Genomic DNA, 204,567 nt, shown 5'->3' on the forward strand with positions numbered 1-204,567 from the left:
TTCACGTTAGAAAACGGCTTTGGTTTTGCTATGATTGGCTCGGATTCTGCAGACCCGGCTGCATTAGAGAAAGCTATTAAAGAAGAATTAGCAAAGTATGATGAAGATGCACAATTTGAAAGTGGCGATTTAGAACGAGTGAAACGTAAAAAAATTGGTTTCTTCCTACGTGCGCTGAACTCTATTGAATTTATCGCCAACCAATTTACACGTTATTCGTTTAATGAGATGAATTTGTTCGATGTTGTACCTGTGCTAGAAGAATTAACGATTGAAGATTTGAAAAAAGCATTTTCTTCAATTCAAGGTGAATCTCAACAAACTGTCTTTAAAATTTTACCTACAGAGAAGGGCGAACAGTGAAAAAGTTTGCCCTCGTGTTAGGTGCATCGGGTGAGATTGGTCGTGCTATTTGTCAGAGTCTGGCAGAAGACGGCTGGTCCATCTACATACACTTTTCAAACAATGAAAAAGCAGCGCAGGCTTTATACCACTCTCTTTCAGAAAATTTCCCTTCACAGGAATTTATGCTTGTGCAGGGAGATTTTTCGAAAGCGTCCGGGGCACAATTACTAGCATCGCAAATTTTTAATGTGCAAGCAATTGTCTTTGCAAATGGTCAGGCGCATTATTCTCTACTTGAAGATACTACTGTGGAGGATATGGATGCATTATGGCGTGTCCATGTGCAAAATCCAATGCGTCTGACGGCATTGCTGTCATCAAAGCTTCGTGCGCATGACGTTAGCTATGTGCTTTTTATCGGTTCGATTTGGGGAGAGGCTGGATCGGCTGGTGAAGCTCTTTACGCAGCCGTGAAGGGCGCCCAACATGCTTTTGTAAAGTCGTATGCGAAAGAAGCGGCACTGTCACGTATTCGTGTTAATGCCATTGCACCTGGCTTTATAAATACCTCGATGAACAGTCATTTAAGTGAAGAGGAGCTTGACTATATTTTAGAGGATATTCCGCTAGGCATAGCTGGTCAAACAACGGATGTTGCTAAGATGGTACGCTTCTACCTTTCTGGAAATGCAGATTATGTAACGGGACAAGTAATTCGATTAAACGGTGGTTGGTACATATAATGTTCTTTTTTGCACATACTACATGTGTAAAGGAGGAGGAACAGTATGACTATCTTAGAGAACTGGCATAAATGGACATCGTTTTTAGGTCAAAATGTTATGCGTGCAGAATCAAGCGGTGTACCATCGCAAATGATTCAACAAGCTGCTGTACAAATTGGAGAATATTTGGCGACAAATGTCGATCCTAAAAATGAACAAGAACGAGTGCTGTCGGATTTATGGGGCGTTGCCTCTGAAGAAGAAAAACACGCACTGGCGAATTGTGTCGTTAAACTTGTGCAAAATAAACCTGTACAGTAAAAAAGAGGAGAGCGATCTCCTCTTTTTTTTATATAAAAAAGCAATTTCTGCATAGAAAAGGGAACGTATGTAAGCCTATTTAGGATGTTCAAAAAAAAAATAGTAAGTTTTTAAAAATAACGCTATAATTCCATGTATTCTAACTTTCCATTACATAAAAAATCAGCTATGATGGAACTTATAAGGGATTTTTTACGTTAACTAATAGGAAGGGAACGAGTGTGTTTGAGCGATTGGTACTTTGAATATGAAATTCAGGTGAATCGCCCTGGATTATTAGGAGATATTGCTTCACTTTTAGGGATGCTTCGTGTCAATATTATTTCAATAAATGGTGTCGATGAGGATCGACGTGGTATGTTAGTGCATACAGACAACGATGAGACAATTGAGCGTTTTCGTACAATTGTTTCGACAATGGAACATATTAACGTGACCAAATTTCGACAACCTAAACTCCGTGATCGTTTAGCCATAAGGCACGGTCATTATATTCCTCGAGATGCAGATGAAAAAAATACCTTCCGCTTCGTCCGAGATGAACTTGGTATTTTAGTTGACTTTATGGCTGAGCTATTTAAAAAAGAAGGGCATAAGCTCATAGGAATACGTGGAATGCCTAGAGTTGGAAAAACTGAATCGATTGTAGCGGCTAGTGTATGTGCCAATAAAAAATGGATTTTTTTATCATCTACAATGATTAAGCAGACTGTTCGCAATAAACTCGCTGGTGATGAATTCAGTGACAATAATATTTTTATATTAGATGGCATTGTAACACGTCGTTCATCTGATGAGCGGCATTTACAACTAGTGCGTGAAATGATGAATATGCCTTCCATAAAGGTCGTCGAGCATCCAGACATGTTTGTTCAGCATTCAGATTATAGGATAGAGGATTTTGATTATATCATTGAATTACGTCATCACCCAGATGAAGAGATTACGTATGAGATAATGGAAAAAAATCATATGATGTCCGACTCCAATTCATTTGGAGGATTTTAGGATTTAATTTTTAAATTGATGTTAAAGTAGGTGTTTTGAGTGGCAGAATTAGGGACTCGACTGAAAGAGGCGAGACTGTCTAAAGGCTACAGTTTAGACGATTTACAAGAAATAACGAAAATACAAAAGCGTTATTTAATAGGTATTGAAGAGGGCAATTATTCGATCATGCCTGGTTCATTTTATGTACGAGCTTTTATTAAACAATATGCTGACGCCGTTGATTTGAACGCAGAGGAAATTTTAGAAACGTATAAAAGTGAGCTACCAGGTACTTCGAACAATCAAGTAAGTCAATCGATAACGAGTAGTCCAAGTAGAAGAAAAATTACAAAAGGCCCTTCTACTAAAATGATGGAGGCAATGCCGAAAATAATCGTTGGTTTATTTATCATTGTCATTATTGTAGTCATTTGGGTACTCATGCAGTCTAAAAATAATGCAGTACCGAATTCTGGAGAAGAGACACCTCCAGAAATGCAATATGATACAAAAGCAAAACCAATAGATACAGAAAAAGATAAAGAAAAAGAAAATAAAAAAGCTCAATCAAATGACAAACAAGAGTCAACAGATTCAGCAAAGGAAACATCTGACGAAACTGAAGAGGTTAAGCAATCGATTTCAGCGGGGACTGTTGAAGCGGATGGTGCTACAACTTCATATACGTTAACAGGTGCAGATACATTTAAAATACGTATCGAAGTATCAGGTCCTACATTTATCGGTATTCGAGACCAACAGCAACAAGAAATACTAACAGATACTCGTGTATATAATGCAGGAGAAGTAGTAGAATTTGATGCAACATCTCAAAATTATGCTCGTATCCGTTTAGGTAATTCAACGCAAGCCAAGGTATACATTAATGACGAGCCTTTAACATATGCACAGCAAGCTGTAACGCAAAACATCGTCATCAATTTCAATAAAGAATAGTAGTCATCTAATGATGACTACTTTCTTTCATCATGAAAGGTGTTAGAAAAATGAACATTCCAAATAAAATTACCATCTCTCGAATCTTACTTATTCCGTTCTTTGTCATTGTTATGATGTTTGATTTTGGCTGGGGAACAATGTCACTATTCGGAGCGGATATGCCTGTTCATCATTTTGTAGGTGCACTTATTTTTATTTTTGCTTCAGCGACTGATTGGGTGGATGGTTTTTACGCACGTAAGTATAATCTTGTGACAACATTTGGTAAGTTTTTAGACCCACTTGCTGACAAATTACTAGTTTCAGCAGCTTTTATTTTAATGGTAGAGCTTGATATGGCGCCTGCATGGATAATAATTATCATTATTAGCCGTGAGTTTGCAGTAACTGGTCTTCGTTTAATATTGGCAGGTGAAGGAGAAGTTGTTGCGGCAAACCAGCTTGGTAAAATTAAAACGTGGGCCCAAATTGTGGCCATCGGAGCAGCACTTTTACACAATACAATCTTTACACTTATTGGTATTCCATTTGATACAATTATGTTATATATTGCATTGTTCTTTACACTATGGTCTGGATGGGATTATTTCTATCTAAATCGACGTGTCTTACTTGATTCTAAATAAGAGAGGTCTTGAGGATCATGAATGCTGAAATTCTTGCAGTTGGCTCAGAGTTATTGCTTGGTCAGATTTCGAACACAAATGCAAAGTTTATTTCTAGTCAGTTGTCCGAATTAGGAATAAATGTGTATTATCACACTGTAGTTGGAGATAATGCACAACGTTTAGAAGAAGCTATTTCCATTGCAGAGACTCGTGCTGATTTAATCATTTTTTCTGGTGGGCTTGGGCCTACAAAGGATGATTTAACAAAGGAAACGATTGCTCGTCATCTTGGCGTTACTCTTGAATTTGACGATATCGCGCTGACATATATTGAGCAATTTTTTGCAAAGCGAGGACGTCCAATGACGGACAATAATCGTAAGCAAGCTTTAATACTAGCAGGTAGTGAGGTGCTCGCAAACCATCACGGTATGGCACCTGGCATGATACTAGCGAAAGATGAGCGTACTTATATTTTGCTTCCGGGGCCACCTAAAGAGCTTGAGCCGATGTTCCAGTTTGAAGCAAAGCCAAAGCTTAGTGCGATGTTAAATGCTGGAGGGGTTATACTATCGCATGTTATGCGTTTTTATGGCATTGGAGAGGCAGAGCTTGAAGTACGTGTCCAAGCTATTTTAGATTCGCAAACAAACCCAACTGTTGCGCCACTTGCTTCTGACGGCGAAGTTACACTGCGTGTAACTGCTAAGGCAGAAACGGAGCAAGAAGCACAGCAGCTTATTGCTGCAAAGGTAGCAGAGATTCAAGCGCTTGTAGGTGACTATCAATACGGTATAGATGATGATTCTCTAGCCTCTAAAACAGTAGAAATGTTACTAGATAATCAGTTAACAATTTCTGCGGCAGAAAGTTTAACAGCAGGATTATTTCAGTCTGAGCTTGCAGAAATACCAGGCGTTGGGGATGCCCTAGTTGGTGGCGTTGTCACGTATACAGAAGAGGCTAAAATAAAGCAACTCGGTATTTCTAAAGAATTATTAACTAAACATGGGATTGTAAGCAGTGAATGTGCAGCAGCTATGGCTAGCGCTGTACGTGAAAAATTTGATACTGATATTGGTATTGGATTAACAGGTGCAGCAGGTCCTACAGCCCATGATCATCAACCAGTGGGGACGGTTTGGATTGGTATCGCAATTGGCGATGAGAAACCGCTCACGTACTTACTTCATTTATCGGGCATGCGTAATACAAATCGACTGCGTGCTGCGAAATTTACTTGTCATTATTTAATGCAGCTTTTGGAAGAAAGAGGCTTTAAAAAACGTTAATCAATTTGCCCCGGCATAATATAGGTTCATCACCAAAAGTTGCGGATGACTTTTGTTTAAAACGATTATTATGTAAATAAGTTGATTGGAGCGTAGGCTGGACGCCCCCAGGAAAGCGCCCAGCCGGAACGAAAATCAACTACACGTTTTGGTGATGGTCCATAATATAGTTAAAATAGAAATTTGGGTAATGGAAAGTTACCCAAATTTTTATTTTGAATAAAAACGAATAAACGTTCGCTTTTTTCTTGCGTCTTCTCTTAAAAACAAGTATAGTAGAGATAGAGAAAAACAGTGAACAGTTTTCGAAGGAGGAAAATGAATGAGTGATCGTAAAGCAGCCTTAGAACAGGCGTTAAAACAAATTGAAAAGAACTTTGGTAAAGGTTCTATCATGAAACTTGGCGAAAAGACGGATTTAGAAATTGCTACATCTTCAAGTGGTTCGCTAGCACTTGATGCTGCATTAGGTGTAGGTGGTTATCCACGTGGACGTATTATTGAAGTATACGGCCCTGAATCATCAGGTAAAACAACGGTTGCGCTTCATGCCATTGCAGAGGTTCAGGCAAATGGTGGACAAGCAGCGTTTATCGATGCTGAGCATGCATTAGATCCAATATATGCACAAAAATTGGGTGTCAATATTGATGAGCTTCTATTATCTCAACCAGATACAGGCGAACAAGCGCTTGAAATCGCAGAGGCATTAGTACGTAGTGGCGCAATCGATATTATCGTTATAGACTCAGTAGCAGCATTAGTTCCGAAAGCGGAAATCGAAGGAGATATGGGTGACTCGCATGTTGGTTTACAAGCGCGTTTAATGTCTCAGGCTTTACGTAAACTTTCAGGTGCTATCAATAAATCAAAAACAATTGCTATCTTCATTAACCAAATACGTGAAAAAATCGGTGTTATGTTCGGAAACCCAGAGACAACGCCTGGTGGTCGTGCACTTAAATTCTACAGCTCTGTTCGCTTAGAAGTACGTCGTGCAGAAGCCATTAAACAAGGTAATGACATTATGGGTAACCGTACTAAAATTAAAATTGTGAAAAACAAAGTAGCGCCACCATTCCGTACAGCTGAAGTTGATATTATGTACGGTGAAGGAATTTCAAAAGAGGGAGAAACAGTTGATTTAGGTGTAGAACTAGATATCGTACAAAAAAGCGGTTCTTGGTATGCTTACGGTGATGAGCGCCTAGGACAAGGCCGTGAAAATGCTAAACAATATTTAAAAGAAAATCCAGCAGTGCTTGACGATATCGCAAATAAAATCCGTGCTTCTTACGGTATTGCATCATCATCTTATACAATTGCTGCGCATGATAATGAAGAAGAAATGGATGATGAATTAAAGCTTCTTCTTGAAGATGAATAATATAAGTGCATTGTTCCCACTCTTTATAGTGAGAGCAATGCATTTTTTTATTGTTAAGGAAACTACAGATTTTTGCCTGTGGATAAACTAAAGTATAGTCGGTGTCTAAGGTAAAGCACTACATCCTCGAGGTCGCTGCGATTTCTCGGGCAAAAGTGGTGGAGCGTTTACTTTTGCTTCGACCTCTCCAGCGCTTGTTGGAAGTAAACGAGCGCTTTAGCGCATTTGTTCTTTACACATACTGGGGAATGTGGTTGTATAATATTTGTTAGGATATCCATATATTTAGTGATGAAGGCAATCGCCAGAGCAATGAGTCGGCAATAGGAAGAGGTAATCAAAGAAGTGATAGATTGAACGTCATAAAGGGAAGTCGGGATCATATTTTCCTCACCGTAAATTGATATAGCATCGGGAATAAATAGCTTCCACCAAAAGAAAATGATACTTCCTAAGTACTGCTTCTACGTATGAAAATGAAAAGTTAAATTTAACGTTAGTGTAAAAGTAATAGGTAATTAATTCTCCTAATGGATATGGCTGACTTTTTTTCTTTTGAGAGGCGAACAGATGCCCGACTATCCTTGACAGAGCTTGAGGCTAGTTATACAATTAAATATGTATAATTACTGAATTATGACTTTAAATAGGCAGTACATTACATTTTGACTTCATTTTGGAAAGGCTTTTAAAGATCTCGTAAATGAAGTTGAAGCCTCTGGCAAATGGCAAGATTTTGAACAGACAATGATGCATAAGAATGTTCGCCTTAAAGCTTCGCATCCTGCGAAAACGGCTAACTAATTTGCATAGGTAAAACACTACGTCCAGTGACTTTACCGAATGACCGACATCGTTTCGGTCCTCGTGCATACTTTAACACAATTCAAAATCCGGGACATAGTTATGCCAAGGTGAAATGAATGTATGCGCCGACTGAAACTGTATTACCCAAATAGCAAGAGGAGGTGTTCATATGGATGCAATTACTATCATCTCCGCTTTGCTTGGACTCATCGTTGGTGCCGCTGTTAGCTATATCTACATGAAAAAAGTGAATGACTCAAAAATCACTGGTGCTAAACATGTCGCTGAAACAATCGTTGAAGAAGGAAAACGAGAAGCGGAGGCATTGAAGAAAGAAGCACTACTTGAAGCCAAAGATGAAACTCACAAATTTCGTACTGAAGCAGAAAATGACATTCGTGAACGTCGTTCTGAGCTTCAGAAACAAGAGAACCGTTTATTGCAAAGAGAAGAGAATCTTGATCGCAAAGATGATGCTCTAAATAAGAGAGAAGCAGGTTTAGAGCGTAAAGAACAAGCTCTAAGCGAAAGACAACAGCATATTGAACAGATGGAAAGCAAAGTGGACGAGCTCGTTGCCTCGCAAAAAACAGAGCTAGAAAGAGTTTCTGCTTTAACTAGAGATGAAGCAAAAGCTATTATCTTAGGAGAAGTAGAAAAAGAGCTAGCAACTGATATTGCTGTGATGACGAAGGAAGCTGAGACACGTGCGAAGGAAGAGTCAGATAAAAAAGCGCGTGAAATTTTATCACTGGCACTACAGCGTTTTGCAGCAGATCACGTAGCAGAAACAACAGTATCTGTCGTGAACTTGCCAAATGATGAAATGAAAGGTCGTATTATTGGTCGTGAAGGTCGTAATATTCGAACTTTGGAAACGTTAACAGGTATAGATTTAATTATTGATGATACTCCAGAGGCAGTTATTTTATCAGGCTTCGATCCAATTCGTCGTGAAACGGCTCGACTTGCACTTGAAAAACTTGTACAGGATGGCCGCATTCACCCTGCTCGAATTGAGGAAATGGTGGAAAAAGCTCGTCGTGAAGTGGATGAACAAATCCGCGAAACAGGTGAGCAAACAACATTTGAAATTGGCATTCATAACTTACATCCAGATTTAATGAAGATTTTAGGCCGCATGAAATACCGTACAAGCTATGGACAAAACGTCCTAAAACATTCAATTGAAGTCGCATATTTAGCTGGCTTGCTTGCTGCTGAACTTGGTGAAGATGTAGCATTAGCTCGCCGTGCAGGTTTATTACATGATATTGGTAAGGCAATTGACCATGAAGTTGAAGGTAGCCACGTCGAAATCGGTGTGGAATTAGCTACAAAATACAAAGAACATCCGATCGTTATAAACAGTATTGCTTCTCACCATGGCGACACAGAAGCAACATCTGTTATTGCAGTATTAGTAGCTGCAGCTGATGCGTTATCAGCAGCTCGTCCAGGTGCTCGAAGTGAGACGCTTGAAAACTATATCCGTAGACTAGAAAAGTTAGAGGAAATTTCCGAAAGCTATGATGGTGTAGAAAAATCCTTTGCAATTCAAGCTGGTCGTGAAATCCGTATTATCGTACAACCTGAAAAAATTGATGACTTGGCTTCACATCGCTTAGCGAGAGATATCCGTAAGCGAATTGAAGAAGAACTTGATTACCCAGGCCATATTAAAGTAACGGTTATTCGTGAAACACGTGCCGTAGAATACGCAAAATAATTGTCATACAGAAACGTCTTTTACTCAAAATAGAGTAAAAGACGTTTTTTTTATAGTTAAGGAAACGATAGATTTTTTGCCTGTACATAACCTAAAGCGACTTCGAGGATCTAGGCTAAAGCGCTACATCCTCGAGCTCGCTTCGTTTCCTCGTGCAAAAGTAGTGGAGCATTTACTTTTGCCTCGGCCCCTCCAGCGCTTTTGTTCTTAACTTGGTTGTGTAAGCTACTGTCATATTTATCGTGAAAATAGGCATATATACAATAAGTGCCTTTATTTATCAGCAATAAAATTTCTACTAATAATCATTTAAATTGGTGAAAAACAGTTAGGTGATGAATTGGAATAGGGAGATGATGAGCATGGTTGATACTCACAGCCATTTATTATCTGGAGTTGACGATGGACCACAACAACTTTCAGAGTCATTGCAATTACTAGAACATGCTGTGATGCAAGGAATAACAGCCATTATTACTACTCCTCATGCCAAGCACCCAATGTACGATGTGCCATATGAAAATGTATTACATCAGGTACATACTTTACAGCTAGAAATAGAAAAAAGAGCATGGCCAATCAAACTATTTCCTGGACATGAAGTACGCATCAATGAAAATATTTTAGAGTCTATCACAACTAAACAGCTTCATACGTTGGCAAACTCAAACTATCTATTACTTGAATTACCTTCGGAAACAATCCCTTTCTATTGTAAGGGAATTATTAGGTCATTAGTTGCATCAGGTATTACACCAGTTATTGCGCATCCTGAGCGAAATGGAGCTATTCGACAAAATGTAGCACTCCTTGAGCAATTCATTCGTGATGGGGCATTAGCACAAATTACAGCAGGTAGCATTACGGGGCATTTTGGCAAAAAAATTCAACAATTTGCAATGGATTTAATAGAAGCAAGACTTGTTCATACGTATGGTTCAGATGTCCATAATATGTCTACAAGACCATTGCTTTTTGAAGCTGGGTTAGATTACTTGGAGAAAATGAAACAGCTGGATATGGTTGACCTTTTCCTTGAAAACAATGAACGTGTTTTAGAAAATAAGCAGCTATTAATTGCGGAGCCAATCGTTATAAGTGAAAGAAAATGGTGGCATCTTTTCACAAAATAACATACGAAATGAAGCTATAGTGAGGGTGATGAAAGTGCGGTTTTTTATCCTAACGATATGTATGAGTGTATTACTACTCTTCAGTGCATTATCTTATGAAATATCTATACTAATTTACTTTACTGTCTTTTTTTCCATCTTTCCGATCATCCTTTTCATCTATAATCGAAGTGCAAATATTCGTAGAATGTATGTGAGCGATATATTTTTCTTTCTATTTATTATTTGTGGGCTATTAAGTGCTTTAGCCAATTCTGATATGGAATCACTTATGAATATTGTATGTATGCTTACGATGTATATAGGGTTATCGATTATATATAACTCATTTCAAACGGCTACTTTACATGTGCTAGCTATTAGTATTTGTCTCTCGCATCTCATTATTTTATTCTTATCTTTTTTCATGAATCGAGTTGTTTTCAACGCATTTGCGGGGATTTATAGCAACCCAAACATGATGGGATTGGCCATGACATTGTTAGCGGTCGTATTACTAGCTGGGACTATTCAATATTTTCAGGGTGTTACGAAAAAGGTTCCTATCGTAGTCCTAGTAAGCCTATTCTTTTTTGTTTTTTATATTATTTTACTCACACAAAGTAGAACGGCTGCCATCACCGTACTATTCGCTATCATAATGAGTATGGCCTTGTTAGCTATTCAAAACGCTTCAAGTATTAGAAAAGTGGGCGCACTCGTATCGGTTCTATGTGTACTAAGTATGACATTCATTTTCAGTCTAAGTAAAATTCCGATACTAAACGAAGCGGTTCAAAAAATTGTAGGGAAATTTCAGCGGAAATCGGCTGATCTATCTGATGGACGAATGGCAATTTGGCAAAATATCATAAAAGATTCCACATTATTTGGCCATGGAGAAAATTATCATGTTGGACAATTGGATGCACATAATACCTTTATTGCCCTATTAGCTGAGTATGGTTGGTTGGCCGTTACATTTTTTCTACTATTCGTAGCAGCATTATTATGGAACGCATTTTCTTTTGCTAAAAAACGAGTTAAGTATACGAACATGCTACAACTATTACCATTTTTAATACTTATCACTTATATTTTACTTTCAATGACGGAAATTATTATTTATACAACACCGATAATGATCGTTTTATTTGTTCTTTCTGGCAATTCATTTACCCACCATAAACTCGCGCTTAATAGTTCAAATATGAATAAAACGTGAAAATTAATAGACGACAGACCATTTTAATTGAAAATTAGCAGTTGGAAGAAGGGGGAATCATCTATTTGAAGATTGGATTTGTCAACAACGGAAAATCATTTTTACCAGAAATCTCAGCCTATGTAGCGTATTTAAATCAGCAGGATAATATTGAAGCCATCACCATTTTAACAGCGGAGATAAATGAAATTCCAATAACCAATATAGATTTATTATGGAAATTTCCTGGTTTAGATATAAAAAAACATTCAAGAGAGACAAAGATTATTCATGAATATAATTCGTTATCAACTGGTCATTTTCCGATGTTGAAAAATTTTGTGAAAAAAACTTGTAATGTTAAACCGCATGGTCGCGTATTTTTGAATGAACTTGTAGAAAAGGATTTTAAGATGAAGGACAATGTTCCAAAAATTCATCGAGATATGGGAATATCAAAAGACTTTTTCATAAAAACATCAAAAAAAGAGTACGACTTTGTATATGTCGGCGCAATGGGAACTGAAAGAGGTACCGCTGATGCGCTAAAGCCCTTTACGACAACTTTAAAAGATAACACGATTTTATTAATAGGAAATCCAACAAATGAATTATATACATCTTTCAAAGACTATAAAAATATTATCTTCTCAGGATCGCTACCTTATCATGAAGTTCCTCTTCTAGCGTCAAAAGCAGAATACGGGCTGAATTATATGCCTGATGTGTACCCTTTCAATTTACAAGCTTCAACTAAGCTCCTTGAGTACTGCGCATTAGATTTGAAAATTGTTACGACCGATTATCCTTGGGTCAATAATTTTGAAAAGAAAACACAAGGACGCTTTTTTAAATTACACCGAAATTTAGCAAACTTTACGATGGCAAATTTAAAAAACTTTGAATTTGTGACACCAGATGTTAGTTATTTAGAGTGGAACCTATTGTTAGATAGGGTAAAACTGATGGAGTTTATCAAGTTAGTAATGGAATAGTTTGATATGTGATATGCCGTTAATTTATTTGGATAACAGAAAGGAAATTGTATAATGATCCCTAAAAAAATTCACTTCTGTTGGTTTGGCGAAAATCCGTATCCGCAGGTAGTTGAAGCGTGTATTGCCTCCTGGCAAAAATTAATGCCTGACTATGAACTAATTGAATGGAATGAAAATTCATTTGATATTCAATCCAATCAATTTGTACAAGAAGCCTACGAATCTAAAAAATATGCTTATGTAGCTGATTATGTTAGGTTATATGCACTATACACACAAGGTGGCATTTACTTGGATACAGATGTAGAAGTTGTCCAATCGTTAAACCCTTTTTTATCTCATCAAGCATTTACTGGCGGAGAAAATAGTGATACATGTGTAACCGGAACAATGGGGGCTGTAAAGGGGCATCCGTGGATTAAGCTACTGCTGGATTTTTATGAAGATAAAAGTTTCTATACGGAACAAGGTCAACAAACAAATACTGTTATCATCACGGATCTAACGAGAGAAAAATATGGATTTACAGAGTCTAATCAACATAGGCAATTGGATGACGATCTACACATATATCCATTTGAATATTTCTGTGCGAAGGACTTCGAATCAGGAACGATTAACCAAACTGTTAATACATTTACGATCCATCACTTTAATGGTTCATGGTTGTCAGAGCAACAAAAAAAACGACATAAAAAAGTAATGCGTTATAAATATGCTATCAACAAATTATTTGGACCGAATGCTTTTGATCAGTTAAATAAAACACGTAAAAAATTAAATGGTATCAAGATTTTCGAGTGAAAATGTAATGCATAAAAGGACAAGTGGAGGCAAGGTGGACTAATGAAGGAAATTCGGATGGGTGCTATTCTCTCTTACTTATCTATTGTTTGTACGTTTATAGTAGCAATTGTGTTTACCCCTATTATGATTCGAATTCTTGGTCAAGAAGAATACGGATTATACTCATTAATTACAGTTTTTGTTGGGTATTTAACAATATTAGATTTTGGTTTAGGGAATGCAATTATTCGTTATATTTCTAATAATCGAGTAGTAGGTGATAAGGAGACGGAAGCTAGATTAAATGGCTTTTTTCTGCGGCTATTTTCGATTATAGGTGCGTTTACTCTTGCCATTGGGTGTTTTGTGTATTTCCAAGTAGAGACAATTTTTGGACAAAGCTTATCTTCATTGCAAATCGAAAAGGCAAAAGTAATGGTAATAGTGATGACCGTAAGCTTTGCCTTACAATTTCCTTTAAGTGTTTTCTCTTCAATCCTTCAAGCCTATGAAAAATTCATACTAATTAAGTTAACTTCATTTATAAAAGTAATCGTACAACCGTTACTGATGCTGTTTTTCCTGTTACAAGATGCTGGTGCAGTCGGGATGGTTTATATTGTAGCTAGCTTAAATGTATGTGTATTAATAATAAATTCTATTATTTGTTTGAAAACGTTAAAAGTACGATTTATCTTTTCTGGTTATAATCCAGGCCTTATAAAAGAAATATTCGTCTATTCATTTTTTTTGTTTGTGACAGTCATAGTGGATAAAATTTATTGGCAAACTGACCAAGTATTACTGGGGATTATGAAAGGAACAGAAGATGTAGCCATTTATGCAATTGCTATACAATTTATTATGATATTTATGGCACTAGCACTTGCCATAAGTGATTTGTATTTGCCAAAGATTTCAATGTTGGTGACACAAGCGGATGGTCTTATGGAAATTAATCGGTTATTTGTCAATGTTGGCGCCATTCAGCTAATGATTCTTGGATATGTATTAAGTGGCTTTTTTTTATTTGGTAAAACTTTCATCTCATTGTGGATAGGGGATGAATATTTAATCGTCTATCCGATCGTACTGATCATCATGTTGCCGTTTTCAGTCGATTTAATTCAAAATATAGGTCTGAGTGTGTTAAAGGCAAAAAATATGTTTAAGTTTCGAACAGTATTATTAATTACACTTGCTAGCACAAATATTATTCTATCTATTCCTGCCATCTATTTATTCGGGGTTATTGGAACAGCAATCATAACCGCGGTATCGTTATTTATTGGGAATGTATGTATTATGAATGTTTACTATGCAAAAAAAATACAACTAACTATTAAAAAATTTTGGATACGCATTAGCAAGATTTTCGTAGCTATTGTTATTGCGTCTCTTTTAATGAAAGGTATACTAATTGTTTTCCCACTTTCGAATACTTGGTACATTTTAGGGCTGTATATTGCCTTATACAGTATGATTTTCGGTATATCTTTGTTCACATTTGGAATTACTGCTTCTGATCGAAAATATTTAATTGGAAAAGTAAAAATGCTCAGCCTAGCTGGAGGGGTGAAATTTTGGGGTCAGAAATCCTCGTAACTGTTATTATACCGGTATATAACGCAGCACCGTATTTAAAGAAATGTCTAGCAAGTATTTGCCAACAAACGTTAAAGCCAATCGAAATTATTGCGATTAATGACGGCAGTACTGACGATTCTCTTTCTATTTTACATCAATTGGCCTTACGAGATCAGCGAATAATCATTCATAATCAATCAAATGGTGGGGTAAGTCATGCTAGAAATATAGGGATTAACGAGGCAAGAGGTCAATACGTTACGTTTGTCGATGCGGATGATTGGATAGAGCCATCTATGTTGGAACGATTATATAGCGCTATTCAAGAAACAGAAACTGAAATAGCTAAATGTGATGTTTTTGTAGATGGAAAAAATGATGGCAATCGTTTAAACTATCCGTCGACTGCAAATGAACTTTTTGACTCTCAGGAATGTTTGCATTTATTATTTACTGAATTTCATGAAAAACATTTCGGTTTTGCTTGTAGTAAATTGTATTCTAAAGCCTTTCTTGATCAATTTGGAATTCGATTTGAAGAGGATATGAATTTTTCTGAAGATGTTTTATTCATAACAAAAGCGATCACAAAGAGTAAGACAATTTGTTATGTGCCTCAGCAGCTTTATCATTACAATGTGTTGCCACAGCAATCATTAACGAGAAGCTACCGTAAGAATGAGCGAGAAAAATATGATGTAATCTATGAACGTATTCGTGAGACATTAGTAGCTGAAAATATTTTTACATCCATTGAAACTAGCTTCAATGGATATGTATTTTCCGGTTTAGTAAATTTAACACTTCACATGCAGAGTTCCCCATATAAGGGGCTCGATTTATTAAAAGAGATTAAAGAAGAAATAGTCAGTTTTGTTGATGACTACCCTTATGTTCTTGAGATAAACCCAATAAAATTTTCATTGAAAAAGAAGCTCTATTATCAGTTGTTGAAAAAAAATGCTGTATCTACGCTAGCATTTATCATTTTTTTATCGATGAGGAAAAAATGAATTACTTGTTGTATTAGGAATAACATAGGACATAAATTTATATAATAAATATATAATTGAGTATTTCATTTTACTAGCTACTATACCAATTAACTATGAATATCACACTCCATTACACAAATTTAGATAGTTTAGGGGAAGGAGATATACTCGATGGAGAATTCGATTCAAGTAAAGGCGATAGTAAAAATCTTACGAAAACGTTTGCTTCTTATTCTTTCGATAATTATAATCGCGATGGCATTGGCTGCTTATGTTAGTTACTATGTCATCACGCCTGTATATCAAGCTGAAACTCAAATATTAATCAACCAAAAAAATACGGATCAACAACAAATGTATACGGGTGCATATTCAATTGAGACAGATTTACAATTAATAAATACGTATAATGTCATTATAAAAAGCCCAGCTATTCTATCAAAAGTAATTGAAGAGTTGAAATTAGAATTATCTCCCGAACAATTAGCAGAAAAAATTACGGTCAATAATGAAAGCCAATCACAAGTAGTTTCTATAAAGATTCTTGATGAAAAGCCAGCACGAGCGGCGGAGGTTGCCAATAGGATAATAGATGTCTTTAAAGAAGATATTCAAAAACTGATGAACGTAGATAATATCAATGTCCTTTCAGTAGCTAAATTAGCTGATGACCCACAACCAGTGAAGCCGAAAAAAATTCTAAATATTGCGATTTCCGGTTTTCTTGGACTACTTTTAGGAACAGGCATTGCATTTAGTGTAGAATTTTTCGATTCAACAATAAAGACAGAGCAGGAAATTGAAGAGCTATTAAATTTACCGATAATAGGATTCGTGAGTTCAATAAAAGAAGGCAGAGGATCTATCTCTACTAGACGAGGGAGACGAGTCACATAATGTTTAAAATGAAAAATAAAAAAAAGAAAGCATTAGCGATGATGCAACGGAAACTATTGACTAACGTACACACAACTTCTATTATTTCTGAGCAGTTTCGAACAATTCGAACAAATTTAAAATTTGCGCTCCCTAATTTATCGTGTAAAACAATTTTAGTGACATCATCTATCCCTGGTGAAGGAAAGACAACGAATGCAGCAAATATTGCGATCGTTTTTGCTCAAGAAGGTAAAAAAGTTTTAGTAGTGGATGCTGATATGCGAAGACCTGCTATCCACTATACATTTGAATTGCATAATATTTCAGGTCTATCAAGTGTACTGATACAAAATGACACGTTGAGCGAAGCGATACAAGAAACGTTTATAGAAGGATTATTTGTCCTCACTAGTGGACCAATCCCACCTAATCCTGTAGAGCTTCTTGCTTCAGAAATGATGGATACGTTAATAGAAAAAATGATAGATTTTTATGATGTAATCATCTTTGATACGCCACCTGTTAATTCTGTGACCGATGCACAAATTTTAGCGAATAAAACAGATGGTGCACTACTTATTGTTAATACTGGAGTAGTAGAGAAATCTAGTGTTGTCAAAGCGAAAAATTCCTTACTAGTAGCACAAGCAAAAATATTAGGCGTTGTTATGAATAACTATGCTCTGCCCAAAGAACAATATAAGAACCAGTATTATCATACAAGAAAATAGAAATCAGTACCGTCCGCCTGACAAGTACCTAATAGCTTGTCAGGTTTTTTTATAGACAATCAGAAAGAGTATCAGCGCCTATATTTTCAAGCCTAAAAAGCATCTGTTAAATACGCTAGACGGACATAATTTTGCGTTTGTCTTTGAATTGGTGGTAAAATATAAGGTGCTAATTAATGAAAGAGTGGTTATGAAAATGAAAGTTTTATTTATTGGGGATATTGTAGGTTCGATCGGCCGAGATGCAGTGGAAAAGTATTTACCACGCTTAAAGAAAAAATATAATCCAGACGTTGTTATTGCCAATGGTGAAAACGCAGCAGCAGGACGTGGAATTACACGTAATATTTATAATGACCTATTGCAAATGGGTGTAGATGTCATTACGATGGGTAATCACACTTGGGATAATAAAGATATTTTTGATTTTATAGATGATGCAGATTATTTAATACGCCCTGCAAACTTTTCAAGTGATGCACCAGGTAAAGGCATGGTGCAAATTTCAAAAAACGGTGTAACACTATCTGTTATTAATTTACATGGTCGAGTGTTTTTACCTCCTCACGAGGATCCATTTGCGATGGCAGAGAAATTAATCGAAGAAGCGCATAAAACGTCACCGCTTGTATTCGTGGATTTTCATGCAGAAGCGACAAGTGAAAAAATTGCGCTTGGATGGCATTTAGATGGAAAGGCCTCTGCAGTAGTTGGTACACATACACATGTGCAAACAGCTGATTCACGTATTTATCCAAATGGAACAGCCTATATTACGGACGTTGGTATGACAGGTCCATACGATGAAATTTTAGGTATGACGAAGGAAAGTGTCATTTATAAATTCCAAACAAATATGCCATCTCGTTTTGAAGTGCCTAAAAAAGGACGCGATGTGTTAAGTGGTTTCTTTGTAGACATTGATGATAAAACAGGCAAAGCTCGTCATTGTGAGCGGGTGTATATAAACGAAGATTATCCGTTCCAAGCATAAGAAGAGAAACTATTGTGTATGAAAAAATGCACAATAGTTTTTTGTTTTGAAAATTTGTTAATTCAATGAAATTAAAGCACCATAATAAAATATGACTCTTCGGCAAAACGAGGGGTGATTTCCGTTCCTACTTGGGCTTTCTTTGGGTGTCGGGGCAACAGATGTTTGCTGCGCGACCAGTGGTACTATTCCAATGAAAAAGAGCGCCCTTATTGGGTGCTTTTTTTTATGAGGGTAAATAATTCTTTTACAGATTCGTCCTCTTGTATTTTGTAATTTTTACCGTCAAACTGTAGGATGCCACTTTCAATGATAGAGATATGGTATGAATTATTGTTGTGATAAATAATGAACGTGTATCCTTCCAAATGAGAAAATTCAGAGTGAGACTGTTTAACTTTTAAATCTTCCAGTGAACCAATTAATGTTGGAAATATAGGATTGTCTTTAATAACGTTTGTTATAGTTGTCGTTGATTCATTTAAGATACCAATTTTATTAATTTCTTCGCTTAAATTAACTGTATGTAGTAAATCTTTAACAAAGCTTTTTGTTTTGTATTCGTTGAAAAAGTAAATTGAGACTGCTATTAAAATTAAAGCTTTAATAAAAATTATTTTTTTCTTCATTCGAAACAACTCCTTAAATTATTGGGATTTTAATCATTTTCGAATTTTTAGTCAAGAATAGGTTACTATCATTCTCGGTTGTTTAAGTGCCCATTGTTGCACCTACTATAGAAAGAGGGATTCGATGGGAGAATATGAGTCTTTAATCGGTTTAATGAGCAATACAGACTTTCCAATTGTCGCTTTTTTGGCCTTTTGGAAGTTCGATAAATCACTGACTGGCTTGAAGAAGCTGGAAATGGTAAGACGAATACGGTTTCTTTCACTTCGCTTTCGTCGCAGAGCAAAGATTTCCGCAGAGATAGCGAGTAGTCTGGAACGGAAATCATCCCACGTTTTGCAAAGGAGCCATAGTTATTTATAATGGCGCCTTTATTTCAATGACAAAGTAATTTTTTAACTGTAATTATCAGTCTTTTTAGATTGTTTTGATATATAAGAAATGAAAATAGTCTATTTCCTTCTCGTCGAGCATAAAATGACCTATCGACAATAACTTGAGGTCCAAAAGGGGGACATGAGTTGTTGAGCGTAAACACTATTCGCGAAACGGGGAGGAATAATTGTGGATTCATTAAAAGTATCATCACGCTCTAATCCAAATTCAGTTGCAGGTGCATTAGTCGCGGTAATCAGAGAAAAAGGGCAAGCAGAAATGCAGGCAGTTGGGGCAGGTGCACTTAACCAAGCCGTGAAAGCAGTGGCCATTGCACGCGGATTTGTAGCGCCAAGTGGCACAGATTTAATTTGCGCACCGGCGTTTGCCGATATTTTAATTGCTGGTGAGGAACGTACAGCCTTAAAGCTTCTTGTGGAAAAACGTATTCGATAAAAAAGTAATGAAGTAAAATGCCTTGCACATAATAAGCTGCAAGGCATTTTTTTCGTTTATATAGACAATAAGGATATCAGGAAGAGAATCCCTCATGCTCTACATACTAACATGTTAAATGTCACTTGAATTCAGCAAGCAAATTTTTTAAACTTAATTGATTTGATAATTACAACTTTATGAACGCTATTTTCAGTCAAAGGTCTGAATTTCGCTGAAATCGCGTAATAACAATAGTGCAGACCGTTTCTTCGTGTTAAACTTATGAAGGAAAAATAATAGTATATACATTGGATCTAAGGAGTTGTTGACATGTTACATCAGCTTTCATGGAAAGTCGGTGGGCAACAAGGTGAAGGGATTGAAAGTACAGGGGAAATTTTCTCAATGGCAATGAATCGTTTAGGTTACTTCCTATACGGTTACCGTCATTTCTCTTCTCGAATTAAAGGTGGCCATACGAATAATAAAATTACAGTTCGTCCAACAGAAGTACGTTCAATTGCGGATGATTTAGATATTTTAGTAGCGTTCGATCAAGAAACAATCGACGTCAATTATAAAGAGTTAACAGAAAATGGGATTATTTTAGCGGATGCAAAATTTGATCCAGTGAAGCCAGAAGATTCAAAAGCGCCATTATTTGCGGTACCTTTTACAGAGGTAGCTGCAGAGCTAGGTACTTCGTTGATGAAAAATATGGTGGCAATCGGGGCAACAGCTTCATTGCTAAATCTAGAAGATGAAGTGTTCCAAAATGTTGTAGATGATATTTTTGGCAGAAAAGGTGAAGAAGTTGTTCAGAAAAACATGGAGGCAATTACACGCGGCCATGAATTAATGAATGAGCTTTTAGGCGATCGTGTAGGTGAATGGGCTCTAGCACCAGCAGACGGTAAACGCCGTATGTTCATGATTGGGAACGATGCAATAGCACTTGGTGCACTTGCAGCTGGGACACGCTTAATGGCAGCTTACCCAATTACACCAGCTTCTGAGATTATGGAATACCTTATTAAAAAATTACCGAATTTCGGTGGTACGGTTATTCAAACAGAAGACGAAATTGCTGCAGCGACAATGGCAATTGGGGCAAACTTTGGTGGGGTTCGTGCCTTTACAGCTTCAGCTGGTCCGGGTCTTTCATTAATGATGGAAGCAATTGGTCTTTCAGGTATGACAGAGCAGCCACTAGTAGTTGTTGACACACAACGTGGTGGTCCATCAACAGGGTTACCAACAAAACAAGAGCAATCAGATTTAATGGCGATGTTATATGGTACGCATGGTGAAATTCCTAAAGTAGTGATTGCACCTTCTACAATGGAAGAAGCATTCTTTGACACAATCCAAGCGTTTAACATTGCGGAGGAATTACAATTACCAGTTATTTTAATGACTGACTTGCAATTATCTCTAGGGAAACAATCTGTAGAGCCATTCGATTACAGTAAAATAGAAATCCGCCGTGGTAAAATTGTTACTGATGACATTGAAGAAGCAGCTGATAAAGCATACTTCAAACGTTATGAGAATACGGAAGACGGTATTTCACCGCGTGTGCTACCTGGTACATTAAACGGTATTCACCATGTAACAGGGGTTGAGCACGATGAAACAGGTAAGCCATCGGAAGCAACTGGTAACCGTCAAGTACAAATGGATAAACGTTTCCGTAAGCTAGAGGCATTGAAATTTGATAATCCAGTATTTTCAAATACGCCACATGAAGAAGCGGATATTTTATTAGTCGGCTTTAACTCAACACGTGGAGCTATTGAAGAAGTACAAGAACGATTAAATGCTCAAGGTATGAAGGTGAATCATGCACATATTCGTTTAATTCACCCATTCCCGTCTGCTGAAGTGGCACCACTTGTAGAAAAAGCGAAAAAAGTAATCGTTGTAGAAAATAACTACACAGGTCAATTAGCAAATATTATGAAGATGAATATTGGTGGTCACGATAAAATCGAGACGATCACAAAATATAATGGTACACCATTCTTGCCAGGTGAATTAGAAAATCGTGTGAAGGAGTTGACTCGCTAATGGCAACATTTAAGGATTTTCGTAATACAGTGAAACCAAACTGGTGCCCAGGCTGTGGTGACTTCTCTGTACAAGCAGCGATTCAGCGCGCCGCGGCTAACGTTGGTATTGAACCAAACGAACTAGCGGTTATCTCTGGGATCGGCTGTTCTGGTCGTATTTCAGGTTACATTAATTCTTACGGTTTCCACGGTATTCATGGCCGTGCATTACCAATTGCACAAGGTTTGAAAATGGCTAACCGTGATTTAAACGTTATTGCTTCTGGCGGTGACGGCGATGGCTTTGCTATTGGTATGGGTCATACAATCCATTCCATCCGTCGCAACATTGACATCACATACGTTGTTATGGATAACCAAATTTATGGTTTAACAAAGGGTCAAACATCTCCACGTTCTGCTGCAGGATTTATTACAAAATCTACGCCAGGTGGTGCGATTGAACCTTCACTAAAACCGTTAGAAGTCGCTTTAACTAGTGGAGCTACATTTGTGGCACAAGGCTTCTCAACAGATATTAAAGAGTTAACGGCTTTAATTGAAGCGGGCATTAATCATAAAGGCTTCTCATTCATCAACGTATTCTCACCTTGTGTTACGTATAACAAAGTGAATACGTATGATTGGTTTAAAGAAAACTTAACGAAGCTTGCTGATATCGAAGGCTATGACAATGCTGACCGTGCTATGGCAATGCGTACAGTGATGGAGCATGAAGGTTTAGTAACAGGTATTATTTATCAAGATACTGAAACAGCTTCATATCAAGAAAAAGTACCAGGCTACTCAGAGCTACCATTAACAGATATTGATATTAATATGAGCGAAAATGATTTTAATAAATTAGTGAAAGAATTTATGTAAATCAAATTTTATACAACATGATAAAAAGCATTTGGGATGACCTCATTCCAAATGCTTTTTGTGTTTTTGAAAGACTATGTAATTAAATAAAGTACGGCTCTTCTGCAAAACGAGGGGTTGATTTCCGTTCCTGCTGGGCGCTTTCCTGGGGGCGTCCGATGAGCCGCTTCACTGCGCTGCAGGGTCTCATCTGTGACGCTGATCCCCGAGGAGTCGCCCAGCCTCCAATCCAATCAACCATTTCACAAAGCATATCACTCTAATAAATAGTCATAAAACAAAAGTTCAGTAGGGGACGTCTATGCAATAGTGAAGCATTATAGCATTCTCTGATTAAATTGATTTTCAGCGTGACGATCCACAAAAATTTTTGATTTCCTTACAAAATCCTTATAATCATTTTCTACACTAAAATCATCGAAAGGAAGATGATTATGGAAGATATTATTTTACAAACAGAAAATCTTAGTAAAAGCTTTAAGGGGCAAAAAATTGTAGAGGACTTGTCGTTAACGATACCTCGCAATTCTGTTTACGGTTTACTTGGTCCGAATGGTGCAGGGAAATCAACAGCGTTAAAAATGATAACTGGGATGCTGCGCCCGAATGCAGGAAAGATACTTTTTAGTGGCCGTGAATGGAATCGTAATGATTTAAAAGACATGGGTGTATTAATTGAAACACCACCTTTATATGAAAACTTAACGGCAAGAGAAAATCTCAAGGTTCGAACGATTGCCCTCGGATTGCCACAGTCACGCATTGACGAAGTATTAAAAATTGTTGACTTAACCAATACAGGGAAAAAACGAGCAGGACAGTTTTCTTTAGGGATGAAACAACGCCTAGGAATAGCAATTGCGCTATTAAACTATCCGAAGCTTTTAATTCTTGATGAGCCAACAAATGGTCTCGACCCAATCGGCATCCAAGATCTTCGAAAACTGATTCGATCTTTTCCAGAGCAAGGGATAACAGTCATTTTATCAAGCCACATACTTTCAGAAGTAGAGCAGGTCGTTGATGAAATCGGCATCATTGCAGGAGGAAAATTAGGCTATCAGGGAGTTGCCCCACAAGGTCAGGAATTAGAATCATTATTTATGCAAGTAGTGTCAGCTAATAGAAAGGCAGGCATGTAACATGATTTCGATTATGAAGGCTGAAAGATTAAAATGGAAAAAGACCTTTATTCCTAAATTAGTTTTGCTAGCACCCATTGTGGCAATCTTACTAACTGCAGTATTAATGGGAGGAAGTTTTTTTCAAAGTGGCGCTTATAATTGGTGGTATACAATGCTCCTGCCGGGTGCACTGACGATATGTTGTGCATTGGTGATCGAAAAAGATGCTAAATTGAAATACCATAGTATTCTCGCAATGCCGATTGATCTGAAGAAGATTTGGTTTGGCAAAATACTTGCATGTAGTACCTGGTTGTTATTAATTACAATTATTTTCTTTGCTGGTATTACTGCTGGTGGAATATTATTTGGTAATAGCTATTCTTTCATTAATAGTCTTACAGGTAGTTTGTTAATTTTCGTCACGTTTTTATGGCAAATTCCTCTTTGTTTATTCCTTGCGGCAAAATTAGGAACTTATATGTCCATTTTAATAAATTTAGTTGGCAATATTGCCGGTATGATCGCACTTGCAAATGGGGAGTTTTGGTATAGTGTTCCTTACGCCATTACTGCAAGACTAATTTGTCCAACGCTAGAGATTTTACCAAATGGTCTGCCAGTGCCTGAAGGTAGCCCGTTATTAAGCATGTCGGTTATAGTTCCAGGTATATTAATTACTTTAGCATGGTTTGCTTCAATCAGCTTCCTTACTGCACGTTGGTTTCAAAAAAGGGAGGCGAAATAGTTCATGGTAATGTTAAGATTACTTAGAGCAGAGTTTCTTAAAACAAAAAGAACGCCATTTTTGCTCACGCATCTAATTGTACCTATTATTATTTCAGGGGTATTTTTAGCATACTATACTTATTCACCGTGGGGTTTTAATGATAGGGTAACGGCATATCTTCAAGGAGTAACATGCGGGTTTCCAATTATTATTGGATTAGTTTGTGCAATGGCTGCGGAGCAAGAAGCAAAGGCAGGGCAGTTCCAGGGGATGCTAACAGCTACTAAAACAAAAATAGTGGCCTATTTAAGCAAGTTGCTACTGTTATTGTTATTTAGTTTTGGAGCAATATTACTGTCTTTCGGTATTTTTAGTGTTGGATTTATTGAACTTTTGCATGAAGATACTTTTGATTATCAATTTTATTTTATAGCTGGATGTATTCTATTTGTAAGCTGTGCATTTTTATATATTTTACATTTTTTTGTTAGTCTTCATTTTGGTAAAGGTGCCTCAATCGGATTAGGTATTGTAGGGTCACTAATAGTAGCCTTATTACTCACTGGATTAGGTGATGGCATTTGGTCATTTATACCTTATGGTTGGGGTGGTCACTTTGTTTCATTATGGACAATGAAAGCGTCAGGGGTTGACTTATCAATAGTGGAAGTAGGACTACAGGAAGGTATTATTGCTTCAGTATGTGGAACATTGTTCGCGTTAGTCCCTTCTTGTTTATGGTTTTGGAAATGGGAAGGAAGAAAGTCTGATAATTAGGGTATGAAGAAATGATGAGGGTAGAAATATGGCGAAAATATTGGCAGTAGATGATGAGAAAGATATTTTAATATTGATAAAAAATGCATTACTAAAAGACGAGCATTTAGTAACGGCAGTCTCTGATGCGACCGAAGTAAGTAAAATGGATCTGGGTGCCTTCGATTTAATTTTATTGGATGTGATGATGCCCGAAATTGATGGATTTACTTTATGTGGCCAAATACGCCATGCTGTAGATTGTCCCATCCTTTTTTTAACGGCTAAATCATTGGAGGAAGATCTAATGTATGGTCTAGGTCTTGGAGCAGATGATTTTATTATCAAGCCGTTTGGAATTGGTGAGCTACGTGCAAGAGTGTATGCGCATTTGAGACGCGAAAAAAGGGAAAGACGCAGTATCCTTTTTGTAGATAACATTCATTTCAATCTTTCTGGTAAAGAGCTGTTTGTAAATGAGGAAAAGGTAATGCTGACAAAAAGCGAATATGAAATATGCGAATTTCTAGCTCGGAATCGAGGACAGGTATTTTCGAAGGAAAAGATTTATGAAACTATTTTTGGGTTTGATGGGAAGAGTGACAGCACTGCCATTACTGAGCATATTAAAAATATCCGTTCAAAGCTACATACCTTTAATGTTGACGCCATTGACACTGTTTGGGGGATTGGATATAAGTGGAGACAATGAGGTCCAATAAAGGAACACGTTTACATACTTTTTTTCTTCGATATCTCTTTTTCCTATGTATAGGCACTATTCTTTTAGTAGTACTACTATTTAGTATATTTTTATTTGCTTTTTCCGCCAATATTGTATTGCCCGCAAATTATGCAGAAATTCAGATTTCATTATCAAAGGATCGCATAACGTCTAGTAGTTCGGTTACAGCTGATATTATTCCAGACCTTGTTGACTACGCTGTTTTGTCTAAAGATGGACAATTTTTTTCAGGGAGTCTTTCAGAAAAGGAAGCTATTAAGGCATGGAATGTAATGAAAAAGGGGGAAACTTCAAGTGGCTCCCAATTTTACTCGTTTATACAGCGAGAAAATGAGATTTGTATATTACGATATTATTTAGTACCCCAGTATCGTTCAGAATTTTTAAGAAAATATTTGCCTAATCCGCAACTATTAGAACTCCTATTGTTTATTATAGGGATAGTAACATATGCAACTGTGCTTGCTATTCATTTTGGAAGAAGTTTAAAGAAAAAAATGTTTGGCTTGCAGGAAGCGATTGAAAAAATACAAAATCAAAATTTGGATTTTACAATAAATACTTCAGGAATTCGTGAGATAGATGAAATATCCATTTCTCTTGAGCATATGAGGGAGGCATTAAACAGTTCTTTAAAACAGCAATGGGAATCAGAACAGGCACGTAGAGAGCAAATCTCTGCTCTTGCTCATGATCTGAAAACACCACTTACGATTATTAAAGGAAATGCAGAGCTTCTACAAGATACTGATCAAGATGATATTCAAAAAGAATATAATAATTATATTTTGAAAAATACAATAGAAATAGAAAAATTCACGAAAGAGCTGATCGATTTATCGAAAATGGAGAAAAGTATCGTTCGTGAAAAAATGAATGTTAAAACGGATGTATTTATGACAGAAGTAGAGCATCAAATGAGAGCTCTTTCGTTGGAAAAAAAGCTTCAAGTAGTTGTCCGAAAGGAAATGCTTCCCACTCTCATATGGATCGATGAAGAGCAGTTCTATCGAGCGATGATAAATGTTATTGCTAATGCGGTAGAGCACACACCTGAAAAGGGTAAGATATTATTAACCGTGCAAAGTGCTAATGATGTGATTCAATTTACCGTTACCGATAGCGGCTGTGGATTTTCTCCGAAGGATTTAAAAGAAGCTACCAAACAGTTTTATCGCGGAGACCCAAGCAGAAATGCAGGAAATCACCATGGGATGGGGCTTTATATTGCCCAATCAATTGTTCAGAGTCATAGTGGGGCACTGCAAATTGATAATGATTTAGCAGCAGGTGGAGGAAAAGTGACCATAACAATCCCAAACAATTTCTTCTTGAAGTAATTGTTTTACTGTCACTTTGCTTTTGGAAAGATAAACAAAATTATTCAAAATGCGGGTAATTATTTTTCTGATAGAAGGATCCTTTTGTTTATGCCTATTTTGGTATGGAACGGAAATTAGAGTCTTCTAATGAAGTTCATTAATATTATATTAGATAAAATGTATACAAGTTGATCTTCGTTATGGCTGGGCGACTCCTTGGGGATCAGCGGTAGAGGAACGAAGGCTAAAACCATCACATCCTGTTGCCCCAAGCGGCTCATCGGACGCCCCCGGGAAGCTTTGCTCTGTGCGAAAGCGAAGCGTCAGCGGCAAAGCGCCCAACCGGAACGGAAATCAATTCCACGCTATAATGGTGACCTTTAAATTAATAAATATCTTGAGAAAAGAGTGATTTTGGCAAATTTGCTAATATCATTCTTTTTGTTTTTGGAAAAAGGAAGAAATGGGGAGCGCGTTCAGGCAATAATATTCTAAAAAATGCTACAATAAAAGAAAAAAGAAGAGGCGATGATGCACGTGGATAACGTCATTGATTTTATTGCAAAGAAAAGAGAGCGCGAAGAAAGGCAGCGCGCACAGGATTTAGAAAAGTATGTTGCGACACAATGTAATTTCCATCAACCAGAAAATATTGATGCACTTGTTGAAGGAAAAATGATTGAAGTCAAAGATCATACGTTGTTTTTAGGTTTTCTCTCAATATTAAAAGATGAAAAAATTGATCCACTTGATATTTTTCAAGACGTATTTACATTAGAACCTTCCCGCTTTGAGATGTCCTATAATATGAGATGGTGGTCAGTCGTACAGCTTGCATTTACATTTTTAACAATTTTAAAGGAAAACGAGCCACATACATATGCAGATTTTCTTGGTTTATAAAATTAATCTAGAGTGTGTGCACGTCTTGAAAAGCTACATTAACGTGCGCATACAGAACTAGATTCCTTCTTATTCCCCCAAAATAACCCCCTTAAATAAAATGTACAACGACGTTGCATATTGCAGATTTTTTATACACGATTGAGTGACAACATCACGTTAGCCCAGAGCCTCTGGCATGAATGAAAAATATAGACTCATAGTGTTATTAGTATTAAGTTCAGAATAGAACGCATACAAATGATTAAATTCATTTTTAATATGAGAGGCGAGTAAAATTGTCAAAAACAGTTGATCAACCCTTTTTACCAGTTATTATACAATCAGGTCAATATGCATATGGGGTAGCCCGTTCCTTCTATGAGGCGTATCGTATGAAAAGTCTTGTATTAGAGCCTTCAATGAAAACAAAAGGTATTCGAACGCTTCTACTAGGTGGGGCGCTAGGAATAGCGACTCAAAATAGTGATATCCTGGATTTTCAATATGTGGACCGTTTAGATGAACCAGATTATTTTGTACAAGCTTTAATAGAAGTAGCGAAGCAGTTCAAACATAAAAAATTAATCCTTCTTGTATGTGATTGTTATTATGCGGAGCTGATCATTACTAATAAACAGACATTACAACATTATTTTATTTTGCCTTATATAGATGAGGGTTTAATGAAGAGGGTTCAAACAAAGGAAGAATTTTATAAGCAATGTGATTTATATAATTTAAAATATCCCCAAACGATCGTATTGACAAAGGAACATCATGTAACAAGTGAAATACCCTTCGATTATCCAATAATAATCAAGCCATCGAATTTCGTTGAATATTCGCGTTGTTCCTTCCCTGAGAAGAAAAAAGTATTTCTTGTAAAAAATGAAGAAGAGAAGCGGCATATTATTAAAAGCATTTATCGCTCTTCCTATAAAGATTCTTTAATTCTTCAAGAGTTTATTCCAGGTGATGATTCTTATATTCGGGTATTAGACGTTTACGTAGGAAAGGACAGGAAGGTTAAACTGATGTGTTTAGGGAACAAGCTCCTTGAAGATCCATCACCACAAAATATTGGAATCTCCTTGGCGATTATGACAGACTTCGATAAACAGCTTATGGACAACTTGCGCTATTTTTTGGAGGGCATTGGCTATAGTGGTTTTGCAAATTTTGATATGAAACTAGATGTTCGTGACGGGGAATTTAAAATATTTGAAATGAACTTACGATCGGGTGCTTCAAGCTATTACGTGACAGCAAGTGGTCATAATTTAATGCAATGTGTTGCTAATGATTATGTATTCAATGTACATCAAGAGCTAACGTATGTACAGACGAGGCATTTATGGTCACTCATTCCAAAAAGATTGTTATTCAAAGGCTTGAAAAATGTAAAACTGAAAATAGAAGCTAAGCAATTAATAAAACAGGACAAGTATTCGAATGCTCTATATTTTAGAGAGGATATGAACATAAAGCGTTGGGTAAAGCTTAAACTATATAATTTTTATTTAAATCTAAAATATAAAAAGTACTACAAATAAGGCCAAGATAATTTGGAGTTCTAAAAGAAGCAAAGCGGTGGTGGAAAAATTCTGCAAACTACGTGTAATTAAGTCTAAACCGCGACATTTAGTACACAAGCCTTGTAGGATGTTGCAATTATTCAGTATAATAGTAAAACGGGATTTCAAATGTATGGAATTCGTTTGAAAGGAGTTACCTGATTGCAATGAATGAAGAACAACGCTTAGCTAATCAACAAGTCAATCAACCAAAAAAAGAAGACAAGCCTGAAAAGGATTATAGTAAATATTTTGAAACGGTCTTTACGGCACCTTCATTAAAAGATGCTAAAAAACGTGGGAAAGAAGATGTTAAGTACCATAAGGACTTTAACATTGCAGAAGAGTTTGCAGGTATGGGAACAGGGCGTACTTTCTATATTCGTACGTATGGCTGTCAAATGAATGAGCATGATACAGAAGTTATGGCTGGGATTTTTATGCAGCTAGGATATACGCCTACAGATATAATTGATGAAGCTGACGTCGTATTACTGAATACGTGTGCCATCCGTGAAAATGCAGAAAATAAAGTATTTGGAGAACTTGGCTTCCTGTTAAAATATAAACGTAAAAATCCAGAAATGTTAATCGGGGTTTGTGGCTGTATGTCACAGGAAGAATCCGTGGTCAATAAAATTTTAAGAAGTTATCCGCATGTCGATATGGTGTTTGGTACACATAATATTCACCGTTTACCGAACATTTTAAAAGAAGCATATATGTCTAAGGAAATGGTCATTGAGGTTTGGTCTAAAGAAGGCGATGTAATTGAAAATCTGCCGAAAAAACGTCTTGGTTCCATCAAAGCTTGGGTAAATATTATGTACGGCTGTGATAAATTCTGTACGTATTGTATTGTACCTTATACACGTGGTAAGGAACGTAGTCGCCGTCCAGAAGAAATCATTGCTGAAGTTCGTGAACTAGCGGCTGCGGGTTATAAAGAAATTATGCTTTTAGGACAAAATGTCAACGCTTACGGTAAGGATTTTGAGGATATTGAATATCGACTTGGTGATTTAATGGATGAATTACGAAAAATCGATATCCCACGTATTCGATTTACAACGAGTCATCCACGTGACTTCGATGATCATTTAATCAAAGTACTTACAAAACGTGGTAACTTAGTGGAGCATATTCACTTACCAGTACAATCTGGTTCAAATGATGTGCTAAAAATTATGGCGCGTAAATATACACGTGAGCATTTCCTTGGATTAGTAGCGAAAATTAAAGCGGCTATTCCGGAAGTAACACTAACGACTGATATTATCGTAGGTTATCCTAATGAAACTGAAGAACAATTTGAGGAGACATTATCCTTGTACCGTGAAGTAGGTTTTGAAATGGCCTTTACTTATATTTATTCTCCTCGTGAGGGTACACCTGCTGCCAAAATGGTGGATAATGTACCTGAAGAAGTGAAAAAAGAACGTCTTCACCGATTAAATGCGGTAGTAGGGGAATACTCTCGCAAAGCATTAGAGAGCTTGAAGGGTGAAATAGTAGAAGTATTAGTCGAAGGAACGAGTAAAAAACGTGATGATGTGTTAGCTGGCTACACGCGTAAAAACCGTCTTGTAAACTTTAAAGCCCCAGCAGATCTAATTGGTCAATTAGTGAAAGTAAAAATAGTTGAAGCTACTTCATATTCACTGAGTGGTGAATTCGTAGAAGTAGTAAAAAATGAAAAGGTGGAAGCGTAAATGACACAAGTATTATATACAAAAGAAGATTTAATCAAGAAGTCACATGAAATTGCGCATATGATTGCCAATACGCCAGAAGTTGAATTTTTCAAAAAGGCAGAAGCACAAATCAATGAAAACCAACAAGTACGCGAACGTATTGCAAGTTTAAAAAGCCTACAAAAGCAAGCTGTTAACTTCCAACACTTAGGAAAAGAAAAAGCGCTTAAATTAATTGAAGATAAAATCGGAAAAATCGAAGAAGAAATCAACGCAATCCCAGTAGTTCAACAATTTAAAGAATCTCAAGGGGATGTAAATGATTTATTACAACTAGTGTCAAACACAATTGCAAACAATGTTACAAATGAGATTGTTCGTTCAACAGGTGGGGATTTACTTCGTGGAGAAACTGGCTCATACGTAGCAAATACAACACCAGGCAGTTGCTCATAAAAATAATTGAAGAAATAGCTCGAATGAATGCTTTCATTCGAGCTTTACTATTGTTAAAAAACTATTGTGTCAATGAAATGAAGATGCCTGTCGCTCTTCGTTTTATAATCATAAATTAAAGTGAAATGCCAGAAGAGACATACAATGTGAAATAGTTGATCTTCGTTACGGCTGGGCGACTCCAGGTATGCACCCAGCTGGAACGGAAATCAACCCCTCGATTTGCTGAAGAGACATACAATATAAGCAACAATTACGGCTAGGCTTCAATTTTCATAGATATTGGCGTGTTTCTGACAACATACTATGTAAAATGAATTTAATCCTTAATTCGATTCTATAAAAATATATGTTCACCCAATAGGCGCTACCTGCATATGATGGAGTGAAAAGAGTCGAAGGAGGAATTGCGCTGAAACGTTTACGACAAATCGTGACGAGAGCAGTAGTTGCCAAAGGGAAGAAGAGAACAGAAGAACGTGTAACATTATGTCCATCAAATAAGCCGACAAGCATTCTCGGTTGCTGGGTTATTAATCATACTTGCTCCGCGAAAAAAGTCGGTAAATTTGTAGAAGTATCAGGGAAGTTTGATGTCAATGTATGGTATGCCTATAGTAATCATTCGAAAACAGCAGTGTTTTCTGAAACGGTGCACTATAAAGACAAAGTGAAGCTTTCATTTAGAGAAGGCGAAGTAAGTGTTGGTGATGATGTACGTGTACGTGTCATTCAAGAGCCAAACTGCATAGAGGCAATCATTTCTCCATGCGGTACGAAATTTGAAATCTTAGTAGAACGTGAAGTCGTTGTAGAGGTAATGGGAGAAACGACGATTTGTATTAGTGTACATCCACTAGATTTCGAAGAGGAATGGAACTTTGATGATGAGAGCTCATCCTCGTCTTCATCTAGTTCGAGCTCAAGCTCAAGCTCATCTTCTTCGTCTAGCTCTAGTGGAGAAGGCAGGTATGTTTTAGAGTCTTCATCGTTTCCTGATGAACGACAAAGATAATAGTAAAGAACATATTTCTTTTATACATGCGAAGCGCTAGCATCTTAAAAAAAGGTGATTGAAGCGTTTCGCATGTATCTTTTGTTATAATAAAAATATCTATATGGTTAGAGCGAGGGAATTTTTAAAATGACAACATATACACCAATGATGCAACAGTATTTACAGGTAAAGGAAGATTACAAGGATGCCTTTTTATTTTTTAGATTAGGCGACTTTTACGAGATGTTTTTTGAGGATGCTATTAATGCCTCACAACTTTTAGAAATTACATTAACGAGCCGAGATGCTGGTGCAAAAGAGCGAATTCCAATGTGTGGTGTTCCACATCATTCGGCAAAAAATTATATTGAAACACTTGTGCAAAAGGGCTATAAGGTTGCAGTTTGTGAGCAAACAGAAGATCCGAAGCAAGCAAAAGGTGTAGTGAAGCGTGAAGTCGTACAACTTATTACACCGGGTACGATCATGGAAAGTAAGTCGCTCGATGGTAAATCCAATCATTTTATTGGCGCTGCAGAGCAATTTGATGATACGACATTTGGCTACGCTTATTTAGACTTATCTACAGGTGAAGCAGTAGCCTCCTCGATTGAGGGCGACGGTAAAGCACTATTAATGCAAATGCAGGCATACGGTATTCGTGAATTAATTGTCACGGAAAATTTGCAACTGCTATTAGCAGAGCATGCAGTTAATGTCGGTATCGTCCTTTCTATTGAAACAGATGAAATGACGTTGGCTAAAGCTGCACATTATGTAGAAGCGGTGCCGAATGATTTACAAATCGCTTGCCTTCGTTTGCTTCATTATATCGATAAAACACAAATGCGTTCCTTATCACATATCCAGGCATTTACGTATAATGAAATGAAAAATTATTTACGTATTGACTCTAGCTCTAAGCGTAATTTAGAGCTTATTCAATCTATTCGCGGCGGCGATCAAAAGGGCACGCTTTTATGGTTGTTGGATGACACCGTGACGGCAATGGGCGGACGGAAATTAAAGCAATGGTTACACCAACCTCTTGCTTCACGTTCTGCCATTGAAGCGAGACTAGCGAACGTCACTGATTTGTTGGAGGAGTATTTTGTAAGAACGGAGCTCCAAGCCTCTTTAAAACAAGTATACGATTTAGAACGTTTAGCTGGACGTGTAGCTTTTGGTAATGTAGGTGGACGTGATTTAGCGCAGCTACGTGATTCTTTACGTCAAGTACCTGTAATTCAGCAGCAATTACGTGGTGCTAATAAAGAAACATTGCAGAAGCTAGGCGCAGCACTTGATACGTGTGCGGATGTGGAGGTACTTTTAGCTCGTGCAATTACGGACAACCCACCAATTACGATTAAAGAGGGTGACGTCATTCGCGATGGCTATAATGAGCGTTTAGACGAGCTACGCAATGCCTCACGGAATGGGAAAGATTGGATTGCTCAGCTGGAGCAAGAGGAGCGGGCGAAAACAGGTATTAAAAACTTAAAAATCGGCTACAATCGAATTTTCGGTTATTATATTGAAATTACGAAATCTAATATCCATTTAGCTGATTTAACACGCTATGAACGTAAGCAAACTTTGGCAAATGCTGAACGTTATATTACGCAAGAGCTTAAGGAAAAAGAAGCATTAATTTTAAATGCGGAGGAAGAAAGTTTAACGTTAGAATATAATTTGTTTGTGGAAATACGTGATGAATTAAAGGCGTTTATTCCACGTGTACAAGCATTAGCGGCAAGTATTAGTGAGCTGGATGTGCTAGTAAGTTTTGCGAGTGTTTCAGAGAAATATCGTTTTACGAAGCCTGAGTTTCATGAAGGACGTGCGCTAGAAATTATTGAAGGGCGCCATCCAGTTGTTGAGAAAATGCTTAATAAGCAAATGTATGTGCCAAACGATTGTGTTCTTGAGGATAATAACAATATGATGCTGATTACAGGTCCGAATATGTCTGGTAAAAGTACGTATATGCGTCAAGTTGCACTAATTGTTGTGATGGCACAAATGGGCTGTTATGTGCCTGCTGAAAAAGCTAGATTACCAATTACAGATCAGATTTTTACACGCATCGGTGCGGCAGATGATTTAGCAGCGGGACAATCAACCTTTATGGTGGAGATGTTAGAATCTCAGCACGCCATTACGCATGCTACAAAAAATAGTTTAATGCTATTTGATGAAATTGGTCGCGGGACATCTACTTATGATGGCATGAGTCTTGCTCAATCCATGATGGAATACATCCATGATAAAATTGGAGCAAACACACTGTTCTCAACTCATTATCATGAATTAACGGCACTAGAAAAGGAGCTTCCTCGACTGCAAAATGTACATGTATCTGCTACTGAAAAAAATGGCACAGTTGTCTTTTTGCATAAGGTGAAAAAGGGGGCTGCCGATAAATCTTACGGGATTCATGTAGCACAGCTTGCTCAATTACCAGAGGAAATTTTAACAAGAGCACAAGTACTGCTTGAAAACTTCGAGGCAGGAAGCGAAGCTGGACACGAAGCCGGACACGAAGCCGAAAACGAAGTAGTCGTGGTACAGGAAGTTGATGAAAAGCCAATGCAAATGTCCCTATTTACAGAAGAAGAACCAATTTCTCCTGCAGAATCTGAGGTGCTTAAAAACCTAGAAAAAGTAAATATTCTAGGCACTTCACCAATGCAAGCGATGAATATTTTATATGAATTACAGCAACAACTAGTAAATGCAAAAAAGTAAAGGAGTGATGCGCTATGGGAAAAATACAAATTATGGACGAGTGGCTGTCCAATAAAATCGCGGCAGGGGAAGTAGTAGAAAGACCGGCCTCTGTAGTTAAAGAGCTTGTTGAAAATGCCATTGATGCAGGAAGTACGTCCATTGATGTTTTTTTACTAGAAGCGGGCCTCACTTCAATTCAGGTCATTGATAATGGTAGTGGTATGGATGAAGAGGATGCATTAATATCATTCTCTCGCCATGCGACAAGTAAAATTCATCAGGAGCATGATTTATTTCGAATTCGTACACTTGGCTTCCGTGGTGAGGCATTAGCTTCCATTGCATCAGTGTCAAAAATGACACTGATTACATCAAATGGTGAATCAGGAACGTATTTAGAGCTTGAGGGTGGGCATATCGCCACACATAAACCTGGCCCTTTGCGTAAGGGAACAGATCTTACAATAGCACAGCTATTTTTCAATACACCCGCTCGATTAAAATATATGAAAACAATACAGACCGAGCTTGGGCATACAATTGATCTAATGAATCGCCTTGCACTCGGAAATCCACAAATTGCGTTTAGATTGCTGCATAACGGCCAGCAATTGCTACAAACAAATGGACGAGGGGATGTTCAGCAAGTGTTAGCGGCCATTTACGGTGTGCATAATGCTAAAAAAATGGTGGCATTCAGTGGAGAATCACAGGATTATAAAATTTCTGGCTTTGTATCACTACCTGAGGTGACTCGTGCCTCGAAAAACTATATGTCGTTATTTGTGAATGGTCGCTGGGTGAAGCATTATTTAATACAAAAAGCGATTGTAGATGCTTATCATACGTATTTGCCCATTGAACGTTTTCCGATTGTAGCGCTCTTTATAGAGGGAGATCCTTATTTAACAGATGTCAATGTTCATCCTGCCAAGCATCAAATACGTTTAAGTAAGGAGCCTGAGCTTCTTAAGCTAATTGAGGAAACGATACGAGAGAATATTCGCCATGTTATTCGAGTACCGCAAATGGAAAAGAAGGAGAAAGTGGCAAAGTCTGAGACAGAGCAGTTAAATATTTGGAAACCTGCACCAAAGCTTAATGTGGAGAAAATGAATGCTATTGTAGAGAAACTTTATGATGTACAAACTGTTCAAGAGTCCAACACATTAGATCCTATAGTGCCACAATCTGAATCCGTCCCTACTGCCATTGAAGAAAGTTGGCAACCGACACCAATGATGGAAGTGAATCGTTCTGAAGAAGAAGTGACACTAGGAAAGCCAATGGAAGTTTTGGAGGATGAGCCTCCGAAAGAACCATTCCCTGCACTTGAAGTGGTAGGGCAAATTCACGGCACGTATATTGTTGCGCAAATGGAGGATGGTTTTTATTTAATTGATCAGCACGCTGCTCAGGAGCGTATTAAATATGAATTTTTCCGTGAAAAGGTCGGTCAGGTGAATCCGAATGAGCGTCAGGCTTTATTGCTGCCATTGACTTTCCATTATGCTGCTGACGAGGCTCTTATTTTAAGAGAAAATCGACAGGAGTTAGAAGCTGTAGGCGTATTTTTAGAGGAATTTGGTCAGGCATCATTTGTCGTAAGGGAGCATCCGAGCTGGTTCCCTAAAGGGGAAGAACAGGAAATTATTGAGGACTTAATTGAACAAGTGCTGACAACTAAAAAAGCGGACGTCAAAAAATTACGTGAGGCGGCAGCGATTATGATGAGCTGTAAAAAGTCGATAAAGGCCAATTATTATTTAACGAAAGAGCAAATGGAAGTGTTATTGCGAGATTTACGCAATGCCGACAATCCATTTACATGCCCGCACGGACGTCCAGTACTTATTCATTTTACATCTTATGAAGTGGAAAAAATGTTTAAACGGGTAATGTAATTATAACGCCTAGAACAAAGGTTCAAAGTAACATACACAGTACATGTGCATAAAAGGAATTTTGTAGGTAAAGCATATACAAATGACTCATCATCAAAAGTTGTGGATGACATTTTGCTAGAATGTATGTCATGGATATTAAGTTGATTGGAGTGGAGACTGGGCGACTCCTTGGGGATTAGCGTCACAGATGAGACCCTGCAGCGAAGCGAAGCGGCTCATCGGACGCCCTCAGGAAAGCGCCCAGTCGGAACGGAAATCAACTACATGTTATGGTGATGAGCTATACGAATGACATTGGAGTTTCTATGCTTAAAGTTATAACTAGTTATACAATCAGACATATACAGCAAAAGTTACACGTATTTTCAATTTATAGCAAATGGGGGAAAAAGGTATGTTTTCATTTGAGCATCGTCCTAAAATTATGCATTTTTTAGAGCAATATAGCTTTGACGTTTTAGTCATCGGTGGTGGCATTACTGGTGCTGGCATAGCACTTGATGCAGCATCGAGGGGGTTATCAGTCGCTTTGATAGAGAAGCAGGATTTTTCTGCTGGTACATCAAGCCGTTCAACAAAGCTTATTCACGGTGGACTTCGTTATTTAAAGCAACTTGATGTAGGTGTAGTAGCGGAGGTTGGGCGTGAGCGTGAAATTGTATATGACAATGCTGTTCACGTTACAACGCCTGAAAAAATGCTACTACCATTATATAAAAAGGGCTCACTTGGACCATTGTCAACATCATTGGCATTGAAGGTCTATGATCGATTAGCAGGTGTTAAAAAGCATGAACGTAGAACTATGTTAAACGCTCAGGAAACGGCAGCGCTAGAGCCTTTACTCAATCAAGATGAGCTTATTGGTGGTGGCTATTACGTTGAATATCGTACAGATGATGCCCGTCTAACTATTGAAGTGTTGAAAAAAGCTGTGGAATATGGGGCACTTTGTCTAAATTATGCGGAAATGACAGGGTTTTTATATGAGAAGAAAAAGCTTGTTGGGGCACAAGTGACGGATCATGTTACAGGGAAAACAATCGATGTGCATGCTGCGCAAATCGTCAATGCAACTGGACCTTGGGTAGATGAAGTCCGTCAAAAGGATAAAGTAGTAGACAAAAAACAATTACGTCTCACAAAAGGGGTCCATATTGTCCTTGATCAAAAAGATTTTCCATTACAGCAAGCCGTGTACTTTGATATAGTGGATGGGCGTATGGCCTTTGCAATTCCACGTGATGGTAAAACGTATGTAGGAACAACAGATACAGTTTACGAGGGAGACCCTACACATCCGGTCGCTACCCGAGAGGACGTTGATTATTTAATTGTAGCTGCAAAAACAGTGTTTCCAACTGCAAATATTTCAAGAGATACGGTTGAATCGTCGTGGGCAGGTGTGCGTCCACTTATTTATGAAAAAGGCAAGGATCCATCCGAAATTTCACGCAAAGATGAGATATGGACGGCTCCAAGTGGGCTAATAACAATTGCCGGTGGTAAACTGACGGGCTACCGTCAAATGGCAGAAACAATCGTTGATAAAATTGTAAAGATCCATAAATATAAGCACGCAAGTCCATGTGTAACACGTGAGTTGTCACTTTCCGGTGCAAAGGGCATTAATGCCATTAATTTCCCTGATTATAGTTCTTATAAAGCTAAAGAGGGCGTTCAGTATGGCCTTAATTATGATGAAGCAAAACAACTTGTACAAAAATATGGGACAAATGTTGACGCATTATATAACCAGGTGAAATTTTTACATGAGCACGGAAGTACGATGCCTTTAGTTTTACATGCCATGTTACTTTATGGCATAGAAGCGGAAATGGTGTATACGCCAAGTGATTTCTTTATTCGTCGAACAGGCTTATTATACTTTGATATTGATGCAGTAAAACGTTATAAACAGCAGGTCATTCAAGTGATGCAACAACATTTTAACTATACAGAGTCACAAAGAAATACTTATGTAGCTCAACTAGAGCAAGCTATTTTAGATGCAACAAATTTTGCAGAGGAAGGAGTGTAGGTAATGCGTTATATTGAAATGTCAGATGGCCATTTTCTGTTTATTCGAACATTAAAACCATCGAAGCCATGTATTGGTCATATTCATATATTGCATGGCATGGCGGAGCATAGTGAACGTTATGTTACATTTGCCAATAGCCTAAACGAAGCGGGCTATGCAGTGACAATGCATGATCATCGAGGGCATGGAGAAACAGCGGCCTATAATGGCACATTAGGTTTTTTTGCTGAACAAAATGGGTTTGATCGTGTCGTAGAGGATGCGCATGAAGTAGTAACATTTTTGCATGAACAATTTGCAGATGTACCATTAATTATATTTGGTCATAGTATGGGATCGTTCATTACTAGAAGATATATACAATTGCACAGCGATCAAGTGGATCACGTGATTCTTTGTGGAACAGGGAATGTTACAGCATTGCATACGATGGGGAATTTAGTAGCAAAAGTATTAGCCAAACAGCTTGGTAAAGAGACAGAGAGCAAGTTATTAAATAAGCTGAGCTTTGGTAGCTTTAATAAACAGTTCCCGAATTCGAAGACTGCTTATGATTGGTTATGTTCAGTAGAGGACGAAGTGGAAAAATATATAGATGATCCGTATTGTGGCTTTATCCCAACAAATCAATTTTTTGTCGATTTAACAACAGGTTTCAGGTCGTTAAATCGTAAAAGTGAAATAGCAAAAGTGAAAAAAGACTTACCGATATTATTGATAAGTGGTAGCAAAGATCCAGTAGGAGAACAAGGTCAAGGTGTATACGCTGTTGCAGAACAATTTACAGAAGCAGGCATACAGGACGTGACGGTCTACTTATTTGAGGATAAGCGCCATGAAATCCTAAACGAGGATAATCGAGAGGCAGTCTATCAAGTTTTATTACGGTGGTTAGAAAAATATGATACAAGATAAAATACAACAGGCAGAGGTCGTAGCAATCGTAGGACCTACAGCATCTGGGAAAACAGCATTAAGTATTGAGTTAGCAAAAAAATATAATGGAGAAATCATTAACGGTGACTCCATGCAAATCTATCGAGACTTAGATATTGGTACAGCTAAGATTACGGAAGAAGAGATGGAGGGTGTACCCCATCATTTACTAAGTTTCAAAGAGCCAACAGAATCCTTTTCAGTAGCAGACTATCAAAAATTAGTGCGAGCTAAAATTGCAGAAATTCAAACGCGTGGCAAGCTACCGATTATTGTAGGGGGCTCAGGTTTATATGTGCAGGCAGTACTCTTTGATTTTCAATTTACAGAGGAGCAGGTAGATGAGGTGGCACGGAAAGCCTATTATGAAGAACTGGGAAAATTAGGCCCAGAGGCGATGCATGCTAAGCTGAAAAAACTTGATCCACAAACAGCGGAGACTATTCATCCAAATAATACTCGCCGTGTCATACGTGCGTTAGAGATGATTGAGCTTAGTGGCGTTTCAAAGGCATCCGAAGAACAAAATCGTGGAGAGGTTCCACTGTACAATCATGTGATTTTAGGGCTCGGGCAAAATATGTCACGTGAAGTGCTCTATGATCGTATTAACCGTCGTGTTGATATAATGATGGAAAAAGGACTTTTAGAAGAAGTAAAGGGCTTATGGCAGAGAAATATTCGTGGTGTGCAATCAATCCAAGCAATCGGCTACAAAGAATTATACGATTACTTAGATGGTAAATGCTCTTTAGAAGAAGCCGTTGACAGCTTAAAGCAAAATTCTCGCCGCTACGCGAAAAGACAGCTAACATATTTCCGTAACAAAATGGATGTATATTTTGTTAATAATGAAGAAAAACTTTGAATAATTTCTAAAAATTACTAATTGCTAAATTGGTAGAACATGCTACTATAGGAATGAAGAGGTAGAAAGAGAGTATAGGGAGGTATATTTGATGAAATCAATTAACTTGCAAGATACATTCTTAAACCATTTACGTAAAAATAATGTCTTTGTAACTGTGTTTTTGTTAAACGGATTTCAGTTAAAAGGAACTGTGAAATCCTATGATAATTTTACAGTATTATTACTAGATGCTGATAGCAAACAACACCTTATTTACAAACACGCTATTTCTACATTTGTTCCAGCAAAGCAAGTGGATTTTTTAGAGACAGGTGAATAGATCATTCATCATCAAAAGTTTGGGAATCAGATTTTATAAAACGTTTACCATTTGAATAAGTTGCTCTTCGTTACGGCTGAGTGACTCCTTGGGGATTAGCGATTTAGAGGGACGAAGGCTAAAAGCATCACGTCCAGTGATAACGCCTTCGTGACCAACAACAAAGCGCCCAGTCGGAACGGAAATCAACCTCACGTTATGGTAAGGAGCCGCAAAAAACTATACTTAAACAGTTAGTGTTCTTGACACTAGCTGTTTTTTTGCCTTCAGGCTATAATGTAAGAGGAAATTGACATTTTGGAGGACTACACAGATGAAATCTATGGATACAACAGAAATAGTAGAACTATTAGATGCAAACGAAGACCTATTCATTATTGATGTTCGTGAAGAGGATGAGGTAGCTCAGGGTATGATTCCTGGTGCTCAGCACATTGCTCTTGGGACAATCCCTGAGCGCTTAGAAGAATTAGATACTGCTAAGCCATACATTATCGTTTGCAAGGCAGGCGGACGTTCAGCAAATGCTTGTGCATATCTAGAAGCTCAAGGCTTTGACGTAACAAACCTTGAAGGCGGCATGCTTGCTTATGATGGAGAGTTAGAATTTAAATAATGACATAATAAAAAAAGAAAGAGCCTTTCAATATTCGCTCTTTCTTTTTTTATTGCGCTTATTTTTTTAGTGAGTCTATAATAAGGCTAAAATTTTTTTCGAAATGATTGTATGGATTTTCATTTTTTAGCTCCCGGATCTTTAGGTTATAACTGGCAAAGTTTAAACCGGCACCGTAAATTTGTAATGCGCCATTCGCAAGATCTCCTCTCTGAAGGTGTTCTATACCTTCCATTAAGAAGTTTTCGCTCTCATCGAAGTGACATTCAGTAATGTTTTTATCTCCACTGTGAAATAACTTTAAGTTTTCAATGATTTTATTCGCTGTATCTTCACTTATTGAAGCGTCTACATTGATTAATATTTGGTTTATCGGTTTTACTAGCTGAGCATATCGGCTATCATAATTCTCGCATGTTTCAGCAATTGCGTTTCTTAGCTCTTTTGTGTCCAACGTCTCTTCACCTACCTTTTTAATTTTGTCCTGCCTTAGATTTTATTAACTCCCAAACTTATTTAGCACACCAGTTTTCATTAATTTTTATCGTTTTGGCACTTATCAAAAGATAGCATCTAGCATTAATATTCTTGCGCGCGAATATTCAGAAATGTGTTACAATTAAAACCGTTAAGGAGGGATAAGTATGTATCGAACAATAGCACCCCCAACAATGTCTTTACAGTAGAATCTACTGTTTAGGCATTCATTAAAAGCTTGCTAATTCTCAATAGATTCTACTGTATATCGGAGACTATATACATGTAGAAAGTAGGAATTAGAAATGAGCGGAAAACCATCTTTTATTGTATCGATGATTATTTTTGGCGCTGTCGGTGTTTTTGCAAAATATATTAAGTTGCCTTCAAGTGAAATAGCCTTTTGGATGAGTCTCATTGGCTCTTGTTTTTTACTGTTGATTTTCCTTTATAAAAAAGAAAAATTTACGAAAACAACTATTTTGCAAAATAAATGGCCATTGATACTTTCGAGCTTTGCTTTATGTGGCAATTGGATTTTTCTTTTCCAAGCGTACAAGGAAACAACCATCGCAAATGCGGCACTAAGCTACTATTTTGCTCCAGTACTAGTAATTTGTTTATCACCAATCATTTTGAAAGAGAAAATAGTTGCACGGAAAATCTTTTATGTTTGTGTTGCACTAGTAGGCCTGTATTTTATTGTCCAAAGTCAAACTACCGAAACGAGCGAACATTATGTCGGAATTATCTATGGGCTTATTGCAGCTTGTTTCTATACAATAGTTACATTCACCAATAAGTATATTCATGGCTTAAAAGAGCCCGATAATACGATTATTCAGCTTGCTTTAGCAGCGTTATTCCTCGCACTTTATCTTGTGGGGACTAATGGGTTCAAAGTAATACAAATCGATATAAAATCAATTAGTTTACTTATAGCATTGGGCATCGTCCATGCTGGGATCGGCTTCTATCTGTTCTTTTTCGGAATGCGTCATTTAAAAGGGCAAAGTATAGCTATTTTAAGCTATATTGATCCGCTAACATCATTACTGATTTCGGCGATAATTATTGGAGAAAAAATGACGACCCTACAAATAATAGGCGCTATTCTTTTGCTCGGTGCAACATGTCTGAGTGAATTAGACAAAACAAAGTTGATCTCACAGCGATAAACAAACAGGAAGCTCCCAAGCCTTTATGCATGGGAGCTTCTATTTTTGCTTAATGACATACTATAAAAAATAATTAAAGAGAAAAGGGACCAGCATATCCGTTCACTAAAAAAACCATGAAGCTTGAAAATTTAAAATGTTGACACATTAAACACTTTGACGTAAATTAAAAATAATTGCATAAAAGCATTAGGTGCCCATTGCGGGAGAATAGGGAATAAAGTGAAAAGCTTTAGCGGTCCCACCACTGTAAAAGGGAGTTTCATAGAGAATGCCACTAGCATCGTTCTGGGAAGGTTCTATGAAATGTTGAAATTGAGCCAGGAGACCTGCCTATCTGCTTCGTATTATATAGACGATGGAAAAGTCTGTAGTTTATTTGTTATGGATAAACTACAGGCTTTTTATTTTTTTCTCTAAATCATTCTTCGAGTAACAAGGGCAAATAAGAAAGGGGAAATTTTCATGCAATTATTACAACAAACGATCCAAAACATTCAAAGTGCAGACCACAAAATGATGGGGCAGGCAAAAGAACGCATAGATGCACTTTGCAAGCCTCCTGGTAGTTTGGGGAAGCTGGAAACTCTAGCTGTGCAACTATCCGGTATTACAGGTGAACTATATCCTGCAATTGATAATAAAGCAATTATTGTCTGTGCCGCGGATCATGGTGTCTGTGAAGAAGGAGTGACGCCGAATCCACAAAATGTGACGGTCTTCCAAACGCTAAATTTCCCAAGAGGAGGAACAGGTGTCTGTGCTGTCGCGAAAATAACGAATGCAAAAATTGTTACGGTAGACGTTGGGGTTAAAGAGGATATTCCACATGATGCTGGTGTCATCATTAAAAAGATTAAATATGGTACGGATAATATGGCAAAGGGTCCTGCTATGTCAAAGGAAGAAGCCATTCAATCAATTGAAGTAGGAATTGAAGTAACTACGGAAGAAATCAAAAAAGGGATAAATGTACTCGGGACAGGTGAAATGGGTATCGGTAATACAACACCTAGTGCTGCTATATTATCGGTTCTTCGCGAGTGTCATCCGAATGAAGTGACAGGCTTCGGTGCAGGAGTTGGACCAGGAGGAATAGCACATAAAGTAGAAGTCATCCACAAAGCTATAGCATTAAACAAACCAAATCGTCATGATGCTATTGATGTTCTTGCAAAAGTCGGAGGGTTAGAAATTGGCGCGATGGCAGGGGTAATACTTGCTGCTGCTGCACATCGCAAACCTGTTGTTATTGACGGCTTTATTTCTACTATCGCTGCTCTAATTGCGTACGAACTTGAGCCAAACGTAAAAGACTATATTATTCCTTCTCATGCTTCTGAAGAACCTGGTGCAAAAATTGCTGCTGAAATGCTCGGAATTGAACCAATGCTACAAATGAATATGCGATTAGGAGAGGGCTCTGGTGCAGCTTTAGCCTTTCCTATTTTGGATGCAGCAAGCTCTATGATGAAAAACATGACTACATTAGAGGAAGCTATGTTACTGTTGAAAAAGTAGATTTATTAATCTTTAGGTACTTATTGTCGCTGCTGTGGATGCACGGCGTTTGTGAAAATAAGAAAAATTCAAAACAAGCCCAAATCTGATATTTGGGCTTGTTAATATGCAACGGTATAGCTATGCTCGATTCAACTTCCGCAACGGTAACCGCCATTTCTTCGTATATGAAAGTATTCTTAATACTGTGATCACACCAAATAATACATATAAAAAGATATCCCCTGAGAAAAGTTGAAGTCCGATAATAAGCCCGGCTAGTGCTGCCCAAACACCATAAATTTCATCACGGAGGACTAATGGTTGTCGTCTAGCTAATAAATCGCGAACAATTCCACCACCTGACCCTGTTAAGACAGCAGCTACAATAACTGCACTAATAGGCATGTCGAGCTTTACAGCATAGAGAGCACCTTGAATGGCAAATGCGGATAATCCGATAGCATCGGTAAAATTGCCCCAGCGATGCCAATGCTGAATAAGACGGTGCGGAAATAAGAAAAATAGCGTAATCGCTGCAATGGCAATTTGGAACATCATATCTTGACCCCAAAGTGTAGTTACAGGTAAACCTATCAATAGATTTCGTATAGCTCCACCACCGAAAGCAGTTACGATACCGAGTATATAGACACCGAATAAATCATATTCTTCTTCCATTGCAATTATTGCCCCGGAAATAGCGAAGGCAATTGTTCCAATGATACTAAAAACCTCCCAAGCCAACCCTTTCACCCCTTAAGTGAATAAAATCATTTCTTGTTGTAGATTAGTTACTAATACGAACTAGAAAACATTAAAGTCTTCTTTTTTGTATCAGAAGCAAAGAAAGCATCGACTTATGATTTGGAATTATCAGATATTAAGTATCTAATTATAGCAGAAATGCATAGATATAGTTTTTAATTTAACTAAGCGCCTAAATGCAATTAGAAACACAAGCAATTTTTGCAGGCAAGCTCACAAATTGTTAAGATAAGATTTGAACAAATGTGAAATGGAGAAGAACATAATGACTTTTACAACCAATTTATTAGAAGAAACACTAGCATTAGCTGCTAAAATAGAAGATAAGGTACGCCCTTTTCATGCAAAGGTAGAAGATATGGCGTTCTTCAATCAACAAAAAGTGCTTGCTGCATTCCGAAAGCATCAAGTAAGTGATTATCATCTGCACCCATCTAACGGTTATGGCTATGATGATGAAGGGCGTGACAATCTAGAACGTGTTTATGCAGAGGTTTTTGGAGCGGAGGCTGCTATTGTGCGTCCGCAAATTATTTCTGGTACACATGCAATCACACTTAGCTTATTCGGAGTACTACGTCCTGGTGATGAATTACTTTATATTTCGGGGCAGCCGTATGATACATTGCAATCAATAGTCGATGGTGGCGATAAAGATACTGGCTCGTTAAAAGATTATAAAATCGGTTATAGCCATGTGGATTTATTGAATAATCAAGAGATTGATTGGGAAGGTGTTGCAGCTGCAATTACAGCAAACACAAAAATGATTGCTATCCAACGTTCGAAGGGCTATGCAACACGCCCATCCTTTACTATTTCGCAAATTGCAGAAATGTGTGCAAAGATCCGTGAATTAGCACCGAACGCAGTTATTTTCGTTGATAATTGCTACGGAGAATTTGTTGAGGCACTAGAACCGACAGAGGTTGGAGCGGATTTAATAGCAGGCTCGCTCATTAAAAATCCTGGTGGAGGCTTAGCGAAAATTGGTGGTTATATTGCAGGTCGTGCAGATTTAGTAGAAAAATGTGCTTACCGTATGACATCGCCAGGTATTGGTGCTGAGGCAGGTGCAACATTAAATACGCTCGGTGATTTCTATCAAGGATTTTTCCTCGCGCCACATGTTGTATCTCAAGCATTAAAAGGTGCCATTTTCACAGCTGCTATGCTGGGAGAAATAGGCATGAATACATCGCCAAGGTATGATGCGAATCGTACGGATTTAATTCAATCGGTTTCTTTCCAAAAGGCGGAACAAATGATTGCTTTTTGCCGTGAAATTCAAGCAAACTCACCAATTAATGCGCATTATGCACCAGAGCCAGCGTATATGCCTGGCTATGAAGATGATGTCATCATGGCTGCTGGAACTTTCATTCAAGGTTCAAGCATTGAGCTCACAGCAGACGGTCCTATTCGTCCGCCATTTACCGCCTTTATTCAAGGTGGGTTAACATACGAGCACGTAAAATTTGCTATTTGTAGTGCTGTTCAAAAAATCCAAAAATAAGTAACGAAAAACTATTCAAAACCTCCTTTTGAATAGTTTTTTTACTTATGAACGAACAGTTGAAGATGAAGCTTCTTAAAGTGAATGCCATTTATCATCATTCAGTAGAAGACTACTTCATGATGAAATATCCTAACACCTACTGAATGGAGATAAAGCCTCCGGCGGATGTCACGGATCTTCAAAATCCGGAAGCAATTACGACAAGGCGAAATTGATATAAGTTGATTGGAGTGGAGGCTTGGCGACTCCTTGGGGATTAGCGATAGAGGAACGAAGGCTAAAACCATCACATCCCGTGATAATGCCTTCGTGACCAACACCGTGTTGGCCCGAGACCCTGGAGCGAGCAACGCGAGTGAAGCGGCTCATCGGACGTCCCCGGGAAAGCGCCAAGCCGGAACGGAAATCAACCCCACGTTAGGATGTGAAGTATAGTTTTTTACAATTTTTCATCATTTCAAAAAAATATTTTAATCCATGTTAGGAAAGCTTACATGAGTGGTTGACACTATAAATTTTTCGTTATATGATTAGCGAGTATTGGAGGGGAACTTAAATGAGTCGTGAAATTAGACGAACTATGCCGTTATTATCTATGAATATCGTAATGCAATTGACAGAGCTTTCGGCACGTCAGATTCGTTATTATGAAGAACACCATTTAATTGAGCCGCACCGAACAGAAGGCAACCGTCGAATGTTTTCATTAAATGACGTCGATACACTGCTGGAAATTAAAGATTATTTGGATCAGGGTATGAACATGGCGAAAATTAAAAAGCTGTTCGCTAAAAAGAATGAACCTGTTTCAACAGATGAGCGTGATTTAAGTGACTCAGAATTACGTAACATCATGCGTGAAGAAGTGCGTCAAGCACAGCGCATGCAAAAATCATCCATCCGTCGAGGGGATTTATCTCGATTCTATTAATAAAAGGCAACATCATTCATGTCTTTATTAATAGAGTAGGGTAATTATAAAAAGCTAGACAATTTATAGGAGTGTGGAAAACTGTGGGTAAATACACTAAAGAGGACATTAAACGTCTAATCGAAGAAAAAAATGTAAGCTTTATACGTCTACAATTTACAGATATTCTTGGCACAATCAAAAACGTTGAGATTCCTGTAAGCCAATTAGACAAAGCACTAGAAAACAAAATGATGTTTGATGGCTCATCCATTGAAGGCTTCGTACGTATCGAAGAATCAGATATGTATTTACATCCTGATTTAGATTCTTTCGTAGTGTTCCCTTGGACTTCTGAAAAAGGGAAAGTAGCACGTTTCATCTGTGATGTATACACTGCTAAAGGCGAGCCATTTGCTGGTGACCCACGAAATAACTTAAAACGTATCCTTAAGAAAATGGAAGATATGGGATTCTCAAGCTTCAACTTAGGACCTGAACCAGAATTCTTCTTATTTAAATTAGATGCAAAAGGTGAACCGACATTAGAAGTGAACGACCACGGTGGTTACTTCGACTTAGCACCAACTGATCTTGGCGAAAACTGCCGTCGTGATATCGTACTAGAGCTAGAAGAAATGGGCTTCGAAATTGAAGCATCTCACCATGAGGTAGCTCCTGGACAACACGAAATCGACTTCAAATATGCAGACGCAATCACAGCTTGTGACAATATTCAAACGTTCAAATTAGTTGTTAAAACAATTGCACGTAAACACGGTCTACATGCTACATTCATGCCGAAGCCATTATTCGGTGAAGCGGGTTCTGGTATGCACTTTAATGTTTCATTATTTAAAGGTAAAGAGAATGCATTCTTCGATGAATCTACTGAACTAGGTCTTTCTGAAACAGCAATGCAATTCATGGCAGGTGTCCTTTCACACGTTCAAGGCTTCACAGCTGTGACAAATCCAACAGTTAACTCTTATAAACGTCTTGTACCTGGTTATGAAGCGCCGTGTTATGTAGCATGGTCAGCTCAAAACCGTTCACCACTGATCCGTATCCCATCAGCACGTGGTCTTTCGACTCGTGTAGAAGTACGTTCTGTGGACCCATCTGCTAATCCGTATTTAGCGATGGCTGTTATTTTAGAAGCTGGTCTTGAAGGGATCCGTCGAAACTTAACACCACCAGCTGCTATTAACCGAAACATCTACGTGATGTCTGATGAAGAGCGTAAAGCGAATGGTATCGCAAACTTACCACCAGCGCTTGATGATGCTTTAGCATTACTTGCTAAGGATGAAGTAGCTCAAGCAGCTTTAGGTGAGCATATTTATGCAAACTTTAAAGAAGCAAAAGAAATCGAGTTCGACATGTACCGTACAACAGTACACCAATGGGAACGCGATCAATATTTAAAAATGTACTAATTAAAACGTTGGGGCTATGAGGCTCCAACGTTTTTTTGTGCGCCTGGCCTGGAAGTACATCATTTTATGCGGTATCTTCTGATAGAATTTAGTAAATTTTATCAAAAGAAGGTCTTCAAAATAATAAAAAGAACGCAAATTAATACATAAAAGCTAAGTTATTCGTAAATATTTAAGTTTTTCTTATATGCCCTATACACACTTGACTACGTGCATTATTATTTTAAAAGAGGTGAATTAAATGGAGATAGTATCATCGTTTGGATTTATAAGTATATCAATTTTTTATCTTTATCAAATTATCTTTTTTATCTTTTTCAGAAAAAAAGAACCTAAAGAAGCTTCTTTAAAGTATTATAAATTTACATGTGTGATTAATTTCTTGATTTTTCTCGCGACTCTTCCAGTAGTGTTTTTACTTGGTGCTATGTCATCATCTCTTTTTCCGTTTTTAATCATCAGTGGTTTACCATTACTATTCTTCATTTGGTCACTAAGAGATTTACTAATTTTACAAAAAAAAGAAATAAATAGATACATAGACTAATAAAAAATGCATTCAACAACCATTTTTAGCGATAAGGAAGTCAATTTTATTAAAAGTCAAGAGGTTAAGTAATTCGCTTGTTACATCAGTATTCTTTATGAAATGTACAACATTATAACGAATTATTTTTAAGCTGAACTAATTTCTGCATTAGTTCAGCTTTTATTTGTGATTAGAACTCCCGAACCTTTTTCACCTTTCGAATTATCTAATTTCCCTCTTTCTTTAATCGTTCCACTTCAATTTGATTGACCATTTCAAAATCAATTTCACTAAAAGAGGAATTCAACAATCCCTGCTCTTCCTCATAATCAAACCCCGTCGCCCCCTGGAAATGCACTTTTCCCTGAAATACTTTCTTTTTCGGTTCGTAATGATCCTCTAATGTAACCAAATCGGTAGCTAATAAAACCTCCATCAGATTTTCATGAGGCATATGACTAGCTTTCTTTATTTCCATATTTTGCACTCTATATATATTTGTAGCAGTCATGTAAACTATGTCTATTGGTAAAATTTTAATAGAAGAAAGTAGGAGCAAACCAATGAAAGCACTATATGTTTTTTTATCTTCCCTTGTATTGTTTGGACTTATTTCTGTTTCGCCAGCAGAAGCAGCAGCAGCAGAAAAATCCATCGATATGTATTTTTGGGAGGATGTTGATTACGATCATTGGGCATACAATGAATTGGAACGCTTTGTGTATTCGGATATCATAGACGGATATGTGGAAACAGAATCGTTTGAAGAAGATGGAGAGGAATATGAATATACATCCGTCTCTATAAAACCAAAAAATCCGATTACTCGTGCTGAATTCACTAAAATTTTAGTGAATTCGATGAATTTACGTGCAGGTGAAACAGTTAAATCGTTCCCTGATGTAAAACCGGCGAATTGGTATTACGAGTTTGTTAAGGTTGCTAGTAGTCAAGGCATTATCAATGGTAAACCAGACGGTACTTTCCGACCGAATGACAAGATTACACGTAACGAAATGGCAGTCATGATTTACCGTGCATTCGAGTCAAAGCTTGATTTTTCAGTAACAGGAAAAGTATTCCCAGATGTACCAAAGGGGAATTTCGCCTATGAAGCAGTTGTGAAAACGGCAGCTGTAGGAATTATCAAAGGGTACGGAAATGTTTTCAAGCCTTACAATGATGCAACTCGTGCTGAAGCTATCGTGATGATTGACCGTGCCTTGCATCTAGAGCCCGAAACAGATGGAGATCAACTTGCGATCATTCAAGCAGTTGATCGTAACATTAAAGATGAGACGAAATTCACTGAACAACAAGACTTAAAAGCATTAGAAGCACTTTATCGTGAAACGACAATTGGTTACCAATTAGCTTATTCACTTGATAGTTTGGATATGGCAGGTATGTTTGAAGAATCAGATGTTATATTCAAGAAGGAACAGATTGGTGAATATGCGATCAAAGTTGTATCTGTAAATAATCATTTTGCTCAAGTCCGTATTGATAACTTAGTATATAAAATATCTTTGACAGCGCCAGATATGTCTTTTAACATGAAAATTGACTTATCAGGAACTGCTCATCTTAAGAAAAGTAATGATGGTAAATGGAAAATTTATAACGTTGTTCTTGATGAAGATGACTATGAACAAGATTGGAAAGAAACATTAGAAACTGAGATCAACTAAGAACAAAAAAAGCGTAAGGAATTCTCTGAATCGCCCCGTAAAAGTTAGACATCAATCTAACTTTTACGGGGGTTTTTTTATGGCAAAAGTAAATGCCGAACATTGATTCAAGCAGTCCAGCGATATTTAAAAGGCAATGAATCTATGATTGAAATCGCGAAAGAATTGGAGTGACAGATAGGGTTGTAAGTGAATGGGTTTGCCTTTATTGAAAAATGGTGTAGAGACTTTCTTAAAATCCTAGTAGGAATGTTAAGCAGCAAAAAATAAAATGTACACTACTAAAATTGAAATTTAGTAATGTACATTTTTATAATAAGCGTAACATTATAAACAAGTTAAGATATAAGAAACCATCATGTACAGCGTATCCTCATCGCATCTATTTTAATAGCCCATATGATGGTGGCACGGCATATGCTGCTGATGGTGATGTTGATGATGCCCCATGTGATGATGATGCCCCATGTGATGGTGATGGTGTCCCATGTGGTGATGTTGGTGGTGATGATGTGGCATATGGCAAGGCTCAGGTGGCATTTCGCAAAGTGTGTGAGTCTCACAACATTCATTTACGACAGACTCAGTGCAAGGGAAATGATACTGATGATCAATTATATGTTTATTAACTGTTGTTACATGTGCTGGCTGTACATGTGGTACAACTGTATGGATGTAATTTGTGCGTACATAATCCTCCGGTGGACAACAATGTGGCGGCTCATATTGAGTTGGACATGTAAGTGGTGGACAACAATGCGGGCCTTTTGCATGATGATGGTGATGCATATGCTGCATGTGATGCATATGCTGCATATGTTGCATATGTCTTTCCATGGTAAAACCTCCTGTTTTGATAAGTTGTGGTTCATAATTAACATATGAGATAAAAGACGATATGGTCTATTTGTATGCCTATTAAGGGCTGGTTAAATCTCTTAGGCAATCAAAATAGGTATGATTAATGGAGGGATTCACCAAATTTTAGACGTCGTCAGTCACTGTAAAATTGAGGTTTGTTGAAAAGTAATGATACAAAGAAGAATTGCAAATAATGTTAGAAGAGAATAATAATAATATTAAATTTTAGATTGAATAAAAATGCATTTTGTTGTAGAATTAACCGATGTATCGTAGGTTTACGATATTTTTTAGCTCATAAAAATGAATGATAGTGATTATTCTAAAAAACTTTATGCATTGAGGATTTTAATAATAAAAAAGTAGTGTTTGGGCATTCCTTCCTTACTTTTTAAAGGAATGTTTTTTATTTGATCATTCATTAACTACTCGGAAATGCCAGATTGATGAATGCAAAACTTTATACAGATATACATTTCTTGGCGGTTTTAAAGTACCTAACAAGCTTGATGTATAAAACTTCGAAAAAACCTAAAGAAATGAGGCTTTAAATGATGAAAAAATATCCTACTTCTTCATACTTTTTCTTCATAATTCCGTCTCTTATTGGTGTTCTATTATTTATGACACCAGTCTTAACGGAAGATGGATGGAAAGTTCCGATTGCTATTTTAGCAAATTTATTAGCAGGTTTTGTTGCACCTATTATTAGTTACTTTACTATAATTATATTTGCGATTTCGGCAATTGGTTCATTCATTGCCAAATTTGTTCCTCGGAATAATGCAAAGGAATCTAGTATTTTATATACATTATTTTATGTAAATTGGTTTTGGACAATTATAAGAGTCATCGGTTTAGTATTTGCCTCAATGGTCGTGTTTAATTTTGGACCATCCGCGATTAACAATGAAAATACGGGTGGATTATTAATGAATCCTGACGGTGGTTTAGTAACATTTTTATTTACGATTTTCTTATTTGCAGGCCTACTATTACCGTTTTTAACAAACTTCGGATTGCTTGAATTTTTCGGAACGATGATGGTAAAAATCATGCGTCCGCTCTTTAAAAGCCCTGGGCGTTCATCAGTTGATGCACTTACATCGTGGGTTGGTGATGGAACAATTGGTGTTCTTATGACGAGTAAGCAATATGAAATGGGGAACTATACGAAAAAAGAGTCAGCCATTATTGCAACGAGCTTTTCTGTAGTATCCATCACATTCTGTATCGTAGTACTAGATACAGTGCATTTATCACGCTATTTTATTCCATATTACTTAACGGTTGTACTTTGCGGTCTTGTGTTAGCGATTGTTATGCCGCGAATTTTTCCACTTGCTAACAAAGAAGACACTTATATCGACGGTACACCAGTAGATTTATCACGTGAGGAATTACCTGAAGGCTATAATTCTGTGTCTCACGGCTTAGAAAATGCTTTAGCCGTTGCGCATGCAAATCGTGACCCACGTCAATTTTTGAAAGATGGGACTAGAAATGTCTTGGATTTATGGATTGGTGTAGCACCGATCGTTATGGCATTTGGTACGGTTGCTTTAATGCTTGCTGAATTCACTAATATTTTTGCATTTTTAGGAAAACCGTTTGAACCTATTTTAACAGTACTTGGTTTACCAGAGGCAGCTGAGGCAGCGCAAACGATGGTTGTTGGCTTTGCTGACATGTTTTTGCCTTCAATTTTAGGAGCAGGAATTGAAGCTGAAACGACACGATTTGTGATTGCTGTCGTTTCTGTTACACAGCTTATTTATATGTCTGAAGTCGGTGGCCTTATTTTAGGTACAAAAATTCCACTGAAATTTTTAGATCTAGTAATTATTTTCTTAATTCGTACGATTATTTCACTACCAATCGCAGCATTAGTTGCACATATACTCTTTTAGATTAAAAAGGCAATTGTTCGAATTTCACTAATGCGAACAATTGCTTTTTTCTTTATTAAAGTACGCGCAAAAAAGGAGAATATCTATAAAAAGGAATTCAGTGAACATAATATAACTTGCACATAAATTCATTGAATTGGGAAAAACTACGTTTAAAGTGATGATACTGAGGTGATAAAATGGACAGAATTTTTTCTCTCTGCTTAAGTTCTTGTTATTTGTTATTTTCTCAACCTAGTGATGCCTATATAAAAGACTCACCTAGTTCGTATGAAGAGGTCTATCCTGAAATAGGCTATAAAACGGTTGAAGGAGCTGCCTACGATTTCGAACGGCACTTTCATCAAGGACTAAAGCTACCACTTCGAGTACCTCCTATTAGTTTTACACATCATTTTGGTCGGTTTAATGATCTAGATGGTGACATGAACGATTTTTTTGAAGTTACATTTGTTAATAATCAACTTCCTGAACATCATTATAAAATAACGGTTCGACCTATTCAGTATAAGTTTCCAGTTAAAAAGGAAAGTGTAGTAAAGACTTTCGTATTGAAAAAGGGAACGACTTCAATCTATATGGAAGTCTCGGGTTTTCATGTACTTGCTTTCGAAAGAGAAGATTGGCAATATATGCTGTGGATTGATAAAAGAGTTTCAAATAAGGTGACACCTGAAGTGTTAGTTGACATTGCTAATTCCATTGACTATACAACGTTAGAGGATGAACGGGGTTAATTCAGCTAGAAAATGCCAAGACCTATAGTTTTTTGGTCTTGGCATCATTTTTTTTGAAAGTATGCCGAATAGCCTCAATAATTATGCTGGATTGACAGAAGCATTTCGGATCGCCATTGTTATGATAGAGTAGAGTAATACACTAAAAACTAATAAACCACTTAATAGAGCGAAGCTAGATATATTTGATAGTAGGTCAAACAAAGGAGAATACCATTTGAATATGATTGTAACAATCGGAATTAAGACGAGTAACCCTATAAAACTGTAACCGCCCAGAGTTCCCAAGCGATAAAAGACAACATTCAATAAAAGTCCTGCTGTTAGGAACAAGAGCAGTAAAACAGTATCCAATGCCATCATTTGTAAAAATGATGGGGAATTATTAAAAAGTAAAATAGGATGGATAATGAATATGTTAGAGACGTTAGTAAGTATTTTTTGTGTACAACCAATTATGAAGGCACTTACTAGGCTCCAACAGATAAAAAAGAGCCCCACATTGAACATAAATTGCAAGCGACATAAACCAAGCCTTAAAAAATAGGATAACGTTTTATTTAGTAACTTTGCAGCCATGATACTGGAGAAGATATAAACAGGTATAGAAATCATGATGTAAAAATTATAAATATACAGGTTAAAAAAAGCTTCTAAGAATAACGACAATAGGACGATTGAAAATAAAATGCTCCAAAAAATTAAAATTTGCTTTTTATAGCTTTGAAATAATACATACAAACTTCCCTTTACTGTATTCATTTAATAGTCCTCGCTTTCTGCTGTTTACTTAAATACACTAACATATCCTGTAATGAAACAGGTTCAAGCATAATATTCTGTCCTTCAATGGATTGACCATCAGTGAAGACAATTGCAGTTAGCTCCTGCATAAATGTATGCTTATAAATACTCTTTAGTCCATTAATTGCCTGCTCAACATCAGAAGGATTACCTTTTACTGCTACAATATGCTCATGCCATTCCTCCACGGTTTTCTGAAGCAGTAATTGTCCTTCGTGTAAAATAAGTATTTCCTCAAATAGCTTACTTGCTTCATCAATTAAATGTGTAGACAATATAAAGAGTCTTGGATTGTCGGTTTGTTGTTCAATCAATAAATCATAAAAAGTATTTCGGGCAGCTACATCAAGTCCGATATAAGGTTCATCAAAGATTGTAATCCCTGCGTTACTCGCAAAGCCTGTAATAATGCCTAACGCAGACACCATTCCTTTTGATAAACTGCGAACCTTATCTTTTGGATTTAGAGCAAAAACTTCTAGTAGCTCCATTGCGAGCTCTCCATCCCAGTTTGGATAAAAGAAGCTATTCGCCTTTAACGTTTGTGCAATTGTCATTTCCTCTTGAAAGTTTCCATTCTCTGCAACAAAACAAATATCACGTAAAGTTAAAGGTACATTGAAAACATTTTCTCCATTGACAGATATGTTTCCTTTAGTTGTAGAAATAAGTCCTGATAATAAATTTAAGAATGTTGTTTTACCAGCGCCATTATGACCCAAAAATCCAATGATTTTTGGTCCTTCAATTGTAAAAGAGATATTTTTTAAAGCTTCCTTATGTCTATATGATTTACTAACATTTTTCACTTCGATTTTCATAGGTTAACCCCTCTGTAACATATTTTGTAATTCTTTATCTGAGATACCTAATCTTATTGCTTCTTTCTTTAACGGCTCTATATGTTGCTGAAAAAAATTTTCCTTACGCTCCGCAATTAATAATTCACGAGCATCAGTACTCACAAACATGCCGACGCCACGTTTTTTATAAATTACGCCTTTGTCCACTAATTCGTTCACGCCCTTTCCAGCTGTTGCAGGATTAATTTGATATTCCTTTGCAAATTCATTTGTGGATGGAATGCGATCTTCGGGTTGTAGGTGTCCATCTAAAATTCCATCCTCTATTCGTTCGCGAATTTGTTGGAAAATGGGCTTTTCATTGTTTAAAGAGTGAATCACAATTCCCCTCCTTTTGTTGATTGGTTAATTACTTGTGTAACTAACTATATAACGTAAGGGTAATTTTGTCAATTCCATATTGTGAAAAATTTAGTTGACTGAATGCGTTCATTAAGTTATTATAACTAGCGAATAAGAAAGAGGTTCATAGCGCATACCCTCTATAAAAAACTATGGATGACGTCATCTACGCCATATCCCAAAATGCGGATATGGCGATTTTTTTTATTTGGTTTCACGCAATGGACTTCTCACAATTTGAGGAGGCATTTTTTATGGCAGGAAGAAATGAAGAGCAAGGTTTACAGGATTTAACACTCCTTGGGAACCAAAATACAAAGTATTTATTTGAATACTCACCGGAAATACTTGAAGCAGTCGACAATTTGCATACGAAAAACGATTTTTTTGTAAAGTTTAATTGCCCGGAATTCACAAGTCTATGTCCAATGACAGGGCAGCCTGACTTTGCGACAATGTATATTTCTTTTATTCCAGATAAAAAACTAGTCGAGAGTAAATCATTAAAGCTATATTTATTTAGTTTCCGTAATCATGGGGACTTTCATGAGGATTGTGTCAACATCATCATGAATGATTTAATTAAGCTGATTGAACCGCGCTATATTGAAGTATGGGGTAAGTTTACACCGCGTGGTGGCTTGTCCATTGATCCTTGGTGTAACTATGGCCGACCAGGCACAAAATATGAAAAAATGGCGGAGCACCGTTTGATGAACCACGATATGTATCCGGAAAAGGTGGATAACCGCTGATGCTTTACTATTTAAATGGATTGTTTGTTGGCTTTTTAATTTTAGCTAATGTTTTAGCTGTTAAAGTGTTTAGTATAGGTGAATGGATGGTGCTTCCAGCCGCTGCGATTTTAATCATTTTTACGTATCCGCTTATTGATGTAATTTGCGAGGTATATGGTAAGGAAGCGGGTGGTCGCACGGTTAGAACAGGGCTTATTGCTCAAGTGTTTGCGGTATTCTTTATCGCTATAGCCATTGAACTACCACCTGCACAAGCCTTTGTCCATCAGCAGGAGTTTGAGACAATTCTCGGCGGCAGTATGCGTGTCATCATTGCAAGTCTTGTAGCTTATTCGGTCAGTGTTAACTTGGATGTAGTGATATTTAGTAAATTTAAAGAAAAGCATGGAGACGGAAAGCTTTGGCTTCGAAATAATGCTTCTACGATGCTAAGCCAACTCATCGATACGGCATTATTTATTACGATAGCCTTTTTTGGAATAATGCCATTTAAGGTGTTACTGACATTATTTATCACACAGTATATATTTAAATTTTTGGCGTCTATTGTTGCAACACCACTTGTTTATGGGTTAGTTTACGTTGCACGGAAATTTGATAAACTTAAAAGCATCGAGCCATCTCATTACTGAGATGGCTTTTTTAACATTCCGTTCTTTAAATAACCCGATGGAAGAGAGGGACATAATTCTTCTGTCGAAAGTTAATAGTGCTCTTGTAATCGAATATTATTTAATAGCACCTCTTTTATCCAAGTTTATAGCTCCATTTTTGCATATGTGTAACGTTACGGCCGAGCATATACTGTGGATAAGAAAGGGAGGTGAGCAATTATGAGAATTAACTGGAAGATCCGTTTTCAGCATAAACCATTTTTACTTGCACTATTTTCGTTGATTGTATTACTCGCGCAGCAAGTAGCAGCTATTTTTGGCTATGATTTAACGAGTGCAATGAGTGAGCAGGGAATGACCATCTTAAATACAGTATTATCAATCTTCGCTTTATTAGGAGTTATCGTAGATCCTACAACACGGGGAACCAGTGATAGTCAACGTGCTTTGATGTATAGAAGACCTAGATAAAAAAGGGTGTAAATAAATTAAAAGTGTAATTTTACATTTTGGATAAATGTGTTATAATGATAAAAAATTGATAAAGATAAAGTAGGGAGGACGATTGAATGTCGCTTGAAATGGAGCAGAGGGTTGCCAAGCTCGAGCGGGAAATGATGGATTTGCGGCAGGAATTAGAAGGCTTAAAACGTCAACAACCTGTTGGAAAATCAAGCGCCTTGAGTGCTAGGCAATCCATGGCTGATCAATTTGAACCAAAACCAGCGCAAATCCTAAAGCCAAATTCAAGCTTGGAACCAAAGCCGAAAATAATGACAAATCCAGAAGAAAAGGTGCAACCACAGCGAACATTGGAAGAGCGTATTATGTGGGCACTTCCAAAATTATTTATGGTCATTTTAGTGATGGGGGTACTTTGGGGACTTAAGCTTGTTAGTGATTATGGCTATTTAGCGAACGAAGTTAAAATTATCCTTGCCTACGTATTATCTCTTGCCTTAGCAGTAATAGCTTATGTGTTAGAGCGAAAAAAAACAGGATCATCGGCTATAACAATTTCTTTATACGGTGGTGCATTTATTGTTGGGATATTAACAACTGCCGCAAGTGCGATATTGTATGAAATCATAGGTTTAACGATGGCACTTGTTATTGCCGTTGTTTATATCGGCTACGGTATTGTTATTAGCTACTTGAAGAAAAACGAAGTACTCACAATATTTGTAGCCTTTACATCATTATTACTACCATATTTACTAGAATATATGGATTTTAGTCCTGTTATCATCTTAATCTATGTGGTTGTGCTATTTATGATGCTGCAATTTGTCATTCTTCAACACAAGCAGAAGTTGGCATTCTATCTAGCAACCTTTTTCTCTTTGCTAGCTGTCAGCATTATAGCGTTTATGAACCATGACAACCGAGTTGTTTTTGCAATAGGTTTCCTTGTTGTTCTAACTATTTTTTACACTAGTTGGTGCCGATTATATAATGCAGAGTCTAAACTGAAAAATATTCATGTCGGACTCCAATTCAGTCTAGGAACTTTTAGTTTATTACTCCTGAACTTTATTATTAGACCAATTGAATATAGCGAAGCACTATTACTCATAGTAATCAGCTTGTTTGCAGCTGTAGCGGGTTATGGCTATAAGCAAAAATGGCAGGAGGCATTTGATAGTGCCGTAACACTCGCATTTATTACACTATGTAATACGCTGCTAGTTATGAATTTACCAGGGGAAGTAGATCAATTGCTCATCCCGTTCATCACCTTTGCAGGTGTTATGATGAGTTTACGATTACGAGCAAGTATGATGAAGGTTGTCGGCTCATTTTCATTTACAATTACAGTCGCTTTAAACTTTATTATTCATGAGCCGACACCGTTCTTCAGCATAGATCATATTAGCTTAATAATGCCGGGAATATATCTCCTAATTATTTATGTATATGCGAGACGTCCAAAAGAGACACTGACATCCTTCGAAAAGTTTATGAAGGAAATATATGTGATTGATATTTTAGCAGTTATTACGGCTGGTTATTTCTTAGCCTATATCGGAAAGCTGGATGAATTGTACTTTGCAAGTGTTGGTAATATCCCGCATTTAACGTGTTTAATCCTAGCTTTACTTTTCGCGGGATCACTTTTAGTACCAATAAAATACAAGGGGCGTGCATTAACGCCAGTCCTTGGTGGGTTTTTCGTTCTCTTCACCGTAATGCTTGAAATTATTCCATACAATATGCAAGGTATCGAGTGGCTAAATATAGTAACAAGAATCGTGTATATTGCTGTGATCATAGCAATAATGATTGATGTACTGATGAAGGGCCGCATTTACCAAATCTATCAAGAGCAAGCAGAGAAACTTCTAGACCAAGTTGTAAGTGCAGGCGTTGTGCTTACGATGATATCGGTTTGGGGTCTTATCCATCAACTTTCCTATAATAGTTTGCTAGATTGGAAACTAAGCATTGCCTTTTCAACGATCACATTATTCCTGACAGCCAGTATCTCACTATGGCTTAGCACTGTGCGTAACTTACAAACATTACGCCTAACAGGGTTTGTTATTTTAGTGATTGCGTTTATTAAGCTTATATTCTTTGATTTATCCGCTTTAGACTTATTAATACGAGCTGTCCTGTTTATTTTGATAGGTGGGATTGGGTTGTTGTTGTCGGGTAGGTTGTTGAAGAAATAAATAAATAATATTGATCTAAAGCATGGAGTTGCAATAAAACAACATTAAAACCGTTTACCTTTATTTTATGGTAAACGGTTTTTTTATATCTAATCGCTTTTTAAACTTAGCTTGATCTACATATTTTAGCAATTGAAAAATTTAAAAATAAATACAAATTCATACGAAAAAGTAGTGTTGTAAATGCTGTTTATATATGGAATAGTATAATTAGCATAGGGAATATTCAATTAATAGGAAAGTTTATTTACTATAAGTACTATTGTTTTAGTGTTAAAGTCTAATGTACTTTTAACTTCTTTCGGCGGGTGTCCAAACGCCCGCTAAACAGAGGAACTTAGTCTAGGAACGCCAAGTCCTGTGGCATTACCGAAATGACCGACATCGTGTCGGCCCTCGCGCATGTCTAAGCGCAAAGCCAATTCCAGACGTGATTATGCCGAGGCATAATTGATTAACTTACATTACTAAAAAGTTTGATCAGCATAAGGAGGGAGAAAATGAAGCGTCAAAATAGAAAATTATTTAAGAGTCAAGGGGGATTCTCTTTAATTGAGGTTGTTGCTTCCTTAGTTATAATAACTATCATCTTATTATCCTTTTTCGGCTTACTCATCCAATCGAATAAAACCGGAAAAAGCTCTGAACAAATTATTGATGCTACCTATTTAGCGCAAAAGGAAATGGAGAAAATGTATAACTACTTTAAATCTACCACGATCGAAACGTGGGAATCTAATTTTCCGTACTTAGCTGAAAAGGATGAAGTGAATTCAACAGGTAATATCACTCGGTATAAAGTGACACCCTCTAATGCTAAAAACAAGGAAATCATAATAGTGAATGCTGAAGATATCTCGCATGATAATACCGTTAGGGTTACTATCGAAGTTTATGATTCAAGAGGGGCGATATTAAAAGCGAAAATGCAAAATATCTTTAGCTTGTAAGAAAAGAGGTGGTTCATATGTCTAAATTCAAAAATGAGAGAGGCGTGACCTTACTAGAAGTTTTGGCTGTTACTGTAATAGCTACGATTGTATCTATTGTTCTTATGTCTATCTTAATGAACAGTAAGACTACAAGCGATAAACAAATGAAATCGACTATTCAATTATCTGACACAACTTATATTTTGAAAGTTGTTACTAAAGATACGCGTAAATCTACTGAAATTCATAAAAAGGCTTTAGATGAGTATACAGAATATACACTAATAAATAATCAAAATAATAAAAAATATACTTATGTATATTACCAAAAGGATCAGACGATTACGAGAAATGATGAAATGATTGCAGCGAATGTGCTTGATTTTAACATTGAAGATAAACGGAGTCATGTAATTATTGATATTACAACGCCAAATAGTAAGCCTTTTTCATCAACTATATATTTTAGGGGAGGCAGCTAAATGTTTAAGAATCTAAAACAAGAAAATGGTTATTCGTTACTTTTAGTAATTTTTACAATTGCTTTTATCTCAGTTCTTGGAATTACGCTTTTAACACTTACTGCTAATTCATTAAAGATGTCTGCTAATGAGCGAGATGACCAATCTGTTTTTTACATTGCAGAAGGTGGCTTAAACAGTACAAAAAACAAAGTAAAACAATTAGTTAAAATTACATACGATGAAAATAGAAAAAAATTCAATAAGCTACCTCCTGATAAAAGAAAGCCGGAAAAATTTAAGTCAGATTTTATAGATGCATTTGAAAGTAGCTTAGAAAAAATCTTTGAAAAGAATCAATCAACATATGCTGATACAGTGACTTTTGATGAACAATTTAATGAAAAAACTTTTGCAAATGTAACAGTTATTCAAGAAAGTACTGAACAATTACAATATAAAATAACGTCCGTTGGTAATGTTGGCAAGAAAACGAGAACAGTAGCACAGACAATTACAATCGATTTAGGAAGCGGGACGGGTTCTGGTTTTTCAAATTCCGCTGCTATCCACGCTATAAAAAACATCGAACTTGGAGGAGGTAAACTTAATGGGGATGTTGTTTCTGACAGTGGAAAAATTAGTATTACACAAGAGAGTGCTAAAATTACTGGTAAGATTGGAACAACTCCAGATAAGTTTTCAAAGCCGAGCTGGATGAATGTTACGAATGAGATTATAGGGAATGTTGCATTTCCTAAGGATGTATTACCACCTTTCCCGGATAATGAATTTACTAGTTTAAGCACAAGACCATATACAAATTCAATTCAAGTTTCCATCGATGGAAATCAAACTCAACTCTCGTTGGAAAATCATTCAATTAAGATTGACGGTGGAGGAAACGGACACATAAATGGGTATCAAAACTTTAGTGGTACTCTCCCGCTTACTCAAAATATGTACTTGAAAACGCTTATAGTTTCTTCGGGCAGAACGTTATCTATTGATGTAGGTAATTCAGACAAAAATTTATATATAGATAACTTTAACTTCACGGAAGGGCACTTAAATATTACGGGGAGCGGTAGATTAACTTTGTATATTAAGGATGCTTTTAATTTAAAGGGAAGTTCGAGTATGAATAATACAGGAGACATAGGGCAATTAAGTGTATATTATACAGGCACTTCGTTAATGGATTTTACTGGTGATACAAAAACAAAAGCCTCTATATATGCTAAATCAGCTGATATAAAAATAAATGGTTCTGGTAGCGTACAAGGAAATCTATATGCAGGTGGATCAAATATCAATGTTGAAGGAGGGTCTTATAATCACGACTTATATATTTATGCCCCCGACGCAAAAATCATAATGAGAGGATCAGGAGAAGTTATAGGAGGAATAATGGCTTATACAGTAAATACGAGTGGAGGTTCAACTGTTACTTACAAACCAAAAACGATTGAAGATACAATATCAAATGGTGGTTTAGTATTTGAAGAAAATAATAATTTAACAATTTCTAATAGTATGCTTGAAGTAGAATAAAGATCACAGAGCATGAAGAGGTTGTTTAGAATGCGATATTCTGATTTTGATACAATAGAATACTAAGCTTGTCGTCTTAGTAATGACATTATTTTTACAATTATATAGTTAGTTTTAGAGAAGCTTAATGCTGTCTATGACGAGGGTTTCCAATTGATGTGAGAAAGTAATAGAAAAGGGTTATTTAGAATGTCTGGAATGAATTCAGATTTTCTAAATAACCCTTATTTTAATATTGGTTAAACTCTTGGTGAGAATAGAAAGAGGGCGCTATTTGAATTTAAAGTGCAACCTTTCAATTGAACCTGAAATTAATAGTCTTTTTTGTCTAGGGTAGTTGATTCGATATGTATACATCGAAAGTTGTGTGGAGATATATGACTTTGTTTTATAGTCCATAAAACACATTAACAACATTTCAATAGTAATTACAATTTCATGTTTAAAAAAGATGAGTTCACTGAAATTTAACTATTTTTAGGATGAAAGGCTCATTTTTAAATATAGTTTGTGTTGTATTGTAAAAATATGAATAAAAAGTAATTGTTTTATATGAGTAAATAGACATTCTTTTTTTGACTATATTTGTAAAGGTGATGAGGCTATGAAATTATATTTGAAGTTAGGCGCAATGGTAGCTGTTCTAATCATCTTATTAACAGTCTGGGTACCTAATATGATCGTAGATAGTGCACTGGCTAAAGGTGTTGAATCCACAATCGGAGGAACATCGGTTAAGGATTTAGAGGGTGGTGATATTGAAAATGCTTTACAAGAGGCTATTAATATTTGGCGAGACGCTCCTGTTAGCGTAGAAGGGGCCAATATTACGATTTCACTGGATCCAAAATTATTTGTATTTGATGTAGAGAGTTCTATAGCTGAATATCATAGTTTAACAGACAAGTCTTGGTTTGCTTTTTGGAAGCAAGAGCAAGCGGTACATATACCCTTACATGTGGAAGTAGATGATCAAGTGAAGAAGCAGCTTGAGGCTACTGGTGTATGGGAGGTTGATGCGACCTTAAATGCAATTTCCACTCAAGTTTCCTATTTAAAAAGTCAGAAAATCACTGCAACAGTTGCAGATACTCATTTAATAGAAGCGGAGCGTTTGGCTCTATCGATTGAGAAAATACCTACAAATGCAATAGGTGTTGATAAATTAATGAATACGCTAAATGATTCTATTATATTACCGGGAGAGCCGTTTTCTTTTTTAACAACGATAGAAGAACAATATGACGAAGCAAATAGTGAAGCCATTAATTTCCTAGCTTCCATGCTTTATCATACTGCTCTTCAAACCGAATATGAGATTTCAGAGAGACATTCCCAAGAAGAGAAGCCAAATTATTTGCAGCAAGGTTTGGATGCGAGGATAAATCGTGCGTTAGATAAAGATTTACAATTTGTAAACCGTTCTGATCAATCGAATAAGTTAAAACTCACAGTAGAGGGTGATTCTTTAAAAGTGGAATTACTAGCGCAAAAGAAAGAAAAAGAAATCTCTGTTCGAGTTAGTAAAGATAAAATCATACAACCACGAGTCATTATTCGCTATTCTAACGACCTACCAGTAGGCAGTGAAGAGGTTCTTCAAAAAGGTCAAGAAGGCGTACGGGTCGAAGTTTATCGCTCTGTTTTAGAAAATGGTAACACTACGGAGGAACTAGTTAGCCGTGACTACTATCCACCAGTTAATAAAATCATTGTGAAATCTTCAAGACAGCCTGTTGTTCCAGAAAATAGTAATGAAAAAGTAGGGACTTCCGATTCGAGTGATCCTGATCTAAACATGGATTTAGATGGAGATGGATTACCAGATACACATTCTGAAAATGAAAAATCCGTCAATAATGCTGCAAATAACAATAAAGATACATCTGCAAATACTTCAAAAGATCCGAATGATCCTGAGATTGTATATGGCTACTATGATAAAGGTGGGAATTTTGTACAAACAAGCCCATAAAGAGAGGAGTATATGTGAATGATCGTAAAAACTGGGCGAAAGCGATTAGGTGATTTACTTGTTGAAGCTGGTGTTATAACAAATGTGCAATTGGAATTTGCGCTTACAAACAAAACAAAAGATGAGAAATTAGGCGATTTTCTTATAAAAGAAAATATTTTAACTGAGCAACAGTTAATCGAAGTACTAGAGTTTCAGCTAGGAATCCCGCACATTCATTTGAATCAATATTCAATAAGCCCGGACTTACTTCAACTTGTTCCGGCTGAGCTCGCTAAACGAACAAATATTATTCCAATTCGTCGTGAAAAAAATAAACTTTTCATCGCGATGGCTGACCCGATGGACTATTTTGCAATAGAAGAAGTACGTATGGCGACAGGCTGCCAAATCGAAACAAGTATTGCAGCTAAGGATGACTTATATCGTACCCTAACGAAATATTATGATTTGCAAGAGTCTATGGAGGCTGCATTGCTCGACATTGGTGCGACAGCTGCTGAAACACAGGAGGAAATTGAACGAGAGGATTCTCCGATTGTCCGACTAGTTAATCAAATAATTGCTAATGGAGTTGCCCAACGAGCAAGCGATATCCACTTTGACCCACAGGAGACGGATTTAAGGGTTCGCTATCGAGTAGATGGGGTATTGAGAACCGAGCGCTCGTTACCGAAACATATGCAAAATATAATATTAGCACGTATCAAAATTATGGGGAATTTGAATATCACGGAAAATCGAATTCCTCAAGATGGACGTATTAAAACGAATGTTAATTTCAAGCCAGTAGATATTCGACTTTCGACTCTTCCAACTGTTTATGGAGAAAAAGTTGTGATGCGTATTTTGGACTTAAGCAGTGTTGCCAATTCAATTGACAAGCTTGGCTTTACAGAGCAAAACGAAGTCCTTTTCCGAAACATGATTGACAATCCTAATGGTATTTTGCTAATAACGGGTCCTACTGGATCAGGGAAATCATCTACATTATATGCAGCCTTAAGCAACTTGAATGAAGAAGATGTAAACATCATTACAGTAGAAGATCCAGTGGAATATCAGCTCGATGGTATAAACCAAATTCAAGTGAAAGAAGAAGTAGGTTTAACATTTGCAGCTGGATTGCGTTCAATTTTGCGTCAGGACCCAGATATCGTAATGATAGGTGAAATAAGGGATTTTGAAACAGCACAAATAGCAGTACGTGCCTCGTTAACAGGGCATTTAGTTTTAAGTACTTTACATACAAATAGTGCAGTTGAGTCAATTTCTCGACTACAGGATATGGGGATAGAACCGTTTTTGTTATCTTCTTCACTAGTAGGGATTATGGCACAGCGCTTAGTACGACGAATTTGCCGAGATTGTGGAGAAGACTACGCTTTTACGAAGCATGAATTAGAAATCATGCATAAGAACGGCATTGAGGGAGTTACACATGGTAGACGCGGAAGAGGCTGTCCTTCGTGTAATCAAACAGGGTATCGTGGACGGATGGCTATTCATGAAATTTTACCAATTGATCGCAATATTAAAGAAATGATATTAAGTCGAAGTAGCGATAGTGCGATGCGTGATTATATGAAACAAGAAGGCTATTACACATTACTGGTAGATGGGTTGTTAAAAGTAGTAGAAGGACAAACAACCACTTCAGAAGTATTGCGTGTAGCAAATGCAGATTAGGATGTGAATCGTTCATGACAACATGTAGAAATATTGATGAGCTATTAACACGCGCATTTGAAGAAAAAGCGTCTGACCTTCATTTAACAAAGGGAATCCCGCCAGTTTATCGTATCCGTGGGCAACTAGAACAATATGGGAGTGAACTACTAACTTCTGAAGAATTACAGACAATGGTGAAAACTATTTTACCTGAGCATAAATTACAAGAGTTTCATGATAAAGGGGAAACCGATTTTAACTATTCATTGCAAGGGAAATGTCGTTTTCGTGTAAATGCCTATCATCAACGGAATGAAGTGACGATAGCTGCCCGTTTGATTGAAGCGAAAATTCCTTCCATTAAATCGTTAAATATGCCACAGATACTATATCAATTAGCAGAAAAACCACAGGGTCTTATTTTAGTAACAGGTCCAACAGGTTCTGGTAAATCTACAACGCTTGCTGCAATGATTAATCATATTAATGAAACAAAATCAAAGCATATTATAACGCTTGAGGACCCAATTGAATATTTACATACACATAAAAAATCCATTATCAATCAACGTGAAGTAGGGGTTGATACTCAGAGCTTTGCCAATGGTTTGCGTGCTGCTCTTCGTCAAGACCCTGACCTTATTTTAGTAGGCGAGATGCGTGACTACGAAACGATTTCAACAGCTATCACAGCTGCAGAAACGGGCCATTTAGTGATGGCGACATTACATACAAGTAGTGCTCCGACTACGATTGATCGTATTATAGATGTTTTCCCACCACATCAGCAGGGACAAATTCGTGTGCAACTAGCCAATGTTTTAGTAGGCATTATTTCACAGCGTTTATTCGTACGTAAGGATGCCAAGGGGCGAATTGCTGCTACTGAAATATTAGTACAAGCACCATCTATTTCAAATTTAATTCGAAATGAGAAAGTTCACCAAATTCCTACTGTTATGCAGACGAGTAAAGCGTTAGGTATGCATACTTTGGAATCGTCTATGCAGCAGCTAATCGCTATGGGGAGAATTTCATTGGAAGACGCAAGGCCATATATGAATGCGGGGGATTATAATTGACCGTTTTTCGATATAGTGGACGCACAAAAACTGGTGCACACAAAAAAGGAATTATTGACGCGACTAACAAAAAGGTAGCACTTGAAAAATTACGAACACAAGGCATTAATGCCCGTGAGCTGGAAGAGTCTAAAAGCATTTTACACAAAGACTTAAACATTGGCGGAAAAGTAAAACACCAGGATTTCGTTATTTATTGTCGTCAATATGCAACACTAATCCGTGCTGGCGTTTCAATTGTAGAGGCAACACATATTTTAAGTACGCAAACGAAAAGTAAAGCATTAAAAAAAGCTTTACAACAAGTGGAAGAAGATATACGTGGGGGTACAGCGTTTTCAGATGCAGCAGCCAAGCATCCAAAGGCTTTTCCAGTCATGTTTATTAATATGATGCGCTCAGGTGAGGCAACAGGGAATATCGATGAGACGCTAGAGCGCTTAGCAGGGACACTTGAAAAGCAATTCAAAATTAAGAAGAAAGTACAATCGGCATTGACATATCCGGCTATTTTATCTGTGCTTACAATCGCTGTAGGTATGTTTCTAATGATAGTTATCGTTCCGACATTTATGGCTACTTTTGAAGAAATGGACATGGAAATGCCAATATTAACGGTTGTTGTTGTCAGTATTTCAGATTGGTTAATAGCATACTGGTATATTGCAATTGGGATTCTCATATTATCGATTCTTCTATTTCGATTTTTCTATAAAAATAATAAGCAATTTCATTACAATGTGAACTATGCATTATTGCGATTACCTATATTTGGCATTTTGGTGCAAAAAAATGTAATCTCTCGCATGACTAGAACTTTATCATCTCTGTTCAGTAGTTCAGTACCCATTCTACATGCACTGACAATTGTTGAGAAAGTTGTAGGGAATCCAGTTGTAGGGAAGGTTGTAATGGAGGCGAGAGATAACCTAGAAAAAGGCGGTACATTATCTGAGCCATTAGAAAAAAGTTGGCTATTCCCTCCTTTAGTAACCCAAATGACTTCTATCGGGGAAAAAACAGGTTCGCTGGATTATATGCTCGAAAAGATAGCGGATTTTTACGAGGAAGAGGTAGATCGCTCCGTTGATACACTAAAATCGCTCATTGAACCATTGATGATACTCGTTTTAGCAGCGGTTGTCGGTGTAATTGTCGCGGCAATTTTCCTACCAATGTTCGCATTATACGAAAATATGTAAGCGTACTAACTATAAAGGGGGTGGTATAGAAAAGGCTGTAGTAGTAGTTGTTGTAGGGGTACATATTTTTGGACTAATCATAACAATTTATAAGGAGGAACATTGATGTTTAAAAAAATCATGAACAAAAAACTATTGAAAAATCAAAAAGGTTTAACGTTAATCGAGGTTCTAGCTGTAGTTGTTATCCTAGCTATTATAGCGGTAATCGCTATTCCTGCTATTGGCAACATCATTGATAATAGTAGAATTAAAGGCGCCAAAGCTGATGCGGTCAACTTAATTAATGCAGCGCATTTGTATTATACAGATGGAGCAACTGACGAATTTAATGCAACTAAAAAAGAATATTATGACACTGCTGGTGGTGCAAAGGATTGGAAGGTTACTAAACCAGCAGGAAATACAGGTACTTCTGCCTTGAAATTTAGTGGTAAAGTGATAAGAGGAAATATTACAATTACCTTTACTGATGCAACTATAGATGATATTAAGCCTGAATCTAAGGAAGGTGATAAAGGTATAGTAGATATTAATTAAAATTAATCCTCTAACTGAGTCTGATGTTTAAAAGTAGTATCAGGCTCAGGAAAGAACGATTAATTTAATTAAAGGAGGCATCTTTCCCTATGTTTACAAAAAAGAAAAAATCGCATGTGTCGATTGAGATAAAGGATTATATATTGCGTGCGATTGTGGCAAAAGGTGCTGATCCGTCGCAATGGAAGGGCTATGAAATGCCATTAGCACAGGGAGTTGTTGAAGGTTCTGTTATTCATGATGAAATGGAATTATTTGATGTCATGAAAAATAATGTGGCAAAATGGGCAGGCAAAAAGCAAAATGCACGTATTTTTGTTCCGGATACTTCCGTTTTGTTAAAGAGCTTTGAGCATCCTGATGATATAGAGTGGAATGAATTAAAAGGGTATGTGGAAATGGAGCTTGGTCAGTCCATTCATCTTCCATTTCAAGATCCTCTTATTGATGTGTATGATCCAAAACCTAGTGATGGACAGGCGATGCTATTTGCAGCACCTTCAGAAGAAGTGACGAAAATGATTGGACTATTACTCGATGCTACATTAGAACCTCAAGTAGCAGATATTCGTACATTGTGTAATATTCGTCTGTTAGAGCATTTGCAGTTAATAAAAGATAATCGAACTTATTTAATAGCGGATTGGTCCATCAATGAATTGTCGATTAGTATTTTTTCATATGGCCAACTGGAGTTTTTACGGTATCAATCGTTTGATACAGATTTATCGGAATGGAAGTTTGAAGAGATTGAGGAGTTTAGTTTTTCTTATCGTTTAGATGCTGATGACAATTATCGTATCATTCTTACCGATCAAATGCTTGAAATCGATCGTATCATGAATTTTTTTAAGTTTTCCTTACATAAAGGTGAGAAAAGTGTCGATGAGATTATCATTCTAGGAGATAATCCACTACTTCCTACGATTAAAGATTTGTTAGAAAATAATTTTCCGACACCGATTATTATGTTAAATGATTCAGTCATTCAAAAATCATTCCCTCAATTTTCAGAGGAATTTGCAAGCTTAATTGGACTTGCATTAAAGGAGGTTAACTAATGGTACCAGAAATTAACCTCTTGCCGAATTTGGAAAAGAAGCATTCAACCCCTACTTCAATATATATAGTATTTATTATTCTTATTGGTATGATAGTAGGATATATGGTTTTTTTGTTTTTCCAAGCAAAAAGTGATCTTACAAAATTAAGTGCGCAGGAAGTGGAGCTTTCATCCCAACACGAACAACTTCAAACTGAGTTAGATATAAAGCAAAATGTGAACGAAGGCTCATTGGAGCAATCTGTACAATTTGTGGAAAAGGTCTCGTATCCAGTGACCCCCTTAATGGATGAAACCCAAGTATTGTTACCAGAGCAAACGTATTTAAGGGATTATGTATTTGGTGAAAAAAATGTTGAGGTTACGGCTGATTTTGAAACAATGTCAGCAATATCATCTTATTTAGAAAAGCTAACAGCAAGCCGCTATTTCAATGATATTCAGGTTGATACTATTTCTAATTTTGATGTATCTATAGGGAATCAAGAGGAAGAAAGTGCGAAGAACAAGTTTAAGGAAGTGCCTCGTTATTCGGCAACGATTATATTAGGAATTGATTTTAAATTTCTCGCTGGAGGTAGAGGATCATGACTAGTAGTAAAAATTCAACGATTATTATCTTAACAGCTTTCATTGCAGCCATTTTATTTGCGCTATATTACTATATAGTAACACCTAAATTAGAAGAAGTAGATGCGAAGGAAAATTCAATTAACTCCCTTCAACAAGAAATATCAACAATTCAGAAGCAGATTGCTTTAATTGAAGAGAAAGGCAAATCAGCTAGTGCAAATAATTTAACATTGCGTAAAAAAGTACCTCAAACTCGAGCTATTGAAGAGGTAATTCGAAATATTGAAGAGATTGAAGCGGTGACGGGAACACGGGTAGAAGCTATGGACTTTAATAATTATGATTCGCTCGTAATGGATTCTACTATGACAGATCCCAACTCGATAAATTCTGAGGAACAGGCTGATTTAAAGCAATCTGAAAATGTAGCTGAGGAACCAGCTGTTGATAAAAATGATGAGACACCAGAAGTGAAAGAAAAAATACCAACAGCTACTTTCAATAAAGACTCCTTACCAAAAGAATTAAAACTAGTAACATTTAGTATTGATGTTGTCGCACTGGATAATGAAGCAATGGTCGAGTTTATAAAAGAGGTTGAAAAAATTGATCGTGTGATGAAAATTGATGCTATCGATTTCACGTTGACTGGTGAAGAAGAGAAATTCCAGGAGGACGCCGATACAACCTTAAAATCTACCATACAAGTAACGACGTTCTATTATGAAGGACAACAATAATCTAGATTGGCGCGCATACTTCCAATGTATGGGCGTCTATTAGTATAGGAGGATATAAAAATGGAGATTGCTTATACAATTACTGTTTTTGTATTTGGGCTCGTTTTAGGCTCATTTTTTAATGTAGTTGGTTTACGTGTGCCTTTGAAGGAGTCCATTGTGCGTCCGCCCTCGCATTGCACTTCTTGTAAGAGACAGCTGACGGCGTTTGATTTGGTACCTGTTTTGTCTTATGTATTTCTTGGGGGAAAATGCCGTAGCTGTGGTCAAAAAATTTCTTGGATTTATCCATTGATGGAACTTATAACAGGTGTGTTTTTTGCCTTTGCTTATTGGAAATTGGGCTTCAGTACAGAATTTTTTGTAGCACTATTATTAATTTCATTATTAGTCATTATTGTCGTGTCGGATTTTGCTTATATGCTTATTCCCAATAAAGTGCTATTATTCTTTTTACCATTGCTAGTTTTGGGACGCGTCATATCTCCTTTGTCTCCGTGGTGGGACAGTATAGTTGGAGCCTTGGTAGGTTTTGGCATATTATATTGTATAGCTGTCCTATCAAGAGGTGGAATGGGTGGGGGTGATATTAAATTATTCTTTTTACTTGGTCTTGTACTCGGGACAATACATGCACTTCTGACGCTATTTTTAGCTGCTGTAATTGGCATGATTGTTGGAATAGTAGTATTAAAAGTACGCGGACAGGGAAGAAAAACGCCTATACCATTCGGACCTTCTATTGCTTTAGCTGCTATTATTATCTATTTCTATGGGGATGCGTTGATGAACTGGTATCTTGGATTTTGGTAATTAATCAGTGGGGGATTCCTTCGATGATTAATAGTCTTCGAGCTTTTATAGGTAGTTAATGCTAGATAAAGATCATGGAGGGGATAACATGAAACCAATTATCGGAATAACAGCCTTTGCGGAGGATGATTTGTCCTCAAGATTAAATGCTGCTTATAGCAAAAGTATAATTGAAGCTGGGGGTGTACCTCTTATAATTCCGATTGGAGTTGAAGAGGATGTAGCACAAATTTTATCGTTGACGGACGGATTATTACTATCGGGCGGACATGATGTACATCCATTTCTTTTTGGTGCAGAACCTACACCAAAGTTAGGGAAGATTCATCCGGAAAGGGATTCAGTAGAACTTTCCTTGATTGAAGCGGCCTCTATTCGGAAAATGCCGATTTTCGGCATTTGTCGAGGGATTCAAATGCTAAATGTTGCGTTTGGAGGCACTCTCTATCAGGATATTGATAGTGAATATCATAGTAAAAAATTAATAAAGCATACGCAACAAGCGGCACGGGGCGTTGCTACACATCATGTTGATCTAACATCGGATACATTATTAACAACAATTATTGAGGAAGAAAAAATTCCGGTGAATTCATTTCATCATCAGGCAATAAACGTAGCAGCAGAAAAATTGAAAGTGGCAGCCAAATCAAGTGATGGTATCGTTGAAGCCGTAGTACACGAAGATTTACCATTTTGTCTAGCAGTACAATGGCATCCTGAAGAGCTAGCCATTGTAGGAGATGAAGCATCAAAAAAATTATTCACTGCATTTGTAGAGGCGAGTTTGAAATTCAAGGTAGAGGCATAAAACTTGATAAGCATTACATGGCTTAGGATGGAAATTAACTAAAGACATTGCTAGAGGGAAGAATCCATATAAGGTGGGTTCTTTTTTAGTGTATAAAATGGCACTCGAAAAATAAGAAAAAGAGGTATATGCCCATTTGTGAACATAGAATCCTCTTTTTGTACGTTGCTATTGAGATACTTTTAATGAACACGACGATAAAGACCTACAACATGACCCAAAATAGAAACTTGGTCTACGATAATTGGCTCCATTGTTGCGTTTTCAGGCTGTAAACGGAAATGACTTTTTTCCTTAAAGAAACGCTTTACAGTTGCTTCATTCTCTTCAGTCATTGCTACGACAATATCACCATTATCAGCTGTTGATTTTTGTTTAACAATAACTAAATCTCCGTCTAAAATGCCAGCTTCAATCATTGATTCACCCATAATTTCTAGCATAAATAACTGATCTTCACTTGTACCATAAATATCCGGTAGCGGGAAATATTCATCGATATTTTCAACAGCAGTTATCGGAGAACCTGCAGTAACCTTCCCAACAAGTGGTACATGAATAACTTGTTGCTTTTGAATAGAGTCCTCTGGCTCTAGAATTTCAATGGCACGTGGTTTAGTTGGATCGCGTCGAATTAAGCCTTTTTGCTCCAAACGAGCTAAATGTCCATGAACTGTAGAGCTTGAAGCAAGTCCAACTGCTTCACCAATTTCACGTACAGATGGTGGATAACCCTTTGCGCGTACCTCTTCTTTAATGAAATCTAATATGGCCTCTTGTCTTTTCGAAACTTTTTTCATGATTGCTCACCTCTTTTTTCTAGTCATTCTACTTATTAGTAGTATAGCAGAATGCGAACACTTAAGCAAACATAGGTTCGAAAAGTGTTTGACAAAAACGTTTGTTCGCATTATTATAAGAACATATATTCCGAACAGACATTCTTGAAAAGGGGTTATACACATGAACTGGTTTAAAAAAAATCCACATATTACAACTTTATTAGGAGCTTGTCTTCTATTTACAGCATATCTTTTTATAACAGATCCAGGAGATGTTACATACGCAGAAATTGAAGTCGAACATGGTGATAGTTTATGGTCGTTAGCCGAACAGTACCGTGGTAAAATGAAATCGGATGAATGGATTAAGCTTGTTAAGGCAGAAAATGAATTATCGAACGTACGAATTATTGCAGGTAATTCTCTAGTGATTCCAGTAGTGGGTGACGACCAATCCAATCCTATAAATTCAATTGAAATTGCGAGAAATGTAAAATGATAACAAAACAACAATCGGCTGTTGTCTATTGCCGTGTGAGTACAGAAAAAGAGACACAAAGCTCCTCATTAGAGCGACAGGAGGAGGAGTTAGTACGCTATGCTAAGGAACAGGGCTACGAAGTGAAACTTGTTTTTAAGGATAAGCATAGCGGCTATGATGTGGAACGAGAGGGTTTACTAGAAATGCTCGATTTCATAAAAGAAAAAGAAGTAACAGCATTATTTGTGCAGGATGAAACACGTTTAGGACGTGGAAATGCTCGAATGGCCGTTTTGCATTTATTGCAGAAAACTGAAACTAATGTTTTCTCTATGCGAGACGCGGGACCTGTACAATTAAATGAAATGGATACGATGCTCCTAGAAATTTTAGCAATTGTAGAGGAGTACCAGCGTAGAATCCACAATGCTAAAATACGTCGTGGTATGCGTCGTGCAGTTGAAAATGGCTACCGCCCTGAAAATAATTTATCTAACCGAGGAAACCCAAACGGTCAGGAACGTAAAGATGTCCCTATAGAAGAAATCGTCAAACTCCGCAATCGAGGCTTCACATTTGAGGAGATAGCTATGACTCTTAGGGGGCTAAGCTTTGACGTAAGCAAAGCCACTGTCCATAGGAGATATCGGGAACATTTAGAGAGAAACGAAATAAAGTAACGTTTTAATCAGTGGGAGTTTTCCTACTGATTTTTTTCTTTTTAAAGGCTTTAGATGAAGGTGAAGGAACGAGTAGTGACGGATAGAACAGTGAAAAACGTGGATAGAAACGCCAAAGTGACGGATAGAACAGCGAAAAACGTGGATAGAAATGCCAAAGTGACGGATAGAACAGCGAGAAACGTGGATAGAATCGGCAAAGTGACGGATAGAACAGAGAAAAACGTGGATAGAAACGCCAAAGTGACGGATAGAACAGCGAAAAACGTGGATAGAAACGCCAAAGTGACGGATAGAACAGCGAAAAACGTGGATAGAATCGGCAAAGTGATGGATAGAACAGCGAAAAACGTGGATAGAAATGCCAAAGTGACGGATAGAACAGCGAAAAACGTGGATAGAAACGCCAAAGTGACGGATAGAACAGCGAAAGAATGTCCAACAGATTGGACATTTTGGAAATAAAATAAGAGAAGTAGCCATTTCTACCTCTCTTGCTCAATATTCTCTAGAAACTTTCCATCTTTTATTGTAGTAATCTTTCATATCATTTAGAGCTTTTTCTTTATTCTCTGTACCAATTTTCATCAAAAGAGAGATGTAGGGCTTTGCCCACAGTAATACCAAATTGTATAAAACCTCTACCTCTTGCAGTTATGATGTTACCATCTTGTACAACTAGGTCTTCAGAAAAATGATTAAGATCGAAGAATTCTAATTTTTTAATACCTTCTAGCGGCAATCCAACAGTATACTTTCTGTTTTTTAATACTCCGGCTTTCGCTAAAAGAGTTGGAGAGCTAGAAATACTTGCGATGGTTGCTCCTTTGGCATGCGCATTACCAATAAAATCAATTAATTCTTGCTCATTTATTAGTAAAGCTATATCCATACAGCCTGGTAGCAATAAGCTATCGATTTCGTCAAGATTAACTTCACTTATTTGTGTATCGACTATACAAGATAAACCAGATTCCCCTTTGATTTTTTCATTGTTTAACCCAACAGTAACAATTGGTTTATCTCCTTGCATTAAAATAGATAATGCTACACTCAATTCATATTCACTAAATTGGGGGTACAATAATATAGCGGTCTTTTTCATATAATTCTCCCATCTATTTTAAAACGAAGATTTAGAACAGCACTATAGTGAAAGTATATCTTATACCCACTCTTCATCTAAGACAGCATAGTAGTATTCATCCCACCACTCATCTTTGTGTGGTATACATTTTTTAAAATAACCCTCGCGTCTCATCCCGATTTTCTCCATCACTTTATAGGATGGGATATTTTCCGGCTGGCAAGTAGCAATAATTCTATGCAGTTTCATTTCTTTAAATCCGTAGTCCAGTACAGCTCTTGCAGCTTCAGATGCGTATCCATTGTTGTAATAGCTCGGATTCAATACCCAGCCAATTTCGTACGTATGATCACCAAAGTATTGATGGAAAACAATATGACCAATAACTATACTTTCACTTAGTAAAATAATAGGGAAGTGTTTTGCTTTTTCACCGCTATTTTCTGAAACAAACTTTTTTGCTTGTTCCTCATTAAAAACGCCCTCTGGAATATACTTCATCACAGTTGGATTTGAAGTATATTCATAGACAGCTTGCCAATCTTGAACTTCGAATTCTCTTATTAATAGTCTGTTAGTTTTGATAAACATTTCATTCCCCCCAAGCATAAATTAAATGATATTTGGAACCATATAAATTAGTTATACACTTGTAGTTCCTTAAAGTCATGCAATTTATGGTATTTATTTCTAAAATATAAGGATACTAGAAAGGTTGGTATAACTGCATTTTAAGGGGAAACATGCTATACTTTGCATACCATATTCATTAAGATATGTATTGAAAGGTGTGTAATTATGTTATCAAAAGAAAAAATTAACCGAATCAATGAACTTTCTGCTAAGTCTAAAAATGGTACTTTAACAGAGGCAGAAGCTAAAGAACGAACAGCGCTTCGTAAGGAATATCTAGATACATTTAGAGCAACAATGCGTGATACAATTGAAAACGTAAAAGTGGTAGATGCTGAAGGAAATGATGTAACACCAGAAAAAGTTAAACAAGCGAAAAAAAATAAATTTCTAAATTAATGTGTCACATTTAAATCAATTACGCCTCGGCGTAATTGCGTCTGGATTTTGAATTGTGCTAGCACAATTAATTCCTTTCAAAATCCGTGATATCCGCCGGAGGCATTATCTTTATTCAGTTAGTCTTATACGGTTTAACTGCTGTGAAAATAGTATATTTAAAATAAATATTTCTACTGAATAAAGATAAAGTATGTAACAAAACGTTAATAGTATAACAAAAGCATTGTTTTCTGAAGCAATGTTGACTAAACTGTATAAGAACAATATATAGGACGAGAAAGGATGTCACAAAATAATGACTCAACATGCGGATCAACTAGCGATTAATGCTATCCGAACATTGTCAATCGATGCAATTGAAAAAGCAAACTCAGGTCACCCAGGTTTACCGATGGGGGCAGCGCCAATGGCTTATACGCTTTGGACAAAACAACTTCGCCATAATCCGGCTAATCCAAAATGGTATAACCGCGATCGTTTTGTACTTTCTGCAGGTCATGGCTCTATGCTTCTATACAGCCTACTTCACCTTGGGGGCTACGGTTTACCAATGGAAGAAATTCAAAACTTCCGTCAATGGGATTCATTAACTCCAGGACATCCTGAATATGGTCATACTGTAGGGGTAGAGGCAACAACAGGTCCTCTAGGTCAAGGTATTGCTATGACAGTTGGTATGGCAATGGCTGAACGCCATTTAGCAGCTACTTACAATAAACCTGGACATGACATCGTTGATCACTATACATTTGCACTTTGTGGCGATGGCGATTTAATGGAAGGTGTAGCAGCTGAAGCTATCTCTTTAGCAGGTCACTTAAAGCTTGAAAAGTTAATCGTATTATACGATTCAAACGATATTTCTTTAGATGGTGATTTAGAAAAATCATTCTCAGAAAATGTCCAAAAGCGTTTTGAGTCTTATGGCTGGAACTATTTAAAAGTTGCTGATGGTACAAATGTTGAAGCAATTAATGCAGCTATCGAAGAAGCTAAAAAATCAACTGGCATGCCAACACTTATCGAAGTAAAAACTGTTATCGGTTTTGGTTCACCAAACAAATCAGGTAAAGCTGCTTCTCACGGTGCACCACTTGGTCAAGATGAGGTAGTTTTAACAAAAGCGGCTTATGAATGGGCTCACGAGCCATTCCAAATTCCTGCTGAAGCCTATGATACATTCGCAGCAGCTGCTGAAGTTCAAGGAGCACAACCTGAAGAAGCTTGGAATGCTAAGTTTGAAGCATATAAGCAAGAGTTCCCAGAATTAGCAGCGCAGTTTGAAAACGCAATGAATGGTCAATTACCGGAAGATTTCGCTTCAGAATTACCAGTTTATGAAGCAGGAAAATCAGTAGCAACTCGTTCTTCTTCTGGAGATGCAATCAATGCAATTGCGAAGAAAACACCATCATTCTTCGGTGGTTCAGCTGACCTTGCTGGGTCAAACAAAACTACGATGAAAGACGCTGGAGATTTCTCTGCAGATGATTATGCTGGCCGTAATATTTGGTTCGGTGTACGTGAATTTGCAATGGGTGCTGCTATGAACGGTATGGCACTTCACGGTGGTCTAAACGTATTCGGTGGTACATTCTTCGTATTCTCTGATTATGTTCGTCCAGCTGTACGTCTTTCTGCATTAATGGGTCTTCCTGTTACTTATGTATTTACACATGACTCAATTGCTGTAGGGGAAGATGGTCCAACGCACGAACCAATCGAACACCTTGCATCTTTACGTGCAATGCCAAATTTATCTGTTGTTCGTCCAGCTGATGCAAATGAATCAGCAGTTGCATGGGAGCTAGCGGTAGCATCTGAAAAAACACCAACTGTTTTAGTATTATCTCGTCAAAACTTACCTGTTCTTGATGCATCTATTGAGACAGTACGTGAAGGCGTTACAAAAGGTGCTTATACAGTATCTCCTGCTACAAAAGAATTGGCAGATGCCATTTTAATTGCAACAGGCTCTGAGGTTTCACTTGCAGTTGAAGCACAAAAAGCACTAAAAGCTGAAGGCATGGATGTAGCAGTTGTTTCAATGCCATCTATGGATCGCTTCGAAAAACAAGACGCAGCTTACAAAGAATCTGTTCTTCCAAAAGCTGTGACAAAACGTTTAGCAATCGAAATGGGCGCATCATTCGGCTGGCATAAATACACTGGTTTTGAAGGAGACGTTCTTGCAATTGACAAGTTCGGCGCTTCTGCACCAGGTGAATTAGTAATGGAAAAATACGGATTCACAGTAGAAAATGTTGTAGCGAAGGTTAAAGCTCTATAATTTATTAAATACCGCAATACTCAGTAAGGGTTAAATCTCCACTGAGTGTAGCGGTATTTTTTCGCGTTTAGAAGATTTCATTAAAGAAATCAAATAGTTGCACAATGAATTAGAAGTATGGCAACAAAGTAGTAAAAGGCTTTGGAACTTCCTCCAATGTTAGCCCATCAACAATAGTCCCACTAAATCAAAGAAGCTGACATCTGTGCAATGACTGAGAGGCTTGCAAAAAGTTGCCCAACATCGTGCTGTTGCTGTCGCTTCGCTTTCACACAAAAAACATTTGTTGGCCTAAAACCTTCGGACGTAATTATCGAGGCATATTTAAAAAATACGAAACGGCATAGATAGAATGCAGTTTCGTATTTTTTTGGAAAAACTCACTTTGCAAGCCCGTTTTGAAAAGCGTAGACAACTGCTTGCGTGCGATCTTGAACATCGAGTTTCGCTAAAATATTGCTGACATGTGTTTTTACAGTTTTTAATGCAATGAATAGTTCATTGGCGATTTCCTGATTCGCTTTGCCCTTTGCCATGAGCAATAATACTTCCATTTCACGATCGGTAAGTTGCTCATACAGTGGGGTACTAGAGCCATGGCGCATGCGATGCATCATTTTTGATGTTACTTCTGGCTCTAAAACAGTTTCGCCACCCATCGTTTTACGAATGGCTTCGGCGATTTGTTTCGCATTTGACGTTTTTAAAATATAGCTGACTGCACCAGCCTCTAATGCAGGATAGACTTTGTCATCATCTAAAAAACTTGTCACCATCATAATTTTTGCTTCTGGCCATGCTGCTAAAATTTCAGCTGTCGCCTCAGCTCCTGTCATGACTGGCATCACATTGTCCATTAAAATAATATCTGGACGCAAGGCGAGAGCGCGTTCCACTGCCTCTTTACCATTTTCAGCTTCACCTACTACAGTGATATCTGGTTGTGCTGACAAATAGGCAGATACACCGATACGCACCATTTCGTGGTCATCCACTATTAACACTTGAATCATTTACTTCAACCTCCTTTTGTAAAGGGATTTTCACCTCTACAATTGTACCTTCCCCAGGTACTGACACAATTTTGTACATACAGCCTATCTCCACAGCGCGTTCAGCAATGTTTTGTAGACCATAAGAAGTAGATTTATCGGCTTCGACATCAAAGCCGAGGCCATTGTCCTGAATACGTAAAATTGCTAAATCATCGCGGGCAACGAGCAATAATTCAACTTCACTTGCTTTGGCATGCCGTAGCGTATTCGATAACGCTTCCTGTGCAATGCGGAATAAATGATCCTCTTCCGCTTTGGATAACGCCATTTCCTCAAGTTCATATTCAATATGAAAAAATACTTTTTGCTGCAGCTCAATTATAAGTTCCTCTAGACCTTGTGCCAGCGTTTTATTATGCAGAGCAACAGGGCGTAAGTGTAATAATAATGCACGCATTTCAAGCTGTGCCTGTTGCACAATTTTTTCGACCTGCTTTAAGCTCGTAGCATTTTCATCGGTTTCGGTTAAGGCGGAAAGTAACATCGAAGCTGCGAATAATTGCTGTGATACTGAATCATGGAGCTCGCGAGCAAGACGTTGACGTTCAGCAATAATTCGCTCTTGAATAATTTTATCATTAGCTTCTGCACGTTCATTGGATAAGCGCTGCAAGCTTTTTCGTTGCGTATCAATTAACTCACTTGTTTGAACTAAAGCTTTCTTCAAGGGTTTTGGTAAAGGTTGTTTTTTAGGTAAAACAAAATCAGGTTCAACTAACTGTTTCACGATACGGGTCGCCTGAGCTTCTCTAGCACGGGCAGTCATACTAATCCAGCTGGCAATCAGTAAACTAAGTGCAAAAAGAATGACGACAATAAAACCACCGAGTGGAATATTATTGTAATTCTGTTGCCATAAGGGCTCCCATGTTTTCTCGTTTGGCTCGCCCCAAACAACGACAAGGAGACCGAATGCAGCACTCATCAATATAAAAAGTAGGGTAAATATCCTTGAGATAAAGGCAATCATTTACGTAGCACCTCCAAGTCCCCAAGCCATGTTGCAACATGTATAACAAGGGTACGCTTTGCATCCTCAGGGTTTCCATCTGAGAAACTTACACTTTCATTGAGTATACGTTGTGGACCAACATGTAGGCACTTTAATTCACCAAACAATGTTGTATAGTGTAAGCGGAATGGTATTTCATATGGGATATAAATTTGTACCTTACCAATGCCTTGTCGAATCGTAATAATACTTGTGCCGGTAGGTAAAATTGTTTGTGTTGTGTCAATCGTAATGTCGCCTGCAAGTCGTTGTATTTGGACATCTTGCCATTTATAAGCTTCTACTGGTGCAGGGAATGTACCGAATAATTCACTTTTTGTAGCGGGAAGCTTTTCGAAAAGCTCCGCACCAATAACTTTGGCCGTGTTTTCTCTTTGCAAGTATTGATAGAGCATATATAAAAGAATAATGACGATAAATAAGCGTAAACTCCACATCGTAAAGAGTGCGATCGAGATAAAGAAAATTCCTGTCCATTTAAAGAAACGATTTTTTTTCGAGAAACTTAAATAAAGAAGCCCTACTCCAATCAATAGACAAAAGGCGCCACCATTATTAAAAATTGTGAGCTCGACAAAAACGAGTAAAAAGAAGCATAGTACCCAAAAAGTGAGCTTATTAGTTGTGAAATTTTGCAAGAGGGTCACCCTTCTTTCTACTAAGAGTATAAGAGAGGGAATGGGTCCCTCTATTTCAAAACGTGAAAGAATGCGCCTCTAAATACGGCGCATTTCTTTTTATTATAACATGTTATTTATTTTCAATTAGCAGTGGTGCGTTATCTTCTGCGACATTTTTTTCAAGCTGTGCAAGACGAGTTTCGAAAGATGTTACTTCATGATCTTTGTCGATTTGGTAAGCAAGTTTATCGATATATGATTCTAAATCTTCAAAGTTGGTTTTATTGTTTTTAGCAATCATACCGTCCATTTGATGATGAGCGCGTGTGACGTTTTCTTTGCCCATAAGCTGTAATTGACGTACTTTCATATCTTTAATTTTGTGTTTCATCGTTTCAAATTTGCGTTCAAGCTCGAAGTATTCACGTGTGCTTGCTTCAATACTAGTTTGTAATATATTGTTACGTGCTGTGTATGCAGCTACTTCATCAGTAGCAAAATCGATTAGATCTTGCTCACCGCTAGTATTCGCTAATTGAAGTTGAGCTTCACGTTTAGCTAGTAAATCTGCATTTTGCTTAAATTCCTGCTCTAGTTTTTCCTTTAATTGACCTTGACGCTCTAATAATTTTCCAGTTTGCTCTGTTTGTTTTTCTGCTTCACGAATGTATTGGTTTAACATTGCAATTGGATTTTTTTGTTCTTTCTTATCAAATAAATGATGCAAGTCTGCCTCTATTGTATATTTAAAACGTTGAAATAAGTTCATGTAAATTCGCTCCTTTTATTTTGTTAAGTTAGACCATTCTTTTTCAAAGTTTGTAAACGGATCTTCTTCTTTAGCTTCAATTGTTGGGATTTTTACATCTTCGTTGTTCCATTTTTTATAGATAACGTAGATGACAGCGATTGCTCCTAAACCAATCATTGCTGGGATATTAGATATTGCTGATAGAACACCTATAAGACCTACTGTAACCCATAAGATTTTGCCGAATGTCGATTTACTCGCAGTGTAGAAGTGCATACCGAGTGCTACAAACAATCCTGAAAATAGTAGCCCTGCAAGCGGTCCAGTTAAAGCAAGTGCAACACATCCTGCGATAAAGCCTCCTATTAGTAGAAAAAATTTTCTCATATGTTTTAGCTCCTTTCGTTGATACCTTTATATTACCTATTAGCGCGCTTTGCTAAAACGGACTGGAAATTGATTTTACTCTAGGTCTTGAGGCTGAGAGTATTCTAAGTACTATAAAAAAAAGCGAAAATGCAATTAGCCATAATGTAATTAATAGAACTGAAAGTAGAAAGTTTTCGACAAAAATAGAAGATGAATGCCTCCTTCTTTTGACAAATTAAAGAGTTTGGATGAGCTATACTTATAAAAAAGAAATGAGCGAAGGAGGATTTCTAGTGAGAACCTATTCCATATATAAAATAAAAGAAGAGCATTTAACGTTTATTTTTGGCAGAGAGCGTAAGTTGTTAGAGATGATGCAAGGCTGTGAAGACGCTAACGAGAAATCCTTAAAAGAACTTGCATATATATGTGAAACCGTTCGCTTTGATGAGATAGCTACGATGCTAGAGGCGCAACTAGATTCCAAGTATGCACATTTAGAGAGAGCTCGTAATGCATTATTTTTAGAACATCCTATAAAAGGAAAAATGGCTATTTATTTAGTGGAACGCAAAATTTGTGTCTATTGTGAGGGTTCACGGATGCTTGATTTGGATCTATTCCAAATGCTTGCAAAGATGAGTGAACGCTTTATTGCATTTAATAAACAAGATAATGAGTGTGGGTGGCTAAAGCCAATGAAGTATACAATGCATTAGGAAATTTCACTACAATATATAGTAACACGCTAATATTTGGTGTATAATGGAGCGTGGAGAGTTTTTTTCTCGGTATATATTGTAGTGGAGGAGGTTGGTTGTATGCCTACATGGGGCTGGATTATTATTGTAATAATCGCATTAGCAGCGGGCGCGGCACTTGGGTTCTTTTTAGCTCGTCAAGCTATGATGAAATATTTAAAAGAAAACCCACCGATTAACGAACAAATGATTCGTATGATGATGGCGCAGATGGGTCGTACGCCGTCTGAAAAGCAAGTACGCCAAATGATGTCACAAATGAATAAATTCCAAAAATAATTGGAATTTTTAAAAAGCAACTAGTCCAAGCTTGGGCCAGTTGCTTTTTTAATTATTTCAGAGACAAATCTTCGGATTATATCGATTTTTGTGAATAATATAAATAATTTGTAAAAAACATATAATTCTATCGGAAAACTCGTTATAATGGAAATATTCTATTTAAAGGAGTTGTGTGCATTGCAGAAAGAAAAAACAAATGTTGAAAGCTTTGATTTAGACCATACGAAAGTAAAAGCGCCATATGTACGTTTAGCAGGTGTTAAAACAGGGAAAAATGGCGATGAAGTGTACAAATATGATATTCGTTTTAAACAGCCTAATAAAGAGCATATGCAAATGCCTGCATTACATTCCTTAGAGCATTTATCGGCAGACATTATCCGCAATTACTCTGACCACATTGTTGATTTCAGTCCAATGGGATGCCAAACGGGCTTTTATGTATCACTAATCAATCACAATGATTACGAAGACTTATTGAATATTTTAGAAAAAACATTTACAGATGTAACTAAGGCCACTGCAGTCCCAGCGTGCAATGAAGTGCAATGCGGATGGGCCGCTAGCCATAGTCTAGAGGGTGCGCAAGCGTTAGCTAAAGAATTTTTAGCAAAACGTGATGAATGGCATATCGTTTTTGCAGAATAAAATGAAAGGCAGAAAAGTTGTTATATCAACATTTCTGCCTTTTTTCGTAGCTTCTTTCAAAAATGAAATGGAATGACATTGGACGAAGAAGAATCACGATTAATTTTTTGGTAGATGAAGTTTTCTAAAAAATCATGGATTAAATCCTCATATTCAGCCATATTTTCATTAAAGGATTGTGCATGAGCACCATTATCAAATAGCTGTAGTTTCTTAGGTCCAGTTTTTTTATTGTATAAATCCAGTGACATGGAAGCTGGGATAAATGTATCAGGAATACTATGGATAAAGAGTACTGGCTTTTTAATATTTGTTACAGCTTCAGAAGGAGTCACACTTTTAAAGGAATAACCGTCTCGCAAGCGGACGAAGAAATCGGCAAAACGAATTGGAATAATCGAACCGTATTTAAATTCGGTCTTCGCAATTTGTTTTAACAGCATTGAAAAATCAGAGAACGCACAATCAGAAATATAGAAATCTGCACCGTCCTCTACAATTCCTGCATATAGGAGCATTGTTGCGGCACCCATCGATTCACCATGAATACCAAGAAGAGCGTCTTCCCCAATCATCGCCTGGATAGTTTTAACAACTGCGTCAAGGTCATTTTTTTCATAATAGCCGTAGCTAGTCGTTTTCCCACCAGTTTCCCCATGCCTACGATGGTCAAAAATAACGGAATTGTAACCAAGTCGTTCAAAAAGTCGAGCGTATTTGACGGAGTTAATTTTATTTTCCGTTACGCCATGGCAAATAATGATGGTATTATTTGTTTCCAAAGGTTGAAACATAATACCGCGAATCGTATATCCATTTGGAGAGTCAATATTTAATTCACATTTTAAATTTTTATTGTACCAAGCTTCGTCAAAACGTTTTGCAGTCGTTTCCCGTTCACGAACAAATTCAGGATCCTTTTGCTTAATGAACATTAATTTATTGGAGAGCGCGAAGCCAAACAGACCTGTTGCTGCTGCGGCAAGCGTCGTCGTTATACCTGAAAATAAAAGCATTTTCTTTTTCATTATTAACACCTCCACGTCCTGTTTCTTTTGTTGTCTAGGCATACAAATGACATCTTACGTATGTATGCACTTTGCTTAATTGTAATGTTCCCAACTGAGATTGTTTAAAACACGTCAACATTTTACAATATCTTTGGCAAAACTGCGATTATTTCTATTATCGAAAATCGTCAAAATATTTGTTAAAATAGATATATCTGCTAGTAGCATATGCATGCAGTGTTCATTTTTGAACGGGGAAAAGGGGAGAATGTTTATGACAAATGAGGTAGTAATAGTAAGTGCAGTACGTACAGCTATTGGTTCATTCCAAGGAACATTAAAGGACGTACCAGCGACAAAATTAGGGAGCATAGTTATTAAAGAAGCATTAGCACGTGCTGGTGTAGCAGGTGAAAAAGTTGACGAGGTCATTATGGGGAATGTCTTATCAGCTGGGCTTGGACAAAATCCAGCTCGTCAAGCAGCAATTGCAGCAGGTTTACCACATGAAGTATCTGCATTAACGATTAATAAAGTTTGTGGCTCAGGACTAAAAGCTGTTCACTTAGCGACGCAAGCCATTTTAGCAGGGGATGCGGATATTGTCGTTGCAGGTGGCTTTGAAAATATGAGCCAAGCACCGTATGTATTAAAAAATGCACGAGAAGGCTTCCGCATGGGGGATCAAAAAGTAGTCGATACGATGATTCATGACGGATTATGGTGTGCCTTTAATGACTACCATATGGGCGTTACAGCTGAAAATTTATGTGATGTCTATGAGATTTCTCGTGAGGAACAAGACGCCTTTGCAGCACGTTCACAACAGCGTGCAGAAGCGGCAATTACAGCAGGAAAGTTTAGCGATGAAATCATAGCGGTTGAAATTCCTCAGCGCAAGGGTGATCCTATTGTTTTTGATAAGGATGAATTCCCGCGTCAAGGCGTTACAGCTGAGTCTCTATCTAAACTACGTCCTGCCTTTAAGAAGGATGGTTCTGTGACGGCTGCAAATGCATCAGGCATTAACGATGGCGCAGCGGCAGTCGTTGTCATGTCGAAAGAAAAAGCGGAAGAGCTAGGCATTCGACCAATGGCACTAATTACAGCAAATGCAAGCGCAGGTGTTGACCCAGCTATTATGGGAACAGGTCCAGTAACGGCAGTAAAGAAAGCATTAGCAAAGGCTGATGTGACATTAGATAATATAGATTTAATTGAAGCGAATGAAGCTTTTGCAGCTCAATCGATTGCTGTAGATCGCGAACTAGGCTTTAATCATGATAAACTAAATGTGAACGGGGGAGCAATTGCCCTTGGTCATCCAATTGGTGCAAGTGGAGCACGTATTTTAGTAACGCTTTTACACGAGATGGAAAAGCGTGATGTTAAAACAGGTCTGGCAACACTATGTATCGGCGGTGGGCAAGGCGTAGCAACAATTGTCAAGCGCCCTTGAAGTGAATAAGAAGGTGAAAGTAATGGGGAAAAAACGAAAACAGCAGCAACGCGTGGATAGTAGCGTAACAGCTAGTCTACCAAAGCAGGAGGCAGTGACATTAGCCGATCAACTAGGCGGTGACGTACTAGCCAAATTAAAAGCTGCAAAGCAAGATTTAACAGTGAAAGAACAAGCCGCTGAAGAAGAGCGCCAAGCAAAGCTAGCCTTTGAGCGCAAGCAACGCGAAAAAAACAAATCGTTTGAAGAACTACTAAACGAATACGGCGATAAAGGCTCGAAATTCTAAAGAGAAACAGTGAATCCAAATGCATGCGGATTCACTGTTTTTATGTTTTATCGGAAAGATTCGAAGATTTATCGGAATTATTTATGTTTTTATCGGAATAATTATCCTCCTTGCTCAATTTTAGAGATAAATTATTATTACTATATTATTGATTTATTGATAAAATTAGAAATAATCACCAAAGGTTGAAATCAACCCACTATATGGTGATTAGTTCAAAAATTATTTAAAAAATAAAAAACGGGAGACGCTGCCAATACATATATCTCTTAATAGTTTTAGATAAATCTAAGATAGGAGAGAAAAAAATGATTGAATTAAGCACGAAAAAATTAAGAGTAATCCCATTGAACGCAAAGTATTTAGATTTACTAATTAATGAAGAAAAGACATTGGAAATAGAGTTGTCAGTGAGTAGTAATGAAGTTTTTCTTGATGAAGAATTAAGACAAGCTTTGAAGTTTAGACTATCAAAAGTATTAGAAGATGAAGAAAATTATATTTGGTACACGAATTGGGTAATCGTATCGAAAGAAAAAAACTGTATCGTTGGTGGCATTATGTTAAAAGGTCTACCGAATGAGCAAGGTGAAGTCGTAATCGGATATTATACATTTCCACAGTATCAGGGAAAGGGATACATGACGGAAACTGTTAGGGTGATGAAAGATTGGTTACTTAGTCAATCTCATGTTAAGTATGTGATTGCTGACACTGATAAAAATAATATTGCCTCCCATAAAGTATTACAAAAAGCAGGTGCAACGTTATATTCAGAATCTGAAAAACTATATTTCTGGAGATTCTAATAATATCAATTAAAAGGCAAAGGGTGCTTTTAACGCGCCCTTTGTCTATTAAATATCTTCCTCATCAACACGACAATCCCAACAAATACAACTGCTCCAGCGGTATCCAAAATAACATCCTGTCCGCTCATCGTGCGTCCGGGTGTGAAGCTTTGACGTAGCTCATCAAGCGTTGCAATAATAGCTGTCCCGGCAATAGCGATTCCTGCGGCAAATCGACGCTTTCCCCATGCAAAGTAAATGCCAAGTGCGATGCAGCCGAATCCAGCAAAATGCGTGAATTTCCGAATTAAAAATTCTACAAACTTAAAGTAACCACGCTCTTCAACGGAAACAACTGTATCCCAATAAGGAATTTTTAAAACAGATAATTGCTTTTCAAACGGCTTATTTGCTAATATCTGCTCTAATTCAGGAATAATAGACTGTTGTTCATAGGTCATACTAGAGGAAATCGCAAGTACTACTAAAAATACGATTAAGATAAGCCATTTTTTCATCGGTGATCCATATATTGTTCGGCTTTCGTTAGCTCTTTGATAGCTTTAAAATCTGTTATCGAATCAATTTTTTCATAGGCAGCTAGTGTTTGCGCCAGCTGTTCTTGTGAGCTTGCACCGATTACTGTTGAGGCGATAGTAGATTCCTTTAGATTAGAAGCGATTGCTAGTGCATGTAAATCGTCATAATGTGAAGCTAAACCTGTTAATGTTGCAGTTAATTCGTCCGCTGTGTAAGTGTTAAAGCCATTGACACGCTGTAAACGTTCTTTCCAACTATTCGTTAGTAACCCCTTTGCAACAGTCCCACGCGTTACAACGGAAGCCCCTTCTTTTGCGATAAAGTCGAGCCATTCCTCTGGACGACGATCTAAAGCACTATATTGCATCATGACACTTTTTGCAGAGCTTGCTGGTAAAAAACGCTTTAGTACATTTGGTCGAATAGAGGAAATACCATATTCTCGAATTAATCCATCCTTTTTCAAATCTTCAAAAGTGTCGATAATTCCATCCCAATCGTCCTCTATAGTACCGCCATGTAACTGGTAAACATCAATATAGTCAGTACCTAGACGTTTTAAGCTAGCGTGTAAAGCCTCCTTTATATAGGACGGAGATGCATCCCAATGCCAACCTTCTACACCTTCTGTCCATCGATTACCCACTTTCGTCGCGACTAGTACATCTTGACGACGCTTTCCTAAAATAGCGCCGATCATTTCTTCATTTGCCCCAAAATCATATAAATCGGCTGTATCGATGTAATTAATGCCTGCATCTAATGCCATATCGACGATTTTAGAAGCCTTTATCTTATCTGTCGAAAGAGACATGCCCCCTAAACTAATCTCTGAAATAAACAATTCACTTGAGCCAAGCTGTCTTCTTTTCATACTAATGCCCTCCTTCGATTTCTCTACTTGTAATGGTACAATGAACATATCTGAAGAACAAGCGAGGTTATAGTCAATGAAAAAGTTTGAAGAAAAAACGACAAAGACTACATCCATTTATGACGGGAAAATTGTGAAATTTCAAGTTGACGATGTCACTTTACCGAATGGTAATGTTGCAAAAAGGGAGATTATTAAACATCCTGGTGCGGTGGCAGTTATTGCTGTTACCGATGAAGGAAAGTTAGTATTAGTGGAGCAATATCGCAAAGCTTTAGAACGTTCAATTGTTGAAATTCCAGCTGGTAAGCTTGAACCTGGTGAGGAGCCGATTGTGACGGCGCGACGTGAACTGGAGGAAGAAACAGGTTACGGTGCACAAAGCTTAACGTATTTACAAGCGTTTGCAACATCCCCGGGCTTCGCAGATGAGATCATCCATCTATTTGTAGCAAAAGATTTATATACAATTGAAAACAAAGCAGATCTAGATGAGGATGAATTTGTCGAATTAGTAGAAGTTTCGTTGGAAGAGGCGAGGCAAATGGTTGCAGATGAGCGTATATACGATGCTAAGACAGCGTTTGCAGTACTTTGGCTTGCAGCACAATAAGATAATAATCTTTTGCATAATAGAAGCGGACGAGCATAAGCTGTACAAACCTTGATAGAAAAGGAGCATGTTTATGTCTCGTACGGTGTCTATATTTTATCACGCATCTATTATTGCGGTGAGTTTCGTTTGTGGCGTTATCTTATTTCATATTATTGGTGGGCCGAATGCGGAGCCTTTTATTTCATTTATAGAGCCTCGTTTAATAAATGGGGACAGGCATTCTCTATTTCGTTTAGTGTTACCTGTTGCTGTTTCAATCGCTCTTATATTATTGCTTGCAACACATAGTCTCCTGAAGGTTTTAGTACGTGTTACAGTGGCGATACGAGCAACCTTTTTTGGCTTTAGCTCGGTTTTTTTATTACAAAAACTTGAAGCTTTCTGGGTTTATACGATTTGGTGGTTTCCATTTCAGCTCATCTATTGTATATTGTTGCTAGTCCTATGTAATTTACTTGTACCAGCTTGGTCAAAAAGAAAAATCGGAAAAATGATACATGGTCGGACAATTTTGTTGAATTTTTTCGCATTTTTCATCATAATAGTGGCTGAGTTTATTGTTATTTCTTATGTGATTAAATAATAGATACAATTCACGGGAATTTAACTTCTTTCAGCTGGTGTCCTAAAATCTGTACCTGTCGCTACGCTTTCGGTACAAAAGACATTCGCTGAAATAAAGGAACTCAGTCTAAAAACGCCACGTTCTGTGGTGACGACTGAGTGACCAACATCACGTTGGCCCAAAGCCTCCGGACGCAATTATGCCGAGGCATAATTGATTGTCAGGTAAAAACATACAAAAGCAAATTCGAAATCTACTCACTACCTTGTAATAGGATTTATTCCTTTGGTATAATGGGAAGAGTTTAGGGGGGCGTCACATGGAGAGCCGAATAGATCGTATAAAAAAACAGTTGCATAGTGCTAGTTATAAGCTGACGCCGCAGCGAGAAGCAACAGTTGCTGTACTGCTTGAGCACGAGGAAGACCATCTAAGTGCAGAAGATGTTTACCTTTTAGTAAAAGAAAAAGCACCAGAAATTGGTCTAGCGACTGTCTATAGAACGTTAGAATTACTAACTGAGCTCAAAATTGTCGACAAAATCAACTTTGGCGATGGCGTTTCACGCTATGATTTACGCCAAGAGGGAGCTGCGCATTTCCACCATCATCTTGTTTGTATCGAATGTGGTGCGGTTGATGAAATTCAGGAAGATTTACTTGAAGATGTGGAAGCCGTTGTTGAAAGACGTTGGAATTTTATTATAAAGGACCATCGATTAACTTTCCACGGCATTTGCTGGCGCTGTCATGATAAAAACGACGAAGTATCAGAAGAAAAGTAAAAAAGACGTCCCAAAAAGTTTTATGACTTTTTGGGACGTTTTTTTAATCTGAAATTTTAGTTTTAATAACTTTTGAACGGTCTTGGATGTCTGTAATCAGTAATCTATTATTTGATAGTTTCATTGTGTAACGTTTTTCGCGCTGGTATGACCAAGTACCATCTTCTGTTAGGTAAAAATCAAAAATTTCCGTCGAATCAAGAATGATTGTGGATGGATCCGTAGCATATACCTTGTCAATCATATTAGACTTAAAATCATAGGAATAGTAATCAAATGTGATATGATCCGTTACGAATTTACTGTAATCTCTTCGTATTTGTGTACCCTCTAAAAAATAATCCTGAACATAACTAAAATCAGCATTATCTAAAGCGTACTTGTAGTTATTACGAAAATCATAGAAGAGGGAGCGAGCCACGTCTTCATATTCAGAAAGGAAAGTATCCAATGCTTGTTGATTTGCTTTTTTTTCGGCTTCAGCTCTTTGTTTAGTCTGTATAGAGCCAAATTGAAGATGATGTTGCGGATTATTTAATGTTATTATTTCGGATTTCTCTTCTTGACCATCTTGTCCTTTTTTAACAGCATGTACTTTAACAGAATCATCTAGTTTTGCAGTGAAAAGCTTAACATCTTGTGCTTTTTTTTCCGTACTTTTTCCGTTGATAAATACAATTGCATCTTCAATATCAGATGTAAGATGTACCTGATAATCTGCAAGATCTATTGAAAGCATCTTTTTGTTCTCTTCATTATTAGAAATTATTAGCTGATCTTTAATTTCATTTTGAAAATATTCATCTTTTAACGCTAAACTATAATTGTAAATTCCAGGGGCGAACTTACCAATTTTTTCTGTTTCATTAGATAAATCAGTAGATACCAATTCCCCTAATTTAAATTTTGTGTCAAGTTTAACTGGACTAATAGTATGTACACTTAATTCAATTGGTTGAATATCAAATGTATATTTTTTGTAGAATATTAAGAAATTGTTTTCTTTTATCGTAATTAGTTTCGAATCATCCTTATTTGTTACAGGTTCGGTATATCCTTTTTCCATATATTCATTCAAATTTTCCTCTAACACAGGATTAATATTTTTTGTCCAATTTTGATCCTTCATATAGTTATAAAATGCCTTATTATCAATGATTGTATCTTCAGGAAATCGGAATGATTGGGCGAATTTTTCATAATTTTCATCAGAAAAATAATTGTTCAAATCAGCTAGCTGTTTTTTAGGGTCTATCTGGCTTTTAATAATAAAATGCCCACCGATTAGCAATGCTAGTATAGCAAAAATACTACTAATGATAACCTTTTTTGTTGTGCTCATAGGTTCTTTTTTGTGGGATGTTTCAGAGAAATAGCTTTGTTGTTTAGGGATGTTTGCTATAATTTCTGATTCTTCAGAACGAGTAGGTGAGAGTTTAGTACCGCATTCTAAACAAAATTTCTCGTTCGATATTACTTGTTTTCCACAACTCTGACATTCGCGCATTATAAAACTCCTTTTTTGTAAATATAATATAAATATACCATGTAAAATGGAAGAATAAAGAATAACTTATTGAAAAAATAATAAAAAATGGATACTATTAGGGATGATAACAACAGAAATAGTGAAGGAAGTGTATATATGATTGAAATGAAAGATATAAGTACAATGGAGTTGAAGGATTTAAAAAATGGCTTGAGATTGGCGAAAGATAAGCGAATGGAACTGATTGTTAAATTAGGAGAATTGGTTCATTTACAATTATTAAATCAAAAACTCAATCATGATGAATTGTCAGAAATTTCTTTGGGGATTGCGTCGCAGGATCGCTTAATCTACCGATATGGTAAGCAGATAACAAATATAAACGCGGCATCACAACAGTGTTCAAAATGCATGCAACAACTTGGCGAGAATGCAAAATTCTGCGGGAATTGTGGTACATTGAATCCTACTTATATTGATCCAAATACTGTGTATAAATCATGCCAAAGCTGTTCTGAAGAAATACATGAATCTGCTCTATTTTGTCCATGCTGTGGAATGAAACAGGGGGCACTATAATGACTTGTAGGCATTGTCACGAGCAACATCCCAATTATTTTACATATTGCCCTAAAACAAATGGGGTTATTGAGAAAGAGCCATTTAAACATACATATGCAACGAATGATTTTTGCTTATCTTGTGGCACAAAAAACGAAGAATCAGGCTCGTTTTGTAGTCAATGTGGTGAGATAACTATTAAAAGAGTTGAGCAAAAAACGACATTCAATAAGGTAATAAGCGAAACGTTAAAAAATGTGAATGTACCAAACATGGGGAATATAAAAGGTCAAGAATTAAAGAATGCATCAAAGGAAAAAGTGAATTTCTTTAAAAATAACCCATTATTTTTTGTTCCTATTGTTGTGTCCATTTTGTTAATATTTATGTTTACATTCATTGCGAAAAATAGCTTTCTAGATGTAGTAACGGCTGATTTAGATCATGAACAATCAGCAATCGTTAAAGCAATTATGAGTGACCCTTCAGAGCTAGAGGATAAGATATATAAGGAGTCTGGTATCAAACTAAGTATACCTAAAATACTCTCACTTCCAAGCTTAGTGACAGTGGTTCATAATGTTAAAGCAGAATGGAATGTTGTTTTAGACGCAGGTTTTACTAATAATTCTATACATATATCTATGGACAATGTGTTATTTGGGCTAATGCTCATTCCTTTTATTGCTTTAGCAATAGGTGGTGTTATTTACGGTATTCTTGCACGTAAAAAAAATTGGTCTTTATATCAAGGGATTGTTTATTCAACAATTGTGTATGTTATTGTGATGTTAGTTGTCTCTTTCATATCAAAGTTCAGTACAAAGCTTGGTCAAGTAGAAACTAAAGGGCTATTTATGATTGAGGCGTCAATGGATTATTCAGCTTTGGATATGATTTTCTCAGCGACTATTTTATCAATTGTAATATTTGGGTTTGCTGCAATTTTAACTTATTTTAATAAATCTATTTTTGAAAAATTGAGCTATCAAGTAAAATATGTGCAGTATGCTATGTTTTCTGTAGCCATTACATTTATTGGGTTGCTTATTAATTTCTCAAACATTTATTTTAGTTTGGATAAAAAGGTTTTAGAATCAGAAACTGTTTCAATTTTTAGCAGTATTTATATGGGAACTTGGAATTGGATATGTACGTTCTTTTCAAAGCTGCATATGAATACATCACTAGATGGTTTTTCAGAGAACATCACTTACAGCCTTTTTGATAATGAAAAATCTGAAGTATATCAGTCTTATTTTTATAATAGTTTATTTGAAGGGGAAAAATATTCGTTATTGCCATCATTTATTTTAGTACTAATTACGATCGTATTGATTAGTGCAGCTGGCTATATATTATATATTGTCCATCGTATGAATTGGAAAGAATGTTTAATTTTTGCAGGTATGTTCACAGCGTTACAGTTAATGATTATTTATTTTGTGAATATCCAGCTCGATTTTGCAGCTTCCGATGGTTACATCCAGTTTTCATTTTCATTTGAAATCATTTTGACAGCTTTACTTGTTTTGATCGTCTCTTCAGCAAGTTTTGCCGCAGGTGGTTATTTGCGACAGTATCAATTAAAAAAATAAATAGACTACCTCTCTTACACGATGCGTGAAGGGAGGTTTTTTTTGTAGAGCAAGCATTTGGTTTATTGAACATGTTAATATGGAAGATAGTAGAATGTTAAGGGGGCGCTATGATGAATGAATTTCAATATGCAATAGAGGATTATATCCATTTTATCCAAGTAGAGCGACAATTATCTGATAATACATTAGCATCCTATCGCCGAGACTTAGAAAATTACGTGAATTTTTTGCGGGAAACGGAAGGGATGTCTGATTTTCGTAAAGTGGAAAGGACGACCATTTTGCGTCATTTAGAGCAGTTGCGAATGCAAGGAAAGACAAGTCGTACTGTTGCCCGCCATATTTCCTCTATTCGTAGTTTCCACCAATTTTTACTTCGAGAAAAGCGAGCTGAAACAGATCCGACAGTTCATTTAGAAATGCCAATCATTGAGCAAAAGCTACCAAATGTCCTCTCGATTGAAGAAATTGAAGCTATATTAGCGTCACCAAATCGCAGCAAGCCACAGGGCATTCGGGATGTGGCAATGCTAGAACTATTATATGGGTCAGGGATGCGAATTAGTGAGCTAATTGCATTGGATTTAACTGATATTCACCTAACGATGGGCTTTGTGCGTGTTTTTGGTAAGGGAGGCAAGGAGCGAATCATTCCCCTTGGAAAAAGCGCGCTTTCTGCATTAAGTACTTATTTAGATGGCGCACGGAGTCAATTACAAGGAAAGTACCCAAAAACGGATGCTTTTTTTATTAATCAAAGAGGAAAACGTTTAACAAGGCAAGGTTGTTGGAAATTAATGAAGGAGCACGCTTTAAAAGCAGGCATCCAACATGAACTAACGCCACATACATTACGCCATTCCTTCGCAACACATTTAGTGGAAAACGGTGCGGATTTACGTGCAGTACAGGAGATGCTTGGGCATGCGGATATTTCCACAACACAAATTTATACACATATTAGTAAATCCCGACTATCAGAGGTTTATAAGCAATTTCATCCACGTGCTTAAAATTAGTAGGAGGTCTGACCTTTATTTTTCGAGCTTTTTTGGTAAAATAGAGACATGAGAGTAGGAGGTAAAATTATGAATAAACCATTTAAGAAAATCCATGTAGTTGTATTGGACTCAGTTGGAATTGGTGAAGCTCCAGACGCAGCGAATTTTGGAGATGTAGGTTCACATACTCTTGGACATATCGCTGAAAAAATGAATGGTCTTACAATGCCACATATGGAGTCTTTCGGCTTAGCAAATATTGAACCATTACAAGGTATACAAGCTACTGACAAACCAAAAGCATTCTACGGAAAAATGCAAGAAGCATCTGTTGGTAAAGATACGATGACAGGTCACTGGGAAATTATGGGATTGAATATTGATAAACCGTTTAAGGTATATCCGGATGGGTTCCCAGCAGAGCTTATTGCAGAGCTTGAAAAACGTACAGGTCGCAAAGTTCTTTGCAATCAACCTGCAAGCGGAACACAAGTAATCGAGGACTTTGGCAAGGAGCATATGGAGACAGGAGCGATTATTGTCTATACTTCTGCTGACCCTGTTTTGCAAATTGCTGCACATGAGGAAATTATTCCATTAGAGGAATTATATAAAATTTGTGAAATTGCTCGTGAGCTAACATTACAACCAGAATATTTAGTTGGTCGTGTTATTGCTCGTCCATTTATCGGTACATCAGGAAACTTCGCGCGTACTTCTAATCGTCATGATTATGCGTTAAAACCATTTGGTCGTACAACGATGAATGTCTTACAGGATGCAGGTTTAGACGTTATCGCAATCGGGAAAATTTCTGATATTTTCAACGGTGAAGGCGTTACTGATGCAGTGCGTACGAAAAATAATACGGATGGTATGGATAAATTTGCAGAGGTAGTACGTCGTGACTTCCATGGTATAAGCTTCTTAAACTTAGTAGACTTTGATGCGAATTTTGGGCATCGTCGTGACCCTATAGGCTATGGTAACGCACTACAAGAATTTGATGCACGATTACCAGAAATTACAGAGGTAATGACAGAAGATGATCTACTAATCATTACAGCGGACCACGGAAATGACCCAACATTCCCAGGGACAGACCATACACGTGAATATGTACCGTTAATTGTTTATTCACCACGCTTTAATGGTGGTAGTGAGCTAGCACTACGTGAAACTTTTGCAGATATCGCAGCAACAGTTGCAGAAAACTTCAAAGTAGAAGCACCAAAGTTTGGTAAAAGCTTCTTGAATGATCTGAAGTAAGGGGGATTATAGATATGAATATGGCACAGCTGTTTGAAAAGAAAAAGCAAGGTAAAGAGCTATCTCAGGCTGAAATACAGTATTTTGTAGAGGGTTACACTACTGGTGCAATTCCTGATTATCAAGCAAGTTCCCTACTAATGGCAATCCGTTTATTGGGCATGACATATGATGAAACATTTTATTTAACAAAAGCAATGATAGAATCTGGAGATGTTATTGATTTATCATCTATTGAAGGTTTTAAAATTGATAAGCATTCAACTGGCGGTGTAGGTGATAAAGTTACACTAATTGTCACTCCGATCATTGCTGCACTTGATATTCCTGTTGCAAAATTCAGTGGTAAGGGTCTAGGCATTACAGGTGGGACAATCGATAAATTAGAATCGATTCGTGGCTTTAAAACAGAGCTTTCATCACAAGAATTTATCGATAATGTCAATAAACATAAAATTGCAGTTGCTGGTCAAACAGGCAACCTTGTACCAGCTGACAAAAAATTGTACGCGTTGCGAGATGTGACAGGTACTGTCGATTCCACTCCACTTATTGCCGCGTCTATCATGAGTAAGAAAATAGCAAGTGGTGCAGACGGTATTGTACTAGATGTTAAATGTGGCTCAGGTGCATTTATGAAAACAGAAGAAGAAGCACAAGTTTTAGCTGATACGATGACTGCAATCGGTGAAAAGCTAGGACGTAAAGTAGTCGCGCATATTAGTGATATGGATAATCCACTAGGTAAAATGATTGGCAATAAGCTTGAAGTAGTAGAAGCAGTTGCTTTATTAAGTGGACGTATGGACGAAACGCACGAAGATCTGCTAGATGAATGTATTATTATCTCTTCGCTGATGTATCAAGTTGCAGCTGGAGTGAATGAGGCTGAAGCAACAGCAGCTGTTAAACGCGTATTAGAAGATGGTTCAGCCGCTGCAAAATTCGAGGAATTTATCGTAGCACAGGGCGGCGATTTAGCAGATATCCTACAAAAAGACACAGCAAATAAAATAGCTGTTAAAGCATCTGCTGAAGGTACTGTAGGTACGATTAACGCACTATTAATCGGAGAAGCTAGCGTAGGTCTTGGTGCAGGCCGATTAACGAAGGAATCAGTGCTTGACTATGATGCCGGTATCCAATTAGTTGCCAAAAAAGGCGACCAAGTTCGTACTGGCGAGACGATTGCTTATTTATATTCAAATGGTCAAATTGATGAGGAAACAATCGAAAAAGTACAGAAAGCTTATACAATTGCATAAATACTATGAAGCGAGAATTCTCTTTAATAAAAGGGGATTCTCGCTTTTTTTTGTTCTGAAAAGCGAAGGGGGAAGCGGTGGAACGGAGAGTTAGAGCGGCGGGAAGAAGGGCTGAAGCGACGGAAAGAAGCCAGAGCGACGGAAAGAAGAGTCCAGGCGACGGAAGAAAAGCTGAAGTCGTGGATAGAATGGTCAAAGCCGTGGTTAGAACGGTTAAAACGGCGAAACGAAGTCAGAGCGATGGAAAGAAGTGGCGAACCGACGGAACGAAAAGCCGAAGCGACGGAAAGAAATGCTGATGTGACGGAAAGAAGAGCCAAAGCGACGGAAAGAAGAGCCGAAGCGACGGAAAGAAGTCAGGGCGATGGAAAGAAGTCAGAACAAAGGAAGAAAAGCCAAAGCGACGGAATGAAAAGCCGAAACGACGAAACGAAAAGCCGAAACGATGGAAAGAAGTCAGAACAAAGGAAGAAAAGCCAAAATCGTGGATAGAACGTTCAAAAACGTGGATAGAGCAGCCAAAAACGTGGATAGAACCGCCATCCCCGCTCCATCGGACAAAACTTCTACCTCCGGCGGCCATCCCCGCTCCGCCCACCCCTGCTCCGGCGGCCATCCCCGCTCCGCCCACCCCTGCTCCGGCGGCCACCCCCACCCCCGCCAAATTTCTACTCACGCCTCTAACATAATAATAATTCTTATGAAAAGTGTCAGCTATGTTTAAAAAATGTTGATTTATCCCATACTGCAATTAACCTAAAAAGCTATAAGTATGTCGATTTGCCACTATTTCGGAAGACTTTGCACTAGTTCTGTCAGCCGCAAGGAATCACCACATTGAATGTGGAATTGCACGAGGAGGAGGCGATGTTCATGCATTTTCAGTTAGAAATGGTAACAAGAGAGACAGTGGTTATACGTTTATTTGGGGAGCTCGATCATCATGCGGTAGAGCAAATTCGAGCTAAAATTTCTACAGCAATTTTTCAAGGTACTGTAACAACTATTATTTGGAATTTAGAGGGGCTTTCTTTTATGGATAGTTCAGGTGTAGGTTTAGTGCTTGGTCGGATGCGTGAGTTAGAGGCAGTCGCTGGGCGGACGATATTATTGAATCCATCGCCGACAATGCGAAAAGTATTTCAATTTTCAGGTTTAGGGCCGTGGATGATGGAAGCAACAGAAGAAGAAGCAATTGATCGAGTTAGGGGGATTGTAAATGGATAACGAAATGACATTAACTTTTTTAGCAATTAGTGAAAATGAGGCCTTAGCGCGTGTAGCTGTGACAGGATTTATCGCACAATTAGATCCAACTATTGATGAGCTATCCGAATTTAAAACGGTTGTTTCAGAGGCCGTTTCTAATGCCATTATTCACGGTTATGAAGAGGATGGTAAGGGCGTTGTTACAGTTCATGCAAAACGTGAGGATGATATTGTAACGGTGTCTGTTTTGGATAAAGGTATTGGCATTGCGGATGTAAGCCAAGCAATGGAGCCGTTATTTACGACGAAAAGCGCGATGGAACGTTCAGGTATGGGCTTTACCATTATGGATAGTTTTTCAGATCAGTTGACAGTCATGTCTAAGTGGCAAGAAGGTACAACCGTCACATTTACGAAGAAATTTTACTCGGTTCGCACACCGGTAATGTGAGGATGCGATTGTGAAGCCGCTAGAACAGTCGTCCGATAAGCTATTGTCACAGGGAGAAATGCGAGATTTAATTGCACGTGCACAACAGGGTGATCATGAGGCTCGTAAACGAATGATTGAAGGGAATACGAGGCTTGTGTGGTCTATTGTCCAACGCTTTACAAGCAGGGGCGTGGAGCTCGAGGATTTGTTTCAAATTGGATGCATTGGGCTTATGAAGTCTGTGGATAAATTTGATCTAACGTATGATGTTAAATTTTCGACATATGCTGTACCAATGATCATCGGAGAAATTCAGCGCTTTCTAAGGGATGATGGAATGGTGAAGGTTAGCCGTTCTATTCGTGAGCTTAATTTTAAAATTCGTCATGCAACTGATGAATTTATTAAAAATAATGAGCATCCACCAACCATACATGAATTAGCGCAGGTTCTTGATGTTACAACTGAGGAAATTGTAACAGCTTCAGATGCATTGAGAGATCCAGCTTCCTTGCATGAACAATTGTATGAGAGTGAAGGGGATTCTATTACATTAATGGATCAGATGAAGGACGAAAAATCTGAGCAGCCATTTGACTATATTCCACTAAAAGAGGTACTCACAAGGCTTGAGCCTAGAGAGCAATCCATTATTTATTTACGATATTTCTCAGATTGTACCCAAACTGAAATTGCCAACAGGCTAGGTATATCACAAGTTCAGGTATCACGATTAGAGAAAAAAATTCTTGCCCAATTGAAAACTTGGATGGCCACAAGTGCCACAGTTGAAGAGGAAGAAGTAAAAAAAGACATTTAAGAAAATGGTGACAGCATGACAGATAAAGATAAACTATTTAACAGCTTAGAAGAAGCCGAAGATTTTCTTAAAGAACAGTTTGGAGACGGCGAATCATTTGACATTAGTATAAAGCATCTATTTGTCAAAGATTTGCCGGTTCTTTGCGCATATGTAACCGGACTTGTGGATGGAGTTGTGTTAACACAATTACTCTCTAATATGTTACCTGATGAGGACGTTGATATTGAGGATGAAAAGGAGTATTTTGAAGCCTATTTCAATTACCAAGGTCGTTCAGAGGAAACCAAACGTGAAGCCATTTTATTAGCCATATTAAGTGGACAGGTAGTCTTTATAACTAAAGGTGGTTACGGCTATGTTGCAGAGATACGAAGCTATCCGGGTCGTACCCCTGAGGAGCCTGACAATGAAAAGGTTATTCGTGGATCTAGGGATGGCTTTGTTGAAGGTATTTCTCAAAATACTGCTTTGATTCGTCGACGAATTCGCAATAGTAATTTACGTTTCGAGCTACATAAAATATCCGAAATCGGTCAAACCGATGTCGCTCTAGCGTTTATAAAAGGTATTGCGAATGATGAAACGCTCGATAAATTGCGACATCGCATTGCGCAAATTCATCATGATGGTTTGACTATGACGGATAAATCACTAGAAGAATGGCTGTTTAAACAGAAGTTTCATCCAGTTCCTTTTGTACGTTATACGGAACGACCAGATATTACCGCAGCCCATTTACTTGAAGGCCATATAGCCATTATTGTCGATACGTCACCTTCTGTCATTCTCGTACCTGCAACTGCTTTTCATTTGTTGCAGCATGCGGAGGAGTATAGGCAGGCACCATCAGTCGGAACCTTTGTCCGTTTTATGCGCTATTTTGGGGCGTTTACGGGTTTATTATTATTGCCTATGTGGTATTTATTTGCAACACACGGGATACATTTACCAGATGAGCTATCCTTTTTAGGTGCTAAGGAAAAATCACATATCCCACTTTTGCTACAAGTACTTATTGGCGATATTGGGATAGAATTTTTGAGGATGGCCGCCATTCATACCCCATCACCATTATCCACTGCGATGGGGTTGGTTGCGGGTATAACTATTGGTCAGATTGCTATTGATGTTGGGGTATTCTCGCCGGAAGTTGTGTTATATACAGCGGTTTCAGCTATTCTGACATTTATTATTCCGTCTTATGAGCTGGGTATCTCCATTAAACTCTTTAGAATATTGCTGTTAATAATGACTGGAATTTGGGGAGTTAATGGTTTATTTATTGGGATATTTATATTGTTTACGTATTTATGTTCATTACGTCCGATGCAAGCGCCGTATTTATGGCCACTTATTCCGTTCTTCCCAAATGCGATGCTTCGCGTACTTATTCGTTTCCCAATGACAGCAGATGCATTGAGGCCATATGTTGTTGACTCCCAACAGCGAAAAAGATCATAGAAGCCGTTGCACTCGTTTTTTTCATGTGATAAAGTTCACATATAGTATTTTGTGATTTTTGCGAAAATTGTCTTCATTCATCAAAAGGTTCACCACATGTTAAAACACATGTGCAACTTGTTGAATGAAGCAATATCCCTCTAAATAAGGATTGTAGGCTAAATTGCCCGAAATCTTTCTAAAATGGGGTGCAATGTATCGCATGATGGAACGATGTGAAAAGGGAGAGATGCACATGCATTTATATGGAACACAAGCGATTTCTGAAGATGGTCATTTAACGATTGGACAGGTAGATACATTAGAGCTTGCAAAAGAATATGGTACACCTTTATTTGTGTATGATACAGCACTTATTCGTAAGCGTGCACGCGGCTTTATAGATACGTTTAAAAAACTAGGTGTAAAAGCAGAAGTAGCTTATGCTTCAAAAGCATTTGCATGTGTAGCTGTGTACCAATTAGCGGCAGAAGAAAATCTATCTTTAGATGTTGTCTCTGGTGGAGAATTATTTACAGCTTTAAAAGCTGGATTCCCTCCGGAGCGCATTCATTTCCACGGTAATAATAAAAGCATTGCTGAACTAGAATTAGCATTTGACTCAAAAATCGGTTGTATTGTCGTGGATAACTTCTATGAAATTCAACTTTTACAAGAAATTTCAGAGCGCCGTCAGCAAAAAATGCGTATTTTACTACGTGTCACACCAGGTGTGGAGGCACATACGCATGATTTCATTACGACAGGTCAAGCGGATTCAAAATTTGGCTTCGACTTAAATAATGGTCAAGCAGATGAGGCTTTCCAACAAACTTTTAAGCATGAATACCTAGAACTTCTAGGATTACACTGCCATATTGGCTCTCAAATTTTTGACACAGCGGGCTTTGGTTTAGCAGGAGAAAAACTAATTGATAAAATTTCGGATTGGAACAAGACTCACGATTTTACGTGTACTGTGTTAAACTTAGGTGGGGGCTTCGGAATTCGTTATACAGAGGAAGATGCACCGCTTGAGCCACAAGTATATGTAGAGGATATGATTACAGTTGTAAAGACTAAAGCGACTGTACTTGGTCTAATGATGCCAGAAATTTGGATTGAACCAGGGCGATCACTTGTAGGGGATGCAGGAACATCTCTTTATACAATTGGTTCACAAAAAACAGTACCTAATGTTCGTAAATATATTGCTGTCGATGGTGGTATGAGTGATAATATCCGTCCGGCTTTATATGATGCGAAGTACGAAGCGGTCATTGCGAGTAAAGCAGATGAATCGAAAAGTGAAACATATACAGTGGCTGGTAAACTTTGTGAATCAGGTGATAAATTAATTATTGATGCTAAGCTTCAGGAAGCAGCTTCTGGTGATGTGCTAGCAATCTTCTGTACTGGTGCGTATGGATATTCTATGGCGAGTAACTACAATCGTGTGCCACGACCAGCAGTTGTATTTGTAGAAGATGGCAAACATCAATTAGCAATTCGACGCGAAAGTTATGAAGATATTGTACAAAACGATCTCCCGCTAACGTTAAAAAAGGGTGAGTAAATATGAGAAAAAACAAATGGGTATTACTAGCGTCCATTTCAACTTTTATTTTGTTGTGGGGCGTTGTCTATTGGGTATTGGCGTCTAAAGGTATTCTCGGACCTGGTTCGTAAGACAGAAATGGACTTGCGGTAAAAGTACAAATCGTGTAGGATAATCAAAGATTATGTACAGCTAGAAAATGAGGGAATAGACAAATATGTTAATTCGATATAAGAAAGCTTTCGAGAAAATAGCAATGGGGCTACTCTCGTTTATGCCTAACGAAAAAGACATAAAAAAGCTCAAAGAGACAATCCACTCCTATGAAAATGATAATAATTGGGTTTTATATTTATGGAAAAAGAACGACGAGTATGTTGGCATTGTTGGACTTGTAACACACAATGATAATATAGCTACGATTCAACATGTTTCCGTTGTCCCTTCTTATAGAGGTGAAGGTATTGCGAAGGAAATGCTACAGGAAGTGGCAGAACTTGGTCAGTATGAAAGTGTGCTTGCAACGGAGGAAACACGTAATATTGTTCACAAATGTATAAATTGTATCGATGGAGAAGCAGACGATCATTGACGTCTGCTTTTTCTTTGTTTGCTTTCTTGACGCTCCGCAAGAATATGTGAGCGATCTCGAAGCATATGTTTATGAAGAAGATAGTTAGAGCTACTTGATGGTAAAAGCTTCATGCGAGCAAATACTAATTCCTCCAATGTAGGTGAAAGAGGAAGCTGAAATGCTTGAAAGGACTTGCCCTTCTGGGTAGCAGAAAGTGCGTCTGCTAGTTGAGTTAGTAGTATTTCGTAGTCAATTTCATCAAAAAATAAATGTCCCTTATTATATTGGAAATTTTTGAGTGCTTTTTCTAATATTCGCGCAGCGCCAATATAATTGTTTCGTCGCCAATGATATAAACCGGTTGCAAGCTGTACGTATCCAACGAGTGGGTGCTTTTTATCACCTGGAGCAATATCTTTCCAGTATTCTTCAAGGACTTCATGGCATTCAAAAAAATCGTGATTACCATTGAAAAAAGAACAGTAGTCGATAAATAAAGTATGGTGCTGTGGATGCATTTTAGACTCCTTTCTACTATACTAAAAGAACATATAATCTCAGGGTGGTAAAACAATGTCTTATGAAGTGAAATTAGAAGCCTTTTCAGGGCCTCTTGATTTATTATTACATTTAATTAACAGATTGGAAATTGATATTTATGATATTCCAATGGCAGAAATTACTCAACAATATATCGACCATATACATGCTATGCAAGTACTGGAGTTAAATGAGGCTAGTGAATATTTAGTGATGGCAGCAACATTATTGGCTATTAAAAGTCGTATGCTTTTGCCAATCCATGAAGGTGAGCTTGACGAAGCTGAATTAGAAGTCGACGGTCCAGACCCTCGTGAAGAACTAGTAATACGTTTAATAGAGTATAAGAAATATAAAGAAGCAGCAAGTAGCCTGCAAGAGCTTGAAACAGATCGGGCACAGGTATTTACACGGCCACCAGCAGATTTATCTGGATTAGCCTCAGATGAGCAAATGGCGTTATTTGATTTGAACGTCAACATTTATGACATGCTTGGAGCCTTTCAAAAACTAATGCGTCGAAAAAAATTAAAAAAACCACTAAAGACAACTGTTGCAAGACAGGAACGCTCTGTGAAAGATCAAATGCGTTCGGTTGTCGATTCATTACGATTTACTGGTGGACGTGCATCATTTTTTGAGCTATTTCCCTATGAAGATAAGCCAACACTTATTCTGACGTTTTTATCTATTCTTGAATTGATGAAACGTCAGGTAGTCATCGTAGAGCAAGATGGTAACTTTGAAGAATTAACAGTTACATTACAGAAGGAGGAATGGGATGATGACGAAAACAATGATGCTACAGAGTAAAATAGAATCCTTATTATTTGTTGTTGGAGACGATGGTTTAACTATTAAACAATTATCACAACTTTTAGTAGAACCGGAAGAGATAGTCGTAGAGAAAATGGAAGCATTGAAAACGACCTATGAAGAAGATGGATCTAGAGGAATAACGGTAAAAGAAATAGCTGGCGTTTATCAGCTTATAACAAAACCTGAACTAGCAGATACGATACAAAGATTAGTAGAAAATCCAACTGCTCAATCATTATCTCAAGCTTCACTTGAAGTATTGGCGATCGTGGCATACAAACAGCCGATTACGCGTGTAACAATTGAAGATTTACGTGGTGTGAAATGTGAAAGACCAATACAGACTCTCGCTTCTAGGGGGTTAATTAAGGAAGTGGGTCGCTCAGAAGGGACAGGACGTGCAATCTTATATGGTACAACGAAAGAATTCTTAAACTACTTTGGTTTAAATAGTATAGAAGAAATGCCGTCTTTACCTGAAGATGAGCTAGTTGAAGCAGAGCAAGAAACAGATTTATTTATGACTAAATTCCAGGAAACCTTCAGTGGAGTAAAGTAAAAAGTTCGGAATGAGTTATAGGTATAAAGCTTAGCTTGAAACATAAATATAATCTATATTTTCCTATTACTTTTAATAAGGAGTGGCTTGTTGCAACGGTTAGTACGTTTAATATTGTTCATGATAGTCGTGGTAATGTTAATGCTTCCACAAACCAGTTTGGCTCGAGGTGGTAGCGGATATGCTGTCTTAGATGGTGATACGGGTCGTGTTTTATATGAATCTAATAGCGACGCCCGGTTACCAATTGCAAGCTTAACAAAAATGTGGACAGCACTCGTTGTTATTGAAAATAGCAATCTTCAAGATGAAGTGGTTATTTCACCAAAGGCTGCAACGTCTGAGGGCTCGTCTATTTACTTGCAGGCAGGGGAAAAAGTAACGGTAGAAACACTGTTATATGGTTTGATGCTACGATCAGGAAATGACGCTGCAACAGCTTTAGCAGAGCATGTTGGAGGATCGGTAGAAGGGTTTGTAAAGTTAATGAATGAACGGGCTGTTGTGGCTGGCCTCACAAATACAGTATTTATGAACCCGTCTGGCTTGCATCATGATGAGCATTTATCGTCAGCGAGAGATACTGCTGAAATGTTGAGAATAGCTCTTCAAAATAAAACTTTCAAGAAGATTGCCTCCACAGTGTTATATCGTGCCAAAACTGAAAACGGGATGTTATGGGAAAATAAGCACCGTTTAGTACGAGAAGGATCTGGGGTTGCTATCGAAATAGACGATGAGACACAACCTGTCAGTGCATTAAAAACAGCAAAAGGTTCAGCATTTGCCGGGAAAACAGGCTTTACAAAGGTAGCTGGGCGGACACTTGCAACCGCCTTCCAAAAGGACGGGCAAACGTGTATTGTGGTCACATTGAATGAATCCGATGATTGGAATATGCATCGGAGTTTAGCTAACAAGGTTTGGGGAGATTACAGCCTTGAGACAGTAGTGAAAAAAGGAAAATATAAAGTTAATAAAAACCTATCTATTCGCTTAGAGCAACCGATTCGTTTGCAATTAAATAAAGAAGAAAAAGAAAGTGTAAGGCAAGTATTGCATGTTTCTAGAAAACGTATGGAAGGTGTACTATCCATCTTTATCGGTGAAGAGCGTATTTATGCAGTGCCAGTAAAAGTTGAATCAGCGGATCGTTAAAAGCGATACGCTGATTTTTTTTATGAGATAACGTTTGTGTGTCAATGCCAGTACCTTTCCGTTATATTACGATAGCGTTCGAAATCATTTTGATTTATTTAACAAATGAGAAATAATAAGGTAAAATAAATTCGAGTGGTTTTGATTTAAGATTCTGAATTTTAAAATATCTACGAAGGGGATAAGTATTTATGATGACTAAATCAGACAGTAGGCAATATCAAATAGGGGTCATAATAATTTTATTCTTGTCTAGCTTTATTGCTCCTGTTATTTTCTTATATCCTGTTCAAGAGTTGTTCTTTAGACCTAAGGAATCCTATTTCTTTGATCCTTTTTTTACAGCCTATATTATATTGATGGTAGTAATGATCATGTTAGCGGTCACGTTATTAGTCAATTTTTTAGTGGAACCTAAAACGAAAAAAAGGATAATTATTCAACGAGGACTCGTGGGAACATCGTTTATAATTGCTGGCGCATTCATATTTTTATGTATTAATAACTATCAATACATTGATACAAAAGGACTTCATATGAATCATCTTTTTAGTTTGCAAGAAGATTATATAAGCTGGGAAGATATTGTGAAGGTTGAACAGACGATTGTAGAAAAGAATGGTGTGAGTGCACCAGAAAAATTGATTTTCTCATTACAAGATGGTTCAACAATTGAACTATCTTTATCAGGAAAGCTATCAAGTGCGAAGCAATTTATTAATAAAGAATTAAGTACATATGGGCTTAGAATTGAAAATAAATATAGTGAAACCTAGAAATTATGAAAAGCTGCCCAAATTGGGTAGCTTTTATGTTTTATAAAGATTTCAAGACCGATAGCAAATTGAATGGGGAGGCTTGGTTAAAATTAGAATACGCCAAAAGTTAGGATGACATTTGTTAAAACTTATTACTTTCTTCATTCTGCAGAATACTCCTACCATTGAACGTGGTTCTCTTTCAATGGGGACCAGACACCAATAGAAATAGAGGAACTCAGTGTAAGAACGTCACGTCCTGTGGCATTACTAAAATGACCGACATCGTGTCGCCCTGTCATGCAGTCCTGGGGACAGTTCAAAATCCGGTCACATCAAGGAAAGCACCCGGTCGGAACGAAAATCAACCTATACTATGCAGAGGACCCTTAAAATTTAAGTGCAAATTATCCAGAAATTAGTTGATAAAAACAATTTCAAATAATTTAAATACTTACGCATAATTAGTTTTTCTTTAATAATGCATAAAAGTATGACATAATTTTCACAGATTAGCGGGAAAAATAACCTTATTCATATTAGTCGAATGAGGTTTAAATTTTGGTGACTAAAACCAAGGTGAATGAAAATTAGAGGTGAAAGAATGGAAAGATTACAGAAGGTTATTGCGTATGCTGGTGTGGCGTCTAGACGTAAGGCAGAACAATTAATTGTAGAAGGTAAAGTAAAAGTGAACGGAGTCGTAGTGCGTGAGTTAGGTACAAAGGTGTCAAACTCAGATACGATAGAAGTAGAAGGCGTGAAGCTTGAGAAAGAGGATAAGGTTTATTACTTGTTATATAAACCACGTGGAACGATATCAGCTGTAACAGACGACAAAGGACGCAAAACTGTCACAGATTTGTTTAAGCATATCCCACAACGAATTTTCCCAGTTGGTCGTCTCGATTATGATACATCTGGCTTGTTGTTATTAACAAATGATGGTGAATTTTCTTATATGCTGACACATCCGAAGTTTAAAATCGACAAAACATATATTGCTCGTGTTAAAGGTGTTCCGACGATTGATGGCTTAAAAAAGCTTCAACGTGGAATCAAACTAGAAGATGGTAAAACAGCTCCAGCAAAAGTAAGTATGACTTCATTTGATGAAAACGCGGGTAAGGCAATTTGTGAAATTACTATTCACGAAGGACGAAATCGTCAAGTACGTCGTATGTTTGAGGCAATAGGTACACCTGTTGTTAAACTTAAACGTGAACGCTTTGCCTTTTTAGATTTATTCGGACTAGCTCCGGGAGAATATCGTGAATTATCAAAGCATGAAGTGAAGCAATTGCGAGTGCTAGCAGAGACAGGACAAATCGGATAATTAGCATTTTCTAAGAGAAAGTGAAATACTTCTATGTGTAATAGTAATGTTTTCACTTTCTTATTAGTGAAATCGTTCATAAATCATTCATAATTATTAGCTAAGCGTTTGTGTTTCCTTTTGCTATAATAGGTGAGAATAGTGCACCTAAATTAGTTTTCATCCTGATGAAATCGGTTCCACAAATTATCAGGTGGTGTTTGACGCGCAAGTGAATGACAAATATAAAAATTGACAAACATAATAAATGGTATAAATTAGACGGTAAAAACTATACATATGAATGTTTGTAGGAAAAGCTTTGCGTCAATAGGGATTATTCTAAGCCGAAATTGATAGGGGGTTTATTAACTTGGAGAAAAAGAAAAAACGTCTCGTCATTCGTACCATTATTTTGGCAGTCTTAGTCTTAGCGATTGGTTATACGGTATACGGAACAGCGACAAAAGATAAAGTAGAGTTAATAGCAGTAGGCTCTAAAGCACCAGACTTCACGTTAGTAGATTTAAACGGTGAGAAACATAAGCTATCTGATTATAAGGGGCAGGGCGTATTTTTGAACTTCTGGGGAACTTGGTGTAAGCCTTGTGAAAAGGAAATGCCTGCAATGGATCGTCAGTATAAAGTTTTTAAAGATCAGGGTGTACAAACATTAGCGGTCAATATTGCCCAAACTGATTTTGAAGTACAGAATTTTGTCGATAGATATGAGTTAACGTTCCCGGTAGTTATTGACAAAACGAAAAGCGTTATGACTGCCTATAATGTAGGTAATTTACCAGCAACTCTCCTTATTGATCCAGATGGTAAAGTAGCCAAAATCATTACTGGTGAAATGACGGAGGCAAAAATTGCTTCGTACATGGAATTAGTGAAGCCAAAATAAGGAGTAATGACTATGGAAAACATCATTTGTGCTTGTGGTCATAGTAACCCATATGGCACGAAGCTTTGTGAGAAATGTGGTCGTCCTTTAACTGAGGAAGGTAAACAGACAAAAGTTGTTGATATGCGTTACGATGGAACGGCAATTCGTTCAAAAACGTATAATACAACATTTGTTGACAAAATTTGGAATTTCTTCTCGAGTGTAAAAGTGGGGATTGCCCTCATTATTATAACGTTGGTCGCAGCGTCAATCGGAACAATTCTACCGCAAGCGATATATGTTAATGCCCCGGAGCCTAGTAAAGCAGAGTATTATGAAAAAGTGTATGGTGTATTAGGCAAACTCTATAATAATTTAGGACTTTCTCATTTATACAACACTTGGTGGTTCCAAATTTTAGTAGGTATGCTTGCGATATCGATTATTGTTGCGAGTTTAGACCGAGGGTTACCTTTGCATAAGTCTTTAAAAAATCAACGCGTTAAACGTCATGAAAGTTTCATGAAACGTCAACGGATCATTGCGGAAGGGCAAGTGCCAAACGCTGATGAAACGCTTGATAAAGTTGAGCAAAAAATGTCCGAATTAAAATACCGTGTTCGTCGTGATGGAAGTGCACTGCTAGCAGAGCGCGGTCGCTTCGCTCGATATGGCCCATACATAAATCATGTCGGTCTCATTATTTTTTTAACAGGTGTTATGTTGCGCTTAGTACCTGGTTTTTATGTGGATGAGACGATTTGGATCCGTGAAGGTGAAACACGAGCTATACCAGGTATGGATGGGTATTTTATTAAAAATAATAAATTTATTTTGGAAACCCATGGCGAAAAGCAACAAGGCGGGGAAGCGAGCCAAGGTGTAAATGTTATGGCGAAGAACTATCAAACGGATATAACATTATACAAACAACCTGAGGGAGCTCTTCCAGGAGATTCAGACAACCTTGAAAAATTGAGAGATTATTCAATTCGTGTTAATCATCCGTTAAAAGAAAACGGTTTTGCGTTGTATCAAATGAATTATCGTCTTAATGAATTGAGACAGATGAATTTTAATTTAGTGAATAAAGCTTCTGAAGAATCACAAGGTCAAATTGAAATTGATTTAACGAATCCTAAAAAACAATATGATTTAGGAGATGGTTCCTCAGTACAAATTCTTGTTTATACACCAGATTTTGATGGTTTTGAAAATGGGGAGCCACAGACAAAAACATCAATACCAAATAATCCGGCATTTTTATTTAGAATGACAACACCAGAAACGCCAGAAGGTGAAGTAAGCTTTGTAGAAATCAGAAAGCCACCACTTGAACCACTTGGTGAAAACAAATATAGAATGAAATTCGCAGGAGCAGAGATGCGTAATTCATCAAACTTTACAATTCGTAAAGATAGTACGATACCAATTTTATTTGTTGGTGGTGTTATTTTCATGATTGGTGTAGTAATTGGCTCATATTGGAATCATAGACGTTTATGGTTACAGGTGGATCCGGATGGTCGAGTGTTGATGGCTGCTCATGTGAATAAAAATATGTTTAGTATGAAAAAGGATTTAGATTCAGTCACTACGTTTGCTGGTCTACCACCATATAGAGATCAGTTGGATAAGCCTGAAGATGACAACAAATCCGCAAAGCCAGGCACTAAAGAAAAGGAAGGTGACAACACCTTATGAGTTTGATTGACATAAGTGGAAACCTATTATTTGTAGCATTCATAGCCTACCTAGTTGCAACTTTATTGTTTGGTGGTTCGATAAAGCAATCGAATGCAACTGGGAAAAATACCGATAAATGGGGCAAAGTGGCAATTATTGTCACAATTATTGGTTTACTTTCGCAGCTTGGTTATTTTATTACTCGTTGGGTTTATTCAGGACATGCACCTGTTAGTAATATGTTTGAATTTACGACTGCGTTCGGAATGTTCATTGTTGGGGCATTCGTATTGATTTATTTTATTTATCGAGTGACAGCTCTAGGATTAGTAGCATTGCCTGTGGCGATTTTAATAATTGCCTATGCGTCGATGTTTCCGAGTGAAGTTAGTCCTTTAGTGCCGTCTTTACAAAGTTACTGGTTAACAATTCATGTTATTACAGCTGCTTTAGGTCAATCAATTTTAGCGATTAGTGCGGTAGCAGGACTAATTTATTTATTAAAAGTAGTTGATTTAAAGAAGCCTTCTAAACAACGTTTCTGGTTAGAAGCGGTAATGTTCTTCCTTGTGGTAGTCGTTGGTTTCGTAGTTGCTACATCAGTATTTAATATGATGGATTACGATTCAACATATACTTATTTAGATAAAGAAGGAAATGAACGTCAAATTGACTACAACATGCCGCCACTATTTGGTATGAATGAATATAAGGCAGTGGAAGAACATGGTATGTCTCCGTTAGTAGAAATGCCTGCGCTCATTAATGCGAAGAAATTAACTACAGTTGTTTGGTCATTATTGGTAGGGTCTATTATATACTTATTAATTCGATTAATTGCAAGACGTCGAATTAGTGCGATTTTCCAACCTTTTGTCAAACGAGTAAATTTACAATTAGTTGATGAAATTGGTTATCGTTCAGTAATAATTGGCTTCCCAGTATTTACGTTAGGAGCTCTAATCTTTGCAATGATTTGGGCACAACTTGCGTGGAGTCGTTTCTGGGGATGGGATCCGAAGGAAGTGTGGGCACTTATTACATGGTTATTCTATGCAGCATTCCTACACTTACGTTTATCAAAAGGCTGGGAAGGTGAAAAATCTGCATGGTTAGCATTAATTGGTTTTGGAATAATCTTATTTAACTTAATTGCTGTTAATTTGATTCTTGCAGGTTTACACTCATACGCTTCAGCTTAAATTGTTTAACTTGAGCAAATAAATTTTTAACGTCGCTAGTATTAGAAAGAAGAGCCTTCTTGCTGTGGCAAGAAGGCTTTCTTTTCTTTTCAATATGTGTCGTACGATGTACAATAGAAGGTAGAGAAAGATTAGAAGAGAGGGATCGTGAAAGTGTCAGAAAATATTTCAGTATTAGTAGTAGATGACGAGGACCGTATTCGACGCTTATTAAAAATGTATTTAGAGCGAGAAGGATACCTTGTTGACGAAGCAGAAAATGGTGAACAAGCGATCGAAAAATCTTTAGAAAAAGAGTATCACTGTATTTTACTTGATATTATGATGCCTGAAAAAGATGGGCTTGAAGTTTGTGCGGAAATCCGTGAACGAGCAGCAACACCAATTATTTTATTAACTGCAAAAGGCGAGGAAGCGAATCGTGTACAAGGCTTTGAGCTTGGCGCAGATGATTATATTGTAAAACCGTTTAGTCCTCGTGAAGTTGTGTTACGTGTGAAGGCTATATTACGCCGTTCACAAGCATTCTCACCTTCGACAAATGCTTCTTCTTCAAAAGATTTAGTTGTGTTTCAACATTTAATGATTGATCATGATGCACACCGTGTAACAGCAGAAGGCATTGAAGTAAATTTAACACCTAAAGAGTATGAATTACTTTATTTCTTAGCAAAATCACCAGACAAAGTATTTGACCGTGAACAATTACTAAAAGAAGTTTGGCATTATGATTTCTTTGGTGACTTACGTACAGTTGACACACATGTAAAACGTTTACGTGAAAAGCTCAACCGTGTTTCAGAAAACGCTGCAAAGATGATTGTTACTGTATGGGGCGTTGGCTACAAATTTGAGGTTGTCAATGAATAGAATATGGAATAGTGTTGTCGGGAAGCTATGGGTAACCATATTGCTTCTCGTTTCATTTGTATTATTTGTTTTCACGATTTTAATGCTTGAGTTTCTTCAAAATTACCATATGCAACAAGCGGAAAGCTCCTTGCGTCAAACTGCTGCAACGATTGCAAGTATAGTGGATGATAATGAAACAGCAAAATCGACTTCTGAATTATTAAAAGATATTTTACCTGAAAGTACAAATGCACTTATTGCTATTAATCATGATAGAGTCTCTTTTGCAATGCAGGAAGGTGTCAATAAAAAAGAAATTCAGGATATGATTTTAGCCAATAAATCGTTTCATGAAGTTTTTCAATCAGATAAACCAATTATAAAGGAAATGATGATGCCGTCTTCCGCAGACGAAGAAAAAATGGAATCTTATGTTGTGCTAGGTTTCCCGCTAAATGTAGAAAATACAGTCCACGGGGCTGTCTTTATTTATCAAAGTCCAGATGCATTGCATAAAACATCGAAAGAGACGACGAAAATTGTCTTTTTATCTGCTTTCATTGCCTTTGTGCTGACAACATTTTTTGCGTTTTTCCTTTCATCACGTATTACGTCACCATTACGTAAAATGCGTGAGTTAGCGTTTGAAATTTCTAAAGGGAATTTTGAAGCGAAGATGCCGACTACGCAAAATGATGAAATAGGCCAGCTTGCAGTTGCCTTCAATCAAATGGGACGTCAATTGAAACATAATCTAGAAGTGATCAATCAAGAAAATGAACAGCTTTCAAATATTTTAACATCGATGACAGATGCAGTTATAACGTTTAATCGTGATCGTACAATATTATTAAGTAATCCACCAGCGGACCGTTTAATGCAAAAATGGTTCGTCAATAAAGGCTCACAAAGTGCAAAGCCAATTCCCCCAGAGCTTTACCATATGCTTGATCATGTACTGATGTTTGAGGATAAGCTTGAAGAAGAAATTGAGATGGATGGAAATTACTATACGTTTACGATTAGCCCTCTTTATAGTGAGGAATCGATACGTGGAGCGGTCGCAGTTATTCGTGATATGACTGAGCAGCATCGCTTAGAAAAACTGCGTTCAGACTTTATTGCCAATGTGTCTCATGAGCTACGGACGCCGATTTCGATGCTCCAAGGGTATTCAGAGGCATTAATGGATGATGATTTTATTCAAGATCAAGAAGAACGAAATGAGATTACAAAAATTATTTATGATGAATCGAAGCGTATGGGACGCCTCGTGACAGATTTATTAGACCTTGCTCGTATGGAATCGGGGCATATGACGCTTTACAAAGATGAGCTTCCGGTTAATTCAACATTTGAACGTATTACACAAAAATTTGCACAAGTTGCAAAAGAGAAACATGTTCGACTAATATTTGACAGTGAGTTTAATGACGATGTTACGATTAGTATAGATGAGGATCGGATTGAACAAGTATTAACGAATTTAGTCGATAATGCTCTTCGTCATACAGCTGAAGGATCAGTAACCGTGAAGGTTGAGCAAGAGCCGACCTTTGCCAAAATATCTGTCCAGGATACAGGACATGGTATTCCACAAGAGGACCTGCCATATGTTTTTGAACGTTTCTATAAAGCAGATAAAGCACGTACGCGTTCTAAAGGTGGAACTGGCCTAGGATTAGCTATTGCTAGAAATATAGTCAAGGCGCATTCAGGCAATATTATGGTAGATAGTGTGCTAAAAGAGGGGACTACCTTCACGTTTTATTTACCATTCGATTAAAAGCATCGCTATTAACTGCTTACAGCAAATGAATGAGGATTTAAGTTACTTTTCAGCAGGTGCAAAAACATACGCTGTAATAGAGAACTCAGTGTAAGTACGCCACTTCCTGTGGCAATTTATCTGTGCGAAAGCGAAGCGACAGCAACAAAAGTTTTCTGTGCGACAGCAACACACGACTGAGTGATACATCACGTTAGCCCAAAGCCAATTTCTGACCAATTATGCCTAGGTATCATTGAGAAATTGGTGTTAATTGGATGTAACTTCTGTGAACGTTTAAACGACAAATATAAATAGAACGGGGGTGGAGTGCTTTGAATGACTCCGTGTTCCATCGATTATACGATGCATATCATCAAGACGTGTTCCAGTTTCTTATTTATTTAGTAAAAAACCGTACACTTGCTGAGGATTTAGCACATGAGGTTTATGTTCGCGTATTGCGCTCATATGATAAATTCGCAGGCAATAGCAGCGAAAAAACATGGCTTTTTGCTATTGCTAAAAATGTTGCTATTGATCATTTTAGAAAGCAGGCTGTACGCCAAAAACATTCACTTGATTTTTTTGATTGGGAAACGGAACAGCTGCATTCAACCACACCATTACCCGAAGACGTGCTGCAGGCGAATGATGAATTTATGGAAGTTCAATCAGCACTTGAACACTGTACAGGTGACCAAAAAATGGTCATTATTATGCGCTACTTTCAAGAGTTATCGATTGCAGAAACAGCACAAATATTAGATTGGACAGAAGCGAAGGTAAAAACCACGCAACATCGCGCCATAAAATTTTTAAAGCAACAGCTACAACAGGTTAGAGAACGGGAGGCGAAACGGTAATGACAGGTAATCCATTCGATGATGACCAACTGGAACATATATTGAATAATGCCCCTAAGCTTTTTGACCGCCGTTCGAAAGAAGAAATATTAAATCGATTATTGGCAGATGCTCGCTTGCAGGATTCTGTCCATCTTCAAGCTATACAACAACCAATTGATGATGAAATAACATCACAAGAGCAAGACAATACGGAACAGACAATAAAGAAGGAAGGTCGTAAATGGCCAATCTTTATGAGTGTTGCAGCTGTCTTCGCTTTAACAGTACTTACAGGCTCTATGTTCATGAATAATCATGATACAAAAATGGATCAGGCCAATGCTCCTGAAACTTCTCAATATTCAACAATGCAGGAAGATCGTGCAGCAAAAAGCTCTATGCATGATAATATTATGGAGTCTAACATAGTAGCAGAACAATCGCGGATCATGTCTCTGCGATCATCTGTATATGAAGATGATTTAACAGATGCAGTAGCATTCCATATTGGTTTGGCAAATCGTGATAAGGAAAGTGTACCGATGACGTATATTATTCCAAATGAACGAGTGGCTACTGATTTCGGGAAGAAAAAGCCTACAACATTACAAATGTATGAAAAGTATGCGCCACAAATTGATGAGGAAGCAAATGGTTTTACTAATTACCATCCGTATAAAGGAGAATTGAAGGAGAAGGGCGATCAACTGGTTCATGTATTGCCGAAGCAAAATGATTATGATGTTGCTGCTAAAGATTCTGGAGAATATGTAGGGACTATACAGGATACATTTTCAGACTCGGAGTATAAAGATATTGAATATGAAAATCTTAATGGTGCAGAATCCGAGCTTTCCAATGAAGAAGAGACTAGTAATTCTATGGCATTAACGAGCTCAAACCATTTTAATTATTATTTATATAAAGATGAAAATGGAGTTGAATATTTATCACCCGATTCTCGTAAAACTTTTTCCACTGTAACAGAAGCTCTTATTGATATGCGAGCTAAAAAAGATAATGCATACGTTCCAGTCATACCGGAAAATATAATATACACTGTAAAAGAGGTAGCAGAAGGCGTTATTGTTACATTTGACGTGCCGCTTGATTTAACGACAATGGACGTGATTCGTGCAACCCAATTAATTGAAGCAATGATGCTAACTGCTGCAAGCTTTGATCAACAAGTACGTCTAGACAATGTTGTACAGGAGAGTTGGGAAGGATTTGATTTGAAAAATTTCTTGCCAAAACCTGTAGGAGCCAATAAACGATATATGCCATAAATTGTGAAACAACAAATAAATGAACGCAATTTTATAAGTAAATTTTTTGGAGCATTCTCGCTGCTGTACGTGCGTGAATGCTCTTGTTAGTGTAGAGGTAGCAAGACATCAAAGATTAGGGGAAGGTCAATGGCTGGTAAAAGCCCGATTGGCGAAGAATAATAATCAATCGGGATGAAGTAAACACTTATCTTTTAAAGATGGGGCTATTGCGGGTATTTGTAAAACATACAAGTTTAATCGGAATTTTTTAAGCAAAGTTATTTACTTTTCCTTCAAAATTCATTATAGTAAGGCTATGAAACAAAAAAATATTGATTCATCTTCGGGGCAGGGTGAAAATCCCGACCGGCGGTAATAGAGTTGTAAATCGCTAATGTCTTTCATTAGCTCGAATAATTTACTAAAAACTCTTTAGCCCGCGACCTGTGCAAATTTTTTTTGCATGGCTGACTTGGTGTAATTCCAAGGCCGACAGTTAAAGTCTGGATGGGAGAAGATGGAGGTACGATCGTCATTCATTGTTATGAATTTAGCTATGTGCGAGCGTTTTTTCGTTGTGGATTTACGCAGCGTAAACTCAACAATAGTTAATTAATGGCGTTTCTTTAATCATGCCTATTCTCCCTTATGCTTATTTTGCATAAGGGTTTTTTCATAATAAGAATTGATGAGGTCGTAACCTTTCTTCTTGCGAGATTGAATCAGCAAAGAGGAGAGAGTTTACTATGAAGAAAAATGTTAAACTTCAATCGTTTATTACGATTGGCATGCTGAGCAGTATTTCGTTTTTGTTAATGCTTTTTAATTTCCCTATTCCGCCATTTCCAGCATTTTTGGAAGTAGACTTCAGTGATATGCCAGCATTGCTTGCGGCGATCACTATGGGACCTGTAGCAGGTATTTTAGTAGAATTCTTTAAAAATGTGTTGGATTGGATATTCTCAGGTACGCCAACAGGAGTACCGGTAGGCCATATCGCGAACTTTGTAACAGGTATTTTATTTATTTTACCAGTTAGCTTTATTTTTAATCGTTTCAAAACAGTTAAAGGTCTTGTTGGAGGTTTAGCGGCTGGAACAATCATAATGGCAGTAGGAATGAGCATTCTTAACTATGCAGTATTTTTACCTATGTACACTTACTTTTTAGGTATGGAGCCTGTCGTAGGCGATTCACTATATAAAATGATCGTAGCTGGTATTTTGCCATTTAACATTATTAAGGGTATTTTAATAACGTTCATCATGGCATTACTATTTACAACAATGCGCAAATGGATTTATCAACAGCGCTCTATGTATATGAGTTAATTTCGTGAAAAAAGTATGATTTAGGATAGTGTTCAAGTAATGACACCTTATTGGACTGTTAAAGTCTAGGAGGTGTCTTTTTTGTTGCTTAAATTTGCAATTGCAGATTTTTTAGATGAGAAAGAGTTACAGAATTTAAGCAAGAATACATTAGATGGATATAGAATATTTTTTCGTGAATTCAAACGCTGGTCGACTGAAAACGAGGTATTAGATGCTTCAGATGTCACACATGCCCATATTAAAAGTTACTTATTATATTGTAAAAATGAACGAGGGAATAATCCAACTACGATTAATGTTAAACTAAAAAATCTCAATACCTTTTTACCACTTATTGGATAACGAGTATATTAAATCTAATCCATGCGAAAAAGTAAAACGCCAAGAAACTGACTATCGTATCGAAGTATTCACAGATTCACATATTCGACAAATGCTTTCCTATTACAGGAGGTTGAGAAGAAAGGATCATGAATACACGGCATACAGAAATCACACTATCATTATTTTGTTGCTCGGTACTGGCATTAGAGTTGGAGAATTAAGGGGGATTAAGTGGTCAGATATTGGCGAACAACATTTTCAGTTATATATATTTGGGGAAAAATAGAAAGTAGGAAACAGTGCTACTAACAGACAAGGTTATTGATGGGTTAAACGAGTTAAAGGTTTTTTGTACTCGCTACTTTAAAGATGTTAGATTGTCGGCTCATACGTTTCGTCATACGTTTGCTCATCGGTTTTTAGTTAATGGCGGAGACGTATTCACGTTACAAAAGATTCTCAGACATTCATCATTAAATATGTCTCAAAAGTATCTCGCATTGTGGGGATCGGCTTTAAAAGAACAGAATGACAAATACAATCCATTAAATAATTTAGACATTTAGGAAGGATAAACCATATGAAGACAATTCTTCATGAAAATTTAAATGGTATGCGTAAAATTACAGCACAATACAATCCTGAATTTAAATCAGAATCTTTTGAGGAAAATGCGGTGCTACATGATGGTAGGCAATTTAATGTCAGTGGTCTCACATTGAGAAAAGAAGATGTACAAGCCATGCTTCAATATTTTGAGGAATTAGAGAAATAAGCAATAAAATAGAGGGTTAGCATTCTGGAAGGTCTGAGTAGCTATGGCTACGCAGGATACATCACACATTGTAATTGTTGCTGAGTTTCTCATAACAGTAGAATAGGCATTTACGATATTTGCAGAAGGTGAATATAAGGATTACACCAACTATCGGGGCAGAAGTAGATTAGTAGATGTATTGTTCGAGAGAGCGAATTTAAACAAGGGGCAAACGATACGGATACAATGATATACGGATTCATGAAATTAGCTGAATGTCTTGTCTTGTTCCTTTAAGTCATATTTGATTTATTGAGAACTAGGCAAGGCATTTTTGCATTGAGCCGTTTCGACTCGACCACCTTCATGATAGGGGGGCGTAGACAGTTGTCTACTCAAGATAGATGCTTGGTGTAAATATTTATTAGAGAATATCAATGCTCATGCCATTAGGAGAGCATACGCAAAGAATTTGCTAAATAAAGGTGCAAGTATAGCTCTTATTAGTAAAGCTCTTGGGTATAGTGATTTAGCTGTTACTATTTATCATAATTTATAGCGTTATAAGACAAATTAGAGTTTGTAGAAAAATAAAAAGAACAAGTCTAAAAAGAGCTTGTTCAAATAGTTCATATGTTAAATATAATTACCGAATATTGGATTTGATTTCCTCTGTTTCAACAATATAAACCATCACCGCTATTTTAGTTTTCATCCTTCACTGTGCTACGATACCCTATCCTACCGCTTCACAGGAGACGGTGAATAATTCTCCGACCTCCCATCCCGACAAATAATCATTAGAAGTTACTCCCTTCACGTCATACATAGTCATTGGCAATTCTCCCATTTCTGTTTATTTCCGTAGAAGATATCAAGATCATCAAATGAAGCTCTGAAGATATTTAAATTAGAGTCATTCACCTCCAGCGTACCTTGAATGAATCCTAGCATGTCTTCTGAGACGTTAGAAGCGTCCTCAGCCCATTCGTTCACCACTTTGTATACTTCTTTGTCGTAAGCCGTTGAGCGGGTCATAAGGAAAGATGTACCTAAGTTTTTGGTGATGCCGTTAAAAGCGTTGATTGCGTTATCGAAATTTAGTGATCCACCTTCATTAAGTGCCACACGTTTAAACGCTAGGTAATTCGCATACATTTCGTCTAAAGTGATTGCGTTTTCAGGTGACAGACAAGATTTTTCAGTAGCAGGCTCGTGGATCATCTCAACCGCTTCTACCTCTTCGGATTCTACCACCTTAGCAATTTCACCTTTCGAGCTCAAACTTTCTTGCTTAATCTTTGTAGGAAAACTATCGGTAGAAAAGAGATACCATATAGCTATGATACCCATCACTATAATAGATGTTAAAATTGCAATTATTACTTTGTAAACGTTATTCTTTTTCATTGTTCAATAACCTCCAAATTATGCCCTGGAATATAACCAAGTTTTGTTTCTCCTCCACCACGTTCTTTACTAACCATAAATCTCTCGCCGTTTTCGAATCCATTTAAGTGCTATGAGATGTTACTTTTCAACACGACCGGGCTACCGACAACCCAACCAGTCATGTATATAAGTTGAGTGACTCTACTACGTTCATACTCTAAATTAAGATGAATGTTATTTAGTCTTGGAAACTTGTTAGGGTACCATCTGTAAAGTAAAGATATTGACCTTGTCCATATACCCATTGTTCATGAATACTATATTCAGTAACTGTTCTGTTGATCGTTTCGGGTTGTCCCCATAACGAAGCCTCAACTTCTTCTTTTGTCATACCTATATGTGGATTCTTTCCTTTTGCTTCTTCAACTAATTTTTTCTTTAATGCTTTTTCGACTTCTACTTTTACCGATAGTTCACTATAGTCTTTTGCTTTAAAGTAGGCATCTTTTGCATCATTATACTTCCAATCTATGTAATCGAAACCTTCTCTGTCTTTAAATATGCCCGTTATTAGAGAACCCTCTTCATGTGGCAAGTAAATAGCGTTACTGATCTCCGTTGATAAAATACCACTATAACCAAAATCTACACTATCCATTAATTTTGCTGTTTTTAAAGACATAAGTTCATCGGATTTTAAAAAGGTGATGTAACTTTTTACTGCTTCTATATCTATATTGGGTTCTAAGGTACTTTCATTTAGCATTTTTTCGACTTTGTCTGTTTCTCCTGCTTTTATTAATTCCTCAATTTCCTTTCCTGTCACAACTGTTTCAATAACTTTTGCAGTTGCTTCTTCTGGTTTGTCCTTAGTTTCACTAGTTGAACTACATGCACCTAAAACTAATAAAGAAACAAATACCAAAAATAATGTCAGTCTTTTCATTGAATTACCTCCACTAATAATATTAAACCAAGTGATATTTTACCATAATAGGAAGTGTTGTGTAGGTAAAAAATATGTTTCCTGCTTTTTTAGGTAGTCCACATGACGCATAAGATTCCAATTGGTACTAATGAAAGAATGGTCAAATTTTAAATGGATTGTTATCATGTACTGCGCGAGCGGGTCTTAATGATGATTAAGGAATCAGCAGAAAACGCTGATATAACAATCTAAGGAGGTTATGAAAATGGATTATAAAAAAATCTTTGAATTAAAGCCTTGAAATAATCTTTAACTTTATTTCGCCTGTAAATTTAGTCATAAAAAAACTACACCTCCAATTGTTAGATGTTGTGTCTATCAATTGGGGTGCAGTTCAATAATTTAGATGAGACCTCGAGCCAATAAGCGCTCGAGGTTTTTTATATTGGATAGATAGAATGCTGGATATGCTGGATATTATTGTGCGAAAGTAACAAATAGAAATAATCTAGTCTAGATTACTATTATCATGTAAAATAAGGAAGAGTTTAGAATGTTAGAGGAGTTTGAAGAGATGAGTGAAAACAAGAGTCAGTGGTCTAGTAAACTAGGCTTTATTTTAGCATCAGCGGGAGCTGCAATCGGGCTAGGGGCAATATGGAAGTTGCCGTATGTTACTGGACAAAGTGGTGGGGGAGCATTTTTCCTTATTTTTGTTCTATTTACATTGTTGATTGGTTTACCGATGTTACTATCAGAGTATATTTTAGGTCGTGGTACACAGTCTGAGGCTGTGACTGCATATAAAAAAATTACACCGACGAAAACAGGCTGGGCTTGGGTTGGTCGTATGGGTGTACTAGGTTGTTTTTTATTATTAACTTTTTACAGTGTTGTGGGAGGTTGGATTTTTATATATAGTGGCCTAGGTGTGACTGGGGCTGTTATTGATCCTGCAAATGATCCTAGTAAACTATTTGGGGAAATTGTAGGGACACCTTGGATTACACTACTAGGTTTAGGATTGTTTACGCTAGTAAATGTACTAGTCATTTCACTTGGTGTGCAAAATGGTATAGAGAAGGCCAATAAGTGGATGATGCCTTTATTATTTATTATGTTTATTGTCCTTGTTGTGCGGGCTTTAACATTAGATGGGGCAATGGAAGGAGTTAAATTCTTCCTGTGGCCTGACTTTTCCAATATGACTAGTAAGGCTATATTAGAAGCGTTGGGGCAGTCCTTCTTTGGCTTAGCGGTAGGGTTTTCTTGTCTTGTGACGTACAGCTCATATTTAAAGAAGGATGTAAGCTTACCGAATTCTGCGGGCTCTGTTGTTCTTCTCACGGTGCTTGTATCGTTTTTTGCAGGATTAGCCATTTTCCCTGTTGTATTTGCTTTTGATTTAGAACCAGCATCTGGTCCAGGCTTGTTATTTATGGTTCTGCCAACAGCATTTAGTCAAATGCCATTTGGTGAACTATTTTTAGCGATGTTTTTATTATTATTTTTATTCGCAACGCTAACTTCTTCCTTCAGTTTATATGAAATTATCGTAGCGGCATTTATAGAGAAAGGGCGTATGTCTCGTTCTGCGTTGACAATGCTACTAGGTGTAGTAGTCTTTATTGCGGCGATTCCTGCAGCGCTTTCATCAAGTACATTAGCGGATGTATCAATCTTTGGAAAAACAATTTTTGATGCAACTGACTTTTTAGTTTCTAATTTAATGCTTCCGATGGGTAACTTATTGATTGCTATCTTTATAGCATATGTAGTTGATAAAGAATTTGTGAAGAAGGAATTATTAATAGGAAGCAAATTGGGGCAAGGGTTCTATTCAACTTATCGTCTATTGATGCTAGTGGTAGTACCTTTGGTGATTATTGTTGTGTTTGTAAATATGCTATTGCAATACTAATGGTAGTAGGTTGTGTTCCGTTAAGGAATGCAACCTACTTTTTTGTTGGTGTAACAATTAAATACTTATTGCTGTCGCTTACGCTTTCGCGCAGGAAAAAGATGTGTTGCTGTCGGGGGCTGTAGTAAGAGAGAATGACTCTATTTATCTGAAAAAAAGATAAGTATATTCGAGAAATTGCATGTGATAAAACCTTACATAGATATTGTGTTTTTTATTCTTATGATGTATTTTAAAAGCAGTTGTAAAAGAAATGTGTAAATTAAAATAACATTGGAGTGGTGGAGAATGAAACATTATACAAAAGAAGATATTAAACGTCGTGTTAAGGAAGAAAATGTGAAATTTATTCGCCTACAATTTACTGATATATTAGGAACGATCAAAAACGTTGAAGTACCGGCTAGTCAATTAGAAAAAGCGTTGGACAATAAAATTATGTTTGATGGCTCATCGATTGAAGGATTTGTACGTATTGAAGAATCAGATATGTACTTGTGTCCTGACCGTGATACATTCGTCATTTTTCCGTGGACTGCCGAGAAAGGCAAAGTGGCCCGTGTCATTTGTGATATTGTTAGACCGGATGGTACACCGTTTGAAGGTGACCCACGTTCCAATCTGAAGAAGGTTTTAAAGGAGATGGAGGAGTTAGGCTTTAGCTCATTTAATTTAGGACCAGAGCCGGAGTTTTTCTTATTTAAGCTAGATGAAAAAGGGCATCCAACGCTTGAGTTAAATGATAGTGGCGGTTATTTCGATTTAGCCCCAACTGACTTAGGGGAGAACTGTCGACGTGATATCGTATTAGAGCTAGAAGAAATGGGCTTTGAAATTGAGGCATCTCATCATGAGGTTGCACCTGGTCAACATGAAATCGACTTTAAATATGCCAATGCTATCGAAGCATGTGATAATATTCAAACGTTTAAGCTTGTTGTAAAAACGATAGCTGCACAGCATGGACTGCACGCAACCTTTATGCCAAAGCCACTATTTGGTGTTAACGGATCGGGAATGCACTTCAACTTATCCTTATTTGAAGGGGATAAAAATGCGTTTTATGATGAAAAAGCAGAACTGCAATTAAGCGAAACAGCACGTAGCTTTATGGCAGGAATACTAAAACATGTACATGGTTTTACTGCTGTCACAAACCCACTTGTTAATTCCTATAAACGATTAGTGCCTGGCTATGAGGCTCCTTGCTATGTGGCATGGTCTGCACAAAATCGTTCACCACTTATTCGAATTCCAGCTGCAAGAGGATTATCAACACGTATCGAGCTTCGTTCTGTCGATCCAGCAGCAAATCCTTATTTAGCAATGGCTGTTATTTTAGCAGCTGGGCTCGATGGAATTCGTAAAAATCTCACACCGCCAGATGCTGTAGATCGAAATATTTATAAAATGTCACGAGCTGAACGTGAATTGAATGGTATCGATAGTCTCCCAGCTTCATTGGAATACGCACTCCTTGAGCTAGAAATGGATCATATCGTACGCGAAGCACTTGGAGACCATATCTTTGAAAAATTCACGGCTGCTAAAGAAATAGAATGGAATAAATACCGCACACGTGTCCATAACTGGGAGCGGGAAGAATATTTAAGAATGTATTAGACGGGGAGTGTTGGGGCTTTGGGGCTCCGACACTTTTTTTGATCCAAAATGCGAGGAATTGAGTGTTAAAGAAGAAGGCTATCCCTAATCTTCATTGATAGGGATAGCTATTTTTAGTTAGGTAGTTCACTTTGGATAATTAATTTGCGTTTTTCATCTGATAAATCCTGGTTAATAATATATATATTATTTTCTGCAGAAAACCCATATATGTAAGGAGTTTCGAATTTCTCAATTTCTACCAGTGAATTATTTTTCACATGAAATAATTTTCTACAATATTCATCATTATTATAAGAAAAGAACACTTGATTATTAAAATCTGTGTAAAGAGTATTTACAATTAACACTTCCGAAACAACTTCTTGAGTATGATTTGTCGAAGCGTCATAAAAAATCAGCTTACCTTCACCAGTTGAAGATTTAGTAGGGTCGTCAAACGTTAGGTAAACCCATTGTTGATCACTAAGTAGTCTTGCCGAACCAATAAATTCATATGAACTTTTAAATTCTTTTATTTCTTTACTTTTAATATCATACAAATAGAGGTATCCAAAATAACCCTTTTCATCAGTGAATAATATTTTTCCGTCTTTCGCAGACAAATTCATATTCCTGTTTGTATAGCTATTTAAATCATATATACTTATTGTTTCGTCTGTTTTGAGATTCTTAAGCATAACTTGCGCTTTTTCATCTTTTCTGTCCTTTTGAATCCATGCTACATAGTCTCCAATTAGTATTGGAAAATCATTAGTAACATTTTCTTCATTTTCTTTTGTCAATGGTTGAATTTCTTGCGTCTTTAAATCCATAAAATATGGATTCAAATATCCTCCGTGTTCATCGGTATCAACCCACAATAACCAAGTATCATTTAATTCAACCCCTTGAACTGAGGGCATTTTGAATTTACTGTTAAAAATGGTTGTGTATTTCTGGGTCTTTCGATTATATTGATATAAATATAGTCAGCATTACCCTTATATGAGTTAATATTAGTAAAAGGTACGTCTACTGTTTTATTAAAATCTTTATCGATTATTTGGTAATAATTTGAACTTTGGGGTTTGATCAAAGCTCTATTTGACTGTACACCATTATATACGGCTTTAGAAACAATAAATAGAAATATAGCTGCACATGATAGTATTATTGTTCTCTCTATTATTTTCAATTGAATCTCTCCATTTTTAAATTGATTAAGAGCAGATCTCTCTTTCTATGAAAGGGTTGAATTTTTGGTAGCTAGTTATGTAACATCTACTAAAGCTCGATAACTTGTCCTGTTTTAAAAGATTATAATTTTTCTTTTAAAACGGTTTTGAGAATGTTAAATCCTTTTGTTCCAGTACAATGGCAAGAATAAATACAGTCAATCTTTATCCCATTTAATGTATTACCAATTGAAATTATTTCTTCTCTGGTCTTTCCTAAAGTGTTAACTATGGGGAGATCAATTTAATGAAATCCCCCAATAATTGCGTTGATATTCTGATTTGGAAATTTTTGGTTATAGTTTTAGTTATGTTTACAATTCCATGATGACTACAACCGCTAAATAGTACTAACCCATTTTCGTTTTCAATCACTAACACGATTTCGTGATTAAAATCATCTAATTCCTTCTTATCCCCTTTATATAGATTTTTCGTATATTCATCCGAGGGCTCTAAATGAATAATATGAATTCCTTATGTAAGTTCTATATCATCGTAAATAAACTCCATGCGATTATCGTAATCCTGTAAAGCTTATGGGAGCATATTTATTTACTTCATTCAAATAACTTAACCCACCAATATGATCAGAATGCCCATGTGAAATAATTACTGCATTTGCTTTGTTTAAATCGATACCTAATGCTTGTGCATTTTTTATATAAGAGTGATCTGGGCCTAAAGCAAAAATTATGTTCATTTGTTCGGTTTCTATAAACAATGATAAGGTTAATTTTTATCTAACTTCGAATTTTCGAGGATAGCTGTAATTTTCAAAAAAAACCTACTTTCTAATGAAGATTAATCATGAATGCTAGACATAGTATATTGGTGTAACTCTTTAATTTAACTTTGATAAATGGAGAACATTCCAAGATGTTTTGCTTTATTTTACCACATAAAAGTTGTTTTACCTTTATTTATCAAAAAGGGTGTAGCCTTATTGTTTATGCCCTACTCTTACTACGAAAATATTTTTTTGTGACAAATACTTCCTTTTAATCTATGATTAAAAGAAAAGGGGGAAAATGTATGACACAAGCAACTCAAGTAGTATCGATTCAAAATAATGATATTGTGCAATTTGAACATGATATTAATAACGCTTTATTAGATTTAAACGATTATTTAATAGTTGATATTAAATATAATACGTTATATATAGGGGAGCATAATGTTATACATTCAGCTTTAATTATTTATAAATAATTGATTCAAAGAGGGGGATATAACATGTCAAAAATATATTGGGTATCCATTGCTAAAAGAACAGATGAATTTGAAGTGAAACAGAGTGTCGTTGAAAAAATATTTGCGAAGAAATCGGAGCTTAAAGATTTTCTAGAAAAAGAAGGCTATTGTAAGGCAGCGAGAAATCAATATCTTAAAATCGAGGACGAATTGATATATGAAGCGGCTGTTGAAAAGGTAAAGATGAAATAATATTTTAAATGTTTACCCGCGGGTGACAGGGAACTACCCGCGGAAAAAAGGTAAATATCCGCGATTGAGAAAATGCCAAGTAGCCTAAAATTTATTGTCTATAAGTATCTTCCTACTATTATCAATCCTATATCATGACAATTTCATTTTTTGAAATAATGATAAAAGAAATTGCCTATCTTCAGGGAAGGATAATGTTAAATTGAGTATTTCTTCTTTTGATTTCCACGCAATTTCATAAATTAATTCATCAGGATCATGAATCATCATTTGTCCACCAGTAATAGTCGTCTCAAAATAACGAACTTCCACTGCATCATTATTTTTATGTAACACTTCTCCGACGATGTCTACTACATATCCTGTTTCTTCATACACTTCACGAATACAACACCTCTCAAAATTTTCATTAGCTTCTTTTCCTCCCGATGGTACTGCCCATGTCTTTTCTTCTTCTTTCGTACCTTGCAAAACCATTAATAATTGATTGTCTTCGTTTAAACAAATTCCTGCAGCCCCTTGCCATTTAAGCAATATCAAAACCTCCGATCTATTTATGCTGTTTAATAATAATTTTAACGTATTATGGTTATTTATTGGGTGTTGAAGCTGACATTTATTTAAAGTGTATGTCATGTGAAAAAGTTGATTGTAGTGGAGGCTCATCGAACGCCCCCAGGAAAGCGCTCAGCGGGAACGGGAATCAACCCCACGCTATGGTGGGAGATAAGCCAATAAAAATAAAGCTTTCATTTTAACCAGTCCAAAGTTAGCATAAAAAGACAGGAATAACTAATTTTGATGTTTTATGCTATAAGCAAGGAGTGAGGGCACATGAGTTGGATTGAGTCGATTCAAAAAGCAATTAATTACATCGAGGAGCATTTATTAGATGACATCACAATGGAACAAATCGCACGAGAGGTAAATTCTTCGATTTTTCATTTTCAACGGACTTTCTCGATTTTAACGGATATGTCTATTGCAGATTATATTAGACGGAGAAGGTTAACATTAGCTGCACAGGAGTTAATAAATACAGAACAGAAAGTAATCGATCTCGCCTACAAATATGGCTACGACTCTCCTGAAGCTTTCACAAAGGCATTTCGTAAGCAGCATCAGGTAACGCCTAGTGAAGCAAGAAAGAAGCAAGGACAACTACAATCATACAATCGCCTGGTTATCCAGGTGAGCCTGAAGGGAGCAGAACCAATGAAGTATAAAATCGTAGAAAAAGAAAAGTTTCAAGTGGTCGGAGTAAAAAGAACGTATAATTGTCAAAATGGTGAGAATACGAGAGAAATCCCTAAATTTTGGGATGAGATTAACAGCAAGGGGTTGGATCATCAATTATTTTCATTAAATAATGGAGAAATTAAAGGGGTGCTTGGCGTCTGTGCACCAAATGCCAGCGAACAAAAAAATGGTTTTATTGATTATTGGATTGCAACGGATCATATTGGGGATGTTCCAGAAGAACTGAAAGCCATGGAAGTTCCAGCTTCAAAATGGGTTGTGTTTGAAGTACATGGCCCTATGCCGGATGCTATGCAAAATACTTGGAAACAAATTTACTCTGAGTGGTTCCCGTCCAACCCGTACAAGCCTGCCGGGACAGCTGAGCTGGAAGTGTACTCGGACGAAGATCCATTTAGTCCTGACCTTTATTCTGAAATTTGGATTCCGATTAAGTAACAGAAATGAAAGTAGCCAAGAATGTTCATAGATAACATTCTTGGCTTTTATTTTTTACATTAATTTATTTTCTGAAAGAGTAAACATTAATGTCATAAAAAGATTCTTTTGATTCTTCATATTCTTGAAATGTTCCTTCAAACGTAAAATTCAATTTCTCTACTACTTTTATAGAATTACTATTACCAGGCTCTATTTTGGCTTCAATTTTAGTTATGTTTAAAGTGGTGAAAGCATAATCCATCAAAGCGGAAATACACTCTGGCGCATAGCCCTTTCCCCAATAAGCTTTAGCGATATCATAGCCAATTTCTGCTGTAGCGCTCTCTTCGTCAAAAGAATTGAATCCACAAGAACCGATAATCTCATTGGATTCCTTCTCAATAATTGTTAAGCGAATAGCTTTGTGCTCCTCAGCCAATTGATCAAAAAGCTCAATCATCTCCTTCGCTTGCTCTTCGTGAGCAAAATTGGTGATATTCATAAATTTAGTAACTTCTGGGTCTGACCAAATGTTAAATAAACTATGTGCATCAGCCATCTGCATTTTTCGTAAATATAATCTTTTTGTGTTCATTTGTTCTATCAATACTTTTACCTCCAAGTTTTTCATTAAGTTTGGATGAAAAATATTGCTATCTGCGCATAATTCAGTCCCTTCAAATTTCGTGTATCTATTATACAATAATTGTAGTAATTGTTAAAATATTATACTGTATGAAGAGTTACAAAAGAATAGGGGGAATGATAATGATTAAAGTTACAGCAGAGAATTATTCGATTATCAAAGAAACAATAGAAAGGGCGCCAACATTTGTCTACAGTATTCTAGATCAAGTAATAGAAGGTGCAGTCTATGCCGACAATGAAAGTCTTCATTCACTACTGTTTCAAACCAAATCCGGAATATACTACGTTTATGGTGATTCATCCAGCGAGCAAGTTATAAATAAACTCGCGGCTTTACTACAAGAATCGATTGAGGAAAGTAAACGTTTCACATTATTCAGTTATTCAGATGAATGGAGCGCAAAAATTGAGCAACGATTAAATGATTATGTGAATAAATTAGAAAGGTACAATTTTAGCTTCGATATAAATGCTTATAACAATAGAGAGAAACGAGAGTCGCTTGACTATGAATGCATTAAAATCAAGCAACCTCAAATTGACCATAGTTTAGAATTTGACAATCAATATTATGAGGACTACTGGGATTCTACCGATAATTTTCTAGAAAAAGGCTTTGGTTTTTGCCTTCAGCATGAAAATAAGATCATTAGCGAAGCAGTTTCTATTTTTAGATCTCATCAATTTGCAGAGATTGATATAATAACTGATGCCAATTATAGAGGAAAAGGGTTAGCAAGCTTTATTGCGGAAAAATTTATTGATGATTGCCTTTTAAATGATTTACAGCCTTGTTGGGATTGTGATATTGATAACAATGGATCGTATCATTTAGGCGTTAAGTTAGGCTTTACTAATCCAATAAAATATCCAGTTTTTTATAAAAAAACAATAGATAAGCTCACGATGTAAAAATAACATCGTGAGCTTTCTGTATGGCTTAAAAGAACCGATTGCGGATATCGAAGATATTGTAAAACAATCTAGCATCTCTAGCCATTTTATTATTAGCATTCATTTGAGGTCGTAAGCAATTTTGGAACATTTCATCGCAATATCTTGATCTACCATATCGATCATAACATTCGTCGTGTAATTTGCAGCATGAATCTACAGCATTGGTAGGTCTACCTGGTCCTGAACACCCTGGTCCGCAGTATTTATAGCCAGGGTAGCAAAAACCAAATTTGCGTTGTCTGTACATCGTCTATTCTCCTTTTTAAAAGAAATAATTGTTACTATAAAATATGAAATTTTCGCTTTTAGAAAGGGATTAAAAACTAATGTAAGTGAAAAAAGGCATTAACTTATGAGAAAAATCTATAAATGTAAGGTTCCTGTAAGCTTTTAAAAAAACTACTGTAAGGATGGAAAGCTATGATAGTCATACACAGTAAAGTTTGAAAGATAAGGAGTTTTAAAAAATGAATCCATCCGTACCTCAAAAAGAAAGAATCGTATCCTTAGACATTATTCGTGGGCTAGCGTTATTTGGCATTTTGTTCATAAATGTAGCGGCCTACCAGGTAATAATGGAGGGAGGACCGATGCCTGACTATAGTGGAGTTAATGGTATTATCGATACGCTCATAGATATTTTTATTGAGAAGAAATTCTTTTCAATTTTTTCATTCCTCTTTGGTGTAGGCTTTTATATTTTTACTTCACGTGCAGAAGCGCGTGGGGATAAACCAAAATGGCGTTTTGCAAGACGTTTACTAGCTTTATTATTAATTGGCATTGTCCATATATTTGTTTTCTGGGGATCAATTTTAGCTATTTATGCAGTAATAGGTTTTTTACTTATACCTTTTTATCATGCAAAAATTTCAACAATTAGTAAATGGCTATTTACCATTATTACTGTTCATATTCTGTGCATTCTTGGACAAATATTGTTGCCAAATCAAGAAGCCCTTTCAACTGTTTTTGGTTTATTAGGAAATGATGCTATTACTATTTTTATCATGTTTTTAACTGGTTTTTTAGTAGCGAAAGCTGATTGGATTAGTCATGTAAGTGAATACTCAAAACAAATAAAGTGGCTTCAATTCGTTACCTTCCCATTCTTTGTAGGTATCTCACTTTGGATTTGGTTTGCCTCAAAAGGAGATGATCAAAATCTACAATTAATTATTGGTTTAGGTGTAATTCCGACAACATATTTTTATTTAACTTGTCTATTTGTTTTGTTAGAGAATAAGAAAATTGCAAAGCTACTAAAACCAATTGGACGAGTTGGACAAATGGCATTTACAAACTATTTAGCTCAAAGCTTTATTGGCCTAGCTATTATGTCTGCAATGGGGCTTGAAGTTGTTTCGCCTTCTGATGTAGTAATCATTGCAAGCATCACTTTTGTCATTCAAATTATCTTTAGTGTCATCTGGTTCAAATTCTTTAAAATGGGACCATTTGAAAAGCTATGGCGCTTTATGACATACGGAAGAAAAGCAGTACCGAATAAATAATTTGTATAAAACTCCCTGATGGTGAATGAATTCAATCCATCAGGGAGTTTTTAGTGCAATAATAATATGTATGAATTTGTAAAAAATGAAACCTAGAGAAGTAAACATCCGTAAAGAAGGTATCGAGATAAAGGAGAAATATAATATGGCAAAACAAATGAAAAAATATATAGCAGTCACAACTGCGTCATTTATGGCTATGCAATTAGCCGCGTGTGGGAATACAGAAAGTCAAACTGTCGAGGGATCCTCTGCTCCTTCAACGGATACAAATAATGTAACGGAAGAAAACAATTCGGCAGCTACAGCTAGTGATGATTTACAAAGTGTTTATGACAGCGACATGGCAAATGCATGTGATGAATGGAAAGAAAGTGATGATGGCTCCTTCGAATGTTTAGATGAAAATTCGCCTCATTATGCACATCATTTCTTTAATGGACTTATGTATGCAACTACCGGTGCATTGATTGGAAGTGCCATTTATAAAAGCCGCAATCTAAAAAATGGTACAGATCGAGAGGATAAAAGTGGTGGTTCAGGTTCAGCAATGCCACGTTCGACTAATAGTAATACTAGCGAAAGTAAAAATACAAATGGAATCACGACGAACGGCTCTCAAAATTCGTCTGGCGCAACATCTAACAGTTCAAATAACTCAACAACAAATAGCTCTCATTCAAATACAAGCGGTTCCAACTCTTATTCGAGTGGCAAACGTTCATTCTCAAATAGTTCAGATTCATCTTCGAATAGTTCTTATTCAAATCACTCATCAGCCAGTACTGGGAAATCAGGTTTCGGCTCAGGTGGTGCCTCTCGAGGTGGCTCTTCATCTTCTTAAAAGGAGAAATCAATATGGACAATTATTTTCAACAACGCCAAGCATTTTATTCTCAATTTCCTGATTTTTTTCCTGACTTTGAGAACTTAGAGTACGCCTTATATGATGTAATGGATTTACCTAAAGAGAAAATCGATGAAATTAACTATGCATCTACTATACTCTGGAAAGTATTTTTGAAGGTGGGTAAACAATTTAAGCATTTATCGGATGAACAACTTTTAGCACTGGGCATTCGTTCTGAAATGCTGCCCTATATCCAATTGGATTATTTACAGCAACAATCGGTACTGGCACGCTTTGATTTTATTTGTACAGAGGACGGACAAATAAAATGTCTTGAATTAAATGGTGAAACGCCATTTCTTGTCCAAGAAACCTTTGAGATAAATGAAACGCTTTGTCATCATTTCGGATTTGATAGCCCAAATGATGTTTCGGCATTACAGAAAACCTTGTCTAGTGCACTCTTTGCAGCTATGAATTATGTAAATGATTTGAAAAAACCTAAAATCATTATCACAGGGAAAACGGCAGCGGAAGATTATGAGGAATACTGCCAGATACAGTTTTTAAAGAAATGTATACCTTTTGATGTAGAATATGTACCTATAGAAGAGCTAATCATTTTCTCTAGTAATACGGCTAATATAGCTCGAGGACTCTATACGCCTAAAATGGAGAAAATTGATATTTTGTATCGCCCTGCACATCCAGTAGAGTTTTTAATAGATGATGTGTCTTCCGACGGTGAGCGTATTGGTCTACATTTATTAGAACTTGTAAAAGATGGACAGCTTGCTATTATCAATGCACCCGCTGCATATGTACTGCAATCGAAAATTTTATTATGGCTGATTTGGGAAAGAAAAAATGATCCTCTTCTTTTTAATGCAGAAGAGCGAGCGGCCATTCAGAAATATATGTTACCAACATATGTTTCGGAAGAGCCCTTTGTTCAGGAAAATATGCCGTTTGTAAAGAAACCTGTCTATTCACGGGAAGGGAATACTGTAGAAATTTATGCAGGAGATGGTACGAAAACGAATGCCTCTGCGCATACCCATTATGATGATAATTTGTTTATTTATCAGCAATATGTAGAAATGCCTTCAATAACGATAAAGCTTAAAGAAGGATTACAAACAAAGAAATGGTTAATCGGCTCATTTATCGCTGATAATCGTGCATGTGGCTTATCTTGTAGAGTAGGCAATCAAATTACAGAATGGGATTCTCACTGGTTAGCCGTTGGATATAGGGAAGAAAGCTAAATCAAAATCGGCGAAGCTCTATAGAAAGTTTCGCCGATAATTATATCTTTATTCATTCCAGCCTTTGCAAACATCAACCCATTCTTGATATGGAGTATAGGTCTCTAATTCAGAAATAGTAAGTTCAATGGCGGAGTTACTGCTACCACATGCAGGGAATACTGTTGTGAAGCGTTTGAGTGATTCATCTAAATAAATAGCAACCCCCTCATTCACGCCAAAAGGACACACACCACCTACATCATGTCCGATCTTTTCGAGTACTTCATCTTTCCCAAGCATTTTTGCCTTTGAACCAAAGACAGCTTTATATTTTGCATTGTCGACTTTGGCATCACCTGCAGCAACAATTAATATCGCTCCATCGTTTACGAGAAACGATAAGGATTTTGCAATGCGTTCTGGCTCACACCCGAGTGCCTGTGCTGCCAGTTCAACAGTAGCCGAGCTTTCGTTTAGCTCTTGTATTTTATGTTCCGCATTCCATTGCGCTAAATGCTTACGTACTTTTTCAATTGCCATATGTAATACCTCCTTACAATAATACGTTTCATTTTAACATAATTTTCTGAACACATCGCTATTTATCTTTCTGATTAACCTTGGCTATGTCTCAGTAGAAAAAAGCTGAATAATTTGCTATACTAATAGCATAATCAAATATGAAAGTTTTCTAGGGTTCCGTAGCAAATGCTAGTCTGGTCCGAGAGAAAACCACAAAATTGATTTTGTGACACGGAAGGATAAAAGCCTGGGAGATACTGTTTACAGCAGTGTTTCTTAGGCTTTTTTTTATTTGGCTACTGTGGGAAAGGAGTTTTGTTCAGGGGTAGACAGCGTGAAGTGATTGGGTATCCTGAAGAAGTGATCAGTTAGGTCAGAAAATCGCTCAACATCCGTGTTTTTAACAATAAAATGGAGGAATTCGCAATGAACAAACAATGGTTAAGTGTCGTAATTGCTGCTTTTTTTGAAGTTGGCTGGGTTATAGGTTTAAAGCATGCAGGAAGTGTAGTTGAATGGGTTGGTACTGCTATTGCAATTTTTATTAGCTTTTATTTATTAATTAAGGCTGGAGAAAGCTTGCCGGTCGGGACTGTTTATGCAGTATTCGTAGGCTTGGGGACAGCGGGTACTGTGTGTGCGGATAGCTTATTGTTCGGAGAGCCATGGAAATTAGCCAAAATGTTATGTATTGTCGTTTTACTTGCAGGGGTCGTCGGTTTAAAGCTTTTGACCGGGGAGCCTACAGAAAAAGAGGTGAATGAATAATGGCGTGGATTGCATTAGTAGCTGCGGGGCTATGTGAGATGATGGGTGTTTATATGATTAGTAAATATAATGATACTAAGAGTACTAAAAATTTGGTGTTATTGATTTTTGCATTTACCTTGAGCTTTGCTGGCCTTGCATATGCCATGAAAACATTACCGATGGGCACAGCATATGCTATTTGGACAGGAATCGGAGCAGCGGGTGGAGCTTTACTCGGAATGCTGTTTTTCAATGAATCAAAGGACTGGAGACGTGTTGTTTGCATTGTCCTTGTTTTAGGGGCAGCGATTTCTTTGAAATTATTGTCTTAGTTAATGGATTAAATAGTCACCCTGCATCGGTTTAATCGTTGTGGGGTGACTTTTTTTATCCTCACTTAACGACAAAAATTCGCTAATACTTTAAAAAGAAATAATAAACATTTGAATATTATGAGTTATTTGTTAAAATAAGGATAATAAGATAGATATTAATTATTCGATTCTGTTCATAACGGAGAAAGATTTTTATAGAGTAGCCTTAATGTTCTTCAAATAAGATAAGAAAAATCAATAAAAAAGACAGACAACTTTTGGTGAGTTGTCTGTCCATTTTTAAAAATTATTTTTTTACATCCTTCGTCCATTCAGCAACTTTATCTGGATTAGCTTCAACCCAATCTTTAGCAGCTTGTTTTGGGTCTTTGCCATCCATAACTTCAAGCATAACGCTCTCTAAGTCTTCTGAAGTCCAATGGAAGTTATCTAGCACAGAATATACATCTGGTTTATCTTCTTTTAACCCTTTACGTACGAATGTGTTAATTGTTTCTTGTCCACCAAAAATTCCTTTTGGATCTTCTAAATATTTAAGGTCATATTTAGCGAATTTCCAGTGAGGAGACCAGCCAGTCACGATGATGTCTTCTTTATTTTTAATTGCTTTAGCAAGAGAAGTTGTCATAGCACCAGATGAAGATGTTATTAGATTCCAATCTGCTAAGTTATCGTATTCATCTAAAGCATTTTCTGTAGCAGCTGTAATTCCAGCACCAGGCTCGATACCCGTAATTGTGTGATCTGCTTGATTTTTTAAATCTTCAATCGAATTAACGTTCATATAGCTTGGCACTACTAGACCTATTTTTGCACCAGCAAGGTTCTCGCCTAGCTCATCAAGATCATTCTTATATTTTTTGTACTGTTCTCCATGAGTATTTGGTAACCAAGCAGCAACCATACCATCTGCATCACCTTTTGAAACAGCCTCCCACATAATTGCATTATCGAGTGGTGTTAAAGTTACATTGTAACCTAAATCCTCTAGCACCTGCCCAACTACATTAGTGGAAGCAATTTCTGTATCCCATTCAACGTAGGCTAGATTGACGTCTTTTGAGTTACCATCGCTCTTACTTGAATCATCCCCACTACATGCAGCTAGCAAAAAGCCAAGCCCTAAAGCCATTCCTAATTTAGTTAAAGTTTTCAGTTTCATTGAATCTTCCTTTCGTATATTTATAACGTAAATCTTAGCTATGAAAATGAAAAACTAAGACTTTACTAATAAATTCCTTGTTTTTCTATACGGCTTTCTTCTTATTAAAACTTTGCGTTAAGCGGTCTATAATAATGGCGAAAATAACAAGACCTAGACCTGCAACGAAGCCATTTCCGACCTGTGTACGTTGTAGTGCAGTTAATACTTCACGTCCTAGACCAGGTGCACCAATCATTGAAGCAGTTACAACCATTGAAAGTGATAGCATAACAGTTTGGTTAATCCCTGCCATTATAGTTGATTTGGCAAGAGGTATTTCAACTTTAAATAGTTTTTGTCTTGAGGTACTACCATATGAATCCGCAGCTTCTACCAATTCTTTTGGTACTTGGCGAATTCCTAGGTTCGTCATTCGTACAGTAGGTGGTAAGGCAAAAATAACGGATGCAAATACGCCAGGTACTATTCCAATACCAAAGAAGGCAACGGCAGGAATCAAGTACACGAAACCAGGCATTGTTTGCATGAAATCGAGTATCGGCTTAATCACATTTTCAGCTACTGTTGACTTGGACATTAGAATGCCAAGCGGAATACCTAAAATGATGGAGATGATACTTGAAAAGAGCACGAGCGTAGTTGTTTCCATAAGATGTGTCCATAAGCCTTGATTATAGATAAATAACAAACCAATTAATGAAAACGTTGCGAGCCCGAATTTTTTGCCGGTAACGAAAAAGGCAAAAATGACAACAAGTAAAATAAGAATAATCGGGGGAATGCTAACTAATAGATCAGTGACCTGATTCATGAGTAGTTTTCCATTTTTTTGAATCAAGTTAAAAAACAGTGAAAAATTACTCGTCAACCAGTCCATAACTGATTCTACCCACGTTCCTACGGGTATAGCTGGGATATTGTCTAAAAAATTATTCATCTGCTACTACCTCCTCATCGCTAGTTGAAAGTGCTTCGATGACAACGCCCCGGATGAGAACACCAAGTAAGCGCTCATTTTTTACAACTGCAATAGGAGTAGGAGAATTATGAATCATGCCTAAAATATCTTGTAAAAGCATATCTGGTGGAACAGTCAAGATTTCAGATTGAACAATTGAATGTACCGTTTGTTCTTGTCTTTTAGCTGCAGCCCGAGCGTCGTCAGCAGTAATAAAGCCTTTCAAATGTCGATTTTTGTCAACGGCCATTAGTAAGCTAACCGTTTCTTCGCGCATTCGTTTAAGTGCCACGGTCGGTCCATCTACATCTATATTGACATATACAGGTCGAACCATTGCATTTTCAGCTGTTAATACTTTAGAACGATCGACGTCTTCTACGAAGGTTTTAACATAATCATTTGCGGGATTTGTTAAAATTTCTTCTCCAGTACCAATTTGAATGATTGAGCCATCTTTCATAATAGCGATACGATCACCAATACGTAATGCTTCATTCAAATCGTGTGTGATAAATAAAATTGTCTTTTTCACTGTACTTTGTAAATCGAGTAACTCATCTTGCATTTCTTTACGAATTAATGGATCGAGTGCAGAAAAGGCCTCATCCATTAGTAATATTTCAGGGTCGTTTGCTAGTGCACGTGCTAATCCAACACGCTGTTGCATACCACCTGATAATTGATTTGGATATTGGTCCTTATAAGCAAGTAAGCCTGCATTTTCGAGAGCCTGCTCTGCTTTGGCTTGTCGTTCTTCTTTAGAGATGCCTCTAATTTCAAGGCCATATTCAGTATTTTGAAGAAGTGTACGATGGGGGAATAAACCGAAGTTTTGAAAGACCATACTCATTTTATTTCTTCTTACATTTCGTAAACTCTCTTTACCCATTTTAGAAATATTTTCTCCGTCGATAAGAATATTTCCGCTTGTAGGCTCGATAAGCCGATTTAAAAGTCGGATAAGTGTTGACTTCCCACTCCCTGATAGTCCCATAATAACGAAGATTTCACCTTCATTTACTGTAAAACTTGCATCGTATACACCAACAGTTGCCCCTGTTTCTTTTAAGATATCAGTCTTGCTTTTTTGTTGCTTGACGAGTTCTAATGCTTGGGGAATATGTTTCCCGAAAACTTTAGAAACATGCTCCACTTTTATTTTTTCCAATAGAACCATTCCTTTCGTAGATCAATATCGCCTTGGCGTAAATGGCTTGCTTCACTTACGCACAGATAATATGCCACTGTACGTGACATATTAGGCTTAGTTCTTCTAGTACAGTAGGCGTTTGGACACCTACTGAATGAAGATAAATACTATTTGAGGATAATGATACCCAAATATGAACAAGTAACAACTTAACCCTAACAAAGAGTTGTTACTTTTGTCAAATCGACAAAATAGAAAAAATCCGCTTAAACGCTGTTATACCAGCGCTTAAGCGGATTTTAATTTGGATATAAAAAGCTCTGAACTCGAGCGAAACTTTCATCATTACCTATAAAGTAAACGATATCTCCTTCTTCCAATGACACATATGGACCAGGTGATAGTAATAATTCATTTTTACGACGAATTCCGACAATCGTGCTAGATGTATTTTGCCAAAAATTCAATTCCTGAACTGTTTGGTTGATACAAGGGCTTTCAGCTGTCATCTCTAATTGATATGGGATAAATGGATTGACGGATCGGAAATGTTCAGTTCGACTAATAAGTTGTTTAGTCTTATCCTGTAGATTTATTAATTCTTGGTGTTGCTTCTGAATGCTAGTCATAAGCTCATGCTGTAGTTCATGGACAGATTGAACATCCTGGAATTGTCGGACAAAAGATGCAGCCTTTTCATAGGAGATGATAATAACTCCACTACCTTTAGTTGCCTCCACAATTTCCAAGTCTTGCAAAACGGCAATTGCTCTTCTGGCAGTTTCCGAAGAGACATTGTATTGGCTAGCTAGAGACGATCTTGCGTAAATTTTATCGCCAATTCTATATTTTCTTTCCACGATTTTTGAGGCTAGGTCGACAGCTATTTGTTGGTATTTTGGCTGCTTCACCTGAACATTTTTTTCAAATTGCATTCTTAACTTCCTTTCGTCATTACAGTTGCCACAGCTTATTATAGACTAGCCTGCACAGAAAAAATAGCACCTCCATAAGCTATTAGTATATGATTACAACGTAATGTAGCAGTTTTTGTTTCTAATTAATTATTTTTAATAGAATAGGAGCTGTAGTTTGACAGTTTTTAGTTATTATTATAAACTAAGTTACGTAATGTAAGTGTTGTGAAAATACAAGTGCTCAGTTAGTATATGAAGCTAACTGTTTAACAATAGAAGGTTGGAGAAAATATGACAATTACTACTAAAGTTTTGGACATAGTGAAAGATAAAATGACGATCGTGAAACAATCTGAATCTGAAAGTATTTGCCTAGTTGGTCCAGTGAAATTACCGGTAAAACAGGGTGAATTTTCTGCGACATTTCAGTGGTATAACTGGTTAAAAGTAGGGACGAATCAATCAAAAGAAGAAATCATTGATGGATTAGCATCTGCAAATTTAGCTTTTTTACAGCAGTCATCAGTGCTTATTTATGGAGATTTTGCACATGCAGAGAATGCTTTAATTCGTATGCATAGCATTTGTCATACAGGTGATATTTTTGGAAGCCAGCGTTGTGATTGTGGCTATCAATTACAGGAATCGATGAAAATGATTGTGGAGCATGGCTGTGGTGCTATTTTCTATTTAGCAGATCATGAAGGTCGTGGTATCGGGCTATTCTCGAAATCGCTCGCTTATTTATTACAAGAAGAGGGGTTAGATACTGTTGAAGCAAACCATGCTCTTGGCTTCCCGGACGATACCCGCTCTTATGAAGATGCCATTACTGTGTTAGCTGCACTGCGCTCAAAGCCAGTTACACTGATTACCAATAATCCGAAGAAGCTTGCCGCGTTACAGGCGCATGGTTTAGCAGCAGAAGGACATGTCCCATTATGGGGAGGATTAACGGAAACAAATCGTTTTTATTTAGATACGAAAGTAGAGAAATCTGGACATTTGCGCGAAGAGAAGTGAATGGAGGAACGATGATGACAACAGATGAAAAATATATGCAGCTAGCACTTGATTTAGCTGCTAGTGCAAAAGGAAATACGAATCCCAATCCATTAGTAGGCGCTGTAATCGTCAAGGATGGTGTAATTGTTGGAACAGGTTTACACAGAAAAGCAGGTGAGCCACATGCAGAGGTGCATGCATTCCGTATGGCTGGAGAACATGCTAAAGGTGCTACACTTTATGTAACTCTTGAGCCATGCTCGCATTATGGAAAAACACCTCCTTGTGCAAATTTAGTGAAGGAATCTGCAGTTAGTCGTGTTGTTGTGGCGATGCAAGATCCTAATCCGGCTGTTGCTGGACGTGGTATTCAACTGTTACGAGATGCGGGCATTGAGGTAGAGGTAGGTGTTTTAGAAGCACAAGCTCGCCGTATAAATGAACGTTTTATTCATAATATGCTAACAAAACGACCATTTATTATTTCGAAATATGCGATGACTTTAGACGGAAAAATAGCTGCTCATACGGGACATTCCAAGTGGGTAACTGGTGAGGCAGCGCGTGAGGATGTTCATCGTATTCGTCATGAAGTGGATGGTATTTTAGTTGGGGTTGGGACTGTTTTAGCTGACAATCCATCCTTAACGACAAGATTAAAAGAAGATTATGGGAAAAATCCAGTACGCATTATTATGGATAGCTCACTTCGTACACCGGTGCATGCTAATGTCCTAAATGTAGAAGAAGCGAAAACAATTATTGTATGTAGTGAAAATGCCAATCCAGAAAAAATAACAGCATTTGAGGAAAAAGGCGTAACTGTATTGCCAGTTCGACATGAATCTGAGGGGCTTGTTGTTGATGATATGCTTGAAAAACTATATCAATATGGCATTACGGATATTTTAGTAGAGGGTGGAAGTACGATAAACGCTTCATTTTTACAGCAAGGTGCTATTAACAAATATGTAATCTACATAGCGCCAAAGATTCTCGGTGGTCGTTTATCTTTAACACCGATTGCTGGTCACAACCCAACTTCTATGGATGAAGCGTGGGATGTAGAATTTGCTTCGTTTGAGCAGGTTGGGCAAGATTTACGTATCATTGCTTATCCCAAGATAGGTGAGGAAAAGTGAATTATCAAGCAGATGTTTGTATTGTAGGGGCTGGGCCAGGTGGAGCACTTCTTTCGCACTTACTAGCGAAAAAAGGTCTTTCTGTAATCCTACTGGAAAAAAACGCAGCACTGGGGCAGGCATTTCGCGGTGAGCATTTAAATGAAGAGGGTGAGGCAGTTTTAAAAAGTCATCAACTTTTTGAAGCGGTCGAGGCACTCGGTTTATTACGTATGAGAAAGCTTGAATATTACACAGAAGGTAGAGTATTTAAAACTATTTTTCCTGATGAAGCTGTAGGACATTTAGGTATTCATGTGCCGCAAGCAAATCTATTAAAGGGAATTTTACAAGAAACACAGCATTTTCCGCACTTTTCGTGTTTCCTAAATACGAAGGTGACGAAGCTCATAGTTGATTCTTTTGGCAGATATATAGGCGTCATTGCAACAAAAAATGGGGAAACAATAGAAATAAATAGCCGGTTAATTATCGGTGCTGACGGTCGTTACTCTACGATTCGTAAGCAAGCGCACATTGAAAGTCAAAAGCATAAGCATGGTTTTGATTTATTATGGGCAAAAATTCCTGCACCTCACGGGTGGGAGCCGTCGATTAAAATGGCTTTAATAGGTGATAAGCAGCTATCATTGTTTACGCAGGTAGGTGGGTTTATTCAAATCGGCTGGAATATTGAACAAGGAAGTTTTCCTCAGCTTAGAAAAAATGCATTTACACCATTTATCCAACAGCTTTCAGAGCAATTTCCGGAACTATCCGATACTGTTAAGGAACATATCCGATCTTGGCAAGATTTTGTATTGCTCGACGTATTCAGTAGTCATTGTGATTGCTGGGGGACAAAGGGGCTTGTGCTATTAGGGGATGCTGTTCACACGATGACACCAACTGGGGCATTTGGTCTCAATAGTGCACTCAAGGATGCAGATTGTCTTGCATCACTATTAAATAAAGATATGCTTGTTCATTTTAACGTACAAGAGTTTCAACAAATGCGCAAGCAAGCTATTGAGGAAGTATTAGCGACACAAATTGAAAAAGAGCAAACATTTGCGACTAACTTCATCAACAAGGCTTCGTGAAGGGAAGAAAAACAAGATGAAATTTGGCTTTGATATAGATGACACACTCATCGATTTACGAGCACATGCCTTTGGGCTCTATAATAAAAACCTTAGTAAAAATGTTGCACTAGAAACATTTCAAGCTTTGCAAAGAGTTGAAATTCACGAACCTTTTGGATTAACAGATGCTGAAGGATCGGCAATGTGGAATAGTTCATTAGAGGAAATTTATTTTACGGATTGTCCTTCTTTTGAGGGAGCACTCGAGATGCTTCAAGCTTTGGCACAGCAAGGACATGACATTTATTATATTACTTCGCGTCCAAAACAGTATTGTGAGCAAACACAAGCTTGGATGAAGGCACAAGGTTTTCCAATCACAGAAGGTCATTTTTTCTGCGGAATGCAGGATACAGAAAAAGTGGCGATCATCAAAGAGCTAGCTTTAGATGTTTATGTGGATGATAAACCAGCTGTATTAGAAACACTGCAAGATGTGCAGACAAAAGTAATTTTAAAAAATCAATCCTATAATCAACATGTTGAACTGCCACGCTTAAATCATTGGCAGGACTTCTTAGAAATAGTAAATAATTAAAGTAATAAACCCGAATAGAGGGCACTTAAAAAGTGAACCTATTCGGGTTTATTCTTTGTTTCTATCAATACAATTGCTTTTCGATTTCTAATGCAACGCTTTGAATAGCTTCAATTAATAAAGTTTCATCATAGTCACTATAGCGTACTTCTGGTATAACGAGTGACACGGATGCAATGATTTGGTTGGAAGCGTTTAAAATCGGTGCAGATAAAGAACATGCTCCACGTACACGCTCACTATTGCTTCTCGCAAAGCGCTGACTACGAATCTGCTGTAAATCATCCCACAGCTGCTCTTTTGAAAGTATTGTCTGATCAGTGATACGTTCAAGACTAATATTCTCTACATATTCTTCAACATCTGGCATAAATGCGAGTAATATTTTAGATGATGCACCTGCATAAAGGGGAGAGGTGTCACCTACAAACATTTTCGTTGAAAGCGGGTATGTTGAATCATAGTTTAAAATACATCGTCTTTCCAATCCGTCAATAATATTCATGGAAACACTTTCGCCTATTTCTTCGTTTAGCTTTTTTAAAATAGGGTCTGCGACAATAATAAGACTGGATTCTTCTTTTACTAAATTTCCTAAATAAAGAAGTGAATGACCTAATTGATAGCGCTTAGTACGCTCATCTTTGTGAAGAAAGCCTTCGTACACAAAGGTAGAAACGAAGCGTTGTAAACTGGAAATGCTTATCCCTGTTTTTTTACTTAACTCAGTTAGGGAAAGGCTAGGTTCATCTTTTGAAAAAGCTTTTAACACTTTAATAGCTTTGTGCAGTGATGACATTGTATAGTTTTTTTCGAAAATCTCTTGATTCATCCCGTCACCTACGTAATAAAATTCTCTTCGACATATGCCGGAGGATTTACCTATATTAATACATTTTACCTCTATTATAGCGCAATTTTATTTTTGTAGAGAGGACTTTTGGAATTCGTTCGTATGTTCTCCAAGTATCGGTGGTGCTAATTTAGATTGAATAGGTAAATCAGAGAACTTTATCGGGCTTTTGATGAACTTGATCGTACCATACTGTTCGTGCTCTATTTCACCAATCATGTCGCGTGCAATAAATTGGGGTTGTTCTAGTGCTTCAGCGATGGTGTTCACACGTCCACCTGGAATTTTGTATTGTTGTAATTTGGTAATCCATTCATCCCGTGTTTTTGTCATTGTAATGTTAGTAATCATCTGAACTAGCTCCGCTTCATGTTGCTTGCGCATCGTATTTGTTAAAAAACGCGGATCATTAGCCCATTCTTCACGTTGCAACAGCGTGCAAAACTTTTTAAATTGCCCATCTGTACCGACGCAAATCATTAAGGGGCCATCCTCACAGTGAAATACTTGATATGGCGCAACATTATTATGACGATTCCCTAGACGTTCTGAGATAAAGCCTGTATTTAAATAGGCGCTTGCTACATTTGCTAAACTACTCATCTGAACGTCTAATAATGCTAAGTCGATAAATTGCCCTGTATTTGTTTGGTCACGCATTCGTAAAGCGGTTAAAATACTAATGACTACATAATTAGAGGTTAAAATATCTGCAATAGGGACACCAACTTTTGTCGCTTCTCCTTCAGCTGAGCCAGTAACATGCATTAAACCACTCATCGCTTGAATAACTGGATCGAAGCCTGGTTCATGCGCTAGAGGACCTGTTTGACCGAATCCTGTTACCGCGCAATATATGATTCTAGGATTCACTTTTCTTAATTCCTCATAGCTTAGTCCCATTCGTTCCATGTCACCCGTCTTAAAATTTTCGAGTATGACATCAGCGTCTTTGACAAGTTCTTTAAATTTTTCTCTGTCTTCTAGTGTCTTTAAATCTAATGTAATCGATTTTTTATTGCGATTGGCACATAAATAATACGTACTTTGACCATTTAGAAATGGCCCCCAATCACGCATACTATCAGAGCCATTTGGATGTTCTATGCGAATTACTTCTGCTCCTAAATCGGCCAACATCATGGAGCCAGCAGGGGCAGCATAGACGCGAGATAAATCCAACACTCGAATATTTTCAAGAGGTTGCATTATTCGTCCTCCTAACACTTCATTTATAAACTGGCTTCCGTTTTTCTACTACTGCGTTTACACCCTCTTTAAAATCATCTAGCTCTGTGACAATCGCCATTTGTGAAGAAATGTAATCAAGGGCAGTACGCAAATCCATCCGTTGACTTTGATAAACAGCACGCTTTATGAATTGTAATGTCGTAGTTGGACGACTTGCTAATTCCTTAGCATAATTCAATGTGTATTCATCAAGCTCTTGGTCTTCGACAACAAATGTCACAACACCTTTGTCTTTCGCTTCATCAGCAGTTAATACACGAGCTGTCCAGAACATGTCTAATGCTTGGTCGATGCCGATTAATTTTGGTAAATAATAAGCGCCACCGTCGCCCGGCACGATCGCAACGTTAATATAGCTTTCTGAGATCTTTGTAGATTTTGCAGCAATCCGAATATCGCACATTAAGGCCATATCAAGTCCTGCACCCATCGCAAACCCATGTACCTGTGCAATAACGGGCTTATCAATTTCTTCAAGGAGAAGGGGGATACGCTGAATCTTTTTCCAAAGCGAATTTTTGCGTGCTAAACCTGTTGAAGAGATATCGTCCTCGCTTTGGAAAAATCCTTCACCGGCTTGCATCGCTTTAATATCCCCACCAGCGCAAAATGATTTTCCATTCCCTTTTACGATAACGACACGAATATCCTCTGAATCACGGACATTTTCAAGAGCTTCAATCCATTTAGAGATCATCTCTTCACTAAAAGCATTGTACGCTTCAGGTCTATTTAATGTAATTGTGGCAACATGGTCTTGCACCTCAAAAAGTAAATCAGTCATTGATAACACTCCTTATCATGTCATTAGTTTTTTAAAATTCATTACAACCTTGTATAATTAACGTCCTTAACCTTCTACTTTAAGAAGCGGTGAGCTTGCGCTGAACGAAGTTAAATATCCCCATAGGCTATCTCCGCTTTTTTCCAATAGTTGTGTTGCAACAAAATGAGTCCAATAAGAGGTGCTGGCTCCTTCATCGCGCCATGACCAAAGTCTTCGTGTAAATTGATGCAAAATATGCTCGTGTGTTGTACCAATTGCAGCGTGTACTTGATGCGCAATTGTTGTCACTGCTTGAATAATTTCTTCAAAACGAATGCAAGCGTAAGCAACCTCACTATTTTGACTGTTCATCTGAAGGGCTTCTGTAACATTATTAAATGCTGCAAGAGCAATCGCCGTTTCACCTGCTAAATTTACAATATGCTGTTGAACGAGCTGGAAGCGATGAATCGGTCGACCGAATTGCTCACGTTCTTTCGTATATTGAATAGTTAAGTCAGTTATTTTATCGATTGCACCGGTCATCAGTGCTAATTGGAACGCAGAATTAAGTGTTGTTATAGTGTGTATCTTATCAGTGGGTAACACAGCAGATATTTGTGAAGCAGTAGCATCATGGAATATCACGGTATCCCGCGGCTCGCTTGCTAAATTCGTACCTAGCTTAATTTCAGCTTGGCTTAAATCTATTTCTACAAGATGCGTGCCCTCCGTGCTATGGGCAAGTGTTACTAGGTGTTTTGTATGACGTGCCCAAGGGACTTGAATCGCTTCTCCCGTTAATTTACCATTCTCTAACGTAAAGGCTTGATTAGGGCATAGTATATACGTAGCTAAATCCTCAATTACTTGTAACTGCGTAAACTGCAATAAGTAATTTGCAAATGTTGTTTCTATAAATGGAATAGGTGCAGCGTATTTTCCAGTTAAACGAACAATATTTAATAAATCCTCTATGTCGCCACCAGCACCGCCATTTTCTTCTGAAATAGCAACAGCAGTCATTCCATTTTCTTTAAACAGTTCCCATAGTTCAGGTGCCCAATTACCTTGTTCCACTGTATCGACTAAATCTTTATCAACTTTTTCTTTTAACATACGCTCTACAACATCAACAATCATGTCTCTCATTTCACTCATTGTGCTATAACCCCTTTCGCTACAACGCCATACAGTACTTCTGAAGTTCCTCCACGAATAGTAAAACCTGGTGCATGTAAAATGGATTCAGCCATAAAGCGGTCGATTTTACGATGCGCGTCAAGTGTTGGATAAGTCTGTACGATTAAGCGTGTGATTTCAGGAATACTTTGCTCAAATTTCGTACCGAGAGCCTTCACAAGTGCTGCAGGAATAGATACATCATCACCTTTACCGGATTCTAGAAGTTGAGCTACACCAATTGATAAATTACGTAAACCCCAAAGACGAGCTACTATTTTAGACGCTTGCTGTAACCCTCCTAAATTGTTTTGGCGCTTTAACTCTTGAATAAGCTCATCGATTAATGGGAAGGTACTCAATATGCGCTCTGGGCCACTGCGCTCAAACGCAAGCTCTGCTAATCCTTGAGTCCAGCCATTACCGATCTCTCCAACAACCATATTGTCAGGTACAAAAACATTGTCAAAGAACACTTCGTTGTAATGATGTTCACCAGTTAAAAATTTGATAGGAACAACAGTTATACCTTCTGCATGTAAATCGACAATCAACTGACTGAGCCCGGCATGTTTACTTTTTCCATCAAATGGACTTGTGCGCACTAAAGTAACCATATAATGGCAAAGGTGTGCGTTACTCGTCCATATTTTCTGACCGTTGACAATCCATCCACCATCTACTTTTTCAGCACGTGTGCTGACCGAAGCGAGGTCAGAACCACTATTCGGCTCACTCAAACCTATGCCGAAGAAGCATTCACCTTTTACGATTTTTGGTAAGAAATAGTCACGCTGCTCTTCTGTTCCATAACGTAAAAGAAGGGGCCCTGTTTGGCGATCAGCAAACCAATGTGCAGCAACTGGGGCACCAACGGCTAAAAATTCCTCTGTTAAAATGTATCGATCGATAGTACTTCTCTCGTGGCCGCCATATTTTTTAGGCCAAGTTAAGCCAATCCAACCTTTTTGACCGATTAATTTAGAGAATTCAGGATCATCTCCACTGAGCCAAGAATCACATTTAGGCGTGAAGGTTCCTTTTGCTAATTCATCCTGTAAAAACGTTCGAACATCTAAGCGAAATTGCTCTTGCTCTTGTGTAAACTGCACAGTTGGTAAATGAAACAATTTGATTCACTCCTTAAATTTTACCGTAATGTGGTAATTATTATCGTATATGTGTATTTTATGATTACTAACATGTGTAGTCAATTACTTTTTGGAATTATTAGAAAATTTAACGAGTGAAGTGAAGAAGTTTTAACGCTTATCACCAAAACGTGGGATGATTTCCGTTCCGACTGGGCGCTTTGTTGTTGCTGTCGCTTCGCTTTCGCACAGAGCAGAGCTTCCTGGGGGCGTCCGATGAGCCGCTTCACTCGCGATGCTCGCTGCAGGGTCTCGGGCCAACAGATGTTTTTTGCGCGAAAGCGTAGTGCTAACGAAGTGGCAGCAGCACCGATGTTGGTCACGAAGGTGTTATCACAGGATGTGATGCTTTTAGCCTTCGTTCCTCTATCGCTGATCCCCAAGGAGTCGCCCAGTCTCCACTCCAATCCACTTATAAAATGGCATACATTTTAACAAATATCATCCCAGGCTTTTTATGCACGGAAATAAAATTGATTAAAAAATGGAAAATTGCAGAATAAACATGTTACTATGTAGAAAATTCTGTTTTTGGAGGTGTGGGGTATGCAATTGGCTATCGAAACTTCCCAAAAAATAATGCAAGTTTTATCACCACAATTAGTACAGCATTTGGAAATACTGCAATATACAACGAATGAGCTAGAACAGTATATTTATGATAAGGCTAACGAAAACCCACTGTTAGCAGTCACTGATGCTAAGGTGAAAATGCATTATGAGGAAATTATGCAATTAGCAAGCTATTCCGATAAAAGTTATTCCGCGCAACATTATGCGCCTCAACATCATTCATTTAATCCAATTGAGATGAAGTTTGCTGTAAAAGAAAGCTATGAGCAGTTCTTACTGGAACAAGTACCTATGCATAAAAATCTATCTTCTATAGATTTGAAAATTTTAACGTTTTTAATTCAATCCTTAGATGAACGTCTATTTATAGATGTTGATTTAGAAGTTGTCGCTACTATATGTAAAACGGATGTTATGCATGTAGAGGCATTATTGGACTTACTTCAAACTTTCGAGCCAGTAGGAGTAGGGGCACGTAATTATCAGGAGTATTTACTCATTCAAGTAGACAGTGATGCGCTTGCTCCAAAATTGGCCTCTCGATTTATCGAAACGGATTTAGAGCTAGTAGCAGCACAAGCTATTAAACAGTTAAGTAAAAAGTATAAAACGTCTCTACATGAAGTGCAGAAAACGATCCGCTATATAAAAAATTTAAACCCAGTGATGATGGGAGATCAATTCGAAGCGATTCCATATGTTATGCCAGAAATCGAAGTAGAGAGATTAAGAGAGGAATGGCTGATTAAATTAAATCGTGGATATTTACCAGTCGTTACTATCGATAAACAGTATGTTGAAATGCTAAAAAATGATCCGAATTGTAAAACATATTTCAAAGATACAATGAGAGATGCTCTTTTATTATTACAAGGAATTGAGCAACGTGATAAAACATTGTATGAGTTAGCTAGATTGCTAGTGGAATTGCAAGCAGATTTTTTCCGTAAGGGTATGGAGGCATTGAAGCCAATGCAGTTAAAAGATGTAGCGGATAAATTAAGTCTACATGTATCAACAATTAGTAGAGCCGTGCGTGGAAAATATATAAAAACCCCTCATGGTGTGTATGCTTTACAATCGTTATTTACAAAAGGAGTAATGAATATTTCTGGAAAAATGGATTCGATTATGTATATTAAAAAGCGGCTCAAACAGTTGATTGAGGGAGAGGATAAACAAAAGCCTTTAACTGATCAACAGATTACAAATACTTTGAGTGCTGAAGGTATCCAAATATCCAGACGAACAGTAGCGAAGTACAGGGAAGAGATGAATATTATGAGTTCCTTTAATCGAATGTATGGATAGGATAGATGATGTAAAAGAATAGTCATTGATGTATTTTTGCATCAAAACTTGAAAATCGCATATTAAAAGATTTGTAGATTTTCCTAACTAAGTAAATTTAAAGCTCATCAGCATAGCGTGAGGTTGATTTCCGTTCCGGCTGGGCGCTTTGTTGTTGTTGCTGTCGCACAGAGCAAAGTTCCTGGGGGCGTCCGATGAGCCGCTTCGCTGCGCTGCAGGGTCTCGGGCCAACACGATGTTGGTCACGAAGGCGTTATCACAGGATGTGATGCTTTTAGCCTTCGTTCCTCTATCGCTGATCCCAGAGGAGTCGCCCAGCCTCCACTCCAATCAACATATACATGGCATATGTTTTGACTTCATTCTAGCGGGTGTCCAAACATCCTTATCCCTGAATTTTTGTGATAAGACAATTTTCGGCAACAATAATCGATGTAAATAAAAATATTTTGAAACTTTTGATAATTAGATAGGTTTGGCATCAGAATTGCTCATTAAACTGTAGACATTCAAGTAGAGAAAAGGGGCTAGTAAATGTCTACATAAAACACAAAGGGGTGGTTTAATGGGAACTTTGCAAAAATCACTGAAAACACGACATATTACAATGATTTCCATTGGTGGGGTTATTGGTACAGGGCTTTTCGTTGGGACAGGAAAAAATATTTTAAGTACCGGTCCTGCAGCGGTGGTTTCATATGCAATTGCGTGCTTACTCATAGTGCTGATCATGCAAATGGTTGGGGAAATGGCAGCTGGAGAAATTGTATTAGGAAAGAAATCAGGAGGTTCTGCAGAGTTAGGTTCATTTGCTTCGTATGCAGGTAAGTATATTGGTCCATGGGCAGGGTTTACAGTAGGCTGGCTTTATTGGGCAAGCTGGGTATTTATTGTGGGGTTAGAAGCAGCACTCATAGGGGGAATGCTGCATAATTGGTTTCCGATGATACCAACATGGCTTGGAAGCGTAGGCATAACGTTATTGATGACAATCGTTAATATTTATTCAGTAAAATCATTTGGTGAATTTGAATATTGGCTTTCCTTCGTTAAAGTTACGGCTATCGTTGTATTTTTAATTGTTGGTATAGCCATGATTTTAGGGATTTGGCCAAATTCTGAACCGAAGGGATTGGGCATTTTAACAGAGTTTGGTGGATTTGCTCCAAATGGCATTGTCCCAATTTTTACGGCAATTGTCTTTGTTATATTCTCGATATGTGGTGCTGAGGTTGCAGCCATCGCGGCAGCAGAGTCAGAAAATCCAGCAAAAAATATTGTCCGTGCTATCCGCAACGTTGTCTTTCGATTAGGTTTATTTTTTGTAGGATCAGTAGCTATTATGGTTTTACTTATTCCTTGGAATGATACAAAAATGTTGGCAGCGCCGTATGCAAATATTTTAACAATGGCAGGGCTTCCAATTGCTGCTCAACTTATTCAAATAGTCATTTTCATTTCATTAATTTCTGTTTTAAATTCCGCTCTTTATACAAGTTCACGTATGTTACTAGAAATGTCGCGTCAAGGCGATGCACCAAAAATATTCTCACAAATTAAAAATCATCGAGGTGTGCCTGTCCCAGCTGTTATTGGTAGTACGGTGGTTGCATATATTTGTGCGATGTTATACTTCATTTCACCTGAAGTTATTTTCTACTTTTTGGGGAATTGCGTTGGAGGATTAATGATTGCAGTTTATATTTTCATTGCTATTTCACAAATTCGTTTCCGACGTCATTATGACAAAGTTGCAGATGAGGTATTATCGATTAGAATGTGGCTATTTCCATATCTATCGTATGTCACAATTGGTATTTTAACAGTCGTTTACTTCTGCCAAGCACTCATCGAATCTTTACGTTCACAATTTTATTTAAGTACATTAGTACTAATTGGCTCAATTGTGTTGTTCATGATCATGCGAAAGCTGTCGACAAGACCTGCGGAGCAAATAGAGGAAAAGCTAGCCTCGGAGTAGAATTCTATAAAATGCAAAAAATTCGCGATATTCCTGCGAGATATCAAGCCGCGAAAGAATTTAAAGAATGCTTTAAGTTCTTTCGCGACGTATAGATGCCCCGTAGAAAGAGCGAATTTTTTTGTTATTGGATAAGGTGTGGGTTTGTAAATCGGTAAAAATGGTTAACTGATACACCTATTAATTGATAAAGATTTAAAGTTCGAGAGGGAGTGATCTAGATGTCGATAACTCAACTACATAAAGATGAGCATTTTTTTATTGTAAAAAATGATGAGGTAATGATTAAAAGTGATATCCAAATAGAGCTTCTTGAAAAAATAATAAAAAACTATAGTAAAGGGACGGAAAGTTTTGAGGTAGATGGTTATTTTGTTCATGTATTAGAGACTTCGCAAAGTAGCTTATTTTATGTCAAACCATTCATGCAGTATAGCTATATAGATTTTATGAACCCGTTGTCCATTAAAGTATTAAACTCCATATCTGATGGCGTTACAGTATGTGATAGCGATGGCAAAATTTTATTTCAAAATGATAATGATATTGAAATTGTTGGCATTGATTTAATGGGGAGATATGCAAAAGACGTAATCGCTGAAGGATTAATGAGTGATTCCATTTCGATGAAAGTAATTGAATCAAAAGAAAAAGTTACGATTTTGCAGACGTTTATTAATGGAAAATGCTTTTTAGTTTCTGGTAAGCCAATATTTGATGAATACGGTGAATTACAATACGTAGTAGCAATTACACGTGATATGACACAATTAAAACTGTTAGAGAAAGAAGTAAAAAAATTAGAAGTTCAAAATGAAAATTTTAAAAATAAGCTACATGCCCTACATAATAAAGAAACAACAAAAAGTAGTTTAATCGCAGTCTCTTCAGAAATGATGCAAGTTGTAAAGCGGGTTATGAGAGTTGCAGAGGTAGACTCAACTGTATTAATTGGTGGCGAATCGGGCGTTGGTAAAGAAGAGATTACAAAGCTTATTCATGCAAATAGCCGACGTTACGATAAGCAAATCTTAACAATAAACTGTAGTGCAATCCCTGAGAATTTATTAGAGTCTGAGCTTTTTGGCTATGAGGCAGGAGCATTTACGGGTGCAGCAAGAGGTGGTAAGGCAGGATTATTTGAGATTGCGTCTTGCGGTACAGTGTTTTTAGATGAAATTGGAGAGATGCCCTTACTACTACAGGCGAAATTATTACGTGTCCTCCAAGAATCTGAGGTTCAGCGTTTAGGGAGTGGAAAGCCTATTCCAATTGATGTACGCATAATCGCTGCGACAAATCGAAATTTAGCGGAAATGGTAAGGCAAGGTCATTTTCGTGAGGATTTATATTATCGTTTAAATATTATCCCGATTGAAATTCCTCCTTTAAGATTTCGTCGTCAAGATATTATCCCGCTAGTCTACCACTTTTTAGCTGTTGTTGAAGAAAAATATGGTATCCATCGAACAATAGAGTCATCTGCAATGAAAATATTAGAGTGTTATGATTGGCCAGGAAATGTACGACAACTTAAAAATATGGTGGAGCGTATTTGCTTGCTAGCAACGCAGCCAGAAATAACAGCATATATTGTGCAACAAGAGTTAGATAGTAACCCCATTATTATACGTGATGTAGAAAATCCTGTAGAAATACAAAACAACGAGGAACAAGTAGTAAGCCCGAAGTTTAGCGGTACGTTAAAGGAGCAAGTAGTGGCGTTTGAAAAGAAGATTATTAAGGAAGCTCTATCTAAATTTCCGAGTATCCGACAGGCTGCTAAATCACTAGGCTGTGATCAGTCAACGTTAGTACGAAAAATACAAAAATTCCAATTAACGAAACAAATTTCATATAAGGACTAGTGATGTATTTTTGCATCATAACTTCATTTGTGCAAAAAAGCTGTAATATTGCAATACTCACTAATTCATACAAGGAAAATGATCAAATACATCATTAATATGTTTATAGATTTAGAAGAAAAGGGGCATTTTCAAAAAAGAAAACGTCTCTTTTTCATTTGTTGCAGTTGTTGTGAAGCGTTTTGATTTTTTCACTCATCACCAAAAGATAGGAATGATTTTGTTGAAATGTATGCAAAATATATAAGTTGATTGGAGCGGCTCATCGGACGCCCCCAGGAAGCTTTACTCTGTGCGAAAGCAAAGCGACCGCAACAACAACAACAAAGCGCCCAATCGGAACGGAAATCAACCCCACGTTATTTAATAAGGCAATATTTTTCGTTAAAAGAGATTTTTTCATCAGTTGGCATGAGAATTGCTATTAAAAAAGTGTATGAAATTTAAACGAAAAGAGGTTGGCATTTATGACAATTCAACTAAAAGAAGAGTTAAAAACGTTAGATCAAAAACATTTTCTACATCCAACAACGTCGATCGAGCAACAGCAAACACAAGGTCCAGCAGCCATCTTTATAGAGGGCAATGGTATTTACTTAAAAGATATAGAAGGAAATATATACATTGATGGCATGTCGTCTTTATGGAATGTAAATATCGGGCATGGCCGTAAAGAAATTGCAGAAGTAGCGAAGGAGCAAATCTCTACATTAGCATTTAGTTCCTGCTTCGCATCATTTAGCAATGAACCAGCTATCCGTTTAGCGACGAAAATCGCATCTTTAACTCCGGGAGACTTAAATACTGTATTTTTCACTTCAGGTGGCTCAGAGTCGAACGATACAGCGATTAAATTAGCACGTCATTACTGGTTACTTAAAGGGCAGCCAGAGCGTCAAAAAATTATTTCTCGTACACATTCATACCATGGTGTAGCTATGGGGGCTACAAGTGCGACAGGCTTACAAGCATTCCGTGACTTTACCAATTCACATGCCCCTGATTTCCATTATGTATACAGTGAATCGGTACGTAATTTACGTGAAACGATTGAAACATTAGGCCCTGAGACTGTTGCGGCATTTATTTCTGAGCCTGTACAAGGAGCAGGTGGAGTTAATATTCCACAAAAAGATTATTTTAAAGAAGTGCGAAAAATTTGTGATGAGTACGGTATTTTATTCATTGCGGATGAAGTTATTACAGGGTTTGGTCGTACGGGAAAATTCTTTGGTATGGAACATTACGGGGTAGTGCCGGATATGATGTCTTTCGCTAAAGGAGTATCAAGTGGGTATGTTCAACTTGGTGGTGTGGCGATATCCGAAACCATTCATCAAGATTTATGTGAGCTTTCTAAAGGGACATTAATGCACGGATATACTTACAGTGGTCATGCACTCGCTTGCCAAGTTGGATTGAAAAATATAGAAATCCTTGAGCAAGAAAATCTCGTTGAAAATGCTGCAAACATGGGGGATGCCATGTTAGAAGGATTCCGAGCATTGCAAGAAAAATATAGCTTTATCGGTCGTGTGCGTACACTTGGATTACTTGGAGCCATTGAATTAGTGAAGAGCCGTGAGACGGGTGAATTGTTTGAGACTGCTCTTAGTCCGACTTTTGTTCAAGAAACGATGAAACGAGGATTGATTCTACGTACGGTCACGTATGATCAAGATACAGTTGTTTTTTCTCCACCTCTCATTCTATCAAAAGTAGAGCTAGATGAAATGTTACGTATTTTAGACGAAACATTTGAGCATATACGTAAAACAATTGTTAAAAAGCCTCCGGCGGATGTCACGGAATCGGAAAGGAGTTCTAGAGGATGTTAGCCTAAAATCATTGCATCCTTGCGATAACGGCTAACTGACCTGCATCGGTAAAAACGCCACTTCCTGTGGCATTACCGAAATGACCGACATCGTGTCGGCCCTCGTGCAGGCCTAAGCACAAAGCCGATTCCGGACGTAATTATACCGAGGCATAATTGATATAGGTGTAAACGATCATGATTTGAAGGAGGAGTTTTATGACAACGATCGTTAGAGAAATACGAGAGCAATTTAACCCAGCGAAACCATCACAATGTATTGGCCAAGTTGAGCTTTTGACGATAGATGAAACGAAAGAAGTTATCGTTGCAACTCAGGAAGCATTTGAAGGGTGGAAAAATACGTCCTCGGTTATACGTGGAGAAATTTTACGTGTGACAGCAGACTTGCTTGAGAAAAATATTGATAAACTAGCTGAAATAGCTTCCAGTGAAATGGGTAAAACGAAAAATGAAATGCTTGGTGAAGTGAAACGTGGTGCTTCCATTTTACGTTATTTTGCACAAGAAGGAATGCGAGCAAAAGGAGAAGTATTACCTTCTGCCAATGAAGCGAAATTATTGTACACAATGCGAGTACCACTTGGTGTCGTTGCTGCCATAACGCCTTGGAATTTTCCTGTCGCTATTCCACTATGGAAAATTGCACCTGCATTAGTGTATGGCAATACAGTTGTGTGGAAGCCATCTATTGAAAGCGCTTTAACTGGTAAAATGATTGGTGAATTATTCCAACAAGCAGGCCTGCCGGAAAATGTATTAAATGTCGTACAAGGTCGAGGTTCAAAGGTAGGGCAAGTATTATTGGAGTCACCTGAAGTAAAGGCGATTACATTTACAGGTTCGAATGGTGTGGGTCAAAGTATTTTAGATACTGCTGGATCTACGAATAAAAAAATTCAGCTCGAGCTTGGAGGCAAAAATGCAGCGATCATTTTGGCTGATGCCAATATAAATCAAGCTGCAAAATTAACAATTGAAGGTGCGATGAAGCAAACGGGACAGCGTTGTACAGCAACTAGTCGAGTTTACATCGAGGAAACAGTTTATGATAAGGTATTAGAGCAATTAATCGAAGAAGCTAAAAAAATTGAAGTTGGTGTCACGATGGGGCCAGTGTCATCCAAAGGGCAATATGATTCTATTTTATCCGCTATCGAAAAAGCAAAAGATGAGGGTGCGGAGCTTGTATTTGGCGGAAATCCTACAAAAGGTATGTTAGAAGGATACTATATTGATCCAACCATCTTTACGAATGTAACCCACGAGATGTCGATTGCTCATGAAGAGATTTTTGGACCAGTTTTAGCGGTCATCAAAGTAAAAGATTATGAAGAAGCGGTTCGATTATCGAATGATTCTAATTTTGGATTGAGTGCTTCTATTTATACAAATAACATTCCGAAAGCATTTGATTTTATTAACCGTAGTGAAGTTGGACTTGTACAGGTAAACGATGAAACGGGTGGAGCGGAGCCCCAAGCGCCGTTTGGAGGGGTGAAAAACTCAAGTACTGGTGCCCGTGAGCAGGGGCAGGCGGCGAAAGAGTTCTTTACAACGTTTAAAACAATTACGATTGGCACAAAAAGTGAGTAAACAGTTTATCATGAAAGAAATTTAAAATAGAAGACAAAAAAATAAATGTCACATATGCCTCGGTGTTGTGGCCCAGATTTTTCTTGAATTGTACGCAATAATTTAAAAAAATCAGGGGCATTCGCACGAGGCATTAGCTTTATATAAAAAGATAATTTAACGAAAGAGGGTAGAGCTATGACACAAAGTCGTTTAGCAATTGATGTCGGTGGAACGTTTACAGATGTATTTGTTTTTAATGAAGAGACGGGAGAAGTATTTGTCACAAAAACGTCGTCGACACCTGCAAATCCGGAGCAAGGGATTTTAAATGGAGTAGCAAAAGCAGAATTAAATGGCAAGGATATTAAAATTTTTTCTCATGGCACAACAGTTGGAACGAATGCGTTAATTGAGCGTAAGCTGCCAAAAACAGCTCTTATTACGACGAAGGGCTTTAGAGATGTCATCGAAATCCGTCGAGGGACAAAAGAAGATATTTGGGATACTTATAAAGATACTGCGAAGCCTTATATTCAACGACGGGATCGATTTGAAGTGACAGAACGAATAGATTATGAAGGGAATATTCTTCAGGCTATTGATGAAGGGGAGATTCGTTTATTAGCAAAAAAATTAAAACGTCGGGGAACTGAATCCATTGCAGTATGTTTCATCAATGCCTATGTGAACGGGGAAAATGAGGCGAAAGTCAAAAAGATTTTAAAAGAAGAATTACCGGATATCTATGTTTGTATTTCAAGTGAGGTGCTTCCGGAAATTTTTGAGCATGAGCGTATGAGTACAACGATTATTAATGCCGTTCTTGGGCCAATTATGAGTAATTACATTAGTAAGTTAAGCAATGAAATGCAAAAAAAGGGCTATGACGATGAAATATTAGTATTACATTCTGGTGGCGGTGTCATGACTTCAAGTACAGTTCCTCGCTATGCTGCTCGATTGGCAAGTTCCGGGATAGCTGCTGGCGCAATTGCAAGTAAGCATATCGCAAAGTTGTGTGGATTTGACAATGCTATTGGCTTAGATATGGGTGGTACAAGTACTGATATTTCACTGATGTATAAGGGGGATATACGAATCACAAAGGATTGGTCTATAGAATATGGCTATCCAATCGGTTTCCCGAGCATTGAAATATTAACAATAGGGGCCGGTGGAGGTAGCCTCGCTTGGCAAGATGAAGGTGGTTCTTTACGTAATGGACCACAAAGTGCAGGGGCAGTACCAGGTCCAGCTTGCTATGGCCAAGGAGGTGCGGAGCCCACAAACTCAGATGCAAATTTAGTGTTAGGACGTCTTGGTGTAGATTTGTTAGATGGAACGATGCAGTTAAATAAAGAGGCAGCAAGAGATGCTGTGACAAAAATCGCAAATGCATTCGATCAATCAGTTGAAGAAGCGGCAAGTGCCATTATAGAAGTTGCAAACGCCAATATGAGTGATGCAGTTCGCTTGATTTCAGTACGGAGAGGCTATGATCCGCGTGATTTCGCACTTGTAGCTTTTGGTGGTGCAGGCCCATTACACGGTGCTTATTTGGCAAAAGATTTAAACATCCCAAAAGTCATTATCCCTACGCATCCAGGTGTGGGATGTTTACTAGTAGATGTACGCCATGATATTTCTAAAACGTATGTGAAAAAACTTGATGAAGTAAGTGAAGAGGAACTGACAAATCAATTTAGTGAATTACGAGAAGAGGCAAGTGCTTTATTAGAAGAAGAAGGAATAGCAGAAAACACATCGTCATTAACGAATTATATAGATTTGCGTTATAAGGGACAATGGAGATCTCTAGCTGTTCTTGTATCCGATCAAATCACTTCCTTAGATGCTATTTTAGAAGCTTTCCATACAGAACATGAACGCGAATTTGCATTTTCTGATAAGGAACAAACTGTAGAAATATTTGGCCTACGAGTAACGGCTATAGGAACAGTACCAAAGCCTAATTTCCCACAATATGTTGCTGAAGGCTCACTGGAGGATGCTTTTAAAGAAACACGTCCTGTTTATTTTGAGGGAAAATATATAGAAACAAACGTTTATAACCGCGATAAAATACCTGTACACACACAATTTGCTGGTCCAGCCATTATCGATCAGCTAGATACGACGACCGTTATTCCGCCAGGATTTACTGCGGAAGTAGATGCCTATAAAAATATCATTATAACAGTGAACTTATAGCGATAAGGAGGAATGGGTGATGAGTACAACGAAATTGGAGACAAATCATAAGGTCCAAAATCTAGACCCAGTAACATTTGAAGTGTTAAAAAACGGCTTTGTCAATTTAGTGGATCAAATGGCTGAACAAATGCTGCGTACATGCTACTCGTTTGTTATTTATAATCGAGACTTCAGCTGTGCTTTATGCGATGCACAAGGGAATACCGTTATGCAAGGAACGCAAGATATTTCCGTTCACGTAGGGACATTGCATTTAACGGCAAAAGCTGTCTTAGAGGATTTCGCGGATGATATCCATCCAGGTGATGTATTTTTAGTAAATGATCCTTATCGTGGAGGAACACATTTCAGTGATGTACGTGTGATTTTACCAGTGTTCCATGACGATAAACTAATTGCACTCATGCAAACAAATGGACATTGGGCAGATGTCGGCGGTTCTAATCCAGGTTCCTTTGATATTACAGCTAAGGAACATTACGGGGAAGGTCTACGTATTCCCCCTGTCCGCATTTATAGTAAAGGTCAATATTTAACCGATGTAGTGAAGATTATTGTTATGAATATGCGTATTCCTGAAGAACGTATTGGAGATTTGCGGTCTCAAGTGGAAGCGGCGAAAGTTGGGGAAAAACAACTCAAGGAAATGATTGAAAAGTACGGGATTCAGACAGTGCTAGTAGCTTTTGAAGAGGTTCAAAATTATGTAGAACGATTAATGAGAGCGAAAATTAAAGCTTTACCAAAAGGTCAGTGGGAAACGGTGGACTATATCGATATGGATCCGCAAGTAGGAGATGGTCTCATCCCAATTCGTGTGAAAATGACCATTACGGAGGATGAAATAGCATATGATTTAAGTGATTCACATCCTTATATTAGCTGTTTTTTAAATGCAGGATTTGGCTCAGCCCTTTCTGGTACTTATGCAGGAACGAAAACATTTTTCCCAGAGATTCCGCTGAACTCAGGATTTTATCGTGTTGTGAAAATATTCCTCCCTGAAAACTCTGTCGTCAATGCACCTAGTCCAGTAGCTGTTTCTGGCTATTGTTCAGGAGCGTTTGAAAAAATTATGAATGCTTGCTTTGAATTATGGTCAAATATTATGCCTGAACGCGCTATCGCATGTTCATTTAATTTAGAATATTTATTAATAGGTGGGTATGATCAACGAAGAGACGGTAGTGAATATTTTATGTGGTATGACTGGATGGCTGGTGGCCATGGTGGACGTATAGACCGTGATGGTGCGAATACTACCTCACCGGTGTTCGGGGTAGGCTTGAGTGTTCAACCATGCGAAGGGCAAGAGCGTTTGTCACCGGTTGTTACAACGAAGCATGAAATCATTATAGATTCTGCTGGTCCAGGTAAATACCGTGGCGGTTGTGGTGTAGAAAAGGGAGGCGTTTTAACGAATGTAAACCAAACAGTGATGTCCTATTGCTGTGATCGGTCTCGTTCCATTACATGGGGCATTATGGGCGGCTTACCTTCTATTGCACAGGGGGCTATTTTAAATCCAAACAAAAAGGAAGAAGAATTTTTAGGCACAATCTTCTCCAATGTTGAGTTGAAGAAAGGAGATTCCTTTACACGTCCATCAGCAGGAGGTGGTGGTTTAGGTGACCCATTAGCACGTGATGTAAACGCTGTTTTAGAGGATGTAATTGATGAATATGTTTCGGTTGAGCGTGCGAAGCTTGATTATGGCGTAGTCATCCATGAAATTGACCGTGATATGGATGCCTTCGAAATTGATATGGCAGCAACAGTAAAGGAACGCGATTATATCCGCAAAAACCGCCATCGATGGCTGGAAACAGATCCAATTGAAGTTGAGCAGATGTATAACAAAGGTGAAATTAATCAAATGGATGTTGTTCGAAAATATGGTGTTATTATGGATTACCAAACAAATAAAGCATTGCCGATCTCAACAGAGCAATACCGAGAAGCGATGAAAAAACGTTCTTTGGCCTACTGGTGACAGACATAACGTTCTTGCAATCAAGTGTTAATTAAAATAAGAGAGTAGTATACACTACTCTCTAGAAAATAAGGGTATAAAATTTTTGATGGCTTCTATCATGGTATCGTAACGTATGACCACAAAAAAACCACAATTTGACCACAATCTTTTTCTCGGTTCCCCATTATTTTTTACGGTTTTTAATTAGAAAAATCCCCCTTATATGCGGTTTTTTATAACAAACCAATGTCCCTAATTTTTTCAACAGCTTCTATTCTTGAATGTACTTGTAGTTTTTTGAAAATCTTTGTTAAACGATATTCGACTGTGCGTAAACTGACAAATAAATTTTCTGCTATTTTTTTATTTGTTTTTCCAGCGGCCACTAATTTAAGCAAGGCTAGTTCATTTTTTTGGAGGTCATATTGGAATAACTGATTCATTAAGTCCATTCTGTTCTTTTGGCGATCGACTACTTTTAATCGTTGTAATAATTGTACTGGCATCATGGCATTCCCATCTAGAGCGGAGTGTATTGCCGCAATAAGATTTTCTGTAGATGCTGTTTTACTAACAAAACTATAAACACCGGATTCTACTAATATATCGAAGAAAGGTTCAATGTCGTATCCTGTGTAAATAATTTTAATTACATCATAATTTAGTTTTTTTACACTTTTTAATAATGCTAGATCCTTTAAAAAGGGCATGTTTATATCAAATAAAAATATATCAAATGTTTGTTGTGAGAGAGCATTCAAAGATTCCTCATCAGTTCTTACAACCGTGACATGGAAATTTCCTTCTTGTTCTAACAATAATTTTATACCTTCACCAACAGCTTTATGGTTATCTACTACTAAAATATTTACCAACTTCTTACCTCCTTGATGAAAATAGGCTATTATTTTGAAACTGTTAATTATAATGCATTATACCTAATTTTATGCTGAAAAGGGATACAATTCATAAATAGATTTAACTTATTTCAACGGGTATCTAAACACCCATTGAAATAGAGGAACTAGTCTAAGAAAGCCACGTCCTGTGGCAATTTATCTGCGTGAAAGCGACAACAACAGCAGCAGATCATGAATCTTTTTATAGAAAAAAACATGGCTATCGAATAAGTGGTTAAATTAAAACACTATTAGTATAAAATTACACTAATAGTGTTTTTTTTGTTGTGTCGGCAAATTTTGAAGGACATCGATAAAATAGCATTACTTGATTGAGTAATGCTTCGGGAGGGAATAAAATGACATTGTTACGTTCTTGGCATGTCAAAATTATGATGGCATGTATTGTTGCATTAATTGTTGCGGTAATTGGTACCAAGTTATTTCTTACTTATCCACTGTCAACAAGGGGGATCTATCTATTTGGTATATATTCAATGTCAACAATTGGTATACTTGCTCTTATTGTGCTACCAATCACGCTGATTTTAGCTGGAAGACGCTTTGCTCCAGCGCCATTGAATAATTTCACTACGTGGGTTGTTATCATGATGATTGGTATTTGCATCTTACATTGGATAGATCAAGATGATAATGGATTTTTGATGACGCTTGTCACGCTTGATTTTGTATTTATGCGGCTGCTCCATCACGACACTGTACGAGAGTATATGATTGCTAATGATTTTACGTTTTTTAGCTATATCGTGCGCATTATGCTTGGGGTATTATATGGTGTTTTGTTGGATGCATTCAGCTATTTCTTCAAAAAGATAATGAAACGATAAGTTTTCTTAAACAGCAGAAGACTGCCTTTAAGGCAGTCTTCTCGCAGTAATACGCACACTGTAGTAAGAGCATTGAGTGGGGGGGTTCATAGAAGCGAAGTGTTAGTCTGTCTTAAATCGACTAAGGCTAAAGGGTGATAAATCCTGTATGCTTTTTCCGTTTAGCGTTAAATCTGCTAGTACTTCACCCACTGCACTACTGAATTTAAAACCATGTCCTGAGAAGCCCGCTGCAATGATAATATTTCGATTCTCAGGTAAAAAATCAATAATGAAATCCTCATCTGGTGTCATCGAATATTTACATGTTTTGCCGAATTTCAACGCACCGTGCTGAGGCATAAAACAATTGATAAAATTTTGTAAATCTATTGCATCCTGTTCGTCGAATGGACGTAGCGGATCATTTGGATTGACTGCCTCACCGCCATCATGTCTGCCAAGCTTTAGGCCTGCTCCATCGATACTTGGAAAACCATAGTACATAGAATCAGTAAATTCAAAACAATAGGCTGGGAAAATTTCTTCATGATAAAGCTGCTCATCAGCCTGAAACCATGCAAATGTTTTTCGCGTCGGTGTTACAGGGATGGTGATGTCCATTGTTTGTAGTAACTCAGTTGCCCAAGCACCAGCAGTTACAATTAAATGTTTAGCTTCGTAAATATTATTCAACGTTTGGACACGGACAATTTCTCCAGCTTTGATGTTCTTCACTTTTTCATTTGTATGTAAGGTTGCTCCTGCCTCAATAGCTAATTTTTTATAAGCGCTAATGCAGGCTTCTACACGGAGGACACCGGCAGTAGGCTCAAAGCAAGCAACAAAGTTTTCTGGTAATGATAATCCAGGCCATTTTTCCATTGCCTCAGCCGCAGAATACTGCTCTAATGTTAAATCATAGAGCCTAGCACTTGTTTTCACATTTTGAATAAATGGATGGGTCTCTTCACCGACATTCATTACCCCTGTTTGTAAAAATAAAGTTTCACCCGTTAACGTTTCAAGCTCTTTCCATAATTCACCTGCTCTTTTGACAAAAGGGACATAGCTAGCGCCTTCACCATACGCAAAGCGAATAATTCTCGTTTCCCCATGATGACTACCTTCCTCATGTGGAGGATTAAAGGCATCAAGCATCAAGACATTTTTTCCTGCTTTCGCTAAATGATAACCAGCTGCCATCCCCATCGATCCTGCACCAATAATAATTGCGTCGTAAATCATATTAATCCCTACTTTTTTGCTCAAGTATAACAAAATAAAAGGAGGTAGGACAGAAATTTCAGAAAATATTTTAAATTTCTTTAAGCCTACCACCGATTCTGGACGCAATTATGCCGAGGCATAATTGAGAGTAGAAAATGCACAATCTCACTAGGAGGTTGTGCATTTGAATAAAAGTCTTAAAAGCTATTTCGCGCTTGGTAATATTTTATTTAACAATATGGCTACTATAGCAGCTGTTGCTATTGGAGAGCCGAATAAATATTGAACGGTTGTTGGTAATGAATATAAGAAATCTTTCGGAAGTAATGTAAGGGCTAATGTTAAAATCACTGGTACTGCGATTACATACATTTCCTTTTCACCAATGTTTTCATTTTTCATTATTTGTAAACCACTGATGGCAATAATGCCACAAACGATCACGAATACACCACCGATAACTGCTGAAGGAATTGCAGAAATAAGAGCAGCTAGTTTACCAGAGAAGCCGAATAAAATAAACCAAAAACCTGCAGCAATAAAAACACGGCGACTTGCGATACCTGTAATCGATATCACACCTGCATTTGTTGAATAGCCAGTAACAGGAGTTGAGCCTAGTAATGATGCAATGAAACAACCAATTCCTTCGCCGATAACTCCACGATTAATTTGTTTATCAGTTAATGGCTGATCAATAACGTTACTCACTGCAAACCATGTACCTGTAGTTTCTGCCATTAACACGATATAAATAATCACCATCGTAATGATAGCTGAAAAATTAAACGTAAAGCCGAAATCTGTAAATGGAATTTGAGGCATACTAAACCATTTTGCTTGTGACACTGCTGATAAATCTAAAACACCCATAATATTTGCGGCAATACAACCTGCGATTAAAGCGATAATTACTGAAGCGATACGAAATACGCGACCTTTTTTATTAAAGACAGAGCCTAGCATAACACAAAGGATTAGAACGCTAGCAGAAATAAGAGCTAAATAGATGTTTTGGTTAATAGATGCGCCTGCCGCATTAAAAATGTTATTACTTAAACCTACAGGCATTAATGAAAGACCTACTACAAAAATAATTGTCCCACCGACAATTGGTGGAATGAATGTTTTCACGATTTTATTGAATATACCTGTAACACCTAAAATAATTACTAAGATGGCGCCGACTAAACTTGCTCCTAGCACAGTACTCCAACCGAGATCTCCACTACCACTCGCTGCATAAATACCTACAATTGCACCGATTGGAACATATGAAGGACCTTGTGCTATCGGTAACTTCATGCAAAAGTGAGTTTGAATAATTGTTGCAATTCCTGCAGCAATGAAAGTCGATTGAATTAATGCGCTTGATTGTCCTGATTGTAAACCGATTAACATGGCAATTAAGAATGGCACTACGTAGACGTCCATCGCCATGACGTGCTGTAAACCGAGTAGAGCTGATTGACCAAATGATACCTTCTCATCTGGTAAAACTGTTAACTGCTGATTTTTTATTTTGTCGATTGCTAATTTGTTATGTTGCGTTTCCACTTAGATGTACACCTCAAAGTTGTAAATTTAGAATTTTATTTATGCTCTAGCGTGAACCTTATTTCCTTGTACCCAAACTTCACGGATGTTTTCAGGGCGCACAAGATACATAATTTTTTGGAAAATATCCTGTAAATCTTCCTTATCATCAAAAATAGGAAGTTTTGCAGAAGGTAACCTAGTATCGATAATTTGTACATCCCACGTGTAGCTTTCTTGTAATCGACCAATTGGTAGGCTTAAGCTTTCTCCGCCACCTGCTGTTGCTAAATAAAATGCTTCATTAATCGTAATACGTGAATTTGGGACACCACGTTTTTCAGCAGAAAGAGTTGTATCGACGCCGTCTTCTAGCATTCTAGATGACATGACTGCTTGTCTAGCATTATCGTATAGGCTAGGGGAGAAACCGCCAGAAATATCTGACCCTAATCCGATATCAACGCCTTTTGCACGGAAGCGGGCAATTGGAATGACACTATTTGCAAAATAAGCATTGGAAATTGGACAATGCCCAATCGCTGTGCCTGTTTCAGCAAATAGTTGTACATCATCATCATTTAAAAAATTACTATGCGCCATGACAGATTTATCGCCTAATAGACCAAAATCATTTAAGGCAAAGGCGTCATTTTTCTTAAATCGTTCCTTTACATAGCCATGCTCCCAATCGCTTTCACTACAATGTGACTGGATATGTGTATCGTATTTAGCAGCTAATTCTCCCAAGCCTTTTAGTGCATCGTATGTACAGCTTGGAATAAAGCGTGGTGTGACAACTGGATAAACACCTTGTTTCGTTGATTTGGCTAATTCCTTCACAGCTACAATAAATTCTTCTGTATCTTTGAGTGCAGTTTGAGTATTTGCATCTCGGTAATAGTCTGGATTTTGTTCTGGATCATCCATTACAACTTTGCCGACTAGACCTCGTTGACCTTTATCAGCACAAATTTTCGCTAATAGTAGGCTTGCTTCTTTATGGACAGTTGCAAAATAGAGTGATGTAGTAGTTCCGTTTGCAAGTAGAGTACTTACTAAATCGTCATAGACCTCTTGTGCAAACTCTAAATCGGAGAATTTAGATTCAATAGGGAAGGTGTATGTGTTCAGCCAATCATAAAGTGGAATATCTAATGCAGTTCCAGCCTGTGCCCATTGTGGTGCATGTATATGCAAATCGACAAAGCCAGGTAAGAAATATTGTCCATCGGCTAATTGATGGAAATTTTCTTGATGTTGATATGTAGTTAGTAGATTATGATAGTCTGCATGCTCAGGAGATACTGTTTTCGCAATCATCCCGTCAGCATTAATGAAGAATAAATAATCCTTTAAAATTTGTACTTCAGTAGGAGACTTACTAGAAAAAGCTGTCCCTTTAAAAATTAACGTATATTCATTCATAAAATCCACCTTAATGTTCGTTTATTGTTGAATTCAAGGATTATTATAGGTCGTTAAATCTGTTTTGTCTATAAAAAAGCGAATATTGATAGATTTATTTAAGGTTTTTAAACGGAGCTCACTATTTTTTTACAGCATTTATAAGCATTGAGATGGATTATCGGCAAAATTGGGATTGAATTTTTTTACAAATGAAAAACTACACAAAAATTGTTATTGTACAAATTTTGTGTAGTTCAAACTTCTAAAAAATAATTGTTATGAAATTGAATCATTGATGATGTTAATAAAAGTATTAAAGGTCGAAGAGGTATTTGGTTCATTTTTTCTTGTGCAAAGATAAATAGGACGCTGAATATCGATGTCTTTTATAAAAACTCGTGCTACTTCCTGTCGTTGAATAAAGTTAGAAGCCGCTATGGACGGAGCTAACATCGTACCATATCCAGCTGCAATGGCGTGAATGGATTCGTTGATGCCGTCTAGTTGTAGCCCTACTCGTGGTGGTGGGATTTTATGAACTTTACATAAAGCGTTTAAATATTCTTTCGTAGAGCTACCATCTTCTCGTGAAACAAATGGCTGCCGCATTAATTCCGCTAATGTCACTTTCTGATCTGCCAGCGGATGACCATAGGGGACGATAAACCAATAATCGAGATTCATGAGAAATTGATAATTAATATCTGGATGATGGCCATCCTCTTTTACGATAAAAGCTATATCAACCTTATAGTGAAGCAATTCTTCAATAACCTGCTGGGAGTTAGCCGTTTTTATATGGATATGAGTAGTCGGATAGGCTTGTTTATATTTTGCAAGCCATTTCGGTAGTAAAAAATGGGACGGAACATGGGTAGAAGCAATTTGTAATTCTTCATTACCTGTGTTTTTTAATTGCCCCAACTTATTTTCGATATCCATTTCTAAATCAAATAACCGTCGTGCCTGTTTAAATAAATATTCTCCGTTTGGTGTTAAGGTAATTCCTCGACCTTTAGATTCTAAAAGGGTTAGGCCAAGTTCTTTTTCTAAATTTCTCATTTGAATGGTAACGGCAGGTTGACTAATCATTAGAGCTTGCGCGGCCTTCGAAACACTATTGAGCTCGGCAACTTTTGTGAATAATCTAAGAGCATGTAAATTCATTATGTATCCCACCTTATATAAGAATTTTTTATCCTTTTATATAAATTATATATTAGATTTATTAATTTTCACTCTGTATCCTTTTAATTACAAGAAGTTTTTAGGGGGTGGGGACAATATGAATCGACAGCACATCGGGATTTTATTTGGTGGGGTGCTATTACTTGTAGTGGCTATGGGGATTAGCCGGTTTGCATTCACACCAATTTTGCCTTTTATGCGTCATGATGTCGGGTTTTCGTTTGAAGTTGCAGGATTTTTAGCATCGAGTAATTATATTGGCTATTTCATTGGTGCATTGTGGGCAGGGTTTATTAATCGCCAAAAGAAGGGTTTTTTATTGTTAAGTGTTGTCTTGAATGTCCTTTCTGTTGTTCTTATGGGAATCATTGGAATATATAGTGTTTGGCTTGTGCTTCGCCTAATTGCGGGCATTACAGGGGGACTGGTTTTTGTATTAACATGTAGTATTATTATGGATTATTTAGCAAAGCATTCACTTACAAAATGGTCAGGCTATTTATTTGGCGGTATTGGATTAGGAATTGCTATTTCAGGTTTATTAGTCCCTGCTATTGAAGCGCGTTTTGCTTGGCAAGGTACATGGATTGGCTTAGGGATTTTATCTGCTATTTTTTTAGTGGTGACATATATACTTTGGAGAGGCTTGCATGTACAAGATAGTGTGAAAACTGCTAAATCCTCTGATGCAAAAATGACAACAGGCTTTATGCCATGGTTAATTGTCGCATATGGTTTTGAGGGATTAGGTTATATTATTACAGGTACTTTTTTAGTCGATATCATTCACAATATTCCTTCACTACAAGCATACTCTTCGTATAGCTGGGTCATTGTTGGGGTAGCGGCTATCCCATCAGCACCTGTTTGGACTGTATTATTAGAAAAATTTTCTGCCATCAAAATTTTGTTTGTTGCCTATGTATTGCAAGTAGCGGGCATTTTGTTGCCAGTATTTTCACAAACAGTATGGAGCGTATTATTATCGTCATTTTTATTTGGCTTAACATTTGTAGGCATTGTGACGTTAACGACTTCTTACGCACGTCAGCTATTCCCAACGCAAAGCGGTCCAGTCGTATCATTATTAACAACGTTCTATGCTTTTGGTCAAATTATCGGACCAATCATCGCGGGCCAGCTTGTGGCGGTTTATAGTAATTATAAAGCAGCGCTTGTCTTTGCAGGAGTCATTGTATTTTTTGCATTAATTATCATGTTATGTGGAAGATGGATCACAGTTAAACGACAGGTCTCTTTAGACAATGCATTACCTATCAAAACTCAATCTAACCCTTAAATAATAAAAGCCAGAAATTCCGTTGGGAATTTCTGGCTTTTATTTTTACTTAAAGATGGCGTGCCTCAATCTAAATGATATAAAAAAATAAAATAAAAGTCTATAACTTTTTGGGTATATATGAAAAAATAGTAATGTGCACAAGGGACGTAACGTTACGATTCTATACAGAGATGAGGGAATTATATGGCAAGAACAGTACCGACAGAAGAAGCGATTAAACGCTGGAATCAACATGCAGAAAGGTTTACAGTAAACTACGATGAACATGGTGGCATACACCGTGAAGTATTATTAAATCCAGCCATTTTTTCATTATTAGAAGAGGTGGAAGGAAAAAGGCTTCTAGATGCAGGGTGCGGAGAAGGCTATTTAAGTAGAATACTTGCTCAAAAAGGGGCTATTGTCACAGCAGTTGATTATTCAGAAAAGATGCTAGAAATTGCTAGAGAAAGAACGTATGAGGAAGTTCCGATACAATATAAACATGGAAATTGCGAAAAACTAGATTTTTTAGTAGACGAACAGTTTGATTGTATTGTTTCCAATATGGTCCTTCAAGATTTAGAGGATTATAAGGCGGCTTTGAGTGAAATGTATCGCCTTTTAAAACCTAATAGTACTTTCATCTTTTCTATTCTTCACCCGTGCTTTGTTACACCGAATAGTGGATGGATAAGAAATGAACGGCTTGATCAACAGTATTGGAAGGTTCAGCGTTATTTTTATGAAGGAGTATACGATCAAAAGCTTCCGCTAGATTCCGATGAAAAAATTGTATTTTATCACCGTACATTAACGAGCTATATGAAAGCAATTATTCAAGCAGGCTTTTCTATAGAGGACGTTATCGAACCGATGCCTTCAAAAGAGATGCTAATAAAGTATCCACAATTCGAGGAAGATTTGCATTGTGCAGATTTTATCGTATTTAAATTAAGAAAATAAAGGAGGGGAGCATGTGCGTATATTTCATGTGAGTGAGGAAAGCGATATTACAATATTCCATCCCCGATTACCTGATCGACTAGATTTAGATCCAGAGAAAGGGCTAGTATGGGCAATTAACGATACATGTTTGCCTAATTTTTTAACCCCTAGAAATTGTCCACGAGTTTGCTATCATAGTGGTGCCGATACAACCGAACAGGATAAAAGAGCCTATATAGCATCAGCATCATGTTCACATGTTGTCGTAATTGAAAGCAAATGGTTTGAGACGATGAAAAATACGAAACTTTACTTATATGAGTTTGATAGTAATGGATTTACGCTGCAAGATCAAAATGCTGGTTATTATACGAGTGAAACAACACAATATCCTATAGCTAAATTTGAACTAGAAAATTTATTTGAGGAAATGTTTAAACGTAATGTTGAATTACGGATAGTCGATAACCTGTGGAACATCTATGATGAAATTCAAAAAACAACCTTGAATTGGTCGATGTGCAGAATGCGATTTGCACTACCAAGAAAATAATTAACCAAGCCTCGTATACGCTACTATCGCGTGTACGAGGTCTTGTTTAACTTAGACAGTAATAGTTTGTACGAATGGGGTACTCGTAATGTCAATTAATTTACTATCTTTATATGTAAATATATATTCATAGTTGGCTGTTTCATCTAGCATTTTTGGTAAGTAATGTTTTAAATCGGCTATTCCTACATTTTCGGGATGAAAAATCCACGATAAATCTTTCCAATCTAAAATGCCCTCCGCGACTTTAATCGGTGTCACATATGGATAAGATTCTGGCAATTCAGCAATAAAAGCATACATACAGCCAAAGTCGGTTGTTCCATCCGTCCATGATATTTTCCCTTTGAATGTAATATCGTTCAGTACGATGCCCGTTTCTTCTTTAATTTCTCGTAATGCACCAGCAAGTGGCGTTTCATTTTTCTCAATCTTTCCGCCAACCCCATTCCAAGCTCCCATCCAATGAGGGAAATCCCTATTTAGCAATAATATTTGGTCACCCTTTTTAAGAAAACAAATTGTAAACTCAACCAAGTCTTTTTCCTCCTTTTTAAATGATAGAATGAATTCATAAAAGAAATTTAGATAATGAAATAGGCACAACCCAGTAAAATGGTTGTCCTACTAATAATAAACAACAGTTTCAAAATATCAATATTACTCTTTAAAAAAAGAATAAAGTAGGGGAAGTAAGGTTTAGCATTGTAATAGATGTTGACAGACTCTTTTAAAGAGCTAAAGTTTTCCTTATACGATATTACTTAAATGAGGTGTGCATATGATTTTAATAAGTGCTTGCTTAGCGGGATTAAAGGTACGATATAACGGAACAGATAGTTTAGATGAAAGAATTCAAAAGCTTGTGTTAGAAAATAAAGCGTTAACCGTATGCCCTGAACTTATGGGAGGTTTTTCGACGCCTCGTGAGCCCGCTGAAATTGTTGGTGGAGATGGTGAAGACGTTCTAGATGGAAAAGCGAGAGTTGTTGAAATATCTGGTCGGGATGTTACGGAGCTTTATTTAAAGGGCGCATATGCAACATTACATAAAGCACTCGAAATAGGTGCAACTAAGGTTGTATTAAAAGAGTATAGTCCATCATGTGGCAGTGCAATGATTTACAATGGTGATTTCAATGGTACAAAATTAGGTGGCGTAGGCGTAACTACTGCATTACTAAGAAGAGATAATATTATTGTTTGTTCTGAAGAAGATTTTTTGGAGTTGTTTTTGCAAACTTAATAGGTAAGAGCGTTGCCTTTAAATGATTGCACTAAATTGAATTGGCGATTTGCACGACCAAGCAAATAATTAACAAGACCTCGTACACGGTACTACCGCGTGTACGAGGTCTTGTTATACTTACTTTTTGTATGGAAACTCTTTCGGAATCGGTCCAAACGCAATCCAATGATATTTAAAATATCTTCCTATTAAAAATACAATAGCCCAAGTGACGAATAGGGCAACAAGAAACCCACCAACACTCCATATATGAAATAAAATACTGTTTCCACTTATAGGAATTTGTCTATAAAGGAAAAGGAAATATGGATGTAATAGATAGATACCAAATGATAGTGTGCCTAAGCTAATTAAGCAATTGACAATCGCTTTATTCCATTTGTTATAAATCCAGAAGGAAAACTGTAATAAGACAATGCTTGCTGTTATAGATTGTAGCTGAAAAACAATTTCAAATACAGTACTGTTAGTTAAATAGGTTTTAGCTGAGAATGCAAAATAATATAAATATACATTATAAAAGGTAGAAAATAGCCATATAATCCAGATAAATAGGATAGCAATATGGAAATCCCCTTTTTTTAGATGGATCCATCTTTTGTATTTTTCAAAATAGATGCCTAAAAATCCACCTGCTAAGAAATAGGCAAAATAAGAAAATGAGATACTTCCTCTATATGGATATTGCCAAAACTCTGCATTTAACAAAATAAAGCCCCATTGAAGGGCAAATCCAATCCAAATGAGATGAGAGGATAGGGCAGGTTTTTTCTTTAAAACATATAGGAATAAAGGGAACATTAAATAGAACTGTACAATAATAAAAATATAGTATAAATGCGTATACGCTTTTCCAATTAAAAGTTTTTCAAGAAATTCCATACTAAATAGTGCATGCCATGTTAATGATAAATCACCCGTCAAAAAAATTTGAATAGCAGCATAATAGAAAATAGAAAAAAAGAGAAAAGGAATGAGAATTTGCGTCACTCTTTTTTTATAAAAACTAACGACCAGCTCTTTTGTTAAGTCCTTTTGTATATAATTATAAAATAAAACAAATCCACTTAAGAAAATAAATACAGGGACAGCAAATTTAGAGGAAATGTTAAAAAATATATAAAGCGGATATAGTTTTGAGTCACTTGGTAAAACCGTAACAGGTGTACTAGTAGCATGGATAATAAGTACAGCTAAAATGGATAATGCACGAGTAATATTTAATTCATGAATATGTGCTCGTTTCATACAATCATCTCCCAAAAAATATTTACATATGATAGTTGTTTTCTCGTCTAAACGGTGTACTGTAAACATTTGTGCTAGGCAGATGTCGGCATACCCATTAGGAAAGAAAGGATCTCTTGGTAAATTGATAACCCAGAGAAGTAAATTTCTTTTATTTTTTGGAATATTATAACACGAACTTGATAGTTATGAATATATTAAAATGAATGCCCCCACTACCTAAGTAGATTGGGGGCATTTTTATTCAACAAGCAAAATTCTCGGTGAGGTTTTGGCGATGATTTTCGTCGATACCCAGCAACCAAGACAGGCTGCCACAACACTTAAGAGAGATAATCCGATAGGTGTTGGCCAATTGATTAAAAGGGGGTAACTACATATGCCATATTCTAAAAGAATACTTTGTGTTACCCGTGGAATATGTCTTATATAGGTTTTGAGCATGAATAAGTACCTTGTTTTTCACAAGAAAACCCCCTTCATTTGATATTATTTCTTTTAGTGTAAGTGGATTTATTATAAGGTCCTTATTAAATTATTTCTTACAACAGAAAGATATGTTGATGGAATATGCGGATCATTTCATTTCAAAGTAACTTTTAGAAATGAGAAACGTTGTAATAAATACATTATTAAATAGGAGGGGGATACCGGGACACTATGCCATTAACATTTGCTCATCCGGCGGCAGTATTACCTTTCACCAGAAAAAGTAAATATATTAATTTTTCCGCAATGGTTTTAGGTAGTATGGCGCCTGACTTTGAATATTTTTTACGAGGTCAACCTATAGGAGAGATAGGGCATACCTACACAGGTTTTTTTCTATTCAATCTCCCATTAGTAGTAATGATTTACTTTATTTATCATCGAATTATACGTTTGAAAGTAATCCACCATTTACCTAACTTTCTGCAGGATACATCCAGCTACAAAGTGGTGGGAAGTAAAAAATGGAAGACAGTCATTTTTTGTTACTCAGCATTGTTTGGAATGTTAACGCATGTAGTATGGGATTCTTTTACACATACAAATGGATTTATGGTAAGGAATTTCCCAACTCTGACCTATACCTTCAATCTGTATGGCTATCAAATACCCATTTATAAATTTTTGCAACATGGTAGTACACTTTTGGGGATTTCACTTATTATCGGTTATGTGTATTACAGAGCATCATTAAATAAGAATAAAGATATTCCGAAAATTTCCGCTAAAAAGAAGCTCGATTTTTGGGTTTTAATATTTATTTTAACGCTACTATATGTATGTCTTTGGTACATAATCGATAGGTTATCGATTAACAGCTATGGAATAATGGTTGTACGTATCATCGATTCATTTTTGGGAAGTATACTAACCGTTTGCTTAGCTATGACATATCATCAAAACAAATCAAATTATCGAAATAATAATTTGCAATAGGTCCTTTTTTATCTGGCATTAACTGCTATAGAATACTGATGGAGACAAATAACGAATAGGGGACGATAAAAACCCCACTGATTTATAATTTCTATATAACAGGGGGTTAATATAAAGGCAAAAATAAGCTTTGGATATAAGATGATGTCCATACTCTTTCAAAAAATCATAATGTTTTTACTTGCTCAATCTTTAATCCGAAAATTTGAGGCGGTTCAATCTTGTTCATTTGTAAGTATGAAGAGATTTGCCCACGATGATGGATTTCATGTTCGGGAATGGACATAAGTATTCTCCAAGCACTAACTTCATGACCATGAAGGATTAAAACCTTTTTTGACAATATATCATTGCCGATTTTCAGTAAACCCTCTGTTAATTTAACTTGGCATGACTCTAAATAATTTGAAATATCCTCAAGAGAAGTCCCCATACTAGTATCATGTCCTGCATACGTCCACGAACCATGTTCAAATATACCAAGAAACATCAAACGAGCTGATGCAATATGTCGCAATAAATCACCTATAGAAAATTTATCTTCTGAAGGTTTCCAATCTAAAAGTTCTTCATTTATTACCTTTACATATTGTATCGTTCGTTTATGAACGCCCTCTAAATATTTTACATATTCCTCAATGTCATGAATCATGTCTTCACTCTCCGTTTTTTTCTGACTTTTATTACTTATATACTTATTTTTTTGAAATTATTTTCTTGGAAATTTAAATAATAGGAATGGTTAATGTAAATATTGTTCCTACATTTTTGCTTACTTTTAAGAGAATTGAACGCTCTTTTCTTAAGGAATTTATCTCCTTTTTCGATTCGAAAGAAGGAAGAACAACATGATGACAAAGGCCGAATAGGTGAAGATCCAAGTAAATTGCCAATAAAAACTGTTAGGGATTGATTTAATGGAGTCTTCTGAGCCCATCATTTCTAATGAAAGGCGGACAGGGGGAAGTAACCAAATAAGTCCTTTGATCTGAAGAATTGTTTCTTTTAAAGTAGCAATGACGACAGAAACAATTAAGATGCCAAGTACACCCCACCAAGTATTTTGTTTATTTTTAACGAGTTCTCTCGTAAATATAGCTGAAAGTGCAATCGCTAGTACAGCTAAACTAAAATGTGAGAGGAATCCTAGTAATTGATGTATAAATCTTGGTTTTTCTCCAAAGGCGCCAATAAGAGTAGGGTAGACTACTGATACAAAGCTTAAGAAAAAACCAATGAGTACACAAATTATAAAAATTCCTAAATTATAGTGTGTTCGACTTTTGGCATGAAGTGTTGTTATTACTTTTTGTCCTTCATCTTCCGCGTGAAATAGTGTAATTGTAAACCACCCCATTAGAAAAAATAGAATGATAGCTGTAAACGAATAACTATCTAATATTGGATTTGGTACAAAAGTATAATTAACAACAAGACATAATATGAAAATTGAAAAAGGTGGAACGTATTGATAGGTTCTTAAATAATTAATAAATTGATAACGTAATAAACTAGTCATATCGGCGTCTATTCTTCCTCATTAAAAATGGGTATAGAATTGTTCCTCCTTTTCATTGATCGGGATTAATTGTTTAATTGAGGTTTTTTTGTGTAGTAGCTCTAATAATACTCGGTCTGTTTCCGCGGCCTTAATAATGGTGATAACCTCATAACAACCGTTGTCTAAAAGATTTTGTTGTTGAATTTCAAGAATGGGTAGCATGTCATCCAATAAATTCAAGCTTGAAATCTCAAAAATTAATTTATTTTCTAATGTATGACTCTTATGTAATGAATCAGTTTGATTGACTTTGTTATTTTGAATAACAAGAACGGTATCAACAAGATGTTGAAGTAATTTTGGTTCGTGACATGTTAAAACGATACTTATCCCTTTAGCCTTTAATATCGAAAGGGTTTCTTCTAAATCACTTTGGGCTTTAGGATCAAGTCCTGATAGTGGCTCATCTAAGATTAGCAGGTCTGTGTCTTCAAGCATTGCCTGCATAATCATAACCTTTTGTTTCATACCTTTAGAAAAGTTAACAATCCGAATGTTTCGAGCTTCCTGTAAATGAAATAATTCAAGTAACTCATTTATTTTTTGCTGTAGTTGTTTTTTGGTCATGCCTCGAATACGGCCCATATGATAAAGATATTCTTCTGGCGTAAATAAAATATGTGAAGGGGTCACTTCTGGCACATAGCCAATTTTTAATGATTGTCGATGCTTCACAATAGAACCACTGTCAGCGTCAACTAATTCCGCAATAATTTTTAGAAGGGTACTCTTACCTGCTCCATTTTTTCCTACAATAGCTATAATTTGATTAGCGTAAATAGAAAATGTAGCATGTTCTAAGATTTTTTTACCTCTATACTGTTTAGAAATGTTCTGTATTTCCATAATCGTATTCATCTTTACACACCTTTATTTTTAGGCTTTTTATTATAAGTCATTTTCGTTTCTATATGTCCGTACTTACGAAACTTTAGACCATTATCTGTAAAATAAGTATAGATGAATACTAGTACTTTTGTTAATAGAAATTTGGAGTTATTTTCTAATTTTATGTATAAGTTTCCCACCTTTGTAACAGGGGATGATTTCCGTTCCGGCTGGGCGCTTTGTCGCTGTCGCTTCGCTTCCGCACAGAGCAAAGCTTTCTGGGGACGTCCAGCCGGAACGAAGTTCAACTTATGTTCATGGCATGCGTTTTAATAAACGTCATTGCCAACATTTTTGTGAAAGGCCAGTCAGTAAAAAAGGCTCTGCCTAATGTTTGAGCAGAACCTTATGATTACAGGTGTGTTGATTGGGTGAAAATGGGTTTTCTATTGAACGAAGAAAAGGATTTTTTGTTGCTGTTTTGCTAATATACCTCCCATTTTTAACTGATTGTAGCGTAGGGCTACTCGACTCCCGCGGGAAAGCGAGACAGACGACCCTGCACGGAGCACAGCGGAGGAAGCGGCTCGACGCTCGCCCGCAGGAAAGCGAGTAGCCCGTAGCGGAAATAAGAGCCTTCTAAATTAATTCGGGTGAAAAAAAGGTTAACCAACGCACTTTTTTTGATTATAATGATCGATATTTTTTGAGACTTACAATATTTAATGTAATAAATACAAGAGCGAAACAAGCAAGAATCGCTAAGTCGGCTAGAATCTCACTAAAGGTATATCCTTTATACATAACCCCATTCAACGCGTCAGCGGCATAGTATAGTGGCATAATTCGACCTATATTTTGTAGCCACTCCACCATATTATCCAGTGGGAAAATACCTGAAAAGAAAATTTGCGGCACAATGACAAGCGGGATAAATTGCATCATTTGAAACTCTGAAGCGGCAAAACTTGATAACAGAGCTCCTAATGATAATGAAACAAGTGCAACAACAATATTGATTAGTAGCACAAGCCAAATGGAGCCAACGTGTACAATATCAAGGACATAAACCCCGAATAGCACAATAATAATTGTTTGAATAAAAGCAAACAATCCATAACCAATCATATAACCAGCGACAATTTCAGAACGTTTAATCGGTGTCGCTAGTAAGCGTTCCAAAGTCCCAGAAGTTCGTTCTTTTAACAACGCTATACCTGTAATTAAAAAGACGAAAAAGAATACAAAGAAGCCTGTTAGCATCGGGCTGAAAATATCAAAAATAGCGGTATTTTCATCGCCATATACATAATCAGTTTTCAACTTCATCATGGCAGATTGTTCGGGCTGTAAAACCTGAGAAAGCTTCATCTTTAAAGCCTTAGCTGTTGAAGGATCATCATTTAATAATGTGAGCTTCAATTGAGTTTGCTGAAAAGCTAGCCAGCCATCATAATTTTCTTCTTTTAGACTGGCAATAGAAAAATCATTTTTTTCGATAACATGAAAATCCGCATCTTCAAGCTTTTCAATTATTGAAGCAGGTCCATTTGATACGACTAGTGTCATGTCAGGTTCGTTACTATTAAAAACAAAATACATTAACGAAAGCACAAGAAGAGGGGCAAAAAATAATAAGCCAAGTGTACGTTTATCACGTATCATTTGCTGCATAATTCTAGTAACAATTGCACCGATTCTCATAGTGCTTCACCTCCTGCTTTTAAAAACACTTCATCAAAATCCTTTGCTTGATAATGAGCCTTCAATTCATGAGGTGTTCCATGCGCGATAATATGACCATTACGTAGCATAGCTAGCTGGTCACAGCGCTCTGCTTCATCCATTGCATGTGTCGTTACTAAAATTGTTTTATGCTCATCGTTTTTTAGACGAATTAACTCCTGCCAAATTTCTTTTTTCAATACGGGATCAATCCCAACAGTTGGCTCATCTAAAATTAACAACTTGGGATTTTGGATAAGGGCAATTGCAAGGGATAATCTCCGTTTCATCCCCCCAGAATAATTCAACACTTTAGTATTTAAATCATCCGTTAAATGAACAAGGCTTGCAGCATAATTGACACGCTCCGTACGTTCTTTTTTGGATAATCGATAAAGCTTAGCAAAAAAATGGAGATTCTCTTCACCGGTTAAATCCAAATACAGTGCATCAGATTGTGCCATATAACCGATATCCGTCAGTAATTGCTTATGGGGGACTGTATGATTTAACACTTGAATATGACCATTATCGGGCTTGATCATTCCCATAATCATTTTAATTAACGTCGTTTTTCCACAGCCTGAAGGGCCAAGTAAGCCAATAAGCTGTCCCTTAGGAATTTCTAAGGAAAGCGGGGCAATTACTTGTTTTTGGTGAAACTTTTTTTCTATGGAGTTTAATGAAATTGCATTGTTTCCCATATATCCATCTCTCCTTTACTGAACACAGTGTTGATACCTGAAATTTTAAGGCAGTGAATGGGGAATTACAATAAACAAATAACTAAAAAGTGTTAACTGACTACTCCCACAGCTAAAGCAGTGGGGTTCTTATATACTTAAGAGAAGCGTCACAAAGCTCTCCACAGATCATGTCCTGTGTACAACATCTTTGATTTATCTTCTGTTCTATAAGACTTTCTTATTTACACAACCGATGTTGTGTTGACAATAAGTATTAACGAAGGCAGGTAGCTCTACCTACGGAGGAATACCCCTACTTGATTTTGGATACCCATGCTAAGAGGGAATGTTTTCTTTACTTGTCTTAAGTCTTCTATATGTTGATTGTGCAACGCTAAAAAGGTAGTAAACGTTTTATGACATAAGTCTCGATTCGTTTGTTGTAAATTTGGTTCACTATTCATCAGTAAAAACGCACTGTATAAATCTCGTTGTACGAGATGAATGCCAATTTGACACCAACGTTGAAGGAGTTTTTTCTTTTCATAACTGTCTGTCACATGGTTGTACTGACTGGCTCTAAAAGTTGTTTTTTTCTGAATATTCATAATATACAATATAATCATATGTTCTATAAAGAAAAAAGCACTCCATTCCTCCCACCTCTGAAGAATTGGGCTTCCGGAAGCTCAATTCTGTGATTTTGAATTTCAACAGATTACCTAGTCCAAACAAATTCATAGTACATAGTAGCTATAATCATTAAATTCAATGAGTAATAGTGCAGTTTTTAACAACTAAGGGTGTATACCGCCTAAAAATTTTAAAAAATAACTATTTTACTAAATTAGATTGTTGGAAATTAATAAAAAAGACCCGATAAATAAGGTAAATGCTGTAATGACTACTACTTTTTGAACTTGTTGTAATTATTGAGGTAACCATTGAGGTAACCATTGAGGTAATCATCTAACAACATGGCTAAATACTAACGGAATAAAGTGATAATACAATGGGGGTTCTAAATGTCTATTCACGATATCATGAATTTTGAAACGAAACGAGCTATAAAACTTGCATTACTTGTACAAATAGAGAAAGTAGGTTTTGAGCGAGTAACAGTAAAAAACCTAGCTATTACTGCAAATATTAATCGAGGAACTTTTTATCTACATTATAAAGATAAATTTGAAGTGATGGAGGATTTGCAGCAGGAATTATTAAGTGGACTAGAGAGCTATGTAAAAAACGTTCAACCACTAGATGCTTTTCACTCGATAAAAATAGGCCAACTATATCAGCCATTTATTGCAGTATTTCAATTTATTAAAGAGCATGCAAGAGCTTTTCGAATTATTTTAGGAGAGCAAGGGAGCCCCGCCTTTAACAGGAGAATGAAGAAAGTTTTTAGTAATCATATTTTGGATAGAATCTCTGTGATTCGAGAAGAAGGGCTTGACCCAGAGTTTCTACAATACTTTGAGGCTTTTTTAACTTCCGCGATTTTAGGTGTTATTCAGGAGTGGTTACGCAGTGGAGATGAGAATTTAAACGTGGAGGAGTTAGCCATGATTCATTTTAGGTTATTGCGCTTCCTTGGTAATTTGGCATCTTTGCAGCAATGAGTTTTTATATTCCTAAGTTTAAGAATCTGCTTGCTACAAGATAAGCAAGCAGATTCTGACGTTTAGCTTTACAAATGCAAATCACGTTTAACAAAAACATGAATAGCTAGCATATAGCATAACAGCCCAATTACAAACAATGCTCCTAGCATCCAAATGGACGAGCTATTTTGAGCCATTAATTTTTCAGGTGCAAACAATGAGTAAATGGTGAAGTACTTAAGCTTTTCTAAAGAACCACCCATATTACTAAGTGCTTGAATTAAATAAAAAAGAATAGGAATTCCTGTACTATATGCATAAGAGGTTCTTAAATCTTTGCTACTGCAGGATACTAAAAAGCAGTAGCCACTAATGGCAAAGTGTAAGAAAAAAAGACCGATATTTAATGTCAAAAAAGCACTTAAATCCAGTTCATTTGGAAATAGAATCCCTGAAAATAAGATGGCTATTAAAGTTGTTACCGTGAGCAGTATAAAGATACTGGCAACCAAAAAAAATGCTTGCGTGAAGACAATTTTAAAACGTGTATTCGGTGTTGCAATTAAGTATGCCATGGAACCATTATCGATATAGCCCATCATTAGTTTATTTGCCAACATAATAATAAAGACTAACGGCAAAACAAGTAATAAAAATCCATATAAATAAGTAGATAGAAATTCAATTAACGAATTGCCTATGTTACTCATCCCAAATGCTGACATCAATTCTGGCATTGTTTCAGTAAGCTTATTAAGAGTATTGCTCATTTCAGGGTTATACATATAGACAATACTAATGATATAGAGCATTAATACAGCGAGAGTCAGCGATTGCTTCCGTCGCTACAATTTTGCCGGCATTAAGGATTGCTACACGGTCACAAGTTTTTTCAATTTCTTCAATCATATGAGAGGACATGAATATGGTCGTTCCTTTTTCTTTTTCAGCTAAAATATAATCGATAAACTTTGTTTGTATAAGAGGATCTAATCCACTTGTCGGTTCATCTAGAATGACTATCTCTGGGTTATGCATAAATGCGCAGATGAGACCTACTTTTTGCTTCATACCCTTCGACATTTTCTTAATAAGCCCAGTAGCATTTAATTCAAAGTATTGCATGAGTTCATGAGCTCTTGTTAAATCATTTAACCCTCGCATTTGGGCAATAAATTTGATGAATTGTTGTCCAGTCATTTTATCGATGAATGCAATTTCACCAGGTAAATAGCCTACGAATTTTTGAATTTCAGCTGTAGATTGGCGACAATCTAACCCATTAATAAAACACTGACCTTGTGTCGGCTGTAAGAAGCCCATTAAGTGCCGAATTGTTGTAGATTTACCTGCACCATTGGGTCCTAAAAATCCGAACACTTCACCTTTTTCGATTTGTAAGTCCACATTCTGTACACTATAAAAATCTCCAAACTTTTTTGTTAGATTATTGACCTCAATCATTGCCATACATTTCACCCCTTCGACTGTTCTTTATAATGATTATAAGACTAATTTTCAAAAAATAAATTACTATAAAATGCAACTCTAAACAGTGGGGCTAAATGGCTGTGCGATATAAAAAAGAACATGAATGGCTTCTTTAAAAAGACTCCATCATGTTCTACGCCAAGTGAGGGCAGCTTGAAGATATTTATTCGCCATAATAATTATTCAGTGCTACTTCTAAACGTTCTTCTAGGTGCTTCGAAATATAACCCAACACAAATTGTTCTTTTTCCATCTCAATTTGGGAGGAACGAAAAAGTTTTCTGAAATAGCCTGCATTATTCTCTATAGAATATTGCTGTAATGCTTCTGTCCGTAATGTCGACACAATTTCATTTTCAATATGACGCTCACGAATTTTTTGCACAATTTCCTTCACGCTATTCTCTTGCAGTTCTGAAATTTGTTTTTGTAAATTTTCGTTTACTAGCTTAAGCTCAGCTGTTTCTTTTTGAATTTCTTCTACTTGAAGGTCCGATTCAGAGGATACTAATTGTATTTTTTGTGCGAGAAAATCTTGATTGATCGTCACTTGTAGGGCGCCATGTTCTTCGTCTGGGAGAATATTAAAAAGCCCAGTTTGAATCATTTGCTGAAGCACATTTCCAAGAACATCAACCTTATTCGCTAAATCATCAGTACCCATAGTTGTTGCAGTTATTTGGTGTTTAATGAGTTGATCATTGTCATCAATTCCTAGTAAAAGCTTTAAGCCTTTGACGCGGTGTTCATCTTTTAGCAGTAAAATCATTCGAAGTCTTAAGATGGCAGGAAGGTTCAAACGAATATTAGTATTAGGGCTATTCGTAGCATTATCAAAAATATACTGTTCGAACGGTTTAATATAATAGCGAAGCATCGCATCCGTTATTTCAAACCAGCTAGCGACTTCTGAAGTAGAATAATAATTTGTTTTCTCAATATGTGCTAAATAGCCGTCATTATAAAGTATTTCTTCTGAAGGTGTATTTTGTATTACGGCAAACAATGGATCATGTTGTACCATTCCGAGTACCAATTCTTTTGCATTATTTAGTTTAAGCATCCTTTCACACCCCACTTATTTTTCCGTATCAATTATTCCTTATATAGGTTTCTATTCTATTGGAAGCAATTGTATGACTATTTTGTAAAGGAAATAATCATTAGAACCAATGACCAAACAACCTTTTTTTGGACTCTTAAGAAAAATTTAAGAAATCTCCTCGGAAATCTTTAAGAAATGCTCTTTATATTAAAAGTATTCAAATAATACTTTGATCGGGGAGAAAATGTATGTTAACGTTCCTTACTGAATTTATAAAACATCCAAAAACGATAGGTGCGATTTCGCCTAGTTCTAAAAAATTAGCAAAAAAAATGGTCGGCCAAATATGTTTTGAAAATGCCCGATGTATTGTTGAGCTAGGTCCGGGTACGGGTTCATTTACGAAAGAATTAGTGAAAAGAAAAGAGCAGTCAACAAAGTTAATTCTTATTGAAAATAATAAAGTTTTTTGTGAAAAGCTTCGTGAACAATTTGAACATGAGCCGAGTATAATCGTAATACATGGATCAGCTGAGGATTTATGCGATTATATGTCAGCATTAAATATTAAAAAAATTGATTATGTCGTATCTGGATTACCTTTTACATCATTGAATCCTGCCATTTCATCACGTATTTTACAAAATGTAAAGGAGTGCTTAGAAGATGGAGAATTTATCACATTCCAATATTCACTTGTTAGGAAATCCTTTATCCAAAATTATTTTAAGGACATTTCACATGAAAAAGTATGGATTAACCTTCCACCAGCCTATGTACTCAGCTGCAAACTTGGAAATGTGAGGGCTAGCTAATGGGATTACAAGATCTTCTATCATATATTGAGCAATACGGTTATTTTGCTTTATTTTTTAGCTTATGGCTAGGAATCGTTGGTATGCCCCTTCCGGATGAGATGATTGTTATGAGTGGTGGACTTTTATCATCGTTAGGAAAAATGAGTGTGTTGAAAGCTTTTGTACTAACTTATCTTGGCGCAGTTTCAGGACTTTCCTTAGGGTTTATCCTTGGAAAGGTGTTTGGTCATAAAATACTTGATAAATTGGTGAAAAAGAACAAGGCTAAATATTTATTACAGTCAAAAGAATTAATAGATAGGTATGGTCATTTTGCTTTAGTGATAAGCTATTTCATACCAATTGTGAGACATATACTTCCGTATTTAGTAGGTATGAATAACATGTCATTTAAAAAATACGCTTTGTATTACTACACAGCAGGTTTTGTTTGGACATTGATTTACTTTACACTTGGATTGTTCTTTGGAAAACACATTGAAAGCATTTCCACGCTTGCGACGAAATACGGTATTTACTTTGGTGCTTTCGTTAGTATTGCAGGATGTTTTTATTATTTATATACACGAAAATTAAAGTCGGTATCAGAATGAATTTATTATTTTTATATACGAAAAATAAAAAAATAGTTAAAATTAGGAACTGTAATTATGAATAGGAATATTTTGCATGAAATAGGTTGATTGGAGCGAAGACTGAACGCCCTAGGAAGCTTTGCTCTGTGCGAAAGCGAAGCGACAGCAACAAAGCGCCAAGTTGGAACGAAAATCAACCTCATGTTATGATGCTAGGTCTGATTACATACAACTGACAATTTAAAATACTTTGAAATTTGGTGGAATTAGATGACGAAAGAAACAATACTGATAGTTGATGATGAAAAAGAGATTAGAAATCTTATTGCTATTTATTTAAAAAATGAAGGCTACGATATTCTAGAAGCAAGTGACGGAGAGGAGGGCTTAAGTCTTTTAAAGAAACATAAAGTGCATTTAATTGTTCTAGATATTATGATGCCGAACGTGGATGGCATTGAAATGTGTATGAAGGTAAGGGAAATAGCCGAGATGCCTATTATTATGCTGTCAGCAAAGTCTCAGGATATGGATAAAATCGTTGGATTATCAATAGGGGCAGATGATTATGTAACAAAGCCCTTTAACCCTTTAGAGCTAATTGCGCGCATAAAATCTCAACTTCGTAGATATATCAAAATGAATCGACTAGATAGTATGAACGAAAGTGAGTTAGAGATTGGTGATCTGCGAATTAATACCGACACACATGAAGTAATCGTCAACAATGAAAAGGTAAAGCTTACGCCAAGGGAGTTTTCTATTCTTGAATTACTTGCAAGAAATCAAGGCATAGTCATGAGCGCTGAGCAAATTTATGAAAAGGTTTGGAAGGAAGAGGCTATACAGTCTGAAAATACGGTAATGGTACATATACGAAAAATTCGAGAAAGAATTGAGACAAATCCAAGAAATCCTCAATATATTAAAACCGTATGGGGAGTAGGTTATAAAATTGAGAAAGATCATTAAGCCATTTAAATACTTACTAAGTAAACTAAAAATACTAATTGTAAAGGCTATTACGGAAGTACGAGAAAGTATTAGAGTCCAACTATTAACGACTTTTATTTTTTGTGCATTTTTAGGACTACTTGCTGCACGGGTCACGCTCCCGTTTGTTTTAAATATCAATGAAACAGCTACAGTTGATTATAGTCAAGGAATGCAGCAGATAAATTTTCAAGCGCAGCAAGTTGCAGAATTAGCTGTCAATGATAATAGTATAGAATCCTTACAGCAAATGATTGAATCAGAAAATGACAAATTAGCACTAAATCAGGGTGCGTTGAAAGTGTTAGTTACCGATGAGAGCGGAAAGGTATTGTATAAGACGAAACAAGTGGAAGAGGAACAAATTGATTTACATAATAAAATTAGAAATGTAATGGATTTTGCGATAAATCACCCACTTTATAATTATGAAATACCGGCAATCGAACAATCGCGGCAAGAATTTATTGCCTTTTATCCATTAACTTTAGATAATAAAAACTTTTATTTGTTCGTTAGTGGAATTCCCGAGGGGACGGTTATTGCAAAGTCGACAGAGGGTATTATCCCTTTATTTATTGGAATTGTTGTATTTGCTTTCTCATTCTTCTATATAACGAAAAGAAAAATGAAACAAATCGAGGCGCTGGCTAAGGGGGTTAAGGAAATCGCAAAAGGAGATTTAACCTATCGGATTGAGAAAAAAGGAATTGATGAAATCGCTTTATTAACAGAGAATGTAAATCATATGACCGAAGCTATTATGACCAATATAGAGATGGAACGGAAGATTGAAAAACAAAAAAATGAATTAATTACGAATGTTTCACATGACCTACGAACACCACTTACTTCGATTATGGGCTATTTACGATTATTAAGAGATGAAAGGTATGACACAAAGGAGCAATATGATGAGTATATAAAAATTGCTTTCTCAAAATCTGAACAGTTAAAGAACCTGATTGAAGATTTATTTGAATATACGAAGCTAACGAATGACAGCATTGTCCTTGGGCAACAGGAGGTATGTATGAATGAGCTTCTCGATCAGCTAATTGAGGAGTTGATTCCGCAAGCGGAGGAAAATCATCGTACATTTATTAAAAATTTCTCAGAGGAGAGGATTTTTGCTTCAGTGGATTCTGAAAAAATTGTCAGGGTCTTTGATAATTTATTAATGAATGCCATTAAATATTGTTCGGGTGACGGTGAGATTTTTGTTTCTCTTGAAAGAAAACAAAGTAATGTTCAAATCTGTGTTGCAAATGAAAGTGATGAATTTACATCTGAAGAGCTAACGAGCTTATTTGAGAGATTTTATAAAAAAGATCAATCTAGAACTAGTGTAGCGGAAGGCTCAGGACTTGGACTTGCTATTGCAAAGAGCATTGTAGAACTACATGGTGGCAAAATCGACGCGAAGTATAAGGATGGTATGCTGCAGTTTATCATCGAACTGCCTGTTACAGCTTTGTAAGAAAGGTAGCATTAGAGCAATGCTACCTTTTTTATGGGCGAATTAGTTGCTCAATAGTGAGAATATGATTGATATTAGAGTCTGGAAGGCTCTTTTGTAAGTGCATAAAATTATTTTTGTCCTTAATAATAATTTGAATTTCTGTATAGCTATATTGTTTTTGGACTTCTTGAACATATTCTGTAATTTTCAATAAATGATGTGGGTTTTTTATTTCTACTTCTACAAAAAAGGGCAGCGTTAATTGATGAAAACTTAAGCAACCGCGACGAATCCAAATCGCTTCATTGACGTAATAACGGATAGGTAATTGACGATTACTTGCGATAAATAAGTCCATTTATGTCTCCTTTTTTATATCATGATGTTAATAGTGATGGATAGAACCATCCAAGTGATGGATAGAACCGTCAAAATGACGGATAGAATCGTCAAAGTGATGGATAGAATCGTCAAAATGACGGATAGAATCGTCAAAATGACGGATAGAATCGTCAAAATGATGGATAGAATCGTCAAAATGACGGATAGAATCGTCAAAATGACGGATAGAATCGTCAAAATGATGGATAGAATCGTCAAAATGATGGATAGAATCGTCAAAGTGACGGATAGAATCGTCAAAGTGATGGATAGAACCGTCAAAATGACGGATAGAACCGTCAAAATGACGGATAGAATCGTCAAAATGATGGATAGAATCGTCAAAGTGACGGATAGAATCGTCAAAGTGACGGATAGAACCGTCAAAATGACGGATAGAACCGTCAAAATGACGGATAGAACCATCAAAATGATGGATAGAACCATCAAAATGATGGATAGAATCGTCAAAGCGACGGATAGAGAACCCTCAAAGACAGATACGCATACATCAATCGTCGTCTTTAGAAAATATTTTAACGCAATTGATTGCACTTCGTCATCTTGCAAGTTTATTGAAGAATTTCATTTCTAATTACGTCAATACTATATGTTATATTTGGCTGTAAAAGGGGACATTTTGATGAAGAAAATGATGCTATTTACATTATTGCTACTTTTTGCAGTTTGCTTTACTCCAATATTTGTTCACGCTAAGGAGAACCAGGAAGAAGACTTAGTTAGTAGATTTATGCCATCGAATGCGTCACTTATAAGCCCTGAAAAACCTTTCTCCACACGGCCAATTCAACTTTATGACTTTGACCACGATGGACAGAAAGAAATAATATTCACTTATAAAATTAAGGCAAAGGATTACCCTTCTCAGTTTGGATCAATAGTGCTAAAAAAACACAATACAGATTGGCGAAAGATTTGGGAAACCAAAATGCAAGGTGTCGATTTGGATTTTTCTGATTTGGTAGATATTACTGGTGATGGCACAAAAGAATATTTATTTGGTGTGACAATTGGAGCGGCAATGGGAAGCAATCTGGAAGTGTTCCAATGGATCAATAACTCATTCCAAAAGATTGCTGAAGTTCCTTATCATAAAATGGACATTGTAAATGGTGTACAAAAAGTCGGTCTAGCAGTTTGGCAAATGTATATTGGTGATAGCTATTTAGTGGATGTACTAAAATGGAATGGTGAAAAGTTAGTCTATAACGAAGAATTATATTCTAATTACTATCCAATCATCGAAAAGTTTTATAAAGAAAAAATTTCAAAAATGGATGCCTGGTTTTATTGGTATTGCCTTGCAGATGCCCAGATCAAAGCAAATAAATTTGAAGAAGCAACTAAATCTATTCAAAAGGGGATTGCATTAGCTAAAAAATTATCAATGAAGGATGTAATCGAAGACTTTAATGATTTAAAAGAAAGACGAGATAATAAACAAAAGCATTCGCCAAAATAAAAACGCACATTACTAAAAATCATTTAGCAATGTGCGTTTTTTTATTTGGATAGGGAGTAGACTTTAGTGAATATCACGTTTTTTGAAGTTACCACCACGTACCTCTGAAACATCAGAAATAACTACGAAGGCTCCTTCATCAATATCTTTAATAATCGATACAAGTTTATTTTCTTCCATACGGTTAATGACACAGTTTAATATATCAGTAGGTTCATTGGAGAAACCGCCACGCCCTTTTGTATATGTAACCCCACGTCCTAATCGAGCTTGGATCGCATCACCAATTTCCTCTGATTTTGCGCTGACAACACGAACATCTTTTGATTTTTCTAAACCTACTTGAATAATATCGATAACGTTTTTCGCAATGTAGTACGTTAAAGCTGAGTATAGTGCGCTCTCTAAGCCAAAAATAAAGCTTGCCCCTAAGAAAATAAAGGCATTAATAAATAATATAATATCCCCGACTGAAAACGGAATTTTACGTGATAACAACACGGCTAAAACTTCAGAGCCATCTAAAGCGCCACCATTACGTAAGACAATCCCAATCCCAACACCTAATAGCATACCACCAGATAAAACAATTAATAGTGGATCACTCGGACCTAAAATTGTTTTAACATCATGCATAAGCACTGTGGAAATAGATAGAGCTGCAATCCCAGCAGTACTCATTAATGCAAAAGTTTTACCTACTTGTTTGTAGCCAATATAAATAAACGGAATGTTTAATACAAAGAGCAGTACGCCTAATGGTATACCAAAAAGAGTTGCGCCCATAATACTAATACCCGTCACACCACCATCAATGACTTCGTTCGGAATTAATACCGCTTCAAGTCCATATGCTGCGATGACAGCGCCAATTATAATCATGATAAATTTTCTTGTGTTTTCAACTGACTTACTTCTTTTCATAAATCTTCTCCATTTCTTTACCTAAAATACTACTTAAGGTTTTGGAATAATATTTAGTGCTATTGTTTTTGTCTCAGTATCTGTCTCTTTATTAGAGTCGGCCATATTATAGTATTTATTTATTAAATTATTTAATTCATTTTCAAAGTTATTGAATTGATCATTCGTTAACGTTAAATCAATAAATGAAAAAGTTGCACAATCTGCAAGACTTTCTTCTTCATTAAGTGAATGTAAATAATTTTGATATTGAGATAGTAAAGCTAATTGATAGTAGGAAACATAATTTAATTTTTGTTTGATCGTTAGTTGAGCCCAATCCTCCTTATTAAGTTTTTCTGCTCCTTCATTTACTGCATAAAATTTTTCTGTAACAGAACGTACTTTTCGCTCTTTCACAATTTTTATGATGTTTTCATCCACTAAAATTTGAATGTGCCGATACAAAGTAGCTTGAGGTACATCCTTTATGATAGAAATCATCTCCAAGGTGCTTAAGCCATCTTCTTTCTCGTGCATGAGAGCTTGTAAAATTTTCATTCTCACAGGGTGCATTAATACCTCTGCTTTATTCCGCATAAAACGATCCTCCTATCAGATGGAATCAAGGGAAGCAATCAAATGTTATCAATATGAGAACATTACCAAAAAATATACTATAGGTTTTTTTAAAGGATGTACAGTAAAAAGGGAATGAAATTTTTTACATATTCTGTTATCATTATCGATAACGATAATGAAAGAGGTGTTAGAAATGAAATTACACTATGGTTTTGATGATTTACAGCAATTAGATTGGGCAAGTATACTTCCAATCATTTTGCCATTTATATTTGTAGGATTTGTTCTAATCATTGTTGCTTTATTCGACTTATACCGGCACCGAGATACGAGAGAAAACATACTAATGTGGACCATTATTATTTTGTTCTGTAATTCAATTGGTTCTGTTCTATACTTCATTATTGGTAGAAAGGATGTAAATAAACGTGCGCTTAGAAATTAAAAATATTACGAAAAAGTTTAAACAAAAAACAGCCGTAAATGATTTTTCAATGGTCATTGATGCTAGTGAGTGTGTCGGGTTAATTGGACCAAATGGAGCGGGGAAATCCACGTTAATTCAAATCATTGCCGACATTCTGAATGCAGACAAAGGAGAAATTCTTCTTGATGGTCAAAAGATTTCATCTATGAGAAATCAAATTGGTTACTTACCTCAGTATCCTAATTTTTTCTCATGGATGACAGCATTTGAAACATTGTCCTTTATGGGGACACTTTCTGGTATAGCAAAAAATGAATTGCAAAAAGAAATCCCAGTGCTTTTAGAAAAGGTCGGCTTAGGGAATGAAGCACATAGTCATGTCGGGACATTTTCTGGTGGTATGAAGCAACGCCTTGGCATTGCGCAAGCATTATTGCATAAGCCAGCTTTAATGATTATGGATGAACCGGTATCAGCGCTAGATCCAATAGGGAGAAGAGAAGTGTTGGATCTATTGAAAGAGATTAAACAAGAAACGACAGTTTTAATATCAACGCACATATTGAGCGATGCGGAGGAAATTTGTGAGCGCTTTGTAATGATTAAAAATGGTCACAAAATAGAAGATGCTACAAAGTCAGAGCTACTTAAACGCCATCAAGAATCAGCTATCTTTTTAATGATCAGAAAGGCAGATTCTCAATGGTTAACAATGATTGAACATTTACCATATGTGAAGAAAATCGAAGGCTGTGGAGATGGCTTCAAAATACACGTTGAAAATTTGGAAACAGATGCTAATCGACTAATACAGCATGGATTAGATTCAAAGGTGATGTTTACTAAATTTGAAGTGGGTATTCAAGACAATCTAGAAGAAATATTTTTAGAATTGGTGGTGTAATAGAATGAGTGCTTTTATTGCATTAAGCAAAAAAGAAGTACAGCAAATGGCAAGGGAATTTAAAATTTTTTGGCTCCCAATCGTATTTATTTTACTAGGGCTAACTCAGCCGATTATGATGTATTTTTTACCTGTTATTTTGCAATCAGCGGGTGGTATTGAAGGTATAATAATTGATCCTACGATGGCAAAGCCTGTGGGACAGGAGGTACTAGCCTCAACATTAAATTCACAATTTGATCAGCTAGGCATTATTATATTGGTCGTTGCCACTATGAGCATTATTCAAGGGGAAAAAGCGAATGGCATGATGGCATTTATCTTAACAAGGCCAGTATCGATATCTTCTTATTTAAATAGTAAAATCATTATCCATTATATATTGGCGGTTATATGTATAGCTCTTGGCTATGCAGTGTCCTATGGCTATTCAGCGTATTTATTTACTTCGGTTCCTATGACGCAAGCTATGTGGGCTTTAGCATTTTATTGTGTTTGGCTATTATTCATCATAACGTTTGTTGCAATGATGAGTACATTTTTTAATAGTCCTGCATTTATTGCACTAATAAGTATTGTTAGCCTATTATGTTGTCGTTTTATCGCTGGACTACATCCATTAATAGATGTTGTGAATCCTGCTAGTAATAGTATGTATGCAACAAATATTTTAATGTCGGGTGATGTGGGATCTTGGGTTGGCATCAATATTGTAGTAACGCTGCTGTTAGTTGTATTGATGATCGTGACTATGCAAAGTTTCATTGAGAAAAAGAAATTTTAACTTCTTTCAGTTAATGTTTTGGTAGAGTAAGTGAAATGTCAATTACAGAAGTCTCCACTTCTACTTAGGCGAGGAGCATATGAAAGGATACGTAAACAATTGAATGTAAAAATAGATCCAAAGAGTAATACTCCTTTTTATCAGCAATTAACCCAGCAACTTCTTTTTGAAATAGCAAAAGGGAACTTGCAAAATGGTGACCCATTGCCTTCCATTCGTGATTTAGCAGCTGAAACAAACCTCAATCTTCATACTGTTCATAAAAGCTACAAGGAGCTTCAAAAGAAGGGAATACTTGCTATAAAACCTAACTCAAAAGCAATTGTTAGGAAACCCACTAAAGCAAAGGGGATCGACCTTCAACAAATTTCTTTTAAAGTCGAACAAATAATGTGTGAAGCTTATGTTTTAAGTATTAGTGAACATCAACTACAACAGATGTTTCAAGAAAATTTGCGGAAATATTTTAGTGAGCGTTAAGAGAGAAAGAGATGGCTGCTGCAATAACAGAAGCAAGCCATCTCTTATTAATTAGCATGTATTTTAGTAAACTCATCTTTTGTCATTCCAAAATAAACTTCATCGTAAAATGTACCATTTGTATAAATCATATTTCTTAAGCGGCCTTCCTCCACAAAGCGTAATTTTTTATGTAAAGCTATAGAAGATGCGTTAAAGGAGTAAACACAAATGGTTGCTTTCTGATAGCGAAGTTCTAAGAAATAATGTTTTAAAATGGTTAAAATCATATCTTTTGCATATCCTTTGCCTCTATATGGAGGAAATATCGTTATAGCGTAATCAAAGGTTCCATTCTTTGCATCACATCCAGAAACTTCAATGGTCCCCACGGCATTGTTCGAAGCATCCTCCGCAATCCAGTAAAAATCATCACTCTCTGTAGATGCCCCTTGTGATGATATTTCATTAATCCATTCTTCAATTTGCTGATTTGTCCGAGGAAAAGCGATGGAGTCGAGGTTTTTTAGTATATCATCATCTAAATTTTCAAATATACGAATGTCCTCAGACTTAGGCGCTCTTAAACGTATTTTATCTCCACACCAATAGGATACTTTCATTGAATTACCTACCTTTCTAATTTGAACAGTTAAATTATACCATGGTAATTGTTTGGAAGAAAAAAACAAGAAACTACTAAAATAGTTTCCTGCTTTTACAATGTTATATTAAAAATACCGCCACAATGGTTGTAATCACAAGACCAATTGCCACGGGCAATAAATTACGCCTCGCAAGCTCGAAGGGACTAACATTACAAATCGCAGCTGCTGGGATTAATGCCCAGGGAATGATCGTTCCTCCACCGATACAAGACATTTTGTTATTTTGCAGATACAATGATTACTTCACGAGGATATTTACTGCCTCTATAATCATCTATGGTATCAACAACAATTCTTTTGAAAATTGTAGTCATTAAAATTTTACGGTCATAGCTATCAGCATCTTGCCAAAGTGCATCTATATTTTTTATAATGTTCAATATTTCTGTATTATCATTTTTAGAACTTTGTATTGTTGATAATTCTTTTTTTAATTCCTTTTCGCGTTCTCTCAAAACCTGTGTTTCAGCTATTAGTTCATCTATATCCATTAGATCATTTTCATACATTACTTTTTTCTTCTTTAACAATTTTTCAATTTGTTTGATTTCGTTAGTTATATCAATTGTATGGTTATCATCTGTTTTAATATCTTCAACATAAAAATCTAAACGTTTAATATAATCATTTAGAAATAGAAAAACGGATTTAATTAAATTTTCTTCTAAAAAAATATGGCTCGTACATGATTTGCCAGCTTTTTTGCCTGAGCATCTATATGTTTTTCGACCATTTCCACCTCTGTGTCCTGAAACAGAACTTCCGCATCGATTACATATGAGTATGCTAGAAAAATAATAGTCGCTTACTTCACGTTTACCACCGAATGTTCGACGTTTATCCAAAATATTTTGTAATGCCCAAAATTCGTCACGGTCAATGATAGGTTCGTGAATACCTTCATAAAAAGTCTGTTCACGTGGAGGCTTCTTATAATTTTTCCCGCCCTCATTATGTCTAATATAACCAGCATACGTAAGGTTATTAGCCATGCCTCGCACGGTATCTACGTGCCATTCACCTTTATTTCGAGAAGGTATACCTCTATTTGTTAGATGTACAGCTATTGAATAAAACCCCAGCGTCTTAGAAAGATTAAAAACTTCTCTTACTATTTTGGCTTCATCTTCATTAATTACTAATTTTTCATTTTCTAATTTATATCCATATGGTGTAATACCACCTGGCCATTCTCCTATCTTTGCTTTTTGCAACATATTTATACTAACTCGCTCAGATATTGTTTCGCGTTCCCATTGGGCCATTGCTGCAACAAGGGTAATTAAAAAGCGTCCAATTGCTGTGGTGGTATCAAATGCTTCTGTCACAGATCTAATAGCAATATTGTTTGCATCAAAAATTTTAAGTAAATTATCTAAATCACTAACAGATCGTACAAGTCTGTCTAATTTGTAAAATACAACAACATCAAATTTTTTATTATTTGCATCTGTAATTAAGCGTTCCATAGCTGGTCTATTTAAGTTTTTAGCACTGAAACCATCATCTATATAATGTTCAGATAGTTCCCATCCTTGTGATTCAATAAATTTTTTATTTAATTCTGATTGAGAATCTATACTGTAACCTTCTTTAGCCTGTTCATCTGTTGATACACGTACATAAGAAATACATTTCATGCATTAATTCTCCTTTCGTGTGTATAAGAAAAGAGCAAACGAATGTCTGCTCCTAATTTATTTATATACTTAATTAAAATTCAACAATCAATTTTTCTAATTTACCAATGATACGAACATTTTTATCCGTCATAGGGTTGAAGATTCTTGGAGGATAATTTGAATTTTCACTTTGAAGAATAAAGCTTCCGTTTGTTCTAAAGACTCTTTTCAATACAATTTCATCATCCACACAAACAGCTGCTATTTCCCCATTTTCAACTTCTTCCTGTTTTCGCATAAATAAAATGTCTCCATCGTAGATCCTTGCACCCATCATTGAATCACCACTTGCACGAACATAAAAATAATCTCCACTTTTTATCCAATCTTCAGGAGTTGTTCGATACTCTGTAGGTGTTTCGAAAACCAATAAACCTTCTCCGCATGAAACATTGCCATACAGAGGGAGCCTCACTTCACATGTATCGTCATATTCATCTACTTCAAAAAAGTGAGTAAAAGGTACATTGAAAAGTTCTGCCATCACCATGATTTTATCCATTAAAGGTTTATTAGCATTACGTTCCCAAGCTGAAACAGCAGTAGGTGCTACACCTAATTTTTTTGCTAAATCGTCTTGTGTCAATTTAAATTCCTTACGCAATGTTTTAATTTTTTCGCCTACAGTCACTATGTATCTCCTCCTTGACTTTATTATACAATCGAGCTGTAAAAAAGTACAGTAAATCTGAAACTTTAATATCATTTTATCCAACAACTACAGAATATATGCAGTAAAGTGTTGAAAATACAGAAAATCTGTAGTATCTTAAGTGCAGGAGGTGAGCAGATGTGCAATACACATTAGAACAAGCCCGTATTTTAGCAGGATTAACTCAAAAAGAAATGGCTAAAAAAATGAAGATGTCTGAGAAAACATATATACAGTATGAAAAATACAGACGAATCTTTCGTATGGATCAAGCTTATTTGTATATGAAACATGTAAATGTTCCGTTTGATACAATTATTTTTTTTGCAGGCCAACTACAGAATTTCTGTAGTTTAGATAAAATAGCTTGCACAATTTAGATATTGGGATGTGTTTTTAATCAGACAAGCTATTTCGACATATTCTGATAAAAAGGAGGGGGGATTGTGGAAGGCTTTGAAATATCTGAGGACAAAATTCATAAATTGATTCCTATTGTCGAAAGCATCCTATCTAAAAAGTATGGTAAAAAAATTGCACTACGTGATTTAACTGTTAACTCTATAACGGTTAATAAGAGAGATTGCGCGAAATAGCGCAGTCCCAAAAACAGAAATGTACAAGCCTTTTCTTGAAAAGATGTGTCCAATGAACATTAAGTCAGTGCCGGTTGCATTAGTTGGTGAAGCTTTAACAAGTGGTGTAAGCCCACTGTACGAATTACACCAGGTTGCTTGTGAATTACCATTAAACGTTCTATCTGATGTCAAACAGCGTATAGGTGACTGGCTAGCAAGTGGTGGGAAAGAAACGGACCCTTACATTAAAAAAACAAGTCGCGTATGCACAGAAAGTTTACCAGGCATTGAAAGGGGGTGAGATAGAGTGAATGATAATAAAAAATCCTCACAGGTTGCTGGAACAACTAGTGAGGTAGAAATCAAATTATTACTTAATGCCATTGAACAAGGAATGCAGTCAGTATTATTAAGAGACAAATATCTTAGAACTCTATTAGGCGTTCAAATAGTTTTACTTATACTTCTATTAATCAAATGACGCTATCAATTATTGAATCAATAAAAGCTCTTATTTCTGTTGTGTATGCAGAAATAAGTATAGTTGCTACCCAACCTATAGAGCTGAGTAAAAGTGAAGGTATTTTATTGAACTGATGATTGATTAAAAAACCAAGCACTACTGCAGGTATGTAGAAGATATCTTTAATGAAATACTTAGGATTTATCAGATACTTTCTCATCCAGAAAGAGTTGCGATCAAAGGCTTCATTCAATTTAAAGAAACTTTCAACTATTTTTTGTTCATCATCAAAGTCCTTGTATGATGGAGATCTAAAATAAACGCTACCAATTAAATCATTACTTAACGGTTTATTTCTAGCTATTAGTTCAAATGCATCTAACTTTGCTTCATGTGTACTAGCATTCTTATAAGAATTATATAGTCCCATTAGATAATTTAAGCGAGTATTTTTCCAAAATAGCTTTATAGGTCTTCTAAGATACATGAATAATATGAAAGCTAAAACTAATATTATTTTCAAAACTATCACCTACCTCTCTTCTAATAGTTTAGCAGATAGGAAATATAAGGAGGAATAAATATGCAAGCAGGATTGATTGTTGAAGGCATGGTTAATTCAATTCAACAACGAATTGTTGAATACGAGGAGATTTCAAATGATTTAGCACACGATTACATTCAGTCGGATATGCCATTCCCTACGGAAATTAAACAGCGTTATGACAATATTGGCACTTTGGCAGAAGGGTTACAAGAAGCTGTAGACATCATTAAACGAGGTGACTACATGCGAGAAGATGTTGATTTGTCAGGTGGCAATGTT

General features: G+C 36.8%; 212 protein-coding genes, 1 pseudogene and 3 riboswitches (1 of these 216 only partly in view). Of the genes and pseudogenes, 151 read left to right on the forward strand and 62 right to left on the reverse strand.

Annotated features, from left to right (window positions below; all coding sequences use genetic code 11):
* The 18 genes from yfmH to B1B04_RS06635 form a co-directional block, all read left to right on the forward strand.
* Positions 1-363, forward strand: the final stretch of a protein-coding gene (yfmH, locus tag B1B04_RS06550) for an EF-P 5-aminopentanol modification-associated protein YfmH (protein ID WP_079560522.1). 939 nt of this gene lie to the left of the window's left edge; 363 of the gene's 1,302 nt are visible here — the last part of the coding sequence; the start codon falls outside the window, past its left edge; it ends in the stop codon at positions 361-363.
* Positions 360-1,088, forward strand: a complete 729-nt coding sequence (ymfI, locus tag B1B04_RS06555; RefSeq protein WP_079560523.1) for an elongation factor P 5-aminopentanone reductase — start codon at positions 360-362, stop codon at positions 1,086-1,088. Before yfmH ends, ymfI begins: the two co-directional genes overlap by 4 nt.
* Positions 1,089-1,133: 45 nt before the next feature.
* Positions 1,134-1,391: a DUF3243 domain-containing protein gene (locus B1B04_RS06560; protein ID WP_079560524.1), complete on the forward strand. Its 258-nt coding sequence runs from the start codon at positions 1,134-1,136 to the stop codon at positions 1,389-1,391.
* A gap of 225 nt (positions 1,392-1,616) precedes the next feature.
* Positions 1,617-2,399 (forward strand): DUF3388 domain-containing protein, encoded by a 783-nt coding sequence (locus B1B04_RS06565; protein WP_079560867.1) that lies wholly within the window; start codon positions 1,617-1,619, stop codon positions 2,397-2,399.
* A 39-nt stretch (positions 2,400-2,438) separates the two neighbouring features.
* Positions 2,439-3,338, forward strand: a complete 900-nt coding sequence (locus B1B04_RS06570) for a helix-turn-helix domain-containing protein (protein WP_079560525.1) — start codon at positions 2,439-2,441, stop codon at positions 3,336-3,338.
* Between the two features lie 50 nt (positions 3,339-3,388).
* Positions 3,389-3,967, forward strand: a complete 579-nt coding sequence (gene pgsA / locus B1B04_RS06575; protein ID WP_079560526.1) for a CDP-diacylglycerol--glycerol-3-phosphate 3-phosphatidyltransferase — start codon at positions 3,389-3,391, stop codon at positions 3,965-3,967.
* 17 nt (positions 3,968-3,984) lie between these two features.
* Entirely contained in the window at positions 3,985-5,241 is a 1,257-nt protein-coding gene (locus B1B04_RS06580; RefSeq protein WP_079560527.1) for a competence/damage-inducible protein A, read from the forward strand.
* A gap of 322 nt (positions 5,242-5,563) precedes the next feature.
* On the forward strand, positions 5,564-6,628 hold the full coding sequence (recA, locus tag B1B04_RS06585) for a recombinase RecA (RefSeq protein ID WP_079560528.1): 1,065 nt from the start codon (positions 5,564-5,566) through the stop codon (positions 6,626-6,628).
* Between the two features lie 976 nt (positions 6,629-7,604).
* On the forward strand, positions 7,605-9,164 hold the full coding sequence (gene rny / locus B1B04_RS06590; RefSeq protein WP_079560529.1) for a ribonuclease Y: 1,560 nt from the start codon (positions 7,605-7,607) through the stop codon (positions 9,162-9,164).
* A 362-nt stretch (positions 9,165-9,526) separates the two neighbouring features.
* Positions 9,527-10,297 (forward strand): tyrosine-protein phosphatase, encoded by a 771-nt coding sequence (locus B1B04_RS06595; protein WP_079560530.1) that lies wholly within the window; start codon positions 9,527-9,529, stop codon positions 10,295-10,297.
* 193 nt (positions 10,298-10,490) lie between these two features.
* Positions 10,491-11,501 carry an O-antigen ligase family protein gene (locus B1B04_RS06600; protein ID WP_170938915.1) on the forward strand — a complete coding sequence of 337 codons (1,011 nt, stop codon included), beginning with the start codon at positions 10,491-10,493 and terminating at the stop codon, positions 11,499-11,501.
* Positions 11,502-11,566: 65 nt separating this feature from the next.
* Positions 11,567-12,475, forward strand: coding sequence for a glycosyltransferase family protein (locus B1B04_RS06605; protein ID WP_079560532.1), 909 nt, complete (start codon positions 11,567-11,569; stop codon positions 12,473-12,475).
* A gap of 54 nt (positions 12,476-12,529) precedes the next feature.
* A complete protein-coding gene (locus tag B1B04_RS06610; protein ID WP_079560533.1) occupies positions 12,530-13,282 on the forward strand; it encodes a glycosyltransferase family 32 protein in 753 nt (250 codons plus the stop codon).
* A 42-nt stretch (positions 13,283-13,324) separates the two neighbouring features.
* Entirely contained in the window at positions 13,325-14,869 is a 1,545-nt protein-coding gene (locus tag B1B04_RS06615) for an oligosaccharide flippase family protein (RefSeq protein WP_079560534.1), read from the forward strand.
* Positions 14,848-15,864 (forward strand): glycosyltransferase family 2 protein, encoded by a 1,017-nt coding sequence (locus tag B1B04_RS06620; protein ID WP_170938916.1) that lies wholly within the window; start codon positions 14,848-14,850, stop codon positions 15,862-15,864. Before B1B04_RS06615 ends, B1B04_RS06620 begins: the two co-directional genes overlap by 22 nt.
* Positions 15,865-16,017: 153 nt before the next feature.
* Positions 16,018-16,743 (forward strand): YveK family protein, encoded by a 726-nt coding sequence (locus tag B1B04_RS06625; protein WP_079560536.1) that lies wholly within the window; start codon positions 16,018-16,020, stop codon positions 16,741-16,743.
* A complete protein-coding gene (locus tag B1B04_RS06630; protein WP_079560537.1) occupies positions 16,743-17,456 on the forward strand; it encodes a CpsD/CapB family tyrosine-protein kinase in 714 nt (237 codons plus the stop codon). The genes B1B04_RS06625 and B1B04_RS06630 overlap by 1 nt, the downstream gene beginning before the upstream one ends.
* 196 nt (positions 17,457-17,652) lie before the next feature.
* Positions 17,653-18,450, forward strand: a complete 798-nt coding sequence (locus tag B1B04_RS06635) for a TIGR00282 family metallophosphoesterase (RefSeq protein WP_079560868.1) — start codon at positions 17,653-17,655, stop codon at positions 18,448-18,450.
* A gap of 209 nt (positions 18,451-18,659) precedes the next feature.
* On the opposite strand, the gene B1B04_RS06640 is transcribed toward B1B04_RS06635, so the two are convergent.
* Positions 18,660-19,079, reverse strand: coding sequence for a hypothetical protein (locus B1B04_RS06640; protein ID WP_079560538.1), 420 nt, complete (start codon positions 19,077-19,079; stop codon positions 18,660-18,662).
* Positions 19,080-19,644: 565 nt separating this feature from the next.
* Between B1B04_RS06640 and B1B04_RS06650 the strand changes: the two genes are divergently transcribed.
* The 20 genes from B1B04_RS06650 to B1B04_RS06745 all read left to right on the forward strand — a co-directional run bounded on the left by B1B04_RS06650 (position 19,645) and on the right by B1B04_RS06745 (position 42,538).
* Positions 19,645-19,911 carry a stage V sporulation protein S gene (locus B1B04_RS06650; protein ID WP_004224903.1) on the forward strand — a complete coding sequence of 89 codons (267 nt, stop codon included), beginning with the start codon at positions 19,645-19,647 and terminating at the stop codon, positions 19,909-19,911.
* 312 nt (positions 19,912-20,223) lie between these two features.
* Positions 20,224-21,963: a 2-oxoacid:acceptor oxidoreductase subunit alpha gene (locus B1B04_RS06655; RefSeq protein ID WP_079560539.1), complete on the forward strand. Its 1,740-nt coding sequence runs from the start codon at positions 20,224-20,226 to the stop codon at positions 21,961-21,963.
* Positions 21,963-22,829, forward strand: a complete 867-nt coding sequence (locus B1B04_RS06660; protein WP_079560540.1) for a 2-oxoacid:ferredoxin oxidoreductase subunit beta — start codon at positions 21,963-21,965, stop codon at positions 22,827-22,829. The genes B1B04_RS06655 and B1B04_RS06660 overlap by 1 nt, the downstream gene beginning before the upstream one ends.
* 434 nt (positions 22,830-23,263) lie before the next feature.
* The gene (locus B1B04_RS06665; protein ID WP_079560541.1) at positions 23,264-23,971 is read left to right on the forward strand and encodes a lantibiotic protection ABC transporter ATP-binding protein; all 708 of its coding nucleotides are present in this window, start codon (positions 23,264-23,266) and stop codon (positions 23,969-23,971) included.
* 1 nt (position 23,972) lies between these two features.
* Positions 23,973-24,701 carry a lantibiotic immunity ABC transporter MutE/EpiE family permease subunit gene (locus B1B04_RS06670; RefSeq protein ID WP_079560542.1) on the forward strand — a complete coding sequence of 243 codons (729 nt, stop codon included), beginning with the start codon at positions 23,973-23,975 and terminating at the stop codon, positions 24,699-24,701.
* Positions 24,702-24,704: 3 nt separating this feature from the next.
* A complete protein-coding gene (locus B1B04_RS06675) occupies positions 24,705-25,460 on the forward strand; it encodes a lantibiotic immunity ABC transporter MutG family permease subunit (RefSeq protein ID WP_079560543.1) in 756 nt (251 codons plus the stop codon).
* A 28-nt stretch (positions 25,461-25,488) separates the two neighbouring features.
* A complete protein-coding gene (locus B1B04_RS06680) occupies positions 25,489-26,151 on the forward strand; it encodes a response regulator transcription factor (RefSeq protein ID WP_079560544.1) in 663 nt (220 codons plus the stop codon).
* Complete coding sequence (locus B1B04_RS06685; RefSeq protein ID WP_240518240.1) at positions 26,148-27,524, forward strand: sensor histidine kinase; 1,377 nt, start codon at positions 26,148-26,150, stop codon at positions 27,522-27,524. Before B1B04_RS06680 ends, B1B04_RS06685 begins: the two co-directional genes overlap by 4 nt.
* A gap of 513 nt (positions 27,525-28,037) precedes the next feature.
* Positions 28,038-28,409 carry an ELKS/Rab6-interacting/CAST family protein gene (locus tag B1B04_RS06690; RefSeq protein WP_240518225.1) on the forward strand — a complete coding sequence of 124 codons (372 nt, stop codon included), beginning with the start codon at positions 28,038-28,040 and terminating at the stop codon, positions 28,407-28,409.
* A gap of 278 nt (positions 28,410-28,687) precedes the next feature.
* Positions 28,688-29,944 (forward strand): carboxylate--amine ligase, encoded by a 1,257-nt coding sequence (locus B1B04_RS06695; protein WP_079560546.1) that lies wholly within the window; start codon positions 28,688-28,690, stop codon positions 29,942-29,944.
* 188 nt (positions 29,945-30,132) lie between these two features.
* Positions 30,133-31,677 (forward strand): tRNA (N6-isopentenyl adenosine(37)-C2)-methylthiotransferase MiaB, encoded by a 1,545-nt coding sequence (gene miaB / locus B1B04_RS06700; RefSeq protein ID WP_079560547.1) that lies wholly within the window; start codon positions 30,133-30,135, stop codon positions 31,675-31,677.
* Positions 31,678-32,115, forward strand: a complete 438-nt coding sequence (locus B1B04_RS06705) for a YlbF/YmcA family competence regulator (protein WP_079560550.1) — start codon at positions 31,678-31,680, stop codon at positions 32,113-32,115.
* Positions 32,116-32,500: 385 nt separating this feature from the next.
* A complete protein-coding gene (gene cotE / locus B1B04_RS06710) occupies positions 32,501-33,130 on the forward strand; it encodes an outer spore coat protein CotE (protein ID WP_240518226.1) in 630 nt (209 codons plus the stop codon).
* A 129-nt stretch (positions 33,131-33,259) separates the two neighbouring features.
* Entirely contained in the window at positions 33,260-35,863 is a 2,604-nt protein-coding gene (gene mutS, locus B1B04_RS06715; protein ID WP_079560552.1) for a DNA mismatch repair protein MutS, read from the forward strand.
* 14 nt (positions 35,864-35,877) lie between these two features.
* The gene (mutL, locus tag B1B04_RS06720; protein ID WP_079560554.1) at positions 35,878-37,749 is read left to right on the forward strand and encodes a DNA mismatch repair endonuclease MutL; all 1,872 of its coding nucleotides are present in this window, start codon (positions 35,878-35,880) and stop codon (positions 37,747-37,749) included.
* A 397-nt stretch (positions 37,750-38,146) separates the two neighbouring features.
* Positions 38,147-39,793 carry a glycerol-3-phosphate dehydrogenase/oxidase gene (locus tag B1B04_RS06725; RefSeq protein ID WP_079560556.1) on the forward strand — a complete coding sequence of 549 codons (1,647 nt, stop codon included), beginning with the start codon at positions 38,147-38,149 and terminating at the stop codon, positions 39,791-39,793.
* Positions 39,794-39,796: 3 nt separating this feature from the next.
* Positions 39,797-40,711 (forward strand): alpha/beta hydrolase, encoded by a 915-nt coding sequence (locus tag B1B04_RS06730; RefSeq protein WP_079560558.1) that lies wholly within the window; start codon positions 39,797-39,799, stop codon positions 40,709-40,711.
* Complete coding sequence (gene miaA / locus B1B04_RS06735) at positions 40,698-41,600, forward strand: tRNA (adenosine(37)-N6)-dimethylallyltransferase MiaA (RefSeq protein ID WP_079560561.1); 903 nt, start codon at positions 40,698-40,700, stop codon at positions 41,598-41,600. The genes B1B04_RS06730 and miaA overlap by 14 nt, the downstream gene beginning before the upstream one ends.
* A 91-nt stretch (positions 41,601-41,691) precedes the next feature.
* Positions 41,692-41,922, forward strand: a complete 231-nt coding sequence (gene hfq / locus B1B04_RS06740) for an RNA chaperone Hfq (protein WP_079560563.1) — start codon at positions 41,692-41,694, stop codon at positions 41,920-41,922.
* Between the two features lie 313 nt (positions 41,923-42,235).
* Positions 42,236-42,538: a rhodanese-like domain-containing protein gene (locus B1B04_RS06745; protein WP_079560565.1), complete on the forward strand. Its 303-nt coding sequence runs from the start codon at positions 42,236-42,238 to the stop codon at positions 42,536-42,538.
* Positions 42,539-42,596: 58 nt separating this feature from the next.
* Here the strand turns inward: B1B04_RS06745 and B1B04_RS06750 are convergent, their stop codons facing one another.
* Positions 42,597-42,992: a hypothetical protein gene (locus B1B04_RS06750; protein WP_079560567.1), complete on the reverse strand. Its 396-nt coding sequence runs from the start codon at positions 42,990-42,992 to the stop codon at positions 42,597-42,599.
* A gap of 328 nt (positions 42,993-43,320) precedes the next feature.
* Here B1B04_RS06750 and B1B04_RS06755 point away from each other — a divergent pair, with 328 nt between their 5' ends.
* On the forward strand, positions 43,321-44,193 hold the full coding sequence (locus B1B04_RS06755; RefSeq protein WP_079560570.1) for a DMT family transporter: 873 nt from the start codon (positions 43,321-43,323) through the stop codon (positions 44,191-44,193).
* A 174-nt stretch (positions 44,194-44,367) separates the two neighbouring features.
* A riboswitch (cobalamin riboswitch) is annotated at positions 44,368-44,544 on the forward strand.
* Between the two features lie 114 nt (positions 44,545-44,658).
* Positions 44,659-45,714 carry a nicotinate-nucleotide--dimethylbenzimidazole phosphoribosyltransferase gene (gene cobT / locus B1B04_RS06760; RefSeq protein ID WP_079560572.1) on the forward strand — a complete coding sequence of 352 codons (1,056 nt, stop codon included), beginning with the start codon at positions 44,659-44,661 and terminating at the stop codon, positions 45,712-45,714.
* A gap of 120 nt (positions 45,715-45,834) precedes the next feature.
* On the opposite strand, the gene B1B04_RS06765 is transcribed toward cobT, so the two are convergent.
* Positions 45,835-46,440: a trimeric intracellular cation channel family protein gene (locus B1B04_RS06765; protein ID WP_079560574.1), complete on the reverse strand. Its 606-nt coding sequence runs from the start codon at positions 46,438-46,440 to the stop codon at positions 45,835-45,837.
* Between the two features lie 286 nt (positions 46,441-46,726).
* On the opposite strand from B1B04_RS06765, the gene B1B04_RS06770 reads away from it, so the two are divergent.
* The 4 genes from B1B04_RS06770 (at position 46,727) to B1B04_RS06790 (ending at position 50,876) form a co-directional block, all read left to right on the forward strand.
* Positions 46,727-47,977, forward strand: a complete 1,251-nt coding sequence (locus B1B04_RS06770) for a methionine gamma-lyase family protein (RefSeq protein ID WP_079560578.1) — start codon at positions 46,727-46,729, stop codon at positions 47,975-47,977.
* A gap of 559 nt (positions 47,978-48,536) precedes the next feature.
* Complete coding sequence (locus tag B1B04_RS06780) at positions 48,537-48,911, forward strand: MerR family transcriptional regulator (RefSeq protein ID WP_079560583.1); 375 nt, start codon at positions 48,537-48,539, stop codon at positions 48,909-48,911.
* A gap of 83 nt (positions 48,912-48,994) precedes the next feature.
* Entirely contained in the window at positions 48,995-50,329 is a 1,335-nt protein-coding gene (gene glnA, locus B1B04_RS06785; protein WP_079560586.1) for a type I glutamate--ammonia ligase, read from the forward strand.
* A 241-nt stretch (positions 50,330-50,570) separates the two neighbouring features.
* On the forward strand, positions 50,571-50,876 hold the full coding sequence (locus B1B04_RS06790; protein ID WP_079560588.1) for a hypothetical protein: 306 nt from the start codon (positions 50,571-50,573) through the stop codon (positions 50,874-50,876).
* A 208-nt stretch (positions 50,877-51,084) separates the two neighbouring features.
* Here B1B04_RS06790 and B1B04_RS06795 read toward each other — a convergent pair whose 3' ends face one another.
* Positions 51,085-51,336: a hypothetical protein gene (locus B1B04_RS06795; RefSeq protein WP_079560590.1), complete on the reverse strand. Its 252-nt coding sequence runs from the start codon at positions 51,334-51,336 to the stop codon at positions 51,085-51,087.
* Positions 51,337-51,421: 85 nt separating this feature from the next.
* On the opposite strand from B1B04_RS06795, the gene B1B04_RS06800 reads away from it, so the two are divergent.
* Positions 51,422-52,549, forward strand: coding sequence for an S-layer homology domain-containing protein (locus B1B04_RS06800; protein WP_079560592.1), 1,128 nt, complete (start codon positions 51,422-51,424; stop codon positions 52,547-52,549).
* Between the two features lie 387 nt (positions 52,550-52,936).
* Here the strand turns inward: B1B04_RS06800 and B1B04_RS26080 are convergent, their stop codons facing one another.
* A complete protein-coding gene (locus B1B04_RS26080; RefSeq protein WP_240518227.1) occupies positions 52,937-53,386 on the reverse strand; it encodes a CotD family spore coat protein in 450 nt (149 codons plus the stop codon).
* A gap of 578 nt (positions 53,387-53,964) precedes the next feature.
* On the opposite strand from B1B04_RS26080, the gene B1B04_RS06810 reads away from it, so the two are divergent.
* A complete protein-coding gene (locus tag B1B04_RS06810; RefSeq protein ID WP_079560871.1) occupies positions 53,965-55,320 on the forward strand; it encodes a YjiH family protein in 1,356 nt (451 codons plus the stop codon).
* A gap of 179 nt (positions 55,321-55,499) precedes the next feature.
* Positions 55,500-56,057 (forward strand): hypothetical protein, encoded by a 558-nt coding sequence (locus B1B04_RS06815; protein WP_079560594.1) that lies wholly within the window; start codon positions 55,500-55,502, stop codon positions 56,055-56,057.
* 81 nt (positions 56,058-56,138) lie between these two features.
* Here B1B04_RS06815 and B1B04_RS06820 read toward each other — a convergent pair whose 3' ends face one another.
* The 3 genes from B1B04_RS06820 to B1B04_RS06830 are packed head-to-tail and all read right to left on the reverse strand — an operon-like array spanning position 56,139 to position 58,045.
* Positions 56,139-56,819, reverse strand: a complete 681-nt coding sequence (locus B1B04_RS06820; RefSeq protein WP_079560596.1) for a hypothetical protein — start codon at positions 56,817-56,819, stop codon at positions 56,139-56,141.
* Positions 56,816-57,682, reverse strand: a complete 867-nt coding sequence (locus B1B04_RS06825) for an ABC transporter ATP-binding protein (RefSeq protein WP_079560599.1) — start codon at positions 57,680-57,682, stop codon at positions 56,816-56,818. Before B1B04_RS06825 ends, B1B04_RS06820 begins: the two co-directional genes overlap by 4 nt.
* Before the next feature lie 3 nt (positions 57,683-57,685).
* A complete protein-coding gene (locus B1B04_RS06830; protein ID WP_079560601.1) occupies positions 57,686-58,045 on the reverse strand; it encodes a GntR family transcriptional regulator in 360 nt (119 codons plus the stop codon).
* A gap of 275 nt (positions 58,046-58,320) precedes the next feature.
* On the opposite strand from B1B04_RS06830, the gene queF reads away from it, so the two are divergent.
* The 17 genes from queF to B1B04_RS06915 all read left to right on the forward strand — a co-directional run bounded on the left by queF (position 58,321) and on the right by B1B04_RS06915 (position 75,530).
* Positions 58,321-58,821 (forward strand): preQ(1) synthase, encoded by a 501-nt coding sequence (queF, locus tag B1B04_RS06835; RefSeq protein WP_049668571.1) that lies wholly within the window; start codon positions 58,321-58,323, stop codon positions 58,819-58,821.
* Entirely contained in the window at positions 58,821-59,456 is a 636-nt protein-coding gene (locus B1B04_RS06840; protein ID WP_079560603.1) for a queuosine precursor transporter, read from the forward strand. Before queF ends, B1B04_RS06840 begins: the two co-directional genes overlap by 1 nt.
* A gap of 201 nt (positions 59,457-59,657) precedes the next feature.
* Positions 59,658-59,909 carry a phage holin gene (locus tag B1B04_RS06845; RefSeq protein WP_079560605.1) on the forward strand — a complete coding sequence of 84 codons (252 nt, stop codon included), beginning with the start codon at positions 59,658-59,660 and terminating at the stop codon, positions 59,907-59,909.
* A gap of 98 nt (positions 59,910-60,007) precedes the next feature.
* Entirely contained in the window at positions 60,008-62,113 is a 2,106-nt protein-coding gene (locus B1B04_RS06850; protein WP_079560607.1) for a DUF2339 domain-containing protein, read from the forward strand.
* Between the two features lie 500 nt (positions 62,114-62,613).
* Positions 62,614-63,063 (forward strand): type IV pilus modification PilV family protein, encoded by a 450-nt coding sequence (locus B1B04_RS06855; protein ID WP_079560610.1) that lies wholly within the window; start codon positions 62,614-62,616, stop codon positions 63,061-63,063.
* A gap of 17 nt (positions 63,064-63,080) precedes the next feature.
* Positions 63,081-63,527 (forward strand): type II secretion system protein, encoded by a 447-nt coding sequence (locus tag B1B04_RS06860; protein WP_079560612.1) that lies wholly within the window; start codon positions 63,081-63,083, stop codon positions 63,525-63,527.
* Positions 63,528-65,060 carry a pilus assembly PilX N-terminal domain-containing protein gene (locus tag B1B04_RS06865; RefSeq protein WP_079560614.1) on the forward strand — a complete coding sequence of 511 codons (1,533 nt, stop codon included), beginning with the start codon at positions 63,528-63,530 and terminating at the stop codon, positions 65,058-65,060.
* Between the two features lie 604 nt (positions 65,061-65,664).
* Positions 65,665-67,035, forward strand: a complete 1,371-nt coding sequence (locus tag B1B04_RS06870; protein WP_079560616.1) for a G5 domain-containing protein — start codon at positions 65,665-65,667, stop codon at positions 67,033-67,035.
* Positions 67,036-67,053: 18 nt separating this feature from the next.
* Positions 67,054-68,724 (forward strand): GspE/PulE family protein, encoded by a 1,671-nt coding sequence (locus tag B1B04_RS06875; RefSeq protein WP_079560618.1) that lies wholly within the window; start codon positions 67,054-67,056, stop codon positions 68,722-68,724.
* Between the two features lie 14 nt (positions 68,725-68,738).
* Entirely contained in the window at positions 68,739-69,788 is a 1,050-nt protein-coding gene (locus tag B1B04_RS06880) for a type IV pilus twitching motility protein PilT (RefSeq protein WP_079560621.1), read from the forward strand.
* Positions 69,785-70,990: a type II secretion system F family protein gene (locus B1B04_RS06885; RefSeq protein ID WP_079560623.1), complete on the forward strand. Its 1,206-nt coding sequence runs from the start codon at positions 69,785-69,787 to the stop codon at positions 70,988-70,990. Before B1B04_RS06880 ends, B1B04_RS06885 begins: the two co-directional genes overlap by 4 nt.
* 105 nt (positions 70,991-71,095) lie before the next feature.
* Positions 71,096-71,530, forward strand: coding sequence for a prepilin-type N-terminal cleavage/methylation domain-containing protein (locus B1B04_RS06890; RefSeq protein ID WP_079560626.1), 435 nt, complete (start codon positions 71,096-71,098; stop codon positions 71,528-71,530).
* An 89-nt stretch (positions 71,531-71,619) separates the two neighbouring features.
* Positions 71,620-72,591 (forward strand): type IV pilus biogenesis protein PilM, encoded by a 972-nt coding sequence (gene pilM, locus B1B04_RS06895; RefSeq protein ID WP_079560628.1) that lies wholly within the window; start codon positions 71,620-71,622, stop codon positions 72,589-72,591.
* Positions 72,591-73,184 (forward strand): PilN domain-containing protein, encoded by a 594-nt coding sequence (locus B1B04_RS06900; RefSeq protein WP_079560630.1) that lies wholly within the window; start codon positions 72,591-72,593, stop codon positions 73,182-73,184. Before pilM ends, B1B04_RS06900 begins: the two co-directional genes overlap by 1 nt.
* A complete protein-coding gene (locus B1B04_RS06905; protein WP_079560633.1) occupies positions 73,181-73,906 on the forward strand; it encodes a hypothetical protein in 726 nt (241 codons plus the stop codon). Before B1B04_RS06900 ends, B1B04_RS06905 begins: the two co-directional genes overlap by 4 nt.
* Positions 73,907-73,966: 60 nt before the next feature.
* Positions 73,967-74,719, forward strand: a complete 753-nt coding sequence (locus B1B04_RS06910) for a prepilin peptidase (protein WP_079560636.1) — start codon at positions 73,967-73,969, stop codon at positions 74,717-74,719.
* A gap of 88 nt (positions 74,720-74,807) precedes the next feature.
* Positions 74,808-75,530, forward strand: coding sequence for a gamma-glutamyl-gamma-aminobutyrate hydrolase family protein (locus B1B04_RS06915; protein ID WP_079560639.1), 723 nt, complete (start codon positions 74,808-74,810; stop codon positions 75,528-75,530).
* 182 nt (positions 75,531-75,712) lie between these two features.
* On the opposite strand, the gene lexA is transcribed toward B1B04_RS06915, so the two are convergent.
* The gene (gene lexA, locus B1B04_RS06920) at positions 75,713-76,330 is read right to left on the reverse strand and encodes a transcriptional repressor LexA (RefSeq protein ID WP_079560642.1); all 618 of its coding nucleotides are present in this window, start codon (positions 76,328-76,330) and stop codon (positions 75,713-75,715) included.
* Positions 76,331-76,493: 163 nt separating this feature from the next.
* Between lexA and yneA the strand changes: the two genes are divergently transcribed.
* From yneA to B1B04_RS26085, 3 genes are all read left to right on the forward strand, one after another.
* On the forward strand, positions 76,494-76,811 hold the full coding sequence (gene yneA / locus B1B04_RS06925) for a cell division suppressor protein YneA (protein WP_079560644.1): 318 nt from the start codon (positions 76,494-76,496) through the stop codon (positions 76,809-76,811).
* On the forward strand, positions 76,808-77,473 hold the full coding sequence (locus tag B1B04_RS06930) for a YneB family resolvase-like protein (protein WP_079560646.1): 666 nt from the start codon (positions 76,808-76,810) through the stop codon (positions 77,471-77,473). The genes yneA and B1B04_RS06930 overlap by 4 nt, the downstream gene beginning before the upstream one ends.
* Positions 77,474-77,548: 75 nt before the next feature.
* On the forward strand, positions 77,549-77,938 hold the full coding sequence (locus B1B04_RS26085) for a methyl-accepting chemotaxis domain-containing protein (protein WP_240518228.1): 390 nt from the start codon (positions 77,549-77,551) through the stop codon (positions 77,936-77,938).
* Between the two features lie 100 nt (positions 77,939-78,038).
* Here B1B04_RS26085 and B1B04_RS06940 read toward each other — a convergent pair whose 3' ends face one another.
* The gene (locus tag B1B04_RS06940) at positions 78,039-78,578 is read right to left on the reverse strand and encodes a DJ-1/PfpI family protein (RefSeq protein ID WP_079560649.1); all 540 of its coding nucleotides are present in this window, start codon (positions 78,576-78,578) and stop codon (positions 78,039-78,041) included.
* A 60-nt stretch (positions 78,579-78,638) separates the two neighbouring features.
* The gene (locus B1B04_RS06945) at positions 78,639-79,151 is read right to left on the reverse strand and encodes a GNAT family N-acetyltransferase (RefSeq protein WP_079560651.1); all 513 of its coding nucleotides are present in this window, start codon (positions 79,149-79,151) and stop codon (positions 78,639-78,641) included.
* A 207-nt stretch (positions 79,152-79,358) separates the two neighbouring features.
* Here B1B04_RS06945 and B1B04_RS06950 point away from each other — a divergent pair, with 207 nt between their 5' ends.
* Together B1B04_RS06950 and tkt are read left to right on the forward strand one after the other, a co-directional pair.
* Positions 79,359-79,592, forward strand: coding sequence for a DUF896 domain-containing protein (locus B1B04_RS06950; protein ID WP_079560654.1), 234 nt, complete (start codon positions 79,359-79,361; stop codon positions 79,590-79,592).
* A gap of 298 nt (positions 79,593-79,890) precedes the next feature.
* The gene (tkt, locus tag B1B04_RS06955) at positions 79,891-81,885 is read left to right on the forward strand and encodes a transketolase (RefSeq protein ID WP_079560656.1); all 1,995 of its coding nucleotides are present in this window, start codon (positions 79,891-79,893) and stop codon (positions 81,883-81,885) included.
* Between the two features lie 380 nt (positions 81,886-82,265).
* Here the strand turns inward: tkt and B1B04_RS06960 are convergent, their stop codons facing one another.
* The 5 genes from B1B04_RS06960 to B1B04_RS06980 form a co-directional block, all read right to left on the reverse strand.
* Complete coding sequence (locus B1B04_RS06960) at positions 82,266-82,898, reverse strand: response regulator transcription factor (RefSeq protein WP_079560658.1); 633 nt, start codon at positions 82,896-82,898, stop codon at positions 82,266-82,268.
* Complete coding sequence (locus B1B04_RS06965; protein ID WP_079560660.1) at positions 82,873-83,910, reverse strand: sensor histidine kinase; 1,038 nt, start codon at positions 83,908-83,910, stop codon at positions 82,873-82,875. The genes B1B04_RS06960 and B1B04_RS06965 overlap by 26 nt, the downstream gene beginning before the upstream one ends.
* Entirely contained in the window at positions 83,907-84,590 is a 684-nt protein-coding gene (gene liaF, locus B1B04_RS06970; protein ID WP_079560664.1) for a cell wall-active antibiotics response protein LiaF, read from the reverse strand. The genes B1B04_RS06965 and liaF overlap by 4 nt, the downstream gene beginning before the upstream one ends.
* A 112-nt stretch (positions 84,591-84,702) precedes the next feature.
* The gene (locus B1B04_RS06975) at positions 84,703-85,341 is read right to left on the reverse strand and encodes a PspA/IM30 family protein (RefSeq protein WP_079560666.1); all 639 of its coding nucleotides are present in this window, start codon (positions 85,339-85,341) and stop codon (positions 84,703-84,705) included.
* A 15-nt stretch (positions 85,342-85,356) separates the two neighbouring features.
* Entirely contained in the window at positions 85,357-85,710 is a 354-nt protein-coding gene (locus tag B1B04_RS06980) for a lmo0954 family membrane protein (RefSeq protein WP_079560668.1), read from the reverse strand.
* A gap of 275 nt (positions 85,711-85,985) precedes the next feature.
* On the opposite strand from B1B04_RS06980, the gene sirA reads away from it, so the two are divergent.
* The 3 genes from sirA to B1B04_RS06995 all read left to right on the forward strand — a co-directional run bounded on the left by sirA (position 85,986) and on the right by B1B04_RS06995 (position 87,383).
* A complete protein-coding gene (gene sirA / locus B1B04_RS06985; protein WP_053483154.1) occupies positions 85,986-86,411 on the forward strand; it encodes a sporulation inhibitor of replication protein SirA in 426 nt (141 codons plus the stop codon).
* 102 nt (positions 86,412-86,513) lie between these two features.
* Positions 86,514-86,732 carry a YneF family protein gene (locus B1B04_RS06990; RefSeq protein ID WP_049668607.1) on the forward strand — a complete coding sequence of 73 codons (219 nt, stop codon included), beginning with the start codon at positions 86,514-86,516 and terminating at the stop codon, positions 86,730-86,732.
* A 147-nt stretch (positions 86,733-86,879) separates the two neighbouring features.
* Positions 86,880-87,383: an S-ribosylhomocysteine lyase gene (locus tag B1B04_RS06995; RefSeq protein ID WP_094075077.1), complete on the forward strand. Its 504-nt coding sequence runs from the start codon at positions 86,880-86,882 to the stop codon at positions 87,381-87,383.
* Between the two features lie 56 nt (positions 87,384-87,439).
* Here the strand turns inward: B1B04_RS06995 and B1B04_RS07000 are convergent, their stop codons facing one another.
* The gene (locus B1B04_RS07000; RefSeq protein WP_079560673.1) at positions 87,440-88,411 is read right to left on the reverse strand and encodes an alpha/beta hydrolase; all 972 of its coding nucleotides are present in this window, start codon (positions 88,409-88,411) and stop codon (positions 87,440-87,442) included.
* Between the two features lie 256 nt (positions 88,412-88,667).
* On the opposite strand from B1B04_RS07000, the gene B1B04_RS07005 reads away from it, so the two are divergent.
* From B1B04_RS07005 to B1B04_RS07015, 3 genes are all read left to right on the forward strand, one after another.
* On the forward strand, positions 88,668-89,852 hold the full coding sequence (locus B1B04_RS07005) for an acetyl-CoA C-acetyltransferase (protein ID WP_079560676.1): 1,185 nt from the start codon (positions 88,668-88,670) through the stop codon (positions 89,850-89,852).
* A 22-nt stretch (positions 89,853-89,874) separates the two neighbouring features.
* On the forward strand, positions 89,875-90,141 hold the full coding sequence (locus B1B04_RS07010; protein WP_079560678.1) for a YqkE family protein: 267 nt from the start codon (positions 89,875-89,877) through the stop codon (positions 90,139-90,141).
* 308 nt (positions 90,142-90,449) lie between these two features.
* Positions 90,450-90,950, forward strand: a complete 501-nt coding sequence (locus B1B04_RS07015) for a GNAT family N-acetyltransferase (protein WP_079560681.1) — start codon at positions 90,450-90,452, stop codon at positions 90,948-90,950.
* Positions 90,951-90,979: 29 nt separating this feature from the next.
* Here the strand turns inward: B1B04_RS07015 and B1B04_RS07020 are convergent, their stop codons facing one another.
* Both B1B04_RS07020 and B1B04_RS07025 read right to left on the reverse strand, forming a co-directional pair.
* Complete coding sequence (locus B1B04_RS07020; protein ID WP_079560683.1) at positions 90,980-91,450, reverse strand: VanZ family protein; 471 nt, start codon at positions 91,448-91,450, stop codon at positions 90,980-90,982.
* The gene (locus B1B04_RS07025; protein WP_079560685.1) at positions 91,447-92,346 is read right to left on the reverse strand and encodes an aldo/keto reductase; all 900 of its coding nucleotides are present in this window, start codon (positions 92,344-92,346) and stop codon (positions 91,447-91,449) included. The genes B1B04_RS07020 and B1B04_RS07025 overlap by 4 nt, the downstream gene beginning before the upstream one ends.
* Positions 92,347-92,422: 76 nt before the next feature.
* On the opposite strand from B1B04_RS07025, the gene B1B04_RS07030 reads away from it, so the two are divergent.
* The 3 genes from B1B04_RS07030 to fur all read left to right on the forward strand — a co-directional run bounded on the left by B1B04_RS07030 (position 92,423) and on the right by fur (position 94,311).
* A complete protein-coding gene (locus B1B04_RS07030) occupies positions 92,423-92,959 on the forward strand; it encodes an NUDIX domain-containing protein (protein WP_079560686.1) in 537 nt (178 codons plus the stop codon).
* Between the two features lie 73 nt (positions 92,960-93,032).
* The gene (locus tag B1B04_RS07035; RefSeq protein WP_079560687.1) at positions 93,033-93,545 is read left to right on the forward strand and encodes a hypothetical protein; all 513 of its coding nucleotides are present in this window, start codon (positions 93,033-93,035) and stop codon (positions 93,543-93,545) included.
* 301 nt (positions 93,546-93,846) lie between these two features.
* On the forward strand, positions 93,847-94,311 hold the full coding sequence (fur, locus tag B1B04_RS07040; RefSeq protein ID WP_079560689.1) for a ferric iron uptake transcriptional regulator: 465 nt from the start codon (positions 93,847-93,849) through the stop codon (positions 94,309-94,311).
* A gap of 43 nt (positions 94,312-94,354) precedes the next feature.
* On the opposite strand, the gene B1B04_RS07045 is transcribed toward fur, so the two are convergent.
* Positions 94,355-95,818: a TcaA 3rd/4th domain-containing protein gene (locus B1B04_RS07045; RefSeq protein ID WP_079560692.1), complete on the reverse strand. Its 1,464-nt coding sequence runs from the start codon at positions 95,816-95,818 to the stop codon at positions 94,355-94,357.
* Between the two features lie 138 nt (positions 95,819-95,956).
* Here B1B04_RS07045 and B1B04_RS07050 point away from each other — a divergent pair, with 138 nt between their 5' ends.
* The 12 genes from B1B04_RS07050 to B1B04_RS07110 all read left to right on the forward strand — a co-directional run bounded on the left by B1B04_RS07050 (position 95,957) and on the right by B1B04_RS07110 (position 107,552).
* The gene (locus B1B04_RS07050) at positions 95,957-96,379 is read left to right on the forward strand and encodes a zinc ribbon domain-containing protein (protein ID WP_079560694.1); all 423 of its coding nucleotides are present in this window, start codon (positions 95,957-95,959) and stop codon (positions 96,377-96,379) included.
* Positions 96,379-97,959 (forward strand): zinc ribbon domain-containing protein, encoded by a 1,581-nt coding sequence (locus B1B04_RS07055; RefSeq protein WP_079560696.1) that lies wholly within the window; start codon positions 96,379-96,381, stop codon positions 97,957-97,959. The genes B1B04_RS07050 and B1B04_RS07055 overlap by 1 nt, the downstream gene beginning before the upstream one ends.
* Before the next feature lie 113 nt (positions 97,960-98,072).
* On the forward strand, positions 98,073-98,975 hold the full coding sequence (xerD, locus tag B1B04_RS07060; protein ID WP_079560699.1) for a site-specific tyrosine recombinase XerD: 903 nt from the start codon (positions 98,073-98,075) through the stop codon (positions 98,973-98,975).
* A 75-nt stretch (positions 98,976-99,050) separates the two neighbouring features.
* Positions 99,051-100,232, forward strand: a complete 1,182-nt coding sequence (gene deoB, locus B1B04_RS07065) for a phosphopentomutase (protein WP_079560702.1) — start codon at positions 99,051-99,053, stop codon at positions 100,230-100,232.
* A 14-nt stretch (positions 100,233-100,246) separates the two neighbouring features.
* Positions 100,247-101,497 (forward strand): thymidine phosphorylase, encoded by a 1,251-nt coding sequence (locus B1B04_RS07070; RefSeq protein ID WP_079560704.1) that lies wholly within the window; start codon positions 100,247-100,249, stop codon positions 101,495-101,497.
* Positions 101,498-101,737: 240 nt separating this feature from the next.
* Positions 101,738-101,989 (forward strand): hypothetical protein, encoded by a 252-nt coding sequence (locus tag B1B04_RS25575; RefSeq protein ID WP_170938917.1) that lies wholly within the window; start codon positions 101,738-101,740, stop codon positions 101,987-101,989.
* 381 nt (positions 101,990-102,370) lie between these two features.
* Complete coding sequence (spoIIAA, locus tag B1B04_RS07085) at positions 102,371-102,724, forward strand: anti-sigma F factor antagonist (protein ID WP_079560712.1); 354 nt, start codon at positions 102,371-102,373, stop codon at positions 102,722-102,724.
* Positions 102,717-103,157, forward strand: coding sequence for an anti-sigma F factor (gene spoIIAB / locus B1B04_RS07090; RefSeq protein ID WP_079560714.1), 441 nt, complete (start codon positions 102,717-102,719; stop codon positions 103,155-103,157). Before spoIIAA ends, spoIIAB begins: the two co-directional genes overlap by 8 nt.
* Before the next feature lie 10 nt (positions 103,158-103,167).
* The gene (gene sigF, locus B1B04_RS07095; RefSeq protein WP_079560716.1) at positions 103,168-103,959 is read left to right on the forward strand and encodes an RNA polymerase sporulation sigma factor SigF; all 792 of its coding nucleotides are present in this window, start codon (positions 103,168-103,170) and stop codon (positions 103,957-103,959) included.
* A 15-nt stretch (positions 103,960-103,974) separates the two neighbouring features.
* Entirely contained in the window at positions 103,975-105,423 is a 1,449-nt protein-coding gene (locus tag B1B04_RS07100; RefSeq protein ID WP_079560719.1) for a spore germination protein, read from the forward strand.
* A 235-nt stretch (positions 105,424-105,658) separates the two neighbouring features.
* Positions 105,659-106,978, forward strand: a complete 1,320-nt coding sequence (gene lysA / locus B1B04_RS07105; RefSeq protein WP_079560721.1) for a diaminopimelate decarboxylase — start codon at positions 105,659-105,661, stop codon at positions 106,976-106,978.
* Positions 106,979-107,177: 199 nt separating this feature from the next.
* On the forward strand, positions 107,178-107,552 hold the full coding sequence (locus B1B04_RS07110) for a GNAT family N-acetyltransferase (protein ID WP_079560723.1): 375 nt from the start codon (positions 107,178-107,180) through the stop codon (positions 107,550-107,552).
* On the opposite strand, the gene B1B04_RS07115 is transcribed toward B1B04_RS07110, so the two are convergent.
* On the reverse strand, positions 107,546-108,052 hold the full coding sequence (locus B1B04_RS07115; RefSeq protein WP_079560725.1) for a DUF309 domain-containing protein: 507 nt from the start codon (positions 108,050-108,052) through the stop codon (positions 107,546-107,548). The genes B1B04_RS07110 and B1B04_RS07115 overlap by 7 nt on opposite strands.
* Before the next feature lie 55 nt (positions 108,053-108,107).
* Between B1B04_RS07115 and B1B04_RS07120 the strand changes: the two genes are divergently transcribed.
* From B1B04_RS07120 to B1B04_RS07195, 17 genes and pseudogenes are all read left to right on the forward strand, one after another.
* Positions 108,108-108,887: a segregation/condensation protein A gene (locus tag B1B04_RS07120; protein ID WP_079560728.1), complete on the forward strand. Its 780-nt coding sequence runs from the start codon at positions 108,108-108,110 to the stop codon at positions 108,885-108,887.
* Entirely contained in the window at positions 108,859-109,452 is a 594-nt protein-coding gene (gene scpB, locus B1B04_RS07125; RefSeq protein ID WP_079560730.1) for an SMC-Scp complex subunit ScpB, read from the forward strand. The genes B1B04_RS07120 and scpB overlap by 29 nt, the downstream gene beginning before the upstream one ends.
* A gap of 90 nt (positions 109,453-109,542) precedes the next feature.
* Positions 109,543-110,610 carry a D-alanyl-D-alanine carboxypeptidase family protein gene (locus B1B04_RS07130; protein ID WP_079560734.1) on the forward strand — a complete coding sequence of 356 codons (1,068 nt, stop codon included), beginning with the start codon at positions 109,543-109,545 and terminating at the stop codon, positions 110,608-110,610.
* Positions 110,611-110,801: 191 nt separating this feature from the next.
* Positions 110,802-111,386, forward strand: coding sequence for a hypothetical protein (locus B1B04_RS07135; protein ID WP_240518229.1), 585 nt, complete (start codon positions 110,802-110,804; stop codon positions 111,384-111,386).
* Positions 111,387-111,972: 586 nt separating this feature from the next.
* A complete protein-coding gene (locus B1B04_RS07140) occupies positions 111,973-112,704 on the forward strand; it encodes a pseudouridine synthase (protein WP_079560737.1) in 732 nt (243 codons plus the stop codon).
* Between the two features lie 352 nt (positions 112,705-113,056).
* Positions 113,057-113,590: a thiol-disulfide oxidoreductase ResA gene (gene resA, locus B1B04_RS07145; RefSeq protein WP_079560739.1), complete on the forward strand. Its 534-nt coding sequence runs from the start codon at positions 113,057-113,059 to the stop codon at positions 113,588-113,590.
* Positions 113,591-113,602: 12 nt separating this feature from the next.
* Entirely contained in the window at positions 113,603-115,276 is a 1,674-nt protein-coding gene (gene resB, locus B1B04_RS07150) for a cytochrome c biogenesis protein ResB (RefSeq protein ID WP_079560742.1), read from the forward strand.
* Positions 115,273-116,460 (forward strand): c-type cytochrome biogenesis protein CcsB, encoded by a 1,188-nt coding sequence (gene ccsB / locus B1B04_RS07155; protein ID WP_079560743.1) that lies wholly within the window; start codon positions 115,273-115,275, stop codon positions 116,458-116,460. The genes resB and ccsB overlap by 4 nt, the downstream gene beginning before the upstream one ends.
* Positions 116,461-116,613: 153 nt before the next feature.
* Positions 116,614-117,330, forward strand: a complete 717-nt coding sequence (locus tag B1B04_RS07160) for a response regulator transcription factor (protein WP_049668637.1) — start codon at positions 116,614-116,616, stop codon at positions 117,328-117,330.
* Positions 117,323-119,098 carry an ATP-binding protein gene (locus B1B04_RS07165; protein ID WP_079560745.1) on the forward strand — a complete coding sequence of 592 codons (1,776 nt, stop codon included), beginning with the start codon at positions 117,323-117,325 and terminating at the stop codon, positions 119,096-119,098. Before B1B04_RS07160 ends, B1B04_RS07165 begins: the two co-directional genes overlap by 8 nt.
* Positions 119,099-119,415: 317 nt before the next feature.
* Positions 119,416-119,946, forward strand: a complete 531-nt coding sequence (gene sigX, locus B1B04_RS07170; RefSeq protein ID WP_079560748.1) for an RNA polymerase sigma factor SigX — start codon at positions 119,416-119,418, stop codon at positions 119,944-119,946.
* On the forward strand, positions 119,946-121,217 hold the full coding sequence (locus B1B04_RS07175) for an RNA polymerase subunit sigma (protein WP_079560750.1): 1,272 nt from the start codon (positions 119,946-119,948) through the stop codon (positions 121,215-121,217). Before sigX ends, B1B04_RS07175 begins: the two co-directional genes overlap by 1 nt.
* 317 nt (positions 121,218-121,534) lie before the next feature.
* Positions 121,535-121,722, forward strand: a riboswitch (FMN riboswitch).
* A 223-nt stretch (positions 121,723-121,945) separates the two neighbouring features.
* A complete protein-coding gene (locus B1B04_RS07180) occupies positions 121,946-122,530 on the forward strand; it encodes an ECF transporter S component (RefSeq protein WP_079560753.1) in 585 nt (194 codons plus the stop codon).
* Positions 122,531-122,611: 81 nt separating this feature from the next.
* Positions 122,612-122,875: a phage integrase N-terminal SAM-like domain-containing protein gene (locus B1B04_RS26090; protein WP_240518230.1), complete on the forward strand. Its 264-nt coding sequence runs from the start codon at positions 122,612-122,614 to the stop codon at positions 122,873-122,875.
* A 281-nt stretch (positions 122,876-123,156) separates the two neighbouring features.
* Entirely contained in the window at positions 123,157-123,423 is a 267-nt protein-coding gene (locus B1B04_RS26095; RefSeq protein WP_240518231.1) for a tyrosine-type recombinase/integrase, read from the forward strand.
* Positions 123,424-123,437: 14 nt separating this feature from the next.
* Entirely contained in the window at positions 123,438-123,632 is a 195-nt protein-coding gene (locus tag B1B04_RS07190) for a hypothetical protein (protein WP_079560756.1), read from the forward strand.
* A 397-nt stretch (positions 123,633-124,029) separates the two neighbouring features.
* A pseudogene (locus tag B1B04_RS07195) lies at positions 124,030-124,173 on the forward strand (tyrosine-type recombinase/integrase); the annotation flags it as partial.
* Positions 124,174-124,445: 272 nt separating this feature from the next.
* Here B1B04_RS07195 and B1B04_RS07200 read toward each other — a convergent pair.
* Positions 124,446-125,024, reverse strand: a complete 579-nt coding sequence (locus B1B04_RS07200; RefSeq protein WP_079560761.1) for a hypothetical protein — start codon at positions 125,022-125,024, stop codon at positions 124,446-124,448.
* A gap of 220 nt (positions 125,025-125,244) precedes the next feature.
* On the reverse strand, positions 125,245-125,952 hold the full coding sequence (locus tag B1B04_RS07205; RefSeq protein WP_079560764.1) for a hypothetical protein: 708 nt from the start codon (positions 125,950-125,952) through the stop codon (positions 125,245-125,247).
* Positions 125,953-126,508: 556 nt separating this feature from the next.
* On the opposite strand from B1B04_RS07205, the gene B1B04_RS07210 reads away from it, so the two are divergent.
* Together B1B04_RS07210 and glnA (B1B04_RS07215) are read left to right on the forward strand one after the other, a co-directional pair.
* Positions 126,509-127,855, forward strand: a complete 1,347-nt coding sequence (locus tag B1B04_RS07210; protein ID WP_240518232.1) for a sodium-dependent transporter — start codon at positions 126,509-126,511, stop codon at positions 127,853-127,855.
* A gap of 288 nt (positions 127,856-128,143) precedes the next feature.
* Positions 128,144-129,478, forward strand: a complete 1,335-nt coding sequence (gene glnA / locus B1B04_RS07215; protein ID WP_079560767.1) for a type I glutamate--ammonia ligase — start codon at positions 128,144-128,146, stop codon at positions 129,476-129,478.
* Between the two features lie 113 nt (positions 129,479-129,591).
* On the opposite strand, the gene B1B04_RS07220 is transcribed toward glnA (B1B04_RS07215), so the two are convergent.
* The 3 genes from B1B04_RS07220 to B1B04_RS07230 form a co-directional block, all read right to left on the reverse strand.
* A complete protein-coding gene (locus B1B04_RS07220; RefSeq protein ID WP_139376948.1) occupies positions 129,592-130,383 on the reverse strand; it encodes a TolB-like translocation protein in 792 nt (263 codons plus the stop codon).
* Complete coding sequence (locus tag B1B04_RS25910; RefSeq protein WP_079560771.1) at positions 130,356-130,655, reverse strand: hypothetical protein; 300 nt, start codon at positions 130,653-130,655, stop codon at positions 130,356-130,358. The genes B1B04_RS07220 and B1B04_RS25910 overlap by 28 nt, the downstream gene beginning before the upstream one ends.
* Before the next feature lie 557 nt (positions 130,656-131,212).
* Positions 131,213-131,419 (reverse strand): MBL fold metallo-hydrolase, encoded by a 207-nt coding sequence (locus tag B1B04_RS07230; protein WP_276207743.1) that lies wholly within the window; start codon positions 131,417-131,419, stop codon positions 131,213-131,215.
* Positions 131,420-131,730: 311 nt separating this feature from the next.
* Between B1B04_RS07230 and B1B04_RS25335 the strand changes: the two genes are divergently transcribed.
* Positions 131,731-131,907, forward strand: coding sequence for a sporulation protein Cse60 (locus B1B04_RS25335; RefSeq protein ID WP_139376949.1), 177 nt, complete (start codon positions 131,731-131,733; stop codon positions 131,905-131,907).
* A 24-nt stretch (positions 131,908-131,931) separates the two neighbouring features.
* A complete protein-coding gene (locus tag B1B04_RS07235; protein ID WP_079560775.1) occupies positions 131,932-132,141 on the forward strand; it encodes a hypothetical protein in 210 nt (69 codons plus the stop codon).
* Between the two features lie 132 nt (positions 132,142-132,273).
* Here the strand turns inward: B1B04_RS07235 and B1B04_RS07240 are convergent, their stop codons facing one another.
* Positions 132,274-132,675 (reverse strand): NUDIX hydrolase, encoded by a 402-nt coding sequence (locus B1B04_RS07240; protein ID WP_170938918.1) that lies wholly within the window; start codon positions 132,673-132,675, stop codon positions 132,274-132,276.
* Positions 132,676-132,975: 300 nt separating this feature from the next.
* On the opposite strand from B1B04_RS07240, the gene B1B04_RS07245 reads away from it, so the two are divergent.
* On the forward strand, positions 132,976-133,839 hold the full coding sequence (locus tag B1B04_RS07245) for an AraC family transcriptional regulator (protein WP_079560777.1): 864 nt from the start codon (positions 132,976-132,978) through the stop codon (positions 133,837-133,839).
* A 64-nt stretch (positions 133,840-133,903) separates the two neighbouring features.
* On the opposite strand, the gene B1B04_RS07250 is transcribed toward B1B04_RS07245, so the two are convergent.
* The gene (locus B1B04_RS07250; protein ID WP_079560780.1) at positions 133,904-134,428 is read right to left on the reverse strand and encodes a GNAT family N-acetyltransferase; all 525 of its coding nucleotides are present in this window, start codon (positions 134,426-134,428) and stop codon (positions 133,904-133,906) included.
* Positions 134,429-134,589: 161 nt separating this feature from the next.
* Between B1B04_RS07250 and B1B04_RS07255 the strand changes: the two genes are divergently transcribed.
* Entirely contained in the window at positions 134,590-135,381 is a 792-nt protein-coding gene (locus tag B1B04_RS07255; protein WP_079560782.1) for a GNAT family N-acetyltransferase, read from the forward strand.
* 28 nt (positions 135,382-135,409) lie between these two features.
* Here B1B04_RS07255 and B1B04_RS07260 read toward each other — a convergent pair whose 3' ends face one another.
* Positions 135,410-135,673 (reverse strand): Parvovirus coat protein VP1-like protein, encoded by a 264-nt coding sequence (locus B1B04_RS07260; protein ID WP_079560785.1) that lies wholly within the window; start codon positions 135,671-135,673, stop codon positions 135,410-135,412.
* Between the two features lie 220 nt (positions 135,674-135,893).
* On the opposite strand from B1B04_RS07260, the gene B1B04_RS07265 reads away from it, so the two are divergent.
* From B1B04_RS07265 to B1B04_RS07275, 3 genes are all read left to right on the forward strand, one after another.
* Positions 135,894-136,940: a DUF418 domain-containing protein gene (locus B1B04_RS07265; protein ID WP_079560787.1), complete on the forward strand. Its 1,047-nt coding sequence runs from the start codon at positions 135,894-135,896 to the stop codon at positions 136,938-136,940.
* A gap of 145 nt (positions 136,941-137,085) precedes the next feature.
* Positions 137,086-137,784 carry a hypothetical protein gene (locus B1B04_RS07270; protein ID WP_079560790.1) on the forward strand — a complete coding sequence of 233 codons (699 nt, stop codon included), beginning with the start codon at positions 137,086-137,088 and terminating at the stop codon, positions 137,782-137,784.
* A gap of 14 nt (positions 137,785-137,798) precedes the next feature.
* The gene (locus tag B1B04_RS07275; RefSeq protein ID WP_079560792.1) at positions 137,799-139,058 is read left to right on the forward strand and encodes a glutathionylspermidine synthase family protein; all 1,260 of its coding nucleotides are present in this window, start codon (positions 137,799-137,801) and stop codon (positions 139,056-139,058) included.
* A gap of 48 nt (positions 139,059-139,106) precedes the next feature.
* Here B1B04_RS07275 and B1B04_RS07280 read toward each other — a convergent pair whose 3' ends face one another.
* On the reverse strand, positions 139,107-139,580 hold the full coding sequence (locus B1B04_RS07280; RefSeq protein WP_079560794.1) for a YbaK/EbsC family protein: 474 nt from the start codon (positions 139,578-139,580) through the stop codon (positions 139,107-139,109).
* A 140-nt stretch (positions 139,581-139,720) separates the two neighbouring features.
* A riboswitch (guanidine-I (ykkC/yxkD leader) is annotated at positions 139,721-139,818 on the forward strand.
* A 170-nt stretch (positions 139,819-139,988) separates the two neighbouring features.
* Here B1B04_RS07280 and B1B04_RS07285 point away from each other — a divergent pair.
* Together B1B04_RS07285 and B1B04_RS07290 are read left to right on the forward strand one after the other, a co-directional pair.
* Positions 139,989-140,330, forward strand: coding sequence for a DMT family transporter (locus B1B04_RS07285; RefSeq protein ID WP_079560796.1), 342 nt, complete (start codon positions 139,989-139,991; stop codon positions 140,328-140,330).
* Complete coding sequence (locus tag B1B04_RS07290) at positions 140,330-140,644, forward strand: DMT family transporter (protein ID WP_079560799.1); 315 nt, start codon at positions 140,330-140,332, stop codon at positions 140,642-140,644. Before B1B04_RS07285 ends, B1B04_RS07290 begins: the two co-directional genes overlap by 1 nt.
* A 289-nt stretch (positions 140,645-140,933) precedes the next feature.
* Here the strand turns inward: B1B04_RS07290 and B1B04_RS07295 are convergent, their stop codons facing one another.
* The 4 genes from B1B04_RS07295 to B1B04_RS07310 form a co-directional block, all read right to left on the reverse strand.
* Positions 140,934-141,809, reverse strand: a complete 876-nt coding sequence (locus tag B1B04_RS07295; protein WP_079560802.1) for a glycine betaine ABC transporter substrate-binding protein — start codon at positions 141,807-141,809, stop codon at positions 140,934-140,936.
* An 85-nt stretch (positions 141,810-141,894) separates the two neighbouring features.
* Entirely contained in the window at positions 141,895-142,749 is an 855-nt protein-coding gene (locus B1B04_RS07300; protein ID WP_079560803.1) for an ABC transporter permease, read from the reverse strand.
* Positions 142,742-143,941: a quaternary amine ABC transporter ATP-binding protein gene (locus B1B04_RS07305; RefSeq protein WP_079560804.1), complete on the reverse strand. Its 1,200-nt coding sequence runs from the start codon at positions 143,939-143,941 to the stop codon at positions 142,742-142,744. The genes B1B04_RS07300 and B1B04_RS07305 overlap by 8 nt, the downstream gene beginning before the upstream one ends.
* Before the next feature lie 281 nt (positions 143,942-144,222).
* A complete protein-coding gene (locus B1B04_RS07310) occupies positions 144,223-144,858 on the reverse strand; it encodes a GntR family transcriptional regulator (protein ID WP_079560805.1) in 636 nt (211 codons plus the stop codon).
* Between the two features lie 273 nt (positions 144,859-145,131).
* Here B1B04_RS07310 and B1B04_RS07315 point away from each other — a divergent pair, with 273 nt between their 5' ends.
* The 4 genes from B1B04_RS07315 to B1B04_RS07330 are packed head-to-tail and all read left to right on the forward strand — an operon-like array spanning position 145,132 to position 148,649.
* The gene (locus B1B04_RS07315; RefSeq protein WP_079560806.1) at positions 145,132-145,863 is read left to right on the forward strand and encodes a GTP cyclohydrolase II; all 732 of its coding nucleotides are present in this window, start codon (positions 145,132-145,134) and stop codon (positions 145,861-145,863) included.
* An 11-nt stretch (positions 145,864-145,874) separates the two neighbouring features.
* Positions 145,875-146,987, forward strand: coding sequence for a bifunctional diaminohydroxyphosphoribosylaminopyrimidine deaminase/5-amino-6-(5-phosphoribosylamino)uracil reductase RibD (gene ribD, locus B1B04_RS07320; RefSeq protein ID WP_079560807.1), 1,113 nt, complete (start codon positions 145,875-145,877; stop codon positions 146,985-146,987).
* A complete protein-coding gene (locus B1B04_RS07325; RefSeq protein ID WP_079560808.1) occupies positions 146,984-148,069 on the forward strand; it encodes an FAD-dependent monooxygenase in 1,086 nt (361 codons plus the stop codon). The genes ribD and B1B04_RS07325 overlap by 4 nt, the downstream gene beginning before the upstream one ends.
* A 16-nt stretch (positions 148,070-148,085) precedes the next feature.
* Positions 148,086-148,649, forward strand: a complete 564-nt coding sequence (locus tag B1B04_RS07330) for a 5' nucleotidase, NT5C type (protein WP_079560809.1) — start codon at positions 148,086-148,088, stop codon at positions 148,647-148,649.
* A 64-nt stretch (positions 148,650-148,713) separates the two neighbouring features.
* Here B1B04_RS07330 and B1B04_RS07335 read toward each other — a convergent pair whose 3' ends face one another.
* The 5 genes from B1B04_RS07335 to B1B04_RS07355 form a co-directional block, all read right to left on the reverse strand.
* Entirely contained in the window at positions 148,714-149,481 is a 768-nt protein-coding gene (locus B1B04_RS07335) for an IclR family transcriptional regulator (protein ID WP_079560810.1), read from the reverse strand.
* An 87-nt stretch (positions 149,482-149,568) separates the two neighbouring features.
* On the reverse strand, positions 149,569-150,711 hold the full coding sequence (locus B1B04_RS07340) for a CaiB/BaiF CoA transferase family protein (RefSeq protein ID WP_079560811.1): 1,143 nt from the start codon (positions 150,709-150,711) through the stop codon (positions 149,569-149,571).
* Between the two features lie 19 nt (positions 150,712-150,730).
* Positions 150,731-151,537 (reverse strand): enoyl-CoA hydratase/isomerase family protein, encoded by an 807-nt coding sequence (locus B1B04_RS07345; RefSeq protein ID WP_079560812.1) that lies wholly within the window; start codon positions 151,535-151,537, stop codon positions 150,731-150,733.
* A gap of 66 nt (positions 151,538-151,603) precedes the next feature.
* Positions 151,604-152,680 (reverse strand): acyl-CoA dehydrogenase family protein, encoded by a 1,077-nt coding sequence (locus tag B1B04_RS07350; RefSeq protein ID WP_079560813.1) that lies wholly within the window; start codon positions 152,678-152,680, stop codon positions 151,604-151,606.
* Positions 152,677-153,837, reverse strand: a complete 1,161-nt coding sequence (locus B1B04_RS07355; protein WP_170938926.1) for an acyl-CoA dehydrogenase family protein — start codon at positions 153,835-153,837, stop codon at positions 152,677-152,679. Before B1B04_RS07355 ends, B1B04_RS07350 begins: the two co-directional genes overlap by 4 nt.
* 561 nt (positions 153,838-154,398) lie before the next feature.
* Here B1B04_RS07355 and rpoN point away from each other — a divergent pair.
* From rpoN to B1B04_RS07395, 7 genes are all read left to right on the forward strand, one after another.
* A complete protein-coding gene (gene rpoN, locus B1B04_RS07365) occupies positions 154,399-155,736 on the forward strand; it encodes an RNA polymerase factor sigma-54 (RefSeq protein WP_079560816.1) in 1,338 nt (445 codons plus the stop codon).
* A 565-nt stretch (positions 155,737-156,301) separates the two neighbouring features.
* Positions 156,302-157,717 carry an amino acid permease gene (locus B1B04_RS07370; RefSeq protein WP_079560817.1) on the forward strand — a complete coding sequence of 472 codons (1,416 nt, stop codon included), beginning with the start codon at positions 156,302-156,304 and terminating at the stop codon, positions 157,715-157,717.
* Positions 157,718-157,938: 221 nt separating this feature from the next.
* Positions 157,939-159,585, forward strand: coding sequence for a sigma-54 interaction domain-containing protein (locus B1B04_RS07375; protein ID WP_079560818.1), 1,647 nt, complete (start codon positions 157,939-157,941; stop codon positions 159,583-159,585).
* 467 nt (positions 159,586-160,052) lie between these two features.
* The gene (locus B1B04_RS07380; RefSeq protein WP_079560819.1) at positions 160,053-161,423 is read left to right on the forward strand and encodes an aminotransferase family protein; all 1,371 of its coding nucleotides are present in this window, start codon (positions 160,053-160,055) and stop codon (positions 161,421-161,423) included.
* Between the two features lie 197 nt (positions 161,424-161,620).
* Positions 161,621-163,018, forward strand: a complete 1,398-nt coding sequence (locus B1B04_RS07385; protein WP_079560820.1) for an aldehyde dehydrogenase family protein — start codon at positions 161,621-161,623, stop codon at positions 163,016-163,018.
* Positions 163,019-163,195: 177 nt separating this feature from the next.
* Positions 163,196-165,211: a hydantoinase/oxoprolinase family protein gene (locus B1B04_RS07390; RefSeq protein ID WP_079560821.1), complete on the forward strand. Its 2,016-nt coding sequence runs from the start codon at positions 163,196-163,198 to the stop codon at positions 165,209-165,211.
* Between the two features lie 19 nt (positions 165,212-165,230).
* Positions 165,231-167,207 (forward strand): hydantoinase B/oxoprolinase family protein, encoded by a 1,977-nt coding sequence (locus B1B04_RS07395; protein WP_079560822.1) that lies wholly within the window; start codon positions 165,231-165,233, stop codon positions 167,205-167,207.
* A 215-nt stretch (positions 167,208-167,422) separates the two neighbouring features.
* Here B1B04_RS07395 and B1B04_RS07400 read toward each other — a convergent pair whose 3' ends face one another.
* Complete coding sequence (locus B1B04_RS07400; protein ID WP_079560823.1) at positions 167,423-168,064, reverse strand: response regulator transcription factor; 642 nt, start codon at positions 168,062-168,064, stop codon at positions 167,423-167,425.
* Between the two features lie 383 nt (positions 168,065-168,447).
* On the opposite strand from B1B04_RS07400, the gene B1B04_RS07405 reads away from it, so the two are divergent.
* A complete protein-coding gene (locus B1B04_RS07405; RefSeq protein WP_079560824.1) occupies positions 168,448-168,936 on the forward strand; it encodes a hypothetical protein in 489 nt (162 codons plus the stop codon).
* 102 nt (positions 168,937-169,038) lie between these two features.
* On the opposite strand, the gene solA is transcribed toward B1B04_RS07405, so the two are convergent.
* The 4 genes from solA to B1B04_RS07425 all read right to left on the reverse strand — a co-directional run bounded on the left by solA (position 169,039) and on the right by B1B04_RS07425 (position 174,258).
* Positions 169,039-170,163: an N-methyl-L-tryptophan oxidase gene (gene solA / locus B1B04_RS07410; protein ID WP_079560825.1), complete on the reverse strand. Its 1,125-nt coding sequence runs from the start codon at positions 170,161-170,163 to the stop codon at positions 169,039-169,041.
* 186 nt (positions 170,164-170,349) lie between these two features.
* Positions 170,350-171,702 (reverse strand): uracil-xanthine permease family protein, encoded by a 1,353-nt coding sequence (locus B1B04_RS07415; RefSeq protein WP_079560826.1) that lies wholly within the window; start codon positions 171,700-171,702, stop codon positions 170,350-170,352.
* 39 nt (positions 171,703-171,741) lie between these two features.
* On the reverse strand, positions 171,742-173,109 hold the full coding sequence (gene guaD / locus B1B04_RS07420) for a guanine deaminase (protein WP_079560827.1): 1,368 nt from the start codon (positions 173,107-173,109) through the stop codon (positions 171,742-171,744).
* Positions 173,110-173,367: 258 nt separating this feature from the next.
* Positions 173,368-174,258, reverse strand: coding sequence for a LysR family transcriptional regulator (locus B1B04_RS07425; RefSeq protein WP_079560828.1), 891 nt, complete (start codon positions 174,256-174,258; stop codon positions 173,368-173,370).
* Positions 174,259-174,376: 118 nt separating this feature from the next.
* Between B1B04_RS07425 and B1B04_RS07430 the strand changes: the two genes are divergently transcribed.
* The 3 genes from B1B04_RS07430 to B1B04_RS07440 all read left to right on the forward strand — a co-directional run bounded on the left by B1B04_RS07430 (position 174,377) and on the right by B1B04_RS07440 (position 177,062).
* Complete coding sequence (locus tag B1B04_RS07430; protein ID WP_079560829.1) at positions 174,377-175,579, forward strand: YbfB/YjiJ family MFS transporter; 1,203 nt, start codon at positions 174,377-174,379, stop codon at positions 175,577-175,579.
* A 186-nt stretch (positions 175,580-175,765) separates the two neighbouring features.
* Positions 175,766-176,527, forward strand: coding sequence for a class I SAM-dependent methyltransferase (locus B1B04_RS07435; RefSeq protein ID WP_079560830.1), 762 nt, complete (start codon positions 175,766-175,768; stop codon positions 176,525-176,527).
* Between the two features lie 13 nt (positions 176,528-176,540).
* A complete protein-coding gene (locus tag B1B04_RS07440) occupies positions 176,541-177,062 on the forward strand; it encodes a DUF6886 family protein (RefSeq protein ID WP_079560831.1) in 522 nt (173 codons plus the stop codon).
* Between the two features lie 51 nt (positions 177,063-177,113).
* Here the strand turns inward: B1B04_RS07440 and B1B04_RS07445 are convergent, their stop codons facing one another.
* On the reverse strand, positions 177,114-177,599 hold the full coding sequence (locus B1B04_RS07445; RefSeq protein WP_079560832.1) for an NUDIX hydrolase: 486 nt from the start codon (positions 177,597-177,599) through the stop codon (positions 177,114-177,116).
* Positions 177,600-177,843: 244 nt separating this feature from the next.
* On the opposite strand from B1B04_RS07445, the gene B1B04_RS07450 reads away from it, so the two are divergent.
* On the forward strand, positions 177,844-178,308 hold the full coding sequence (locus B1B04_RS07450) for a 2-thiouracil desulfurase family protein (RefSeq protein ID WP_079560833.1): 465 nt from the start codon (positions 177,844-177,846) through the stop codon (positions 178,306-178,308).
* A 120-nt stretch (positions 178,309-178,428) separates the two neighbouring features.
* On the opposite strand, the gene B1B04_RS07455 is transcribed toward B1B04_RS07450, so the two are convergent.
* Positions 178,429-179,559, reverse strand: a complete 1,131-nt coding sequence (locus tag B1B04_RS07455) for an acyltransferase (protein WP_079560834.1) — start codon at positions 179,557-179,559, stop codon at positions 178,429-178,431.
* Positions 179,560-180,219: 660 nt separating this feature from the next.
* On the opposite strand from B1B04_RS07455, the gene B1B04_RS07465 reads away from it, so the two are divergent.
* Positions 180,220-180,984, forward strand: a complete 765-nt coding sequence (locus tag B1B04_RS07465) for a DUF4184 family protein (RefSeq protein WP_079560835.1) — start codon at positions 180,220-180,222, stop codon at positions 180,982-180,984.
* Positions 180,985-181,150: 166 nt separating this feature from the next.
* Here B1B04_RS07465 and B1B04_RS07470 read toward each other — a convergent pair whose 3' ends face one another.
* From B1B04_RS07470 to B1B04_RS07500, 6 genes are all read right to left on the reverse strand, one after another.
* Positions 181,151-181,636, reverse strand: a complete 486-nt coding sequence (locus B1B04_RS07470; protein ID WP_079560836.1) for a DinB family protein — start codon at positions 181,634-181,636, stop codon at positions 181,151-181,153.
* A 159-nt stretch (positions 181,637-181,795) separates the two neighbouring features.
* Complete coding sequence (locus B1B04_RS07475; RefSeq protein ID WP_079560837.1) at positions 181,796-182,503, reverse strand: ABC transporter permease; 708 nt, start codon at positions 182,501-182,503, stop codon at positions 181,796-181,798.
* 21 nt (positions 182,504-182,524) lie between these two features.
* Complete coding sequence (locus B1B04_RS07480; protein ID WP_079560838.1) at positions 182,525-183,403, reverse strand: ABC transporter ATP-binding protein; 879 nt, start codon at positions 183,401-183,403, stop codon at positions 182,525-182,527.
* A gap of 657 nt (positions 183,404-184,060) precedes the next feature.
* Positions 184,061-185,077 carry an ABC transporter permease gene (locus B1B04_RS07490; protein WP_079560840.1) on the reverse strand — a complete coding sequence of 339 codons (1,017 nt, stop codon included), beginning with the start codon at positions 185,075-185,077 and terminating at the stop codon, positions 184,061-184,063.
* Positions 185,074-185,802 (reverse strand): ABC transporter ATP-binding protein, encoded by a 729-nt coding sequence (locus B1B04_RS07495; RefSeq protein WP_079560841.1) that lies wholly within the window; start codon positions 185,800-185,802, stop codon positions 185,074-185,076. The genes B1B04_RS07490 and B1B04_RS07495 overlap by 4 nt, the downstream gene beginning before the upstream one ends.
* A 275-nt stretch (positions 185,803-186,077) precedes the next feature.
* Positions 186,078-186,392 (reverse strand): hypothetical protein, encoded by a 315-nt coding sequence (locus tag B1B04_RS07500; protein WP_240518233.1) that lies wholly within the window; start codon positions 186,390-186,392, stop codon positions 186,078-186,080.
* A 417-nt stretch (positions 186,393-186,809) separates the two neighbouring features.
* On the opposite strand from B1B04_RS07500, the gene B1B04_RS07505 reads away from it, so the two are divergent.
* On the forward strand, positions 186,810-187,409 hold the full coding sequence (locus tag B1B04_RS07505; RefSeq protein ID WP_079560842.1) for a TetR/AcrR family transcriptional regulator: 600 nt from the start codon (positions 186,810-186,812) through the stop codon (positions 187,407-187,409).
* 68 nt (positions 187,410-187,477) lie between these two features.
* On the opposite strand, the gene B1B04_RS07510 is transcribed toward B1B04_RS07505, so the two are convergent.
* The 3 genes from B1B04_RS07510 to B1B04_RS07520 all read right to left on the reverse strand — a co-directional run bounded on the left by B1B04_RS07510 (position 187,478) and on the right by B1B04_RS07520 (position 189,945).
* The gene (locus B1B04_RS07510) at positions 187,478-188,161 is read right to left on the reverse strand and encodes an ABC transporter permease subunit (RefSeq protein WP_240518234.1); all 684 of its coding nucleotides are present in this window, start codon (positions 188,159-188,161) and stop codon (positions 187,478-187,480) included.
* 25 nt (positions 188,162-188,186) lie between these two features.
* Positions 188,187-188,861, reverse strand: coding sequence for an ABC transporter ATP-binding protein (locus tag B1B04_RS07515; protein ID WP_240518235.1), 675 nt, complete (start codon positions 188,859-188,861; stop codon positions 188,187-188,189).
* Positions 188,862-189,045: 184 nt separating this feature from the next.
* Positions 189,046-189,945: a hypothetical protein gene (locus tag B1B04_RS07520; RefSeq protein ID WP_079560844.1), complete on the reverse strand. Its 900-nt coding sequence runs from the start codon at positions 189,943-189,945 to the stop codon at positions 189,046-189,048.
* Positions 189,946-190,175: 230 nt separating this feature from the next.
* On the opposite strand from B1B04_RS07520, the gene B1B04_RS07525 reads away from it, so the two are divergent.
* The 4 genes from B1B04_RS07525 (at position 190,176) to B1B04_RS07540 (ending at position 193,793) form a co-directional block, all read left to right on the forward strand.
* Complete coding sequence (locus tag B1B04_RS07525; protein WP_079560845.1) at positions 190,176-190,742, forward strand: class I SAM-dependent methyltransferase; 567 nt, start codon at positions 190,176-190,178, stop codon at positions 190,740-190,742.
* Positions 190,742-191,338 carry a DedA family protein gene (locus B1B04_RS07530; protein ID WP_079560846.1) on the forward strand — a complete coding sequence of 199 codons (597 nt, stop codon included), beginning with the start codon at positions 190,742-190,744 and terminating at the stop codon, positions 191,336-191,338. The genes B1B04_RS07525 and B1B04_RS07530 overlap by 1 nt, the downstream gene beginning before the upstream one ends.
* A 252-nt stretch (positions 191,339-191,590) precedes the next feature.
* The gene (locus tag B1B04_RS07535) at positions 191,591-192,292 is read left to right on the forward strand and encodes a response regulator transcription factor (protein ID WP_079560847.1); all 702 of its coding nucleotides are present in this window, start codon (positions 191,591-191,593) and stop codon (positions 192,290-192,292) included.
* Positions 192,276-193,793 (forward strand): sensor histidine kinase, encoded by a 1,518-nt coding sequence (locus B1B04_RS07540; RefSeq protein ID WP_079560848.1) that lies wholly within the window; start codon positions 192,276-192,278, stop codon positions 193,791-193,793. Before B1B04_RS07535 ends, B1B04_RS07540 begins: the two co-directional genes overlap by 17 nt.
* Positions 193,794-193,824: 31 nt before the next feature.
* Here the strand turns inward: B1B04_RS07540 and B1B04_RS07545 are convergent, their stop codons facing one another.
* The gene (locus B1B04_RS07545; RefSeq protein ID WP_079560849.1) at positions 193,825-194,133 is read right to left on the reverse strand and encodes a hypothetical protein; all 309 of its coding nucleotides are present in this window, start codon (positions 194,131-194,133) and stop codon (positions 193,825-193,827) included.
* Positions 194,134-194,169: 36 nt separating this feature from the next.
* Between B1B04_RS07545 and B1B04_RS25915 the strand changes: the two genes are divergently transcribed.
* Both B1B04_RS25915 and B1B04_RS07560 read left to right on the forward strand, forming a co-directional pair.
* A complete protein-coding gene (locus B1B04_RS25915; RefSeq protein WP_176166743.1) occupies positions 194,170-194,751 on the forward strand; it encodes a methyl-accepting chemotaxis domain-containing protein in 582 nt (193 codons plus the stop codon).
* Between the two features lie 48 nt (positions 194,752-194,799).
* Positions 194,800-195,639 (forward strand): hypothetical protein, encoded by an 840-nt coding sequence (locus B1B04_RS07560; RefSeq protein WP_079560850.1) that lies wholly within the window; start codon positions 194,800-194,802, stop codon positions 195,637-195,639.
* Between the two features lie 63 nt (positions 195,640-195,702).
* On the opposite strand, the gene B1B04_RS07565 is transcribed toward B1B04_RS07560, so the two are convergent.
* Positions 195,703-196,563 (reverse strand): YitT family protein, encoded by an 861-nt coding sequence (locus tag B1B04_RS07565; RefSeq protein WP_079560851.1) that lies wholly within the window; start codon positions 196,561-196,563, stop codon positions 195,703-195,705.
* A gap of 33 nt (positions 196,564-196,596) precedes the next feature.
* The gene (locus B1B04_RS07570; RefSeq protein WP_079560852.1) at positions 196,597-197,142 is read right to left on the reverse strand and encodes a helix-turn-helix domain-containing protein; all 546 of its coding nucleotides are present in this window, start codon (positions 197,140-197,142) and stop codon (positions 196,597-196,599) included.
* Positions 197,143-197,317: 175 nt separating this feature from the next.
* Here B1B04_RS07570 and B1B04_RS07575 point away from each other — a divergent pair, with 175 nt between their 5' ends.
* The 4 genes from B1B04_RS07575 (at position 197,318) to B1B04_RS07590 (ending at position 199,719) form a co-directional block, all read left to right on the forward strand.
* Positions 197,318-197,569, forward strand: coding sequence for a PLD nuclease N-terminal domain-containing protein (locus B1B04_RS07575; RefSeq protein WP_079560853.1), 252 nt, complete (start codon positions 197,318-197,320; stop codon positions 197,567-197,569).
* Complete coding sequence (locus tag B1B04_RS07580; protein ID WP_079560854.1) at positions 197,553-198,455, forward strand: ABC transporter ATP-binding protein; 903 nt, start codon at positions 197,553-197,555, stop codon at positions 198,453-198,455. Before B1B04_RS07575 ends, B1B04_RS07580 begins: the two co-directional genes overlap by 17 nt.
* A gap of 4 nt (positions 198,456-198,459) precedes the next feature.
* Positions 198,460-199,239 (forward strand): ABC transporter permease, encoded by a 780-nt coding sequence (locus B1B04_RS07585; RefSeq protein WP_079560855.1) that lies wholly within the window; start codon positions 198,460-198,462, stop codon positions 199,237-199,239.
* Between the two features lie 99 nt (positions 199,240-199,338).
* Positions 199,339-199,719, forward strand: coding sequence for a GntR family transcriptional regulator (locus tag B1B04_RS07590; protein ID WP_079560874.1), 381 nt, complete (start codon positions 199,339-199,341; stop codon positions 199,717-199,719).
* Positions 199,720-199,766: 47 nt separating this feature from the next.
* On the opposite strand, the gene B1B04_RS07595 is transcribed toward B1B04_RS07590, so the two are convergent.
* From B1B04_RS07595 to B1B04_RS07610, 3 genes are all read right to left on the reverse strand, one after another.
* A complete protein-coding gene (locus B1B04_RS07595) occupies positions 199,767-200,321 on the reverse strand; it encodes a GNAT family N-acetyltransferase (RefSeq protein ID WP_079560856.1) in 555 nt (184 codons plus the stop codon).
* A gap of 263 nt (positions 200,322-200,584) precedes the next feature.
* Complete coding sequence (locus B1B04_RS07605) at positions 200,585-202,006, reverse strand: recombinase family protein (protein WP_079560857.1); 1,422 nt, start codon at positions 202,004-202,006, stop codon at positions 200,585-200,587.
* A gap of 73 nt (positions 202,007-202,079) precedes the next feature.
* A complete protein-coding gene (locus B1B04_RS07610; RefSeq protein WP_079560858.1) occupies positions 202,080-202,679 on the reverse strand; it encodes a LexA family protein in 600 nt (199 codons plus the stop codon).
* Between the two features lie 161 nt (positions 202,680-202,840).
* On the opposite strand from B1B04_RS07610, the gene B1B04_RS07615 reads away from it, so the two are divergent.
* From B1B04_RS07615 to B1B04_RS25585, 4 genes are all read left to right on the forward strand, one after another.
* Positions 202,841-203,080, forward strand: a complete 240-nt coding sequence (locus B1B04_RS07615) for a helix-turn-helix transcriptional regulator (RefSeq protein WP_205756631.1) — start codon at positions 202,841-202,843, stop codon at positions 203,078-203,080.
* A 66-nt stretch (positions 203,081-203,146) separates the two neighbouring features.
* Positions 203,147-203,296, forward strand: a complete 150-nt coding sequence (locus tag B1B04_RS25580; protein ID WP_170938921.1) for a hypothetical protein — start codon at positions 203,147-203,149, stop codon at positions 203,294-203,296.
* A gap of 52 nt (positions 203,297-203,348) precedes the next feature.
* Complete coding sequence (locus B1B04_RS07620; RefSeq protein ID WP_079560859.1) at positions 203,349-203,579, forward strand: DUF6877 family protein; 231 nt, start codon at positions 203,349-203,351, stop codon at positions 203,577-203,579.
* Positions 203,580-203,585: 6 nt separating this feature from the next.
* Positions 203,586-203,759 (forward strand): hypothetical protein, encoded by a 174-nt coding sequence (locus B1B04_RS25585; protein ID WP_170938922.1) that lies wholly within the window; start codon positions 203,586-203,588, stop codon positions 203,757-203,759.
* On the opposite strand, the gene B1B04_RS07625 is transcribed toward B1B04_RS25585, so the two are convergent.
* Positions 203,752-204,264, reverse strand: coding sequence for a hypothetical protein (locus B1B04_RS07625; protein ID WP_079560860.1), 513 nt, complete (start codon positions 204,262-204,264; stop codon positions 203,752-203,754). The genes B1B04_RS25585 and B1B04_RS07625 overlap by 8 nt on opposite strands.
* Before the next feature lie 60 nt (positions 204,265-204,324).
* Between B1B04_RS07625 and B1B04_RS07630 the strand changes: the two genes are divergently transcribed.
* The coding region (locus B1B04_RS07630; RefSeq protein WP_139376951.1) for a hypothetical protein at positions 204,325-204,567 on the forward strand (243 nt) is incomplete at its 3' end.

The sequence above is a fragment of the Lysinibacillus sp. KCTC 33748 genome (genome assembly GCF_002237755.1).
Lineage (GTDB): Bacteria > Bacillota > Bacilli > Bacillales_A > Planococcaceae > Lysinibacillus.

Coding starts and splice junctions, on each gene's coding strand:
- B1B04_RS06560 (WP_079560524.1), top strand. CDS start 1,134: ATGACTATCTTAGAGAACTGGCATAAATGGACATCGTTTTTAGGTCAA.
- pgsA (WP_079560526.1), top strand. CDS start 3,389: ATGAACATTCCAAATAAAATTACCATCTCTCGAATCTTACTTATTCCG.
- B1B04_RS06580 (WP_079560527.1), top strand. CDS start 3,985: ATGAATGCTGAAATTCTTGCAGTTGGCTCAGAGTTATTGCTTGGTCAG.
- recA (WP_079560528.1), top strand. CDS start 5,564: ATGAGTGATCGTAAAGCAGCCTTAGAACAGGCGTTAAAACAAATTGAA.
- rny (WP_079560529.1), top strand. CDS start 7,605: ATGGATGCAATTACTATCATCTCCGCTTTGCTTGGACTCATCGTTGGT.
- B1B04_RS06595 (WP_079560530.1), top strand. CDS start 9,527: ATGGTTGATACTCACAGCCATTTATTATCTGGAGTTGACGATGGACCA.
- B1B04_RS06610 (WP_079560533.1), top strand. CDS start 12,530: ATGATCCCTAAAAAAATTCACTTCTGTTGGTTTGGCGAAAATCCGTAT.
- B1B04_RS06615 (WP_079560534.1), top strand. CDS start 13,325: ATGAAGGAAATTCGGATGGGTGCTATTCTCTCTTACTTATCTATTGTT.
- B1B04_RS06625 (WP_079560536.1), top strand. CDS start 16,018: ATGGAGAATTCGATTCAAGTAAAGGCGATAGTAAAAATCTTACGAAAA.
- B1B04_RS06630 (WP_079560537.1), top strand. CDS start 16,743: ATGTTTAAAATGAAAAATAAAAAAAAGAAAGCATTAGCGATGATGCAA.
- B1B04_RS06635 (WP_079560868.1), top strand. CDS start 17,653: ATGAAAGTTTTATTTATTGGGGATATTGTAGGTTCGATCGGCCGAGAT.
- B1B04_RS06640 (WP_079560538.1), bottom strand. CDS start 19,079: ATGAAGAAAAAAATAATTTTTATTAAAGCTTTAATTTTAATAGCAGTC.
- B1B04_RS06655 (WP_079560539.1), top strand. CDS start 20,224: ATGTTACATCAGCTTTCATGGAAAGTCGGTGGGCAACAAGGTGAAGGG.
- B1B04_RS06660 (WP_079560540.1), top strand. CDS start 21,963: ATGGCAACATTTAAGGATTTTCGTAATACAGTGAAACCAAACTGGTGC.
- B1B04_RS06665 (WP_079560541.1), top strand. CDS start 23,264: ATGGAAGATATTATTTTACAAACAGAAAATCTTAGTAAAAGCTTTAAG.
- B1B04_RS06670 (WP_079560542.1), top strand. CDS start 23,973: ATGATTTCGATTATGAAGGCTGAAAGATTAAAATGGAAAAAGACCTTT.
- B1B04_RS06675 (WP_079560543.1), top strand. CDS start 24,705: ATGGTAATGTTAAGATTACTTAGAGCAGAGTTTCTTAAAACAAAAAGA.
- B1B04_RS06680 (WP_079560544.1), top strand. CDS start 25,489: ATGGCGAAAATATTGGCAGTAGATGATGAGAAAGATATTTTAATATTG.
- B1B04_RS06685 (WP_240518240.1), top strand. CDS start 26,148: ATGAGGTCCAATAAAGGAACACGTTTACATACTTTTTTTCTTCGATAT.
- B1B04_RS06690 (WP_240518225.1), top strand. CDS start 28,038: ATGCACGTGGATAACGTCATTGATTTTATTGCAAAGAAAAGAGAGCGC.
- miaB (WP_079560547.1), top strand. CDS start 30,133: ATGAATGAAGAACAACGCTTAGCTAATCAACAAGTCAATCAACCAAAA.
- B1B04_RS06705 (WP_079560550.1), top strand. CDS start 31,678: ATGACACAAGTATTATATACAAAAGAAGATTTAATCAAGAAGTCACAT.
- mutS (WP_079560552.1), top strand. CDS start 33,260: ATGACAACATATACACCAATGATGCAACAGTATTTACAGGTAAAGGAA.
- mutL (WP_079560554.1), top strand. CDS start 35,878: ATGGGAAAAATACAAATTATGGACGAGTGGCTGTCCAATAAAATCGCG.
- B1B04_RS06725 (WP_079560556.1), top strand. CDS start 38,147: ATGTTTTCATTTGAGCATCGTCCTAAAATTATGCATTTTTTAGAGCAA.
- B1B04_RS06730 (WP_079560558.1), top strand. CDS start 39,797: ATGCGTTATATTGAAATGTCAGATGGCCATTTTCTGTTTATTCGAACA.
- miaA (WP_079560561.1), top strand. CDS start 40,698: ATGATACAAGATAAAATACAACAGGCAGAGGTCGTAGCAATCGTAGGA.
- hfq (WP_079560563.1), top strand. CDS start 41,692: ATGAAATCAATTAACTTGCAAGATACATTCTTAAACCATTTACGTAAA.
- B1B04_RS06745 (WP_079560565.1), top strand. CDS start 42,236: ATGAAATCTATGGATACAACAGAAATAGTAGAACTATTAGATGCAAAC.
- B1B04_RS06755 (WP_079560570.1), top strand. CDS start 43,321: ATGAGCGGAAAACCATCTTTTATTGTATCGATGATTATTTTTGGCGCT.
- cobT (WP_079560572.1), top strand. CDS start 44,659: ATGCAATTATTACAACAAACGATCCAAAACATTCAAAGTGCAGACCAC.
- B1B04_RS06770 (WP_079560578.1), top strand. CDS start 46,727: ATGACTTTTACAACCAATTTATTAGAAGAAACACTAGCATTAGCTGCT.
- B1B04_RS06780 (WP_079560583.1), top strand. CDS start 48,537: ATGAGTCGTGAAATTAGACGAACTATGCCGTTATTATCTATGAATATC.
- B1B04_RS06790 (WP_079560588.1), top strand. CDS start 50,571: ATGGAGATAGTATCATCGTTTGGATTTATAAGTATATCAATTTTTTAT.
- B1B04_RS06795 (WP_079560590.1), bottom strand. CDS start 51,336: ATGGAAATAAAGAAAGCTAGTCATATGCCTCATGAAAATCTGATGGAG.
- B1B04_RS06800 (WP_079560592.1), top strand. CDS start 51,422: ATGAAAGCACTATATGTTTTTTTATCTTCCCTTGTATTGTTTGGACTT.
- B1B04_RS26080 (WP_240518227.1), bottom strand. CDS start 53,386: ATGGAAAGACATATGCAACATATGCAGCATATGCATCACATGCAGCAT.
- B1B04_RS06810 (WP_079560871.1), top strand. CDS start 53,965: ATGAAAAAATATCCTACTTCTTCATACTTTTTCTTCATAATTCCGTCT.
- B1B04_RS06815 (WP_079560594.1), top strand. CDS start 55,500: ATGGACAGAATTTTTTCTCTCTGCTTAAGTTCTTGTTATTTGTTATTT.
- B1B04_RS06820 (WP_079560596.1), bottom strand. CDS start 56,819: ATGAATACAGTAAAGGGAAGTTTGTATGTATTATTTCAAAGCTATAAA.
- B1B04_RS06825 (WP_079560599.1), bottom strand. CDS start 57,682: ATGAAAATCGAAGTGAAAAATGTTAGTAAATCATATAGACATAAGGAA.
- queF (WP_049668571.1), top strand. CDS start 58,321: ATGGCAGGAAGAAATGAAGAGCAAGGTTTACAGGATTTAACACTCCTT.
- B1B04_RS06840 (WP_079560603.1), top strand. CDS start 58,821: ATGCTTTACTATTTAAATGGATTGTTTGTTGGCTTTTTAATTTTAGCT.
- B1B04_RS06845 (WP_079560605.1), top strand. CDS start 59,658: ATGAGAATTAACTGGAAGATCCGTTTTCAGCATAAACCATTTTTACTT.
- B1B04_RS06850 (WP_079560607.1), top strand. CDS start 60,008: ATGTCGCTTGAAATGGAGCAGAGGGTTGCCAAGCTCGAGCGGGAAATG.
- B1B04_RS06855 (WP_079560610.1), top strand. CDS start 62,614: ATGAAGCGTCAAAATAGAAAATTATTTAAGAGTCAAGGGGGATTCTCT.
- B1B04_RS06860 (WP_079560612.1), top strand. CDS start 63,081: ATGTCTAAATTCAAAAATGAGAGAGGCGTGACCTTACTAGAAGTTTTG.
- B1B04_RS06865 (WP_079560614.1), top strand. CDS start 63,528: ATGTTTAAGAATCTAAAACAAGAAAATGGTTATTCGTTACTTTTAGTA.
- B1B04_RS06870 (WP_079560616.1), top strand. CDS start 65,665: ATGAAATTATATTTGAAGTTAGGCGCAATGGTAGCTGTTCTAATCATC.
- B1B04_RS06875 (WP_079560618.1), top strand. CDS start 67,054: ATGATCGTAAAAACTGGGCGAAAGCGATTAGGTGATTTACTTGTTGAA.
- B1B04_RS06880 (WP_079560621.1), top strand. CDS start 68,739: ATGACAACATGTAGAAATATTGATGAGCTATTAACACGCGCATTTGAA.
- B1B04_RS06890 (WP_079560626.1), top strand. CDS start 71,096: ATGTTTAAAAAAATCATGAACAAAAAACTATTGAAAAATCAAAAAGGT.
- pilM (WP_079560628.1), top strand. CDS start 71,620: ATGTTTACAAAAAAGAAAAAATCGCATGTGTCGATTGAGATAAAGGAT.
- B1B04_RS06900 (WP_079560630.1), top strand. CDS start 72,591: ATGGTACCAGAAATTAACCTCTTGCCGAATTTGGAAAAGAAGCATTCA.
- B1B04_RS06905 (WP_079560633.1), top strand. CDS start 73,181: ATGACTAGTAGTAAAAATTCAACGATTATTATCTTAACAGCTTTCATT.
- B1B04_RS06910 (WP_079560636.1), top strand. CDS start 73,967: ATGGAGATTGCTTATACAATTACTGTTTTTGTATTTGGGCTCGTTTTA.
- B1B04_RS06915 (WP_079560639.1), top strand. CDS start 74,808: ATGAAACCAATTATCGGAATAACAGCCTTTGCGGAGGATGATTTGTCC.
- lexA (WP_079560642.1), bottom strand. CDS start 76,330: ATGAAAAAAGTTTCGAAAAGACAAGAGGCCATATTAGATTTCATTAAA.
- yneA (WP_079560644.1), top strand. CDS start 76,494: ATGAACTGGTTTAAAAAAAATCCACATATTACAACTTTATTAGGAGCT.
- B1B04_RS06930 (WP_079560646.1), top strand. CDS start 76,808: ATGATAACAAAACAACAATCGGCTGTTGTCTATTGCCGTGTGAGTACA.
- B1B04_RS06940 (WP_079560649.1), bottom strand. CDS start 78,578: ATGAAAAAGACCGCTATATTATTGTACCCCCAATTTAGTGAATATGAA.
- B1B04_RS06945 (WP_079560651.1), bottom strand. CDS start 79,151: ATGTTTATCAAAACTAACAGACTATTAATAAGAGAATTCGAAGTTCAA.
- B1B04_RS06950 (WP_079560654.1), top strand. CDS start 79,359: ATGTTATCAAAAGAAAAAATTAACCGAATCAATGAACTTTCTGCTAAG.
- tkt (WP_079560656.1), top strand. CDS start 79,891: ATGACTCAACATGCGGATCAACTAGCGATTAATGCTATCCGAACATTG.
- B1B04_RS06960 (WP_079560658.1), bottom strand. CDS start 82,898: ATGATTCAAGTGTTAATAGTGGATGACCACGAAATGGTGCGTATCGGT.
- B1B04_RS06965 (WP_079560660.1), bottom strand. CDS start 83,910: ATGATTGCCTTTATCTCAAGGATATTTACCCTACTTTTTATATTGATG.
- B1B04_RS06975 (WP_079560666.1), bottom strand. CDS start 85,341: ATGAACTTATTTCAACGTTTTAAATATACAATAGAGGCAGACTTGCAT.
- B1B04_RS06980 (WP_079560668.1), bottom strand. CDS start 85,710: ATGAGAAAATTTTTTCTACTAATAGGAGGCTTTATCGCAGGATGTGTT.
- B1B04_RS06990 (WP_049668607.1), top strand. CDS start 86,514: ATGCCTACATGGGGCTGGATTATTATTGTAATAATCGCATTAGCAGCG.
- B1B04_RS06995 (WP_094075077.1), top strand. CDS start 86,880: ATGGAAATATTCTATTTAAAGGAGTTGTGTGCATTGCAGAAAGAAAAA.
- B1B04_RS07000 (WP_079560673.1), bottom strand. CDS start 88,411: ATGAAAAAGAAAATGCTTTTATTTTCAGGTATAACGACGACGCTTGCC.
- B1B04_RS07005 (WP_079560676.1), top strand. CDS start 88,668: ATGACAAATGAGGTAGTAATAGTAAGTGCAGTACGTACAGCTATTGGT.
- B1B04_RS07010 (WP_079560678.1), top strand. CDS start 89,875: ATGGGGAAAAAACGAAAACAGCAGCAACGCGTGGATAGTAGCGTAACA.
- B1B04_RS07015 (WP_079560681.1), top strand. CDS start 90,450: ATGATTGAATTAAGCACGAAAAAATTAAGAGTAATCCCATTGAACGCA.
- B1B04_RS07020 (WP_079560683.1), bottom strand. CDS start 91,450: ATGAAAAAATGGCTTATCTTAATCGTATTTTTAGTAGTACTTGCGATT.
- B1B04_RS07025 (WP_079560685.1), bottom strand. CDS start 92,346: ATGAAAAGAAGACAGCTTGGCTCAAGTGAATTGTTTATTTCAGAGATT.
- B1B04_RS07030 (WP_079560686.1), top strand. CDS start 92,423: ATGAAAAAGTTTGAAGAAAAAACGACAAAGACTACATCCATTTATGAC.
- B1B04_RS07035 (WP_079560687.1), top strand. CDS start 93,033: ATGTCTCGTACGGTGTCTATATTTTATCACGCATCTATTATTGCGGTG.
- fur (WP_079560689.1), top strand. CDS start 93,847: ATGGAGAGCCGAATAGATCGTATAAAAAAACAGTTGCATAGTGCTAGT.
- B1B04_RS07045 (WP_079560692.1), bottom strand. CDS start 95,818: ATGCGCGAATGTCAGAGTTGTGGAAAACAAGTAATATCGAACGAGAAA.
- B1B04_RS07050 (WP_079560694.1), top strand. CDS start 95,957: ATGATTGAAATGAAAGATATAAGTACAATGGAGTTGAAGGATTTAAAA.
- B1B04_RS07055 (WP_079560696.1), top strand. CDS start 96,379: ATGACTTGTAGGCATTGTCACGAGCAACATCCCAATTATTTTACATAT.
- xerD (WP_079560699.1), top strand. CDS start 98,073: ATGAATGAATTTCAATATGCAATAGAGGATTATATCCATTTTATCCAA.
- deoB (WP_079560702.1), top strand. CDS start 99,051: ATGAATAAACCATTTAAGAAAATCCATGTAGTTGTATTGGACTCAGTT.
- B1B04_RS07070 (WP_079560704.1), top strand. CDS start 100,247: ATGAATATGGCACAGCTGTTTGAAAAGAAAAAGCAAGGTAAAGAGCTA.
- B1B04_RS25575 (WP_170938917.1), top strand. CDS start 101,738: ATGGAAAGAAGTGGCGAACCGACGGAACGAAAAGCCGAAGCGACGGAA.
- spoIIAA (WP_079560712.1), top strand. CDS start 102,371: ATGCATTTTCAGTTAGAAATGGTAACAAGAGAGACAGTGGTTATACGT.
- spoIIAB (WP_079560714.1), top strand. CDS start 102,717: ATGGATAACGAAATGACATTAACTTTTTTAGCAATTAGTGAAAATGAG.
- B1B04_RS07100 (WP_079560719.1), top strand. CDS start 103,975: ATGACAGATAAAGATAAACTATTTAACAGCTTAGAAGAAGCCGAAGAT.
- lysA (WP_079560721.1), top strand. CDS start 105,659: ATGCATTTATATGGAACACAAGCGATTTCTGAAGATGGTCATTTAACG.
- B1B04_RS07110 (WP_079560723.1), top strand. CDS start 107,178: ATGTTAATTCGATATAAGAAAGCTTTCGAGAAAATAGCAATGGGGCTA.
- B1B04_RS07115 (WP_079560725.1), bottom strand. CDS start 108,052: ATGCATCCACAGCACCATACTTTATTTATCGACTACTGTTCTTTTTTC.
- B1B04_RS07120 (WP_079560728.1), top strand. CDS start 108,108: ATGTCTTATGAAGTGAAATTAGAAGCCTTTTCAGGGCCTCTTGATTTA.
- scpB (WP_079560730.1), top strand. CDS start 108,859: ATGACGAAAACAATGATGCTACAGAGTAAAATAGAATCCTTATTATTT.
- B1B04_RS07135 (WP_240518229.1), top strand. CDS start 110,802: ATGATGACTAAATCAGACAGTAGGCAATATCAAATAGGGGTCATAATA.
- B1B04_RS07140 (WP_079560737.1), top strand. CDS start 111,973: ATGGAAAGATTACAGAAGGTTATTGCGTATGCTGGTGTGGCGTCTAGA.
- resB (WP_079560742.1), top strand. CDS start 113,603: ATGGAAAACATCATTTGTGCTTGTGGTCATAGTAACCCATATGGCACG.
- ccsB (WP_079560743.1), top strand. CDS start 115,273: ATGAGTTTGATTGACATAAGTGGAAACCTATTATTTGTAGCATTCATA.
- B1B04_RS07165 (WP_079560745.1), top strand. CDS start 117,323: ATGAATAGAATATGGAATAGTGTTGTCGGGAAGCTATGGGTAACCATA.
- B1B04_RS07175 (WP_079560750.1), top strand. CDS start 119,946: ATGACAGGTAATCCATTCGATGATGACCAACTGGAACATATATTGAAT.
- B1B04_RS07180 (WP_079560753.1), top strand. CDS start 121,946: ATGAAGAAAAATGTTAAACTTCAATCGTTTATTACGATTGGCATGCTG.
- B1B04_RS07190 (WP_079560756.1), top strand. CDS start 123,438: ATGAAGACAATTCTTCATGAAAATTTAAATGGTATGCGTAAAATTACA.
- B1B04_RS07200 (WP_079560761.1), bottom strand. CDS start 125,024: ATGAAAAAGAATAACGTTTACAAAGTAATAATTGCAATTTTAACATCT.
- B1B04_RS07205 (WP_079560764.1), bottom strand. CDS start 125,952: ATGAAAAGACTGACATTATTTTTGGTATTTGTTTCTTTATTAGTTTTA.
- B1B04_RS07210 (WP_240518232.1), top strand. CDS start 126,509: ATGAGTGAAAACAAGAGTCAGTGGTCTAGTAAACTAGGCTTTATTTTA.
- glnA (WP_079560767.1), top strand. CDS start 128,144: ATGAAACATTATACAAAAGAAGATATTAAACGTCGTGTTAAGGAAGAA.
- B1B04_RS07220 (WP_139376948.1), bottom strand. CDS start 130,383: ATGCCCTCAGTTCAAGGGGTTGAATTAAATGATACTTGGTTATTGTGG.
- B1B04_RS25335 (WP_139376949.1), top strand. CDS start 131,731: ATGACACAAGCAACTCAAGTAGTATCGATTCAAAATAATGATATTGTG.
- B1B04_RS07235 (WP_079560775.1), top strand. CDS start 131,932: ATGTCAAAAATATATTGGGTATCCATTGCTAAAAGAACAGATGAATTT.
- B1B04_RS07245 (WP_079560777.1), top strand. CDS start 132,976: ATGAGTTGGATTGAGTCGATTCAAAAAGCAATTAATTACATCGAGGAG.
- B1B04_RS07255 (WP_079560782.1), top strand. CDS start 134,590: ATGATTAAAGTTACAGCAGAGAATTATTCGATTATCAAAGAAACAATA.
- B1B04_RS07260 (WP_079560785.1), bottom strand. CDS start 135,673: ATGTACAGACAACGCAAATTTGGTTTTTGCTACCCTGGCTATAAATAC.
- B1B04_RS07265 (WP_079560787.1), top strand. CDS start 135,894: ATGAATCCATCCGTACCTCAAAAAGAAAGAATCGTATCCTTAGACATT.
- B1B04_RS07270 (WP_079560790.1), top strand. CDS start 137,086: ATGGCAAAACAAATGAAAAAATATATAGCAGTCACAACTGCGTCATTT.
- B1B04_RS07275 (WP_079560792.1), top strand. CDS start 137,799: ATGGACAATTATTTTCAACAACGCCAAGCATTTTATTCTCAATTTCCT.
- B1B04_RS07280 (WP_079560794.1), bottom strand. CDS start 139,580: ATGGCAATTGAAAAAGTACGTAAGCATTTAGCGCAATGGAATGCGGAA.
- B1B04_RS07285 (WP_079560796.1), top strand. CDS start 139,989: ATGAACAAACAATGGTTAAGTGTCGTAATTGCTGCTTTTTTTGAAGTT.
- B1B04_RS07290 (WP_079560799.1), top strand. CDS start 140,330: ATGGCGTGGATTGCATTAGTAGCTGCGGGGCTATGTGAGATGATGGGT.
- B1B04_RS07295 (WP_079560802.1), bottom strand. CDS start 141,809: ATGAAACTGAAAACTTTAACTAAATTAGGAATGGCTTTAGGGCTTGGC.
- B1B04_RS07300 (WP_079560803.1), bottom strand. CDS start 142,749: ATGAATAATTTTTTAGACAATATCCCAGCTATACCCGTAGGAACGTGG.
- B1B04_RS07310 (WP_079560805.1), bottom strand. CDS start 144,858: ATGCAATTTGAAAAAAATGTTCAGGTGAAGCAGCCAAAATACCAACAA.
- B1B04_RS07315 (WP_079560806.1), top strand. CDS start 145,132: ATGACAATTACTACTAAAGTTTTGGACATAGTGAAAGATAAAATGACG.
- ribD (WP_079560807.1), top strand. CDS start 145,875: ATGATGACAACAGATGAAAAATATATGCAGCTAGCACTTGATTTAGCT.
- B1B04_RS07330 (WP_079560809.1), top strand. CDS start 148,086: ATGAAATTTGGCTTTGATATAGATGACACACTCATCGATTTACGAGCA.
- B1B04_RS07335 (WP_079560810.1), bottom strand. CDS start 149,481: ATGAATCAAGAGATTTTCGAAAAAAACTATACAATGTCATCACTGCAC.
- B1B04_RS07340 (WP_079560811.1), bottom strand. CDS start 150,711: ATGCAACCTCTTGAAAATATTCGAGTGTTGGATTTATCTCGCGTCTAT.
- B1B04_RS07345 (WP_079560812.1), bottom strand. CDS start 151,537: ATGACTGATTTACTTTTTGAGGTGCAAGACCATGTTGCCACAATTACA.
- B1B04_RS07350 (WP_079560813.1), bottom strand. CDS start 152,680: ATGAGTGAAATGAGAGACATGATTGTTGATGTTGTAGAGCGTATGTTA.
- rpoN (WP_079560816.1), top strand. CDS start 154,399: ATGCAATTGGCTATCGAAACTTCCCAAAAAATAATGCAAGTTTTATCA.
- B1B04_RS07370 (WP_079560817.1), top strand. CDS start 156,302: ATGGGAACTTTGCAAAAATCACTGAAAACACGACATATTACAATGATT.
- B1B04_RS07375 (WP_079560818.1), top strand. CDS start 157,939: ATGTCGATAACTCAACTACATAAAGATGAGCATTTTTTTATTGTAAAA.
- B1B04_RS07380 (WP_079560819.1), top strand. CDS start 160,053: ATGACAATTCAACTAAAAGAAGAGTTAAAAACGTTAGATCAAAAACAT.
- B1B04_RS07385 (WP_079560820.1), top strand. CDS start 161,621: ATGACAACGATCGTTAGAGAAATACGAGAGCAATTTAACCCAGCGAAA.
- B1B04_RS07390 (WP_079560821.1), top strand. CDS start 163,196: ATGACACAAAGTCGTTTAGCAATTGATGTCGGTGGAACGTTTACAGAT.
- B1B04_RS07395 (WP_079560822.1), top strand. CDS start 165,231: ATGAGTACAACGAAATTGGAGACAAATCATAAGGTCCAAAATCTAGAC.
- B1B04_RS07405 (WP_079560824.1), top strand. CDS start 168,448: ATGACATTGTTACGTTCTTGGCATGTCAAAATTATGATGGCATGTATT.
- solA (WP_079560825.1), bottom strand. CDS start 170,163: ATGATTTACGACGCAATTATTATTGGTGCAGGATCGATGGGGATGGCA.
- guaD (WP_079560827.1), bottom strand. CDS start 173,109: ATGAATGAATATACGTTAATTTTTAAAGGGACAGCTTTTTCTAGTAAG.
- B1B04_RS07425 (WP_079560828.1), bottom strand. CDS start 174,258: ATGAATTTACATGCTCTTAGATTATTCACAAAAGTTGCCGAGCTCAAT.
- B1B04_RS07430 (WP_079560829.1), top strand. CDS start 174,377: ATGAATCGACAGCACATCGGGATTTTATTTGGTGGGGTGCTATTACTT.
- B1B04_RS07435 (WP_079560830.1), top strand. CDS start 175,766: ATGGCAAGAACAGTACCGACAGAAGAAGCGATTAAACGCTGGAATCAA.
- B1B04_RS07450 (WP_079560833.1), top strand. CDS start 177,844: ATGATTTTAATAAGTGCTTGCTTAGCGGGATTAAAGGTACGATATAAC.
- B1B04_RS07455 (WP_079560834.1), bottom strand. CDS start 179,559: ATGAAACGAGCACATATTCATGAATTAAATATTACTCGTGCATTATCC.
- B1B04_RS07465 (WP_079560835.1), top strand. CDS start 180,220: ATGCCATTAACATTTGCTCATCCGGCGGCAGTATTACCTTTCACCAGA.
- B1B04_RS07470 (WP_079560836.1), bottom strand. CDS start 181,636: ATGATTCATGACATTGAGGAATATGTAAAATATTTAGAGGGCGTTCAT.
- B1B04_RS07475 (WP_079560837.1), bottom strand. CDS start 182,503: ATGACTAGTTTATTACGTTATCAATTTATTAATTATTTAAGAACCTAT.
- B1B04_RS07480 (WP_079560838.1), bottom strand. CDS start 183,403: ATGAATACGATTATGGAAATACAGAACATTTCTAAACAGTATAGAGGT.
- B1B04_RS07490 (WP_079560840.1), bottom strand. CDS start 185,077: ATGAGAATCGGTGCAATTGTTACTAGAATTATGCAGCAAATGATACGT.
- B1B04_RS07495 (WP_079560841.1), bottom strand. CDS start 185,802: ATGGGAAACAATGCAATTTCATTAAACTCCATAGAAAAAAAGTTTCAC.
- B1B04_RS07500 (WP_240518233.1), bottom strand. CDS start 186,392: ATGAATATTCAGAAAAAAACAACTTTTAGAGCCAGTCAGTACAACCAT.
- B1B04_RS07505 (WP_079560842.1), top strand. CDS start 186,810: ATGTCTATTCACGATATCATGAATTTTGAAACGAAACGAGCTATAAAA.
- B1B04_RS07510 (WP_240518234.1), bottom strand. CDS start 188,161: ATGAGCAATACTCTTAATAAGCTTACTGAAACAATGCCAGAATTGATG.
- B1B04_RS07515 (WP_240518235.1), bottom strand. CDS start 188,861: ATGGCAATGATTGAGGTCAATAATCTAACAAAAAAGTTTGGAGATTTT.
- B1B04_RS07520 (WP_079560844.1), bottom strand. CDS start 189,945: ATGCTTAAACTAAATAATGCAAAAGAATTGGTACTCGGAATGGTACAA.
- B1B04_RS07525 (WP_079560845.1), top strand. CDS start 190,176: ATGTTAACGTTCCTTACTGAATTTATAAAACATCCAAAAACGATAGGT.
- B1B04_RS07530 (WP_079560846.1), top strand. CDS start 190,742: ATGGGATTACAAGATCTTCTATCATATATTGAGCAATACGGTTATTTT.
- B1B04_RS07535 (WP_079560847.1), top strand. CDS start 191,591: ATGACGAAAGAAACAATACTGATAGTTGATGATGAAAAAGAGATTAGA.
- B1B04_RS07545 (WP_079560849.1), bottom strand. CDS start 194,133: ATGGACTTATTTATCGCAAGTAATCGTCAATTACCTATCCGTTATTAC.
- B1B04_RS25915 (WP_176166743.1), top strand. CDS start 194,170: ATGGATAGAACCATCCAAGTGATGGATAGAACCGTCAAAATGACGGAT.
- B1B04_RS07560 (WP_079560850.1), top strand. CDS start 194,800: ATGAAGAAAATGATGCTATTTACATTATTGCTACTTTTTGCAGTTTGC.
- B1B04_RS07565 (WP_079560851.1), bottom strand. CDS start 196,563: ATGAAAAGAAGTAAGTCAGTTGAAAACACAAGAAAATTTATCATGATT.
- B1B04_RS07570 (WP_079560852.1), bottom strand. CDS start 197,142: ATGCGGAATAAAGCAGAGGTATTAATGCACCCTGTGAGAATGAAAATT.
- B1B04_RS07575 (WP_079560853.1), top strand. CDS start 197,318: ATGAAATTACACTATGGTTTTGATGATTTACAGCAATTAGATTGGGCA.
- B1B04_RS07585 (WP_079560855.1), top strand. CDS start 198,460: ATGAGTGCTTTTATTGCATTAAGCAAAAAAGAAGTACAGCAAATGGCA.
- B1B04_RS07595 (WP_079560856.1), bottom strand. CDS start 200,321: ATGAAAGTATCCTATTGGTGTGGAGATAAAATACGTTTAAGAGCGCCT.
- B1B04_RS07605 (WP_079560857.1), bottom strand. CDS start 202,006: ATGAAATGTATTTCTTATGTACGTGTATCAACAGATGAACAGGCTAAA.
- B1B04_RS07620 (WP_079560859.1), top strand. CDS start 203,349: ATGAACATTAAGTCAGTGCCGGTTGCATTAGTTGGTGAAGCTTTAACA.